The 214,352-nt window shown below is 63.5% G+C and carries 182 protein-coding genes and 1 tRNA gene (1 of these 183 running past the window's edge); 87 read left to right on the top strand and 96 right to left on the bottom strand.

The window, feature by feature from the left end:
- Window positions 1-132: 132 nt before the first annotated feature.
- From GGD66_RS28070 to GGD66_RS28055, 4 genes are all read right to left on the bottom strand, one after another.
- Window positions 133-933 carry an AraC family transcriptional regulator gene (locus tag GGD66_RS28070; protein WP_183259612.1) on the bottom strand — a complete coding sequence of 267 codons (801 nt, stop codon included), beginning with the start codon at window positions 931-933 and terminating at the stop codon, window positions 133-135.
- Between the two features lie 235 nt (window positions 934-1,168).
- On the bottom strand, window positions 1,169-1,825 hold the full coding sequence (locus GGD66_RS28065) for a glutathione S-transferase family protein (protein ID WP_183259611.1): 657 nt from the start codon (window positions 1,823-1,825) through the stop codon (window positions 1,169-1,171).
- Window positions 1,825-2,988, bottom strand: a complete 1,164-nt coding sequence (locus GGD66_RS28060; protein WP_183259610.1) for an acyl-CoA dehydrogenase family protein — start codon at window positions 2,986-2,988, stop codon at window positions 1,825-1,827. Before GGD66_RS28060 ends, GGD66_RS28065 begins: the two co-directional genes overlap by 1 nt.
- A gap of 133 nt (window positions 2,989-3,121) precedes the next feature.
- Window positions 3,122-4,258 carry an acyl-CoA dehydrogenase family protein gene (locus GGD66_RS28055; protein WP_092251619.1) on the bottom strand — a complete coding sequence of 379 codons (1,137 nt, stop codon included), beginning with the start codon at window positions 4,256-4,258 and terminating at the stop codon, window positions 3,122-3,124.
- Window positions 4,259-4,523: 265 nt separating this feature from the next.
- Between GGD66_RS28055 and GGD66_RS28050 the strand changes: the two genes are divergently transcribed.
- Together GGD66_RS28050 and GGD66_RS28045 are read left to right on the top strand one after the other, a co-directional pair.
- Window positions 4,524-6,074, top strand: a complete 1,551-nt coding sequence (locus GGD66_RS28050; RefSeq protein ID WP_183259609.1) for a long-chain fatty acid--CoA ligase — start codon at window positions 4,524-4,526, stop codon at window positions 6,072-6,074.
- 77 nt (window positions 6,075-6,151) lie between these two features.
- Window positions 6,152-7,375 (top strand): ABC transporter substrate-binding protein, encoded by a 1,224-nt coding sequence (locus GGD66_RS28045; RefSeq protein WP_092251617.1) that lies wholly within the window; start codon window positions 6,152-6,154, stop codon window positions 7,373-7,375.
- On the opposite strand, the gene GGD66_RS28040 is transcribed toward GGD66_RS28045, so the two are convergent.
- Together GGD66_RS28040 and GGD66_RS28035 are read right to left on the bottom strand one after the other, a co-directional pair.
- Window positions 7,372-8,862: a glycosyltransferase family 2 protein gene (locus GGD66_RS28040; RefSeq protein WP_092251616.1), complete on the bottom strand. Its 1,491-nt coding sequence runs from the start codon at window positions 8,860-8,862 to the stop codon at window positions 7,372-7,374. The genes GGD66_RS28045 and GGD66_RS28040 overlap by 4 nt on opposite strands.
- Before the next feature lie 48 nt (window positions 8,863-8,910).
- On the bottom strand, window positions 8,911-9,681 hold the full coding sequence (locus tag GGD66_RS28035) for a helix-turn-helix transcriptional regulator (protein ID WP_183259608.1): 771 nt from the start codon (window positions 9,679-9,681) through the stop codon (window positions 8,911-8,913).
- A gap of 186 nt (window positions 9,682-9,867) precedes the next feature.
- Between GGD66_RS28035 and GGD66_RS28030 the strand changes: the two genes are divergently transcribed.
- The 3 genes from GGD66_RS28030 to GGD66_RS28020 all read left to right on the top strand — a co-directional run bounded on the left by GGD66_RS28030 (window position 9,868) and on the right by GGD66_RS28020 (window position 13,971).
- Entirely contained in the window at window positions 9,868-12,129 is a 2,262-nt protein-coding gene (locus GGD66_RS28030) for a marine proteobacterial sortase target protein (RefSeq protein WP_183259607.1), read from the top strand.
- A 116-nt stretch (window positions 12,130-12,245) separates the two neighbouring features.
- Window positions 12,246-12,815, top strand: a complete 570-nt coding sequence (locus GGD66_RS28025) for a class GN sortase (protein ID WP_183259606.1) — start codon at window positions 12,246-12,248, stop codon at window positions 12,813-12,815.
- A 163-nt stretch (window positions 12,816-12,978) separates the two neighbouring features.
- Window positions 12,979-13,971, top strand: a complete 993-nt coding sequence (locus GGD66_RS28020; RefSeq protein ID WP_183259605.1) for a glycosyltransferase — start codon at window positions 12,979-12,981, stop codon at window positions 13,969-13,971.
- Window positions 13,972-13,982: 11 nt separating this feature from the next.
- Here GGD66_RS28020 and GGD66_RS28015 read toward each other — a convergent pair whose 3' ends face one another.
- Window positions 13,983-15,629 (bottom strand): glycosyltransferase, encoded by a 1,647-nt coding sequence (locus GGD66_RS28015; protein ID WP_246788988.1) that lies wholly within the window; start codon window positions 15,627-15,629, stop codon window positions 13,983-13,985.
- Window positions 15,630-15,829: 200 nt separating this feature from the next.
- On the opposite strand from GGD66_RS28015, the gene GGD66_RS28010 reads away from it, so the two are divergent.
- Complete coding sequence (locus GGD66_RS28010) at window positions 15,830-18,049, top strand: acetate--CoA ligase family protein (RefSeq protein ID WP_183259603.1); 2,220 nt, start codon at window positions 15,830-15,832, stop codon at window positions 18,047-18,049.
- A gap of 144 nt (window positions 18,050-18,193) precedes the next feature.
- Entirely contained in the window at window positions 18,194-19,024 is an 831-nt protein-coding gene (locus GGD66_RS28005; RefSeq protein ID WP_092251609.1) for an MlaD family protein, read from the top strand.
- Window positions 19,025-19,064: 40 nt separating this feature from the next.
- On the opposite strand, the gene GGD66_RS28000 is transcribed toward GGD66_RS28005, so the two are convergent.
- The 9 genes from GGD66_RS28000 to urtA all read right to left on the bottom strand — a co-directional run bounded on the left by GGD66_RS28000 (window position 19,065) and on the right by urtA (window position 30,369).
- Window positions 19,065-22,025, bottom strand: a complete 2,961-nt coding sequence (locus GGD66_RS28000) for an autotransporter domain-containing protein (RefSeq protein WP_183259602.1) — start codon at window positions 22,023-22,025, stop codon at window positions 19,065-19,067.
- Between the two features lie 354 nt (window positions 22,026-22,379).
- Window positions 22,380-23,420, bottom strand: coding sequence for an aliphatic amidase (locus GGD66_RS27995; RefSeq protein ID WP_183259601.1), 1,041 nt, complete (start codon window positions 23,418-23,420; stop codon window positions 22,380-22,382).
- Between the two features lie 36 nt (window positions 23,421-23,456).
- Entirely contained in the window at window positions 23,457-23,834 is a 378-nt protein-coding gene (locus tag GGD66_RS27990; protein ID WP_183259600.1) for a zinc ribbon domain-containing protein, read from the bottom strand.
- Between the two features lie 114 nt (window positions 23,835-23,948).
- Entirely contained in the window at window positions 23,949-25,178 is a 1,230-nt protein-coding gene (fmdA, locus tag GGD66_RS27985) for a formamidase (RefSeq protein ID WP_092251605.1), read from the bottom strand.
- A 27-nt stretch (window positions 25,179-25,205) separates the two neighbouring features.
- On the bottom strand, window positions 25,206-25,895 hold the full coding sequence (urtE, locus tag GGD66_RS27980; protein WP_183259599.1) for an urea ABC transporter ATP-binding subunit UrtE: 690 nt from the start codon (window positions 25,893-25,895) through the stop codon (window positions 25,206-25,208).
- Between the two features lie 228 nt (window positions 25,896-26,123).
- On the bottom strand, window positions 26,124-26,879 hold the full coding sequence (urtD, locus tag GGD66_RS27975) for an urea ABC transporter ATP-binding protein UrtD (protein WP_091964397.1): 756 nt from the start codon (window positions 26,877-26,879) through the stop codon (window positions 26,124-26,126).
- Between the two features lie 10 nt (window positions 26,880-26,889).
- On the bottom strand, window positions 26,890-28,032 hold the full coding sequence (gene urtC / locus GGD66_RS27970) for an urea ABC transporter permease subunit UrtC (RefSeq protein WP_038949523.1): 1,143 nt from the start codon (window positions 28,030-28,032) through the stop codon (window positions 26,890-26,892).
- Between the two features lie 17 nt (window positions 28,033-28,049).
- On the bottom strand, window positions 28,050-28,976 hold the full coding sequence (gene urtB, locus GGD66_RS27965) for an urea ABC transporter permease subunit UrtB (RefSeq protein ID WP_018316774.1): 927 nt from the start codon (window positions 28,974-28,976) through the stop codon (window positions 28,050-28,052).
- A gap of 133 nt (window positions 28,977-29,109) precedes the next feature.
- Window positions 29,110-30,369: an urea ABC transporter substrate-binding protein gene (urtA, locus tag GGD66_RS27960; protein WP_026201734.1), complete on the bottom strand. Its 1,260-nt coding sequence runs from the start codon at window positions 30,367-30,369 to the stop codon at window positions 29,110-29,112.
- A 170-nt stretch (window positions 30,370-30,539) separates the two neighbouring features.
- On the opposite strand from urtA, the gene GGD66_RS27955 reads away from it, so the two are divergent.
- Together GGD66_RS27955 and GGD66_RS27950 are read left to right on the top strand one after the other, a co-directional pair.
- Complete coding sequence (locus tag GGD66_RS27955; protein ID WP_183259598.1) at window positions 30,540-33,911, top strand: ATP-binding protein; 3,372 nt, start codon at window positions 30,540-30,542, stop codon at window positions 33,909-33,911.
- Window positions 33,895-34,821 (top strand): response regulator, encoded by a 927-nt coding sequence (locus GGD66_RS27950; protein ID WP_183259597.1) that lies wholly within the window; start codon window positions 33,895-33,897, stop codon window positions 34,819-34,821. Before GGD66_RS27955 ends, GGD66_RS27950 begins: the two co-directional genes overlap by 17 nt.
- Window positions 34,822-35,042: 221 nt before the next feature.
- Here the strand turns inward: GGD66_RS27950 and GGD66_RS27945 are convergent, their stop codons facing one another.
- Complete coding sequence (locus GGD66_RS27945; protein WP_183259596.1) at window positions 35,043-36,545, bottom strand: NAD(P)/FAD-dependent oxidoreductase; 1,503 nt, start codon at window positions 36,543-36,545, stop codon at window positions 35,043-35,045.
- Window positions 36,546-36,669: 124 nt separating this feature from the next.
- Window positions 36,670-37,416 carry a trypsin-like serine protease gene (locus GGD66_RS27940; RefSeq protein ID WP_183259595.1) on the bottom strand — a complete coding sequence of 249 codons (747 nt, stop codon included), beginning with the start codon at window positions 37,414-37,416 and terminating at the stop codon, window positions 36,670-36,672.
- A 101-nt stretch (window positions 37,417-37,517) separates the two neighbouring features.
- Between GGD66_RS27940 and GGD66_RS27935 the strand changes: the two genes are divergently transcribed.
- On the top strand, window positions 37,518-38,153 hold the full coding sequence (locus GGD66_RS27935) for an HAD-IA family hydrolase (protein ID WP_177236853.1): 636 nt from the start codon (window positions 37,518-37,520) through the stop codon (window positions 38,151-38,153).
- A 113-nt stretch (window positions 38,154-38,266) separates the two neighbouring features.
- On the opposite strand, the gene mtnA is transcribed toward GGD66_RS27935, so the two are convergent.
- From mtnA to GGD66_RS27920, 3 genes are all read right to left on the bottom strand, one after another.
- Window positions 38,267-39,373 (bottom strand): S-methyl-5-thioribose-1-phosphate isomerase, encoded by a 1,107-nt coding sequence (gene mtnA, locus GGD66_RS27930; protein WP_092251600.1) that lies wholly within the window; start codon window positions 39,371-39,373, stop codon window positions 38,267-38,269.
- Between the two features lie 15 nt (window positions 39,374-39,388).
- The gene (locus GGD66_RS27925; RefSeq protein WP_092251599.1) at window positions 39,389-40,264 is read right to left on the bottom strand and encodes an S-methyl-5'-thioadenosine phosphorylase; all 876 of its coding nucleotides are present in this window, start codon (window positions 40,262-40,264) and stop codon (window positions 39,389-39,391) included.
- Between the two features lie 283 nt (window positions 40,265-40,547).
- Window positions 40,548-40,820 (bottom strand): phosphopantetheine-binding protein, encoded by a 273-nt coding sequence (locus GGD66_RS27920; protein ID WP_092251598.1) that lies wholly within the window; start codon window positions 40,818-40,820, stop codon window positions 40,548-40,550.
- Between the two features lie 357 nt (window positions 40,821-41,177).
- On the opposite strand from GGD66_RS27920, the gene GGD66_RS27915 reads away from it, so the two are divergent.
- From GGD66_RS27915 to GGD66_RS27885, 7 genes are all read left to right on the top strand, one after another.
- A complete protein-coding gene (locus GGD66_RS27915) occupies window positions 41,178-42,395 on the top strand; it encodes an acyl-CoA dehydrogenase family protein (protein WP_092251597.1) in 1,218 nt (405 codons plus the stop codon).
- Between the two features lie 39 nt (window positions 42,396-42,434).
- Window positions 42,435-43,415: an amino acid--[acyl-carrier-protein] ligase gene (locus tag GGD66_RS27910; RefSeq protein WP_092251596.1), complete on the top strand. Its 981-nt coding sequence runs from the start codon at window positions 42,435-42,437 to the stop codon at window positions 43,413-43,415.
- 117 nt (window positions 43,416-43,532) lie between these two features.
- The gene (locus GGD66_RS27905) at window positions 43,533-44,408 is read left to right on the top strand and encodes a hypothetical protein (protein WP_018316762.1); all 876 of its coding nucleotides are present in this window, start codon (window positions 43,533-43,535) and stop codon (window positions 44,406-44,408) included.
- A 352-nt stretch (window positions 44,409-44,760) separates the two neighbouring features.
- Window positions 44,761-47,628 carry a PAS-domain containing protein gene (locus GGD66_RS27900; RefSeq protein ID WP_183259594.1) on the top strand — a complete coding sequence of 956 codons (2,868 nt, stop codon included), beginning with the start codon at window positions 44,761-44,763 and terminating at the stop codon, window positions 47,626-47,628.
- A 208-nt stretch (window positions 47,629-47,836) separates the two neighbouring features.
- Window positions 47,837-48,814, top strand: coding sequence for a tripartite tricarboxylate transporter substrate binding protein (locus GGD66_RS27895; protein WP_018316760.1), 978 nt, complete (start codon window positions 47,837-47,839; stop codon window positions 48,812-48,814).
- Window positions 48,815-48,961: 147 nt separating this feature from the next.
- Entirely contained in the window at window positions 48,962-49,447 is a 486-nt protein-coding gene (locus tag GGD66_RS27890) for a tripartite tricarboxylate transporter TctB family protein (RefSeq protein ID WP_092251594.1), read from the top strand.
- A 4-nt stretch (window positions 49,448-49,451) separates the two neighbouring features.
- The gene (locus GGD66_RS27885) at window positions 49,452-50,960 is read left to right on the top strand and encodes a tripartite tricarboxylate transporter permease (RefSeq protein ID WP_092251593.1); all 1,509 of its coding nucleotides are present in this window, start codon (window positions 49,452-49,454) and stop codon (window positions 50,958-50,960) included.
- A 135-nt stretch (window positions 50,961-51,095) separates the two neighbouring features.
- On the opposite strand, the gene GGD66_RS27880 is transcribed toward GGD66_RS27885, so the two are convergent.
- Complete coding sequence (locus GGD66_RS27880) at window positions 51,096-52,790, bottom strand: bifunctional diguanylate cyclase/phosphodiesterase (RefSeq protein WP_092251592.1); 1,695 nt, start codon at window positions 52,788-52,790, stop codon at window positions 51,096-51,098.
- Window positions 52,791-53,013: 223 nt separating this feature from the next.
- Between GGD66_RS27880 and GGD66_RS27875 the strand changes: the two genes are divergently transcribed.
- A complete protein-coding gene (locus GGD66_RS27875; protein ID WP_183259593.1) occupies window positions 53,014-53,274 on the top strand; it encodes a hypothetical protein in 261 nt (86 codons plus the stop codon).
- Window positions 53,275-53,280: 6 nt separating this feature from the next.
- Here GGD66_RS27875 and GGD66_RS27870 read toward each other — a convergent pair whose 3' ends face one another.
- The 3 genes from GGD66_RS27870 to mtgA form a co-directional block, all read right to left on the bottom strand.
- Entirely contained in the window at window positions 53,281-53,934 is a 654-nt protein-coding gene (locus GGD66_RS27870; protein WP_183259592.1) for a hypothetical protein, read from the bottom strand.
- Window positions 53,935-54,077: 143 nt separating this feature from the next.
- Window positions 54,078-54,260: a 50S ribosomal protein L32 gene (rpmF, locus tag GGD66_RS27865; protein ID WP_007598106.1), complete on the bottom strand. Its 183-nt coding sequence runs from the start codon at window positions 54,258-54,260 to the stop codon at window positions 54,078-54,080.
- A gap of 168 nt (window positions 54,261-54,428) precedes the next feature.
- Window positions 54,429-55,103 (bottom strand): monofunctional biosynthetic peptidoglycan transglycosylase, encoded by a 675-nt coding sequence (mtgA, locus tag GGD66_RS27860; protein WP_092251590.1) that lies wholly within the window; start codon window positions 55,101-55,103, stop codon window positions 54,429-54,431.
- A 160-nt stretch (window positions 55,104-55,263) separates the two neighbouring features.
- On the opposite strand from mtgA, the gene GGD66_RS27855 reads away from it, so the two are divergent.
- Both GGD66_RS27855 and GGD66_RS27850 read left to right on the top strand, forming a co-directional pair.
- Complete coding sequence (locus GGD66_RS27855; RefSeq protein WP_183259591.1) at window positions 55,264-56,187, top strand: polyprenyl synthetase family protein; 924 nt, start codon at window positions 55,264-55,266, stop codon at window positions 56,185-56,187.
- Window positions 56,188-56,196: 9 nt separating this feature from the next.
- Entirely contained in the window at window positions 56,197-56,889 is a 693-nt protein-coding gene (locus GGD66_RS27850) for a DUF1345 domain-containing protein (RefSeq protein ID WP_092251588.1), read from the top strand.
- Window positions 56,890-56,933: 44 nt separating this feature from the next.
- On the opposite strand, the gene GGD66_RS27845 is transcribed toward GGD66_RS27850, so the two are convergent.
- Window positions 56,934-58,748: a caspase family protein gene (locus GGD66_RS27845; RefSeq protein ID WP_183259590.1), complete on the bottom strand. Its 1,815-nt coding sequence runs from the start codon at window positions 58,746-58,748 to the stop codon at window positions 56,934-56,936.
- A 182-nt stretch (window positions 58,749-58,930) separates the two neighbouring features.
- Window positions 58,931-59,359 (bottom strand): GFA family protein, encoded by a 429-nt coding sequence (locus GGD66_RS27840; protein WP_183259589.1) that lies wholly within the window; start codon window positions 59,357-59,359, stop codon window positions 58,931-58,933.
- A gap of 95 nt (window positions 59,360-59,454) precedes the next feature.
- Between GGD66_RS27840 and GGD66_RS27835 the strand changes: the two genes are divergently transcribed.
- The 3 genes from GGD66_RS27835 (at window position 59,455) to GGD66_RS27825 (ending at window position 62,529) form a co-directional block, all read left to right on the top strand.
- Complete coding sequence (locus tag GGD66_RS27835) at window positions 59,455-59,829, top strand: nuclear transport factor 2 family protein (RefSeq protein ID WP_094894613.1); 375 nt, start codon at window positions 59,455-59,457, stop codon at window positions 59,827-59,829.
- A 186-nt stretch (window positions 59,830-60,015) separates the two neighbouring features.
- Entirely contained in the window at window positions 60,016-60,873 is an 858-nt protein-coding gene (gene bla, locus GGD66_RS27830) for a class A beta-lactamase (protein ID WP_183259588.1), read from the top strand.
- Between the two features lie 48 nt (window positions 60,874-60,921).
- On the top strand, window positions 60,922-62,529 hold the full coding sequence (locus tag GGD66_RS27825; protein WP_183259587.1) for a Na+/H+ antiporter: 1,608 nt from the start codon (window positions 60,922-60,924) through the stop codon (window positions 62,527-62,529).
- A 138-nt stretch (window positions 62,530-62,667) separates the two neighbouring features.
- Here the strand turns inward: GGD66_RS27825 and GGD66_RS27820 are convergent, their stop codons facing one another.
- From GGD66_RS27820 to GGD66_RS27810, 3 genes are all read right to left on the bottom strand, one after another.
- Window positions 62,668-63,483 (bottom strand): N-acetylmuramoyl-L-alanine amidase, encoded by an 816-nt coding sequence (locus GGD66_RS27820; RefSeq protein ID WP_183259586.1) that lies wholly within the window; start codon window positions 63,481-63,483, stop codon window positions 62,668-62,670.
- A 3-nt stretch (window positions 63,484-63,486) separates the two neighbouring features.
- Window positions 63,487-64,824, bottom strand: coding sequence for a Rieske 2Fe-2S domain-containing protein (locus GGD66_RS27815; RefSeq protein WP_183259585.1), 1,338 nt, complete (start codon window positions 64,822-64,824; stop codon window positions 63,487-63,489).
- Between the two features lie 171 nt (window positions 64,825-64,995).
- Window positions 64,996-65,892 carry a TauD/TfdA family dioxygenase gene (locus GGD66_RS27810; RefSeq protein WP_183259584.1) on the bottom strand — a complete coding sequence of 299 codons (897 nt, stop codon included), beginning with the start codon at window positions 65,890-65,892 and terminating at the stop codon, window positions 64,996-64,998.
- Window positions 65,893-66,026: 134 nt separating this feature from the next.
- On the opposite strand from GGD66_RS27810, the gene GGD66_RS27805 reads away from it, so the two are divergent.
- On the top strand, window positions 66,027-66,416 hold the full coding sequence (locus GGD66_RS27805) for a hypothetical protein (protein WP_183259583.1): 390 nt from the start codon (window positions 66,027-66,029) through the stop codon (window positions 66,414-66,416).
- A complete protein-coding gene (locus tag GGD66_RS27800) occupies window positions 66,409-66,831 on the top strand; it encodes a type II toxin-antitoxin system VapC family toxin (RefSeq protein ID WP_018316742.1) in 423 nt (140 codons plus the stop codon). The genes GGD66_RS27805 and GGD66_RS27800 overlap by 8 nt, the downstream gene beginning before the upstream one ends.
- A 9-nt stretch (window positions 66,832-66,840) precedes the next feature.
- On the opposite strand, the gene ispG is transcribed toward GGD66_RS27800, so the two are convergent.
- Genes ispG through GGD66_RS27785 form a run of 3 tightly spaced genes read right to left on the bottom strand, consistent with a single transcriptional unit; the run spans window position 66,841 to window position 69,620 of the window.
- Window positions 66,841-68,124: a flavodoxin-dependent (E)-4-hydroxy-3-methylbut-2-enyl-diphosphate synthase gene (ispG, locus tag GGD66_RS27795; RefSeq protein ID WP_183259582.1), complete on the bottom strand. Its 1,284-nt coding sequence runs from the start codon at window positions 68,122-68,124 to the stop codon at window positions 66,841-66,843.
- A 12-nt stretch (window positions 68,125-68,136) separates the two neighbouring features.
- Complete coding sequence (locus tag GGD66_RS27790; protein ID WP_183259581.1) at window positions 68,137-69,090, bottom strand: DMT family transporter; 954 nt, start codon at window positions 69,088-69,090, stop codon at window positions 68,137-68,139.
- Window positions 69,091-69,125: 35 nt separating this feature from the next.
- Window positions 69,126-69,620: a Fur family transcriptional regulator gene (locus GGD66_RS27785; protein ID WP_018316739.1), complete on the bottom strand. Its 495-nt coding sequence runs from the start codon at window positions 69,618-69,620 to the stop codon at window positions 69,126-69,128.
- Between the two features lie 155 nt (window positions 69,621-69,775).
- Between GGD66_RS27785 and GGD66_RS27780 the strand changes: the two genes are divergently transcribed.
- From GGD66_RS27780 to GGD66_RS27770, 3 genes are read left to right on the top strand one after another with little or no spacing between them, the layout of a single operon-like run.
- Window positions 69,776-70,258, top strand: coding sequence for a MarR family winged helix-turn-helix transcriptional regulator (locus GGD66_RS27780; RefSeq protein WP_026201730.1), 483 nt, complete (start codon window positions 69,776-69,778; stop codon window positions 70,256-70,258).
- Window positions 70,251-71,414, top strand: coding sequence for an HlyD family secretion protein (locus GGD66_RS27775; protein WP_183259580.1), 1,164 nt, complete (start codon window positions 70,251-70,253; stop codon window positions 71,412-71,414). The genes GGD66_RS27780 and GGD66_RS27775 overlap by 8 nt, the downstream gene beginning before the upstream one ends.
- Window positions 71,415-71,431: 17 nt before the next feature.
- Window positions 71,432-72,988: an MDR family MFS transporter gene (locus tag GGD66_RS27770; protein WP_092251577.1), complete on the top strand. Its 1,557-nt coding sequence runs from the start codon at window positions 71,432-71,434 to the stop codon at window positions 72,986-72,988.
- 213 nt (window positions 72,989-73,201) lie between these two features.
- On the opposite strand, the gene GGD66_RS27765 is transcribed toward GGD66_RS27770, so the two are convergent.
- The 6 genes from GGD66_RS27765 to pcaF form a co-directional block, all read right to left on the bottom strand.
- Window positions 73,202-74,293, bottom strand: coding sequence for a phosphotransferase (locus GGD66_RS27765; RefSeq protein WP_092251576.1), 1,092 nt, complete (start codon window positions 74,291-74,293; stop codon window positions 73,202-73,204).
- Between the two features lie 48 nt (window positions 74,294-74,341).
- Window positions 74,342-76,030, bottom strand: a complete 1,689-nt coding sequence (locus GGD66_RS27760) for a methyl-accepting chemotaxis protein (protein ID WP_183259579.1) — start codon at window positions 76,028-76,030, stop codon at window positions 74,342-74,344.
- A gap of 257 nt (window positions 76,031-76,287) precedes the next feature.
- The gene (pcaG, locus tag GGD66_RS27755) at window positions 76,288-76,890 is read right to left on the bottom strand and encodes a protocatechuate 3,4-dioxygenase subunit alpha (RefSeq protein ID WP_183259578.1); all 603 of its coding nucleotides are present in this window, start codon (window positions 76,888-76,890) and stop codon (window positions 76,288-76,290) included.
- Window positions 76,891-77,592 carry a protocatechuate 3,4-dioxygenase subunit beta gene (gene pcaH / locus GGD66_RS27750; protein ID WP_026201729.1) on the bottom strand — a complete coding sequence of 234 codons (702 nt, stop codon included), beginning with the start codon at window positions 77,590-77,592 and terminating at the stop codon, window positions 76,891-76,893.
- Between the two features lie 93 nt (window positions 77,593-77,685).
- On the bottom strand, window positions 77,686-78,579 hold the full coding sequence (locus GGD66_RS27745; protein WP_092251572.1) for a dioxygenase: 894 nt from the start codon (window positions 78,577-78,579) through the stop codon (window positions 77,686-77,688).
- 206 nt (window positions 78,580-78,785) lie between these two features.
- Window positions 78,786-79,994 (bottom strand): 3-oxoadipyl-CoA thiolase, encoded by a 1,209-nt coding sequence (pcaF, locus tag GGD66_RS27740; protein WP_183259577.1) that lies wholly within the window; start codon window positions 79,992-79,994, stop codon window positions 78,786-78,788.
- A 216-nt stretch (window positions 79,995-80,210) separates the two neighbouring features.
- On the opposite strand from pcaF, the gene mutS reads away from it, so the two are divergent.
- Window positions 80,211-82,949 (top strand): DNA mismatch repair protein MutS, encoded by a 2,739-nt coding sequence (gene mutS / locus GGD66_RS27735; protein WP_183259576.1) that lies wholly within the window; start codon window positions 80,211-80,213, stop codon window positions 82,947-82,949.
- 157 nt (window positions 82,950-83,106) lie between these two features.
- Here the strand turns inward: mutS and GGD66_RS27730 are convergent, their stop codons facing one another.
- The 6 genes from GGD66_RS27730 to GGD66_RS27705 form a co-directional block, all read right to left on the bottom strand.
- Complete coding sequence (locus GGD66_RS27730) at window positions 83,107-84,783, bottom strand: PAS domain-containing methyl-accepting chemotaxis protein (RefSeq protein WP_026201728.1); 1,677 nt, start codon at window positions 84,781-84,783, stop codon at window positions 83,107-83,109.
- 379 nt (window positions 84,784-85,162) lie between these two features.
- Window positions 85,163-85,972, bottom strand: a complete 810-nt coding sequence (locus GGD66_RS27725; protein WP_183259575.1) for a hypothetical protein — start codon at window positions 85,970-85,972, stop codon at window positions 85,163-85,165.
- A 157-nt stretch (window positions 85,973-86,129) separates the two neighbouring features.
- Window positions 86,130-86,639, bottom strand: a complete 510-nt coding sequence (locus GGD66_RS27720; RefSeq protein ID WP_028139616.1) for an OsmC family protein — start codon at window positions 86,637-86,639, stop codon at window positions 86,130-86,132.
- 54 nt (window positions 86,640-86,693) lie between these two features.
- Entirely contained in the window at window positions 86,694-87,479 is a 786-nt protein-coding gene (locus GGD66_RS27715; protein ID WP_018319533.1) for an ABC transporter ATP-binding protein, read from the bottom strand.
- A gap of 4 nt (window positions 87,480-87,483) precedes the next feature.
- The gene (locus tag GGD66_RS27710) at window positions 87,484-88,329 is read right to left on the bottom strand and encodes an ABC transporter permease (protein ID WP_183259629.1); all 846 of its coding nucleotides are present in this window, start codon (window positions 88,327-88,329) and stop codon (window positions 87,484-87,486) included.
- Window positions 88,330-88,537: 208 nt separating this feature from the next.
- A complete protein-coding gene (locus GGD66_RS27705) occupies window positions 88,538-89,509 on the bottom strand; it encodes an aliphatic sulfonate ABC transporter substrate-binding protein (protein WP_183259574.1) in 972 nt (323 codons plus the stop codon).
- Window positions 89,510-89,697: 188 nt separating this feature from the next.
- Between GGD66_RS27705 and GGD66_RS27700 the strand changes: the two genes are divergently transcribed.
- On the top strand, window positions 89,698-92,487 hold the full coding sequence (locus tag GGD66_RS27700; protein WP_183259628.1) for a [protein-PII] uridylyltransferase: 2,790 nt from the start codon (window positions 89,698-89,700) through the stop codon (window positions 92,485-92,487).
- Window positions 92,488-92,633: 146 nt separating this feature from the next.
- On the opposite strand, the gene GGD66_RS27695 is transcribed toward GGD66_RS27700, so the two are convergent.
- Window positions 92,634-93,164: a methylated-DNA--[protein]-cysteine S-methyltransferase gene (locus GGD66_RS27695; protein WP_183259573.1), complete on the bottom strand. Its 531-nt coding sequence runs from the start codon at window positions 93,162-93,164 to the stop codon at window positions 92,634-92,636.
- Window positions 93,165-93,203: 39 nt separating this feature from the next.
- On the opposite strand from GGD66_RS27695, the gene GGD66_RS27690 reads away from it, so the two are divergent.
- The 3 genes from GGD66_RS27690 (at window position 93,204) to GGD66_RS27680 (ending at window position 96,428) form a co-directional block, all read left to right on the top strand.
- A complete protein-coding gene (locus GGD66_RS27690; protein ID WP_018319526.1) occupies window positions 93,204-93,617 on the top strand; it encodes a DUF1304 domain-containing protein in 414 nt (137 codons plus the stop codon).
- A 155-nt stretch (window positions 93,618-93,772) separates the two neighbouring features.
- A complete protein-coding gene (locus GGD66_RS27685; protein ID WP_038970676.1) occupies window positions 93,773-95,014 on the top strand; it encodes an ABC transporter substrate-binding protein in 1,242 nt (413 codons plus the stop codon).
- A 187-nt stretch (window positions 95,015-95,201) separates the two neighbouring features.
- Window positions 95,202-96,428, top strand: a complete 1,227-nt coding sequence (locus GGD66_RS27680) for an ABC transporter substrate-binding protein (RefSeq protein WP_183259572.1) — start codon at window positions 95,202-95,204, stop codon at window positions 96,426-96,428.
- A 136-nt stretch (window positions 96,429-96,564) separates the two neighbouring features.
- On the opposite strand, the gene GGD66_RS27675 is transcribed toward GGD66_RS27680, so the two are convergent.
- Window positions 96,565-96,990 (bottom strand): DUF1330 domain-containing protein, encoded by a 426-nt coding sequence (locus tag GGD66_RS27675; RefSeq protein ID WP_092251565.1) that lies wholly within the window; start codon window positions 96,988-96,990, stop codon window positions 96,565-96,567.
- A 182-nt stretch (window positions 96,991-97,172) separates the two neighbouring features.
- Between GGD66_RS27675 and GGD66_RS27670 the strand changes: the two genes are divergently transcribed.
- Window positions 97,173-99,386 carry a transglycosylase domain-containing protein gene (locus GGD66_RS27670; RefSeq protein ID WP_183259571.1) on the top strand — a complete coding sequence of 738 codons (2,214 nt, stop codon included), beginning with the start codon at window positions 97,173-97,175 and terminating at the stop codon, window positions 99,384-99,386.
- A gap of 353 nt (window positions 99,387-99,739) precedes the next feature.
- Here the strand turns inward: GGD66_RS27670 and GGD66_RS27665 are convergent, their stop codons facing one another.
- From GGD66_RS27665 to GGD66_RS27650, 4 genes are all read right to left on the bottom strand, one after another.
- Window positions 99,740-100,579, bottom strand: a complete 840-nt coding sequence (locus GGD66_RS27665; RefSeq protein WP_018319521.1) for a M48 family metallopeptidase — start codon at window positions 100,577-100,579, stop codon at window positions 99,740-99,742.
- A gap of 217 nt (window positions 100,580-100,796) precedes the next feature.
- The gene (locus GGD66_RS27660) at window positions 100,797-102,125 is read right to left on the bottom strand and encodes a polyhydroxyalkanoate depolymerase (RefSeq protein WP_018319520.1); all 1,329 of its coding nucleotides are present in this window, start codon (window positions 102,123-102,125) and stop codon (window positions 100,797-100,799) included.
- A 121-nt stretch (window positions 102,126-102,246) separates the two neighbouring features.
- Window positions 102,247-103,065, bottom strand: coding sequence for an ABC transporter permease (locus tag GGD66_RS27655; protein WP_183259570.1), 819 nt, complete (start codon window positions 103,063-103,065; stop codon window positions 102,247-102,249).
- Window positions 103,066-103,177: 112 nt separating this feature from the next.
- Window positions 103,178-103,981, bottom strand: a complete 804-nt coding sequence (locus tag GGD66_RS27650) for an ABC transporter ATP-binding protein (RefSeq protein WP_092251560.1) — start codon at window positions 103,979-103,981, stop codon at window positions 103,178-103,180.
- Between the two features lie 104 nt (window positions 103,982-104,085).
- Between GGD66_RS27650 and GGD66_RS27645 the strand changes: the two genes are divergently transcribed.
- Window positions 104,086-105,408 carry an ActS/PrrB/RegB family redox-sensitive histidine kinase gene (locus GGD66_RS27645; RefSeq protein ID WP_092251936.1) on the top strand — a complete coding sequence of 441 codons (1,323 nt, stop codon included), beginning with the start codon at window positions 104,086-104,088 and terminating at the stop codon, window positions 105,406-105,408.
- 103 nt (window positions 105,409-105,511) lie between these two features.
- Window positions 105,512-106,066 carry an ActR/PrrA/RegA family redox response regulator transcription factor gene (locus GGD66_RS27640; protein WP_008141807.1) on the top strand — a complete coding sequence of 185 codons (555 nt, stop codon included), beginning with the start codon at window positions 105,512-105,514 and terminating at the stop codon, window positions 106,064-106,066.
- 220 nt (window positions 106,067-106,286) lie between these two features.
- On the opposite strand, the gene GGD66_RS27635 is transcribed toward GGD66_RS27640, so the two are convergent.
- Window positions 106,287-106,778 (bottom strand): MmcB family DNA repair protein, encoded by a 492-nt coding sequence (locus GGD66_RS27635; protein WP_092251559.1) that lies wholly within the window; start codon window positions 106,776-106,778, stop codon window positions 106,287-106,289.
- A gap of 173 nt (window positions 106,779-106,951) precedes the next feature.
- Between GGD66_RS27635 and GGD66_RS27630 the strand changes: the two genes are divergently transcribed.
- Window positions 106,952-108,652, top strand: a complete 1,701-nt coding sequence (locus tag GGD66_RS27630; protein WP_092251558.1) for an alpha-amylase family protein — start codon at window positions 106,952-106,954, stop codon at window positions 108,650-108,652.
- A gap of 179 nt (window positions 108,653-108,831) precedes the next feature.
- Here the strand turns inward: GGD66_RS27630 and GGD66_RS27625 are convergent, their stop codons facing one another.
- Window positions 108,832-110,430, bottom strand: coding sequence for an alpha-amylase family glycosyl hydrolase (locus tag GGD66_RS27625; RefSeq protein ID WP_183259569.1), 1,599 nt, complete (start codon window positions 110,428-110,430; stop codon window positions 108,832-108,834).
- A gap of 162 nt (window positions 110,431-110,592) precedes the next feature.
- Between GGD66_RS27625 and GGD66_RS27620 the strand changes: the two genes are divergently transcribed.
- Entirely contained in the window at window positions 110,593-111,273 is a 681-nt protein-coding gene (locus tag GGD66_RS27620; protein WP_018319513.1) for an MBL fold metallo-hydrolase, read from the top strand.
- Window positions 111,274-111,276: 3 nt separating this feature from the next.
- Here GGD66_RS27620 and GGD66_RS27615 read toward each other — a convergent pair whose 3' ends face one another.
- Window positions 111,277-111,645: a helix-turn-helix domain-containing protein gene (locus GGD66_RS27615; protein WP_092251556.1), complete on the bottom strand. Its 369-nt coding sequence runs from the start codon at window positions 111,643-111,645 to the stop codon at window positions 111,277-111,279.
- A 137-nt stretch (window positions 111,646-111,782) separates the two neighbouring features.
- On the opposite strand from GGD66_RS27615, the gene GGD66_RS27610 reads away from it, so the two are divergent.
- The gene (locus tag GGD66_RS27610) at window positions 111,783-112,085 is read left to right on the top strand and encodes a hypothetical protein (protein WP_246784272.1); all 303 of its coding nucleotides are present in this window, start codon (window positions 111,783-111,785) and stop codon (window positions 112,083-112,085) included.
- A gap of 1 nt (window position 112,086) precedes the next feature.
- Here GGD66_RS27610 and GGD66_RS27605 read toward each other — a convergent pair whose 3' ends face one another.
- Complete coding sequence (locus GGD66_RS27605; RefSeq protein WP_183259567.1) at window positions 112,087-113,280, bottom strand: PHB depolymerase family esterase; 1,194 nt, start codon at window positions 113,278-113,280, stop codon at window positions 112,087-112,089.
- A 146-nt stretch (window positions 113,281-113,426) separates the two neighbouring features.
- Window positions 113,427-114,833, bottom strand: coding sequence for an MFS transporter (locus GGD66_RS27600; protein WP_183259566.1), 1,407 nt, complete (start codon window positions 114,831-114,833; stop codon window positions 113,427-113,429).
- A gap of 374 nt (window positions 114,834-115,207) precedes the next feature.
- On the opposite strand from GGD66_RS27600, the gene GGD66_RS27595 reads away from it, so the two are divergent.
- Together GGD66_RS27595 and GGD66_RS27590 are read left to right on the top strand one after the other, a co-directional pair.
- Complete coding sequence (locus GGD66_RS27595) at window positions 115,208-116,443, top strand: LLM class flavin-dependent oxidoreductase (RefSeq protein ID WP_183259565.1); 1,236 nt, start codon at window positions 115,208-115,210, stop codon at window positions 116,441-116,443.
- Window positions 116,444-116,592: 149 nt separating this feature from the next.
- Window positions 116,593-117,969, top strand: a complete 1,377-nt coding sequence (locus GGD66_RS27590) for a cytochrome P450 (RefSeq protein ID WP_026202195.1) — start codon at window positions 116,593-116,595, stop codon at window positions 117,967-117,969.
- A 270-nt stretch (window positions 117,970-118,239) separates the two neighbouring features.
- Here the strand turns inward: GGD66_RS27590 and GGD66_RS27585 are convergent, their stop codons facing one another.
- Window positions 118,240-119,079: an SDR family NAD(P)-dependent oxidoreductase gene (locus tag GGD66_RS27585; protein ID WP_183259564.1), complete on the bottom strand. Its 840-nt coding sequence runs from the start codon at window positions 119,077-119,079 to the stop codon at window positions 118,240-118,242.
- Between the two features lie 179 nt (window positions 119,080-119,258).
- Here GGD66_RS27585 and GGD66_RS27580 point away from each other — a divergent pair, with 179 nt between their 5' ends.
- The 14 genes from GGD66_RS27580 to GGD66_RS27515 all read left to right on the top strand — a co-directional run bounded on the left by GGD66_RS27580 (window position 119,259) and on the right by GGD66_RS27515 (window position 138,229).
- Window positions 119,259-120,224 carry a sensor histidine kinase gene (locus tag GGD66_RS27580; RefSeq protein WP_018319505.1) on the top strand — a complete coding sequence of 322 codons (966 nt, stop codon included), beginning with the start codon at window positions 119,259-119,261 and terminating at the stop codon, window positions 120,222-120,224.
- 220 nt (window positions 120,225-120,444) lie between these two features.
- Entirely contained in the window at window positions 120,445-122,181 is a 1,737-nt protein-coding gene (locus GGD66_RS27575; RefSeq protein ID WP_183259627.1) for a bifunctional diguanylate cyclase/phosphodiesterase, read from the top strand.
- Window positions 122,182-122,441: 260 nt separating this feature from the next.
- Window positions 122,442-123,884: a sigma-54-dependent Fis family transcriptional regulator gene (locus GGD66_RS27570; protein WP_092251549.1), complete on the top strand. Its 1,443-nt coding sequence runs from the start codon at window positions 122,442-122,444 to the stop codon at window positions 123,882-123,884.
- Between the two features lie 199 nt (window positions 123,885-124,083).
- Window positions 124,084-125,394 (top strand): MFS transporter, encoded by a 1,311-nt coding sequence (locus GGD66_RS27565; protein ID WP_177236849.1) that lies wholly within the window; start codon window positions 124,084-124,086, stop codon window positions 125,392-125,394.
- A 122-nt stretch (window positions 125,395-125,516) separates the two neighbouring features.
- Window positions 125,517-127,544, top strand: a complete 2,028-nt coding sequence (locus tag GGD66_RS27560; protein ID WP_183259563.1) for an acyl CoA:acetate/3-ketoacid CoA transferase — start codon at window positions 125,517-125,519, stop codon at window positions 127,542-127,544.
- A 106-nt stretch (window positions 127,545-127,650) separates the two neighbouring features.
- Entirely contained in the window at window positions 127,651-128,835 is a 1,185-nt protein-coding gene (locus GGD66_RS27555) for a substrate-binding domain-containing protein (protein WP_026202193.1), read from the top strand.
- Between the two features lie 168 nt (window positions 128,836-129,003).
- Window positions 129,004-129,780 (top strand): ABC transporter ATP-binding protein, encoded by a 777-nt coding sequence (locus tag GGD66_RS27550; protein WP_179732839.1) that lies wholly within the window; start codon window positions 129,004-129,006, stop codon window positions 129,778-129,780.
- On the top strand, window positions 129,777-130,499 hold the full coding sequence (locus tag GGD66_RS27545; protein ID WP_183259562.1) for an ABC transporter ATP-binding protein: 723 nt from the start codon (window positions 129,777-129,779) through the stop codon (window positions 130,497-130,499). The genes GGD66_RS27550 and GGD66_RS27545 overlap by 4 nt, the downstream gene beginning before the upstream one ends.
- Complete coding sequence (locus GGD66_RS27540) at window positions 130,496-131,506, top strand: branched-chain amino acid ABC transporter permease (protein ID WP_018319497.1); 1,011 nt, start codon at window positions 130,496-130,498, stop codon at window positions 131,504-131,506. Before GGD66_RS27545 ends, GGD66_RS27540 begins: the two co-directional genes overlap by 4 nt.
- Window positions 131,503-132,588, top strand: a complete 1,086-nt coding sequence (locus GGD66_RS27535; RefSeq protein WP_183235787.1) for a branched-chain amino acid ABC transporter permease — start codon at window positions 131,503-131,505, stop codon at window positions 132,586-132,588. Before GGD66_RS27540 ends, GGD66_RS27535 begins: the two co-directional genes overlap by 4 nt.
- 174 nt (window positions 132,589-132,762) lie before the next feature.
- Window positions 132,763-135,885 carry an EAL domain-containing protein gene (locus GGD66_RS27530; protein WP_183259561.1) on the top strand — a complete coding sequence of 1,041 codons (3,123 nt, stop codon included), beginning with the start codon at window positions 132,763-132,765 and terminating at the stop codon, window positions 135,883-135,885.
- A 125-nt stretch (window positions 135,886-136,010) separates the two neighbouring features.
- Window positions 136,011-137,000, top strand: coding sequence for a diguanylate cyclase (locus tag GGD66_RS27525; RefSeq protein WP_246788994.1), 990 nt, complete (start codon window positions 136,011-136,013; stop codon window positions 136,998-137,000).
- A gap of 60 nt (window positions 137,001-137,060) precedes the next feature.
- Window positions 137,061-137,137: transfer RNA gene (locus GGD66_RS27520), tRNA-Arg, on the top strand.
- A gap of 102 nt (window positions 137,138-137,239) precedes the next feature.
- Complete coding sequence (locus GGD66_RS27515; protein WP_183259560.1) at window positions 137,240-138,229, top strand: site-specific integrase; 990 nt, start codon at window positions 137,240-137,242, stop codon at window positions 138,227-138,229.
- On the opposite strand, the gene GGD66_RS27510 is transcribed toward GGD66_RS27515, so the two are convergent.
- The 5 genes from GGD66_RS27510 to GGD66_RS41640 all read right to left on the bottom strand — a co-directional run bounded on the left by GGD66_RS27510 (window position 138,217) and on the right by GGD66_RS41640 (window position 141,658).
- A complete protein-coding gene (locus GGD66_RS27510; RefSeq protein WP_183259559.1) occupies window positions 138,217-138,714 on the bottom strand; it encodes a DUF3833 family protein in 498 nt (165 codons plus the stop codon). The genes GGD66_RS27515 and GGD66_RS27510 overlap by 13 nt on opposite strands.
- Window positions 138,715-139,133: 419 nt before the next feature.
- Window positions 139,134-139,799, bottom strand: a complete 666-nt coding sequence (locus tag GGD66_RS27505) for a hypothetical protein (protein ID WP_183259558.1) — start codon at window positions 139,797-139,799, stop codon at window positions 139,134-139,136.
- Entirely contained in the window at window positions 139,774-140,451 is a 678-nt protein-coding gene (locus GGD66_RS27500; RefSeq protein WP_183259625.1) for an SOS response-associated peptidase, read from the bottom strand. Before GGD66_RS27500 ends, GGD66_RS27505 begins: the two co-directional genes overlap by 26 nt.
- 8 nt (window positions 140,452-140,459) lie before the next feature.
- On the bottom strand, window positions 140,460-141,218 hold the full coding sequence (locus tag GGD66_RS27495) for a hypothetical protein (RefSeq protein WP_183259557.1): 759 nt from the start codon (window positions 141,216-141,218) through the stop codon (window positions 140,460-140,462).
- Window positions 141,219-141,244: 26 nt separating this feature from the next.
- Window positions 141,245-141,658, bottom strand: coding sequence for a hypothetical protein (locus GGD66_RS41640; RefSeq protein ID WP_246788987.1), 414 nt, complete (start codon window positions 141,656-141,658; stop codon window positions 141,245-141,247).
- Window positions 141,659-142,205: 547 nt separating this feature from the next.
- Here GGD66_RS41640 and GGD66_RS27490 point away from each other — a divergent pair.
- Window positions 142,206-143,099 (top strand): hypothetical protein, encoded by an 894-nt coding sequence (locus GGD66_RS27490; RefSeq protein WP_183259556.1) that lies wholly within the window; start codon window positions 142,206-142,208, stop codon window positions 143,097-143,099.
- A gap of 54 nt (window positions 143,100-143,153) precedes the next feature.
- Here the strand turns inward: GGD66_RS27490 and GGD66_RS27485 are convergent, their stop codons facing one another.
- Complete coding sequence (locus GGD66_RS27485; RefSeq protein ID WP_183259555.1) at window positions 143,154-145,610, bottom strand: SIR2 family protein; 2,457 nt, start codon at window positions 145,608-145,610, stop codon at window positions 143,154-143,156.
- A 488-nt stretch (window positions 145,611-146,098) separates the two neighbouring features.
- Here GGD66_RS27485 and GGD66_RS27480 point away from each other — a divergent pair, with 488 nt between their 5' ends.
- On the top strand, window positions 146,099-147,748 hold the full coding sequence (locus GGD66_RS27480; RefSeq protein ID WP_183259554.1) for a restriction endonuclease: 1,650 nt from the start codon (window positions 146,099-146,101) through the stop codon (window positions 147,746-147,748).
- A gap of 274 nt (window positions 147,749-148,022) precedes the next feature.
- Here GGD66_RS27480 and GGD66_RS27475 read toward each other — a convergent pair whose 3' ends face one another.
- The 11 genes from GGD66_RS27475 to GGD66_RS27425 all read right to left on the bottom strand — a co-directional run bounded on the left by GGD66_RS27475 (window position 148,023) and on the right by GGD66_RS27425 (window position 158,884).
- Window positions 148,023-149,186: a DUF2235 domain-containing protein gene (locus GGD66_RS27475; RefSeq protein WP_183259553.1), complete on the bottom strand. Its 1,164-nt coding sequence runs from the start codon at window positions 149,184-149,186 to the stop codon at window positions 148,023-148,025.
- A 216-nt stretch (window positions 149,187-149,402) separates the two neighbouring features.
- Window positions 149,403-150,074: an HK97 family phage prohead protease gene (locus GGD66_RS27470; protein WP_183259552.1), complete on the bottom strand. Its 672-nt coding sequence runs from the start codon at window positions 150,072-150,074 to the stop codon at window positions 149,403-149,405.
- Window positions 150,074-150,646, bottom strand: coding sequence for a hypothetical protein (locus GGD66_RS27465; protein WP_183259551.1), 573 nt, complete (start codon window positions 150,644-150,646; stop codon window positions 150,074-150,076). Before GGD66_RS27465 ends, GGD66_RS27470 begins: the two co-directional genes overlap by 1 nt.
- A gap of 116 nt (window positions 150,647-150,762) precedes the next feature.
- Window positions 150,763-151,467, bottom strand: coding sequence for a hypothetical protein (locus tag GGD66_RS27460; RefSeq protein WP_183259550.1), 705 nt, complete (start codon window positions 151,465-151,467; stop codon window positions 150,763-150,765).
- A gap of 135 nt (window positions 151,468-151,602) precedes the next feature.
- Window positions 151,603-153,531: an AAA family ATPase gene (locus tag GGD66_RS27455; RefSeq protein ID WP_183259549.1), complete on the bottom strand. Its 1,929-nt coding sequence runs from the start codon at window positions 153,529-153,531 to the stop codon at window positions 151,603-151,605.
- Entirely contained in the window at window positions 153,531-153,851 is a 321-nt protein-coding gene (locus GGD66_RS27450) for a hypothetical protein (protein WP_183259548.1), read from the bottom strand. Before GGD66_RS27450 ends, GGD66_RS27455 begins: the two co-directional genes overlap by 1 nt.
- A 121-nt stretch (window positions 153,852-153,972) precedes the next feature.
- Complete coding sequence (locus GGD66_RS27445) at window positions 153,973-154,515, bottom strand: hypothetical protein (protein WP_183259547.1); 543 nt, start codon at window positions 154,513-154,515, stop codon at window positions 153,973-153,975.
- A 476-nt stretch (window positions 154,516-154,991) separates the two neighbouring features.
- Entirely contained in the window at window positions 154,992-155,174 is a 183-nt protein-coding gene (locus tag GGD66_RS27440; RefSeq protein ID WP_183259546.1) for a hypothetical protein, read from the bottom strand.
- Window positions 155,171-157,648, bottom strand: a complete 2,478-nt coding sequence (locus GGD66_RS27435) for a hypothetical protein (protein WP_312014189.1) — start codon at window positions 157,646-157,648, stop codon at window positions 155,171-155,173. Before GGD66_RS27435 ends, GGD66_RS27440 begins: the two co-directional genes overlap by 4 nt.
- Window positions 157,649-158,136: 488 nt before the next feature.
- Window positions 158,137-158,346: a hypothetical protein gene (locus GGD66_RS27430; RefSeq protein WP_038949391.1), complete on the bottom strand. Its 210-nt coding sequence runs from the start codon at window positions 158,344-158,346 to the stop codon at window positions 158,137-158,139.
- A gap of 94 nt (window positions 158,347-158,440) precedes the next feature.
- Entirely contained in the window at window positions 158,441-158,884 is a 444-nt protein-coding gene (locus GGD66_RS27425) for a TspO/MBR family protein (RefSeq protein ID WP_183259545.1), read from the bottom strand.
- A gap of 43 nt (window positions 158,885-158,927) precedes the next feature.
- Between GGD66_RS27425 and dinB the strand changes: the two genes are divergently transcribed.
- Both dinB and GGD66_RS27415 read left to right on the top strand, forming a co-directional pair.
- Window positions 158,928-160,028, top strand: coding sequence for a DNA polymerase IV (gene dinB / locus GGD66_RS27420; protein ID WP_179732827.1), 1,101 nt, complete (start codon window positions 158,928-158,930; stop codon window positions 160,026-160,028).
- A 103-nt stretch (window positions 160,029-160,131) separates the two neighbouring features.
- Window positions 160,132-161,544 carry a sensor histidine kinase gene (locus GGD66_RS27415; protein ID WP_183259544.1) on the top strand — a complete coding sequence of 471 codons (1,413 nt, stop codon included), beginning with the start codon at window positions 160,132-160,134 and terminating at the stop codon, window positions 161,542-161,544.
- Between the two features lie 99 nt (window positions 161,545-161,643).
- On the opposite strand, the gene GGD66_RS27410 is transcribed toward GGD66_RS27415, so the two are convergent.
- Both GGD66_RS27410 and GGD66_RS27405 read right to left on the bottom strand, forming a co-directional pair.
- Window positions 161,644-161,937: a hypothetical protein gene (locus tag GGD66_RS27410; RefSeq protein ID WP_018319488.1), complete on the bottom strand. Its 294-nt coding sequence runs from the start codon at window positions 161,935-161,937 to the stop codon at window positions 161,644-161,646.
- A gap of 200 nt (window positions 161,938-162,137) precedes the next feature.
- The gene (locus tag GGD66_RS27405; protein ID WP_183259623.1) at window positions 162,138-162,824 is read right to left on the bottom strand and encodes a DNA-3-methyladenine glycosylase I; all 687 of its coding nucleotides are present in this window, start codon (window positions 162,822-162,824) and stop codon (window positions 162,138-162,140) included.
- A 203-nt stretch (window positions 162,825-163,027) separates the two neighbouring features.
- Here GGD66_RS27405 and GGD66_RS27400 point away from each other — a divergent pair, with 203 nt between their 5' ends.
- Window positions 163,028-163,855, top strand: a complete 828-nt coding sequence (locus GGD66_RS27400; RefSeq protein ID WP_183259543.1) for a metallophosphoesterase — start codon at window positions 163,028-163,030, stop codon at window positions 163,853-163,855.
- On the opposite strand, the gene GGD66_RS27395 is transcribed toward GGD66_RS27400, so the two are convergent.
- The 5 genes from GGD66_RS27395 to GGD66_RS27375 all read right to left on the bottom strand — a co-directional run bounded on the left by GGD66_RS27395 (window position 163,794) and on the right by GGD66_RS27375 (window position 166,767).
- Window positions 163,794-164,279 carry a Crp/Fnr family transcriptional regulator gene (locus GGD66_RS27395; protein ID WP_018319486.1) on the bottom strand — a complete coding sequence of 162 codons (486 nt, stop codon included), beginning with the start codon at window positions 164,277-164,279 and terminating at the stop codon, window positions 163,794-163,796. The two genes, GGD66_RS27400 and GGD66_RS27395, sit on opposite strands and share 62 nt — an antisense overlap.
- Before the next feature lie 79 nt (window positions 164,280-164,358).
- The gene (locus tag GGD66_RS27390) at window positions 164,359-164,895 is read right to left on the bottom strand and encodes a GNAT family N-acetyltransferase (protein WP_018319485.1); all 537 of its coding nucleotides are present in this window, start codon (window positions 164,893-164,895) and stop codon (window positions 164,359-164,361) included.
- Between the two features lie 122 nt (window positions 164,896-165,017).
- Window positions 165,018-165,758, bottom strand: coding sequence for a di-trans,poly-cis-decaprenylcistransferase (locus tag GGD66_RS27385; RefSeq protein WP_092251535.1), 741 nt, complete (start codon window positions 165,756-165,758; stop codon window positions 165,018-165,020).
- A 30-nt stretch (window positions 165,759-165,788) separates the two neighbouring features.
- A complete protein-coding gene (locus GGD66_RS27380; protein ID WP_026202187.1) occupies window positions 165,789-166,163 on the bottom strand; it encodes a transcriptional regulator in 375 nt (124 codons plus the stop codon).
- Window positions 166,150-166,767: a hypothetical protein gene (locus GGD66_RS27375; protein WP_183259542.1), complete on the bottom strand. Its 618-nt coding sequence runs from the start codon at window positions 166,765-166,767 to the stop codon at window positions 166,150-166,152. The genes GGD66_RS27380 and GGD66_RS27375 overlap by 14 nt, the downstream gene beginning before the upstream one ends.
- Window positions 166,768-166,961: 194 nt before the next feature.
- On the opposite strand from GGD66_RS27375, the gene GGD66_RS27370 reads away from it, so the two are divergent.
- Window positions 166,962-168,209, top strand: coding sequence for a S1C family serine protease (locus GGD66_RS27370; protein ID WP_183259541.1), 1,248 nt, complete (start codon window positions 166,962-166,964; stop codon window positions 168,207-168,209).
- A 12-nt stretch (window positions 168,210-168,221) separates the two neighbouring features.
- Here GGD66_RS27370 and GGD66_RS27365 read toward each other — a convergent pair whose 3' ends face one another.
- Window positions 168,222-168,500: a DUF3551 domain-containing protein gene (locus tag GGD66_RS27365; protein ID WP_179732803.1), complete on the bottom strand. Its 279-nt coding sequence runs from the start codon at window positions 168,498-168,500 to the stop codon at window positions 168,222-168,224.
- Window positions 168,501-168,649: 149 nt separating this feature from the next.
- Window positions 168,650-169,624, bottom strand: coding sequence for a tripartite tricarboxylate transporter substrate binding protein (locus tag GGD66_RS27360; protein WP_018319479.1), 975 nt, complete (start codon window positions 169,622-169,624; stop codon window positions 168,650-168,652).
- Between the two features lie 125 nt (window positions 169,625-169,749).
- Between GGD66_RS27360 and GGD66_RS27355 the strand changes: the two genes are divergently transcribed.
- Window positions 169,750-170,160 carry a VOC family protein gene (locus GGD66_RS27355; protein ID WP_183259540.1) on the top strand — a complete coding sequence of 137 codons (411 nt, stop codon included), beginning with the start codon at window positions 169,750-169,752 and terminating at the stop codon, window positions 170,158-170,160.
- Between the two features lie 131 nt (window positions 170,161-170,291).
- Window positions 170,292-171,872, top strand: coding sequence for an AMP-binding protein (locus tag GGD66_RS27350; RefSeq protein WP_183259539.1), 1,581 nt, complete (start codon window positions 170,292-170,294; stop codon window positions 171,870-171,872).
- A 120-nt stretch (window positions 171,873-171,992) separates the two neighbouring features.
- Here GGD66_RS27350 and GGD66_RS27345 read toward each other — a convergent pair whose 3' ends face one another.
- The 3 genes from GGD66_RS27345 to GGD66_RS27335 form a co-directional block, all read right to left on the bottom strand.
- The gene (locus GGD66_RS27345; protein WP_092251531.1) at window positions 171,993-173,087 is read right to left on the bottom strand and encodes an HD-GYP domain-containing protein; all 1,095 of its coding nucleotides are present in this window, start codon (window positions 173,085-173,087) and stop codon (window positions 171,993-171,995) included.
- A 461-nt stretch (window positions 173,088-173,548) separates the two neighbouring features.
- On the bottom strand, window positions 173,549-175,843 hold the full coding sequence (locus GGD66_RS27340; RefSeq protein ID WP_183259538.1) for a molybdopterin cofactor-binding domain-containing protein: 2,295 nt from the start codon (window positions 175,841-175,843) through the stop codon (window positions 173,549-173,551).
- Window positions 175,840-176,331 carry a (2Fe-2S)-binding protein gene (locus tag GGD66_RS27335; protein ID WP_183259537.1) on the bottom strand — a complete coding sequence of 164 codons (492 nt, stop codon included), beginning with the start codon at window positions 176,329-176,331 and terminating at the stop codon, window positions 175,840-175,842. The genes GGD66_RS27340 and GGD66_RS27335 overlap by 4 nt, the downstream gene beginning before the upstream one ends.
- A gap of 365 nt (window positions 176,332-176,696) precedes the next feature.
- On the opposite strand from GGD66_RS27335, the gene GGD66_RS27330 reads away from it, so the two are divergent.
- From GGD66_RS27330 to GGD66_RS27315, 4 genes are all read left to right on the top strand, one after another.
- Window positions 176,697-177,461, top strand: coding sequence for an alpha/beta fold hydrolase (locus GGD66_RS27330; protein WP_183259536.1), 765 nt, complete (start codon window positions 176,697-176,699; stop codon window positions 177,459-177,461).
- 23 nt (window positions 177,462-177,484) lie between these two features.
- The gene (locus tag GGD66_RS27325; protein WP_183259535.1) at window positions 177,485-177,823 is read left to right on the top strand and encodes a hypothetical protein; all 339 of its coding nucleotides are present in this window, start codon (window positions 177,485-177,487) and stop codon (window positions 177,821-177,823) included.
- Between the two features lie 166 nt (window positions 177,824-177,989).
- Window positions 177,990-178,661 carry a dienelactone hydrolase family protein gene (locus GGD66_RS27320; protein ID WP_183259534.1) on the top strand — a complete coding sequence of 224 codons (672 nt, stop codon included), beginning with the start codon at window positions 177,990-177,992 and terminating at the stop codon, window positions 178,659-178,661.
- 123 nt (window positions 178,662-178,784) lie between these two features.
- Complete coding sequence (locus tag GGD66_RS27315; RefSeq protein WP_183259533.1) at window positions 178,785-179,267, top strand: hypothetical protein; 483 nt, start codon at window positions 178,785-178,787, stop codon at window positions 179,265-179,267.
- A gap of 1 nt (window position 179,268) precedes the next feature.
- Here GGD66_RS27315 and GGD66_RS27310 read toward each other — a convergent pair whose 3' ends face one another.
- From GGD66_RS27310 to GGD66_RS27300, 3 genes are all read right to left on the bottom strand, one after another.
- Complete coding sequence (locus tag GGD66_RS27310) at window positions 179,269-180,012, bottom strand: polysaccharide biosynthesis/export family protein (protein ID WP_018319469.1); 744 nt, start codon at window positions 180,010-180,012, stop codon at window positions 179,269-179,271.
- A 266-nt stretch (window positions 180,013-180,278) separates the two neighbouring features.
- Window positions 180,279-180,935 carry a peptide-methionine (S)-S-oxide reductase MsrA gene (msrA, locus tag GGD66_RS27305; RefSeq protein ID WP_183259532.1) on the bottom strand — a complete coding sequence of 219 codons (657 nt, stop codon included), beginning with the start codon at window positions 180,933-180,935 and terminating at the stop codon, window positions 180,279-180,281.
- Window positions 180,936-181,108: 173 nt separating this feature from the next.
- Window positions 181,109-181,426 (bottom strand): hypothetical protein, encoded by a 318-nt coding sequence (locus GGD66_RS27300; RefSeq protein WP_018319467.1) that lies wholly within the window; start codon window positions 181,424-181,426, stop codon window positions 181,109-181,111.
- A 378-nt stretch (window positions 181,427-181,804) separates the two neighbouring features.
- On the opposite strand from GGD66_RS27300, the gene rpsT reads away from it, so the two are divergent.
- The 14 genes from rpsT to GGD66_RS27230 all read left to right on the top strand — a co-directional run bounded on the left by rpsT (window position 181,805) and on the right by GGD66_RS27230 (window position 199,768).
- Window positions 181,805-182,071, top strand: a complete 267-nt coding sequence (rpsT, locus tag GGD66_RS27295; RefSeq protein ID WP_018319466.1) for a 30S ribosomal protein S20 — start codon at window positions 181,805-181,807, stop codon at window positions 182,069-182,071.
- 1,240 nt (window positions 182,072-183,311) lie between these two features.
- Window positions 183,312-184,721, top strand: a complete 1,410-nt coding sequence (gene dnaA, locus GGD66_RS27290; protein WP_026202184.1) for a chromosomal replication initiator protein DnaA — start codon at window positions 183,312-183,314, stop codon at window positions 184,719-184,721.
- A gap of 260 nt (window positions 184,722-184,981) precedes the next feature.
- On the top strand, window positions 184,982-186,100 hold the full coding sequence (gene dnaN / locus GGD66_RS27285) for a DNA polymerase III subunit beta (RefSeq protein ID WP_018319464.1): 1,119 nt from the start codon (window positions 184,982-184,984) through the stop codon (window positions 186,098-186,100).
- 203 nt (window positions 186,101-186,303) lie between these two features.
- Window positions 186,304-187,440, top strand: a complete 1,137-nt coding sequence (recF, locus tag GGD66_RS27280) for a DNA replication/repair protein RecF (protein WP_018319462.1) — start codon at window positions 186,304-186,306, stop codon at window positions 187,438-187,440.
- A 119-nt stretch (window positions 187,441-187,559) separates the two neighbouring features.
- Window positions 187,560-188,303: a hypothetical protein gene (locus tag GGD66_RS27275; protein ID WP_183259531.1), complete on the top strand. Its 744-nt coding sequence runs from the start codon at window positions 187,560-187,562 to the stop codon at window positions 188,301-188,303.
- A gap of 157 nt (window positions 188,304-188,460) precedes the next feature.
- Window positions 188,461-190,617: a hypothetical protein gene (locus tag GGD66_RS27270; RefSeq protein ID WP_183259530.1), complete on the top strand. Its 2,157-nt coding sequence runs from the start codon at window positions 188,461-188,463 to the stop codon at window positions 190,615-190,617.
- Window positions 190,618-190,866: 249 nt separating this feature from the next.
- Complete coding sequence (locus tag GGD66_RS27265; protein WP_092251524.1) at window positions 190,867-191,439, top strand: hypothetical protein; 573 nt, start codon at window positions 190,867-190,869, stop codon at window positions 191,437-191,439.
- A gap of 283 nt (window positions 191,440-191,722) precedes the next feature.
- The gene (gene gyrB / locus GGD66_RS27260) at window positions 191,723-194,158 is read left to right on the top strand and encodes a DNA topoisomerase (ATP-hydrolyzing) subunit B (RefSeq protein ID WP_183259529.1); all 2,436 of its coding nucleotides are present in this window, start codon (window positions 191,723-191,725) and stop codon (window positions 194,156-194,158) included.
- A 249-nt stretch (window positions 194,159-194,407) separates the two neighbouring features.
- The gene (locus GGD66_RS27255) at window positions 194,408-195,046 is read left to right on the top strand and encodes a phospholipid scramblase-related protein (protein WP_179732663.1); all 639 of its coding nucleotides are present in this window, start codon (window positions 194,408-194,410) and stop codon (window positions 195,044-195,046) included.
- A gap of 83 nt (window positions 195,047-195,129) precedes the next feature.
- Window positions 195,130-195,597: a hypothetical protein gene (locus tag GGD66_RS27250; RefSeq protein WP_183259528.1), complete on the top strand. Its 468-nt coding sequence runs from the start codon at window positions 195,130-195,132 to the stop codon at window positions 195,595-195,597.
- A 134-nt stretch (window positions 195,598-195,731) separates the two neighbouring features.
- The gene (gene murA, locus GGD66_RS27245; RefSeq protein WP_092251522.1) at window positions 195,732-197,027 is read left to right on the top strand and encodes a UDP-N-acetylglucosamine 1-carboxyvinyltransferase; all 1,296 of its coding nucleotides are present in this window, start codon (window positions 195,732-195,734) and stop codon (window positions 197,025-197,027) included.
- Between the two features lie 202 nt (window positions 197,028-197,229).
- Window positions 197,230-198,624 (top strand): MATE family efflux transporter, encoded by a 1,395-nt coding sequence (locus GGD66_RS27240; RefSeq protein ID WP_183259527.1) that lies wholly within the window; start codon window positions 197,230-197,232, stop codon window positions 198,622-198,624.
- The gene (locus tag GGD66_RS27235) at window positions 198,621-199,109 is read left to right on the top strand and encodes a DUF2867 domain-containing protein (protein ID WP_018319452.1); all 489 of its coding nucleotides are present in this window, start codon (window positions 198,621-198,623) and stop codon (window positions 199,107-199,109) included. The genes GGD66_RS27240 and GGD66_RS27235 overlap by 4 nt, the downstream gene beginning before the upstream one ends.
- On the top strand, window positions 199,106-199,768 hold the full coding sequence (locus tag GGD66_RS27230) for a 2-hydroxychromene-2-carboxylate isomerase (protein ID WP_092251518.1): 663 nt from the start codon (window positions 199,106-199,108) through the stop codon (window positions 199,766-199,768). Before GGD66_RS27235 ends, GGD66_RS27230 begins: the two co-directional genes overlap by 4 nt.
- A gap of 16 nt (window positions 199,769-199,784) precedes the next feature.
- Here GGD66_RS27230 and GGD66_RS27225 read toward each other — a convergent pair whose 3' ends face one another.
- Window positions 199,785-200,279, bottom strand: a complete 495-nt coding sequence (locus GGD66_RS27225; protein WP_018319450.1) for a septal ring lytic transglycosylase RlpA family protein — start codon at window positions 200,277-200,279, stop codon at window positions 199,785-199,787.
- 316 nt (window positions 200,280-200,595) lie between these two features.
- Window positions 200,596-201,711, bottom strand: a complete 1,116-nt coding sequence (locus GGD66_RS27220; protein WP_179732657.1) for an aromatic acid exporter family protein — start codon at window positions 201,709-201,711, stop codon at window positions 200,596-200,598.
- Between the two features lie 118 nt (window positions 201,712-201,829).
- Here GGD66_RS27220 and GGD66_RS27215 point away from each other — a divergent pair, with 118 nt between their 5' ends.
- Window positions 201,830-203,197: an MmgE/PrpD family protein gene (locus tag GGD66_RS27215; RefSeq protein ID WP_183259526.1), complete on the top strand. Its 1,368-nt coding sequence runs from the start codon at window positions 201,830-201,832 to the stop codon at window positions 203,195-203,197.
- Window positions 203,198-203,388: 191 nt separating this feature from the next.
- Here GGD66_RS27215 and GGD66_RS27210 read toward each other — a convergent pair whose 3' ends face one another.
- Together GGD66_RS27210 and GGD66_RS27205 are read right to left on the bottom strand one after the other, a co-directional pair.
- The gene (locus tag GGD66_RS27210; protein WP_183259525.1) at window positions 203,389-204,816 is read right to left on the bottom strand and encodes a serine hydrolase; all 1,428 of its coding nucleotides are present in this window, start codon (window positions 204,814-204,816) and stop codon (window positions 203,389-203,391) included.
- A 146-nt stretch (window positions 204,817-204,962) separates the two neighbouring features.
- Window positions 204,963-206,024: a helix-turn-helix domain-containing protein gene (locus GGD66_RS27205; protein ID WP_183259524.1), complete on the bottom strand. Its 1,062-nt coding sequence runs from the start codon at window positions 206,022-206,024 to the stop codon at window positions 204,963-204,965.
- Between the two features lie 339 nt (window positions 206,025-206,363).
- Between GGD66_RS27205 and GGD66_RS27200 the strand changes: the two genes are divergently transcribed.
- The 3 genes from GGD66_RS27200 to GGD66_RS27190 all read left to right on the top strand — a co-directional run bounded on the left by GGD66_RS27200 (window position 206,364) and on the right by GGD66_RS27190 (window position 208,805).
- Window positions 206,364-207,281, top strand: a complete 918-nt coding sequence (locus GGD66_RS27200) for a pirin family protein (protein WP_183259523.1) — start codon at window positions 206,364-206,366, stop codon at window positions 207,279-207,281.
- 77 nt (window positions 207,282-207,358) lie between these two features.
- Window positions 207,359-208,273 carry a phosphoribosylaminoimidazolesuccinocarboxamide synthase gene (locus GGD66_RS27195; RefSeq protein ID WP_183259522.1) on the top strand — a complete coding sequence of 305 codons (915 nt, stop codon included), beginning with the start codon at window positions 207,359-207,361 and terminating at the stop codon, window positions 208,271-208,273.
- Window positions 208,274-208,529: 256 nt separating this feature from the next.
- Window positions 208,530-208,805, top strand: a complete 276-nt coding sequence (locus tag GGD66_RS27190; protein ID WP_018319442.1) for a hypothetical protein — start codon at window positions 208,530-208,532, stop codon at window positions 208,803-208,805.
- Between the two features lie 52 nt (window positions 208,806-208,857).
- Here GGD66_RS27190 and GGD66_RS27185 read toward each other — a convergent pair whose 3' ends face one another.
- Both GGD66_RS27185 and GGD66_RS27180 read right to left on the bottom strand, forming a co-directional pair.
- Complete coding sequence (locus tag GGD66_RS27185; protein WP_183259521.1) at window positions 208,858-210,351, bottom strand: NAD-dependent succinate-semialdehyde dehydrogenase; 1,494 nt, start codon at window positions 210,349-210,351, stop codon at window positions 208,858-208,860.
- Window positions 210,352-210,470: 119 nt separating this feature from the next.
- Window positions 210,471-210,791 carry a hypothetical protein gene (locus GGD66_RS27180; RefSeq protein WP_183259520.1) on the bottom strand — a complete coding sequence of 107 codons (321 nt, stop codon included), beginning with the start codon at window positions 210,789-210,791 and terminating at the stop codon, window positions 210,471-210,473.
- Window positions 210,792-211,137: 346 nt separating this feature from the next.
- On the opposite strand from GGD66_RS27180, the gene GGD66_RS27175 reads away from it, so the two are divergent.
- Together GGD66_RS27175 and GGD66_RS27170 are read left to right on the top strand one after the other, a co-directional pair.
- Window positions 211,138-212,331 (top strand): serine hydrolase, encoded by a 1,194-nt coding sequence (locus GGD66_RS27175; RefSeq protein WP_183259519.1) that lies wholly within the window; start codon window positions 211,138-211,140, stop codon window positions 212,329-212,331.
- A gap of 119 nt (window positions 212,332-212,450) precedes the next feature.
- Complete coding sequence (locus GGD66_RS27170; RefSeq protein WP_183259622.1) at window positions 212,451-214,145, top strand: AMP-binding protein; 1,695 nt, start codon at window positions 212,451-212,453, stop codon at window positions 214,143-214,145.
- A 155-nt stretch (window positions 214,146-214,300) separates the two neighbouring features.
- Here the strand turns inward: GGD66_RS27170 and GGD66_RS27165 are convergent, their stop codons facing one another.
- A protein-coding gene (locus GGD66_RS27165; protein ID WP_183259518.1) for an adenosine kinase crosses the window boundary here: on the bottom strand, window positions 214,301-214,352 show its 3' portion. It continues 950 nt past the right edge of the window; 52 of the gene's 1,002 nt are visible here — the last part of the coding sequence; its start codon lies beyond the right edge, outside the window; the stop codon is at window positions 214,301-214,303.

Here is a 214,352-nt window from a genome sequence, read left to right as displayed (position 1 = left end):
GGCAAGGTCCACAACGCAGCACTCATCGCCTGCGCCAGGAAGCTCCTCATTTACGCCAATACTGTCGTACAGCGCGGCACGCCATGGATCGAAAAAGAAGCCTAGCTCTTAATGGTTGCTACGAGAGCGAGCCTAACTCGCCTCCGCGAGCCTCACCGTCTCGGTGCTGCGATAGATCGCAAGGTCGCGCGAGCCGACGAAGATCGCGCGCGGCTTCAATCCGTAGAAGCGGCGGATCGAATGGCTGAAATGCGTGGAGTCGGGATAGCCGATGTCCTGCGCGAGATGGGCGAGGTTGAGGTCCTGGTTGGCGAAGTGCAGCAGATGCCGTGCGCGCTTCCAGGCGCGGAAGGAGCGGAACGAGATGCCGGTCTCCTCCTTGAACAGATGCAGGAAGCGCGAGGCCGAGAGCCCTGCTTCCGCCGCACAGGTGTCGGCCGTCACCGGCTCGCCCGAGAAACGCTCGATGCGGGCGACGGCGCGGGTCACGCGCGGATCGAGCTCGCGGCGGGCGAGCGCCTCGCCAAAGCACATCTCGTCGAATTCGGCGGTGGTGATGTCGCCATAGCGGCGCTGGCGTAGGAGCGCGTAGGCGGCGAGGATCTTACGGGCATAGACAGCCTTGTCCGGCCCGCGCAGCCGCTCGGCCAAGGCCTCGATCACGCCATCCGGCATGCTTTCCGGCTCGAGGGTCACGCTGATTGCAGTGCGGTAGTCGCTGGCGATGGAATGCCGCTGGTTCGGCAGGGTCACGATCAATTCGTCCGACGTGTGGACGTCGTCGATCGTCAGGTGCAGGCTGCCTTTCACGGCGACGTAGATATGGCAACAGCCGGGGGTCCGCTTGCGAGGGCGTCCGAGCAGGCCAGCATAGAAGACCCGCTCCGGCGTGATCAGCATCAGATGGTCGGATTCGCGACCTTTATCTTCCATTGGGATCCTCCTCGCGCGGCTCTCTGGCCGCTGCGGACGGAGGTCACCTTAGCGGAAATTTGGGCGCTGTCACGACGCGATAGCGCTGTCAAAAGACACGCGCCGTCGTTCCGGGGCGGTCCGTAGGACCGAACCTCAGGTGCGCAATTGGGCACCGGGAACCTCGAGATTCCCAGCTGCGCAAGGGCGCACCATAGTCGATGCTGCGCATCGCCCCGGAATGACGACCTAAAACTTACGCCCTCACGCGCCGTGCAACATTCTGCTCGGCGCCAGCCTTCTGTTCCGCAGCAACCGCACGCTTGAAACCGTCCCGCTGCTGCAGGCGGGCCCAATAGGCTGCGACATTTGGCCCAAAATCCTTGGCAAGCCCGATGTTGTCGGCCAGCCGAAGCGCATAACCGATGACAATGTCAGCGGCGGTGAAGCGGCCGGCGCACAATGTTTCGGCATTGGCCGTCGCGGCCTCGACGGCGCGCAACCGGCCCAGGAACCATTTTGCATAGTCGCCGGCGACCTGCGGATTGCGCCGCTCCTCCGGCTCGAGCTGGGTGTATCGGAGCACCAGCGTCTGCGGGAAGGTTAACGTGGCGTCGCTGAAATACATCCAGTTCAGGAACGCGCCATAGGCGGGATCTTCCGGCCCGACCATCAGCGGCGTCGGGCCATGCTCGATGCCGAGATAGTGGCAGATGCCGGAGGATTCGGTCATCTTCGTCTCGCCGTCGACCATGAAGGGAATTGTGCCGAGCGGATTGAGCGCGAGATATTCCTTGGCGAAGACCCGCGGCGGGAATGGCAGCATCTTCAGCTCATACGGCAGCCCCATCTCCTCCAGCATCCAGAGCGGGCGGAACGAGCGCGCGGCGTCGCAGTGATAGAGCGTGATCATCAGGCGTTTCCTTTGCTGCCGGGCAGCGTGCCCATCATCTTGCACAGGACCATCAGCATGACCTCGTCGGCACCGCCGCCGATCGAGGTCAGGCGGCTGTCGCGATAGGCGCGGCTGACCGGCGTCTCGTTGGTAAAGCCCATTCCGCCCCAATATTGCAAGCAGGCGTCGGTGAGCTCGCGGCCGAGCCGGCCAGCTTTCAGCTTGGCCATGGTGGCGAGCTTGGTCACGTCCTCGCCGGCCACCAGCTGCTCGGCGGCCCGATAGATCAGCGCGCGCAGCAGCTCGACCTCGGTCTGCATCTCCGCCAGCTTGAAGTGTACCACCTGGTTGTCGAGGATCGACTTCCCGAAGGCCTTGCGGTTGCGGGTATACTCGACGGTCTGATCGATGATGTATTCATGCGCCTTCAGGCAGGCCGCCGCGCCCCAGAGCCGCTCCTCCTGGAATTGAATCATCTGATAGGTAAAGCCCTTGCCCTCCTCGCCGATCCGGTTGCGCTTGGGCACGCGGACATTGTCGAAGAAGATCTGCGCGGTGTCGGAGGAGCGCATGCCCATCTTGTCGAGCTTGCGGGCGACGGTGACGCCCTTGCTCTTCATGGGCACGCAGATCAGCGATTTGTTGCGGTGAACGGGCCCGTCGCCGGTGTTGGCGAGCAGGCAGATCCAGTCGGCCTGCGTGCCGTTGGTGATCCACATTTTGCCGCCGGTGATGACGTAGTCGTCGCCGTCGGAGCGCGCCTGGGTCTTGATCGAGGCGACGTCGGAGCCCGCACCGGGCTCGGAGACGCCGATGCAGGCGACGAAATCGCCGGAGATCGAGGGCGCCAGGAACTCGCGGCGCACCTCATCCGAGCCGAACCGCGCCAGCGCGGGCGTCGCCATGTCGGTCTGCACCCCGATCGCCATCGGCACGCCGCCGCAGGTGATGGCACCCAGCTCCTCCGCCATCATCAGCGCATAGGAGTAGTCGAGCCCGGAGCCGCCGAACTCCACGGGCTTGTTCAGGCCGAGGAAGCCGAGGCTGCCCATCTTCTTGAACAGCTCATGCGCCGGGAAGATGTCGGCCTTTTCCCATTCATCGACATGAGGATTGATCTCGTTGGCGATGAACTTTTGTAAGCTACGGCGAATGTCGTCGTGGTCGGCGGTGAATAGCATTCTTTCCCCTTTTTCATTCCGGGCGAGCGAAGCGCGAACCCGGAATCCAGAGATCAGGTCCTACAATGTCGAGATTCTCCGATGCGCAATTGCGCATCGTAGTTCGACGCTTGGCGTCGCCCCACGGTGGTGATCACAACCCCATCTGCCGCGATGCCAGATCCTTCATGATCTCCTCGGTGCCGCCGCCGATGGCGTTGACCTTGACCTCGCGGTAGATGCGCTCGGCCTTGATGCCGCGCATGAAGCCGGCGCCGCCGAAGATCTGCACGGCTTCCGAGGCGCAGAAGGCCATGGTCTGCGTCGCCTGGTTCTTCATCATGCAGATTTCGGCGACCGGGCTCTCGCCCTGCTCGAGCCGCCAGGCCAGCATCTCCAGCATCGCCTGTGACGCCGCCACCTTCTGCGCCATGTCGACGATCTTGTGCCTGATGACCTGGTGCTGCGCCAGCGGCTTGCCAAACGTCTTGCGCTCCCTGGCGTAGGCGATCGCCTCGTCCAGGCAAACCCGCGCGAAGGCGGTGCAGCCGGCCGCCATGCCCATGCGCTCGCTGTTGAAATTCTGCATGATGATCTTGAAGCCCTGGCCTTCCTCGCCGATCAGGTTTTCGGCCGGGACGCGGCATTGGTCGAAATGCAGCGTCGCGGTGTCGGAGGCCCACCAGCCCATCTTCTTCAGCTTGGTCCTGGACAGGCCGGGCGTGTCGCCCTCGATCAGGAGCAGGCTGACCCCGCCGGCACCTTCGCCGCCCGTGCGCACAGCAACGGTCAGATAGTCGGCGCGGACGCCTGAGGTGATGAAGGTCTTCTCACCGCTCACGACGTAGTGATCGCCGTCGCGCCGCGCCCTTGTGGCGAGGTTCGCGACATCGGAGCCGCCGCCCGGCTCGGTGATCGCGAGCGCGGAGATCTTGTCGCCTGACAGCACCTGCGGCAGCACGCGGGCTTTAACCTCCGGCCGTGCCGCCCGCGCAATCGGTGGCGAGCCGATGGTGTGACTCATCAGGCTGGCGCTGACGCCTCCGGCGCCCGCGCGCGCCAGCTCCTGACTGGCCACGATCTTCATGAACTGGTCGGCAGCAATCCCGCCATATTCCTCGGGGAATCCCAGCCCCAACAGGCCGATCTCGGCCGCCTTGCGATAGAGCGCGCGCGGGAATTCGCCAGCCTCGTCCCACTCATGGGCGAACGGGGAGATCTCCTTCTCGACGAAGCGGCGCATCATTTCGCGGAAGGCATCGTGCTCGGCGGTATAGAACGGGCTCTTCATCGCAGTCTCGCCTCGCGGACGGATTCGTCTCGTTCACCATGGCCGGAACATCGGCTGCTCACTTGCGCAGAGTGGCTGACTAAAGAACCACTGCGGCGCAGGCCATGGCCTAGCAACTCAACGCAAGACGATTTTGACCCCTCGCGCGCCAACTCCAAGAAAAAAACACGTCGATGCACCAACTCCGGCTGGTCCCCAGGGCCACGCCGGGCATGGTGCACGCCAATAGGGATGCTGGCGGCAAAGGCCGCCGAGGGAGGAATTCTTGGCCGTTCGTTACTACGACTGGATCGTTCACCATGGCCGCCGCACGCCTGACAAGGTCGCGCTGGTCGATCTTGCGAGCGAGCGCCGCTTCACCTACGCACAGCTGGACGCCCGCGTCTCGCGCCTCGCCTCATTCCTGCGCCATACGCTGAACGTCTCACGCGGCGACCGCGTCGCGGTGCTGGCCCTGAACACGACCGATACGCTGGAGGTGCAGTTCGCCTGCGGCCGCCTCGGCGCGATCTTCGTGCCGCTGAACACCCGCCTCACCGTTCCCGAGCTTCAGTTCATCACCGGCGACTGCGCACCGAAGGTGATGATCCACGACGCCGATCTCACCGAGACCGCGCTCAGCGTCGCAAAGCTGTGCGGCATTGCGACCAGCCTGCTGCTCGGGCCCGGCGGGGCCTATGAGGCCGGCATCGCCGGCGCAAAGCCGCTCGAGGCGATCGAGCAGGTCACGCTCGATGACGTCTCGACCATCATGTACACGTCGGGCACGACGGGACATCCGAAGGGCGCGACCATCACCCATGGCATGACCTTCTGGAATTGCGTCAATCTCGGCGGCCCCGCCTGTATCGGGCCGTCCTCGGTGCTGCTCACCGTGCTGCCGCTGTTCCACACCGGCGGGCTGAATTGCTACACCAATCCGGTGCTGCATGCCGGCGGCACCGTGATGATCATGCGCGCGTTCGATCCCGGCACTGCGCTCGGCCTGATCAACGATCCCGCGCAGGGCATCAACGTGTTCTTCGGCGTGCCCGCGATCTACCAGTTCATGGCGCAGCACCCCGCCTTCGCGACGACCGATCTCGGCCGGCTGATCGTCGGCGGCGTCGGCGGCGCGCCGATGCCGGTGCCGCTGTTGAAAGTGTGGGAGGCGCGCGGAGTCGCGCTCCAGCAGGGCTACGGCATGACCGAGACCTCGCCGGCCGTGCTGGTGCTCGACCGCGAGGATGCGGCGCGAAAGGCCGGCTCCGCCGGCAAGCCCGTGCTGCACACCGAAGTGCGCATCGTGCGCCCTGACGGCAGCGACGCCGATGTCGGCGAGCTCGGTGAGCTCTGGGTCAAGGGGCCGAACATCACGCCGGGCTACTGGAACAGGCCGGAGGCGAACAAGACCTCCTTCACCGACGGCTGGCTGCACACCGGTGACGCGACGCGCGTCGACGAGGAGGGCTTCTACTACATCGTCGACCGCTGGAAGGACATGTACATCTCCGGCGGCGAGAACGTCTATCCGGCCGAGGTCGAGAACGTCCTGCATCAGCTCGCGGCCGTTGCCGAAGCTGCCGTGATCGGCATTTCCGATCCCCAATGGGGCGAAGTGGGCCTTGCTATCGTCGCGGTCAAGCCGGGCCAAAAGCTGACCGAGGTCGATGTCCTCGCGCATTGCGCGGCCAATCTGGCGCGCTTCAAATGTCCGCGCCAGATCCGCTTCGTCGAGGCCCTGCCGCGCAACGCCACGGGCAAGATCCACAAGCCGACCTTGCGCAAGGAGTTCTCGGTGGCCTCCGAAGTCGACAAGAAAGTCGCCAACGCCTGATCCAGGCGCCCCTCGCGGGCGCTTTTTTCTTTTTTGAAGTGCCTGCTCGACTCAACAAGAAACCCCAAGGAATTTCCATGAAGAACAAGAAACTCGTCCTGCTCGCCGCGGCAACTGCTCTGACGCTACTCTCCACCCAGGGCGCTTTCGCGCAGAAGAAATACGACACCGGCGCCAGCGACACCGAGATCAAGATCGGCAACGTCGAGGCCTATTCCGGTCCGGCCTCCGCCTACGGCATCATCGGCAAGACCGAGGAAGCCTATTTCAAGATGGTCAACGACCAGGGCGGCATCAACGGCCGCAAGATCAACTGGATCTCCTACGATGACGGCTATTCGCCGCCCAAGACCGTGGAGCAGGTCCGCAAGCTGATCGAGAGCGACGAAGTATTCCTGATCTTCAACGCGCTGGGCACCCCGACCCAGACCGCCGTGCAGAAATATCACAATGCCAAGAAGGTGCCGCAGCTGTTCCTCGCCACCGGCGCCAGCAAGTGGAACGACCCGAAGAATTTTCCCTGGACCATGGGCTTCCAGCCCAGCTACCGGGTCGAGGCGCGGATCTTCGCCAAATACATCCTGCAGGCCAAGCCAGATGCCAAGGTCGCGATCTTCTATGCCAATGACGATTTCGGCAAGGACTACGTCGCCGGCATCAAGGAGATCTTCGGCGACAAGGCCTCCTCGCTGGTCGTCGCGGAGGAGAGCTACGAGACCACCGAGCCGTCGATCGATTCCCACATCGTCAAGCTGAAGGGAACCGGCGCCAACGTCTTCGTCAACATCTCGACGCCGAAATTCGCGGCACAGGCGATCAAGAAGATCGCCGAGCTCGAATGGAAGCCGATGCATGTGATGACCGACGTCTCGATCTCGATCGGCGCCGTGATGAAACCCGCGGGCCTCGACGCGTCGGAAGGCGTGCTGTCGGCGACCTATCTGAAGGACGCGTCGGATCCGCAATGGAAGGACGACGAAGGCATGAAGAAGTTTCTCGCCTTCATCGACAAATACATGCCGGGCGCCAACGTCTCCGACACCAACCTCGTCTACGGCTATGCCGCCGCGCAGACCCTGGCACAGACGCTGAAGCAGTGCGGAGACAATCTGACGCGAGAGAACGTGATGAAGCAGGCCGCCAGCCTGAAGGACTTTACGCCCGATACGCTGATCCCCGGCATCAAGATCAACACCGGCGCCAACGATTTCGCGCCGATCGAGCAGCTCAAGATGATCCGCTTCAAGGCCGGCCAGTGGGAGCTGTTCGGCGATATCATCAGCGCCGAAACGGGCGGTTAGTTGCACATGATGGCCGTGGGCGATGGCGCGCAGCTCGCGCCTTCGCCCGCCGCCATGCGGATCTCCGCCACCGGCAGACCCAGCCGGCGATCGTCGCCGGCGGCCGCAAAGCGCGGACATGTCCATGCCAGTATCGCCGTGCCTGATGACGGTCGATCGAGTTGCAGGACGAAAGCACCGGCGTCGATCGCGATCGCTGCATCGGCGACCCGCATGCCGTCGAGATAAAATCTTACCCCGATCCGATCCAAAGGCTCGCGAATCTCGGGCGATACGATGCGGATGATGCTGCGTCCGGGCGACACCTTGATCCGCAAGGCAGCTTCCGGCTCACTCCAGCGAAAGCTGTGGCCCTGCCAGACCTCGCACGCGTGGAAGCCGGCTTGCGCCATCACCTCATCCCCGAGACGCGACAGCTTCGTGCCAGCGGGCTCGCTGCCGCCCTGAATGCAATCGAGGCGCTGAAAGTGAATCAGTGAGGCGATATAGCGCTTCAGCCAACGCGCGATGCTGTCGGGAGAGCCGCCCATGGTGAGCATGGTCAGCACACAGCGGGCATAGACTGCGGAGAGGCGCGCTGAACTGCGCGCAGAGCGGCCGCCGACCAACGCGATCACGCCCCAGCGCCCGAGCGCCTGCACGCTTTCGCCGTTCACTCGAGCGGATCGCATCCGTGCGCCGAGGGCACTCCGCGCAAGCGCGGTGTCGAAATCGTCGCGCTTGCTCCACTCGGTGGGCACTTCCAGCAGCTCGCTACCGGGATCACGGTGCGCCTCGCCGAGATAGCGGATCTCGCCCCGAACGAAATCGAGCGTGAACGTCTTCAGCTCGCCGATCTTGCCTATGTAATAGTGATGGAAGCGCGCCTCTTGCAGATAACCAATGGCATGGCCTCTCGCGTGATATGCCGCAGCCAGCACCCATTCGGCGAAATGGCCGAGCTCCTCGCGCAGGCCGCCGCATTCCCAATAAACGTCGCGCCGCGTCACGAAGCACTGATCAAGCACTTTGCGCCAGGGATGCCGCTTCATGCCGAACTCGATGTCGGCCTGGTACATCGCAGCCTCCGCCACGGACAATCGATTGTGGCAGATCGGAACCGAATGGCAGGAAAAGCCGGCCCACTCGGGATGAGCCTCGATGGCGCGGATGCACAGCTCGATCACATCGGGCGCGGGCCAGCAGTGCGATTCGGTGAAGAACAGATAGCTGCCGCGGGCTTTGGTTGCGCCGAATGCGCACAGCCCGATATCGTGTTCGGAATCAGTGAACTCGAGGCGAGCCTCGTCGCCGGCCAGCGCCTTCAACGCCTCGCGCGTCTTGAAATCCGGTGGCACGACCAGGATGATTTCGTAAAGCGACTTGTCCGCGGTCTGCGATGTCCAGCCGAGCCAGGACTGCTCCCATTGCCCGCGATGATATTCGAGCGGGATGATGATGGAGAACAGCGGAGATTCGCCGAGGCATGGGGCGCGCGCGTTCTGCATACCCCCTTATAGACGCAGGCAACGCCATTCCGGATTCTTTCTTGCGGACTATACCGACAGAAACAGTGCGAAGGATTCTTCCACCGTGCGGCGCAGATGCTTTCCGTACAACGCATGGTTGGCGTCGCCGGGCCCGACCCTCCCCAGCGACGGCTTCGGGACGTTCCGGAGCGGTACGTAGGCGATCGGCGCTGCGATCGGCGTGAGCTGTGAACCAGGCCCGGCGCGGAGCGTCGAGATGATGCCGTACATCTCGCCGGCGACCGTCGGCCGCGACACCGTGATCACGCGATGCTGGCCGTGCTTGATGATGACGAGGTAGATGAAGCCTGACTGATGCGGGACGGCGACCTCGCCGGTATGATCGTAGGCGGTATCGGTGCGATCGCCCTCCCGAAAGACCAGCGAAGACACCTTCGGCTCCCAGACGATCTCGGTGCGGTACGCGAAGATCGCGTCCTTGTCGCCGAACGACGGCCGCAGCGTGATGTAGACGTCCTCGAGCCAGGTCACGGCGCGATGCGCATAGGAGCCAAGACTGTCGGGAGCGACATCGTTGGCGGCCTGAGGCGCCGCCACGACGGGACTCTTCCGCAAGGAGACGCCTAGCGCCTGCTCCAGCCGGACCGTCGTCGCCAGCGTAAACGGCCGTCGGCCGCCGAGCACCTTCTCCAGCGTCGACAGGCTGAGCTTGGCCTGCTCGGCCAGCGTCTGCCGGGAGATCCGGCGTCTGGCGAGCTCCTCGCGAATGGTCTCGGCGATCTCGCGGCTCTGCTCGTCCGAAAGCTGCTTGTCGGCGGATTTGTCCTGAATCTGCATCGCTAACCCTGCTCCAGCACGGCCATTCTAGCAGGGCGGACAAACCAGCACAAAACCGCACATGGGCGCCCCACGGCGGCCTGCGCGGGCCGGCCGCGGCGGAACATGACCGATCATTCTGCTCGCGAAATCGGCCCCTCCCAGCGAATGCTCAGAGCCAGCAAACGTCCTTTCGGGAGCAGGCCAATGGACACCTACGACACAGCCGACAACGACGAGCACCCCATGTTGAAGGGGCTGATCAAGCTCGGATTGTTTCTTCTCGCGCAGGGCATCGCGGTGATGCTGATGGCCTTCGTGGCCCTGCTCGTCAGCTTCGGGACCAGTTGGTCGGCCACGACAGATCAGGCCAGCCTGCTCCAGCCCGGCGACGCCAAGTCCGGCTCCCTCTTCCTGAAGGAGGATGGCACCACCACCGAAGCGATCCGCCTCGGCACCGACATCGATATCACGGTCTCGGGCCCGACGCTGCGCGCGCGCGTCACCCAAATCTTCCGCAACCCGACCAAGGACTGGGTCGAAGCAACCTATGTCTATCCGCTCGCGGCCGGCGGCGCCGTCGATACGCTGAAGATGGTGGTCGGCGACCGCGTCATCGTCGGCGACATCAAGGAGCGGCAGCAGGCCCGCGTGATCTACGAAGAGGCGCGCCGCACCGGTCAGAGAGCCGCGCTCACCGAGCAGGAGCGGCCGAACATCTTCACCAACTCGGTTGCCAATATCGGCCCCGGCGAAACCGTGCTGGTGCAGATCGAATATCAGGAACCCGTGCATCAATCCGGCAACGAATATTCGCTGCGCCTGCCGCTGGTGGTCGGACCGCGCTACAATCCGGCGCCGATCGTCCAGAGCGTCGACTTCCGCAAGGACGGATCGGGCTGGGGCGCGACGACCTCGGACCCGGTCCCGGACCGCGACCGCATCTCGCCGCCTGTGCTCGATCCCGCCAGGAATGCACCGGTCAATCCGACCAGCATCACGGTGCGCCTGAAGGCCGGCTTCGCGCTCGGCGAGGTCAAGAGCCACCACCATAAGGTCAAGGTCGAAAGTCCGGACAACACGGATCGTGTCATTACGCTCGCCGACGGTGCCGTCCCCGCCGACCGCGACTTCGAGCTGACCTGGAAACCCGCCGCCGAGAAGGCACCGTCTGTCGGCTTGTTCCGCGAACATGTCGGCGACGCCGACTACCTGCTCGCCTTCGTCACTCCGCCCAGCGCAGAACAGACGACACAAAAGCCATTGCCGCGTGAGGTCGTGTTCGTGATCGACAATTCGGGCTCGATGGGCGGCACGTCGATCGTCCAGGCCAAGGCCAGCCTCGCCTACGCTCTGTCGCGGCTCCAGCCGACCGACCGCTTCAACGTCATTCGCTTTGACGATACCATGGACATGCTGTTTCCCGCCTCCGTGCCGGCAGACGCGGCCCATGTCGGTGATGCCACCTCGTTCGTGAGCGCGTTGCAGGCACGCGGCGGCACCGAGATGGTGCCGGCAATGCGCGCCGCGCTGGCCGACAAGCTCGGCGACACCGGCATGGTTCGCCAGGTCGTCTTCCTGACAGACGGCGCAATCGGCAACGAGCAGCAATTGTTCGAAACGCTCAATGCAATGCGCGGCCGCTCGCGCGTCTTCATGGTCGGCATCGGGTCGGCGCCCAACACCTATCTCATGACACGCGCCGCCGAGCTCGGCCGTGGCGCCTTCACCCATATCGGTTCCGTCGAGCAGGTGGAGGAGCGCATGCGCAGCTTGTTCGCCAAGCTGGAAAACCCGGCCGTAACCGGCCTTACCGCGAAATTCTCCGAGGCCAACGCCGACATCACCCCGGCGATCATCCCCGACGTCTATCGCGACGAGCCGCTGGTGCTGGCAGCAAAGCTCGACAAGCTCGCAGGCTCCCTCGAGATCAAGGGGCGGGTCGGCGATCGGCCATGGTCGGTAACGCTGCCGCTGCAAAATGCCGCCGAAGGCAACGGCCTGTCGAAACTCTGGGCCAGGCGCAAGATCGGTGACGCCGAAGTGGCGCGCGCCATGCGGGAGCTCGCGCCCGAGGAAGCCGACAAGGCGATCCTGGCGCTGGCGCTCGACCATCAGATCGTCACGCGCCTGACCAGCCTTGTCGCCGTCGACAAGACGCCGAGCCGGCCCGAAGGCGCGCCGCTCAAGCTCAGCGAATTGCCGATCAACCTGCCGGCCGGCTGGGATTTCGAGAAGATGTTCGGCGAACGGCCGCAGATCCCCTCGCAGTTGCGTGAACGCCACGCCGATGCGCGCACCTCACCCGCCGCGCGGCGTCCGACACCCGCAGCGCCTGACGCGATCCGTCTGCCCAAGACAGCAACTTCGGCCGAGCTGAAGATGATCGCAGGCCTGGTCCTGATCGTGCTCGCCCTGATCCTGTTCGTGTTCAACCGGCGTCGGCTCTTGCTCACCGACGCCGCTTGAGAGAGGAGCCTCCCCGAGCTCCTCTGTTAGCGCGCGCGGCTGCCCGTCCCATACCAACGGCCGCGCGCGCCTTTTTCTCTGTCATTGTGACGAGCGAAGTGACGAGAGTAGATGTCATGCTCCGCCTCTTATCTCCCCTGGTTCTGGCACTGATCGGACTCATCCTGTTCGGCGACGGCGCCTACATCCATGCCAAGGCGTGGCTGGCGCAGGTGCTGCTGGAGCGTGCATTCGACAAGAGCCTTGCGACGGGCGAGGTGATCAAACCATGGGCATGGGCCGATACCTGGCCGGTCGCGCGGATCGAAGTGAAGCGGATTGGCGCCAGCGCGATCGTGCTGGAAGGTACGAGCGGCCAGGCGCTCGCCTTCGGGCCGGGCCACATCCATCAAACGGTTGATGCCGGCGAGCGTGGAGTTGCCGTATACGCAGCGCATCGTGACACCCATTTCCGCTTCTTGCGGAATGTTGCCGTCGGAGACGTCATTGAGGTCACCCGCCGCGACGGCAAGCATTTTCGCTATCGGGCGGATTCTTCGGCCGTTGTCCGTTTCGACGCGTCGGGCATCGCCCCCTCGACGCAGGGCGTGGAACTCGTGCTCGCGACCTGCTGGCCGTTCGACGCCGTTACGTCCGGCCCGGAGCGCTACGTCCTGCATGCCACCTTGATCGAAACGCGTGAATAGCGGTTCGCAATCGACCCATCCGGGAACGATCGAGCCTTCTCAAACCGCGCCGGACACGCCGGGTCCATCGCGTTTGACGCGACCGTGAACTGGCGCCGCCGACCAGAGACCTGTAAGAAGGTTCCATTGTTTTTGGACGTTGTAATTTGCGAAAGCTCGATAGATGGACGACGAGTTCAGGCAGCGCCTCGAACAGCGATTGGAGCAGCTCGAAAATCGCGTCGCGCTGCTCGAAAGGAATCAGGATCTCATCGCCGCCGGACAAAGACGATCCTCGCTCCGGAGCCTCTGGCGGCGTCCGCCGATGTGGACCTTCGAGCAATATCCACCGCGCCTGCTCAACCTGAGGGCTTTCCCGCCAGCCCCCTCGATCCATGAGAATGCACCGCGGATCGCGATGGTCACGCCGAGCTACAACCACGCGCAATATCTCGGCGCCACGATCGACAGCATCGTGAGCCAGAACTATCCGAACCTGTATTACCACGTGCAGGACGGCGCCTCGATCGACGGCACGGCTGATCTCCTGAAGGGCCGCGGCGAGAGCATCAGCTGGAAGAGCGAACCTGACAGCGGGCAATCGAACGCCATCAATCTCGGCTTCGCCGGCGTCGACAGCGAGATCATGGCCTATCTCAACAGCGACGACATGCTGCTGCCGGGGACGCTGGCCTATGTCGCCAACTACTTCACGTCGCATCCGCATGTCGACATCGTCTATGGCCATCGCGTCTTCGTCGATCGCGAGGGACTCGAGGTTGGCCGTGCCGTGCTGCCGCCCCATGACGGGCGCGCGCTGCAATATGCCGACTATATCCCGCAGGAGACGATGTTCTGGCGCAGGCGCGTGTGGGACAGAGTCGGTCCGATCGACGAGAGCTTCCACTACGCGATGGATTGGGACTTCATCCTGCGGGCGCAGGCCGCGGGATTCAAATTCGTGCGCCTGCCGCGATTTCTCGCCTGCTTCCGAATCCATGATGCCCAGAAGACGGCATCGACCTACGCGATCGGCGTCCGGGAGATGGGCATACTGCGGCGCCGCGCTCTCGGCTTCGATCCGACACAGATTCAGATTCGCCGCGCCATCGCCCCCTATCTCGCGAGGCAGGTCATCTTTCACTACGCCCACAAGCTGAGCCTGCTAGGATACTGAGCGGGCGGCGATCACCCACCTCGTGCCGCATGGTCATCGTGATCGAGCCAGATCCGCTCGAGCCCGATGCCGAGAGGTCGCGCGTCGGGGCTCAGTCCGAGATCCGCGGGCGAGCGTGGATCGGATAGCGACAGGCTGATGGTCAGCGTCCCGTCGGCGGCAATCGCGGCGGGATCGAGCATCAACCTGCGCAAGCCCGCGAACGCCTCTCTCGAGAATGTCAGTTGCTGCGGCGCTCCATTGCCGACGCGGCATGCCGCCTGCAATTGCGGATTCCTCTCGGAAATGAAGGCCCGGCACGCCAGCACAAGCTCAACCGGCCGTGACGGAATGGGATGGACCTCGAACCGGAGCACGCAATTCCTGGCAATGGACCAGGTGCCCCATTGCTCCGGCTCGCTCCATCCCTCGATCAACGCGGCGACGCCCGCTCCGCCATGCGCGAATTCGAGCTGCTTTGCGCCGAGGACCGGCGCGGACACGGGAGCCTTCAGAGCGGCCGGATCGAACGGCCCCTGATCCGGAACGAACTGCGCGATCACGCGCACTGCATCCGCAATCGAATTGAGCCCAAGCGCAGAACCATCCAGCTCGTAAGCCACACGGTTCGGTCCGGTCACGCGAACACCCCGGCCGGGTGGCGGCCGGTCCGCTAGGCGGGCAGGAATGATGATGTCGGCGACGTCGAACCCATGCGTGCGCGCGAGTTCGCTGATGGTCTGCACGGTCCGATCATACAGGGGCGGCCGATGGTTGATGTCGGTCGCGAGCGCCTGCGCCAACGCCTTGAAGTCGAGCCGCACCTCGTCGTGATCCGCCAGCAGCAGACGCTTGAGGACAAGCATGTCCTTGGCGATGAAGAGCTGGAGCGCGTTGAGATCGGGAAGTTGGGGATCCTCGTCAATGGGTCCGAAATCGCGCGCTCCTCGCGGCGTCTCGAGCAGATCAGTGGTCTCGAAGAACAGCGCGTGACCGGTGCTGTGCTGCGAGAATCCGGCCATGCTCAGCGGCCGCGACAGCCGGATGAAACTGTCGGTCAGCGCAGCGTTGGCGATGCCGGACGCCACATCGGGCGATAGACCGATGAAATAGCGGCCGCCGATCGCACGCATTCGATCGATGACGCTGCGGCGGACGAACGAATTGTAGATCATCGGCAGATGCGCATAGTTCGCCTGGAAACCGAAGATGCGCCTCAGTTCGTCGCGCGACGAAACTCGCTGTGCGGACGAGGTGAGGTCGATCTCGGCGAGCAGCTGGTTGCGGAAGGCTGGATGGTAGTAGCTCGGCCAGTGATAGGTGTAGGCGCTCCAGCTCAGGAGATCGATGTTTCGGCCGGAGAGCATCTCCGATGCCGCGGCGCATGCATAGGGCATCAGCCCGTCGTCGTCGCCGATGAAGGCAACGTACTCGCCCGAGGCGTGGCCGAGCGCTACCTCCCAATTGTCGGTCATGGTCAGAACGACCTCGCTGGCAAAATGCCTGAAGCGATCGTCCTGGAGGTCTGCGACGATCTTCTCAATCTCGGGATTGCCGCCATTGTTCTGAACGATGAACTCGCAATCTGCATGCGCAGGCTGGCACGCCATGGTCGCGAGCGCGTGGCGAAGCGTGTCGGGACGATCGAGGGTCGGCACCACGATGGACAGCAGCGGCATGATCACCATTTTGAAAGAATGAGGGTCACGGTTTCCTAGCATCTTGCCGGACCGTTCGCACTTTCGCCAAAAGTCTCGTGATGCTAGCCTTATCGTCAGATCCTGCCCATTCCGTCTCGCGGCATGGAGCGGCCACGATCAGCCCCCGAAGCCGGCGCGCGGGCGCGCGTTGCAACAAGAACAAGAAGTGAGGGAAGCGCATGGAAGCTCAAGTGCCCGCCGCATCGGTTTCTCCGCGCCCATGGTCTCCATCGCCCGATGCCGGAGAGATCGTCAAGGGCATCCACGCCATGCTGCACCCGCACAACATCGTGCTGGTGGGCGCGACCGACAAGCCCGGCAATTATGCCGAACGCATCTGGAATAACCTGATCAAGTACGGTTACGAGGGCGGCCTCTATCCGGTCAACGCCAAGCGGGAAACCATCTGGGGCGTCCCCTGCTACAAGGATTTTGCGAGCCTCCCGGAAAAGCCGGATCACGTTCTGGTGCTGGTGCCGGCGCGCTTTGCCGTACAGGTGATCCGCAATGCCGCGGCCGCCGGCGCACGGTCGGCCACCATCGTCACCTCGGGCTTCAGCGAGTTGCAGGATGACGAGAGCCAGAAGCTCGCCGCCGAATTGCAGGCGGCGATACGCGAGACGGGCCTTGCGGTCACCGGACCGAACTGCCTCGGCAATCTGAGCGCCGGCGAGAAGCTTTTCACCAACATCGACGACCGCATCGTCACCATGGAACAGGGCGCGGTGGCGATCGCAGGACAGTCCGGTGCGATCGTCATGGCGATCCGCCAAGCGCTGGAGGATCGGGGTGTCGGCGTCGGCTACATGGTGACATCGGGCAATGAGGCCGGGCTCGAGACGCCGGACCTGATGCGCTATTTCGCCGAGGATCCCAGCATCAAGGTGATCGTCGTCTACCTCGAAGGCGTACGCAACACCAAGGCGTTCCGCGATGCCTGCAAGGCAGCGCGCGCTGCCAGCAAACCCGTGATCGCACTCAAGCTCGGTTCGTCCGAGGGTGGCCGCGCCGCGGCGATGGCACATACGGGTGCGCTTGCAGGCTCGATCGAGACGTTCGACGCCATTGCAACGCGCGAAGGCGTCATCCGAGTCGGCGGCCTCGACGAGCTGATCGAGACCACCGAATGCTTCGTTCATTGCGGCGTGCCCAAGGGCGACCGGCTCGCGGCGGTCACGCTGTCCGGCGGCAAGCGCGGCATGCTGCTGGACACCTTCTATGCCGAGGGCCTGAACTTTGCGCCGCTCAGCCCGCACGTCGGCTCCGAGCTTGCGAAGATGCTCGGCCCGGGGTCGATTGTCGGCAACCCGCTCGATGCCGGCTTTGCCGCGGTGGTCGATCCCTCCGTCTACATGAAGTCGATCAAGCTGATGATCGACGATCCCGATATCGACATCGTCATCGTGGATGCCGAGCTGCCGAAAGCTTCGCACGAGCTGCGCGAGCGAAATTTGCGTATCGTCGACGACATGGCGCGCCAGGGCGGCAAGCCCGTGATCTATATCAGCGCGATGTCGATCGGCTTCACCGAGTTCACCAAGACCTTGCGCAAATCGCTGCCGCATCTAGCGGTCATGCAGGGCATGGACCGGGCGGTGACCGCGATCAAGTCGCTGCTCGACTACGCCAGGCTGCGCAAGGAGGTGCCCGATATCGTCCCGAGCTCGAAACCTGCCGCGCGCGCCGTGCTGGAGAAGGCGCTGAAATCGGCGAGCGGCGCCGCGCTCGACGAGGTCGCCTCGAAAAAGCTCCTGAAGGCCTATGGCATTCCGATCTCGAAGGAGGCGATCGCACAGACCGCAGCCGAGGCGGTGAAGATCGCCAAGCAGATCGGCTTTCCGGTCGTGGCGAAACTCGTCAGCGCCGAGATCCTGCACAAATCCGACATCGGCGGCGTGGTGTTGAACTTGAACAGTCCGGCCGAGGTGAAGACGGCGTTCGCCGACATCACCGCGCGGGTCGCGAAGCTGAAGGGCAAGCCGAAGCTGGACGGCATTTTGATTGCGCAGCAGGTCAAGGCCGAGCTCGAGCTCGTCGTCGGCGCCTCGCTCGATGCCGAGATGGGACCTGTCGTGCTGTTCGGCACCGGCGGCATCGACATCGAGCTGATGAAAGACGTCGCGCTTGCCGGCGCGCCGCTGGACGAAGCCGAGGCGCGGCTCCTGATCGGCCGCACCAAGGCCGGCATGAAGCTGCGCGGCTATCGCGGCAAGCCGGCCCTGCACGAGGCCTCCGCGGTGAAAGCGCTGGTCGGCCTGTCCAATTTGATCGCGGATGCCGGCGACCGGATCGCCTCGATCGACATCAACCCGTTCCTGATCAACACCAGGACGGGCGTAGCGGTCGACGCCCTGATCGTGCTGAACAATACTGCTGCCAGGCGAGTTGCCGGGCATTGAAGCCGTAGGGCGGATTAGCGCCAGCGTAATCCGCCAAACTATACGACTGCTGAGGCGAAAACGGCGGGTTACGCTTCGCTAACCCGCCCTACGTACCATTGGGGGCTTCTTCCAACTTCCCCGCTTTGGCCGTAGAATCGCCTGATGGCACGCGCGAGTAATCTGGTGATCGGAACGGCAACGCTGGCGGTGATTGCCGTGGCGTTCGGCGGCCTGCTCGGCGTGCAGAAATGGCGCACCATCCAGAGCCGCAGCCAGTTGCGCGTTGTATTCGAAGGCGGGTCCGCCAGCGGCCTGCGCCGCGGCGGACCGGTCAATTTCGACGGCGTGCCCGCCGGCCAGATCCTGTCGATCAAGCTGGACAATCCGCGCAGGATCGTGGCGCTGGTGATGCTCGACAACACCGCGCCGATCCGCAAGGACACCGTGGCGGGCATCGAGTTCCAGGGCCTCACCGGCGTCGCCGCGATCTCGCTGATCGGGGGCGCGCCCTCCGCGCCGCCGGTGCCGCTGGACTCGGACGGCATCCCCGTGCTGACCGCCGATCTCAGCGACGCCGAGTCCATCGTCGACACCCTGCACAGTGTCGACCGCACCATCGTCAGCAACGCCCCCGCGATCAAGGAGGGCCTGCGCACGTTCGAGGACTACACCGCCGACCTCCGGAGCAAGGGTGGCGAAATCGACTCCGTCATGGCCAAGGTCGACACCGCCTTCGCGGGCTTCGACAAGGCGGTCACGAAGCTCGAGGGCGTGGTGCCCGGCTTCGTCGACGGCAAGGCCGACGAGCTGTTCGAGAAGATACAGGGGCTGCACGAGCTCGCCGACACCATGAGGAAAAAATCGGCCGGCTACCTCGAGGACATCCGTCGCTCGCTGCTCGACGTCAGCGAGGCCGCCAACAAGATGAGCGGGACGCCGGCCCCCACTGCCGCCCCGCGCCCGCCGCGCAAGCCGCCGCAGAAGAAGCAGTGACGCCTCCCCTATCCTCCCTCTCAAGGGAGGCGACGATGCCTCACCACGCGTAGCGCACGACGCCCTTGCCGGCGTAGGAGCGGGTGAGGTTCGAGAACTCTCCCTCGAACGTCGCCGATGCAGACCAGCCGTTCATCCAGTTCATCTGCGCTGATGCCGTGGTCAGCGCCGCATCGCGCGCCTGGGCGGCACCGTTCACGACGAAAGCCGAACCCGGCAGGGTCTGGAACACCGCGCCGACAGTGCGGTCCGGATTGTAGTCATGCGCCCAGGCGAGGCGGCCGCGCAGGGTCACCAGGCCACCGGCCGCGGCAAACGATCTGTCCGCGCGCAGGCCGAGTTCGGTGCGCGTGCTGGTGACGTCCTTGGCGGCATAGTTGAGCGCGAAGACGTTGCTGCCGACCACGGCAGCCTCTGCATAGGTCGGAAGGCTGAACAAGGTGGCCTGGAGCGCCGCATACGGCGTGACGCCAGCCCACTGCATGGCATAGCGATAGCCGCCCTCGATGCGGCCCGAGATCGCGTTGGCGTTGAACTGCGCACGCAGCTGGTCATAACCGGCAGCCGTTGCGACGCGGTTGGTCGTGACGTCCTGCCAGCCATAGGCGAGCGCCGCTGTGATGTAGGCCGGTCCGGCCGTATGACGCACGAAGGCGCCGGCCTGAAATAGATCGGAGCGCCCCCAACCGAGCCCGTTGACGTTGAAGGCGGTGCCGCCCCCTGCGAGAGCAAAGCCCGCAATCGTCGACGGCGAGAAGCGGTAATCGAGGCCCACGGCAGTGCCGTAGGCACTGCTGCTCGTGTTGTTCGAGCCGAGGCCGGAATTGCCGTCCGTGGTCTGCGAGCCGCCATAGCCGGCCGTCCACACATCCCAGCGCTGCTCGAAGGTTGCTGCCGGTGCCTTGCGGTAAATCGAGGCGAAGGCGTCGCGCGCGCTCTTGTCGCGCGCATTCGCGTCCGCGGCAAATGACGAGGCGCCAGCCGTGCCGCTGCGTCCAGAGCTGAAGACGTCGGTCAACAGGCTCATGAACAGGTTCATCGCATTGAACGTCGTCTGCTGCGATCCCGTTGCGGATTCACCCGAGGCCTGCGTCAGGCCCCCGGGACCAAGACCCGCGAGTTCGGCCTGCAGGAAGCCGTTGGTGTTGAAGAATTTCTGAAGCGTCGTGGCAACGTTCTGCTGGTTGACGTTGAGCGCGTATTTCGCGCCGTAGCTCAGCGTGAAATCGAGGAAGACCTCGTTCGATCCGACGCTCGTCGTGCCGATGAGGCCACCCGGCGCGGCAACGCCCGAAAAATTCCCGACGGAGGTGCCGAAGAAGTTCATGATCGAATAGTGCTTCATCACCGCGGCGCCCGGATACAGCGCGACGCCGACAGTGCCGTCCAGCGCGACATTGCCCGTGACGAGCGCGTGGCTCGTGCTGGATCCGCTACCGACCTGCACCACATAGAACGAGCCGGACTGAAGGGTAAGATCGCCCTGAACCTGCATGCTCGAGCCCGGGCCGCCGTCGCCGGGCGCATAGATGCCGCCGTTGGCGATGAGGGTATTGCCAACGATTCCGGCGCCGAACAAGGCACCACCGGCATTCACGGTGGTCAGGCTCGACTGCGAGATGTCACCATCGACCCGCAGGATGCCGCCGTTCACCGTGGTCGTGCCGGTGTAGGTATTCGCGCCCGAGAGGATCAACGTGCCGCTGCCGACCTTTTCCAGCGAGCCGGGGCCGACGGGACCGCAACCGCAGGTATCACCGATGACGCCGCTGGCCTCGGTCGAGAGGTTGTTACCGCCGACGACGAGGGTATTGCCGCCGCCGATGTAGTAGAAGCCGCTGCCTTCGATCGATCCTGCGGTGATGCGACCATCGCCGGCCGGACCGGTGCCTCCACCGAAATCGACGACGCCGGTCCCGGTGGTGATGAAGCGTGCGTTGCCGCCGGTGGAGTTGTCGAAGAATTCGGTCCTGCCGCCGTCCTTAGTGATGATCGTGGCATTGCCGGCCGTGGTGAACGCGCCGAAATCGGTGAGACCATCCGCTTCATTGATGATGGTTGCATTGCCGGCGGTCGCCGTGTCGGAGCCGGCGAACGTCCCGAACACGGTCCCGCTGAAATCCTTGTTCACGATCGTCGCCGAGCCCGCCGAAGATTGCTCGATGAATATCGTGCCGCCGCCATTCTGGTTGGTGATGTTGGCCGCGCCTGCATTAGTCCGTCCGAAGAAGCCGATCAGGCCGCTGTCATTGATGATGGTGGCCCGACCGGCCGTCGCGGTGTCGGCTCCACCCCCGAGCGGATCGCCGAAATACACCTGGCCGTTGTTGGTGATCACGATCGAGCTGGCGGAGCTTGCGTTGAGGAACATCGTCGTGCCGGAGAAGGCGTTCAGGATCGACGTGATTCCCGACGTGTCGGCATTGACGATGCTGAAGAGGCCCTCGTTGGTGACGGCGCCGACCATGCTCGCAGTGTGGGTCGCGTCACCGAGCTGCAGGGATCCGCAATTGCAGATGAAGGTGCCGCCGGTATAGGAGTTCGCGCCGAGCAGCGCCAGGGTACCTGGTCCCTGAACATTGATGCCGTCGCTGCCGACGATGCGCGAAACGATCGCGGCCGAGGGATCGCTGGTGCCGGTCACATCGTTGGTGACGAACGTGGTGCCGCCCGCAGCCAGCCTGAGGTCGCCGCCCTGAATGGTATAGATCGAGCCGTCGGCGGTCAGGTCGAAGCCCACGAGGCTGGTGAGCTGCACGCCGCCCGGCGTAACCGTCACCGTGCCGCCCGTCGCCGGCGTCGAGGGAGCGCTACTTCCGAACAGCGTGCCGGCTGACGCGGGATCATAGGCGGTGCTGGTCGCGCCAAAGACGTCGGTCCAGTTGGTCGTCGTGTTGTCCCAGACGCCGCCCCCGCCGTTGACGGTGCCGTTCGGTGTGGTCTGTGATCCGTTGAAAACCTGCTGGGCCCCGACCGGGCTCGCCACAGCGATCGCGGTCACGACGAGGCCGGCCCCGAATGCCGCGCGCTTTGCCGCAGCACTCCGGCGCGGGCAACTCCCCCCGCTCGATCGCAACCAAGCCCCCACGCTCGTTCCCCACCCCGCGGCGCTCCCCAGCGGCGCCGCAGGGAACTTAGGCGAAGAGGATGGGCGGTAGAACTACGGGGCATCGAGAATCCGCCCAAATGGACCCCAACTCGGGCAGATTCAACAGTCCATGTTGTAACCGCGCCACGGTTTTGCCGAGCGCCATTCCCATTCCGCGCACATACGGACGCATCAGAACGTTCGCGCACTTGTGGACCGCCGTTCACATCAAGGGGTGACCGTCCAACTCATGGTGCCGGCAGGGGCTCAGTAATTGCTCGGCGACGACCCATTCGGGATGCCGTCGATCGGACATTCGTCGGTGCCGGGGGTCGAGCGGGTCATCGCCTCGACCATGTCACGCGTGCCTTCGGGATCCTTGATCCAGTTCTTGTAGAAGTCATAGGGGCACGCCGCGACGCCGCGCGGGCTTTCGCCGGAATTGATCATGCCGGTGTAGCCGCGGTGGACCAGCTTGTAGAGATGGTTCTGTGACTGGCCGTTGCGGCGCGCGTCACGGATCAGATGTTTCGACAGCTGAGCGTACTGGATGCCGTAATCCTCCTCCCCGCATTCGCCGAGCGTGCGACCGTCGAAGCCGATGATCGCGGAGTGGCCGAAATAGGAGTAGACGCCGTCGAAACCGGCGGCATTGGCGACCGCGACATAGACGTTGTTGGCCCACGCCATCGCCTTGGAAATAAGGACCTGCTGCTCCTTGGCCGGATACATGTAGCCCTGGCAGCGCACAATCAACTCGGCACCCTTCATGGCACAATCACGCCAGATCTCCGGGAAATTGCCATCGTCGCAGATGATCAGGCTGACCTTCATCCCCTTGGGGCCGTCGGAGACATAGGTGCAATTGCCGGGATACCAGCCCTCGATCGGCACCCATGGCATGATCTTGCGGTACTTCTGCACGATCTCGCCCTTGTCGTTCATCAGGATGAGGGTGTTGTAGGGCGCCTTGTGCGGATGCTCCTCATGTCGCTCGCCGGTCAGCGAGAACACGCCCCACACTTTTGCCTTGCGGCAGGCCTCGGCGAAGATCGCTGTCTCTTCACCCGGCACCGCGCACGCCGTCTCGTACATCTCCTTGGAGTCGTACATGATGCCTTGCGTGGAATATTCGGGGAAGATCACGAGGTCCATGCCGGGCAGGCCGGCCTTCATGCCCACCACCATGTCGGCGATCTTGCGGGCGTTGTCGAGCACCTCGGCCTTGGTGTGCAGGCGGGGCATCTTGTAGTTCACCACGGCGACGCCGACGGTATCGTTACTGCTGGAAATGTCACCGTGAAGCATGTTGGGCGCTCCTGTCGTTTATTGGTTTGAGGTGCGTTAGTGGCTGATCATCCACGGCCGCGCAGTCGGAAAGCCCTTGGCGCCGCTCTTCGTCTTGGTCACCAGCCGCGCCGGCTTCTTCTTGTCGATCGCGTTCTTGTCCTTCACGGTCTTGCCCGGAGAGCAGCAGCCGCAGCCGGGACCGTGCGAGGCCTTGTATTGCGCGAGCGTCTGCGGCGAGTGCGAGCTGCGCTCGTTGATGGCGTGTGCCTTGCGCTTGTCTGACGGCATGCAGAAGAAATTCGGCGCGGTCAGAATGACGCGCGGCGCCATGGTCTCGCAATGCGGGCAGCTTTGTGGATCGTCGCACTCGGCCATCGGGCGCAGGTCCTTGAACGGACCGCAATCGTCACAGAGATATTCATAGACCGGCATCGCATCATCCCTACGCTCTTGCCTGTTCAACGGAGCTCGCTTGCACCGTTCGTGCAGAGATAGCCCCTCACCTCAACCCTCTCCCCGTAAGGACGGGGAGAGGGAGCGCACCGACTACTTGTCCGGCGAGATCGGCATCTGGATATCGCCGGTGATGTGCTTGATGGGACCTGCCGCCGACGGCATCACGTCGAAGTCGAAGATCTCGGTCGGCAGCCACAGCGTGGCGCAGGCGTTGGGCACGTCGACCACGCCGGAGATGTGGCCCTGACATGGCGCGGTGCCGAGGATCGAATAGGCCTGTGCGCCGGAGTAGCCGAACTTCTTCAGGTATTCGATGGCGTTGAGACAGGCCTGGCGATAGGCGATGTGAACATCGAGATAGTGCTGCTTGCCGGCTTCATCCACCGAGATGCCTTCGAAGATCAGATAGTCCTTGTAGTTCGGCGTGATCGGGGACGGCTTGAAGATCGGGTTCTTGATGCCGTATTTCGACATGCCGTCCTTGATCACCTCGACCTTCAGATGCAGCCATCCCGCCATCTCGATGGCGCCGCAGAAGGTGATCTCGCCGTCACCCTGGCTGAAGTGCAAATCGCCCATCGAAAGACCTGCCCCCGGCACATAGACCGGGAAGTAGATCTTCGAGCCGCGCGAGAGATCCTTGATGTCGCAATTGCCGCCATGCTCGCGCGGCGGCACCGTGCGCGCACCTTCCGCGCCGATCTTGGCTTTCACGTCGCCCTTGGCACGGCCGCCATGGGCGGTCGGCGCGAACGGCGGATTGGCAAGGCCCGGCACGCGGGTCGGATTGGTCGAGATCAACTCGGACTCGCGCTTGTTCCAGGTCTCCAGCATCTTTGGATCGGGCAGACAGCCGATCAGGCCGGGATGGATCAGGCCGGCGAAATTTACGCCGGGCACGTGTCGGGACGAGGTGTAGAGGCCCTTGATGTCCCAGATCGATTTCTGCGCCAGCGGGAAATGGTCGGTGAGAAAGCCGCCGCCATTCTGCTTGGAGAAGAAGCCGTTGAAGCCCCACAGGCTCTCTTTCATCGGGCCGACGTCGAGCAGATCGACGACGAGGAGATCGCCGGGCTCGGCGCCCTTGACGCCGATCGGACCCGACAGAAAGTGCACGATCGACAAGTCGATGTCGCGCACGTCATCGGCGGAATCGTTGTTCTTGATGAAGCCGCCGGTCCAGTCATAGGTCTCGATGATGAAATCGTCGCCGGGATTGACCCAGGCCACGATCGGGATGTCGGGGTGCCAGCGGTTGTGCACCATGTCATTTTCGTAAGCCGATTTGGTCAGATCGACCTTGATCAGTGTCTCTGGCATCGAGATGCTCCCCTTTTACACGGTTGGTTAGACGGACAGATATTTCGAGACCTGTGCGGCATCGACGGCGTGGCGCGGATCGTCGCGCACGATCTCGCCGTTCTCGATCACCAGCACGCGGTCGGCAATGTCGAGCGCGAAGCTCAGGACCTGCTCGGACACGACGATCGAGAGCCCCTTCTCGTCGCGGATGCGTTTCAGGGTCCGCGCCATCTCCTTGATGATGGAAGGCTGGATGCCTTCGGTCGGCTCATCCAGCAGCAGGACTTTTGGCTTGGTTGCGAGCGCACGCGCGATCGCGAGCTGCTGCTGCTGGCCGCCGGAGAGATTGCCGCCGCGGCGGCCCTTCATCTCGAGCAGGACCGGAAACAATTCGTAGATGTCGCCGGGCACCTCGGATTCGCCCGCAACGACGAGGCCGGTCTCGATGTTCTCCTTCACCGTCATGGTGGAGAAGATCATGCGGCCCTGCGGCACATAGGCGAGGCCCTTGGCGACGCGCTCGTAGCTCTTGAGGTTACCGAGCTCGGTGCCGTCCATGGTCACCGAGCCGCTCCTGGCCGGCAGGATGCCCATCAGCGACTTCATCAACGTGGTCTTGCCCATGCCGTTGCGGCCCATGATCGCCACGATCTCGTTGGGCGCGACCTTGACGTTGAGCCCGTGCAGCACCTCGCTCTGGCCGTAGGCGACGTGGAGATCGGAAATTGCCAGCATCAGCGTGCTCCTAGGCTCGGTACGTCTTCCTTCTCCCCTTGTGGGAGAAGGTGGCGCGGGCGGAGCCCGCGACGGATGAGGGGTATGCATCAGCGGATCCGAGCGGCAGCTTGATCTGCGGAGAGATACCCCTCACCCGGATCGCATCTGACGATGCGATCCGACCTCTCCCACAAGGGGAGAGGTGCACCGTCGATGCCTCGACGGACTCATTGGTTTTCACCATCGTCAGTGCCCCAGATACACTTCAATGACCTTGGGATCGTTCTTCACCTTCTCCATGGTCCCCTCGGAGAGGATCTGGCCCTGGTGCAGCACGGTGACCTTGTGGGCGATGTCCTCGACAAACTTCATGTCGTGCTCGATCACCAGCACCGAGCGGTTCTTGATGATGCGGTTGAGGAGCTCGGCGGTCTTGGCGCGCTCGGACACGCTCATTCCGGCGACCGGCTCATCCAGCATCAGCAAATCAGGGTCCTGGATCAGCAGCATGCCGATCTCGAGCCATTGCTTCTGGCCATGGCTGAGCTCGTCGGCATAAGTGTTGAGCTTGTCCTTGAGGAAGATCATCTCCGCGACCTCCTCGACCCGGTCCTTCACCAGTTGGTCGCGCTGAAAGGTCAGCGAGCCGAACACGGTGCGGCCGCGCGGAAACGAGATCTCGAGGTTCTCGAACACGGTGAGATCCTCGAACACGGACGGCGTCTGGAATTTGCGCCCGACGCCGGTCTGCACGATCTCGTTTTCCTTCATCTTCGTGAGCTCCTTGCCACGAAACTGGATCGAGCCCGAGGTCGCCTTGGTCTTGCCGCAGATCAGATCGAGCACCGTGGTCTTGCCGGCGCCGTTGGGACCGATGATGACGCGGATCTCGTTCTCCTCGACGTAAAAGGAGAGATCATTGACCGCCTTGAACCCGTCGAACGAGACGGTCAGTCCGGAGACAGCGAGCAGGAATTCCTTGGGCTGGTGTCCAACGAGCATGATGGCTTCCTCACTCTGCCGGTGCGCCGTCGGCGACCGAATTGTCGTTCCAGCCCGGCTTCCGCTTGCGAGAGGCGAACAGTCGGTCGATGCGCGGCTGCACGTAATCGGCCCAGAGCCCGGACAAACCGTTCGGGAAGGCGAGCACGACTGCGATGAACAGCGCGCCGAGGCCGAACAGCCAGAGTTGCGGGAAGGATTCCGACAGGCTGGTCTTGGCGAAATTCACCAGGATGGCGCCCCAGATCGCGCCGAAGATCGACATGCGTCCGCCGACCGCGGTGTAGATCACCATCTCGATCGACGGCACGATGCCGACAAAGGACGGCGACATGAAACCGACATTGAGTGCGAACATGGCGCCGCCGATCGCGGCGAAGACCGCGGCCATGCAGAAGGCAAAGATCTTGAAGTTGGCGACGCTGTAGCCGGAGAAGCGGACGCGATCCTCCTGTTCGCGCATCGCCACCAGGATGCGGCCGAGCTTGGTCAGGCGGATGAACTGCGCGATGCCGATGCAGGCGAACAGCAGCACCACCTCGACGAAGTACAGGATGACCTTGGCGTGGTCGGGCCGGATGTCCCAGCCCTTGAGGGTGCGCAGGTCGGTCATGCCGTTGATGCCGCCGGTGTAGCCCTGCTGTCCGACGATCAGGATGGTGAGGATGGCGGCGACGGCCTGGGTGATGATCGCGAAATAGGTGCCGCCGACACGGCGCTTGAACATCGCGGTGCCGATGATCAGCGCGAACAGGCCGGGGACCAGGATGATGGCGAGGATGGTGAAGGTGAGGCTGTGGAATGGTTGCCAGAACAGCGGCAGCGAAGTGATCTGATTCCAGTCCATGAAATCGGGGATGCCGGGCGTCGACTGGATCTTCGTGTTCTCGACGCTGGAAGCCTCCAGCTTGAGAAACATCGCCATGCAGTAGCCGCCGAGACCGAAGAACACGCCCTGGCCGAGGCTCAAGATGCCGCCATAGCCCCAGCACAGCACGAGGCCGAGCGCGACAAAGGCGTAGGTGAGGTATTTCGCAACCAGGTTGAGGCGGAACACATCCAGCGACAGCGGCAGAATCACGAACAGCACGGCGGCCAGAACAATGAAGCCGATGAGCTCGGAGCGATTGAAGAAGCGTGAGTTGATGATCATGACTTGCCTGCTTCTCCTTACTTGCGGACTTTGAGGGCGAAGAGACCCTGCGGCCGCAGCATCAGGATGCCGACGACAGCGAGCAGCGTCAGGACCTTGGCCATCGAGCCCGACATGAAGAATTCGAGCGTCGATTGCGTCTGCGAGATCGAGAACGCGGAGGCGATGGTGCCGAGCAGGCTGGCCGCGCCGCCGAATACGACGACGAGGAACGTGTCGACGATGTAGAGCTGTCCGGAGGTCGGCCCGGTCGAGCCGATCATGGTGAAGGCGCTTCCGGCGATACCGGCGATGCCGCAACCAAGCCCGAAGGTGTAGCGGTCGACCTTCTCGGTGTTGATGCCGACCGCTCCGGCCATGATGCGGTTCTGCACCACCGCACGGACCTGGCGGCCCCAGCGCGACATGTACATGACGTACGCGACCGAGAGAGTGATCAACACTGTGAGACACATCACGAAGACGCCGTTGATCGGCACTTCGATGCTGTCGGTGACGTGCAGCGAGCCCAGCATCCATTGCGGCAGCTCGACCCCGACCTCACGCGCGCCGAACACGGAGCGATAGGCCTGCTGCAGCATCAGGCTGAGCCCCCAGGTGGCAAGCAGCGTATCCAGCGGGCGCTTGTAGAGATGCCGTATCAGCACCCACTCCACCAGCATCCCCAATGCGCCGGATGCGACAAAGGCCAGGATCATCGCAAGGAAGAAATAGCCGCTGAACAAGCCCGGCAAATAGGACTGGAAGACGTTCGAGGTCATCCAGGTGACGTAGGCGCCGAGGATCATGAACTCGCCATGGGCCATGTTGATGACGCCCATCTGGCCGAAGATGATGGCAAGCCCGAGCGCCATCAGGACGTAGACCGAGAACAGGATCAGTCCTGCAAAGCCCTGCATGACGAAGATGGAGCCAAGGTCACCAAGCGAGTAGTCGCCGAACATCGATGTCCTCCGTCGGGGATAAGGGTCCCGCGTCGCGATGCAGGTTCGCGACGCGGGGGTCTTGGGCGTGGATTTGCTGTCCACGCCAGGGAGAGGCTTGGTATTTGGACGAAAGCGCGACTGGGAGCGCTTCTTACTGGTAGCCCTTCGGGAACGGATCCGGCTCGACGAGATCGGCGGTCTCATAGATCAGCTCGAACTGGCCATCGAGCTTGGCGCGCCCCACCCGGGTCTTCGACCAGAGATGATGGTTCTCGTGGATGCGCACATAGCCTTCCGGCGCGCCCTTGAACTCGACGCCGGGCGAGGCCGCCGCGATCTTGTCGACGTCGAAGGAGCCCGCCTTCTCCACCGTCAACTTCCACAGCCACGGGCCGAGATAGGCAGCCTGGGTGACGTCTCCGATCACTGTCTTCTCGCCCCACGCCTTCTTGAACGCCGGCACGAACGCCTTGTTGTTCGGATTGTCGAGCGATTGGAAGTACTTCATGCAGGCATAGGCGCCCGCGATGTTCTCGCCGCCGATGCCGTCGATCTCGTCTTCGGTCACCGAGATCGTCAGCAGCGCCTGCTTGGAGAGGTCGATGCCGGCGGCCTTGAGCTGCTTGTAGAAGGCGACGTTGGAGCCGCCCACGACGTCGGTGAAGATCACGTCGGGCTTGGTCAGCTTGATCTTGTTGATGACCGAGTTGAACTGGGTGTTGCCGAGCGGATAGTACTCCTCGCCGACCACCTTGCCCTTCAGCACGTTCTCGACGTGCTTGCGCGCGATCTTGTTCGAGGTGCGCGGCCAGATGTAGTCGGAGCCGATGAAGAAGAACGACTTGGCGCCCTTTTCCTTGGCGATCCAGTTCAGGCCGGCGAGAATCTGCTGGGTCGCTTCCTGACCGGTGTAGATGACGTTCTTGGACTGCTCGAGGCCTTCGTAGAAGGTCGGGTAATAGAGCATGCCGTTATACTGCTCCATGACCGGCAGCACCGCCTTGCGCGAGGCCGAGGTCCAGCAGCCCATGATCGCCGCGACCTTGTCGTTGACCAGCAGCTTCTTGGCCTTTTCCGCAAAGGTCGGCCAGTCGCTGGCGCCGTCTTCCTGGATGAACTTGATCTTGCGGCCGAGCACGCCGCCGGCGGCATTGATCTGCTCGATGGCGAGCTTTTCGGCCTCGATCGACCCGGTCTCGGAGATGGCCATGGTGCCGGTCGCCGAGTGCAGGATGCCGACCGTGACCTCGGTGTCGGTGACCGCAAGGCCGGTGGTGTTGACCGCCGAGGTCGCGGGAGCCTGCGCAAAGGACGCCCGCGGGAGCATCGTGATGGCGGGCACGGCGGCCATTCCCATCAATAGTTTGCGCCGGAGCGGCGACAAAAGGCCCTTGTTTGGTTCGTCTGACATGAGCACCCCACTTTTGTTCGAGGACACGCGATTGGTGCCGTGAGGATGGCTCGGATTGATGGAGCGCCAGCATACGCAAGATCGCGTATACTGCACCGCAAAATGCCGACGTAGGCTTTTGGTACGGAATTTGCGAGGGCTCCGGGTCCGTATCAGGAGTGGGGTAGAGCGTGGCAGGGCGGCAGCGAATCGACCGCGTCAGGCGCCAGTACAACCAATGGGTCGCCAACCAGACGCTGGAGGACTATGCGCTGCGCTTCACGGCGAAGAGCGCGCGCCGCTGGTCCGCCGCCCGGGTCGCCAATACGGCGCTGGGCGCGATCTCGTTCCTGGCGATGGAGGCGATCGGCGGCACCATCACGCTGAACTATGGCGTCACCAACGCGGCCGCCGCCATCCTCGTGGTCTCGACCATTATCTTCTGCTGTGGCGTACCAATCGCCTATTATGCCGCCAAATGCGGCATCGACATCGACCTTCTCACGCGCGGCGCCGGCTTCGGCTATATCGGGTCCACCGTCACCTCGCTGATCTACGCGTCCTTCACCTTCATCTTCTTTGCGATCGAAGCCGTGATCCTCGCGTCCGCGCTCGAGATGTGCTTCGGGATTCCGCGGCCGATCGGCTATCTCATCAGCGCCGTCGTCATCATCCCGCTGGTGGCCTACGGCATCACGCTGATCAGCCGCTTCCAATTGTGGACGCAGCCGCTGTGGATCGTGCTCCACATCATTCCGTTCGCGGCGATCGCCTGGCACAACCCGCATTCCTTCACGGAGTGGCGAAAGTTCTCGGGCGAGCACGGCGACCTCAACGGGCATTTTGACCTGCTGCTGTTCGGGGTTGCGGCCTCGGTGGTGTTTTCGCTGGTGGCGCAGATCGGCGAGCAGGTCGACTTCCTGCGATTTTTGCCGCGAGATCGCCGCGCCTCCAGGGCGTCCTGGTGGGTGGCGCTGATGAGCGCGGGACCGGGCTGGATCGTGCTGGGCGCGCTGAAGCTCCTCGCGGGTTCGTTCCTCGCCTTCTTCGCGCTCAGCCACGGGGTGCCGCCCGAGGAGGCCGCCGAGCCTGCCCATATGTATCTCGAAGCGTTCCGCTATGTGCTGTCCCAGCCTGACCTCGCGCTGGCGTTGACCGGCACGTTCGTGATCCTGTCCCAGGTGAAGATCAACGTCACCAACGCCTATGCCGGCTCGATCGCCTGGTCGAACTTCTTCTCGCGCCTGACCCACAGCCATCCCGGCCGCGTCGTCTGGCTGGTCTTCAACGTCATCGTGGCGCTGCTGTTGATGGAGATCGGCGTCTACAAGGCGCTGGAGCAGACGCTCGCGCTCTATTCGAACGTCGCGATCGCCTGGGTCGGTGCGCTGGTCGCGGATCTCATCGTCAACAAGCCGCTTGGATTGCGGCCACAGCAGATCGAATTCAAACGCGCGCATCTCTACGACGTCAATCCGGTCGGCGTCGGTGCGATGACGATCGCGACCATTGTCTCGATCAGTGCCTTTTACGGCCTGTTCGGGCCGACCGCGAAGGCGCTGTCGGCCTTCATAGCGCTGGCGGTTGCCTTCCTCACCGCACCGTTGATTGCCTGGACCACGGACGGCAAATACTACATCGCGCGCAAGCCGAAACGGAGCTGGCAGGACATCGAGGCGATCCAGTGCTGCATCTGCGAGCACGCGTTCGAGCCGGAGGACATGGCCTCGTGCCCCGCTTATGCCGGCCCGATCTGCTCTCTGTGCTGCTCGCTGGATGCCCGCTGCCACGATCTCTGCAAGCCGCACGCGCGGATCCAGGCGCAGGTATCGGAGACGCTGGGCAAGCTGATGCCGCAGCCGATCTACGCGCGCATCAACTCGCAACTCGGCCACTATGTCGGCGTGTTCGTGGTCTCCGCCGGCCTCGTCGCGCTGGTGCTGGGCCTGATCTATCTGCAGACCTCGGCGAGCGTGCATGGCGAGAACGCGCTCGTCTCCGACGTGCTCTGGAAGGTTTTCTTCTCGCTCAGCATCATCATCGGCGTGGTGGCGTGGCTGTTCGTGCTGGCGCAGCAGAGCCGCCGCGCGGCGGAAGCCGAGACGCGACGGCAGACCGCGCTGCTGATCCAGGAGATCGACGCGCACAAGCGCACCGACGCCGAGCTGCAGCGCGCCAAGGAAGTCGCCGAATCCGCCAACCTCGCCAAGAGCCGCTACGTGGTGGGCCTGAGCCACGAGCTGCGTTCACCCCTGAACGCGATCAGCGGCTATGCCCAGCTCCTGGAGCAGGACACGACGCTCAACACCAAGCCGCGCGACCAGGTCCGCGTCGTCCGCCGCAGTGCCGACCACCTCTCCGGCCTGATCGACGGCATTCTGGACATCTCCAAGATCGAGGCCGGACGGCTGTATCTGTCGCGCGACGAGGTGCGCTTCAGCGAGTTCCTCGATCAGCTGGTCGGCATGTTCCGCCTTCAGGCCGCTGCCAAGGGCATCGATTTCGTCTTCCGACGGCCGGCGTATTTACCGCTGGTGGTCTATGCCGACGAGAAGCGGCTGCGCCAGGTGTTGATCAATTTGCTCTCGAACGCCATCAAGTTCACCCAGACCGGCAGCGTGCAGTTCGTGGTGCACTATCGCAGCCCCGTTGCCGAGTTCGAAGTGATCGACACCGGTCCCGGCATCCAGGGCGACGATCTCGAACGCATCTTCGCGCCGTTCGAGCGCGGTGCGCTCGGCGTCTCGCAGCCGCAAACCGGCACCGGCCTCGGCCTGACCATCAGCCGTCTGCTCGCCGGTGTGATGGGCGGCGATATCAAGGTCATGAGCACGGTCGGCACCGGCTCAACATTCAAGGTCAAGATCCTGCTCTCGGAGGTCACCAATCCGCAGCTCATCGCGCCGGTGGAGGCCCCGGTCTCCGGCTATCACGGCGCGCGCAAGACCATTCTCATCACCGACGACGACCCCGTGCATCGCGACCTCCTGCGCGAGGTGCTGACCCCGCTCGGCTTCATCCTGCTCAGCGCGCCGGATGGCCCCGGCTGCCTCGCATTGGCGCAGCATTGCCGGCCCGATCTGTTCCTGCTCGACATCTCGATGCCCGCCATGGACGGCTGGGCCGTCGCGGAGGCCTTGCGCGCGAGCGGCCATCACCAGGCCCGCATCCTGATGGTGTCGGCCAGCGCGATCGAGGCGCACGGGGCGCCGCTGGCGCAGCCCTTCCATGACGGCTATTTGATGAAGCCGATCGACATCCCGAGGCTCCTGGAGACGATCCGCCAGCTCCTCAAGATCGAATGGCAATACGGCTCGGACGAGATCGCGGTGCCGTTCTGGCGCCCCGAAAGCGGATCGAGGCCGCCGGCGCGGCACATCGAGGCGCTGATCGGGCTCGGCCAGATCGGCTACGTCAGGGGCATCCAATTGAAGCTGGACGAGATCGGCAGCGAGCATCCGGAGCACGCCGACTTCGTCGCGCAGATGCGGTCGCTGGTCGACCGGTTCGATCTCGAGCAGTACATGGCCACATTGAAGACGTTGCATGCGCATGAACATTGAGTCGAAAAAGCGCGACGTCGCGCTCGTTGTAGATGACTCTCCCGAGACGTTGCGGCTGCTCACCGACGCGCTCGACGGCGCCGGCATGACGGTGATGGTGGCGCTCGACGGCGCGGCCGCGATACGCATCATCGACCAGATCACGCCCGATATCGTTCTGCTCGATGCCGTGATGCCCGGCATCGACGGCTTCGAGACCTGCCGTCGGCTCAAGCGCGATGCGGGTCTTGCCAATGTCCCCGTGATCTTCATGACGGGCCTCGCCGAAACCGAGCATATCGTGCGTGGGCTCGAGGCCGGCGGCGTCGATTACGTGACAAAGCCGATCGTGATCGAGGAGATGCTGGCGCGCATCCGCGTCCATCTCGGCAATGCCCGGCTGACCCAGAGTGCGCGCGCCGCGCTCGACGTCTCCGGCCGCTTCCTGTTCGCGGTCGACCGCCATGGCAATCTGCTGTGGGCAACGCCGCAGGCGCAGAAGCTGCTGTCCGATCATCACGGCGCACAGGCCGACGATTTCGTCCTGCCGCCATCGCTGCTGCTATGGCTGGAGCAGGCCAAAGCCAAGGGCAGCTCGAAATCCCAGGCGGCTTGCTTGCCCGACAATCCGCAGCTGCGGCTCTATTACATGGGCGAAACTGCGCCGAACGAATTCCTGCTGCGGCTCTCCAGGGAGTCCGGCACCGCGCCGCCGCCAGAATTCACCAGCGAGCTCGGCCTCACCACCCGCGAGGGCGAGGTGCTGGCCTGGCTCAGCAAGGGCAAGACCAATCGCGACATAGCGCAAATCCTGGGCCTCAGCCCGCGCACGGTCGACAAGCATCTCGAGCAGATCTACGCAAAACTCGGCGTGGAGAACCGGACGGCGGCGGCGGCGATTGCGGCGAATGCGACGCGAAGGAACTCGTGAGCGCAGTGCGGATGAGTTGGTGCGCTACTGATCCCACAACCGCTGTCGTCCCGGACAAGCGAAGCGCAGATCCGGGACCCGTAGCCACAGCCGATGTTTGGCGAAGGCTCGGAGTTAGCAGCGCTCCATAACTACTCCCTGTGGTTATGGGCCCCCGCCTTCGCGGGGACGACAGTGGAGGATGTGGCAATCGTTACCGCCCCTTACACCCCCGGACGCCCTCACCCGTACACAAACGCCTTGTCATCCAGATCCGTCTTCGGGATCTCGCCCTTCTCCGTCCAGTAATCCTGGCTGTGCTGCCATTCCGGCTTGTCGCCGCGCTTGGGCAACAGATCCATGTTGCGCATCATGTAGCCGGGGTTGAAGTTTTCCGGATCGATCCAGGGCAGGATCGGCATGTTGTGGTCTTCGGCACGCAAGCGCACCTCGACCTTCTTGGCGCCCTTGGTCTTCATATGGCCGAGCAGCCGGCAGACGAAGTCGGCGACGAGATCGACGCGCAGCGTCCAGCTGGCGCGGAAATAGCCGAACACCCAGACCATGTTCGGAACGCCCGTGAACATCATGCCGCGATAGGTGACGGTATCGCCGAAGGCGAGCGGCTTGCCGTCGACCTCGAAGGCGATGTCGCCGAGCGCCGCGAGATTGAAGCCAGTCGCGGTGACGATGACATCGGCTTCCAGCAGCTTGCCGGACTTGAGCTGAATGCCGTTCTCGACGAAGCATTCGATCTCGTCGGTTACGACGGAGGCCTTGCCGCTGGCGATGCCCTTGAACAGATCGGCATCGGGCACGAAGGCGATGCGCTGCCGCCACGGCCGGTAAGTCGGCGTAAAGTGCGTCTCGACGTCGTAGTCGGGACCGAGCACCGCACTGATCTGGCCGATCAGGTCCTTCTTGACCTGCTCTGGCTTGGACACGCAGAGTTTCGTGAAGGCATCCTGCTCGAACAGGATCTTGCGCCGAACGATCTCGTGGATCCAGGCCTCGTCGACCTGAAGCCGGCGCAGCTCTTCCGCGATCTCGATGGCGTTGCGGCCGAGGCGAAAATAGGTCGGCGAACGCTGCAGCATGGTGACATGCGCGCATTGGTCAGCGATGTTCGGCACCAGCGTCGCCGCTGTGGCGCCCGAGCCGATCACAACGACCTTCTTGTTCGTGAGGTCGACGTCATCGGGCCATGTCTGCGGATGGACGATGCGGCCCTTGAAGCGATCGGTGCCCTTCCATTCCGGCGTGTAGCCTTCCGAATGACGGTAATAGCCCTGGCACATCCAGAGGAAGTTCGCCGTGAACGTCCTCGGCTCGCCGGTGTCGGTCGTCACCGCCTCAATAGTCCAGAGATTCTGCTCGCTCGACCAGCTGGCGGAATTGATCTTGTGCTTGTAGCGGATGTGCTTGGCGATACCGTTGTCGTCGATCACCTCTTTCATATAGGTGAGGATTTCTTCGGCGGTCGCGATCGGCGGCCCGACCCAGGGCTTGAAGCTATAGCCGAACGTATGGAGATCACTGTCCGAGCGGATGCCGGGATAACGATGCGTGCTCCAGGTGCCGCCGAACGTCGCCTGCGTCTCCAGGATGACATAGCTCGTGCCCGGAAGCTGCTTCTCGATGTGATAGGCGCTGCCGATGCCGGAGATGCCGGCGCCGACGATCAGCACGTCGAAATGTTCAGAAGCCTGTTTGGCGGTGGCGTGACTGCGAACAGCGACATTCATTGTTGCTTCTATGCCTTGCTTGTTTTTGTGGCCGCCCTTGACGGACGACGCGTTTCCTCCGCGGCCGGCATGATCACCCGCCGCGCTTCCGCTTCAAAATGACATAGATCGAGCCGCGGTCAAATCACAGCGCCGCACCCCAGCTCCGCGCGGTCTGCAAGATCCAGTCGCGGTAGAGCGTGAGCGGTGTGACGCCGGTCAATCCGCCACAGCCATCGCCGGCGTTCGGTCCCGTCGCCCAGCTGATGACACCGACAAGCACGGCGCCGTTCGGCTTGTCCTCGAACACAGGACCACCGGAATCGCCGGTACAAGCGCCAATTCCGTCGCGAACACCGTTGGTTACGGGATCGACCAGGCGAATCTGAAGCGTGCCGGGCTGGCCCGTGACGACAAGGCCCGCGACGCGCGTGGCCCCGCCGCTCCTGCCATCACCGCGCACGGTGACACCGGTACCGGCAATGACGAAACGGCTACCGACCTGGATTGGAATATTCGGCGCGCCGACCGGCACCGTCGATTTTCCCTTGAGTGGAATTTCCAGTTGCAGCAGCGCCACGTCTGCGCCGGCGCGATGAACCTGCGCTTTGTAGCCCGGATGGATCGCGATGGTGCGCACGTTCAGCAATTGCGGTGCGCCACCGCTGCGATCGACGATCTTGTAGTCCGCGCCCGGCGGCACGCAGTGAGCGCCGGTCAACACGATCTTCGGCGCGATCAGAGTTCCGGTGCAGGAATTGCCGCGCGAGCCGACGATGGTGACGACGGCGCGCGCGACGCCATCGGCCTGCGGCGCGCCGCCGCCGACGATGGCATGGGCGGGTGTGGCGAGCAGCAGCGCAGTCGTGATGAACGTGGCAAGCTTCTTCATGGGAACACGCTTCGGTATTGGCGGCGGCAGATTGCTTCGGACTGGTCCTTGCCGATAGCGCATGCTAGCCCTCTTGGAAAGGAATTGACGAGGGCAGGATAGTGGCGATCGAGGCGGTGATCTTTGATTTTGGCGGCGTGCTGACGAGTTCGCCGTTCGAGGCATTCGCGCGGTTCGAGACCGAGCGCGGCCTGCCCGTGGACATCATACGGCGGACCAACGCCGCCAATCACCTGGAGAATGCCTGGGCCAAGTTCGAGCGGGCCGAGGTCGATATCGACGCCTTCGACGAATTGTTCGCCACGGAATCGCTCGCACTCGGCGCGGAGGTGCGCGGCCGCGACGTGCTGCCGCTGCTGCAGGGCGATCTGCGCCTCGAGATGGTCGAGGCATTGAAGCGCATCAAGGCGCAATTCAAGACCGGCTGCATCACCAACAATCTGCCTGCCAATGCCATCGGCAGCATGACCGGGCGCTCCCTCTACATCGCCGAAGTCATGGTGTTGTTCGACCACGTGATCGAATCCGCCAAGATCGGCCTGCGCAAGCCTGATCCGCGAATCTACAGGCTGATGGTCGAGACGCTGAAGGTCGATCCGAACAATTGCGTCTATCTCGACGATCTCGGCGTCAATCTGAAGCCCGCGCGCGAGATGGGCATGACTACGATCAAGGTGACGAGCGGAGCGCAGGCGATCGCCGAGCTCGAGAAAGCAACTGGGCTGAAGCTGACCTAATTCGCAAATGCCGTAGGGTGGGCAAAGCGGAGCGTGCCCACCACAAGCAGATGGTGGGCACGGCGCTTTCGCGCCTTTGCCCACCCTACGGGAGCTCGCAATGACGGCGGAGCCTACTTTGCCGCCGCCGCGATTCGCTCCGGAAACGCCGCCGCCAGCTCGTCGCGATCCGGCTTCAGCACGCCGCGCTCGGTGATGAGGCCGGTCACGAGCCGCGCCGGCGTCACGTCGAAAGCGTAATTCGCGACCGGCGATCCCTCCGGCACGATGCGCACCGTCTCCAGCCTTCCATCGGCGGTGCGGCCGGTCATGTCGGTGACCTCAACGCCGCTGCGCTGCTCGATCGGAATGTCGCGGATGCCGTCATGGACGGCAAAATCGATCGTCGGCGACGGCAGCGCGACATAGAACGGCACGCCGTTGTCGTGGGCGGCGAGCGCCTTCAGATAGGTGCCGATCTTGTTGCAGACATCGCCATTGGCGGCGACGCGGTCGGTACCGACGATGGCGAGGTCGACCATGCCGTGCTGCATCAGGTGCCCGCCGGTGTTGTCGGGGATCACCGTGTGCGGAACGCCGTGATGACCGAGTTCCCAGGCCGTGAGCGAGGCGCCCTGGTTGCGCGGACGTGTCTCGTCGACCCAGACATGGATCTTGATGCCGCGTTCATGCGCAAGATAGATCGGCGCCGTCGCCGTGCCCCAGTCGACGGTGGCGAGCCAACCGGCGTTGCAATGGGTCAAGACGTTGACGGTCTCGCCCCGCTTCTTCGATGCGATTGCCTCGATCAGCTTCAAGCCGTTGCCGGCGATGCCGCGGTTGATCTCGACGTCCTGCTCGACGATCTCGTCGGCACGCGCATAGGCTGCCTCGGCGCGCTCCAGCGGATCGATCGGCGCGAGCGCCGTGCGCATCTCGTCCAGCGCCCATTTCAGATTGATCGCCGTCGGCCGCGCCACCACGAGCGTGTCGTAAGCGCGCTTCAGGCCGGCGTCGGAAGCGTCCTCGCGCATGGCGAGCGCCATGCCGTAGGCAGCGGTGGCACCGATCAGGGGCGCGCCTCGCACCAGCATGTCGCGGATGGCGACGGCTGCGTCTTCGCAGGATGTGAGTTTCGCGACGACGAACTCATGCGGCAGCCGGCGCTGGTCGATCGCGCCGATTGACCAGCCGTCATGCTCGCGCCAGATGCTGCGAAAATGCTTGCCGTCAACCTTCATGGCATTCTGCCTTTCTCATACTCGCAGGATGCGCCCGGCCACCGCATCGAGCTTCTTCAGAAGCTCGGGATCGCGCGCCTCGGGCGCCGTGATCAGCGCGGTGTCGAGCGCGCGGTCCGAACCGATCGGACACGACTCATGCTCGCGCGGAAAATCCTTTGCCAGCCGCGCCACCAGCGCCTTCGCCTTGTCGGCGTTCGAGGTCAGCACGCGGATGATGTCCTGCACGGTGACGGCATCGTGATCGGGATGCCAGCAGTCGAAATCCGTCACCATCGCCACCGTGGCGTAACAGATTTCCGCCTCACGCGCGAGCTTCGCCTCCGGCATGTTGGTCATGCCGATCACGGAATAGCCCAGCGTCTTGTAGGTCATGCTCTCCGCATAGGTGGAGAATTGCGGCCCCTCCATGCAGACGTAAGTGCCGCCACGCGCGATCGCGATGCTCTCGGCTTCAGCGGCCGCGGCAAGATGGATACGCAAACGTGGAGAGACCGGATGCGCCATCGACACATGCGCGACACAGCCCCGGCCGAAGAACGAGCTTTCGCGTTTGTGGGTGCGGTCGACGAACTGATCGACGAGAACGAAGGTGCCCGGCGGCAGCTCCTCCCTGAAGGAACCGCAGGCCGACAGCGAGATCAGATCGGTGACGCCGGCCCGCTTCAAGACGTCGATATTGGCGCGGTAGTTGATGTCGGAGGGCGACAGCCGGTGCCCCTTGTCGTGCCGCGGCAGGAATACGATCGGCAACCCTGCGATGGTGCCGCGGCGCACGGGCGCCGACGGCTCGCCCCAGGGGCTCTCGATCGCCTCTTCGCGCGCACCCTCAAGGCCCGGCAAATCATAGATGCCCGAGCCGCCGATGATGCCCAATACCGCCTGCGTCATGCCTGCTCCACCCTGTTCGCCACGTGCGACATGGTTAAGCTATGCCAGTTTTGCGGCGGATTTGGAACGGGGTGGTGGGGCGATGTCGGTGGTGTGAGAGGCGCGGAATGGCGCGTCAAATCCGGTGTCGTCCCTGCGTACGCAGGGACCCATAACCACAGGCCGTGGTTTGGCGAAGACTCGTAGTTCAGTACTGGACCGCCAGATCGAGGGATTCCGCGGTATGGGTCCCTGCGCCCCGTGCGCAATTGCGCACTAGGCAGGGACGACAGTCGTGGTGGGCTTAAGCCGCGTTCGCCAGCTGCAGTTGGGTCGCCACCATCCGCTCCAGCGTCTCGACGGACTGGAAATTCTCCGGCGTGATCTCGGCTTGCGGGATGGTGAAGTCGAACTCGGCTTCGACGCCGAGCATCAGATTGACCATGTCCATCGAGGTCAGGCCGACGTCGACCAGCTTTGCAGACGACGTGACATCGGCCATGAGCGAATTCTGCTCGAGGATGCCCTTCACCAGCTTGATGATGCGATTGCGTACGTCGGTATCAAAGGATTGCATCGGCAAATTCCCGTCTGTCTGTCAAAGGTCGAACCGGCTTGCCGCTACGATGGGCACGGCCTGCCGGTCCCGCAATGGGCGACACCAATACTTCGCGTTTCTTAGTAAACGATGACTCAGATTGTCTGAAATTCAGGCTTCTTCCAGAGTCCTAACGCGATGCTGGAAAAACGGGTGATGCAAACAACCGGACCTTAACTGTTCGTTCGGAATTGGGCTTTGTTTACCCTCTATTTCATCGACGAATTTGAATTAAATCCGTAGCCTCGTCTCACAAGCAAAGATGGCCGGAGGATCGCTTACGCGCATCGCGAATGATGCCGGCGATCTCGAACGGCAAACCGGAGGCGGACGAGTATGAACGTGCGTGAAGCAGTCCTCACTGTCGACGAAACGCAGACGGGCTTCCTCGAGCAGGGTCCCTCCCTGACCGAGCGCGCCGCCCGGACCGCCGCAGCTGCCGCGGCCGACGCCGACGGGGTCGATCGCGACGCCCGTTTCCCGCACAAGGCTTTCGAGGTCGCGCGCGAGCAGAAGCTGCTCGGCGTCATGATCCCGGTCGAATTCGGCGGCTTCGGTGCCTCCATCTACGACGTCACCGACATCTGCTACACGCTCGGACGCGCCTGCGCCTCGACCGCGATGATCTATGCGATGCACCAGACCAAGGTTGCGTGCGTCATCAGGCACGGCCACGGCATCCCCTGGATGGAAACCATGATGCGCCGGGTCGCCCGCGACCAGTGGCTGCTCGCCTCCTCCACCACCGAAGGCCAGAACGGCGGCAACATCCGCGCCAGCGCCGCTGCCGTCGATCACGCCGGCGACACCGTTTCGCTGGTGCGCGACGCCACCGTGATCTCCTACGGCGCCGAAGCCGACGGCCTCGTCACCATCGCCCGCCGCGCTACCGAGGCCGCCGCCTCCGACCAGGTGCTGCTGGCGCTCGCCAGGGACGATTATTCGCTGAAGCGGACGCTGGGCTGGGAAACGCTCGGCATGCGCGGCACCTGCTCGACCGGCTTCGAGCTGAAGGTCGATTGTCCCGCCGACCGCGTCTTCCCGGAATCCTATGACAAGATCCACGCCCAGACCATGACGCCGTTCGCGCATCTGTGCTGGTCGTCGGCCTGGGCCGGCATCGCCGCCGCAGCGGTGACCCGCGCGCAGGCCTTCATCCGCAAGGCGGCCCGCACCTCCGGCGGCCAGATGCCGCCGGCCGCGGCGCATTTCACCGCCGCCAAGATGTCGCTGGCGAAGCTGCGCGCGCTGCTGTCGGCCAATATCGATGCCTTTGCCCGCGCCGAGCATGACGAGCGCGCCCTCGGCTCGCTCGACTTCCAGTCCTCGATCACGCTGCTGAAGGTGCAGGCCTCCGAGCTCGCGGTCGAGACCGTGATGCATGCGATGCGCACAGCCGGCCTCTCCGGCTACCGCAACGACGGCGAGTTCACTATGGGCCGGCACCTCCGCGACGTGCTGTCGTCCCCGATCATGATCAACAACGACCGTATTCTGGCCAATGCCGCGACATCGACGCTGATGAGCGGCGTGCCGACAAGCCTTCACGACTGAATCAACAACAACAATTTTGAGATAGCAGGACATCGCGCCATGAACATTGCCATCCTCCCCGACTCGCCCGCGACCGCGCCGCAGATGATCGATCCGCTCGATCATCTCGCCGACAAGCTGTTCCACCGCATGGGCGCTGATGGCGTCTACGCCCGCACCGCGCTCTATGAAGGCGTCGTCGAGAAGCTCGCCGCGCTGATCACCAGCCATCGCGAGAGCGGCACCGAGGTGATGCGTTTCCCGCCGGTGATGAGCCGGGCCCAGCTGGAAAAATCCGGCTATCTCAAGAGCTTTCCGAACCTGCTCGGCTGCGTTTGCGGTCTGCACGGGACCGAGCGCGAGATCAACGCCGCGGTGAGCCGCTTCGATGCCGGCGGCGACTGGACCACCTCACTGTCTCCCGCCGATCTCGTGCTGTCGCCCGCCGCCTGCTATCCGGTCTATCCGATCGCGGCGAGCCGCGGCCCCTTGCCGAAGGGCGGCCTGCGCTTCGACGTTGCCGCTGATTGCTTCCGCCGCGAGCCGTCGAAGCATCTCGACCGGCTGCAATCGTTCCGGATGCGCGAATATGTCTGCATCGGCAGCCCCGACGACGTCGCCGATTTCCGCGAGCGCTGGATGGTGCGCGCGCAGAAGATCGCGACCGACCTCGGCCTCACCTTCCGCGTCGACTACGCCAGCGATCCCTTCTTCGGCCGCGTTGGCCAGATGAAGGCGGTGAGCCAGAAGCAGCAGCAGCTCAAGTTCGAGCTGCTCATTCCGCTGCGCTCGGAAGAGCAGCCGACGGCCTGCATGAGCTTCAACTATCACCGCGAGCATTTCGGCACGACCTGGGGAATTCAGGATGCCGGCGGCGAGCCAGCCCACACCGGCTGCGTCGCCTTCGGCATGGACCGGCTGGCGGTCGCCATGTTCCACACCCACGGCACGGACCTTTCCGCCTGGCCCGCCAAGGTGCAGGACGTCCTGGGCCTGCAGCCGCGGGTCACGGCCGATGCCCATGTCGAAGGCTGGCGCTAGCAGCATGATCCGGATCCGAAGGACCGCGTCAGCGAAAAGTGCAAAGCGGTCTTCCGACAATATCATGCTGAAACAATAGACCAAACGAGGCCTGTCATTTCCACGGGTAAGACGAGCGTGATTCACACCAAGGTGCGATGCCGCGAGATCACCGAGTCCGACGCCGAAGCGGTCGCGGACCTGCTGACGCGCGGCTTCGTCGGCCGCTCGCGGAACTATTGGATCCAGGGTCTGCGCCGGCAGGCCTTCCGGTCCGTGCCGGAGGGCTATCCGCGCTTCGGCTACATGCTCGAGAGTGACGGCACGCCGGTCGGCGTGCTGCTGCTGATCTACACGGCGCGAAAGAACGGCGAAGAGACCGCCATCCAGTGCAATCTGTCGAGCTGGTATGTCGATCCGGCCTACCGCAACTATGCCCCGCTGCTGACCAAGATCGCGCAGCGGCACAAGGACGTGACCTATTTCAACATCAGCCCGGCCCCGTGGACCTGGCCGATCATCGAGACGCAGGGCTTTCGCGCCTATTGCCGCGGCATATTCTTCTCGGTTCCTGCCCTGGCGCGACCTCCGCGCTGGAGCGAGATCGAGGTCATCTCGCCTCACGCCAAGACGATCGAGGGGCTATCCGAAGCCGAAACCGAGCTCTTGACGCGGCATGCGCGCTACAATTGCCTCAGCCTCGTCTGCCGCACGCCGAAGGGAACATTCCCCTTCATCCTGCAGCCGGTGCGCATCCGCCGCGGCTTCATTGCGCCTCCTGCGATGAAGCTGATCTACTGCCGTAGCGCCGCGGAATACGCCGCCTGCGCAGGCCGCATCGGCCGGCTGCTGCTTCGGCTCGGCAAGATCGCGGTGGCGATCGATTCCAATGGACCGCTTCCCGGCCTAGTCGGTATTTATACCGAGCGGCGCGGTCGCAAATACTTCAAGGGCCCGGATCGGCCGCAGCTCGGCGATCTCACCGATACGGAACTGGTGTTGTACGGGCCGTAGGGAAGGCTGTCGGACCAGACCACCGCTGTCGTCCCTGCGAACGCAGGGACCCATACCGCGTGATCTGTCTCTAAGCCGCAATGCTGGTACCACGGGAAGGCCCCTTCACTTCCAATCTTCGTCAAACCTTTCCCTGTGGTTATGGGTCCCTGCTTTCGCAGGGACGACACTTCATTTGACGCGCCCTCCCGGCCAACTCTCGCGCGCACCTCCGCATTTCCGACGCGCTCTCCATCGCCAGTCACCCTCCGTAAACTACTGCGCTTAAGGGAATTTTCCGGCCTCTTCGCTACCCTCGGCGGCTGAATTAGGTTGCGTTAAGTCTATTGCTCGCCGAGATCCCGCCGATCCCATGACGTCGACCTGCGACAACGAGTTTGGTGCACGCCGCGAGCAGGGCCCGGAGGCCTTGGTCGCGCTGAGCCAGCTTGCGCTCGACCACATGGAACAGGGCGTCTGCGTCTACGATGCCGACAACCGGATCGTGCTGGTCAACCAGCGTTACTTGTCGCTGTTCGACATGTCGGCCGACATCGTGCGCGTGGGCACGAGCTACCGCGAGGTACTTGCGCATAGTGCGATGCGCGGCAACTTTCCCCAGGACCAGCTCGACACGCTGTATTCGGCGCGGATCGCGCAGATCGCTGGGGGAAAGCCGTTCCGGACCGAGCAGCAGCTGGCGAGCGGCCTCGTCATGTCGCTCGAGTTGAAGCCGCTTCCCGGCGGCGGCTGGATGACGATCTGCGACGATGTCACCCGCCTCGCCCGGCTCGAGGCGGAATTGCGCGTGCAGACCGAGCGCAGCCAGCACGCGCTCGCCAACATGTCGCACGGCCTCATCATGTATGATGCCGACAGTTGCGTCGTCGTCTGCAACGAACGTTTCCTGAACCTCTACAACCTCGATCCCAGCATCGTAAGGCCGGGCGCCTCGCATCGCGAGGTGCTCGATCATTGGGTATCGCGCGGCAATTTGCCGGGCATGCCGACAGACGAATTCCATAAATCCAGGCTGGAGGACGTGCGCACCAGAAAGGCGAAGTCCCTGCTGGTGATGCGTTATGACGGACGCATGGTGCAGACGGTCTCGCGCTTCCTGCCCGACGGCGGCTGGGTGACCGTGCATGAGGACGTCACGGAACGGCTGCAATATGAAGAGACGCTGCGGCAACAGAATTTTATTCTCGATGCCGCGATGGAGAACATGGCGCACGGGCTCGCCTTCTATGACAGCGACATGCGCCTTCGCGTCTGCAACACCACCTACCGCAAGATCTACCTGCTGTCGCCGGAGGAGACCAGGCCCGGCACGCATCTCGCCGAGCTGATCGAGCGCTCGATGGCGAACGGCGCGTTCTCGTCCGAGTACAGCCCCCGGCAGCTCTTGGAAGCCGCCAGCGCCAGGATCGCGAACCGCGATTCCTCGCCGATGCGCCGGCGCATGTCGAACGATACAGTGATCTCGGTGCGCTATTGCGCGCTGCCCGAGGGCGGCTTCGTCGCCACTTACGAGGACATCACCGAACGCGAGCACGCGATCGAGGAGCTGAGCGAGCAGTATCGCCGCTTCGACGCGGCGCTGAACAACATGAGCCAGGGCCTGTGCATGCTCGACGCGAGCCTGCGCGTCATCGTGTGCAATCGCCGCTACATCGAGATGTACGGCCTGTCGCCTGACATTGTGAAGCCCGGCGTCTCGATGCGCGAGATCATGGAGCACAGCTGCGAGCTCGGCATCCATCAGAACACCACAGCCGCGCGGCTCTATGCCGATTATGTCGAGCGGCTGCGCGAGGGCGAGCATACGCTGCATCGCCATTTGAGCGACGGCCGCATCATCAAGCTCAATCACAAGCGGATGGAGCATGGCGGCTGGGTCGTCACCTACGAGGACGTCACCGAGCGCCACAAGGCCCAGGCGCGCGTCGCGCACATGGCGCGGCACGATTCGTTGACCGACCTGCCCAACCGCACGCTGTTCCGCGAAAAGATGGGCGAGGGACTGAACCAGGTCGCGATCGCCGGCGGCGCCATGGCCGTGCTGTGCTTCGACCTCGACAATTTCAAGACCGTCAACGACCGCCTCGGCCACGCCGCCGGCGACCGGCTGCTGCGCTGGGTCGCGGCGCGGCTGAAGGAGAATGTCGGCGAGCACGATACCGTCGCACGGCTCGGCGGCGACGAGTTCGCCGTGCTCCAGCGCGGACCGCAGCCGCAAGCGGCGGAAAAGCTGGCCCGGCGTCTGGTCGAGGTTCTCGGTCATCCGCCGCCACTGGAAAACCAGTCGATCCATGTCGGCGCCTCCGTCGGCATCGCGATCGCACCAGACCACGGGCTCGATGCCGACGAACTGATGAAATGCGCAGATCTCGCGCTGTACCAGGCCAAGGCCAAGGGGCGCGGCGCCTATCAGCTGTTCGAGCCCGAGATGGAGGAAGAGGCGCGCAGCCGGCACGCGCTGGAGCACGATCTGCGCGGCGCGCTCGAGGCGCGTCAATTCCATCTGGTATTCCAGCCGCAGCTGCGGCTCGATTCGTCCGAGCTCACCGGGTTCGAGGCACTCCTGCGCTGGAAACATCCCTCGCGCGGCTTCGTCTCGCCGGCCGAGTTCATTCCGATCGCTGAAGAGACCGGGCTGATCGTTCCGATCGGCGAATGGGTGCTGCGCAGCGCCTGTGCGACCGCCGCGTCCTGGCCCGATGTCACCGTCGCGGTAAATCTGTCGCCGGTGCAGTTCCGTTCGCGCGGGCTGGTGGCGATGGTCACGAGCGCACTTGCCGAAGCCGGCCTGCCGCCGCAACGGCTCGAGCTCGAGGTCACCGAGACGGCGCTGCTCGACGACAGCGAGGCGACGATCGAGATCCTGCACCAGCTTCGCGCGTTAGGCGTGCGCGTCAGCCTCGACGATTTCGGCGTCGGCTATTCCTCGCTGAGCTATTTACGCAAGTTTCCGTTCGATCGCATCAAGATCGATCGTTCCTTCGTCGGCACGCTCGGCGAAAGTCCGGAGAGCGTTGCCATCGTCCGCACCATCGCAAGCCTCGGTTCCGTGCTCGGCGTCGAGACGACGGCGGAGGGTGTGGAGACCGAGGAGCAACTCGACTTCGTCCGCGAATGCGGCTGCACCGCCGTACAGGGCTATTATTTCGGCAGGCCGTGCCCCGCATCGGAGGTCGGCCGCGCCATCGAGACGCTGAACACGGTCCGGCGCGTGGCGTAGCGGCTTTCTGCTCCCTCAAATTCCGTCTCTCGGCACACGACCAAACGACGAATTGTCGCATGTGCCGCCTCGACCGGGATTGCCGCACCGCCCGGCGCCCGCGGTCCGCGCAATGCGCTTTTCTTCTCCCTCGATTTCAGGAACAATCGCCGCGCAAGAACGAGAAACGGCGACCCGCAAAGAGGCCGCCGCGAGGGGAGGAGTTTCGATGCCGCGATACGGGCTGAAGACGATCGCATTTGCCGCGATGCATGCTGTCATGGGCGCATTGCTCTCGACTGCCGCAAGCGCGCAGGACTATCCCAGCAAGCCGATCACGCTGATCGTGCCATGGCCGGCCGGCGGATCGACCGATATCTCGATGCGCGCCATCGCCGACAGCGCCTCGAAGGTGCTGGGGCAGCCGATCGTGATCGACAACAAGGCCGGCGGCGGCGGCACGGTGGGCCCCGCGACCATGGCAGCGGCCGCGAAGCCGGACGGCTACACCATCTCGCAGATTCCGATCACAGTGTTCCGCCTGCCCTTGATGCAGGAAGTGTCGTGGGATCCGGCCAAGGACTTCACCTACATCATCCATCTCACCGGCTACACCTTCGGTGTGACCACCAGCGCGGAGTCGCAGTTCAAGAGCTGGAAGGACGTCGTGGAGTTCGCCAAGGCGAATCCGGGCAAGGTGACCTATGCCACGCCCGGCGCCGGCACCTCGCTGCATATCGGCATGGAGCAGATCGCCGGAATGTCCGGTATCAAGCTGACGCAAGTTCCTTTCAAGGGCGGCGCGGAGACCAACGCCGCGGTGCTGGGGCAGCACACGATGCTTCAGGCGGACTCCACGGGATGGCGGCCGCTGGTCGACGCCGGCAAGCTGCGGCTGCTGATGGTGTGGACCGGCGCACGCTCGCCGAACTATCCCGACGCGCCGACGCTGAAGGAGCTCGGCTATCCCATGGTTTATGATTCCCCCTTCGGCATCGCCGGCCCGAAAGGCATGGATCCAAAGATCGTCGCCAAGCTGCACGATGCCTTCAAGAAGGCGGTCGAGGATCCAGCGGTGGTCGCGACGCTCGCCAAATACGACATGGTGCCGAACTACAAGAACACCGAGGACTACAAGAAGTTCGTCGTCGAGGTCACGGAGTCCGAGCGCAAGGTGATCGATACGCTCGGGCTCGCGAAGAAGTAGCTTGTCCCACCACACATGCTGACGTCATCCTGAGGTGCGAGCCGCGCTTGCGGCTCGCCTCGAAGGATGGATCGGGGCACCGTCGCCCTTCGAGGGCTACGCTGCGCTCCGCCACCTTAGGACGACGGTGATCTCAAGGCGCTTCACATGAACAACGACACCAACGTCAAACTCCGCCTCAGCAATTCCGAGCTCTGGGGCGGGCTGATCGGGCTCGCGCTCGGCGGATTCGTGATCTGGTCCGGCATGAAGCTCAAGCTCGGCACCATCAACGATCCCGGCTCCGGCTACGTGCTGTTCTACACGGGCATCCTGATGTGCGTGTTCGCAGGCGCCATCATCGTCTCGGCGGTCACCGAGGGCGCGCCGACGCTGGCCTCGCGCTGGGAGAATGTGCGCTGGAGCAAGCCGCTCCTGCTGATTGCCTGTCTCGTGGCATTCTCCATTGCGCTGGAACCACTCGGCTTCCTGCTGTCGTCGATCCCCCTGGTGCTGCTGCTGTTGCGGCTGATCGATCCCGTCCGCTGGACGCTGGCGATCCCGATCGCCGTCCTGGTGCCATCAGGCATGTGGTGGGTGCTCAAGCGGCTGCTGCTGATCCAGCTGCCCTCGGGCCTGTTCGGGATCGGCTGACCCTATGGATACGCTTGTCAATGTCGCGCATGGGTTCGGCGTCGCGCTGCTGCCAGTCAACCTGCTCTACTGCTTCATCGGCGTCTTCATCGGCACGCTGGTCGGCGTGCTGCCGGGCATCGGGCCGATCTCGGCGATGTCGCTCCTGCTGCCCGTGACGCTGTCGGGCACGCCGGAATCCGGCATCATCATGATGGCCGGGATCTATTACGGCTCGATGTATGGCGGCTCGACCACCTCGATCCTGGTCAACATCCCCGGCGAGGCGGCCTCCGTCGTCACCTGCATCGACGGCCACCAGATGGCGAAGCAGGGACGCGCTGGCCCTGCACTCGGCATTTCCGCCTTCGGCTCCTTCATTGCCGGCACATTCGCGCTGATCGCCTTGATGCTGGTCGCGCCGAAGCTGGCCAGCGTTGCCATCGCGTTCGGCCCGGCCGAATATTTCAGCCTGATGGTGCTTGGCCTCGTGGTGCTCACCTTCCTGACCCAGGGCTCGATGCCGAAGGCATTGCTGATGGCGTGCATCGGCGTCGTGCTCGGACTGATCGGGCTCGACAGCATCACGGCGCAGCCGCGTCTGACCTTCGGCCGCATGGAGCTGATCGACGGCATCGGGCTGGTGCCCGTCGTGATGGGCCTGTTCGGCGTTGCGGAGGTGCTGCTCAACACCGAGCAGGCGATCAAGCGCGACATCATCAACACCAAGATCACCCATCTGCTGCCCACCAGGGAGGACTGGAAGGCGAGCGCAGGTCCGGTCGGCCGCGGCACCATCCTCGGCTTCTTCCTCGGCATCCTGCCGGGCGGCGGCGCGGTGGTGGCGTCCTTTGCCTCCTACGCGCTGGAGAAGCGGCTGTCGAAGACGCCGGAGCGCTTCGGCCATGGCGCGATCGAAGGCGTTGCCGGACCGGAATCGGCGAACAACGCCGCGGCGGGCGGCGCCTTCATTCCGCTGATGACGCTCGGCATTCCGCCGAACGTGGTGATGGCGCTGCTGCTCGGCGCCTTCGTCATCCACGGCCTGCAGCCGGGACCGCTGCTGATCACGCAGAACCCCGGCCTGTTCTGGGGCATCGTCGCCAGCATGTATATCGGCAACGTCATGCTGCTGATCCTGAACCTGCCGATGATCGGCATGTGGGTGCAGCTGCTCAAGCTGCCGTACAACATCCTGTTCCCCCTGATCATCCTGTTCACGATCCTGGGCGTCTACTGCTCCAGCAACAACGTGTTCGACGTCTATGTGATGATCGCGTTCGGGATCATCGGCTATTTCATGCGCAAGCTCGGCTACGAGCCAGCGCCGCTTGTGCTGGCTTTCGTGCTGGGACCGATGATGGAGAACAATCTGCGCAAGTCACTGATCCTGTCGCAGGGCGATCTCTGGACCTTCGTACAGCGGCCGATCTCGGGGGTCTGTCTCGTGTTTGCCCTGGTGCTGCTGATCGCGCCGCTATTGCCGTCGCTGCGCAAGAAGCGCGAGCTGGTGGCGCTGGATGAGGGGGCGTGAAGTTTCGCAGGGTGGGCAAAGCGACTTGTCCGCCGTAGCTCGAAGAGCGAAGGCGGAAGCGTACCCACGATCTGTATCCATCACGGAGGAATGGTGGGCACGGCGCAAGTGCGCCTTTGCCCGCCCTACGAGACCTCAGCATGCAGCAGGAAGCGCACTATCCGTTGAAGTCCCCCACGGACGCTCGCCAGACGCAAGCCCGATCAGGCGGCCCTGGATGTAGTCGCAGCCCCAATCGCGCAGCATGCTTGCGGCTTCCTCGTCCTGCACCCATTCGGCGACGGTCTTGATGTCGAGGCGGCGGGCGAGATCGATCAGGGTCTGCACGAAGGCGCGGTCGTCGGCGGAATGAGTGATGTTCTGCACGAACGCGCCATCGATCTTCACGATATCCACGCCGAGCTTGCGCAAGTTTCGGAACGAGGTGTAGCCGGCGCCGAAATCGTCGATGGCGATGCGGCTGCCGAAATGCTTGAGGCGGCCAACGAAGGCGCGGACATCATCGATGTCCTGGATCGCGACCGTCTCGGTGATCTCGACGATCAGCCGCTCGGCAACGCCGGGATGGGCCTGCATCAGCGATTCGATGCCCGCCCACCAGTCCGGATCCATCGTCGTATCAGGCGAGATGTTGAGGCTGAGGCAGATGTCGGGCGCGGCGGCGAGCTCGGCGACCACGAGCTCGAGCACGCGGTGATCGACCAGGCGGATCAGGCCGAGCCGTTCGGCGACCGGCACGATGTCGGGCGCGAGCAGCACCTGGCCGTCGCCCTGGTCCATCCGCACCAGGCATTCATGGAATGCGCGCTCGCGGGAGACGGCCGAGACCACCGGCTCATAGGCGAGCTTGATGCGGCGCTCGTTCAGCGCGGTGACGATCTCGTCGGTAACGCGGATGTTGACGCGGCGCTGCGCGTCGCGTGTGGCGTCCGGACGCCATGCCGCGAACGAGCCGACGCGGCGGCGCTTGGCGGCATCCAGCGTCTCATGGGCGCGGTTGACGGCCTCGTCGGTGTTGCGGGCATAGCGCGGTACGCTGACCGCGCCGATCGAGGCGGTGACCGAGACCGGACCGGATTTGGTCGGCACTACCTCGTCGCGAATGCCGGCGAGGAAGCGCTCGGCGGCGACATTCATGTCGTCGACGGTGCAGTTCTTCAGGATCAGGCCGAACTTGTTGCCGGAAAAGCGGCCGAGCACGTCGCCGCCACGCAGGCGCGAGCGGATGCGCTTGGCGATGTCGAGGATCACGGCGTCGGCAACGTCGAAGCCGAAGGCGTCGTTGACGCGGGCAAGATGGTCGATACCGACCAGCATGAAGGCCGCGGTCGAGCGGAAGCGGGTCGTCTCCTCGATCGCCTCGGCCAGCGCGGCAATCAGATGAGAGCGGTTGAGCTCGCCGGTCAGCGGATCGAGCCGGGCCAGCTTGGTCAGCTCCTCGTCGCGGGCGTGGCGTTCATTGTTGATTCGGACCGAGCCGATCGCGCGCACCGGGCGGCCGTCGGGGCCGGCGAACCAGCGGCCGGTCTCCTCGATCCAGATCACGGGATCGGCGGCGCTCATGCGCACCCCGTACTCGACCCGGTAGGGCGTGCCGTCGGCACCATGCACGGCATAGGCTTGCGCCAGCGCGGCGGTCCGCAGCGTTGGCGAGGGCTCGATCAGCTTGGCAAATTCGGCTCCCGTCGCCAGCCGCTCGGCGGGAATGCCGGGAAAGACGCTGCCGACCTGGTCACCCCAGACGATCGCATCACTGCCAATGTCCCAGGCAAACACGGCCTGGCCGAGGGCGGCCAGGATGTCGGAGGCTTGCGGTAATGCGGGGATCAAAATCGCCTCGTTTCGGGACAGCGGGAAAGTCCTGAGCTGACACAGGATAGAGCTAGATTCGTCCCCAACCCTAGGCAAAGTTGATAAACAATTTGGAAACCACGTTTCTACAGGCCGGGGGAACCAAACCGGCCCGTCCGGCATAGGCCTTGCGAGTACTGACACGCACCCGGCACCAGCGTCCCGAAACGCGACAGGCTCTGCCGGATCAACGGTGATAGCGATGTTGAGTACCGATCGATCGGACGCGGCGGATAGCGGCACAGGCACGGCCCTGGTGCCGGTACTGCCGATTTTGCAATGGGTCCACAAGACGCCGTTGCCGCGCCCCGATCCCAGCTTCGTCGCCCAGCTGATCGCCAATGCCGAACATCTGCCCCAGGCGAGCCGGCTGCGCCGCGCCTCTTCCGAAGATGCGCAGACGGCCTATGGCGGCAAGCACCCGCTGCAAAGCGTCAGCGCGCGCACGCGGCAGGTGGCTTGAGATCGATCAGCGCGGCGGCGTGTCGGGGGACGGAGACGTGCCGTCGCCCGGCTGCAAATGCGGCGAAGGGACTTCCGGCGAGGGCGTGCTCTGCACCGGCTTCGGTGCGGGAGGATCCATCAGCACGGATTCGGCAACCGACTGAGCCGAGGGCGCGGGCGGTGCCGCCGGTGCTGCGATCGGCGCGGACACCGGCTCGAACTTGGGCTCGGCCGCGGCATCTCCCGCCGGAGCTTCCACCTGACGCTTGGCCTTGCGTGACGCCGGCACCGTTGTCTCGGCGACATAGGTGACGCGGCGGCGCGTGCGCTGGGCAATACCGCCGAGGAAATCGGCCATCGCGAGCAGCACCAGCAGGAAATAGGTCGAGTTGCCGAATTTGGGCCACATCACGAATTCGGCCGCGGCCGCGCCAAACAGGATCAGTGACAGCAGATGATCCATCAGGAATTTCGAGCCCGGCCGCGCGCCCTTCACCACTTCGAGCAGCAGCAGCACGATACCGAGCGCCAGCATCACGTCGGCGAGCGTGACCGGCCAGGTCTCGCCCGACACCATCGGCACCTTGAACAGCACATCCGTGAAGGACACGGTCGGCATCAGGAAGGCGATGATGTTGTAGACCGCGAGCGGAATCAGAAGCAGCGGGAAACCGACCATCGGCGAAATGCCTTCTCGATCAAGATATCCAGACAGGACAATGCGGCGGCGAAGCATTAGCTCCGCCGCCGCCACTGTCATATCTCATGGGTTGGCCGAAATCAGGCAGGTGCAATCTTCCCGCCTGGAGAAAGGTCCTTAACTCAGGACTCTTTCTTCTTCAGGACCTGACGGCCCTTGTACATGCCGGTCTTGAGGTCGAGATGGTGCGGACGACGCAGCTCGCCGGAGTCCTTGTCTTCCACATAGGTCGGCTTCTTGATGGCGTCTGCCGAGCGGCGCATGCCACGGCGCGACGGCGAGGTTTTTCTTCTCGGAACGGCCATTTCAAATTCCTCTAGGGATTGGTGTTATCAGGGCATCGTCCGCGAGGGACGGCTCAGCACCCGCAATCCGAGGCGAGCTGAATGCCGATCAAGGTCGCGCTTATAGAGGAAGGCTGGCTGCAAAGCTAGGCTCTTGGGCCGGAAAATGCGCCCGAAAAGGGCCCAAAATCAGCGATTTTCCCGCCAGCAGGTCGCAAGCGAAGAGGCCTGCGCCCTTGCCACATAGGTCCCTGCCAGCCGCCGGACGCCCGGACCGGGGGTTTTGGCGCTGCGTTTGACCGGATTCGGCAGGATCGAGGCCAGAAGGGCCGCCTCACGCGGAGAGAGGGCGGCGGCCGATTTGCCGAAGGCATAGGCGCTGGCCGCCCCCACCCCGAACTGGCCCTGCGGGCCGAGCTCGGCGATGTTGAGGTAAATCTCCAGGATCCGCGGCTTGGGCAGGACGAGATCGATCCAGAGCGCCAGCGGGAATTCGAGCGCCTTGCGAACGAAATCCCGGCCCTGCCAGAGGAACAAATTCTTCGCGACCTGCTGGGTAATGGTGGAGGCGCCCCGGAACGGCGTGCCGTCCTCCTGCGCGTCATCGATCGCCTCGCGCAGCGCCCCCCAATCGATGCCGTGATGCTTGCAGAAATGTGCGTCCTCAGCCGCCACCACCGCGCGCGGCAGATAGGGCGACATCGCCGCCAGATCGATCCATTCCCGCTGCATTGGCGCGCCGCGAAGCGAACGCCACGCCATCAGTGTCGAAACCGGATGGCCGGTTCGGTAGAACGGCGCGATCACATAGGGCGCGAGAATGACGACCGCGAGCGCTACCAGCAGGATTTTGACGATGCGCAAATCGACCTTTCCGGCATGGAACGAAACGCGGCCACGGCTCTCCCCATTAAGTCTGTGATAATTCGGGCCTTTTCCAGCACTTTTTAGGCCTTCCAAACGATTGACTGGGGCGGGCGCATAAAGGATTGTCCGCCGAATTTTAGTTCTGGAGCCCTTCTTGATGACCGGCACGTCCCCGTCCGATTTCGCCAAGCGTCTGGACAAGACCGCTGATGACACCGAGGCCCTGCTCGGGCGCCTGTTGTCGGACGACATCCTGCACGATGAGATCGCCCGGCCCAAGCGACTGATGGACGCAATGCGCTACTCGAGCCTGAACGGCGGCAAGCGTCTGCGCCCGTTCCTGGTGGTCGAGAGCGCGGCCGTGTTCGGTGTTCCCCGTGAAGCCGCGTTGCTGGTCGGCGCCGCGCTCGAATGCATCCACTGCTATTCGCTGATCCACGACGATCTGCCCGCCATGGACAATTCGGACCTGCGCCGCGGCCGCCCCACCCTGCACAAGCAGACCGATGACGCGACCGCGATCCTCGCCGGCGACGGTCTGCTGACGCTGGCCTTCGACATCGTCACCCGTGACGAAATCCATCACGACGCCAATGTGCGGCTGCTGCTGACACGCGCGCTGGCGCGCTGCGCCGGCATCGGCGGCATGGTCGGCGGCCAGATCCTCGACCTCGCCGGCGAAGGCCGCTTTGGCGGCAACGAGCCGATCGATGTCGCCCGCATTCAGCAGATGAAGACCGGCGCGCTCTTGCGTTACGGCTGCATCGCCGGCGCGATCCTCGGCCAGGCCTCGCAGAAAGAATATCAGGCACTCGACGATTACGGCCGCGCGCTCGGCGAAGCCTTCCAGATCGCCGACGATCTGCTCGATGTCGAGGGCGATGCGGCGGCCCTCGGCAAGCCGGCCGGCGCCGATGCCGCGCTCGGCAAGACCACCTTCGTCACCCAGCTCGGCATCGAAGGCGCCAAGCAGCGCGTGCGCGACCTGCTCGCCCGGGCCGACAGCGCGGTCTCGATCTTCGGTGAGCGCGCCGCCGTGCTGCAGGCCGCCGCGCGGTTTGTCGCCGAGCGGAAGAGCTGACAAGCATCGATGGCGGCCGAGGGCAAAGAAGATCCCGTCCTCGTCCGCTTCCGCCAGATGTCGCGGCCGATGCGGCTGCTTTACGCGCGGCCGCGGACCTTCATCGCGCTCGCGGCTGGCGTCCTGGTCTGTCTGCTCTTGCCGGGCTCGCACCGGCTGGTGACACGGCTCCTGTTCGGCTGGGATGCGCTGATCGCGGTCTATCTCGTGCTGGTCTACGCAATGATGCTTTGCAACGACCATCACCATATCCGGCGCGCCGCCGCGATGCAGGACGACGGCCGTTTCGTGATCCTGCTGGTGACGGCGACCGGCGCCTTCGCCAGCATCGCCGCGATCGTCTCAGAACTCGGCACACCGCATCGGGGCGTGTTGGAGCTGACCATCGCAATCAGCACCATCGCCCTGTCATGGGCCGCCGTGCACACGACCTTCGCGCTGCACTACGCGCATGATTATTATCGGAACGCCAAGCCGGGCGGCCTTCAGTTCCCGAGCGGCGACAAAGAAGACCACGCCGACTACTGGGACTTCGTCTATTTCTCGTTCGTGATCGGCATGACCGCGCAGGTCTCCGACGTCGGCATCACCGACAAGACGATCCGCCGCACGGCCACGGCGCACGGGATCGTATCGTTCATCTACAACACGGCCTTGCTGGCACTGACGGTCAACATCGCGGCGAGCGCGATTGCGACCTGACGTCGTCCCGGGCTTTCGGGACGACGACCTGGATCATGCATGCCCTAACGACACACCTCGGCATTGGCATCGTTGCCGGGGCCGCCGCCGCCGCGATATTCGAGGTGGCAACCGCGGCTGACCGGACGGCAGCCAGTGCTATTGCAGATGACTTGCCCGCCACCTGCGGCGCGACCGGCGCCGGCAGCGGCCGCAATGCCGGCCGCGGCACCATAGCCGCCCGCCGCGCCGCCGGCCTGAGGACGCTGCCGGGCGGGACGTTCATCACCGTCATCGCGCTTCGCCGTTGCAGGCTTGGCCGGCTTGGCGGCGCGCTTCTTCTCGCACTCATTGTCGTCGTTGACCGCATAGCCCTCACGGCAGACGATCTTGGTGCACTTGTCGCCATCGGCCTTGAAGCCGTGCTCGCAGACCAGCGGGCAGACGCGTGACGGCTTGGCCTTGACCGCATCCAGCGCGTCCGTGCTCGCCACCTTCACGTCGAGCTTGGTGCCGGCATAGCGGTTGAACTGCGACAGCGAGCGCTGCGAGGATGTGCTCCAATTGCCGTCGGCAGTGCCCGAGAAGCAGCCGACGCGGCCGAGCTCGGTCTGCACCGAACGGCTGAGATCGGCCGGCGCGGTCGCCGGTGTCAGAGAGGCAACGTTGGTGCCGGCGGGGCTCGCGGTGCTGGCCGGCACCGCGCTCGGCGCCGCAGCGGCGAGATTGACGCGCTGCTGCTCGGCGGCAGCTGCCTGCTGTTGCGCTTGCTCCTTGGCCTTCTGCGCAGCGAGCTGCGCCTGCTCGGCGGCCTTCGCATCGGCTGCGGCTTTGGCCTGCGCATCCTTCTGTGCGCCGAGGGCAGCAAGACGATCGCGTTCTGCCTCGGCCTGTTTCGCCTTCTCGGTGGCAGCCGCATGGGCTTGCTCGGCACCAATTTTCTCGACCTGAAGCTTGGCGAGGCTCGCATAGAAGCCATCGGGATGCTGGGCGAGGAAAGCGGCCCACGCCGCCTTGTTGCCGACCTGGAGCGCGAGCTCGTAATCGCGGCGGATATCGGCCTGCGGGTTCGGCGCGGGCGCAACCGTTGCTGCGGCCGTCACCTTGACCGGAACCAGCGGCACGTCCTCGCCACCGAGCGAGCCGTAGACGAACGGCTCCTGCTTGTTGCCGGTCGACTTGAGCACGTCGTCGCGCACGAAGCCGAAGGCACGGCGGACGTCGAGGCCCGGCGTCGTCAGATGCTTCGACAGCGCGACCGTAAAGGGGCTGTTGGCGCCGTCGCCGTCCTGAGCGGTGAAGCCGGCCTTCGCCGAATAGGCGATCAGCGTATTGGGGCTGGTCGGCTCGACCTGGGCGAGGCCCCGGCCGATACCGCGCGTGGCCACCGTGCGCTTCATGGTCTTGCCGAACGGATTGTCGCGGCAGGCATCCAGGATCACCAGCCGAAGCTGTTTTGCCGGTTCGACGGCGACCAGGACGCGGTCGAGCGAGAGCGCCTCGTCATAGACGTCGGTGTCGCGCTCGAGTTTGGCGTCGACGGGGATCAGATAATTCGAGCCCTCCACCTCGATGCCGTGGCCGGCATAGTAGACCACTGCGATGTCGGCATTGCGGGTCGCATCGGCAAAGTCGCGCAGCACGCGCCGGGTATCCAGGGCCGACAGGTCGTGCCGGAAATCGACGCTGTTGAAACCGGCCTCTTTCAGCGTCTTCGCCATCACCGCACCGTCATTGACGGGATTGGCGAGCGACGGCGCGTGCTGATAGGCCGAGTTGGCAATCACCAGCGCGACGCGGTTGCCGGCAAGAGCGGGATCCATGCCGAACAGCAGCACGGCGACGAGGAGAAGCGGGCAGAGTCTGAGCAGGTTGCGCATGACACGACTTCCGAAGTTCGGGACGTTTCGGTCCCCTTTGGACCGCTTTAGCAGGATCCGGTGCCGGCGCTTGTGATGGAGGTCACCAAGGCCGCGTCGGCGACAGCCCGAAGGACCCCCTATGTTTGTCGCGCCAGCGCGGTCGCGGTTCGCTGCCAAACAGGCAAGCAGACCGAATTCCCCTAGGCATCGCCGATATGCCCCCGATATTGCGGCAGATTGTCCGTAATCTCGTGCCAGGGCGCCTTCGAGGCCACGAAGATGTGTGCGCTCGGCCGGATCGAGGGGGCATCAACCAGGGTTCCCATGGCGACATGGACCCATTGTCCTTCACGTACCCGGGAATAAAGCAGCGAGCCGCACCGGGAGCAATGGGCGTCATGGGTGGTGTCGTCGCCGAAGATCAGCCGCTGGTCCCCTCCCCGGATAATGCGGAGCTTGTCTTGCGCGATGCCGGCGAAGGGCTTGAAGGCGGAGCCGGTGGTGCGACGGCAGTTCGAGCAGTGGCAGTTCATCGCATAGGAGAACGCGTCGGCCACCTCAAAGCGCACGGCGCGGCAGTAGCATTCGCCGATCAGGATACGAGCGTTCGAAGTTTCTGATCCGGTCATTCCAGCGTCCTTGCGCGATTGGCGAGAGACACCCATAGCGCATTTCGATGTGTACGACTAAGTTCCGCCCAAGCCATCATGCAAAAGGATGACCCATGAGCCAGAACCGTTCGAGTGTCGAAGCCGTCGTGCAATCCTATTTCGACGGGCTTTACGAGGGCGACGCCGAGAAGCTCGGCACCATCTTCCATCCCTCCGCTGACTTGCGCTGGGTCGAGAAGGGCGAGCTTCAGGTCCTGACCGTGCCCGACTGGCTCGACCGCGTCCGCAAGCGGGCCTCCGCCAAGGCCGAAGGCAAGCCGCGCGAGGATTTCATCGTCACCATCGACCGTTCGGACGACAAGACCGCCTTCATCAAGGTCCGTTGCCAGCTGCCTCCGCGTTTCTTTACCGATTATCTGGTGGCGATGAAGCTCGCCGACGGCTGGCAGATCGTGTCGAAATCGTATCGTTATGACCTGAGGGAGTGAGGCTGCTCGACGTTCCGCTGCCCCATATCTGCCGCGCTCGATATCCATCCTCCGTCGTTGCAAGCGAAGCAATCGAGAGACCCTCCGCGGAGACAGACTGGGTTGCTTCGTCGCTTCGCGCCTCGCAATGACGAGGCGGATACAGCATCCGCCACATTTCTCGCCCCCAACTGTCTGAAAATCCCCATGCCGCTCGATCGCCGTTCCCTGCTCGCTTCGCTGTGCTGGATCGCCGCCTCTCCTGCGTTGGCCGCTGAGGCACCGCCTGAGCTCGAAACCTATGAACGTGAGAGCGGAGGACGGATCGGGGTCTATGCAGAGAACCTTGCGACCGGCAAAAAGCTCGCCTGGCGCGCCGACGAGCGCTTCGTCATGTGCTCGACCTTCAAGGCCTCGCTTGCGGCTTGCATGCTGGCCCGGGTCGACCGCGGCGAGGACCAGCTTGCGGCCATGATCGCTTACGGCAAGCCCGACCTCTTGGACTACGCGCCGGTCGCCAAACAGAATCTTGCGGCCGGCGCGATGTCGGTCAGCGACATGTGCAAGGCGATCGTCGAGCTCAGCGACAATACCTGCGCCAATCTGCTGCTGGCGCGGATCGGCGGCCCCGCCGCGCTCACCGCCTTCTGGCGATCGCTCGGGGACACCACCTCCCGGCTCGACCACAACGAGCCAGAACTCAACCGCTCGCCGCCGGGCAATCCCCACGACACCACGACGCCGGCAGCAATGGCGGGAAATTTGCAGCGCCTGGTGGTGGGCGAAGCGCTGTCGCCGGCTTCGCGGGCCCTGCTCACCGAGTGGATGGTGAACTGCAAGACTGGCGCGAACCGGCTGCGCGGCGGCGTGCCCGCAGGCTGGACCATCGGCGACAAGACCGGCAACAACGGCAAGGACGCTTCGGGTGATATCGCGGTCGCATGGCCCAAGCCCGGGACGCCGATCCTGATCGCGGTCTATACCCAGGGCGGCACGCCGAATCCGGCGCAGATCGAAGCCGCCTTTGCACGCATCGGACGGATGGTGACCGAGCGGCTGGCGTAAGCCGCGCGCATTGACGTAGCCGTCGCTTCCGGGTCAAGACAGACCATCATGGAAGCGAAGTTTCAGACCTTTCTCATCCTGCTCGCCGTGCTGGCAGGCGTGGCGCTGGCCGCACGCCGCTTCAACGTCGCCCCCGCCATCCTACTGATGCTGGCCGGCGTCGGCCTCGCCTTCGTGCCTGGCATGCCCCCGGTGGAATTGCCTCCCGAGCTGGTGCTGCTGATGGTGCTGCCGCCGCTGATCTACTCGGCGAGCGTCGCCATGAGCTGGCGTGAGTTCAAGAACAATTTGCGCCCGATCGTGCTGCTCGCGGTTGGCGCAGTGATCTTCACCGCAGCGATGGTGGCGGCCGCCACGCACTACATGATCGGCCTGCCCTGGACCATCGGCTTCCTGCTCGGCGCCATCGTCGCGCCGCCCGACGTGGTGGCACCGCTCGCGATCGCGCGCCGGCTCAACATGCCGCGGCGGCTCCTCGTCATCCTCGAGGGTGAAGGGCTCGCCAATGATGCCACCGCGCTGATCCTCTACCGCTTCGCGCTGGCCGCCATCATGGTCGGACATTTCTCGCTGCCGCTCGCCGCCGGCGAATTCCTCCTCATTGTCGCCAGCGAGATCGCCTTCGGCATCGGCGTCGGTTGGCTCTCCCTTCGCTTCCGCAAATGGTCCGGAGATCCGCAGGTCGAGCTGACGCTGTCGCTGATCACCCCCTACGTCTCCTACTGGCTGCCCGAGCATATCGGTGGCTCCGGGGTGATCGCGACGGTGGCCTGCGGCCTCTATGTGAGCTGGAACGGCCCGCTGCTGATCTCGTCGGCAACGCGCCTGCAGGGCATCTTCTTCTGGGACCTCGTGATCTACCTGATCGAGGGCGTGCTGTTCCTGCTCACCGGATTCCAGATGCGCGCGCTCTACGAGAAATCGAAGGCGTTCCCGCTCGACGACATCCTGATCGCAACTGCCGTGGTCATGGTGATCGTCGTGGTCGCGCGCTTCGCCTGGCTCTATCCTGCAACCTACCTGCCGCGCATGCTCAGCAAATCGCTGCGCCAGCGCGATCCGTCGCCACCCTGGCAATGGCCGTTCGTGCTCGCCTTCACCGGCGTGCGCGGCGCGGTGTCGCTGGCGGCCGCGCTGGCACTGCCGTTCACGCTGCCGGATGGCGATGCATTTCCGTATCGCGATCTGATCCTGTTCGTGGCCTTCGGCGTCATCTTCGTCACGCTGATCGGCGTCGGGCTGACGCTGCCGCCGGTGGTGAGGTGGCTCGGCGTCGCCGAGGCCGGCCGTAACGAGCATGCCGCCGAGCACGAAGCCGAGATCGCCGCGCGCCGTCAGGCGCTGGATGCAGCGCTGAAATCGCTCGACGCGCTGACCGAGGAGAAGGAGGTGTCCGACGAAGTGATGCGGCTCCTGCGTGCCCGCCACGACATCCGCGTCAACCAGCTGCCTGATTCACTCGATCCCACCCACCACGACGTCTCCGCCGCCGGTACCGCGCTGACCCGCGACCTGATCGCCGCCGAACGCAAATTCATTCACAACCTGTTGCGCGACGGCCAGATCACCGACGAGACGCGGCGGCGAATCGAGCGCGACCTGGATCTGGAGGAGGCCAGCCTGGCGAACCGGGAATATCGGCGGACGCCGCTGTAGCCTCCCGTCATTGCGAGGAGCCGTTGCGACGAAGCAATCCAGACTGCCTCCACGGAAGGACTCTGGATTGCTTCGCGGAGCCTGTCTTCGGGCCGCGTTAGGCGCGGACCCGTTGGCTCGCAATGACGGCGGGAGCAACTACCGCCTCGCGCAAAACTCCGCTATGGCCGACGCCACGGCCGCCGCAATCGTTTCATGCCGCTCGGGTGCGTTCATCGCCATTTCCTCGTCGCGGTTGATGATGGAGCCGGCCTCGAGCAGCACTGCGGCACTGCTTGTCCGCGACAGGACGACGAGCCCGTCATAGCGGTAGACGCCGACGTCCTTGTCGAGCAACTGGCGCCGGTAACGGCCCATCAGCGGCAAAGTGTATTGGCTGGCATAGTGCAGGCCTTGCTCCTTCAACTGCCTGCCGATCATCCGGGCCAGCATCAGGCTGGTGGCGAAGTGCGAATTCCGCTGCGACACGAACAGCGAGTGGCCCGAAAAGCGATCGCTGAAATAGCTCTTCGCACCATCGAATTCCCAGGTCTCGAGCAGCTTGTCCGGCACCGAATCATGATGGATCGACAGGAAGAGATCGGCGTGCGACCCATTGGCGCTGCCGACACGTTTAAACAGGCTGGGCCGAGCCTTGCCGTCCGTGACGAGCAGGCGTGTTGCGGCAAAGCCTTCGGACTTGAGCTTCGCCGTGATGAGTCTTGCGAGACGGAAGTTGAAGCCGAACTCCGGATCGTTGCGCGCGCTCAATGCGCCGTAGGAGTCCGGCGTATGCCCGACATCCACGACGATCCGGAATTTCGGCATCTCACATTTGGCCGGCGCGGGCGAAGGCTTGGGCCTCGCTTTCGCGACCTTTCGGGCCGGGGCAGCCTGCCCCGCATCGATGGACGGAAGCAATAACGCGACCAGCGACACCAGGAGAATTGCGACGATGTCCCGCCCTGACGACAAATCCTACTCCGCTGCCGCGATGCGTGGCCGGCCGACGAAGCCCGCGACATCGCCGAATCGTTCGAGCATGACCGCGGGCAGATCCTTCGACTTGCTGGTGACGCAGGCGCCGGAGCGCACCGCATAACGATCCTGACGCGTCGCCTGCGGCGGGGCCTCGCCCTGCTGCAGCGCCCGCGCCAGATCCATCACCAATTTACGAAAATGCATGATGCCGAGATCGGTCGGCCCGAGATGCTCGCGGGTGCGGTCGGCGATCGGCCCCTGGCTGTCCTGCACGGCGGCGTCCTGCTCGGAGACACCCTTGATGCCGGTGTAGCTCCTGGTCTTCTGCAGCTTGCGATCGATCAGATAGTCGTTGCCCTTATGGCGCAGCGGCACGTAATTGTCGTCGACCTCCGCGATCACGCCGTTGCCGCGGTCGTAGGCGTCGCGCTCCGCTTGCGACAACGGCCGCTCCGGATTCCAGGCATAGGTGTAGATCCAGCAATTGGTGTCGGTCACAGGCACGAAGGTCTGGCCAAAAATGCTCTCGCCCGGCATCGCGCTCGGCGCGTAGGCGTGGAATGGCATCAGGAATTGCGCGATGCGCCAGTAGATGCTGTCGCCGCCGGTGAGCCGGCCACCGGCAATGGTCAGTCCGGCCTCGTGCGGGCTGATCTTGATCACCGGCCGCGGGTCTTCAGCGATCCAGCGCATGTGATCGCTCGACATCCGCGCGATCGGATTCACAAAGTGCTTCTTGATGTCCAGGATCTCGTTCTCCTCCTTGTCGAAGGAGAGATGGGCAAAGGTGAAATGCGCGGTGTCGATCGAGCCTTCCAGCGCCTGCACCCAGTTGCAGTCCTGCCATTTCTTGCTGACGTAGCGGTGCGAGGCCGGCAGCAGCGCCATTTCGAGATCGGGCAGCTCGGGCATGGCCTCGATCGGACCCATATAGGCCCAGATCATCTCGCCCCATTCGCGCACCGGATAGGACTTGATGCGGATCAGGTCCTTGGCGTTGAGATCGGGATAGGAGGTCGGCATGTCGACGCAGCGGCCGTCGGTGTTGAACTTCCAGCCGTGATAGACGCAGCGGATGCCGCATTCCTCGTTTCGCCCCAGCCAGAGATTGGCGCCGCGATGCGGGCAATATTGGTCGATGACACCGACGACGCCGCGCGTGTCGCGGAAGGCAAGCAGTTCCTCGCCGAGCACGGTGATCTTCTTCGGCTCGCCGTCTGGTTCGGGGAGTTCTTCGGACAGCAGGACGGGAATCCAGAAGCGGCGCAGCAGCTCGCCCATGCCGGTACCTGCACCCGACTCGGTCAGGAATTTGTTGTCCTCGGCGCGGAGCATGGTGATCCTCCCGAATATTTTCGGGAAGATTGGCGCGGACGCGGGAAGACGTCAACGCAAGAACGGCTCTCGTAGGGTGGGCAAAGCGAAGCGTGCCCACGTCCTGCCTATTTGATGAGAAGACGTGGGCACGGCGCTGACGCGCCTTTGCCCACCCTACCGCACTGTCTCCTAAACCGGCCGCTCGCCTTTCACCGTCACCCGCGTGCCCGAGCGCGTGTGGGGCCAGTAGTCCCACATCGCGCGGTGCTGGGTGCAGCGGTTGTCCCAGAACGCGATGGCGTTCTCGGTCCAGCGGAAGCGGCACTGGAACAGTGGGTTTTCGGCGTGCTGGTAGAGATAGGCGAGCATCGCATCGCTCTCGTCGCGCGGGATGCCGTTGATGTGGCGGGTGAAGCCGCGGTTGACGTAGAGCGCCTTTCTGCCGGTGACCGGATGCGTGCGCACAACGGGATGCTCGGCGCTCGGATAGGACGGACGGTCGGCAACGCCGTAGTTCGCATAGAGCCCGCGATAGATCGGCTCGCCATCATGCAGCGCGGTGAGGCCATCGAGATAGGTCTTCATGCGATCGGACAGCGCCTCATAGGCGGCGTACATGTTGGCGAACAGCGTGTCGCCGCCGCGCGGCGGGCACTGCTTGATGTAGAGGATCGAGCCCATCGGCGGTTCGAGATCGCAGGACACGTCGGAGTGCCAGCCCTCGCCGTTGGCACGCGGCGAGTTCTTGTCGGCGTAGATCTTCATCAGCGCCGGGTCTTCGTCCTCATGCGGCGCGGCGGGATGGAAATGCAGCTCGCCGAACTTGCGGCCGAAGGCGAGCTGCTGCTGCGGCGTGATCTGCTGGTCGCGAAAGAAGATGACGAGGTTTTCGGCGAGCGCGCGGTGGATCTCGTCCATCTGCTGATTTGAACGCGCGACGTCGGAGACGAGCCCGCCGATGTCCACGCCCGATATTTCCGCGCCGATGATGGGGGTGAGCTTTTCGACCGCGATGGTCTCGTAGGGCGCGCCGTCGTCAGCCGTGTGGCGATAGCGCGGGCCCTGCTTGCCGGCGAGTGAGCTCATGGCGTGTCTCCCGATCTGTTGTTCGTTGCTTGCTATCCTAGGCCTCGGGAGCGCAGACGCAAAGATAGCAACCCGCGAATCTTGACACACTTATAAAGTTTTAATAGTGTGTAAAAGGAAAAGAGGCTTCCACGATGGGTAAATATGAGCGACTTGGCGCGTTCCTGAAGTCCCAACGGGCCAAAGAGGTCCCTATGACCTTTGCCGAAATCGAGCGAGTCATTGGAAGCAAGCTCCCTCCTAACTCTCCTCAATACCCGGCCTGGTGGAGCAATAATCCGACCAACAATGTGATGACCAAGGTCTGGCTGGCTGCCGGCTTTCGTACCGAGCAGGTCGACACGAAGGCTCGCAAGGTCGTGTTTCGCCGGGTCGAATTGAGTTCCGCAGAACCGACGCCGTCGCGCATCAAGAAGCTCGGCCGCCCTCCGCTGTTCGGCGCGCTCAAAGGATTGGCACACATCCCACCCGGCGTTGATTTGACACAGCCGGCCGATCCCGATTGGGGCCAAGTGTATGAGTGATCCTGCGCCTCTTTTGCTCGATACGCATGCCGCGATCTGGATTGCAGAAGACAAACCTATTGCCACCGAGGCGAGCGAGGCGATTGAAGCCGCCTATCGCGCAGGATCTGCCATCTTCGTCTCTGCAATCACCGCATGGGAAATCGGCTTGCTCGTTGCACGCAACAGGCTGGGCCTCTCCACGAGACCAGAACTCTGGTTTCAACGGCTGCTTGCCGTCGAAGGAGTGCGGCTCGCCGAACTCACGCCCAATATTTTGATCGCGTCTTCATTCTTGCCCGGCGCCCCGCCGCGTGACCCTGCGGATCGAATCATCATTGCAACCGCTCGCGACCTTGGCGCGAGCGTGATTACCCGGGACGGATTGATGCTGAGATATGGCGAGACAGGCCAGGTCAGCACGATTACATGCTGACCTGAACGCCTACTCCGCCGCGGTCACCGGCACCTTGGCGCCCTGGCCGTAACGCTGCTCGATATAGTCGATCACCAGCGCCTTGAAGTCGGCGGAGATGGTCGGGCCGCGCAGCGTGCGGAACTTCTTGCCGTCGACGAACACGGGTGCGGCCGGCGCTTCACCGGTGCCGGGCAGCGAGATGCCGATATTGGCGTGCTTGGATTCGCCGGGGCCGTTGACGATGCAGCCCATCACCGCGACGTTGAGCTCCTCGACACCAGGATATTTCGTCTTCCAGGTCGGCATCTCGTCGCGGATGAAATCCTGGATCGAGCGCGCCAGTTCCTGGAAGGTGGTCGAGGTGGTGCGGCCGCAGCCGGGGCATGCGGCGACCAGCGGCACGAAGGTGCGGAAGCCCATGGTCTGCAGCAACTCCTGGCCGACCTGCACCTCACGGGTGCGATCGCCGCCAGGCTCCGGCGTCAGCGAGATGCGGATGGTGTCGCCGATGCCCTGCTGCAGCAGGATGCCGAGCGCGGCGGAGGAGGCAACGATGCCCTTGGTGCCCATGCCGGCCTCGGTCAGGCCGAGATGGATGGCGTAGTCGGAACGAGAAGCGAGATCCTGATAGACCGCGATCAGATCCTGCACCGCCGAGACCTTTGCGGAGAGGATGATGCGGTTCTTGGGCATGCCGAGCTCTTCGGCGCGCGCGGCCGAGAGCAGCGCGGACTGCACCATGGCCTCGCGCGTCACCGCGCGCACGTCGCGCGGATTGGCGGAAGCGGCGTTCTCGTCCATCAGCTTGGTCAGCAGCTCCTGGTCGAGCGAGCCCCAATTGGCGCCGATGCGCACCGGCTTGTTGTTCTTGTTGGCGATCTCGATGATGTCGGCGAACTGGGTGTCGCGCTTGTCCTTGAAGCCGACATTGCCGGGATTGATGCGGTACTTGGCGAGCGCCTCGGCGCAGGCCGGATAGGCCGCGAGCAGCTTGTGGCCGATATAGTGGAAGTCGCCGATCAGCGGCGTGGTGATACCGCGCTTGGCGAGGCCGTCGCGAATGTGCGCCACGGCGGCCGCGGCTTCCTCGCGGTCCACAGTGATGCGGACCATTTCGGAGCCGGCGCGCGCGAGCGCTGCGACCTGGGCGATGGTACCGTCGATGTCGGCGGTATCGGTGTTGGTCATCGACTGCACGACGATCGGCGCACCGCCGCCGACGGCGACGTCGCCGACCTTGACCTGGGTGGTATGGTAACGCGGCGCTGGCCCCGCGATGTCGGAATCGATGGTGGTTTCGGGCTTGTTCATGGGGTCCAAATATCAGGTTTTGGTGACGTTCAGCAATGCATCGCGCGGCGCCGCAGCGACTTGGCTGGGACGGTTAACGAGAAAAAGCCCAGCAATTACAAGGACGGCGGCCGCCCCGAACGCCAAGCTTAGCGTGTCGTGCATGATGAAATAGCTACCGACGACGCCAAACAAAGGGGTGATGAAGGTAAAAGCCGACAATTTGCTGGCCGAATAGGCCTTCACCAGCGCGAACCAAAGCGTGAACGTGGTTCCAACGACCCAGATCGCCTGGAAGGCCATCAGGCCGAGCGACAGCGGCGCGGGGGTGTGCGTGATGGTCTCGCCGAACAGCCAGGCCGCCAGCCCCAGGATCGGGATCGAGATCGCGACCTGATAGCCCAGCGCCTTCTCCGGCGCGGCAAACCGCAACCTGGTGCCCTTGGCAACCAGCGTGGTTGCCGCCCACAGCGCGGCGCCGCCGACGATCATGAGGTCGCCGAGCAGGACATGCGAATCGACATTGGGCTGCGGCACACCGATGGCGAGCGCGACGCCCGCAAAGCTGATGGCAAGACCCAGCCATTGCGAGGCGCCAAGCCGTTCGCCGAGCACTTGGTAGGAGCCGAGCGCAACGAAGAACGGCGCGGTGTAGAGGAACACCACCGCGCGCGAGGCAGACGTGAGGCGCAGCCCCTGGAAGATCAGCACGAACTCGATGCCGAACATCAGCCCGGCGATCAGGCCCGGCTTCCACGTGCCGTCATTCTCGAAGAATTTGACCCCGCGCAGCGTGCCGATGAGGAACAGCACCGGCAGCGCGCCCGCCGACCGGATCGTGGCCTGCAGCATCGGCGGAATGTCCGGCAGCACCAGCTTCACCGCGATCTGGTTGAACCCCCAGGTCAGGCACAGCATGAGCATCAGGGCGATGGCGCCGGCACTGAGGGGACGTGCGGCGGAATGTAAGGCTTGTGGCGAGGTCATCTCTTCCCGATTACCGGCTTTGCGCCGTTGTTGCTCTATGCAGCTTTCTGACAATGGGTGCAGACGCCCGTGATCTCCACCACGGACAATTTAGGCGCAAAGCCCGAGCTGCGCGCGGCGGCATTGAGGTCCCCGGCAAAGGACGCCGACGGGATCTCGCCGACCAGGCCGCAGCGCTCGCAGATCAGGAACGCCACCGCCGAGGTCGCGTCGTGGTCGTGGGCGGCGCAGGCGAGATAGGCATTGCGGCTCTCGATGCGATGCACAAGGCCATTGGCCATCAGGAAATCAAGCGCGCGATAGACCGTGATCGGCGCCGGCCGCGACATGGACTTGGCGAGCTCGTCGATCACCTCATAGGCTCCGAGCGGGCGATGGCTGGAGAGCAAGGCCCCCAGCACCTGACGGCGTATGGGCGTGAATTTCTGTGCGCGCTGCTTGCAGACCTCTTCGGCATGCGCCAGCGCATCCGCGGTGCAGCGGCCGTGATCGTGGTCGGGCGCGGGAAATGCCGGTTTTGCGAGGGTCATGCGGGCACGTTCTAGCATTTGGGCCTGGGAACCCAAAGCACGACCCTGCGACCGGCTGCCAGCCATGCTAGCGCTGCGGGACAGCATCGTGATATCCGCCGTGGAATAATCATAAGCTTGCTTATTATATCCCAAGCTTATTGGAGACCAAGCTTATGACCCGCGGGTCTGTCGACCAGAACTTCCTGTTCACGCTCGGTGAGCTCTACCGCCTGTTGCGCGTCTATGCCGACAAGGAGGCCTCGCGGTTCGGCATCACCCGGGCGCAATGGGCGGTGCTGGCCAAGGTTGAGCGCAGCGAGGGCATGAAGCAGTCGGAACTCGCCGAGCTGCTCGAGATGCAGCCGATCACGCTGACCCGCCTGATCGACAAGCTCTGCGACAATGACTGGATCGAGCGCCGCAGCGACGCTTCGGACCGCCGCGTCAAGCGCCTGTATCTGAGGAAGGCCGGCCGGCAATTGCTGGGCCGGATGAGCGGGCTGAAGTCCGAGCTCACGGCCAACGCGCTCGACGGCATCACGCCGGCGGACGCCCATCGCCTCCTGACCCAGCTCGAAACCATCAAGGAAAACGTGCGTACCGCGATCCAGACCAGCGGCGCGGAACAGGCACGTAAGGAGCAGCGCTATGGCTGACCAAGTCCTCAAGTTCCAGCCCGAGCAGAAGACCGACAGCGGCAAGCCCACCAAGAAAGCCGGCACCGACCCGCGCCGCCGCCTGGTCGCGGGCCTGCGGCGTTACCGCCGCTTCCTGCTCCTGGTCGTGCTGCCCGTGATCGCCGCCATTGGCGGCATCACTTTCTACCTGCATGGCGGCCGCTATGTCGGCACCGACGACGCCTATGTCGGCGCGCAGAAGGTGCTGGTGACGCCCGACATCTCCGGCAAGATCCAGAAGGTCGTCGTGAAGGAAGGCCAGTCCGTCAAGCAGGGCGACGAGCTGTTCGAGATCGACCCCGCTCCGTTTCGCCACGCGGTGGTCGAAGCCAAGGCGCAGCTCGCGCAGGCCCGCACGACCTACGACAACCTCGTCGCCAACATCAAGATCTATGGCGACATGCTGGGCCTCGCCCAGCAAGGCATCGATTTGAAGCAGCGCGACGTCGAGCGCAAGCAGGCGCTGGTGAAGAACAATTACGGCTCGCAGCTCGATCTCGACAATGCCTCGAATGCGCTGGTCACCGCCGGCGCGCAGGCGCAATACATCAAGCAACAGCTGTCCAACGCCAGGACGCAGCTTCTCGGCGACCCCGAATTGCCACTGGAGCAATTCCCGCCTTACGCACAGGCGAAAGCCAAGCTGGACGATGCCCAGCGCAACCTCGATCACACCGTGCTGCGCGCGCCGATGGACGGCGTGGCGACGCAGGTCGAGCAGATCCAGCTCGGCCGCTATGTCGCCGCCGGCACGCCGGTGTTTTCCATCATCGACGTCGCCCACCCCTGGGTCGACGCCAATCCGAAGGAGAGCGACCTCACCCACGTCACCGAAGGACAGCCCGTCACGCTCGAGGTCGACGCGTTCCCGAACCACGTCTTCAAGGGCAAGATCGGCTCGCTCTCGCCCGGCACCGGCGCGCAATTCGCGATCCTGCCGCCGCAGAACGCCACCGGCAATTTCGTCAAGGTGGTGCAGCGCGTGCCGATCCGCATCTATTTCGACGAGACCGACAAATATGTGCGGAAGCTGAAGGCCGGCATGAGCGTCTACGCCACCATCGACACCGGCCATCAGCGCTCGCTCGCCGGCCTGCTTGGCCTGTCGGCGACCGCGAGCCAGAATAAAGACTGAACACAAGGACTGATCCGATGTCCGGTCCCAATGCCAGCCTGATGGTCCCCGGCCTGCGCCGGAACATGGTGACGATCTGCGCCATGACCGCGACCATCATGCAGGCGCTGGACACCACCATCGCCAACGTCGCCCTGCCCTACATGCAGGGCACGCTGTCGGCCTCGCAGGACCAGATCAACTGGGTGCTGACCTCCTACATCGTCGCCGCGGCGATCATGACGGCGCCGGTGGGCTGGATCGCCAACCGTTTCGGCCGCAAACGCATCTTCATCATCTGCTCGGCCGGCTTCACCATGGCCTCGGTGCTGTGCGGCCTCGCCCAGGACATCAACCAGATGGTGCTGTTCCGCCTGCTGCAGGGCGTGTTCGGCGCCGCCCTGGTGCCGTTGTCGCAATCGGTGATGCTCGATTATTACACGCTCCAGGAACGTGCCAAGGCGATGTCGATCTGGGGCATGGGCGTGATGATGGGGCCGATCATGGGCCCCTCGCTGGGCGCCTGGCTGACCGAGACCTATTCCTGGCACTGGGTGTTCTTCGTCAACCTGCCATTCGGCTTCATCACCGTGCTCGGGCTGATCGTCTTCATGGACGAGACCGACAAGAATCTCAGCCTCAAATTCGACTGGTTCGGCTTCGCCGCGCTGGCGGTTGCGATCGGCTCGCTTCAGCTCGCCCTCGACCGCGGCGAGCAGCTGGGCTGGCTGGAATCCAATGAGATCCTCGCGGAGTTCATCGTTTCGGCGGTCGCCTTCTACTTCTTCCTCGCGCACTCCTTCACGACCTCGACCCCGTTCATCCGTTTCGCGCTGTTTCGGGATCGCAACTTCGTCACCGGCTGCGTGTTCATGATCGTGATGGGGCTCGTGCTGTTCTCGACCATGGCGCTGGCCTCGCCCTATATGCAGAACGTGATCGGCTATCCCATCATCACCGCCGGCCTGCTGCTGGCGAGCCGCGGCTTCGGCACCTTCTTCGCGATGATGCTGGTCGGCCGCATGATGCGCTATTTCGAGGCGCGCACGCTGATCATCGCCGGCCTGACACTGACCGCAGGCTCGCTGTTCCAGATGACCGGCTGGACCGATTTGACCCAGGTGCCGGAGATCGTCACCGTCAGCGTCATTCAAGGCTTCGGCTTCGGCCTTGTCTTCGTGCCGCTCTCGACCGTGGCCTTCCTGACACTGTCGAACGACCTCCGTACCGACGGCACCGCGATGCTGACCCTGATGCGCAACGTCGCGAGCTCGGTCGGCATTTCCGTCGTCATCGCCCAATTGACGCAGGGGACGCGGCGGACCTATGCAATCCTGTCCGAGCACATCAACCCGTTCAACCATGCACTGCAGATGCCCGACGTCAGGGGCCTGATCAACCTGTCCACCGACGCCGGCCGCGCCATGGCCGACAGGATGGTCAGCGTCCAGGCGCAGATCATCGCGTTCGCCTACGACTATCAGCTGGTGATGTTCTTCATCCTCTGCACCATCCCGCTCGCCTTGCTGATCGGCTCGACCAAGGCCACGCTGCGCAAGCAGGCGGCGGGACCGGAGCATGCGGTGATGGAGTAGGACGCGGTCGACCACCAATCTCCGCTGTCGTCCCGGACAAGCGCTGCGAAGCGGAGCGCAGATCCGGGACCTCAGCGCGAGCGCTTGCGCTCGTCGCGATAATCACAGGGAGTAGTTTGGCGAAGACTGTGAATTACCAGTCTCGCGCCAAACTACTCCCTGTGGTTATGGGTCCCTGCGTTCGCAGGGACGACACCGAAATTGCGGCGCGCCCTACAACAACTCCTCGCAGCCCAAATCATCCACCGCCGCAAACACCCGCTCCAGATTATTCCACCAGATCAGCGGCGGGAGATTGACGCTCCATTGCCAGACCGGCTTGGTGATGTGCCAGAGCACCGACCGGCGATAATCCTGGTCAAGTGCGCCGCGCGTGTAGCCGCTGACGCCGTGCGAGATCAGGGTCTCATGATAGCGGTTGAGCAGCAGGCGCTCGAGCGTCTGGCGGCGCTCCGGATACCATTGCGTCGCCATCATGTAGGCGAGATCGTGGGTCGGCACGTTGATGCGCCACTGGTCGAAGTCGAAAATCCGCACGGTGTCGGCGATGTCCGCGCGCGGCAGCAGGAAATTCCAGGTATGGGCATCGCCGTGGGCAATAGAGAGATGTCGATGGGAATGATAGCGCTCAAGCAAACGATCCGACTGCTCAATGAACCGACGATAGAGGATGCGTCGTTCTTCGCTCAGACGGTCGCCGAGAAGATCGGCAAAACGATCATAATGGCCAGCAAAGGTCTCCATCAACCTTGACGTATCATCGGCGCTCATCCAACTGCCAATGGTGTCGCCGAGACTTGGGTGGTCCCACCATGCCGCGTGCCAGCCCGCGAGCGTCGTGACGATCGCCATCGCCTGTTCGCGAGACGGCGGCAAGGGCCACGGGGCCGCGACCTCATGGCTGTCGGTGAGGTCCTCGAGCAGCAGATGCCAACTGACATTTTCCTCATCGAACTGTCCGTCAAAGCAACGCGGCACCAGCCCCGGCGGCATATTCGGTGCAAGTTTCGCATAGAAGGCCACTTCGTGCCGGCCACCATGCGCAAGCGTCTTGGCAAAATCGGCATGCGGCGTCTTCAGGATCAGTGTCTGCGGCGCGCCGCCGGATTCACCCACATAGCGCAGACCGAGACGGACGATGTGCGACACGACGGTGTCGCGCTGATGCAGTACCTTCACCTCGCGGACCGCGCCTGCGTCGAGCACGCCGCCTCTGCGCAGTGCCGCCGTCAGTCGGGCGGGCTCAACGACATCAGGCAGTTGTGGAGGTGTCATGAAATTCACGATGCCCCTGTCCCGCGCCATATTGCACGATCATGACCCCACGCACCAGCGGCCGAACCGATGCCGCGCTCAAGCCGCCTCGGTCGAGGCGCGCACGGTCCGCACCACGACCGACCGGAGCTGTTCGAGATTGGCGGCCATGCCGGCGATCGCCTGCCTGACCTCGGCGGCGCGCTCGTTCACGGAAGCGGCGTCGCGGCTGACATTGCCGATCTTGGCCGAGACCTCCTTGGCCGCGGAAGCCGATTCGGAAATCGACCGCGTGATCTCCCGCGTCGCGGCGTCCTGCTCTTCCATCGCGGCGGCAACCGAGGTCGCCACGCCGTCGATCTCGACGATGTGCCCTCCCATCGTCTCGACGGCATCGACCGCGGCCTGCGTCGAGGCCTGAATCTCGGTGATCAGCCGCGTGATCTCCTCGGTGGATTTGGCGGTCTGGTCTGACAGGGATTTCACTTCGGCGGCGACCACGGCGAAGCCGCGGCCGGCCTCGCCGGCACGGGCGGCCTCGATCGTGGCGTTGAGCGCCAGGAGGTTGGTCTGGCCGGCGATGCCGCCGATGAGGTCGGAGACCTCGGCGATCTTCTTCACCGATCCGGCCAGTGCCTGGATGGTCGAACGCGCCTGCTCGCGGCCGGCGACCGCCGATTTTGTGACGGTGCTGGTCCGCACGACCTGGCTTGCGATCTCGCGGATCGAGGCGCTCAGCTGTTCGGCCGCGGCCGAGACGGTCTGCGAGCTGCCGAGGGCCTGGGTGGAGGCCGCCGCGACCGCCTGCGACTGTGCGGAGAGCGACCTCGCGATCTCGGACAGGCTGGACGCCGCCCGCTCGACGCCTTGCGTCGCTGCGCCGGCGGTGTCGACCGATCGGCCGGTCTCGCGCTCGACGGTCTCGGCCATCTGGTGCAGGGCGGAGCGCTTGGCGAGCGCCGCCTCCTGCTCCTGCCGCAACTGCTCCTCGCGCAGGCGGGAATTCTCGACCGCCGCCTGCTTGAACACCACAAGCGCCCCCGCCATCGAGCCGACCTCGTCCTTTCGGTCAGCGAAAGGAATGTCGGCGGCGAGATCGCCGGTCGCGAGCTTCTGCATCGTGCCCGTCATGCGCACGATCGGCCGCACCACGCCGAGTGCGACGCCGAGCAGGCCCGCAGCAACGAAAGCCAGGACAGCGGCGGAGACGCCGAGGAGGATATAAAGCATCGAGCTGTCGCGGTCCGCGGCCAGCTTTTCCATGGCTGCATTCTGCTTGTTGGCGTTCTCGACGATGCTGTCGATCACGGCGCGATGCGCGGTGTAGGCGTCCTTCACCTGCGCATAGATGCGCTCGGACGCAGCGGCGTCCTTGGCCTTGAGGGCCGGCAGGAGCTGGTCGGACGCCTTCCAGAACTTCTGCACCTCAGCATCGGATTTCGACACCAGCACCGTCTTCAGGTCGGCCGAGAGGCTGGAGGTGACCCAGAACGCCTTGCGCTCGTCGTAATCCTTGCGGAGCTGGACCAGGCGTTCGCCGTGGGCCGCCAGCTGGTCCGGCTCGCGCATGGCCAGGGTCGCCTCGAGATAGGCCTCGATGACATATTCCGGCGGCGGCAGAATGTCCGCGATGAGGTCGTTGCCGAGCTTGATGTCGGAATAGAGCGGACCGCCGACCTTGAGCTCTTTCAAGGCGTACAGGCTGGTCGAAACCACGGCGGCAAAACCGATGGCGAGAACGATGCCGAACGCAATGATCGCAGATGACAACGACAGACGAAATTTCATGAAAACAATCCAGGGCGGTGTCAAAACTGCAGCCACCCTAGACGAATACGGTAAATACGGGATTGCTTCGCGCCGAAATTGTATCGCGCGAACCCCGTCTAACTACGGGAATTCGACGTCAAGCCATCGGTATTTGAGTCAGCGAGGCTGACGCACACACGTGCGGGAGAATCGTTTCGGCCGGAGGCAGCCTCGGCCTCGATGCGCCAGATGAGACATGCGCGCCGAAGAGCAAGCCTCCCCCGGCACGCGTTGCCTCACACGTCGAAGAACACCGTCTCGTTGTCGCCCTGCAGCCGCAGGTCGAGCCGGTAGACCGGCTTGCCGGCCTCGCGCGCCGCGGTCAGCGTGGCGCGGCGCTCGGTGGGCACCAGCGCCAGCACGGGGTCGGCGGCGTTGCCGGCCTCGTCGCCGAAATAGATCCGGGTGTAGAGATGCCTGAGCATGCCGCGGCCAAACACCGCAAGGAGGATGTGCGGCGCCTGCGGCTTGCCATCGGGATCCGGCACCGTGCCCGGCTTGATGGTCTCGAACGCGTAATTGCCGTCCTTGTCGGTGCCGCAACGGGCGAAGCCGCGGAAGCTTGCATTTGGCAGCGCACGCTTGTCCTGCGGGTCGGCGAAGCGGCCTTGCGCGTCCGCCTGCCAGATCTCCAGCATGCAATCCGGCACGGCAACGCCGTCACCGTCGAATACGCGACCCTCGATGCGGATGCGCTCGCCGGTGATATCTGGCGTCAGCGTCGAGTTGGTGAACGCGTCGTTCCAGGCGTACTCGCCGTTCGGCGTCAGGCCGTATTTGAAGAACGGGCCGACCGTCTGCGATGGGGTGATCCCGTCGGGCGTCACAGAATCCTGCACTTAGTGATTCTCCATGGGGGTGGCGTTCTTGCCGCGCAACACGATGTCAAAGCGGTAGCACAGCGCCCATTCGGGCTGGGTGTTCTCGAGATCGAACGAGGAGACCATCCGCGCCCGCGCCTTCTCGTCCGGCACCGAGTTGAAGATCGGATCGAACGGGAACAGCGGATCGTTCGGAAAATACATCTGCGTCACGAGGCGCGTGACGAAGGAATGGCCGAACACCGACAGATGGATGTGCGCGGGACGCCAGGCATTGTGGTGATTGCCCCAGGGATAAGCACCCGGCTTGACGGTGACGAAGCGATAATAGCCGGAGGCATCGCTTTGGGCGCGGCCGGCCCCCGTGAAATTCGGATCGAGCGGCGCCGGATGCTGGTCGCGGACATGGACGTAGCGGCCGCAGGCATTGGCCTGCCAGATCTCGACCAGCGAGTTCGGCACGCCGCGGCCGTCCTCGTCGCGCACATGGCCGTGCACGATGATGCGCTCGCCGATCGGCTCGCCCTTGTGCTGGGTGGTGAGGTCGTTGTCGCCCTCGCGCACGGTCTCGTGGCCGTAGACCGGGCCGGTGAGCTCCGACAACGTATGGCGCATCGGGATCAAGGGCTTGTTCGGCGCACGCTTGATCGAGCTCTTGTAGTCGGGCGACAGCGGCAGCGGATGCGCCTTGTTGCTGTCAGTGGGATAGATGAATGTCATGGGCGGACTCCTCCCCGGCCATGTGGTCCGGCCGGACAACGCTTCAGCCAATCATTATAGGATATAACTAATTGGGGGAAGCGGGTTTGAGCCCTATTTGATCGGCGGACGCGGCAGTAAGGCTTCCCCGACTTCGAGCCGGTAGACATGGTCGAGCGAATACCAGGGCGTCGCGACCTCGCGTTCGGTCGGATGTGGCGCGTCATGGCGCAGGAACTTGCCGATCAGCGCCTGCGTCACGCCGAACTGCACGTCGCTGTCGATATGGGGATCGTTGGGATCGTAGACCTGCGAGATCAGGACCTTGAAGCCCGGCTTGAAGATCAGGGCATGCAGATGCGCGGGGCGATAGGGATGGCGGCTCTGCGCCTCCAGCAGGCGGCCGACCACGCCGTCCGTCGGAATGGGATAGCCGACCATCATCACCGAACGGAAGGAGAAGCGCCCATCCTGGTCGGTCGTGAACTTGCCACGCAGGTTCATGTCGGCCTGGTCAGGATCCTGGTTCTCGTAGAGGCCGACCGGAGAGGCGTGCCAGACATCGACCTCGGCGCCGACGACCGGACGACCGTCCTTGTCCACGACGCGGCCGTTCACGAACAGCGGCGCGCCCGGGGTCTCGGAGCGGACGATCGATCCGCCATTCTCGACCCGCGGCGAGTTCAACCGCCAGAACGGCCCGAGCAGTGACTGATCGGTTTCGGTATTGCCCTGGTCGCCGTTGTTGAGCAGGCAGACCAGCGGCGAGACGCCGAGCGAGCCCGCCATCAGCACCACTTCGTTGTGCGTGTCGGTGGTCAGCTTGCCGAGCTCGGCGATGACCGCGGTGGCATCGCGAAACTCCTTCTCGGTCAGGCGGACGTCGCGCACGAAGCCGTGCAAATGCTTGACCAGGGAGATCATGATCTGGCGCATGCGCGGATCGGAAGTCCGCTCCATCACCGCCAGTGCCGCGGCCGTGACGTCCTGCTCGCGCTCGATGATCATGCTGGCTTTTTCTCCCTGTCATTCCGGGACGCGAGAGAAACGAGCGAACCCGGACTCTTCGCCTCTCCCCGCTTGCGGGGAGAGGCCGGCGCGCGAAGCGCGGCGGGTGAGGGGGACTCTCCGCGAGTCCAACTATCACCGTCCTTGCGGAGACTCCCCCTCACCCCAACCCTCTCCCCGCAAGCGGGGAGAGGGGAGGAGAGAGTTCAGTTCACCTTCTCGATGGCGACCGCGACGCCCTGGCCGACGCCGACGCACATGGTGGCGAGCGCGAGCTTGCCGCCGCGCTTCTCCATGCCGTGGACGGCGGTGAGCGCGAGGCGCGCGCCGCTCATGCCGAGGGGATGGCCGAGCGCGATCGCGCCGCCATGCGGATTGACGAAATCGGCGTCGTCGGCAACGCCGAGCTGGCGCATGCAGGCGATGCCTTGCGAGGCGAAGGCCTCGTTGAGCTCGATCAGGTCGAAATCGCTAATCTTCTTGCCGAGCCGTTCCATCAGCTTGCGGGTCGCCGGCACGGGACCAATGCCCATGATGCGCGGCGGCACGCCGGCCGAGGCAAGGCCGAGGATGCGCGCGCGGGGCGTGAGACCATGCTTCTTCACCGCAGCTTCCGAGGCCAGGATCATCGCGGCCGCGCCGTCATTGACGCCGGAAGCATTGCCGGCGGTCACCGTGCCGGGATTGCGCACGATCGGCTTCAGTTTTGCCAGACCTTCGAGCGTGGTTTCGGGACGCGGATGCTCGTCCTTGTCGACGGTGATGGGACCCGCCTTGCCGCCGGGAATGGTGATCGGGACGATTTCCTCGGCGAAATAGCCCGCCGCGATCGCCTTGCCGGCGCGCTGCTGCGAGCGGATGGCGAAGGCGTCCTGGTCGGCGCGCGAGACCTGGAATTCCTCGGCGACGTTCTCGCCGGTCTCCGGCATGGCGTCGACGCCATACTGAGCCTTGAGCAGCGGATTGATGAAACGCCAGCCGATCGTGGTGTCGAAGATTTCGGCCGAACGCGAGAAAGCCTCCTGCGCCTTGCCCATCACGAAGGGCGCGCGGGTCATGGATTCGACGCCGCCGGCAATGGCGAGCTCGATCTCGCCGGAGCGGATGGCGCGGCCGGCCGCACCGACCGCATCGAGGCCCGAGGCGCAGAGCCGGTTGAGCGTCTGGCCGGGAACCGAGTCCGGCAGACCTGCGAGCAGGAGCGCCATGCGGGCGACGTTGCGGTTGTCCTCGCCGGCCTGGTTGGCACAGCCGAAGAAGACTTCGTCCACCTGCGCCCAGTCGAGATTGGGGTGCTTGGCCATCAGTGCCTTGATCGGCGCTGCGGCGAGATCGTCGGCACGCACCTTGGCGAGCGAGCCGCCGAAGCGGCCGATCGGGGTCCGCACGGCATCGCAGATAAAGACGTCACGCATCGTTGTTCTCCCTGAATGCCGCGGTTCGGCCCAAATTCTTCAATGACGCCGGAGTTTTAGGAGGGCGCCCGCAGCAGGTCAATTGACTGATACACGCGTGTTCCGAGGGGGCCGCACGCCGGCCACGCATGCCGCAATGCGGACAACGTGGAAAACCTCCCCTTCCCGGCCAAAGCGATAGGAGCAGGGGGCGAAATTTTGTAGGTTGCGCCGCCCATGACCATGCAACAGCCGATACAAGTACCGCCCCCCGACGAAGCGCCCGCTTCGCCAACGGAAGCCGTCGCGCGCGTCACGCCGATGATGGAACAGTACCTGGAGATCAAGGCGGCGCATCAGGGCCTGCTGCTGTTCTACCGGATGGGCGATTTCTACGAATTGTTCTTCGAGGATGCCGAGATCGCCTCCAGGACGCTTGGCATCGTCTTGACCAAGCGCGGCAAGCACCAGGGCGCCGACATCCCGATGTGCGGCGTGCCGGTCGAGCGTTCCGAGGACTATCTGCACCGCCTGATCTCGGCCGGCCACCGCGTCGCGGTCTGCGAGCAGACCGAAGATCCTGCTGCCGCCAAGGCACGCGGCAACAAGAGCGTGGTCCGCCGCGGCGTGGTGCGGCTGGTGACGCCGGGCACGCTGACCGAGGACACGCTGCTCGATGCGCGTGCCAACAATTATCTGCTCGCGATCGCGCGCGCCCGCGCCTCCGGCGGTGGCGACCGCTTCGGCCTTGCCTGGATCGACATCTCGACCGCCGAGTTCACCGTGATGGAATGCTCGGGCGGCGAGCTCGCCGCGACGCTGGCGCGCATCAACCCGAACGAGGCCATCGTCACCGACGCGCTCTATAACGACAGCGAGCTCGGACAGACCTTGCGCGAGCTGCCGGCCGTGACGCCGCTGACGCGCGACGTCTTCGACGGCGCCACCGCCGAAAAGCGCCTTTGCGATTATTTCGCCGTCGCGACCATGGACGGGCTGACGCAGCTGACGCGGCTGGAGGCCACGGCAGCAGCAGCCGCCGTCACCTATGTCGACCGCACCCAGGTCGGCAAGCATCCGCCACTGTCGCCGCCCGCGCGCGAAGCTTCCGGCGCGACCATGGCGATCGATCCGGCGACCCGCGCCAATCTCGAGCTGACGCGGACGCTCGCAGGCGAACGCCGCGGCTCGCTGCTTGATGCGATCGACTGCACGGTGACCTCGGCGGGCTCGCGCCTGCTTGCCCAACGCCTGGCCGCGCCGCTGACGGATGCGCCGGCGATCGCGCGCCGGCTCGATGCGGTGAGTACCTTCGTCGCCGATTCTGCCGCGCGCGAGGACATCCGCAGCATCCTGCGCGGCGCGCCCGACATGTCGCGCGCGCTGGCGCGTCTGTCAGTCGGCCGCGGCGGCCCGCGCGACCTCGCAGGTCTGCGCGACGGTATCATCGCCGCCGACCAGGTGCTGGCGCGGCTTGGCGAGCTCGATCAGCCGCCGCAGGAAATCGCCGCGGTGATGGCGGCCTTGCAGCGCCCCTCGCGCGAGCTCGCGGCCGAATTCGCCAGCGCGCTCGACGAGCAGCTGCCGCTGATCAAGCGCGATGGCGGGTTCGTTCGACAGGGCTATGAGCCCGCGCTCGACGAAGCCCGAAACCTGCGCGACGCCTCGCGCCTCGTCGTCGCCTCGATGCAGGCGCGCTACGCCGACACGACATCCGTGAAAGGCCTGAAGATCCGGCACAACAACGTGCTCGGCTATTTCGTCGAGGTCACCGCGCAGCACGGCGACAAGCTGATGTCGGCGCCGCTGAACGCGACCTTCATTCATCGCCAGACGCTGGCGGGGCAGGTGCGCTTCACCACCTCCGAGTTGGGCGAGATCGAAGCCAAGATCGCCAATGCCGGCGATCGCGCGCTCGGCCTCGAGCTCGAGATTTTCGAGCGGCTGTCAGCCAAGGCCATGACCATCAGCGACGATCTGCGCGCCGCCGCTCACGCCTTCGCCTTGCTCGACGTTGCGACATCACTGGCAAAGCTCGCGGTCGACGACAATTATGTGCGACCGGACGTGGACGGCTCCCTCGGCTTTGCGATCGAGGCCGGCCGCCATCCCGTGGTGGAGCAGGCGCTGAAGCGCAATGGCGAGCCGTTCATCGCCAATGCGTGCGACCTGTCGCCAAGCCCGGCGCAAAAGTCCGGCCAGCTCTGGCTGCTCACCGGTCCCAACATGGCCGGTAAATCGACCTTCCTGCGTCAGAACGCGCTGATTGCCCTGCTTGCCCAGATCGGCAGCTTCGTGCCGGCCGCGCGCGCGCGGATCGGCATCATCGACCGCCTGTTCTCGCGCGTCGGCGCCGCCGACGATCTCGCCCGCGGTCGCTCCACCTTCATGGTCGAAATGGTCGAGACGGCTGCGATCCTGAACCAGGCCGGCGAACGCTCGCTCGTGATCCTCGACGAGATCGGCCGCGGCACCGCGACCTTCGATGGTCTCTCGATTGCCTGGGCCGCGATCGAGCATCTGCACGAAAGCAATCGCTGCCGCACGCTATTCGCCACGCATTATCACGAGCTGACCGCGCTCTCCGCAAAACTGCCGCGGATGTTCAACGCCACCGTGCGGGTGAAGGAGTGGCAGGGCAACGTCGTGTTCCTGCACGAGGTGCTGCCGGGCTCGGCCGATCGTTCCTACGGCATCCAGGTGGCCAAGCTCGCCGGCCTGCCGCCGGCCGTGATCACGCGCGCAAAATCGGTGCTGTCCAAGCTGGAGGCGCAGGACCGCGGCCAGACCGCGCGCGCGCTGGTGGACGATCTGCCTCTGTTCGCCGTGCCCTCACGCGCGGCGGCCGAAGTCGCGCCGCCGAGCGAGGCCGAACTGCTGATGGAGGCCGTGAAGGCGCTGCATCCGGACGAGATGTCACCACGCGAGGCGCTGGATGCGTTGTATGCGTTGAAGGCGAAGCTGCCGAAGCAGTGACAGTGCCATAGGGTGGGCAAAGCGACTTGCCCGCCATAGCTCGAAGAGCGACGGCGGAAGCGTGCCCACCGCGTTTTGGACGAGATCGGGAAGAGATGGTGGGCACGGCGCGCGAAGTGCGCGCCTTTGCTCACCCTACGATTCCGTGCGCTGAGCGCTACGCCCGCGCCGCGATCGCAGCCGCCTCCGCAGCCGCGCGCTGCATGCTGGTCGACATCTCGTTCGTCACCGTACTCTGCTCCTCGACGGCAGCGGCGGTCGATGTCACGTATTCGCTGACATTGTTGATCGCCTGCTTGATCGAGCCGAGCGCGCTGACGACGTCGCCGGAGATGCCGTTGAGGCTGCCGATCTCCTGGCCGATCTTGTCGGTGGCCTGCTTGGCCTGATTGGCGAGGCTCTTCACTTCGGAGGCGACCACCGCAAAGCCGCGGCCGGCTTCGCCGGCCCGTGCGGATTCGATCGTGGCGTTGAGCGCGAGCAGGTTGATCTGTCCGGTGATGCTGTTGATCATCTCGACGATGCCGCTCATCGACTGCGCCGCCTCGGTGAGGCGCTGGGCCTGAGCATCGGCGGAGGCGACCTGCTCCACCGCGCTCATCGCGGTCTCACGGGACTTGGTCATCGCCTCGGAGATCTCCCGCACCGAAGCGTTCAGCTCCTCCGAACCGGCGGCGACCGATTCCATCATGCCGCGCACGCGCTCGTTGCCCATGCGGACCAGCACCTGACGCGTAGTGTCGGTGGCATATTTCACGACCTTGAACGGCTTGCCGTTGAGATCGAGGATCGGGTTGTAGGAGGCCTGGATGTAGACCTCCTTGCCGCCCTTGCCGATGCGCTTGTATTCGGCCGCCTGGTACTGACCGCGGTTGAGGGCGGCCCAGAACTCGCGATAGGCCGCGCCGTCGCGCTCCGTGGGCTCGACAAACATGCTGTGGTGCTTGCCCTTGATCTCGGCCAGCGAGTAGCCGAGCGCGCCGAGGAAGTTGGCGTTGGCGGCGATGATCGTGCCGTCCATGTTGAATTCGATCACGGCCTGGGCCTTGTCGATCGCCGCGATCTGGCCGGCGAGATCGGCGTTCTTCAGCTTCTCCGCGGTGACGTCCGTTGCGAATTTGACGACGCCGTAAGGTTTGCCGTTCTCGTCAAGCAGCGGGTTGTAGGAGGCGAGGATCCACACTTCGCGGCCGCCCTTGCCGATGCGCTTGAACTCGCCGGCCTGGTATTCACCGCGGTTGAGTGCAGCCCAGAACTCGCGATAGGCCGCGCCGTCGCGGTCGGCCTGCGGCATGAACAGGCTGTGATGCTTGCCCTCGATCTCGGCCAGCGAATAGCCGAGCGTCTTGCAGAAATTCTCGTTGGCGCTGACGATGGTGCCGTCGAGCTTGAATTCGATGACGGCCTGGGCACGGCTGATCGCGGCGATCTTCGACGCATCCGTCATGCTCCGGATCTTCTTCGCCGTGATGTCGGTCGCGATCTTGGCGACCATCACCGTCTTGCCGTTGCCGTCGAGCACCGGATTGTAGGATGCTTCGATCCAGACCTCGCGGCCACCCTTCGCGATCCGCTTGAACTCGCGCGCCTGATACTCGCCACGGTTCAATGCAGCCCAGAACGCCTTGTACTCGGCGGTATCGCGCTGGTCGGCCGGCACGAACATGGAGTGATGCTTACCCTGAATCTCGTCAAGCCGATAGCCGAGGGCGTCGAGAAAATTCTGGTTGGCCGTGACGATCGAGCCATCGAGATTGAATTCGATCATGGCCTGCGAACGGCCTATGGCGTCGAGCCGCCCTTGTGCATCGCTGTGGGACTTGCGACCGAACATCAAACAATCTCCATCTCGAAGTAACGTGGACAGCCCGTAGGGGAAGTGACCGCTGCGGCAACACAGCCGTATTCAAATCGACAATTCCCGCGAGTCCCTGCACTCGGATGCAGCTCGGACGAGTTCACGCCGACGACGGCGGAAGCGGGTACGTGAAATTATTCGTACGGAAAAAGCTCGAACAAAGTTCTAATAGAATTGTCGGAAACCAGCAGAACGGGGAACGATCCGGCGGGCGTCGAGAGCCGCCACCCGCGCCCCTGCGACTTGAAATGACATTTCTCATTCAATGGCTTGGGAAGATGCCGCGTTGCCCGTCGGCATGAGATGCCGTCTCCGACATGTCTTTCGCGACGCGGTGTCGCGCGTGTCCGTAGTCTCACGGTCCTTGCCGCGCCCTGTGCATCGTTCGCCGGCCGATTCCCCACAGCGTCAGATTCCAGGCGATGCAGGTGCCGAGCGCGAGACACAGACCGACGGCCGAGCCGAACGACACGACCGCAACGTGCAAGACGGCAATCGCCGTGCCGAATCCGAGCAGGCCCCAGGCGGAGTTGGCGAGCACCGCCGCGGTCGGCGGGCCGCCGATGCGCGGATGCAGGATCACCATGATGCTGGAGAACACCACGGGATACAGCGCGATAATGCCGCTGATGCGGGGTCCCACCCAGCCCGAAGTCGAGACCACGATGGCGACCAGGGTCGCGACCAGCGCAGCCCGCATCGGCACGTCGTACCAGCGGCGCGTGACCAGAGGCATCTTCACATGGCGATAGCCCGCCAGGAGCGGAATGCAGATGCCGAAGGCGATCAGATTGGCGGCGAGCCCGGCGGTGAGCGACCAGTCGAACTGGCGGATGATCGAGGCCAGCACGATCCAGACGGCAACCGCGCTTCCACAACTCACCGCGAAACCATGCCGCTGCGCCAGCACGACATAAGCGAGGCACATGAAGATCGTCGCCGCATTGATCGGAAGGCTCGCCAGCGAACCCTGCGCGATGAACGCGGCATCGTGGTCGAGCGCGAGGAAGACGTAGGAGGGACCGGCCGAGATCGGCAGGGTTGCGACCAGCGCGCCGATCACCGGACCCGCGCGCTCAGTGATGATCGAGGCCGTCACGACGAACGCCGCCGCGATCGCCATGCGCAGGAGAAGGAAGAGGAAGAAGTGGAGATCGGGGGACATTTTTGGCTTCTTACCCTCCCCTGGGGGAGGGTCGGCTCATATTGGGCGCAGCGAAATATGAAACGGGGTGGGGTGACAGTCTCTCAACGGCGACGGTGCCCGAGTGGAGAGATCACCCCACCCCGCTCGCGCTATGCGCGATCGGAGGGTAAGAGACTCACATCCGCTGCATCGACACCGACACCTTCGGGCCGTTCTTGATGGTCTGATAGACCACGCAATATCGCTCGGTCAGCTTGAGCAGGAGATCGAGCTTGTCCTGCGGCGCCGATGTATCGACCTCGAAGCGCAGACGGATCTCGGCGAAGCCGACCGGGGTCTCCTTGTCGACGCCGAGCGTGCCACGGAAATCGAGATCGCCCTCGGCATAGACGTTGCCGGTCTTGAGCGGCACCTCGATCGCAGTCGCGACCGACTTCAACGTGACCCCGGCACAGGCGACGAGCGCCTCGAGCAACATGTCCCCGGAGCAAAGCTCGAGGCCGGAACCGCCGGTCGCCGGATGCAGGCCGGCAAGCGCGATGGCGCGGCCGGTCTCGACCTTGCAGGCGATGCCTTCGCTGTCGGTGGAGCCCTTGGCCTTCAGCGTGATCAGTGCGGTCTTGGGATCGGTCTTGTAGCGCTCCTTGATCGGAGCCTGCATCTGGCGCAGCTCTGCAGCGTCCATTTTCGTTCTCTCCCGGAAAATTGACCCTCGATGTACCGGTTCAGAGCGAAATTGTCACCACCACATGGCCTGACCGGGACCCTGGGTTGCGTCACGGTCGGGCACGTTGCGGTCAAGCGAACGGTCGAGTGACGTCAGCACACTTCGCTTGAAATTCTCGAACAGCGGCGAATTGCGGTCGCGCGGCCGGCCGAGATTGATCTCGATCTGGTCGAACAACCGGCCCGGCCGCGGCCGCATCACCAGCACGCGGTCGGCCAGCACCACGGCCTCGTCGACGTCGTGTGTGACGAGGATGAGGGTCGGCCGCGTGTCCGCCCAGAGGTCGAGCAGATGATCCTGGAGATCCCTGCGGGTGAAGGCATCGAGCGCGGAGAACGGCTCGTCCAACAGCAGCACCTCCGGCTGCGGCACCAGCGCGCGTGCGATCGCAACCCGCTGCGCCTGTCCGCCGGAGAGCTCGCGCGGCCAGGCCTGCGCCTTTTCCGCCAGCCCGACGCGTTCGAGCGCACGCGCGACCTTCTCGCGGCGCTCGGCCGCGGGCAGATCGGCGAGTCCAAAACCGATATTGTCGGCGACGCTGAGCCAGGGTAGCAGCCGCGGCTCCTGGAAGATGATGCCGATCTTGGCATGCGGCGAGACGATCGCCTCGTTGTCGAGCGTCACCGTGCCAGCGCTGGCGCGATCGAGGCCGGCGATGGCACGCAGCAGCGTGGACTTGCCACAGCCGGAGCCGCCGATGATGGCGATGATCTCGCCCAGCCTGATTTCAGCGGAGAAGCGTGAAAGCGCCTGCACGCCGTTGGGATAGGTCTTGCTGACCCGGTCGAGCGCAAGCATCGCCTCAAGCTCCCTTCGCGCGCCCGAAGGCATCCTGCCAGCGCAGGAAAGGCGCGGCCGCGACCTCGATCAACCAGTCCGTGAGCTTGCCGAGGATGGCGAAGATCACGATGGCGGCGAGGATCTGCGCGGGCTTACCCAGCTGCTGGCCGTCGAGCAGGAGATAGCCGAGGCCTTCGGAGGCGCCGATCAGCTCGGCTGCGACCACGAACATCCAGCCGAGGCCGAGACCGACGCGCAGGGAAACCACGTAGGCCGGCAGCACCGCCGGCAACAGGATGCGACGAATCATGGCGAAGCCGGAGAGGCGAAAGGTCCGGCCGACCTCGACGATCTTGCGATCCACCGAGAGGATCGCGCCCATCACGCCGAGATAGACCGGAAAGAACACGCCGACCGCGATCAGCGCGACCTTCGAGGTCTCGAAGATGCCGAGCCAGAGGATGAACAGGGGCACCCAGGCGAGCGAGGGAATCGCCCGCAGCGCCTGCACGGTCGGATCCAGCAGCCGGCGCGCCAGCGACCAGTAGCCGGAGACGGCCCCCAACAACGTGCCCGCGACCACGCCGAAGGCGAAGCCGAGCCCGACGCGCCACAGCGTCGCTATGACGTGGCGGACCAGTTCGCCGGAGCGGGCAAGTTCGGCGATGGTGGCAAAGACGCGCGAAGGCGGCGGCACCAGCCGGCCGTTGGACCAGCCGAGCCACACCACGAGCTCCCAGCCAAGCGCGAGCGCGAGCGGCAGCAGCAGCCCCAGCATCGGCCGCGCATAGCGCGCCATGCGCGAGGGCGCGGCGGCGCTTTCGGCGGGTTCCGAGGATTGTTGCAAGGCTGGCGCGTCGGAGATCATGGCCATTAGCAAGCGCGTCCGGTCGGGGAATGCAAGGGTGCCTCTTACCCTCCCCTGGAGGGGGAGGGTCGTGGGCATGCAGCGAAGCGAAATGCACAGCGGGGCGGGGTGACCTCTCCTCACGGGACTGCCCGAGAGGAGAGATCATCCCGCCCCGCTCGCGCTACGCGCGATCGACCCTCCCCCTCCAGGGGAGGGTAAGAGAAGATCAATTCGTCGGCAGCGGGACCTGATCGTCGATCAACGCATCCAGCGTCGCCTTCACGTCGACCTTGGCATCGACGACACCGGCTTGCTGGAGGGCGAGGCCGGCGGCGAGGATCGATTCGCGCTGGGGCGCGCCGATGCGGCTGTGGGTGAGCTCGGTGCGCTCCTTGAGCTGCTTGTCGACGACGGCCTCGGGGAGTTTTGTGACCGCGATGAAGGTCTTCTTCAGCTCGTCGTAATTGGCCAGCGAATATTTGCGCGCCTCTTCGTACACGGCGAGGACGCGGCGGGCAGCGTCGGGATAGTCCTTCAAAAACTGCTCGCGCACATTGAGGATGCCCCAGGTGTTGGCTTCGGCCTTGCGGTAGAACAGCTTTGCGCTCTCTTCGACCTCGGCCTGCGCCATCATCGGATCGAGGCCGGCCCAGGCATCGACGTCGCTGCGGATCAGCGCGGTCTTGCCGTCGGCGTGCTGGAGCAGCACCGGGGTGATGTCCTTTTCGGTGAGGCCCGCTCCCAACAGCGCGCGCACCAGGAAGATGTGCGGATCGGTGCCGCGCGTCACCGCGACGCGCTTGCCCTTGAGGTCGGCCACGCCGGCAATCTTGGAATCCTTCGATGTCACCAGCGCCGTCCACTCAGGGCGCGAATAGACATAGATCGACTTGATCGGGTTGCCGTTGATGTGGGCGACCAGCGCCGCCGAACCCGCGGTCGAGCCGAAATCGATCGAGCCGGCATTGAGGAATTCGAGCGCCTTGTTGGAGCCGGCCGACTGCACCCAGGTGACGGTGATGCCGTCCTTGGCGAACTCCTTCTCAAGGAGCCCCTTCTGCTTCAGAACCATCGACACCGGATTGTAGGTCGCCCAGTCGATGCGGATTTCCTTGAGCGGATCGGCCGCCTTGGCCGCGGGGGTCACGGCGAGCGCAATCGCTCCCGCCAACAGAATGCGTCGTGTAATTCCGGTCATGCCCAGCCTCCTCCAAAACTTCATTGTTTTTCAATGAGTTATACCTAGAGGTCAACGAGAAAATCCGTCCCTCGAAAGCGCGCCGGCCGAGAACAGATTTGCCAAAAGCCGCGCCTTTCCAGCATGGAACGACTATTGCCAGAGAATGGCGGGTGACAGCGCCTGTCACCTCTTATATCCGGTGGGACATGGACAGCGTCACGACTGAGCACAAGGCCGAGGTGGATGATCGTTTCGACACTGCGCGGATCACCGCCGCGGTCGATGCGCTTGCCGAAAAGCACCAGGGACGCGAGGACGCGTTCCGCACGGCCATGGCGCAATTGCTCAAGGCCGAGCTGATCGCGGCACGCGCCGCGGCACAGGAAATCCTTCTGAAGGACCGCCACGGCCGTCGCTGCGCCGAGCGGCTCTGTCATGTGCAGGACGAGATCATCCGCATCCTGTATTCGGCGGCGACCCGCCATCTCTATCGCTCGCCGATCCCGAGTGGCGCGGAGCGCATGGCGGTGGTCGCGACCGGCGGCTACGGCCGCGGCCTGATGGCGCCCGAATCCGACATCGACCTGTTGTTCATCCTGCCCTACAAGCAGACCGCCTGGGGCGAGCAGGTCGCCGAAGCTATCCTCTATTGCCTCTGGGACATGGGGCTGAAGGTCGGCCACGCCACGCGATCAGTGGACGAGTCGATCCGGCAGGCGCGCGGCGACATGACCATCCGCACCGCGATCCTGGAGACGCGCTTCCTCACCGGCGACAAGCCGCTCTATGAGGAGCTGGTCGCGCGCTTCGACAAGGAGGTCGTGCAGGGCACCGCATCGGAATTCGTCACAGCCAAGCTCGCCGAGCGCGAAGAGCGGCACCGCCGCGGCGGCCAGTCGCGCTATCTGGTCGAGCCCAACGTCAAGGACGGCAAGGGCGCCTTGCGCGACCTGCACACTCTGTTCTGGATCGCCAAATATGTCTACCGCGTCCGCGACACCGGCGAGCTGGTCGAGCGCGGCGTGTTCGATGCGCAGGAATACCGCAGCTTCCGCCGCTGCGCCGATTTCCTCTGGTCGGTGCGCTGCAATCTGCATTTCTACTCCGGCCGCGCCGAAGAGCGTCTCTCCTTCGACCTCCAGCGCGAGATCGCGGTGCGGCTCGGCTACACCTCGCATCCCGGCATGCAGGATGTCGAGCGCTTCATGAAGCACTACTTCCTGGTCGCCAAGGAAGTCGGCAACCTCACCGCCATCCTCTGCGCCAAGCTCGAGGACCAGCAGGCCAAGCCCGCGCCGGTCCTGAGCCGGATGATGGCGCGGCTGCGGCCGACCGCGGCGAAGCGGCGCGTCCCCGACAGCGACGACTTCATCGTCGACAACAACCGCATCAATGTCGCCGCGCCCGACGTGTTCAAGCACGACCCGGTCAATCTGATCCGCATCTTCCGCCTCGCGCAGAAGAACAACCTCGCCTTCCATCCGGATGCGATGCGCGACGTGACGCGATCGCTCGGCCTGATCAACGCGCAGATGCGCGAGAATCCCGAAGCCAACCGGCTGTTCATGGAGATCCTGACCTCCGACAACGCCGAGATCGTGCTGCGGCGAATGAACGAGACCGGCGTGCTCGGCCAGTTCATCCGTGCCTTCGGCAAGATCGTCTCGATGATGCAGTTCAACATGTATCATCACTACACCGTCGACGAGCACCTGATCCGCTGCATCGGCTTCCTCCAGGACATCGAGCGCGGCGGCATCGAGGAATTCGCTTTGGCCAGCGACCTGATGCGCAAGTCCCGGCCCGAGCACCGGTCGGTGATCTACATCGCAACGCTGCTGCACGACGTCGCCAAGGGCCGGCCGGAGGACCACTCGATCGCCGGCGCCAAGGTGGCGCGACGGCTGTGCCCGCGGCTTGGGTTCAGCCCGGCCGACACCGAGCTCATCGCCTGGCTGATCGAGGAGCATCTGACGATGTCCACGGTCGCGCAGTCGCGCGACCTCTCGGATCGCAAGACCATCGAGAATTTCGCCGCCGTGGTGCAGTCGGTCGAGCAGATGAAGTTGCTGACGATCCTGACCACCGCCGACATCCGCGGCGTCGGTCCCGGGGTGTGGAACGGCTGGAAGGCGCAGCTCTTGCGCTCGCTGTACTACGAGACCGAGCCGGTGCTGACCGGCGGCTTCTCGGAGGTCGACCGCGGCAAGCGCCTCACCGCCGCCTACGCTGAATTCCGAAATGCCTTCGCCGAATGGCCGGCGGAGGAGCTCGATGCCTATATCGGCCGGCACTATCCGGCCTACTGGCTCAAGGTCGAGCTGCCACGAAAAATTCGCCACGCCCGCTTCGTCCGCTCCAGCGAACAGGCCGGCCACAAGCTCGCGATCAATGTCGGCTTCGACGAGGTGCGCGGCGTCACCGAGCTGACGATCTTCGCGGCCGACCATCCGTGGCTGCTCTCGATCATCGCCGGCGCCTGCGCCTCGGCCGGCGCCAACATCGTCGATGCCCAGATCTATACCACGACCGACGGGCGCGCGCTCGACACCATCTCGATCTCGCGCGAATACGACCGCGACGAGGACGAGGGACGGCGCGCCACACGCATCGGCGAGATGATCGAGGACGTGCTGGAAGGCAAGCTGCGCCTGCCTGAAGTGGTGGCGCGGCGCACGGTGCGCAGCAAGGCACGGCCCTTCGTGATCGAGCCTGAGGTGACCATCAACAACCAATGGTCCGACCGCTACACCGTGATCGAGGTCTCCGGCCTCGACCGGCCCGGCCTGCTCTACGAGCTGACCACCGCGATCTCGAAGCTCAACCTCAACATCGCCTCCGCCCATGTCGCGACCTTCGGCGAGCGCGCCCGCGACGTGTTCTACGTCACCGACCTCCTGGGTGCGCAGATCAGCGCGCCGACCCGCCAGGCCGCGATCAAGAGCGCGCTGACCCATGTGATGGCCGGCGACAAGGCGGTCCAGCCGGCGGCGTGATATAGTCTGTCATTCCGGGGAGCGCGTAGTGCGAACCCGGAATCCATTCATCCGCGGAGTCGGTGGCAGGATGGATTCTCAGGTGCGCAATTGCGCACCATAGCTCGCCGCTTGCGCGGCGCCCCCGGAATGACGAGGAGAGAGACCTAAACCTGCACTCCCTCATGCCGCAGCAGCCAGCGCTTGCGCTCGAGCCCGCCGCCGTATTTCACCAGCGAACCGTCGGCGCCGATCAAGCGGTGGCAGGGCAGCACCACGCTGATCGGATTGGAGCCGTTGGCATGACCGACGGCACGAATGGCTTTTGGCACATCGATCTTTGCGGCCAGCGCGCTGTAGCTCATCGTGGTGCCGGCGGGGATGTGAGCCAGCGCGTTCCAGACCTTCTGCTGAAACCGCGTGCCGGCGATACGCCATGCGATGGCCGAGAGCTGACCGAGATCGCCTTCGAAGTAACCCGATAACGCCGTTCGCATGGATGCAGGCGCAGGCCGGTCGCTGAGATCGACCGCACCGTAGTGCAAGCGCAAGAGCTCGCGCATGCGATGCTCATAGTCTTCCCAGTCCAGTGCGCGTAGCGCACCCTCGGCATCGGTGACGAGCAGAGCAATCCCGATCGGCGTCGTCAGGCGATCGAGGCCGAAGCTTGCAGACGGTTTGGTTGATCGCCCGGGCATGGTGGCACCATAGCATCGAAACATGCCATCGCACTTGCCATGCCGGCCGTGCTATCGTCCACCCGAAAGCTGACGCTGGGGGAGCTCAACTTGATCCTGATCGCCAATATCCTGGTGGCGCTGGTCGCCGCGCTGCACGTCTTTTTCCTGATCCTGGAGATGTTCCTCTGGGACAAGCCGCAGGGCCTGAAGGTGTTTCGCAATACGCCGGAGAAGGCCGAGATCACGAAGGTGCTGGCCGCCAATCAGGGCCTCTATAACGGCTTCCTCGCCGCCGGCCTGATCTGGGGTCTGGTCCACGGCAACCCGGCCTTCGCATTCCAGATCAAGGCGTTCTTCCTGCTTTGCGTGATCGTGGCCGGCGCCTATGGCGCCGCGACCGTCAGCAGCCGCATCCTGATGGTGCAGGCGCTGCCGGCGGCGGTCGCGCTGGTCGCGTTGTTCCTGGCCTGAGACGCCTGCCCCCTCGGCCTGAGACGCTACGGCGCAGCGCCGCGATCCTTGCGCGGCGGCGAACCTTCCTCCACAATCTTCGGCAGCGATGGCGACCGTTGCAATCGACGGGAAAAGACCATCGGCCGAAAATTCCGTCAGGAGGAACAACCAACATGACCAATCGCAGAGCCTTCTTAGCTGCCACGACAGCGCTCGCCTTCGCGTTCTCCGCGAACCAAGCCTTCGTAAGCCAAGCCTTCGCCCAGAAGAAATACGACACCGGGGCGACCGACACCGAGATCAAGATCGGCCAGACCGTGCCGTTCTCCGGCGCCTACTCCGTCTACGCCAATATCGGCAAGACCCAGGCCGCCTACTTCAAGATGATCAACGATCAGGGCGGCATCAACGGCCGCAAGATCAATCTGATCCAGTATGATGACGCCTATTCGCCGCCGAAGACGGTAGAGCAGGTGCGCAAGCTCGTCGAGGGCGACGAGGTGCTGTTCACCTTCCAGCTGATCGGCACCGCGGCCAACGCCGCCGTGCAAAAATATCTCAACGGCAAGAAGGTGCCGCAGTTGCTGGCCTCGACCGGCGCGGCCCGCTTCAACGATCCGCAGAACTATCCCTGGACCATCGCCTACAATCCCAACTACGTGTCCGAGGGACGCATCTACGCCAAATACATTCTCAAGGAGCATCCGAACGCCAAGATCGGCGTGCTCTACCAGAACGACGACATGGGCCGCGACTATCTCGCGGGCCTCAAGAGCGGCCTCGGCGACAAGGCCGCAAGCATGATCGTCGGCGAGGTCTCCTACGAGGTCACCGACCCGACGGTCGATTCCCAGGTGGTCAAGCTGAAGTCGATGGGCGTCGACGTGTTCTTCGATGCCTCGACGCCGAAATTCGCGGCACAGGCGATCAAGAAGCTCGCCGACCTCGGCTGGACGCCGGTGCACATCCTCGACATCAATGCGAGCCCGATCTCGGCAACGCTGAAGCCGGCCGGCCTCGACATCTCCAAGGGCATCATCTCGACCCAATATGGCAAGGAGCCCAGCGATCCCCAGTGGAAGGACGATCCCGGCGTGAAGGCCTTCTTCGCTTTCATGGACAAGTATTTCCCGGAAGGCGACAAGCTCAACACCGTCAACACCTACGCCTATTCCGTGGCGGAGCTGCTGGTGCAGGTCCTGAAGCAATGCGGCGACGATCTGACCCGTGAGAACATCATGAAGCAGGTCGCCAACATCAAGGACTTCACGCCGAGCTTCGCGCTGCCCGGCATCAAGATCAATACCGGGCCGAACGACTTCCGCGTCAACAAGCAGATGCAGATGATGAAGTTCAACGGCGAACGCTGGGAGCTGTTCGGACCGATCATCGAGGACACGGGACCGTCGGGCTAGTCCCGATCTCGTAGGGCGGGTTGCGCCCAGCGGACTGCACTTCGCGCAGCCCGCAAGGCTAACCCACCCTACGAACGCCCACCTTGCGTCGCAACAATCGTTCCTCCACACTCGCCCTCAGCGATGGCATCGGATGCGCAAGCGCGCGCCGAGAGATCATCGGCAATAACAACTGAGGGAATTGCGAATGAGGAATGGAATGCTGCATCTGGCCGCGGCCACGGCGCTTGCTCTGGCGCTGTCAATTTCAGCGGCCAATGCCCAGAAGAAATATGATCCGGGCGCCAGCGACACCGAGATCAAGGTCGGACAGACTGTGCCGTTCTCGGGGCCGGCATCAGCCTATGCCACGATCGGCAAGACGCAGGCCGCCTATTTCAAGATGATCAACGACCAGGGCGGCATCAACGGTCGCAAGATCAACCTGATCCAGTATGACGACGCCTATTCGCCGCCGAAGGCGGTGGAGCAGGTGCGCAAGCTCGTCGAGAGCGACGAGGTGCTGCTGACCTTCCAGATCGTCGGCACGCCCTCGAACGCAGCGGTGCAGAAATATCTCAACTCCAAGAAGGTGCCGCAGCTGTTCGCCGCCACCGGCGCTTCGAAGTTCACCGATCCCAAGAACTTCCCTTGGACCATGGGCTACAACCCGAACTATTTCGTCGAGGGCCGCATCTACGGCCAGTACGTCCTCAAGGAGCATCCGAACGCCAAGATCGGCGTGCTTTATCAGAACGACGATCTCGGCAAGGACTATCTGAACGGCATCAAGGCCGGCCTCGGCGACAAGGCTGGCAAGATGATCGTGACGGAAGCCTCCTACGAGGTCTCCGATCCGACCATCGACTCGCAGATTCTCAAGATCAAGGATGCCGGCGCCGACCTGTTCTTCAGCGCGACCACGCCGAAGCAGGCCGCGCAGGCGATCAAGAAGATCGCGGAGATGGGCTGGCATCCGGTGCAGATCGTCGACATCAACGCCACTTCGGTCGGCGCGGTGATGAAGCCGGCGGGCCTGGAGGCATCCAAGGGCGTGATCAGCGTCAACTACGGCAAGGATCCGCTCGATCCGGCGTGGAAGGACGATGCCGGCATGAAGAAATATTTCGACTTCATGGCGAAGTACTATCCTGACGGCGACAAGGATTCGAGCTTCAACACCTATGGCTACGGCACCGCCCAGCTGCTGGTGCACGTGCTGAAGCAGTGCGGCGACAACCTGACGCGCGAGAATGTCATGAAGCAGGCCGCCTCGCTGAAGGACTTCATCGGCGACACCGCGCTGCCCGGCATCAAGGCCAACACCTCGGCGACCGACTACCGCGTCAACAAGCAGCTTCAGATGATGAAGTTCAACGGCGAGCGCTGGGAGCTGTTCGGCCCGATCCTGGAGGATGCGGGTCCGGCGGGTTAGCTGCACACGCAACTTCGTAGGGTGGGCAAGGCGCGCAAACGCCGTGCCCACCATCTCTCCATAATCGCGACGAAAGTCGTGGGCACGCCCCCCGGATGCGCATTCGCGCACCCCGGGGCTTTATCCACCCTACGAGCTACTCCGGTATCTCTCCAAAATTCTTCCCGATCGGCAGCACGGCGTGCCGGATCAGCCGCGAGTCCTCCACTGCGGCCTGGCGATGCTTGACCGCCTCGCGGTAGACGGGATCGCGGATCATCTCGACGAAGGCTCCGACATCAGGATATTCGGCGATGAAGCAATGGTCCCAGCGCTCGTCCTGCGGGCCGATCAGCATCAGCTCGAATCTGCCCTGCCAGATGATGCGGCCGCCGAGGCGTTCGAACACCGGGCCGCTCTCGCGGCCATAGGCCGCGTAGGCTTCGGCGCCGCTTGCCTTGCGGCCATCCGGATAGGCCGCCTCCTTGCGCAGACGCACCAGGTTGAGCATGTGGATCGGCCCGGGACGGTCGTTCTCCCGGAATTGCGCGAAAATCTCCTTGGTCGGATCGATATGGCCCATGCGTGCTTCCTCTGCGTGTTTCCTCGTGTTTTGTGCCGGCGATCCTAGCTCCGGCACGCAACCAGCGGAACTGCGGCGATCGAATGCCGCACCTCCTAATCGCGCGTTAAGGTCTGGGTAACCGGGCCTTAAACAGCGACCGCTAGCGTGCGGCGGGGCGAGCTGACCGGGCGTTTTTGCGTATGGCGTGGGGAAAGAAAAAGGGTGGGCGGAAGGAGCCGCTGTTCGGCTTGCCCGCGGCGCTCGCCGATCTGCGCCTGACCCCTGCGGACCGCATTCCCGGCGGCGACGACAAGCCGAAGAAATCAACGAAATCATCCACCAAGCGCAAGAGCGAGGATTCCGGCGACGAGCCGCCGCGCGAACGGAAGGCGCCGGCCAGCCGCAGCGGTGCCAAGCGGCGCACCAAGTCGCGCATCGGCGCCAGCATCGGCCGCCTGGTCTATTGGGGCGCGGTGCTCGGCCTGTGGGGCGCGATCGCCGTGATCGGCGTCGTCATCTATGTCGGCGCCCATCTGCCGCCGATCCAGTCGCTGGAGATCCCCAAGCGGCCGCCGACGATCCAGATCGTCGGCATCGATGGCAGCATGCTGGCGCAACGCGGCGAGATGGCCGGCGCCAATGTCTCGCTGAAGGATTTGCCGCCTTACCTGCCCAAGGCGTTCATCGCCATCGAGGACCGCCGCTTCTATTCGCATTTCGGCATCGACCCGATCGGCATCCTGCGCGCCCTCGTCACCAACGTCATGCATCGCGGCGTCTCGCAGGGCGGCTCGACGCTGACGCAGCAGCTCGCCAAGAACCTGTTCCTGACCCAGGAGCGCACCATGCAGCGCAAGCTGCAGGAGGTGGAGCTCGCGATCTGGCTCGAGCGCAAGCATTCCAAGAACGAGATCCTGGAGCTCTATCTCAACCGCGTCTATTTCGGCTCCGGCGCCTATGGCGTCGAAGCTGCCGCGCAGAAATATTTCGGCAAGTCGGCGAAGAACGTCACGGTTGCCGAGGCCGCGATGCTAGCCGGTCTTGTCAAATCGCCCTCGCGCCTCGCGCCGAACCGCAACCCCGAAGGCGCCGAAGCCCGCGCGCAAATCGTGCTCGCGGCGATGGCGGACGCGAAGTTCATCACCGATGCACAGGCGCAGGCCTCGATCGGCCATCCCTCCTACAATGTGAAACCGGTCGGCGCCGGGACGGTCAATTACGTCGCCGACTGGATCGGCGAGGTGCTCGACGATCTGGTCGGCCAGATCGACGAGAGCATCAAGGTCGAGACCACGATCGATCCGAAGCTGCAGAGCGTGGCGGAAGCCGCCATCATCGACGAGCTCGCGGCCAAGAGCGTGAAGTTCAATGTCAGCCAGGGCGCGCTGGTGGCGATGACGCCGGATGGTGCGGTGCGCGCCATGGTGGGCGGGCGGAACTATTCCGAGAGCCAGTACAACCGCGCTGTGACGGCAAAGCGCCAGCCGGGCTCCTCGTTCAAGCCGTTCGTCTATCTGACCGCGCTCGAGCAGGGCCTGACGCCTGATACGATGCGCCAGGACGCGCCAATCGAGGTCAAGGGCTGGCGACCCGAGAACTACACTCATGAATATTTCGGCGCGGTGACGCTGACGCAGGCGCTGGCGATGTCCCTCAACACCGTCGCCATTCGCCTCGGTCTCGAGGTCGGACCGAAGAATGTGGTGCGCACCGCGCACCGGCTCGGCATCTCCTCCAAGCTCGAGCCGAACGCCTCGATCGCGCTCGGCACGTCGGAAGTCTCGGTGGTCGAGCTGGTCGGCGCCTATGCGCCCTTCGCCAATGGCGGTCTCGCGGTGGCACCGCACGTCGTCACGCGGATCAAGACGCTGGGCGGCAAGCTGCTCTACATGCGCCAGCCTGAGGAGCGCAATCAGGTCATCGACCCGCGCTATGTCGGCATGATGAACGCGATGATGCGGGAGACGCTGATATCAGGCACCGCCAAGAAGGCCGAGATCCCGGGCTGGCCCGCGGCCGGCAAGACCGGCACCAGCCAGGATTACCGCGACGCCTGGTTCATCGGCTACACCGCAAGCCTGGTCACCGGTGTCTGGCTCGGCAATGACGACAATTCGCCGACCAAGAAGGCGACCGGCGGCGGCCTGCCGGTGGAAGTCTGGTCGCGCTTCATGCGCACCGCGCACGAGGGTGTGCCGGTGGCGAACTTGCCGAGCACACAAGGTGGCTGGGGCCTGTCGAACCTCGCGCAGGCGGCTTCGCAGGTGTCGCCGCCGACGTTGGCAGCGCCCGGGCCGGCACCCGCAAGCAATGGCGGCTATCGTCCACCGCCGACGCGCGCCAATGCGCGGCCGGAGGCTGCGGCAGGGCTCGATGGCTGGCTGATGGACCGGCTGTTCGGCGGAAACCGTTAGGCGCGGCCTGAGGTCCGCGTGGCCTCAAGACAAAAACTGCGAAAACAACCCCATGCACAGTAGCCCGCGCTAACGATATCAACGGCTTGCGCGGGCCGCACAGACGCCTGAACTGCGCCTCGAAGTCAGCTCCACCACTTCGACAAGTCCTGCCAATCACGGCCGGATCAACCGAGGTGAGCTACTCCCCAAAAGCAAAAACACCAGCTGCGCCACTCTCCGCTGTCATTCCCCGCGAAAGCGGGGAATCCAGTACGCCGCGGCTTCTCGATTCAATCAGCGCCGTCTCGGCGCACTGGATCGCCCGGTCAAAGCCGGGCGATGACACCTTTCAAGACGTTTGCAGCGCGTCCCTAATCCTCGACCCCATACCGGTGCAGATCGTTGCCGTAGGTATCGAGCCACTTCTTGGCGCGCTCCATCGACGGGCAGACTTTTCCGCACACGCGCCAGAACCGCGCCGAGTGGTTCATCTCGACGAGATGGGCGACTTCGTGCGCGGCGAGGTAGTCGAGCACGAAGGGCGGCGCCAGGATCAGGCGCCAGGAGAACGACAGCGAGCCGGCCGAGGTGCAGGAACCCCAGCGGCTGGACTGATCGCGGATCGAGAGGCGCTTGACCCTGACACCGAGCTCGGCGGCGTAAGCCTCCGCCGATCGCTGCAGGTCGCGGCGCGCCTCGCGCTTGAGGAAGTCACTGACGCGGCGATCGACATGCTCGAGCCCGCCGGCGACGCAGAGAATGCGCTCACCGCTGTCGCGCATCTCGGTCCACACCGTGCCGCGCGTGCCGGCGCGATGAACGATGCGATGCGGGGTGCCACGGAGCGGTATCACCGTGCCCGGCTGGAACGGCGCAGCCTTCGGCAAGCGACCGAGGCGCGCCGCGATCCACGCACCGTGGCGCTGCGCGAAGTCTTTCGCCTCGGCCAGCGTGCCGCGCGGCGGCATGGTGAGGATGGCTTCGCGATCGCTGGGGTGAATTCTCAGCGTGTAGCGGCGCGCGCGGCGGTGCCGGCGCAATCGGATGGCAAAAAATTGCGATCCATGGGTGATCAGGACGGTCTTGGGTTCGTGGGGCCGCCGATAGAGGAGAGCGCGAGTGGCCATGTCTGTCAGTCCGGGGGGCAGGAGGGCGCCCGGATTCTGCCATAACCGCCGCCAGGGAAAGCGCTCGGCGCAAAAACAAATCATTTGCCCAATATACAGCGGTCTGACGTCCGGGAGACCCTACAGACTGGGGTTGGAACCGGCTTTTTTCGCCCCCGCTGGACGCATGCGGCACCCCCAAGGGGTGAGGGAAGACTCACTCCTATAAAGCTACCGAAATACCGCGAATCTGGAGAGAACCAGGCCCGGCCGGAGCCTCCGGCGGGGGCTGAATTTTCGACGGGAAAGCCGAAAACGAAGGTTATTCGGCCGCGAGAGCCTGCAATGAGCTCGGATTCGCAGCTGAGACCATGAAGTCATGGATTCGCGGAACGATTTCCGACTTGAAGCGCGAACCGTTGAACACGCCGTAATGTCCGACGCCCTTCTGGACGTAATGGACGCGGCGATGATCGGGGATCGAGCTGCACAAGGTGTGCGTCGCTTCGGTCTGACCGAGACCCGAGATGTCGTCGTTCTCGCCTTCGACCGTCATCAACGCCACGCGCGTGACCTTGGAGGGGTCGACGCGTGTTCCGCGATGCGTCATCTCGCCCTTCGGCAGCGAATGTTTCACGAAAACGGTGTCGACCGTCTGCAGGTAATACTCGGCGGAGAGGTCCATCACCGCGAGATATTCGTCATAGAACTCGCGATGCTTGTCGACGAGGTCGCCGTCGCCTTTCACCAGATGGGCAAAGAGCTGCTTGTGGGCGTCCATGTGCCGGTCGAGATTCATGCTGATGAAGCCGTTGAGCTGCAGGAATCCCGGATAGACGTCGCGCATCATGCCGGGATGCGGGAACGGCACCTTGGTGATGACGTGGTTGCGGAACCAGTCGATACCGCGCTCCTGGGCGAGATTGTTCACCGACGTCGGATTGCGACGGGTGTCGATCGGGCCGCCCATCAGCGTCATCGAGGTCGGCACGAAGGGATCGCGCCGCGCTTCCATGATCGAAACGGCGGCGACCACCGGCACGGAGGGCTGGCACACCGCCATGACGTGGGTGTTGCCGCCGAGGACGTGCAGCATCTCGATGACGTAGTCGATGTAATCGTCGAGATCGAAGCGGCCATCGCTCAGCGGCACCATGCGGGCATCGGCCCAATCGGTAATGTAGACCTCATGTGCGGGCAGGAAGGCTTCGACCGTCCCGCGGAGCAGCGTCGCATAATGCCCGGACATCGGCGCCACGATCAGCACGCGCGGCTGCGGGCTGCGCAGGGGACGAGCGAACTTGCGATCGAAGTAGAGCAGCCGGCAGAACGGCTTTTCCCAGACTGAGCGGACCTCGACGGGGACGCGGATGCCGTTGACCTCGGTGTCGTCGAGGCCCCATTCCGGCTTGCCGTAGCGGCGCGTGGTGCGCTCGAACAATTCGCAGGCCGCGGCAACCGACTTGCCGACCTCGGTGCGCGCCCAGGGGTTGAGAGGATTCTGAAACAGCAGCTTGGTCGCGTCAGTGACCGCACGTGCCGGATTGAGAGAGGCGTGCGCCATCTCGTACATCCAGTACATCGGCGTCGTCAGGACCGGACTGCCTTCTGCAGCCAGGGGCGGTGCGCCGCCGAACTCACCAATAGGCATCGCTATATCCCTCTTCGCATCGCAGCATACTGCCGAATGCGCAATATTGCGTCAATGCATGGTTCCGTACATCTACGTGGCGGAGACGGGTAAATCGGCCTGAATCCACGGGAAAGTGACGTTATTCGCCGCCCGACAGCAGCGAGCCGTGCTTCTTGGCGCTGCGCAAAAGGGCAAGGAATGCCCAAAAAGATGCAACCAGGAGTACTGCGTTGATGGCCAACGCCTCCAGCATCAGATCGGTCCTAAAGGTCTGCTCGATCAGCAGCGCGCGCATCCCCTCGAAGGCATAGGTCGGCGGTAATGCCCAAGCGACGTACTGCAGCCAGACCGGCAACACGCTGACGGGATAGTAGACGCAGGCGAGCGGCAGGATCGCGAACATCAGGGTCCAGACGATGCTCTCGGCGCCGAGGCCGTTTCGCAGCACGAGACCCGACACGAAGATGCCGACCGACCAGCTCGTGAAGATCAGATTGCAGAAGAATGCGATCAGCGGCAGGCCCAGGGCATAGACATTGAATTGAAACATGAACAGCGCGAGCAAGGTCATCGGAATGATCCCGATCGCAAGCCGGATCAGGCTCATGACCATCAGCGACAGCAGAAACTCGAACGGCCTCAAGGGGCTCATCATGAGGTTGCCGATGTTGCGCGCCCACATCTCCTCCAGGAACGAGATGGAGAAGCCGAGCTGCCCGCGGAACAGGATGTCCCAGAGGATGACGGCGCCGATCAGCGTGCCGCCGGCGCGCGCGAAGAAATTGGAATTCTCCGCGATGTAATACTGGATGAAGCCCCAGGTGATGACCTGCAGCGCCGGCCAGTACAGCAATTCGAGCAGCCGCGGCCAGGACGACAGCAGGAGGTACCAGTAGCGCAGGATCATCGCGCCGATCCGATGGACGGAGATGCCGCGGTGGAGGGTGAGGCCGGTCATGGCACGCTCCCGTTGCCCGGATGGAGCGCAGCGCAATCCGGGAATCGTGCCACATGCGACAGGGGTCCCGGATTACGCTTCGCTTTATCCGGGCTACGAAGACGGCTCCCGCTCACCTTGCTGCCTCCTTCGCGCCGTTCACCCGGCCGCGCGCAACGTCCAGAAACACCTCCTCCAGCGTGGTGCGGTTGTAGCGCGCCATGATCGCCTCCGGCGTGTCGTCGTCCTCGATGCGACCGCGCTTCATGATGATGACGCGATCGCACAGCCGCTCGACCTCGAGCATGTTGTGCGAGGCCAGAAGGATGGTGGCGTTGTTGTCCTTGCGATAACGCTCCAGATGCGCCCGCACCCAGTCGGCGGTATCCGGATCGAGCGAGGCGGTCGGCTCGTCCAGCAGCAGCAGCTCGGGCCGGTTGATCAGCGCCTTGGCGAGCGCGACGCGGGTCTTCTGCCCGGCGGACAGCTTGCCGTTGGCGCGGTCGATGAAATCGGTGAGATCAAGATCGTCCGCGAGCTCGGCAATGCGGCCGGCGAGGTTCTTCACCGCATAGAGCTTGCCGAACACGGTGAGATTCTGCCGCACCGTGAGCCGCATCGGCATGTCGACATAGGGGCTCTCGAAATTCATCCGCCCCAGCACGGCAGCGCTCTCCTCCGGCATCCGATGTCCGAGCACCTGCACGCGGCCGGAGGTCGGCAGCACCAGGCCCATGATCATCGCGATGGTCGTGGTCTTGCCGGCGCCGTTGCCGCCCAGAAGCCCGGTGATGCTGCCGCGCGTCAGCGAAAAGGAGATGTCGTCGACCGCGCGGGTCTGCTTGTAGATCTTGACGAGGTGCTCGACCGCGATCGCCGCGGACGAACTGCGCTCCGCGACAGTGGGCCGACTTGAAGCCTTGTCATTCTCGGTCATGCTGGTCGTTCTTCTGCTATTGCAGCGGATAGCGCAAGGCTTGTAAATCCGGTGGTTCCGCGAGCCCAGCGTTTGTGATCTGGAAGGCACCCCCATTGGCCGATCTGACTGAAATTGCTGCTTCCGACTTTCGCCACGCGCAGCGGCATATCCGCCTGGACACGATCCTACGGCTGCGCTGGCTGGCGGTGCTGGGCCAGCTCGCCGCGATCTTCATCGTGGCGCAGGGGTTGGAATTCAACGTCGAGATCGTCCCCTGCGTCAGCATCATCGCCTTGTCGGCAGCACTGAATCTGGCGCTCCAGACCGCGGCCAATCCGATGCAGCGGCTGGAGCCGATGCAGGCGGCCGGACTGCTCGCGCTGAACATCGTGGAACTGGCCGGTCTGTTGTACTTCACCGGCGGACTGCAGAACCCGTTCTCGTTCCTGTTCTTGGCGCCGGTGCTGATCTCGGCCACGGCACTGCCGGCGCGCTTCACGTTCGGCCTCGGCGTGCTTGCGGTGGCCTGCGCCTCGGTGCTGTTCTTCTTCCATTTGCCGCTGCCCTGGGATTCCGATGATCCCCTAGTGCTGCCGCCGATCTATCTCGTCGGCGTCTGGCTCTCGATCGTGCTCGCGATCGGCGTCACTAGCCTCTACTCTTTCCAAGTGACCGAGGAGGCGCGCAAGCTTGCGGACGCGCTGGCCGCGACCGAGCTGGTGCTGACGCGTGAGCAACACCTGACCCAGCTCGACGGGCTCGCAGCCGCGGCCGCGCACGAGCTCGGCACGCCGCTCGCGACGATCTTCCTGATCTCGCGCGAGCTGGAGAAGACGGTGAAGGACGCCAGCTTTGCCGCCGACCTGAAGACGTTGCGCGAGCAGACCCAGCGTTGCCGCGACATATTGAGCAAGATCACCCAGCTCTCCTCCACCGGCGCGCCGTTCGACCGCATGAAGCTGTCGGAGCTGATCGAGGAGGTGGTGGCCCCGCACCGCGATTTCGGCGTCGAGATCAAGGTGCGGATCGCGGTCGCCGCCGTGTCCGAGCCGGTCGGCTCGCGCAATCCGGCAATCCTGTACGGCGTCGGCAACATCGTCGAGAACGCGGTCGATTTCGCCCATACCACCGTCGAGGTGAACGCTTGGTGGAACAAGGACACGATCGAGCTTCTGATCTCCGACGACGGCCCCGGCATTCCGCCCGACATCCTGAACCGGATCGGCGAGCCCTATCTGTCGCGGCGGCGAACCACGGATGACGGCGGCGGTGAGCGACGCGGTCTCGGATTGGGCGTGTTCATCGCGCGCACCTTGCTGGAACGCACCGGCGCCAAGGTCTTGTTTACCAACCGGATCTTTCCGGAACACGGCGCGGTGGTGCAGATCACTTGGCCGCGACAGCGTTTTGAGGCTATCGAGAGCCTCGAAGAAACAATAGGATAGGCCGCGACCTTGCGTCGCACAACAGGGCCGATCGACTATCGGCGGCCTTGGCACCGCTCGATTGCGAGGCCATATGTAGTCGCGTTGGAGAGAGGACAAAACCTTGAACGCCATCGCCGAACTGAACGAACAGACCGACCGCTCGCTGCTCATCGTGGAGGACGACAAGCCGTTCCTGGAGCGGTTGTCGCGCGCCATGGAAACGCGCGGCTTTGCGGTGACGTCATGCGACACCGTCTCGGATGGTCTTGCGCAGATCGGCAAGGCAGCGCCGGCATTCGCCGTAGTGGATTTGCGGCTCGGCGACGGCAACGGCCTCGACGTGGTCTCGGCGCTGAAGAAGAAGCGCCCGGATGCGCGCGCGATCGTGCTGACCGGCTACGGCAACATCGCCACCGCCGTCACCGCGGTGAAGATGGGCGCGATCGATTATCTCTCCAAGCCAGCGGATGCCGACGACGTCGTCGCGGCGCTGCTGTCGACCAGCGCGGAGAAATCCGAGCTGCCGACGAACCCGATGTCCGCCGACCGCGTGCGCTGGGAGCACATCCAGCGCATCTACGAGATGTGCAACCGCAACGTCTCGGAAACGGCGCGGCGGCTCAACATGCACCGCAGGACGTTGCAGCGCATTTTGGCCAAACGCGCGCCGCGGTAATTTACGGCAATCAGCAACCTATCCCCGTCACCCTGAGGTGGCCGCACCTTCAGCGGCCCTCGAAGGGCGACGGCCCGGCCACATCGCGGGATGACGGAACGACAGGTCTCGTAGGGTGGGCAAAGGCGCGAAGCGCCGTGCCCACGATCTGTAAGAGCTGGATAGAGATCGTGGGCACGCTTCGCTTTGCCACCCTACGGCACCGATGTTTGCGGCGCCGCTACTCCCAAAACTCCGCATGCCCCTGCGGATCGACCAGGCGGTTGATGCGCAAGGCTGCCGCCATTCCAAACCGCACCGTCATCTGCTTCCTCGTCGCGGCAGCCAGCTTGTGCTCGGGCGCTTCGCATTGCAGGTGCGCGCCATAGGCGTCGGCGATGATCAGGCCGGTGCCTTCCGGAAAGATCTCGCACGGCAGGTCTTGCGTGAAGGCGAAGAACAGCCGGTCGCAATGGGCACGGTATTCATGCCATTTCTGATCGGCGCGCAGATCCTCCACCGACGATTTGATCTCGACGATCCAGATCTCGCCGCGCTCGTTCAGCGCCACGAGGTCGGCGCGCCGGCCCGAGGGCAGCGGCAATTCGCTGATGCAGGTAAAGCCGAGCGAACGTAAGAGCCGCGCGGTGCCGCGCGCGACCGCGAGCGCCGTTTCCGACTGGCGGCGATCGGGTGGCGGCACCAGGGCGATGTTACGGGCGGGATTGTCCATGGAGGGAGGATAGCCGATTCCGTTTGGGGCGGACACTCTCTCCGCCCGTCGGGTCCCGGGCTCGCGCCAAGTGGCGGCCCCGGGACGACAGTGTGTGGGACGCGGAACCTCCCCTCCCCCACGAACTTATCACGCAGCCGCCGCACCTCGGCGGAACCACCGAGGCTGCGCGGATGATCGACGATCTCTGGTACAAGAACGGGGTAATCTACTGCCTTTCCGTCGGCTCCTATATGGACGCCAACGGCGACGGCGTCGGCGACTTCAAGGGCCTGCTCCGCCGGCTCGATTATCTGCACGGCCTCGGCATCACCACGATCTGGCTGATGCCGTTCCAGACCTCGCCCGGCCGCGACGACGGCTACGACATCGCCGACTATTACAGCGTCGATGCCCGTTACGGCACGCTCGGCGATTTCGTCGAGTTCGCCCATGGCTGCAAGCAGCGCGGCATCCGCATCATCATCGATCTCGTCGTCAACCACACCTCGGATCAGCATCACTGGTTCAAGGAGGCGCGGCGCGACAAGAACTCGCCGTATCGCGACTGGTATGTGTGGTCCGACAAGAAGCCGGCCGGTGCCGACAAAGGCATGGTGTTTCCCGGCGTGCAGAAAACGACCTGGACGCGCGACAAGGAAGCGGGCGCGTATTACTTCCACCGCTTCTACGATTTCCAGCCCGACCTCAACACCTCGAACCCGCATGTGCAGGCCGAGATCCTGAAGATCATGGGGTTCTGGATCCAGCTCGGCGTCTCCGGCTTCCGCATGGACGCCGTGCCCTTCGTGATCGCGACCAAGGGCGCGAAGGTGAAGAAGCCGGTCGAGCAGTACGACATGCTGCGCGCGTTCCGCGAATTCCTGCAATGGCGGCAGGGCGACGCCATCATCCTCGCTGAAGCCAATGTGCTGCCAAAGACGGACATGGAATATTTCGGCCGCGACGCCGACCGCATGCATATGATGTTCAACTTCCACGTCAACCAGCACCTGTTCTATGCGCTGGCCTCCGCAGATTCGCGGCCACTGGCGAAGGCGTTGAAGGCGACCAAGCCGCGGCCGGCGACCGCGCAATGGGGCCTGTTCCTGCGCAATCACGACGAGCTCGATCTGGGACGGTTGACCAAGGCGCAGCGCGACACCGTGTTCAGGAATTTCGGTCCCGACAAGGATATGCAGCTGTACGACCGCGGCATCAGGCGGCGCCTCGCGCCGATGCTCGGCGGCGACCGCCGGCGGCTCGAGCTCGCCTACAGCCTGATGTGCACGCTGCCGGGAACGCCCGTGATCCGCTATGGCGACGAGATCGCGATGGGCGACGATCTCTCACTGCCGGAACGCAATTGCGCGCGCACGCCGATGCAATGGTCGACCGAACCGCATGGCGGCTTCACCAAGAGCAACAAGCCGGCCTGCCCCGTGATCGACAAGGGGCCTTACGGCTACCCGCACGTCAACGTCGCCAAGCAGCGACGCGATCCCAACTCGATGCTGAACTGGACCGAGCGCATCGTCCGCATGCGGAAAGAAGTGCCGGAGGTTGGCTGGGGTGACTTCGCCATCATTCCGGTGCGCGATCCCGCCGTGTTCATCATGCGCTACGACTGGCGCAACAATTCGGTGCTGTTCGTGCATAATCTCGACGAGAAGCCGCGCGAGATCGCGTTCTCAGCCGGGCTACCGGATGAGGCCGGGGCGCACCTGATCAATCTGCTTGCGGAGGACCACAGCCACGCCGACAAGCGCGGCCAGCACCGGATCGTGCTGGAGCCGTATGGGTATCGCTGGTACCGCGTCGGCGGGCTGGATTATCTGTTGAAGCGGAGCGATATCGACGGGGATACGGTGCGGGGGAAGAAGCATCCGGGGTAAGAGTATCTACGCATCGCTATACTCCACCGCAGCCATACCCTCCGCTGTCGTCCCCGCGAAAGCGGGGACCCATAATCACAAGGAGAAGTGTGGGGCGCGCTGGTCACTCCGAGTCTTCGCAAAACAACTCCCTGTGGTGATGGGTCCCGGATCTGCGCTGCGCTTGTCCAGGACGACAGCTAGGGTGGGGCGACAATCACCCCCTCATTGCCACGCAGATCCAGTACACCTTCAATGCGCTCGTCCTCGCGATCCAGGAACGTTGACAGCAGTATACTGCTGCCGAAACGAATCGCACTCGTCGTCACCGCGACGGGATCGGGGCCGAGATTGAGCGCCACGATCACCGCCTGCCCCTCGGCTTCGCGGCGATAGATCAGGAGATCGCCTTGTGCCGCGATCGGATGATAATCGCCGGCGACCAGCGGCGGACTGCTCTTCCGCAGCGTGATCAGGCGCTTGTAGAGGTTGAGGATCGAGCGCGCATCGGCTTCGAGATTGACGACATTGTCGCGCACATAGTGCTCCGGCAGCGGCAGCCACGGCCGCGCCGCCGAGAAGCCGGCGAATTCGGTCGCATCCCACTGCATCGGCGTGCGGCAGCCGTCGCGGCCGACACCGATGCCGGGCACGTTCTTCTCGAAGGGGTCGCGGACATCCTCCGGCGCGATCGCCACCTGGTGCATGCCGATCTCGTCGCCGTAATAGAGCGTCGGCGTGCCGCGCAGCGTCAGCAGCAGCATGGCGGCGACGCGGGCCTGCTCGGACCCGACGCGGCTTGCGACCCGCGGGCGGTCGTGATTGCCGAGCACCCAGTTCGGCCAGGCGCCGCGCGGCAGCGCCTTCTCGTAATCCTCGATGATCGTCTCGATCGAGCGCGCGCTCCAGAAGGTCGAGAGCAGCGCGAAATTGAACGGCATCTGCGCGCCGGTGAGATCGTTGCCGTAATAGGCCATGAGACGGTGCAGCGGCAGATAGATCTCGCCGATCAGCACGCGGGCTCCGAATTCATTGGTGACACGCCGCATCTGCGAGATCACGTCATGCACCTCCGGCTGGTCGGTGGAGTATTGCGTCATGATCCTTTCATTCGGTGGCCGTCCCTCGACGTAATGCGGATTGGGCGGGTTGTCGCGGAATTCGGCATCCTTGATCAGGTGCCAGATCACGTCGACGCGAAAGCCGTCGACGCCCTTCTCAAGCCAAAACCGCATCACGTCGTAGATCGCGGCGCGGACGTCGGGATTGCGCCAGTTCAGGTCCGGCTGCTGGGCGAGGAAGGCGTGGTAATAATATTGCCCCGTGGTCTCGTCGAACTGCCACGCGCTGCCGCCGAACTCGGACAGCCAGTTGTTCGGCACTCCGCCGTCGGGTGCCGGATCGCGCCAGATGTACCAGTCGCGCTTGGGATTGTCGCGCGAGGCGCGGCTCTCGACGAACCAGGGATGCTGGTCCGAGGTGTGGTTCGGCACGAGGTCGAGGATCAGCTTCAGGCCGTTGTCGTGGGCGGCCGCGATCAGCGCATCGAAATCTTCCATCGTGCCGAACAGCGGCTCGATGCCGGTATAGTCGGCGATGTCATAGCCGAAATCTTCCATCGGTGAGGGGAAGATCGGTGACAGCCAGATCGCATCGACGCCGAGCGATTTGACGTAAGGCAGCCGCTGCAAAATGCCGGCGAGATCGCCGACGCCGTCGCCGTTCGAGTCCTGAAAGGAGCGCGGGTAGATCTGATAGAAGATGCCGTCGCGCCACCAGTTTTCGTTGCTCTGAGCCATGCGGGAAGACCACCCATAATCTGCGTCTTGCGCGGGAGAACGCGACAACACCGCCCCGGTTCGAATTGGCAGGCCAATTGGGACGGCCGTGTGACGATTGTTCCCGGCCGCGGCGGCGAATCTTTTGCTTGGCGGCCTGGCAAAAATCGGCATTGTGGCGCCATGACCGAGCAAAATAACAGCCAAGACTCTTCGCAAGCCAAGGCCGGCGCGATCATCGTTCCCGTGACGCTATTCGAGCAGAACTGCACCATCATCTGGGACGAGCCCAGCAAGAAGGCCGTGGTGATCGATCCCGGCGGGGACGTGCCGAAGATCCTGGACGCGATCAAGCAGACCGGCGTCACCGTGGAGAAGATCTGGCTGACCCACGGCCATATCGACCATGTCGGCGGCGCGGCCGATCTGCGCGATGCGCTGAAGGTGCCGATCGAGGGGCCGCATGAAGCGGACAAGTTCCTGCTCGACAATGTGGTCGAGAGCGGCGCACGCTTCGGCATGACCGGCGTGCGCAATTTCGCGCCGGACCGCTGGCTCGCCGAAGGCGACAGCGTGTCGATCGGCAGCTTGCAATTCGATATTTTCCACTGCCCCGGCCACTCGCCCGGCAGCGTGGTGTTCTTCAACAAGGAGCTGCGCTTCGCTCATGTCGGCGACGTCCTGTTCGCCGGCTCGGTCGGGCGCACCGATTTGCCCGGCGGCAGTCACGCCACGCTGATCAACTCGATTTTGACAAAACTGCTGCCGCTCGGCGACGACGTCGGCTTCATCTGCGGCCACGGCGCCGGCTCCAGCATCGGCCAGGAGCGGATGACCAATCCGTTCATCACCGGCGAGATGTGAGGTTTATTCCGCTGCGTCCACAAGCGTGGCGGTCTCACTGAGGTGACGATCGCCCCATTCGCGGATCGCCGCGACTACGGGCACGAAGCTCTTGCCCTTGCGGGTCAGGCGATACTCGACCTTCGGCGGCACCTCGCCGAAATCCTTGCGATCGATCAGGCCGCTCGCGGTCAGGGCCTTCAATTCACGACTGAGCACGCGCGGGGTGATCTCGGCGCTGCCTTCCGCGCCGCGCAAAAGGCCGCTGCGGATCTCGCCATAGCGGCGCGGGCCGTCCTTGAGGTCCCAGACGATGCGCAGCTTGTACTTGCCGCTGATCATCTTCTGAAAGGCCGCGACCGGACAGGTGCGCGCCGGGTTCGCCTTCGCCATGTCGTCTCCTCCACGCGTTAGCCACGCCTCAGGATAGGAGCGACGTCGAAAAAGTCCATACTATCAATTTTGTCCATACTTGCAGGATCGCTTGCAAGCCGCAGATGATGACGCACACGACGAACAGGGAGCGTCACATGAAGCACTTCATGATCAGATATGAATTCAGGAACGGTACGACGGAGGCCTGGCACCAGGAGGTCAATCGGTTCATCAAAGCGATCGACGGCGATCCCGAGCTGAAAGGGCGGATTGGCTATCGTGTCCTGAAGAACCGCGACGACGGCAGCTATTTCCATCTCGCCAGCGTCGCTGACGATGCCGCGCAAAAAGCGCTGCAATCGCGCGACTTCTTCAAAGCCTATCAGGAGATGACGCGGAAGGTCGCCGGCGGCGAGGTGACGGTGACGCCGATCGAATGGATCGGTCAGACGGCCTGAACTACTTCATCAGCCCCGCGGCGGTCAGTGCGCGCGTGATGATCTGGCCGAGATCGAAGCCGCGAGCCTCCTCGCGCGTCGGCTCGGCCGGCTGTTCGGCGACCGCGGCGCGGATCGAGCGGGCGAGATGCGGCGCGGGCGTCAAGGCCGGCTGCGCGGCAGGCTTGCTTGTAGACTTGCTGGTAGGCTTGGCCTCCGCCTTTGCAGCATCTGCAATCCAGCCGGTGAGGCCGAAGAACTTTGCGATGTGATAGGACGAGGAAATACCGGCCTCGATCAGGAATGCGCCTTCGACGCCATAGCGCTGGTCGTTGTCGGCAAGCCCGAGCGGCGTGCCGTGCGCCATGTCGGTGATGGCATAGGACTCGACCAGCGTCTCGCCGTCCTTGCCCCACCACGCCTGGCGCGGATAGCCGTCGACATTGGTCTCCGCCATCGGCGCTTCCGGCAGATCATGCAGATCGAGCCACTGCTTGACGATCTCGTTGGCATTGCCGGGATTGACGGTGCGGTCGGCGCTGCCGTGCCACACCGAGATTTTCGGCCAGGGGCCGCGATAATCCGAGGCATTGCGCACGAGATCGCCGAGCTCGCGCGCGGGACGCACCGGGGAATGAAACATGCCGTCCAGCGCCTCGCGCAAATTCGAGGCGATGCCATAGGGCAATCCGGCAATGACCGCACCGGCTGCGAAGACTTCCGGATAGGTCGCGAGCATCACCGACGTCATGCCGCCGCCGGCCGACAGGCCGGTGATGAAGATGCGCCTGGGATCGATGCGATGCGCCTCGGCCATGTGCGCGATCATCTCGCGGATCGAATGCGCCTCGCCGCTGTCCCGCGCCGTATCTTCCGGATTGAACCAGTTGAAGCAGGTGTTGCCGTTGTTGATCCGCTGCTGCTCGGGCATCAGCAGCGCGAAGCCATAGTGCTTGGCGAGCGTCGACCAGCCCGCGCCGAGATCGTAACCGGCTGCCGTCTGCCCGCAGCCATGCAGCACGACGACCAGCGCGCGCGGCTTCTGCAACTGCGCCGGCACGAACGCGAACATGCGCAAGGCGCCCGGGTTGTCGCCAAAGCCGGTGACCTCTTGCAATGGACTGGACGCATCCGCGCTGCGGCCGAGCTCGGCAAAGCGCAGACCGTCCAGCCTCGGCAGACGTCTCAACAGATCAACATTTTTGGCTAACGACACGGCAACTTCCTGGTGGGCGACTTTCAACGTTCAGCCAAACCAGATAGTTGCTGCATTGCAAAATAAAAAGACCGTGCGCTGTCCATCCACGAAAATCACGGGAAATCCCGCCGAAATCCGCACCTATTAACCGCAATGCCTCAACTTCATGCAGATGCGCGATGCATCCACGACAGAAATGCGGCGCAGATCAGGATTAATGTCACAAACAGCGCAAGCGAGACCAGAAATCCTGCGCGCGCTGATTGCAAGGCATCGACGGCGAAGAATACCGCGCCGATTGCGGCCACTCCGGCCGCATTTCCGATCTGCGCCGTGGTGCCGTAGATGCCGGAGGCCGAGCCTGCGGCGACGGGCTTGACGGTCGAGAGCACCGCGCCGGAGAGCGGCGCCATCACCAATCCCTGGCCGTAGCCGAAAATGATCATGGCGAACGCCAGCAGAAGCGGCGATGGCGCATCGATACAGGCTGCAACAAGCGCGAGCGCGGCGAGGCCTGCGATCTGCAGCGCGCAGCCTTCGATCAACACCTTGGTGCCGCGATGACGCGCCCGCGCGCCGCTGTGGCGCGAGGCCACGACGAAGGCCAGCGCGAGCGGAATGAAGGCCATGCCGGCCGACAGCGGCGGGATCTTCAGGCCGCGCTGCATGAACAGCGTCATGACGAGGTAGAAGGAGAGATTGGCAAGGAAGAAAAAGAAGGCGGCGCCAAGCCCGCGCAGGAAAGCGGCATCCGCCAGCAGCGTGAGGTCGATCAAAGGCATGCCGCCGGCACGCGCGACTGTGTGCTCGAGCTTCAGGAACGCTACGAGGACGGCGCCGCCGATCGCCATCACGGCCCACAGCCAGGGAGCCCAGCCGACATCGTGACCAAACAGCAGCGGGCCGATCAGGCACAGCAGCCCCGCGAACAGGACCATGCTGCCCTTGATGTCGAGCCTCGTCCCTGATCGCCGCGGCACCGACGGCATGATGCGCCAGGCGGCAGCCACAATGACGAGGCCGCAAGGAACGTTGACGAAGAACACCGAACGCCAGCCGGTGCCGGCAAGGTCAATCGTCACCAGCAGACCGCCGAGCAGGAAGCCCGCGGCACCGGCCAGCCCCAGCACGATGCCGTAGATCGCGAAGGCGCGGCTGCGCGTCTCGTCCGTGAACAGGAGATGCAGCGTCGCCAGCACCTGGGGCACCATCAGCGCCGCGGTCGCGCCCTGCGCCAGGCGGGCGATGATCAGCTCCACGCCGGACCGCGCAAGCCCGCACCACAGCGAGGTCGCCGTAAAGCCGAGCACGCCGACCAGGAAGATAGTCTTGGTGCCGTGGACGTCGCCGAGCCGCCCCCCGGTGACGACAAGCGTGGCGTAGGCGATCAGGTAGATCGCGATCACGGATTCGATCTGCGCCGGCGTGGCCTGCAGATCGACCGCAATGGTCGGAATGGCGACGTTCACGATGAAGGCATCGACGCCGAACATGAACTGGGCGGCCACGACGATGGCCAGCACCCACCAGCGGCGGGACGAATCGATTTGTTGTGTGACGATCTGATGCATCGGCGCGTAACCCTGGATTACGGTGCCGATGATTTCAGGTCTCGCGCGGTGTCACGATTACCTCGGAGGTAGGATTCGCGTGCTTCGTTCGAGGCGCGGCTGTTTCGCCTCTCCCCGCTTGCGGGGAGAGGCCGGAATTCAAACGCAGTTTGAATTCCGGGTGAGGGGGAGCTTCCGCGAGTCACACTGCCACCGAAATTGCTGAAGTAGCCCCTCACCCCAACCCTCTCCCCGTAAGCACGGGGAGAGGGAGAAGACTCAACGCACGCATGCCTGCATTCCGCCGCGCGGGACACCGCGCGATTGCGTTCGCGGCCTCCGGCACGTAGCTTCACCGCCTCAACAAACAGAAAATCAAAGCCGGAGAGAACGCCATGGCGCGCCTGAAGTTCGGAGCCTTCCTTGCCCCGCATCACCCGATCGGGGAGCATCCGATGCTCCAGTTCCGGCGCGATCTCGACCTGGTCGAGCAGCTCGATGCGCTCGGCTATGACGAGTTCTGGTGCGGCGAGCATCATTCCTCGGGCTGGGAGATGATCGCCTCGCCCGAGATGTTCCTGGCTGCGGCCGGCGAGCGCACCAAGCGGATCAAGCTCGGCACCGGCGTGGTGTCGCTGCCCTATCATCATCCCTACAATGTCGCCCAGCGCATGGTGCAGCTCGACCACATGACCGGCGGTCGCGCCATCTTCGGCTCCGGCCCCGGCGCGCTGGCCTCCGACGCACACACGCTCGGCATCGACCCGATGACGCAGCGCGACCGCCAGGACGAGGCCATCGGAATCATCCGCCGCCTCTTCAACGGCGAGCGCGTCACGGCGAAGAGCGACTGGTTCACGATGAACGACGCCGCGCTGCAGATCCTGCCGTTGCAGGAGGAGATGCCGTTCGTCGTGGCCTCGCAGATCTCGCCCTCCGGCATGACGCTGGCCGGCAAATACGGCATCGGCATCATCTCGCTGGGCTCGATGACGACGCAGGGGCTGATGTCGCTGCAGCAGCAATGGCAGTTTGCGGAGGACGCCGCGAAGAAGCACGGCAACAAGGTCGACCGCGCCGACTGGCGCGTGCTGCTGACCTTCCACATCGCCGAGACCCGCGAGCAGGCGCGCAAGGAAGCCGGCGCCGGGCTGATGCGCTGGCACAACGAATATAATGTCGGCACGCTGCAGCGGCCGGGGCTGACCGCGTTCTCCTCGCCCGACGAAGCCGTGGACAAGACCGCCTTCGTCGAGGGCGCGGCCTCCACCATCGGCACGCCCGATGATCTCGTCAAAACCATCAAGAACGTGATGCAGGTCTCCGGCGGCGTCGGCGCCATCATCGGTTTCGTGCACGACTGGGCCAATCCGGAAGCGACGCGCCGGAGCTGGGACATGGTGGCGCGCTACGTCGTGCCGGAGATCAACGGCTATATCGACGGCCTGCGCAGGTCGCAAAAATTCGTGATCGAGAACCGCGCCATCTTCGAGCGTGCGGGCCAGGCCGTGATGGCCAAGATCATGGAGAACGAGAAGGCCGCCGAGGCGCTGAAGATGACCGGCCCAGGCCGAGTCGCCATCCCCGCCGTCAATGCGCCGGATCTGCAGAAGGAGGCGGCGAAGCGATAGGGCACACTCCACTCGTCGTCCCGGGGGCGCGCGTGGAGCGAACCCGGGACGACGGCCGTGGGTGTGACGATTTTGTGCGCAAGACGACCGCAGCTCATCGCGGCCGGATCGTGCTATGTTCGCGGCGCCTGCCAACCGGAGCAATCGTCATGTCGATGCAGAATGTGGCCGCACCGGCGCCCGACTATACCGCGCCCAAGCGCAACGCCTTGACGCACATTCCCGGCGACGAGGGATGGCCGATCATCGGCAAGACCTTCCAGGTGCTGGCCGATCCCAAGGGCCACATCGAGGCGAACGGCGCCAAATACGGCCCGGTCTACCGCACCCATGTGTTCGGCGAGACCAACGTCGTGCTGCTCGGGCCCGAGGCCAACGAGCTCGTGATGTTCGACCAGCAAAAGCTGTTCTCCTCGACCCACGGCTGGAACAAGGTGCTCGGCCTGTTGTTTCCGCGCGGATTGATGCTGCTCGATTTCGACGAGCACCGGCTGCACCGCAAGGCGCTGTCGGTCGCGTTCAAGTCCGGACCGATGAAATCCTACCTGGCCGATCTCGACCGCGGCATCTCCGCGCGGGTCGCCCAGTGGAAAGCCAAGCCCGGCGAGATGCAGCTCTACCCCGCGATGAAGCAGCTCACGCTGGACCTCGCCGCAGCGTCCTTCCTCGGCGCCGATATCGGGCCGGAGGTCGACGAGATCAACCGCGCCTTCGTCGACATGGTCGCCGCCGCTGTCGCGCCGATCCGCCGTCCCCTTCCGGGCACCCAGATGGCCGCCGGCGTCAGGGGACGCAAACGCATCGTCGCCTATTTCCGCGAGCAGATCCCGCTTCGCCGCGGCAATCACGGCGGCGATGATTTGTTCTCGCAGCTCTGCCGCGCCACCCATGAGGACGGCGCGCTGCTGTCCGAGCAGGACATCATCGACCATATGAGCTTCCTGATGATGGCGGCGCACGACACGCTGACCTCGTCGCTGACATCCTTCATCGGCGAGCTCGCCGCCAATCCGGACTGGCAGGACAGGCTACGCGCGGAAGTTCTCGCGCTCGGGCTCGCGCCGGGCGCGCCCAGCAGCTTCGATGATCTCGAAAAAATGCCGCTGTCCGAGATGGCGTTCAAGGAGGCGCTGCGGATCAAGCCGCCGGTGCCTTCGATGCCGCGCCGCGCCATGCGCGATTTCACCTTCAAGGGCTTTACGATTCCCGCCGGCACCGCAGTCGGCGTCAATCCGCTCTATACCCATCACATGAAGGACATCTGGCCGGAGCCGGATCGCTTCGATCCATTGCGCTTCACCGAAGAGGCGCAACGGGGTCGCCACCGCTTCGCCTGGGTCCCGTTCGGCGGCGGCGCGCATATGTGCCTCGGGCTGCACTTCGCCTACATGCAGGCAAAATGCTTCGCGCGGCACTTCTTGCAGAACATCGAGGTGTCGCTGGAGCCCGGTTACAAGCCGGACTGGCAGATGTGGCCGATCCCGAAGCCGCGGGACGGGTTGCGGGTGAGAGTGCGGGCGGTTTAGCCTCACGTGTCCCGGACGCGCGAAGCGCGAGCCGGGACCCAGAATGCTGCGATCGAGTAGGTGGAGAGATGGGCCCCGGCTCTGCAGCGTACCGCACCGGACGATGCTTCGCATCGCCGGGGGCGCTGCGCTGCGTCCGGGGCACGAGATCTCGTAGGGTGGGCAAAGGCGCAGAGCGCCGTGCCCACGATTTGCCGCTGTGGAACGGGTTGGTGGGAACGGCGCGCGAAGAGCGCGCCTTTGCCCACCCTACGGCACCGTCTCCGTCGCTTACGCCCCCTGATCGAATGCCTTGCGCAAGGCCACATAGCCCTGCTGCTGCTGGCTCCAGTTGCGGCCGCCGGTCATGGCGCCATCGACGACGAGGTCGTGGCCGTTGATAAAGCTGGATTCGTCGCTGGCCAGGAACACCGCGGCCTGGGCGATGTCATCGGGAAGGCCCGCGCGCGGGATCGGCTGCGCGGTCTTGTAGACCTCGCGCATCACCGCCGGCGTCTTCTCCGCAGCATCGGTCGAGAGCCCGAGCGCCTTGCCGAAAATTCCGGTCGCGATCGCGCCCGGCGAGATCGCGTTGACGCGCACGTTGGACTCGCCAAGCTCCATCGCCACGCATTTGGTGAGATGGATCACCGCCGCCTTGGCCGCGCTATAGACCATCGAGGATGAGAAGCCGGCGAGGCGGCCGGCGATGCTGCCATTGTTGATGATGCTGCCTGAGCCCTGCCTCTTCATGTGGGGCGCGGCGTGCTTCATGCCGAGCATGACGCTGCGAACCAGCGTCGCCATCGCCGCATCGAAGCGCTCGACCTCGAGGCCTTCGACGCCGCCGGTCTGCGCCGGGCCGCCGGCATTGTTGAACAGGCAGTCGATCCGGCCGAACTTGTCCACGGCGAGCGCGATCAGCGCCTGCATCTGTGCTTCGACCGTCACGTCGGTCTGGCGGAAGATGCAGTTGGCGCCGAGCTGCTTGGCCAGAGCCTCGCCCTCCGGTAGACGCCGCCCCGCGATCACAATTTTGGCACCTTCGGCAACGAAGACTTCCGCAGTGCGCAATCCGATCCCGCTCGTCGCCCCCGTAATCACCGCAACCTTGCCGTCCAGCCTGCCCATGGAATGTTCCTGTTTTCGAACGATTTGATGCCAAATGGCGAACATCGGCCGCTGCCATTGCAGCGGTGGCCACTATCTCTGCCTGTCTGCGGCAAGGCAAGCTATGCTTGCGCGGACGGGATGCGTAACATCCTGATGGGCCGCTCGATTTTCGAACGCATATCGCAACTGGGCTGCGCATGGGGAAGCTGATCGAGGAATTCCGCAGGGGTTGGCAGGGTGCGGCGCCGCCATCGCTTGGTCTGAGCATTGCCTTTGCGGTGGCCTGCCTGCTGATTGCGACGCTGACGCGCTGGGCCCTCGCCCATGTGCGGCCCGACGTCTACTTCACCCCCTACTTTCCGGCCGTGTTCTTTGCCGCCGCGTTCGGGGGCTTCCGGATCGGAATCGTGACCGCGCTGGTCGGCGGCATGCTCGGCGTCGTCGTGAATTTCGGCGATGCCTTTGCCGATCGAGCGCGGTTTGCCCTGCTGGCACTGTATTGGGCGGTCTGCGCGCTCACCATCTGGGGCGTCGAGCACTATCGCACGATGCTCGCGGAGCAGCGCCGGATCTCCAAGCGCCTGATCGAGGAAGAAGAGTATCGCAAACTGCTGGTCGACGAGCTCCAGCACCGGCTCAAGAACAAGCTGTCGACGGTGCACGCGGTGCTGCACCAGGTGCTGCACGACCACCCGCAGGTCTGGGCCCGGGTCGATCCGCGGCTGCGCTCGCTGGCCGCGACCGACGATCTGATCTCGCGGATCGACAAGGCCGGCTGTGACATCCGCGACCTCCTGATCTCGGAGCTCGGCCCCTACGGCCATGTCCGCTTCACCCTCAATGGCGATCGACTGTTCCTGCCGCCGAAGCTCGCGGTCACGCTGTCCTTGATGTTTCACGAACTCGCCACCAATGCGGGCAAGTACGGCGCATTTTCCGCGCCGCGCGGTCTACTGCAGGTGTCATGGACCGTCAGCGACGACCGCCTGATCATCACCTGGGACGAGACCGAGGGTCCGAGTGTGGATGAGGTGTCCGAGCCCGGCTTCGGCACCAAGCTGCTGAAATCGGCACTATCGTCCTTCGATGGCAGGACCGAGATCTCTTACTTGAAGACGGGGCTGCATTGCATCATGCAGTGCCGCATCCCCCGAAGCGAATAGCATCGCGCGTCAAGCGAAAGCCGGCCCGCGTGCCGCCCGCAGTTTCGCACGCGCTGTTGACCCTCTGTTAATGACGATCGTCGGCGCGCGTCGCAACGCCGCAAGTTTCCTCCAAAACACCCCCGTATTTCTCCTGACCCCTTAACCAAACTTAAGAGGGAACCACGCAAGATCGCGCCCATTGCAAAGGCGCGCTGAAACAACAAGATTCATGACTTCTATGAACGACAACCAATATTCCGGCGCGACTGAAGCCGAGCTCGGTTTTCTCAAGGAAATCGTTAGAATGCTGCCGGCCGGTCTGACCGTGCAGGATGCGCATGGCGAGCTTCTGCTGGTTAACGATGCCGCGGCAGCGCAGCTCGGCATGGACGGCAGCCGTCCCTCACCCGACCTTGCGCCGCGCCGCGAAGCCTGCCGCCAGGCACTGAGCGCCGGCCAGGCTGTCGTCACCGAGGAGGCGCTTCACGGCGGCGCCGCGCGCCAGGTACTGCTCACGACCCATCGTCCCGTTCGCCTCGCCGGACGCGAACTGCTGATCTCGGCGTCGTCCGACATCACCGAGCAGAAGAATTTCGAGGACCAGCTGTTCCGCTCGGCCTATTTCGACGAGCTGACGGGATTGCCCTCGCGGCGCGTGATCGAACATCACGCCAACAATCTGCTGGCGGAGAATGGCGGCGGCGAGCGCTTCGCGCTGGCCTTCCTCGACGTCGACAATTTCAAGCACATCAACGACTATTACGGCCACGCCGTCGGCGATGCGCTGCTGGTCGAGCTGTCGAAGCGGCTCGGGCGCGACTTGCGCGATACCGACATGCTCTCGCGCATCTCCGGCGACGAATTCCTGCTGCTGCTCTCCCCGATCCAGAGCCAGGAGGAAGTCGCCGAATTCATGCAATCGACGCTGGAGCGGCTGACGGCGCCGTTCTTCATCGACCATTCGGAACTCTTTGCCTCCACCTCGGTCGGCATCAGCCTCTATCCCGATCACGGACGCAGCTTCGAGACGCTGCGCCAGAATGCCGACATCGCGATGTACCGCATCAAGAACGACGGCAAGGGATCGGCAGCCTTCTTCGATTCCAGCATGGAGCGCGAGGCGCTGGCGCGGATGAAGATCGAGCAGTCGCTGCGGCTCGCTATCCTGGAAAAGCGCTTCTGCTGCGCCTTCCAGTCCAAGGTCGACATCCGCACCCAGGCGGTGAAGGGCATCGAGGCCCTGGTCCGTTTGCGCGACGACGAAGGCGTGATCCAGGCGCCGGGATCCTTCATCAATCTTGCCAGCGAGCTCGGCCTGATCGACGAATTGACCCATCTCGTGCTCGCCGAAATCGTCAAATCGATCGACCTGATCAACGAGACGTTCGGCGCGGAAGCGACCATCAGCATCAACGTCGCGGCCAAGCAGGCCGGCAACCCAGAATTCATGCGCAGCTTCGCGCGGGCGCTCGACGACACCGGCTTTCCGCAGCGCTTCATGATCGAGGTGACCGAAGACGCCTTCGTCGCCAAGAATCATTTCCAGGACGAGATCCTGCCGATGTTCCGCAAGCTCGGCGTCGGCATCTCGATCGACGATTTCGGCACCGGATATTCCTCGCTCTCGGCGCTGGCCGACATCACCGCGGACGAGATCAAGATCGACCGCTCCTTCATCACCGACATCCATAAGCGCCCGCGCAGCCAAGGCATCCTGCGCGCGATCGAATCCTTGAGCGAAGCGCTCGGCATGACCGTGATCGCCGAAGGCCTCGAATCCTACGAGGAGCTCGCCTATCTCCAGGCCGCGACCAAGATCCGCTACGCGCAGGGCTATTACTTCTCCCGGCCGATCTTCCTGGAGGAGCTCAAGCTCGCAACGCCCGTGTCCAGCGAGTCGCGCGCCAGCATCGCAAGCCGCCCGCACCAGCAGAACCGCCAGGGCTATTCGCGGGCGAGCGGGTATCGAAGGTAGGGTGCAAGCGGGACAACATTACCGCTGTCGTCCCGGGGCGCGAAGCGAACCCGGGACCCATCACCCCAGGGCGTGTTTATGGAGTAAGCTGCCAACTCCGAATGTTCGCCAAACTATGCCATGTGGGTATGGGTCCCGGATCTACGCTTCGCTTGTCCGGGACGACGACTGAGTATGGGGCGCCTCGCGACCGACCAATTCCCCCTTTGAAATCGACGCCCTTTTGCTAATACACAGACAGACTTCCCCCGGGATATGTCATGTCCGCCTCTTCCGCCTCGATCAGCGATCCCGCTTACCTTCGTGCGCGCGCGATGGAGACGCTGTTCGAGCGGCTGGAGAAGCTCTGCGAGGGCGCGATCGCGATCGACCGCGGCGGACGCGTCGTCTACGTCAATGAAAAATATCTCGCGGCGCTCGGTCTCAAGCGGACCAGTGAGGCAATCGGCCGGCCGATCGAGGAGGTCATCCCGAACAGCCTGATGCGCAAGGTGGCCGAGACCGGCGAGCCGATCCTGCTCGACATCATGGAGCTCGGCGGCGAGCAGCTCGTGGTCACGCGCATGCCGATCGAGGACGAGAACGGCACGGTGATCGGCGCGATCGGCTTCGTGCTCTATGACCACCTCGAAAGCCTCAAACCCCTGCTCGCCCGCGTCGCCCAGCTCGAGAGCGATCTGCGGCTGGCGCGGCGGCAGTTGTCCAACGCCCGGGCGGCGCGCTTCACCTTCGCCGACTACGTCGGCACCACGCCTGGTATCGCGCAGGCCAAACAGCTTGCAAGCCGCGCCGCCCGGCAGAGCGTCACGGTGCTGCTCACCGGCGAAACCGGAACGGGCAAGGAGATGCTGGCGCAGGCGATTCACAATGCCTCCTCGCGTGCGGAGAAGCCGTTCGTCAGCGTCAATGTCGCCGCGATTCCCGACACGCTGATCGAATCGGAGTTCTTCGGCACCGCGCCCGGCGCCTATACCGGCGCCGACCGCAGGGGACGCGAAGGAAAATTCCGAATCGCCGACGGCGGCACGCTGTTCCTCGACGAGATCGGCGAGATGCCGCTGCAATTGCAGGCCAAGCTGCTGCGCGTGCTGCAGGAGCGCGAGATCGAGCCGCTCGGCTCGGACAAGATCTCGAAAGTCGACGTGCGCGTGGTCGCGGCGACCAATGTGGATTTGCGCAAGCGCGTCAGCGACGGCGCGTTCCGGCCCGATCTCTATTACCGGCTGAACGTGCTCTCGATCGATTTGCCGCCGCTGCGGCAGTGCCTGGATGATCTCCCCGACATCTGCGCCCGGCTGCTCGAGGACATCAGCGCCTCCGGCGATTACGTCAAGGCGAAGATCACGCCGAGCGCGCTTTCCGCGCTGGCACGCTATGACTGGCCGGGCAACGTCCGCGAGCTCCGCAACATCCTGGAGCGGGCGCTGATCCTGAGCGATTCCGGCCGGCTGACCGGCGAGGATGTCGCCCGCATTCTTCCCGTCGGCTCCGACGTCAGGCCCTCAGCATCCGCGCGCCCGGCCGGACCCGTGGTGCCCTATGCCGAAGCCGAGGCCGAATTCGAGAAGCACACGCTCGAGCAGGCGCTCGCCGCCAGCAACGGCCAGATCTCCGAGGCCGCCAGGATGCTGCGGATCTCGCGCGCGACCTTCTACAAGAAGCTCGCCAAGTTCGGCCTCGCCGCAGGGCCGGCCTCCGTCTGAGTTTCGAGACAATGGACTGTCCGGAGTCTCGGATTCCGGACACGGCGCCGAACGGCTCTGTCCGAGCGCCAATGCGGAAATTGCCGGAATTTAAGCCGGTTTGCGCGAGCCAACAGCATCTGGCGCGGACCTTGCTCTTCGCTTTGCACAATGACGCATGCTGCACATGCGCATTTCGCAAATCAGGGAGGACGCAAGGATGAGTGAAGCGATCTCGGTCCATCAGCTTCAGGCGAAGCAGCCCTCGCATGTCACAGTCGCCACCGCGAGCCTGATCGGCACCGCCATCGAGTGGTATGACTTCTTCCTCTACGGCACCGCCGCGGCGCTGATCTTCAACAAGCTGTTCTTTCCGACCTTCGACCCCATGATGGGAACACTGCTGGCGTTCGCGACCTACGCGCTCGGCTTCGTCGCGCGCCCGCTCGGCGGCGTCGTGTTCGGGCATTACGGCGACAAGATCGGCCGCAAGACCATGCTCTATCTGACGCTGCTGATCATGGGCGTGGCGACCGCGGCGATCGGATTCCTGCCGACCTACGAGACCGCGGGCATCTGGGCCGCGGTCCTGCTCGTCACGTGCCGCCTGATCCAGGGCTTTGGCCTTGGCGGCGAATGGGGCGGTGCGGTGCTGATGGCGGTCGAGCATGCGCCCGAGGACAAGAAGGGCTTTTACGGCAGCTGGCCGCAGCTCGGCGCACCGCTCGGCCTCGTGCTCGGCACGCTGGTCTTCTCGGTGGTATCGGCGATGCTGACCGACGCGCAGCTGCTGGCGTGGGGCTGGCGCATCCCCTTCCTGTTCTCGATCGCGCTGGTGCTGGTCGGCCTGTGGATCCGCTTCACCATCGCCGAATCCCCGGAGTTCCAGAAGGTCAAGGATACCAAGCAGGAAGTGAAGATGCCGATCCTGGAGGCGATCAGGATGTATCCCAAGAACATCCTGCTCGCGATGGGCGCGCGCTTCGCCGAAAACGGCTTCTTCTACATCTACGCGACCTTCGTGCTCGCCTATGCCACGCAATCGCTCGGCATGAACAAGCAGGACATGCTCAATGGCGTGCTGATCGGCGCGGCGATCGAGACCTTCACCATCCCGGCCTTCGGTGCGCTCTCCGACCGGCTCGGGCGGCGACCGATCTACATTTTCGGCGCGGTGTTCTCGGCGCTGATGTCGTTCCCGCTGTTCACGCTGCTGGCGACCAGGAACCCGCAATATGCCTGGATCGCGATCGTGCTCGGCCTCGCCATCGGTCATGCCGCGATGTACGGCCCGCAGGCGAGCTTCCTGTCGGAGCTGTTCGGCACCAAGGTGCGCTACAGCGGCGTCTCGCTCGGCTACAACCTGGCCTCGATCTTCGCCGGCGCGCTGTCGCCGCTGATCGCGACGGGACTGATGACGGCCTACGCGCCGGCGACCTGGCCGATCTCGCTCTACATGATCGCGCTGGCGCTCATCACCATCGTCTCGGTCTATTTCGCCACCGAAACACGCAAGGTCGCCCAGCCCTGAACGGGCTGAGTGCGGCCCCCGCGACGCCGGAGCGGCTGGTCGCCAGCCGCTCCACGCGATACGAATAGGGGCAAACGAGAAGAGCCGGCATGCGGTCCGCAACAGACATGGGAGGGAATGCCATGAGCCAGCATCCTGCCTTGCCCTATTTGCGCAATTCCGAGAAGGGCAAGGTCGTCACCGCGGCGGAAGCCGTCATGCTGATCCGTGACGGCGACACGGTGGCGACCGGCGGCTTCGTCGGCATCGGCTTTGCCGAGGAGATCGCGGTCGCGCTGGAGGAGCTCTATCTCTCCCACGAGGGCGATGCCCCCTATACGCAGGGCAAGCCGCGCAATCTGACGCTGGTCTACGCAGCGGGCCAGGGCGACGGCAAGAATCGCGGCCTCAACCATTTCGCGCATGAAGGCCTGGTCCGCCGCGTGATCGGCGGACATTGGGGCCTTGCGCCGAAATTGCAGCAGCTTGCGATCGCAGGCCAGATCGAGGCCTATAATCTGCCGCAAGGCGTGATCACGCATCTCTTTCGCGACATCGCGGCGCACCGGCCCGGCCACATCACCCGCGTCGGCATGGGCACCTTCGTCGATCCGCGGCAGGGCGGCGGCAAGCTGAATGCGCGCACCACCGAAGAGCTTGTGGAACTGATCAAGATCGGCGGCGAAGAATGCCTGCTCTACAAGACGTTTCCGATTCAAGTCGGGATCATCCGCGCCACGACGGGCGATCCCGACGGCAACCTCACCATGGAGAAGGAGGCGCTGACGCTGGAAGCGCTCGCCATCGCGATGGCAGCGCATAATTCCGGCGGCATCGTCATTGCCCAGGTCGAACGCGTTGCCGAGGCCGGCAGCCTCAATCCACGCCAGGTCAAGATTCCCGGCATCCTCGTCGACTGCGTCGTGGTGGCGAGGCCCGAGAATCACTGGCAGACCTTCGGCACGCAATACAATCCGGCCTTCTCCAGCGAGATCCGCGTCCGTGCCGCCTCGCTGCCGGTGATGCCGGTCAGCGAGCGCAAGATCATCGCCCGTCGCGCCGCCCTGGAGCTGAAGGCCAACAGCGTCGTCAATCTCGGCATCGGCATGCCCGAGGGGATTGCCTCCGTCGCCAATGAGGAGCGGATCATCGACCTCATCACGTTGACGGCCGAACCGGGCGTGATCGGCGGCATCCCCGCGAGTGGCATCGATTTCGGCGCGGCGATCAACACCCAGGCGGTGATCGACCAGCCTTATCAGTTCGACTTCTACGACGGCGGCGGCTTGGACGCCGCCTTCCTCGGGCTCGCCCAGGTCGATCGCGCCGGCAACCTCAATGTCAGCAAGTTCGGGCCGAAGCTTGCCGGCGCCGGCGGCTTCATCAACATCAGCCAGAACGCCAAGGAGGTCATCTTCGTCGGCACCTTTGGCGCGGGCAAGCAGCGCATCGCCGTGAAGGACGGCAAGCTCGTCATTCTCGACGAGGCCACATCACGCAAGTTCGTCGACCGCGTCGAGCACGTCACCTTCAGCGGCCCGTTCGCGGCCGCGCGCAAGCAGCGCACGCTTTATGTCACCGAGCGCTGCGTGTTCGAGCTCAGGCCCGACGGGCTCGAGCTTACCGAAGTCGCGCCCGGCATCGACATCGAGCGCGACATTTTGCGCCTGATGGACTTCAAGCCGCTGATCCCGCGCGACCCGGCGCTGATGGACGATCGCATCTTCCGCGAGGGTCTGATGGATTTGCGCGAGCGCCTGCTCACCATCCCGCTCGACCAGCGCTTCACGCTGGACGAGCAGCAGAACCTGTTCTTCGTCAATCTCGAGCGCTATCCGCTACGCAGCAAGGCCGAGATCGACACCATCGCTGGTATCGTCGAAGCCAGGCTCGCTCCGCTTGGCCGCCGGGTCTACGCCATCGTCAATTATGACAATTTTTCCATCCTGCCGGAGTTGATGGACGATTATTCGGCGATGGTGCGCAGCCTGGTCGATCGCTTCTATTCCGGCGTGTCGCGCTACACCACGTCGGGCTTCCTGCGCATCAAGCTCGGCGAAGCCCTGGAGAAGCGCGGCGTCGCGCCGCACATTTTCGAAAGCGCTGATGAGGCGCAGTCGGATCGGCGTCAGGCCGAGGGAGCCGGCGATGCGCGGCCAGCCCAAAAATGATGCATGCTCGAAAGGCCGACGCGCTCGGCCGGAAGGTTCAATTGCAATGTTCGTAGTGTTATGCAAATCGCTGTTGCCGAGAAACGTTAAATCAGGAGGGACCATCGTGCGTCGATCACTCATCATAACAACAACCATTCTCGGACTCGCTGCGGGCACCTCCGTGCAGGCCGACGATCTCAAGGTCGCGCTGATCTACGGCAAGACCGGTCCGCTCGAGGCCTACGCCAAGCAGACCGAGACCGGCCTGAAGATGGGCTTCGAATACGCCACCAAGGGCACGATGACCCTCGATGGCCGCAAGATCGTCATCATCACCAAGGACGACCAGGGCAAGCCGGATCTCTCGAAGGCCGCGCTCGCCGAAGCCTATCAGGACGACAAGGCCGACATCGCGATCGGTACGACCTCGTCGGCTGCGGCGCTCGCCATTCTCCCCGTCGCCGAGGAGAACAAGAAAATCCTGATCGTCGAGCCCGCAGTCGCGGACCAGATTACCGGCGAGAAGTGGAATCGCTACATCTTCCGCACCGCGCGCAACTCCTCGCAGGACGCGATCTCCAATGCGGTCGCGATCGGCAAGCAGGGCGTCACCGTCGCAACGCTGGCACAGGACTATGCGTTCGGCCGCGATGGCGTCGCCGCCTTCAAGGAGGCACTCGCCAAGACCGGCGCGACCCTCGCTGCCGAAGAATATGCCCCGACCTCGACCACCGACTTCACAGCGGTCGGCCAGCGCCTGTTCGACGCACTGAAGGACAAGCCGGGCCGCAAGGTCATCTGGGTGATCTGGGCCGGCGCCGGCAATCCGCTGGCCAAGCTGCAGGACATGGACCCGAAGCGCTACGGCATCGAGCTCTCCACCGGCGGCAACATCCTCCCGGCGCTCGCCGCCTATAAGGGCCTGCCCGGCATGGAAGGCGCGACCTATTATTTCTACGAGATCCCGAAGAACCCTGTGAACGACTGGCTCGTCGCCGAGCACCAGAAGCGCTTCAACGCGCCGCCGGACTTCTTCACTGCGGGCGGCTTTGCCGCCGCGATGTCCGTCGTCGCCGCCGTCACCAAGGCGAAGTCGACCGACAGCGAGAAGCTGATCACGGCGATGGAAGGCCTGGAGTTCGACACACCGAAGGGCAAGATGGTGTTCCGGAAGGAAGACCATCAGGCGCTGCAGAGCATGTACGCCTTCAAGGTCAAGGTCGATCCGAACGTCGCCTGGGCCGTGCTCGAGCCGGTGCGCGAGCTGAAGATCGAGGACATGGACGTTCCGGTCAAGAACAAGCGCTGACGCTTCCTACTTCACCTCCCCCGCTTGCGGGGGAGGCCGGGAGAGGGCTCTCTTCCCTTGGGGGTTCTCGCGTGCGGAAACACCCTCTCCCCACCCCTCCCCCGCAAGCGGGGGGGAGGGAGCCCACTGTGATCGCGGATACTTCCTCATCTCATCATTTGCCAAACAATGACTCTCACCCTCGAAACTCGCGACCTCACCATCCGCTTCGGCGGCCATGTTGCGGTCAACAACGTGACCTGCACGTTCCGTCCGGGCGAGCTCACCGCGATCGTCGGGCCGAACGGCGCCGGCAAGACCACCTATTTCAATCTGATCTCGGGCCAGCTACGCGCCTCGAACGGCAGCATCCTGTTCGACGGCACCGACATCACCCAGCACTCCGCGCCGATGCGGACCCGCGCCGGCCTCGGGCGCGCCTTCCAGCTCACCAACCTCTTTCCAAACCTCACCGTGGAAGAGAACGTCCGCCTCGCAGTGCAGGCGGCGAACGGCACCCATTACGACATGCTGCGGCCCTGGATGGTGCGCCGCGACCTGATCGCGCGCGCCGATGCCATCCTCGACCAGGTCGCGCTCGGCAGCCGCCGCGGCGTCGCCGCGACCGCGCTGTCGCATGGCGACCAGCGCAAGCTCGAGGTCGCACTGATGATTGCGCTCGAGCCAAAAGTCTTCATGTTCGACGAGCCGACCGCCGGCATGAGCATCGACGAGGTGCCTGTGGTGCTCAACCTGATCGCGCAGCTCAAGCAGGACAGGAGCAAGATCATCCTGCTGGTCGAGCACAAGATGGACGTGGTGCGCTCGCTCGCCGACCGCATCATCGTGCTGCATAACGGCCAGCTCGTCGCCGACGGCCCGCCTGCCGAAGTGATCGCCTCGCCGATCGTGCAGGAAGCCTATCTCGGTGTCGCGCCCAAGACAGCTGCAGGGAGCGCGGCATGACCGATCTCCTGAAACTCTCCGGCGTCCACACCCATATCGGCCGCTACCACATCCTCCAGGGCATCGACCTCGCCGTCCCGCAGGGGCAGACCACGATGCTGCTCGGCCGCAACGGCGCCGGCAAGACCACGACGCTGCGCACCATCATGGGGCTGTGGCAAGCTTCATCGGGCGAGATCAGCCTCTCCGGCGATCGTATCGAGAGCCGCGCCACGCCCGACATCGCAAGGCTCGGTGTCGGATACGTTCCGGAGAGCATGGCGGTGTTCTCCGATCTCACCGTGAAGGAAAACCTGGTGCTGGCGGCGCGCGACGGGCCGCTGGACGACAAGCAGCTCGACTGGATTTTTGGTTTCTTCCCGGCGCTGCGCCGGTTCTGGCTGTCGCGGGCGGGAAGCCTCTCGGGCGGGCAGAAGCAGATGCTCTCGATCGCGCGCGCCATCATCGAGCCGCGCAAGCTCTTGCTGATCGACGAGCCGACCAAGGGGCTCGCGCCGGCGATCGTGATGGCGCTGATCGAGTGCCTGAAGGAGATCAAGCGCAAGGGCGCAACCATCCTCCTGGTCGAGCAGAATTTCTTTGCCGCCCGCGAGCTCGGCGACAACGTGCTCGTGATGGACAACGGCACCATCGTCCATCGCGGCGAGATGGCGGCGCTCGCCGCCGACGTGCCGCTGCAGGAGCGGCTGCTCGGCTTGAGCCTGGAGGCGCATCAGTGACTGACCTTGCCGCAACCGATCCGCTGCCGAAGCCGAAGCGCGATATCGCACCGATCCTGCTGCCGGTCGCGCTCGCCCTCGTGACGATCCCGCTGATCGGCTCGCCCAGCACCTGGCTGACGCTGACCGCCGCGAGCCTCGCCATGGGCATGATGATCTTCATCATGGCCTCGGGCCTGACGCTGGTGTTCGGCCTGATGGACGTGCTCAATTTCGGCCACGGCGCCTTCATCGCCGTCGGCGCCTATGTCGCGACCCTGGTGCTGGCGCCGTTCGCAGCCTCCATTCAGGCGGATTCGCTCTGGATGAACCTCGCCGTGCTGGCGCCGGCCGCGCTGCTCTCGATGGCGGTGTCGGGCGCCCTCGGCCTCGTCGTCGAGCGCGTGCTGATCCTGCCGGTCTACGGCCAGCATCTGAAGCAGATCCTGATGACGACCGGCGGCCTGATCGTGGCCGAGCAGACGCTCTATGCCCTGTGGGGACCACAGATCATCCCGATGCCGCTGCCGGCCTCGCTGCGCGGCTCCTTCATCCTCGGCGACGTCGCGATCGCCAAATACCGCGTGCTGGCGATGCTGATCGGCCTTGCCGTCTTCATCGCGATCCAGCTCGTGCTCAACCGCACCAAGCTCGGGCTCCTGATCCGCGCCGGCGTGGAGAACCGCGAGATGGTGGAAGCGCTCGGCTATCGCATCCGCCGGCTGTTTCTTGGCGTGTTCATGACGGGATCGGCGCTGGCCGGCCTCGGCGGCGTGATGTGGGCGCTCTATCGCGAGCAGGTCCATGCCTCCATGAGCGACGACCTCACCGTCTTGATCTTCATCGTGGTCATCATCGGCGGCCTGGGGTCGATCGGCGGCTGCTTCATCGGTGCGATTCTCGTGGCCATGGTTGCCAATTACGGCGGCTTCCTGGTGCCGAAACTTGCCCTCGTCTCCAACATCCTGCTGATGGTCGCCATTCTGATGTGGCGGCCGCGCGGCCTTTATGCGGTGACCAGCCGATGATGATCCTGTCAGGCGATCCGCCGCGTAGCCGGATTCTCACCCTCGTTCTCGTCGTCATCATCCTGGCGCTGGCGGCGACGCCGTTCCTGTTTCCGGGTGCCAAGGCATTGAACGTCGCCGCCAAGATCTGCGTCTTCGCCGCGCTGGTCGCCTCCTACGACCTCCTGCTCGGCTATACCGGCTCGGTGTCGTTCGCCCACACCATGTTCTACGGCATCGGCAGCTACGCGATCGCCATCGCGCTGTACGGGATGGGCCCGAACTGGGCCGCGGTCGCCACCGGCATCGTCGTCGGCCTACCGCTCGCGGCCCTGCTCGCGCTCGCCATCGGGCTGTTTTCGCTGCGGGTCGCCGCGATCTTCTTTGCCATGATCACGCTCGCGGTCGCCTCCGCCTTCCAGGTGCTGGCTTCGCAGCTGTCCTGGCTGACCGGCGGCGAGGACGGGCGCAGCTTCCAGCTGCCCCAGTTGCTCCGCCCCGGCACGGTGCTGATCCCAAAGAGCCTGGTCGGCTTCGAGGTCAACGGTCGGATCCTGACCTACTACCTGGTGTTCGCCATCTCGGCCCTGATGATCCTCGCACTGCTGCGCGTGGTGAACTCGCCGTTCGGGCGCGTGCTGCAGGCAATCCGCGAGAATCGCTTTCGCGCCGAGGCACTCGGCTTCCGCACGGTGTTCCACCTGACCTATGCCAACTGCATCGCCGCGCTGGTCGCCGCCAGTGCCGGCATCCTGAATGCGCTGTGGCTGCGCTATGCCGGCCCCGACACCTCGCTCAGCTTCTCGATCATGCTGGACATCCTGCTGATGGTCGTGATCGGCGGCATGGGCACGATCTACGGCGCGATCATCGGCGCTACCATCTTCATCCTCGCCCAGAACTATTTGCAGTCGCTGATGGGCGTCGCCTCCACGGCGGCGTCGGAGGCCGGCCTGCCGCTGCTGCCGGGGCTGCTGCATCCCGACCGCTGGCTGCTGTGGCTCGGCCTGCTGTTCATCGCCAGCGTCTACTTCTTCCCGACCGGCGTGGTCGGACGGCTGCGTAATCCCGCTGGCGACAAGAGCGCTGGCAGTTCGCATTAAGGCGCGATTAATAATGCAGTGCGGCGATTGCTGCATCCGCCGCACAACCGCGACGCGATTCCCGCTCTGCTGGATACGGACGCGATTGCGCAACTGGATTAATGCTTAGGTAACTGGCTTTCCTAAGGTTTAGGCCATTTGTGCGGTGTATTCGTGTTCCTCCAGGGAGGGGGAATGCGCCAGGTCTTTTCCACGGTGGCAGCCGGAATGTCTCTAGCCGCAAGGAACGGCTGGGAGGCCTTGGCGCGACGTGGTCCTGTCCTGTGGCTGATCCTGTGCGGCGTGTTGCTGGTCGCGGGCATCTTCGGTGTGACGGCCGTGGCCGTCGGTGAATTTCGCGAGCGCACACTGGCCAACCGCGAGCGCGAGCTGGAAAACACGGTCCAGCTGATCGCCCGGCATTTTGATCAGCAATTCGAGGATTCCGACGTCGTCGCCGCCGATCTGATCGGTCAGATGAGCCTGACGGAGATCACCTCGCCGACGATGTTCCGCGAGCGCATGTCCGGGGCTGCGGCGAACCAGATGCTGCGCAGCAAGATCAGCTCCGTGTCTTACCTCGGCGATATCGCGATCTACGATGCCGACGGCGAGCTGATCAACTGGTCGCGGGCCCAGCCCCTGCCCAAGATCAACGTTTCGTCGCGGGCCTACTTTCAGACATTCAAGACCAATCCGCAGTCCGAACCGGTGCTGCTGGAATCAGTCCGCAGCTTCATCATCAACAAATGGACCACGATCGTGGCGCGCCGCTTGAACGGCGCGGACGGCACCTTCCTCGGCGCGATGGTCCGCCGGATCGATCCGGACAGCTACCAGCATTATTTCGCATCGGTCGCGCTTGCCGAGGGCACGGCCATCTCGCTGTTCGATCGCGAAGGCAAGATGCTGGCGCGTTATCCGCATCATGAGGAGTTGATCGGACGGAGCTTCAAGGATGCACCGCTGATGCGGAAGGTGTTGACCAAGGGCGGTCAGCAGACGCTCCGCGTCAGGAGCCCGCTCGACGGCGAGGAGCGGCTCGGCTCAGCGGCGTCGCTGACGCATTTTCCGCTGGTCATCGTCGCCACCAACACGACAGTCGCGGCCCTCGCGGACTGGCGGCAGCAGACCGGCTTCATGGTCACGACCGCCGCGCTTTCGGCTGCCGTGATCGCGCTGATCCTCTATCTGATCATCCGCCTGATCAACCGGCAGAACCGCGAAGCGCAGGAACGGCTGGAAGCGGAGCGGCTGCGGCTCGACACCGCCTTGAACAACATGACGCAGGGGCTGATCCTCTACGACGCGAGCGGCACCATCGTCACCTGCAACCGACGCTACGCCGACATGTTCGGCCTTTCCCACGACGTCATCAAACCCGGCTGTCACATCCGCGAGGCGATGTATCATCGTCAGGAGCGCGGCGCGTTTGACGGCGACGTCGAGGAATTTTGCGCTGACGTGATGAGGGTCGTCGCCGAAGGCACGGTCTCCACGCGAATTCATCAACTGGCCAATGGCCGCGCCTTCCAGGTCATCAACACCCCGCTCGCCCAGGGCGGCTGGGTCGCGACGATCGAAGACATCACCGATCGCCGCCACCTGGAACAGGAGCGCGATCGCAACCACACCTTCCTGCGCGAGATCATCGACCATATTCCTTCGCGGATCACCGTGAAGGATGCCCGAACGCGGCGCTACCTCCTGGCCAACCAGGTGGCCGAGCAACAGCTCGGCGAAACGCCGGAGACGATCGTCGGCAAGAGCGCGTTCGACCTTTACCCGACGGAAGACGCCGAGATCATCACCCGGGACGACGACAAGCTGCTGCAATCGCCGAATGGCCTGTTCCTGGATGAGCACATCTGGAATACCCCGGCCACCGGACGGCGCTATATCACCTCGACCCGGATCGGCATCCGCGACAAGTCCGGCGAGCCGCGCTACATCATCAATGTCGTCGAGGACGTTACCGAGCGGCGGCGCGCCCACGAGAAGATCGCGCATATGGCGCATTACGATGCGCTGACCGACCTGCCGAATCGCACCCTGTTCCGCGAGCAGATCGAACGCGAGCTGGCGAAGGTCGCCGATGGCGCGCAGTTCGCGCTGCTCTACATTGACGTCGACGAATTCAAGGGCATCAACGATTCGCTCGGCCACCACGTCGGCGACGAGCTGTTGAAGGCGATCGCAGGCCGCCTCCGCGGCTGCCTCAAGCAGGACGATTTGATCGCGCGGCTCGGCGGCGACGAGTTCGCCGTGATCCAGACCGGCATCCAGTCCCCTGCCGACGTGCTGGCCTTCGTGACGCGGATCTACGAGGCGATCCGACAGCCCTATCACTGTCTCGGCCATCAGCTCTCCACCGACGCGAGCATCGGAATCGCGCTGGCGCCGCAGGACGGCACCGATCTCGACCAGCTCATCAAGAACGCCGATCTCGCGATGTACGGCGCCAAGGCCGAGGGGCGCCGCACCCACCGCTTCTTCGAGCCGGAGATGGATGCCTGCGCCAAGGCGCGCCTGAGCATGGAGCAGGATCTGCGGCAGGCCCTGGTGAACGGCGGCTTCGAGATTCACTATCAGCCGCTGGTCGACCTGCGCACCAACGACGTGGCGGGCTGCGAGGCATTGCTGCGCTGGCGCCATCCCGAACGCGGCATGGTCTCGCCGGCCGAGTTCATTCCCGTCGCCGAGGACACCGGCCTGATCAACGAGCTCGGCGACTGGGTGCTGCGCATGGCCTGCAACGAGGCCGCGACCTGGCCGACGCATATCCGCGTCGCGGTCAACGTGTCGCCGGTGCAGCTCAAATGCGACACGCTGGCGCTGCGGATCGCGGGCGCACTCGCCGCCTCCGGGCTGGACCCGCGCCGGCTCGAGCTCGAGATCACCGAGGCCGTGCTGATCCGCGACGACGAAGCTGCGCTCTCGATCCTGCACCAGCTCCGCTCGATCGGCGTACGCATCGCGCTCGACGATTTCGGCACCGGCTACTCCTCGCTCAGCTATCTCAAGCGCTTCCCGTTCGACAAGATCAAGATCGATCGCTGCTTCGTCGCCGACATCGCGGAGACGAGCGGTGCACCCGTGATCGTGCAGGCGGTGGTGAACATCGCGGCCGCCAGCAGCATGACCACGGTCGCCGAGGGCGTCGAGACCGAGGCGCAGCGCGAGATGCTGCGCGCGCTCGGCTGCACGCAGATGCAAGGCTATCTGTTCAGCCCGCCGAAGCCGGCCAGCGAGGTGCGGAAACTATTCGGCTCGGGCAATGGCTTGCCCGGAGCCTTGCCGGTGGCGGCGGTGGCCTGATGACGAAATCTGTGAAGTCGTCGAGCAAGACGTCGGCCAAGTCTTCGCGCAAGTCTTCGCGCAAGTCTTCGGCGAAGATTTCGACCAAGACGGTCGACGTCGCGGATTCCTATGCCGTGCGGCTGATGCAGCATCTGGTGGTGCCGACCTTCGTGATCGACCCGAAGCGCCGCGTCGTGATCTGGAACAGGGCCTGCGAGCGGTTGACCGGCCTCGCCGCATCCGAGGTGATCGGCACCAACAAGCACTGGCAGGCCTTCTACGAGACGAGACGCCCCTGCCTTGCCGATCTCGTCGCGCTCGACCGGCCCGAGCGGCTTCCGGAGTTCTATTCGGAATACGCCGCGCGCGGCCATAACGGGCTCGGCTTTTCCGCGGAAAACTGGTGCACGATGCCGAAGCTCGGCAGCCAGCTTTATCTCGCCATCGACGCCGGCCCGATCCACGACGAGGCCGGCCATCTGATCGCCGTGGTGGAGACGCTGCGCGACCTCACCGACCAGAAGCGCGCCGAGATGGCGCTGAAGGAGCTCGCCACCAAGGACGGGTTGACCGGCCTGTCGAACCGCCGCTCGTTCGACCAGATGCTGATGACCGAATGGGCCCGCGCCCAGCGCACGCAGAAGCCGCTGGCGCTGCTGTTCGTCGACGTCGATCATTTCAAGCTGTTCAACGACCACCACGGCCACCAGATCGGCGACGAATGCCTGCGCGCGGTCGCTTCGGTCGTCAGCCGGCATGCCGTGCGCCCGCTCGATCTCGCCAGCCGTTATGGCGGCGAGGAGTTCGCGCTGATCCTGCCGGACATGGATTGCGATACCGCCTGCGTCATCGCCGACGAGATCCGCTGCGCCGTCATCGCCTTGCGGATCGCCCATGGCGCCATGGGCGCCGGCGACCACGTCACCCTCAGCGTCGGGGTCGCCAGCCACATTCCCGGCGGCGCCGATGGCGGACCCGACCGGCTGCTGGGCGCGGCCGACGAGGCGCTCTATGTGGCCAAACGTCTCGGCCGCAACCGCGTCATCTGCGCCGAAAGGGTGCTTGCCGAATTCGCAAGCCTCGGCCGGGAGGCCGCAGCGGTTCCGGGCCCTGTCCAGCGCAAAACCGCTTAAGCGCAATGTGGCGAGAACCGGTTGCCCGCCCCGCGCCAATCGGCTAAATGAGCGAGCACTGCACCCGTAGCTCAGCTGGATAGAGCGTTGCCCTCCGAAGGCAAAGGTCACACGTTCGAATCGTGTCGGGTGCGCCAGTCTGGAAAGGCCAGAATTGAAGGCATTTCCAGCGATTTAGGCCCTCCTGCCCCAGCGCCCGAAAAACTCGCTGTCACAACCGTGTCACAGCGAGAAAACACATGGCCACGATCAGGCAACGAGGTAAGAAATGGCAGGTTCAAGTCAGGCGGGCAGGCTCGGGGGCCCTGTCCAAATCCTTCCTACGAAGGAAGGATGCGGACGCTTGGGCAAGGCAGATGGAGATTCGGGCGGACCGCTCCGAATTGCCGGCCGACAGCGGCGCCCTCAAAGCCATTAAGCTAGCCGACCTTATCACCCGCTATCGAAAGGAAGTGACCTCCAAAAAGCGCGGAGGAAAGATCGAAGACTCTGTGCTCGCACGAATGCTTTGCGACCCCATCTGCAAATTGTCGCTGTCCCAGCTGGGGACCGCCGACTTCGCACGTTATCGCGACCGCCGACTAGCTTGCGTCGCACCCACAACTCTTAAGCGACAGTTGAACCCGATCCAGCACATGTTTGAAGTCGCAAAGCGCGATTGGGCGATTCCCATCAAGGACAATCCAATCAAGACACTTCGCTTCTCGGCCAAAATGCGTATGCGAACGCGTCGCTTGCGCCCCGGAGAATTGAACAGATTGTTGAAAGCTACTCGTTCATGTCGAAGCTCAGAGATTGCGCAGATAATCCAGTTCGCGCTCGCTACCGGTATGAGGAGAGGCGAGATCGCCAGTATGCAGTGGAAAGACCTAGATCTTAAAAGGCGGCTCTTGACCATTCCGATTACCAAGAATGGCCATGCGAGAACGGTTCCGCTTTCAAACGATGCCATCAAGGCATTGCCAAAGCGATGCTCGATCGACGGGCGCGTGTTCTCGAAAACAGGTAACGCAATCCACTTAGCTTGGGATCGCATTACGAAGCGTGCCGGAATTAACGATTTGCGATTTCATGACCTGCGCCACGAAGCCATCAGCCGGTTCTTTGAGCTAGGGCTGACTATTCCAGAGGTCGCAACGATAAGCGGGCACCGAGATGCAACAATGCTGCTCAGATATGCTCATGCATCACCGAGCGCAGTGTTCAAGAAGCTGAATCAGGCCGCTTGATCGTCTTTGGGAAGTTTCCGATACGTGACGTGCGCCGTGGCGAACGGAATACCCGCTCGCCCGGCACTTCCGCGAACGATGCAAGCCTTATCATCTATCGCATAGAACCAATCATCGAAATTCAATCTGAATGATTTACCGCCCGCCTGCGGCGTGTCGCGCGTGTACCTCCAATGGAAGGCGCAACCGGCTTGCTCGCCAATGGCCTCACCTTCAAGCCGGTTTTCCAATCCGGTGTACTTCCCTTCCTCGCCCTTTCGTATCGTCCAATGCAGGGTGTCGCTGTGACCATCGTCAAAGGTATATGTCTCGGCGAATAGCACAGTATGAGTGTCCGCATCTAACTCGCCATGACCAGCAATCGTTGCGCGCTTCAAGAGTCCTCCCACTAGACTCTCTAGCACTGCCCAACCTTCCAGCCGCCCGACGAAAAATCGCTCAGGAAGAAACAGTGGCGTAGTGGCTTTAAAAGCAGCAATCGCCATGGGTAACCCCATTCGAAAATCGCCTGACGAAATAAGTCGCGTCTACCGGTCAGGTTCCTGATCGGCGCGGAAACATGCTTGGTTCGGTGCGCTCTACCATCCGCAGCACGCTCTTGCAGGACGGACATTCATACGATCGGATTTCGTACCGCCTAGCGGCGGGCTCGCTGCCAACGAACTTTCGCGGCTTATGGCACGCGGTGCAGAGGTACTGATTGCGGTCCATGGCAGACCCAAATCGCAGCGTCAGAAAGAGTATATGGGCCGCCCGCACTATGCCGAGCGGCCCCCGAGACTAAAATCAGGCGGCTGATCTGAGCCCCAGAGCACGTATCGTAACTTCAACGCGCGCGGAGAAGGGTCGGAAATCCGACGCTCCAATCAGGAATGGCAGAGCGAGTGGCATCTTAGACACACTGTCATGAGTCCTCCCGCAGTCCTTTGAAGAATGGACGCCGCAGCTTTCCTTCCGCTGATTTAGTCTTGAGCTTTGCGCGCCCCTGTGCGGCGATCCTCGCGCTATTTTCCTTGCTGCCCACAGCGAACCATTCACGATCAAGCTCCCGCAAGCTCAAGCCGGGTTTGCTTTTTAGCACTGAGTGAAATCGCTCGATGAGTTTGCCATAGTGCTGCTCGATTTGAATCACTTGCCCCTGACTGTTCAGCTTGTGCGCAATTCCCGCACCACGCAAAACTTGCCTATCAAGGACGGGCAGTGTTTCCGGGAAGTATGCGGCGAGCAGCGCAGAAGCATACGATGCCCGAAAGCCGCTGATTGCTGTTTCGGGCGTCAACGTCAACGCAAGAAACGCACCGGCCTCCGCGCGTAATTCGTCGCACGTCGAGAAAGTAACGAGCGCTCGGCCACCGATCATTCTTGCAAGAATATCAAGCGAGCGGCCGTAGATCGCAAGCTTATCCGAAAGAAGCTCGATTGGCTCAACGATCGACGCGTTTCCTCCCTTGAAGTTGCTGACGAGTGCCAGATCGATCTCGGACAAGTTATATCGATCCGCCGGCAGCTTCGCTTCGATGAACCGCAACAAGTATTGAAATGCGTTATTCAGATTGTGCCAGCGCTTCACTGCCGTCTTCCTTGTCGGCCCCTCTTCTGACGATCATTATTCCGTCGTCCGCCAGCGGCCGCTGCAACGCCTTCGCCTCGTCCCACGGCGCGCGCATCCATACATCACGCTCTTCATCAGTCGCTAGGATCACCGGCATAGCTTTAGGATGTATCGGCCCAACTACCGAATTGGGTGTTGTTGTAAGAAATCCATAGACATTATGCGGACCATGCACAGGCTTGGATTTCGTCCCGCGATCACCTTTGAACGTTGTCCAGATGCCAGCGAAAGCCGTGAGCGGCCTGTCACTGGTGATCGCAAACCACACCACATCCTTCTTCTTGGTCTCAGGATTCGGTTCGGGTGCATACTCGGCGAAGCTGTTGAACGGCACAAGGCAGCGACTTTCCGGCTTCAGCCAGCCACGCCAGTGCGGCGACGATGTATTGCGAATGTTAGTCACAGGCGGTCCTCCGGTGCGCGGTGGAGGCGGCATGCCCCACCGCATCAGGGTGAGTCCGGTGCCATTATCAGTATTGCGCACCACGGGTGCTGGATAGTCGGGAAACACGCCGGGCATTGGCGCGAGATTGCCGACGTAGCGATTGACGATGCGGAAGAGTTCGGCGATGGCGGCTTGGTTGATGGTGATGCTGTAGAGGTTGCACATCAATGCGCTCAAGTGAAATCGGCCACTACTAAGTGTACCGCTGCCAGCGCTCCGAAAGCCGTGCCTCTATTGCAAGTCTGCGCTAAACGAACCGCGCGCCCAGGGTGAATAAGGTTACGATAGTTTTGCGCGAGCCGTGCTTGCGCCACAGTATCCGGCTTAATCAGCCCCTTGATCTCGGCGGCGGTTATGTAATCTTCCAAAACCCATTCTTCCGGCGATGATTGCTTCTTGATGTTGGTCCGCATCCCCGATATCGGCGATGCAAGACCAACATCTCTAAGTTTCCAGAGTAACAATGCCTCCATTGCGGAGCCGCTTAATACCGTAGCCGCTTTGAAGTCGTTCCGATGCAGCGCGTTGGTGGCACTATCAATATCAAGACGTATGCTCTCGGCTAACTGCGGATCGGAAAGAAACGGAAGCGAAGCTGCCTGCGGGGACGGGTTTTGGTCGGGACATTTCAACAGCGCCTCGCGAACAAGGTAAACTGGACTCTTACTCTTGTGCGTGCGGGGCGGCGTGTCAGTGCCATGGTGGTTCCAGCGATCGATCGCGGCCTGCATCGCTTCTAGGCCGAAGACGTAGTTGGTGTAATCCTCGCCGCTGATTGTCAGCAACTCAACGGGAAGGTCGTCGGCCAGATCAATTATCGCGCCTAATACAGCGGAGTCGGCCGAGTACACTTGCATGCCTGGATCGGATTTGACCTTTGGATAGAAACCGTCAATGAAAGACACGATTTGGGATGGCACAATTTTCGTCATCAATTTCCCCATCTTGGGCTGACACACTATCGCTCCCCGGGCCACCACGGTGAAGGCGGATGGCTCGCCGAAATCTTCCTCGGTCTAAGCGCCACTAATGCGCTTCGCTTGTATGGATATCGTCGCACTGCCGAACAGTGTTTGCAACGCAGGTAACGCTCTAACTCATGGACAGGTGTAATCTTCGCGCGCCTAACGATGTCGAGCGCTACCGTTTGGTTAGTGTCGCAGCCCAGGCAACGCACTTCTAGATAGGGGTATCCGCCGTTGATCGCGTCACCAATTGTCGGCGATGGCTGGGCAGGTCCCTTGTAGCCCAACATCCGATAATTCCACGCCTCGCAAGCCAGCTTGTCGGCTTCCTTGCGTGCTTCCTTGGCACGCTCGGCCGACATCTTGATTTGAGTGCCGAAGAGATACTGGCGGGACTTGGTGGACATGCGGAGGAGAAAGAACCGCGACCGGCGGGCGGATGCAAATTGTCTATCCCTTGGGCGCTCGGTCGAAGCCGAGCTACCTTCCGTGGTGGGTGTGGATAGACATGAGTCGCAGGCCCGCACTCTCGGGACTCTAGCTCGCGATTCGGGTGATCGCGCGCGGCTTTATGAACTAGATCAATGGATTAGGACCAATGCCGCTACTCGATAGCAGCTCCGCACTCTTTTTCCATGAGCGACGGCCTGATCCCTGCGCGGTTAAGTCACTGAAATTCCAACCCTTCGGGAAAACAACGAAGATGGTCTTGTCAAAATTTGACAAAGCAAGCATCCATTAGAGGCCGACGCTTGTCCCATGGTTCTCCAGATTTAAGGGGAGAACCATGTCGTGAAAAATCCTCGTTTCAAAGTGCGAACGTTTGGTACTAGCGTCCAAGGCGAAGGTCTTGCGGGGGTGGTGGCCGCGCTCATAGCAATCTTCGTAATTTTCTTGATCTACCCGATTGTTGCATCATGGGTAGCGGTGGCCATCTTCAATTGAGATTTTAGAATGTCTCGCACCATTGCAGAACTGATCAAAGCATACAGAGACGACGAGAACTCCGGTCATCACAAACTGAGTTTCAGTGTCAGGATCGACCGAGAACGATATCTATCTCGCCTTGAGAAGGATTTCGGAAGCCGTGCTTTGTCGTCAATCAGTAGTCAAACCGTTGGAATGTGGTACAGGCGCTGGACGGATGGACGAAAGTTTGCAGTAGGCAACGCATTCATTGGCCAGCTCAGAGCAATCGTGAGGCATGGATTTCTTAGTGCCGAAGACGAGGAATGTTACCGCGTCCTGATGGCACTGGACAATATCAGCACTCGCAGTGTCAAGCCACGCGGCACGCAGTTGACCGAAGAGCACGCCAACGCGGTGCGAGCAAAGGCGAGGGAGGTCGGGTATTTCTCCGTCGCACTAGCACAAGCCTTTCAATACGAACTGATGCTGCCTCAAAGAGAGGTCATCGGAGAATGGTTGCCGCGCTCAGAAGCTAGGGACGGAATCCTTTCCAGATTCGACGATAAGGTTTGGATTGGTGGGCTTCGGTGGGAGCAGATCGACGAGAACTGGATTCTCACGCATAAGGGAGCGACATGTAAGGGGCGCATTGACCTCAAACAGGCGCCAATGGTGCGGGAAGAGCTAAGCCATGTTGTCGCTTTTTATCGGAATGAACTTCGCGGAGCGCTACCGAAATCAGGACCCGTGATCATCTACGAGGCAAGCGCACAGCCGTGGAATGATAAACGATTTCGCGAGGTTTGGCGGAAGTTAGCCAACATCGTCAACGTGCCGCGCGAATTTAAGAATCGCGACAGTCACGGCGGCGTAACGAACGTTCCTATCGCGGGTCGCTACTACCACGACTTACCACGCAAACGACCGGGACAGCGGTAGGTGCTGCCCCCTCAACTGGAGTGGCCTTAGTCGCACTCCGCGAGGGTTCCTGGGTCAATCTTCGAATTCAATCTCAGTCGGCCCTGCATCCGAGTCGCTGTCGCCCAAATTTCGCATGCGAGCCTCTAACCGCGCGACGCGACGGCTTATGTCCGCGTCGCCGGTTTCATCTTCCGCCTTTTTCAGCAGTGCTATTGCAGCAAGGAAAACGTCATCGCGATCGTCAAGCCGCTTCACAGCCAAGCCCACTTCACAATAAGCGGTTAGGACAGCCTTGTTCAATTCAAAGCGCTCTGCCGCCGCAGCAGCGGCTTCGCTGGCCTTTTCCAAGAGTACAACGCGATCTTCATGCATCAACCCCGGCGATCGAACCGCCCGCGCAACCGCAAGATCGATCCTATACCGCGTGGTGGGGCCATCGACGCTCCTAAAGTCTTTCTCAAAAAGTCGGATTTCAGTATCTGCCTGGTCATACTCCCCGAGAGTGATTAGATTTCTTATCAGTCGGTGTCGGGGAACGCGCTCTCTGGGTGCAGTGGAGATCATCATCCGTAGGATGATGTTTTGCTCTTTCTTGTCCGTGAGCGTTGCAAGACCTGTTTCGACATTGCACAGCTCGCGAATCGTTCGTATCTCGATGTCGTAAGTTGGAGATATTGACCCGACAACACGCTTGAAGAGTTCAAAGCGGCTATTTTCCGAATAATACTTTTGCTGGGCAACAATGCCCATGATTACCAAGTGCCTTCCCTTCCAAGCATAAATCCCTTGACGCTCGTCCACGGTCTCTTCGTGAATAATGTCGCGCAGGTCGGCGACAACGTTTGAGACGTACATTGCGCCTATGCCAAGAAGCCGAATAACAAGTTGGCGATGCACATGCACCCCGGCCCATTCCATCGCCGCAACATTTTTATAGACATCTTGCAAGGTTGGGTTGAGCGTAGCGTATTCTCGTAGGATGATGTCATCAAAGCTATCGGACGAGAAAATGTTCTTGAGACAAACAAACATGTCGGCCTGACACCGGTCCATCAATCTGCGTCTGCGCTCGGGTCGCGAGAAGCCGGCAAAACTTTGCTCGACTAGATCCCTTATCGCTTTTACCTGTTCGGCCAAATCGAGAAGGCGATCAATCTCATTGGATTGGACGCGATTCAGATGATATTCCTTCGCGAACTTATGCAAGCTAGGTAGCTTTACGCGAGGATGCCATTGGTTGGCAGAAGAGATAAGAACAAGTTTTAGGTTGTAATTTTTATCCGACGCCAGATAGTCGGTCAGGTCGTTTATGTCGGACAAGTCCAAGTGAGCATCATCGATGAGCAAGCAACCTGTCAGGCCGTTGCTTTTGAGGAAGTGAGCGACTTGGCGCCACGACTCTGACAGAAATGGCTGTTCGCTCTTGTGCTCCCAGCAATGAACTTTATTCCGCAATAGATTGCTAGCTAGCTGCCTCGCTGCTGTCGTCTTGCCTGCACCTGCTGGCCCCAAAATGACAGCGATGTACTTTTCGCCGCCATTCAAAAATTGGGCTTCGATATCGGCGGCGACGTTTCTCCTGAAAGTGAAGCCCGTAGCAATGTCCGCGTAAGACGCGGGCCAGCCGTTAAACATCGCGCTGACGTTTGGCGATGCTGTAGACTGCTGATGAGCAACATCGACCGTGGTCGGGCGCAAACCCGGACGATCGTCAAGGGGATCGCCCGACGGCGATGCGCTGGCACTGGGTGGTACAATTAGATTAGTAAGGCCCGCAAAGAAATCATCAATACCGCCGAAGCAAACAGACATGCCGCGAGATTCGAAGAGTAGTGCGCGCCCATCGTCGCGAGTATATGAAAACAAAGTAACGCGGCCGCTGCCACCCGATTTCTGATTCAGACTGAGCGCTCGATCGACCACGGCCTTTATGTCCGGGTCCGCCAGTGAATGGCCGATGATTATGAGCTGACTGCCCGCCATGTCCGCGCGAAGTCGATCCCACAGATGCTCTCGGTAATCGGACGTTTGATCATAGTCCCCTTCGGTCAGGATTATTCTCGATTGAGACCCGTCAATCACGTCCTTTTCGATTGTGCCGTGCAGCTTAAAAATTTGAACTGCATCTGGATCGCGTTCGGCGCCAAAGTCGAAATTGCAGGAATAGGCGGTGTAGGGAAGGCTCCTGCGCTTATAGCTGTCCTCAATCAACGTATCGTAGTTTGTCGTGAAGATGCTTTTCCATTTCAGAAACGGCAGGTTCAGCAGAGCGCCGGTCGGCTGTACTCCACGAAATTGCGATCGCAGTTCCTGGATCAGCGCCTTCCGATTGTTGGTTCGGTATTCGATGATGCCGGTTTGCTCTGCCAAGCTGTACTGGTTTGCCGGAACGCTAAACGTCCGTTCGAAGTGACGTTGCAAGTCGTGCACGCTCGGCGCGTTCGACGGGATCGACGAACCCGCCCCGAACAAAAGTATAGTGCGAGCGGGCTGTAGATTCTTAATAACATCGTCAACAGTGACCGGCACAGCAACCCCATTGGTGAAGTATTACAGTCCGCACTCTACGGTTGCGGCTTCTCAAGGTGCAATGCGACTTTTAGGCTGCGCGGCGAGTATCCACCGCCGCATCCCTGCACCATGCCCACGCTTACGTAGATCGCCCGTGATTCTACGGGCTTGCAGGGGCCCGTCTCATCCGTGCGCTGCCATACGAACCGAATGCATCGGCCGCTCACCAATCGACCGATCCGCCATCTATGGAACTGCTTCCCTAATTGAATTCGCAGACGAGCCACACATCCCTTCCAGCGAAAGGCCGCTTCACCATTTTGTGGAGGTGGAAGATTTCCCATGGGCCGGTCGAAGCCCCTTTTCGCCAAGGATTCCATACCCCCAGGGTAGGGCTTTCCCCCGGTTAGCACCTTGGAGGACTGGCGAATTGTAAGGCGACCTTTGTCCGGCTATCAGGTCCCGGCCAGCAATGCTAAGTTGCAGGGTTTGAGGGGCCTTTTTCGATGTACTCGATCACGGTTTGGCATGAAGCTTTGGGTAAATATCAGGTTGTCCGGGGGCGGACCCCGGCCGAAGCCCAATTGAAGGCTGACCTAAAGAAGTCAGCTTGGGATGCACAGTACCTAAAATCCGTGGCGCGCACCCAAAGGAGTAAGTCTGCGGCAGACAAGCGCGCTGAACGAGAGTCGTTGAAGGAAGAGGCGGCAGACCGGACTGAGGAGGCCGAGCAAGCAATCCAAGGGCTTGGGGAGGTGCTGCCTTCAATCGTCAACGCCTCGCCAGTCTTCGAAATGGCCAAACAGAGGATCACTGCGCCCTTTAGCGAACGCCAGCCGCAGGCTCCTAGATACCTTGAATATCCAAGCGCACCGAAGCGAGAAGAGCCACAGCTTGGCATTCTCGACAACATTTTTCCGTTCCTACGGAAGAAGAAGATAGAACAGGCTGAGAGCTTGTACCTCAAAGCCTACGGGCAGTGGTCGAACCAAACAGCCAGCATAAAGAAAGCCAACGACGACCTTTATCAGACTCAACAGCGCTTGATGGCCGATTGGTCAGCCAAGAAGGCCGCGTGGGAAGAGAATCGGGAAAGGGCGAATGCCGAGCTTGCCGCTTCCGTCGCAGGCTTGAAGAATGGCAATGCGGATAGCGTTTACTGGCTATTCGAGAACGTTTGGAATTTACTGCCGGTGCCGGACGATTTCCTGTCGGGCGAATACCAGCTACATTTCGATGAGGCCGCAAAGACACTGGTCATTGATCTCGACCTGCCAGAGTTCGAGAAGACTCCAAACATTAAGAGCTTTCGATACGTCGCATCCAAGAATGAAATCGAAGAGGTCAAGCATAAGGACAGCTTCGTTCAGAAAATATATGACGAATTTGTCTACCAGCTAGCTCTTGCGGTGCCTCACGCGTTTTTCACCTGCGATACTGAGCAAGCCGTTCAAGCCATCGTGTTCAATGGTTGGGTTACGTACATCAATCGCGCAACAGGAAACCAGACGACCGCGTGCATTGTGTCGCTTCATAGTGAGGCCAGCGAACTCCTGAAGATCAACCTTCGCGAAGTCGATGCGAAGACCTGCTTTCGCTCATTGAAGGGCGTCGCGAGTCCGCAAATCAGCTCCTTGACGCCTGTGAGGCCGATTATGAACATCGACCGATCTGACAAGCGCTTTGTCAATAGCTATGACGTTATGGATGGAATGGAGTCTGGCGCAAATATAGCAGCAATTGGATGGGAAGAGTTTGAGCATTTGATTCGCCAACTGTTTGAGAAAGAGTTCTCGGCAGGCGGTGGCGAGGTCAAGGTTACGCAAGCAAGCCGCGATGGCGGCGTTGACGCAATCGCGTTTGATCCCGACCCAATAAGAGGCGGCAAGATCGTGATTCAAGCGAAGCGTTACACCAACACAGTGGATGTTAGCGCTGTTAGGGATTTGTACGGCACCGTTCTTTCTGAAGGCGCGACCAAAGGAATAATCGTCACCACATCGGGTTTTGGGCCCGACGCGCATCGGTTTGCAAAAGGTAAGCCTCTCACTCTACTGGACGGAAATAACCTCCTCTATTTGCTGGCAAAGCACGGCACCGTTGCACGCATCGATCTGGCGCAAGCAAAAAAGCTCGGCAACCCCCTAGCGAGATAGGCGACTGCCGCTGCACTCAAATCAGGCCAGGCGACTATTCCCATTACCCGAGGCTGAGCAGAGCGGGCCGAAGTCCTCGCCGACCGATTGTTAAACGAAAAATGAGGAAGAATCTTTTTGCCTTTGCTGCCGTTGGGCGGGTATTCAGCGGGCCTCCTCTCAAAAGTGCTCCGCCGAACTGATCGGAAAATGGGTCGTTTGGGACAACGATACCTAATCCCACCCTGAAACCAAGGTGACGGGCAACTTTCCGTTCGAGCCGCTATACGCGCTATCAGTCAACAATCCACTTATCAAATCGACCTTGCAAACTGGCATCAACTTGCAACGGAATCTTCGAAATGGTGTCTTGGTAGGCCACTTGTTCAGACGAATCCTTCCACTGCACATTCTTGCCAATAAGAAACCCGTGCAACGGGTGAACCTCGTCATTCTGCTTGATGAAGGAAATTCGTGAGCTTCTTCGAATAACGCGCGGCTCTTTGTTTATTATGAATTTCTGCTCTGCAATCCGCCTGCACACCTTTTTCCGAATGTCCTCATAATTTGATTTGATGAGCGCCACACCGCCAAGTTCTTTCAAAAAGTCCGCCATTGTCAGCAAGGAAACAGAGGAGATGAAGTCGTCACTGTAACCACCACCAACATCCGCGTGGACGCCTGGCATCCAAATTTCACGAAATGTTTCTGGCGGATTGTTTGGGATGTCGAACCGCTTGAGTTCGAACTCCTTCCTTACGTCGTGCATGCTGAGTAGGTGGACAGCATGCTGCACGGACTTTGCTGGAAACTGGTCGCGAAAGTTGATGTTTTTGCATAGGTCTTCGTCGTAGGTCCCAATGACGGTATCGAACAGCCCAAGAAATTTGATCGTTGGTGTCTCGTCGTCGGATTCGCTAATCTTCTGAAATACGACTTTTTGCGCTTGCTGCCGTAGTTCAGCTTTTAGTTCGGCAATCTGCGAGAAGTACTCCCTTTCGTTCTCGGCAGTTGAGATATCGACAAACTCATTCCAAAGGCGATCGAGGAACATGAGCATGTCGGGCGTTAGAATTCCAAGATCGGATATGAAACGAGACAGTATCCTTGCGGCTGCGGCTCCTCTTGAAAAGCCGATGATTGCGATCTCATCACCCAGATGAAAGTTAGCGCAGAGATTTACATAGGCTCGAAGAATCAACTGTTCGAGGTCATCGCCAAAGATTTGCTGACGGACAGTATCAGTGCGTCCAAACCAACGCTTTCTGTTGACGACCCGCTTCACCGTGAACTTGGTGCCCACACCAGGCAAATAGAAAGTAACCTGCGTCCTTGGAGGTTCGTCTCTAGGCCGCTTGCTATCGGCGATGAGTTGATTGATCGCATATACGTTCGAAAATAGCTCGCAGGTAGCGTCGTTCGTCGTTCCGTCCATTAAAAGGATCATTGTTTTGGACATAGAAATCTCCGGGAGAAGAAAACATCCGCATTCATGGAAAGTGCTTCAATATTTGCACAACTAGAAGTTTTTGGTCAATCTGATGGTACTTATCCCGATGCTCCCTACGTCTCTTCCTCCTAACAGTACGACCGGTGGCGGGTTAAACAGCCCGCCACCACGTCGCCGCGCTCAACGTCGGGATGCCCGCGAGCGCTAGATCACCACTGTCCTGAATCAGCGGCGATCCTGTTCAAATGCGTCGGAAACCTTCTGAAGAGCGCGCATGACATCGCGCGCCGCACCATCCCATGGAAGACTCGGCAGTGCGTCCTTCAGAGAATTACTGGGTTGAACCAAGACGCCAAAAGCCGCGTCGATAGCACCGCTTCGCACAAAGGAAATTTCCCTCAGGTGAGCGTTCTTCACTAGCGACACTTTCTCGCCTTCGATATCCACGACATGATCGTTGCGGAACGTGAAGCCAACCGACATGCCCGTGTACTCCCTATCTAGCGCAAGTTGCCGCGCCGCACGGCCTAACGAGGTGTCGGGAAAGCGGAAGCGAAAGGCCAATCCGCGATCATCTGACTGAAGCTCAAGCCCGTTCGTTGAGTCGCCAACTTCCTTTTTTTCGTCATGATCGAGCCAGAACCCGACTTTGGGTCGCGTTGCCAAATACTCGTCAAACGCTCCTGGACAAATCGATTTGATCGCGCCTTCATTCCAGACCGGCTTGTTGTAGAGGCACGCGTAGCCCTGAAGCACGCGACCATCATCGGGAGATTGCGCTTCAACGGTCGGCGTTAGGCGTTTGCCATCGATGTGAGTAATGAAGCCGCTCGCCCCACCATACTCCAAGCCAAACGGATTGGCAGCAATCTCATATCCTCGTTGCCAACGACCCATTAGCGCAGTTCCTCAGGCACTGACTTGATGAAGCCGTTAGCCCGAGCCGCGCGGAAGTAGTCGCCAAGCGAAGAACTGCGGTCCAATGGACGCTCAAGGTCGTCGGGCATCGAGACGTTGAACAATCCATGGAAGCCTGCCCCGGCGCTCAACAGCCCATTTCTTAGGCGATGCAGGGTAACCAGACCTTTGTGCACGGCAAGCAAGCCGTTGCTGATCTCCTTCATGGCGGAATCGTGCAGCGGCTTGAGCCGTTCACAAAGCTTCCTACCAGCCTCGCGCCCCAGAGCCGCATTTGAACCGGTCTGGATGTGAAGAGCATCGCTTGCAGCGTCGTGCACAGCGCGCACATCTTCAAGAAGCGTATCGATATGGCTAACCGGTACGGGCGGCTTGTCGTCAAGCATCGCCTGGACCCGCGCTTCATGGTTATTGTGCGCGCCGTTGATCTTCTGATCCGTTAGATGGCGGTAATCATACTGACATTGCCTGATCCGTTCGTTGAGCGCTTCGGCTTTCTTGATGCCTGCGGCATATTCGGGCGAAACTTCTTCGAGTGAAGGGATATTCATGTTGTTCCTTTTTGCAAAAAGAAAGGCCGATGAGCGGAGACCATCGGCCGAAAGAGGCCACTCAATTGGGCCCTAAACTGAGTCTAGCATTTTCGCTGATACCCCCTCCCGAGGGGTCAAGCTACGTCGCGGATGTGCCGCATATCATCATTCGCCGCCTTGCGGTGCTGGGCTGAGTAGACCAGCTTGTCAGGCAACGGTCCTACCGCATGCCGCTCGCCACGCTCGCTCATTGCATCCCATCGAGCAAGATCACTTCTCACTAGTGATGTTGTCCGAAGGGCGGCGCGCACCAGGGCACGGCCAGTTGCAGCGTTTGGGAAGCGCTCGTCTGCCCCGATGTCTTTCATTTCCCACTGATACACCACCGCATTGACCAAGTGACGGTAAGAGCAATCGAGGCGCCACTTGACGTGCTGGCACACTTGCCGAGCGTAAATGCGCTCTTCTGCCATGTAGAGGGAGTCCGCCCGCCTGACATTCGGCTTGATGAGAGAAGGAAGGACCTCGCCACGCAGCGGAATAGGAAACCGCTCGACTTGTTGGCCGAGTGGATCGCTCGATCCCATTGCATCCGGCAATTCTTTGTTCTTGAAGCCGCCGAGTTCGCCCACAGATGCGTAGAAGGGGCTAGGGGTTGCCGCAGCGTCTCGATTCGCAGCGGAATAGATGCCTTCGAACCATTTAGCTGTGGCCCAAAGGATATCGTTCTCTTCAGGATATTTCCCCAAACGCAGGGCGCGATATTCCTCCTTCAGAGGATACCGGCCGAATGTGGTGTTCCCAACAGCGTGGTGTTCGATCGCGATTACTGAATTCATGTCCGTTCTCGATTTGCATTTGAATATATGTATCCTTTCATCACATCACTCACCACGATCACTCCCCCTATCCCTGTGACTCAGAGTGGGTGTGAGAAGAGAGAAATGATCGTGTGATGGGTGTGATCGGGGTGGTTAGGCGGCTTCGCGCCGGTAGATGGCTGAATAGTAGCCGCTACGCGGTTGCGAGATGTCGCCGTCTCGAACCATGCTGCGCAATAGTTGCCGGACGTTCACGCTGTTCATGCCAGCGATCTTAGCGATTGAAGCCGGAGTCAGTTCATCGCGGGCGTCTGTGAGGACGCTGATGATCTTGCGGCGTTCATTCGACTTCCGTACCTCATCGGCATTGCCCAAGATCGCCCATTTGCCAGCATCGAACCGCATCGCCGTCTCAATTTCCTCGATGTCGCGGCCACGGCCGTACAGCACCGAACCGTTGGCATTCCGCGTCAGTACCAGCACCGAGTCCGCTGATCCGGTAAGGCCGTTGGTCCCGCTCACCGTCTCAAGATTGTCGTCGGCCTCCTGCTTACGCGTGTGCGTGATCAGCACAATGGCCAGCCGATGCTCGCTGGCATACCGCTGCAACGGTGTGATCGCATCATAGTCAGCGCTGTAGATGCCTTGGTTCCGCTTCTGCGGCGGCTTCACCTTGGCCAGCACGTCGATGATGATCAGTCGCGGATTCTTGCTGCTAGTTCGCCACCGGTCCAGATCATCTAATAGTCCCCCGTCAACCAGCGGGGCGCTGAACTTCATTGTCAGGCGCCTCAGGTTGCCTCGTCCTGACGGAGCGACGGTATGAATACGGCTCTTCGCGCGGCGTTGGTTGTCTTCAAGAGCGAGGTACAAGACATCGCCCTGTTCACAGGGGACGTTGCCCATCGCATTGCCGCCGGTCGCAACAGCAACAGCAAAGTCATAAGCCAGCCACGACTTCCCCAGCTTGGGTTTGCCAGCGATGATCGTTAGCCCCTCGACGACATAGCCCGGAATGACATAGCGCAGTTCTTCGAAATGCTTAGCGAGTAGGGACTCCGCATCAATGCTATCGACAAGGTCGTTGTCGTTTGCCGCGCGCGGCCTCAAGAACGCCTGCGCTGCTTCTGCGGCTTGCTGACGTTCAACATTCTTCGGTACCGCGTGCTTGTTCCAGAGCCGTTCAATGTCGCGGATCAGCGCCCTTTGCGACCGGTACCGCTTCGCCCAGTCTCCGGCCTCATGCAGGCACAACGATACGATTTCATCCAACGAGAAACGCTCGAAGTGAAAGTGCTCGACCACGCGCGCCGCGTGAGCCGAACGATCAGGTTGCCCATCCGCTTTGAGAAGGTGCCGCCCAATATCCGACAGCCGACAAACCAAAGGAGCTACATCAACGGTCGAAGAGAAGCGATCATCGCCCTGATGCGTGCTTTCCACCGTGAATGGCTTCAGGGCGTCGCGGAGTTCATCATAGCTGTATGTCTTACCCGCGAAGCGCTTGATGAATTTCACCGCACAAGGTTCAGGATCGCGCCCACGCTTGATCTTCGCCGCATTCGGACAGTTGCGAGTGCCTGCAATACGCCAGACATGTGCAATATCGCCGGTTCCCGAATCCGCGCCCGTTGCAATCTGAAGAGCTTTGGCGAGCGGTTCGGCCTGTTCTGGCGTCATCGGTAATGACATGAGAACGAACGCTTGCTTATTGCCTGGTGAGGTCTCAATTTCGAAGCTCGACTCGACCGGCATAGTGCCGATCTTGCCCGTATCGGCATCGAAATCGACAACAAGCGCAGGGACGGCCTTGATGTCAGCCTTTACGCCACGGCCGCGCGGCGGCTTGCGCCGGAGAATGCTAGTTGCAAGATAGATGTTCAGGTTTGGTGTTGTTTCATGAGTTTTGATCGCGGCAAGAAGGCCAGCCCTGTCAGTCGTCTTGAAGTGTTGACAAGCGCCGGACACGCCGTCGTGCGTTACAAAGAGGGTGAAATGACCCTCAACGCCGCTCGCGGCTTTGATTCTTAGGTCAATGTCTTCTTCGATCTGTGACCAGTCGAAGGAGGGTTTAAGCATCATCAGGCCATTTCCCTTTCCAGAACACCGATCAGCAAATCAGCAAAGTCGTTGAACGTGGTCGGACATGTCCTGAAGCCAACTTCCCGCGTGGCGCGCGTGAGCGCTTCCAACCACGTCCTACCGTTGGGATCGAAGTGGGGACACAGATCGCGCCATTGCGCATCGGTTAGTTGGGCACCAATCGAAGCGATATGGCGGCACCTATCCGCTGCATCTTGGTTGCGGTAGTCGTCGAAATAGCGCTTGGCGAGGCCGCTGCGCCAAACGCTGGTTTGGTTGAGACTCCAGCGCAGGGAGCTTTCACATTGTTGCTTGGTCATTCAGTTCTCTGTAAGCGCGCAAAGCATAGACCGGACGCGCGTTCGGTCACGCCGTCAATGGAACGGCATGATTTCTTTTACTCGGAGAAGAAGCGGCGAATTGACCAAAAAATACGGGCGTTTATTGACCGCTTTGCAGAGCATCCATCTGACGGAGCCATTTGCGCACCGTCTCTTTAGGGCGACCAAACTTTTCTGAGGTGAGTACCAGTGCGACCCCCTTAGGAATGCGACGATCTTTTCGCAAGCGAGTTTCTTTTGTCCCCATTTTGATCAAATAGACGGTGCCCGTTATCTTAAGTTCATAACGGGTCTCCTTCTGCAATCGCTCGACCTGGACTGGCTCCGCGCCGATTGCGGCGGCGTAGCGTCGAGCGATTTCACGCGTCATCGGTCGCGTTAGCAAATCTTGATAGAATTCGTAGGCTGAAATGTTCCCTGCATGGTGCGCCTCGGTTGAGATACGGCCGCGCCTCCGCTTCAAAACCAGTCGCAAACCGCGCCATCCTTCGGAACCCAGCAGGGCGATCAATACGGGACGAAGGTGAGGGTCAAGGCCGCCGTTGGAGCCCAAGTGTCGGCGTAGGGATTGGGCAGTCGCTTTATCGCCCTTGGCGCTGAGGCGTCTTAATTCATGAAGAACATTGAGTTGATCGAAGTGCATCTTCGCTTAGCCTTACCTTTCCCCAAGGTAACGAGAAGAGCGAAGGCTGCGCAATGGCGCTTCGGAATTTCCTACCACCTCAAGTCGTCAGTAGCTTTCACCTTCGACCAGAATGACGCAGCGGTAGTGCCAAAATGGCATTGCCAAATTCAATCTCGTCAATGTCCTAGTCAATCTTTCCCGGAAAGCCAGCGCCGTAGGATTAATGCTGAAAATCTTTTTCCGGCTGCGGACTTGTACCGCTAAATGGAGCGACCTCGACGCTAGCACGGAGTGGATTTGGGAGGCGGTGATTCGGGCTTCGCAGATGGAGCACAAGGATACGACCGCTTTATCAGACGGCAGTAGCGGTCACACTCCTGTCACAGCACCGGCTGCGGTACAGCCGGTTGCATGGCGACGCCCATTCCAGTACCATTGATTTTGCAGCGATTTTTCGTGTTGCTGGATAGAGCGTTGCCCTCCGAAGGCAAAGGTCACACGTTCGAATCGTGTCGGGTGCGCCACGTCGGTCCAAAACTGGTGATGTTAAGGACGCGCGCGGGCGTTTTCGCGGGCGCTGCGCCCTCGCCGGCGAGATGATTGGTCGTACCGTTCCCCGACGCCCCGACATTGATCGCGCCGGACTTCGCCTTCGCGAGCGCGATCAGCTCGTTCACGTCCTCGCGGCGGCCTGCGGTGACGGAATGGGCGAACCGATCGGAGAGGCAACGTCGTCAGGTACCAGTCCTGGTCCCTGGATCAGCTCGACCACAGGCAGAACGGGATGACTTTCCTTACGCCTGAGGGCGAGCAGGGCGGCAGAGACAACGTAGAGGGCGACGCCCAACGCATATGTCGAGGCGATGCCGAACAGGATGGAAAGGGTCACGCCCAGCACCGAGGCTAGCATCGAGGTAATGCCGTTGGCGCTCCAAAGGAACGGAAGTATTTCCGAGTGGCGGCGCCAGATGCTTAAGCCGAGCGGGAACATCATGCCCATGCAGAACGCCGGCGGCGCTAACAAGGAGACGGAGATCAGTATCCGAATGTCGGTCGCTTCCGACCGCGCCCAGGTGCTCACCAGCGGTGTAAGGAAGCCCGCCACGGTGAGCGTGACGAGGAGAGCAGCCACCCGGCCGAGCACTACGCCGCGATGAGGGGTTAGCGCACCAACCGTCGCACTGCCGATACCGCTGAAGATGAGAATGGTGAAGAGAACGACGCTCAATCCGTAAACGGGATGTCCGAGAAAGACCATTAACCGCTGCATCTGCGACACTTCGATCAGCATAAATCCGAGGCCGATCGCGCTGAAATAGACCACCGGCGGCGTCAGTCCCGATAGCGGCATCTGTCGTGCCAGACGCACAAACGGAACGACGATATAATATGCGCAAGCGCCGAGCGCGACACCGAGCACCAGCAAGATCATGCTGGTGGCCACATTGTTGTTCGTGACGGTGGACGACGGTTTGGTGATGAAATTCGTAAAGCGCTGCGTGAAGAAGAAGAACGGACTATCGTCGGTCGAAGCGGTGATATTCTCCGGCAATGACGCCAAGAAAGCAGGGCTTGCGTTGCCGGAGAGCAATTTGGAAGTGATGGCGTCGAAAGCGACGTCGGGTGCCAGGATAATCTTGAAGCCCTGTGCAGCAAGTCTTACCCGCGCGCTTTGCCATTCGGCGTCCGTGAGGGCGTCGGGGCGGGTGATGACGGTCACGACAGGACCAGCGTTGACGGCGATCACATGCCGCGCGAGTTCGCCCACGGGTACACCGTGCCGCTGTAGTGCGTCGGCGGCGATCGCCACAAGCCGGTAAAATTCTCCGCTATGATCCGTGGGATCGTACCAACGCGAGATCGACAGCAGCCCGCCGGGCTTCAAGGCACGGTAGAAGTCGCCCCAGGCCTCCACGGTATAGAGGCGATTTTCCGTCAGCGTCAGCCCGCCGGCGGCCGTGGCGGCCCAGGTGTCGATCAGCGAAATCTGGACGAGATCATACCGATCGGAAGAATGATTGATGTAGCTGCGTGCTTCGGCGTTCACCAGCTTCACACCCGGCTGACGATCAAGATGGCCGGAGAATTCGGCGAATTTGTCGGTCAGGACCTCGAAAATGGCGGGGTTGATCTCGATTCCGCGGATGCGCTTCGCGCCAAACAAAAGTGCAGAAAGGATGTCGCGCCCACCGCCGACGCCGATGACAGCCACGTCTGTTGGCGGCTGAACTAGGTAGGCCGCATTGATAACGTCGTCTTTCAGATAGGACAGTTTGTCGAGATCGCCGTCGTGCCGGGTGATGACGGTAGCCGCGTCGGAGTCGATATCCAGATAGTTCTGGTCGATCTTTACCTTGGGATCGCGGGCAAAGCCCCAGCCAAACGGAGCTGTCTCTCCGAGCGGCCTCACTCGTACACGGGAGTATGTGTTCCAGCGCTCGAACAGTGTCCCGGTCTCCTCCCGCCCCTTGGCCCAGAACACTCCAAGGTGACTTTTGCCAGCAACATGAAGACCAGTGTGCAGGGCGGCCGTAGTCGCCAGCGTCAGCGCGACCACACCGCTCAGTCGCCGGCTGCCGACATCGCCGCCGCTGCGGACCACCATCCAGCCCGCACCTGCGGCAAAGGCACCGAGCCACAACGTGGCGCTGACGGGATCGACGACGAGCAAAGCGAAGATGATGCCGAGGCATCCGAACGCGGCCCCGGTCAGATCCGCGGCATAGAGCCAGCCACCGGCATACGGAAGACGCGTGAGCAGCAGCGTGATGCAGATGCCGCTTTCGCTGAAGGGGATCACGAATGCCAGGGCCGCAAGCGCGAGAGCGCCCTGCGCGAGGACTGCAGGAATCACGAGAGGCACGCAGAGGAAGGCGACCATCGCGCCAACACCCGAGACTGCGAACCACGAGGCGTGGCGTGCGAACTCGGGGCCCACTGCCTCGGGCCCGTAACGCTCGGCGTTGTTGTAGACCTCCATCGCGCCGCGCGTCAGTCCGAGCATCGCAAGCGAAATGGCCGCGAACGCGAAGTGGTAGTATAGCATCACGCTAAAAAAGCGCGTGATCAGGATCTGGAAAGAAAGAGTAGCGCAGGCCAAGACAAAAATTGCAAAATAGTAGCGGCCTGGAATCCTGAGACTTGCCGGCACGGCATTCACCCTTAGTTGGTCATCGGCGAAAAATTGGATCCGTTCTGGCCAACACTGGACAGCGTTTCCTAACATCTGGTTGCCTGTTTGGGCGCCTTACAACTTTTAGGAGAATGTCTTCTTAACTTAACGGTCTCTAAAGGCTTGGCGAAAATCGTGCCGAGTTAACGGACTGTGCCGTGCGGCTTTTCAAACTAAGCGACCGTAACTCGGAAACAGGTCCGTGCCCTAAACATTCTTGACGAGCGGGGACGATAGCGATGCCTCTTCTTGGCCCACCGCGCTGTTCCCGAGATTGATCGAAATGGCCGCAACCGCGAAATCGGGAGGACAACAGCCTATGAGGCGTAGCGCAAGATCGCAGTCCGTCGCTGGTCATCGGGCGTGATCGCGTCGCCGGCCGCCGCGTCATAGCGCTACGGCGAAGCAATAGTGCCCATCTTCATCGGCCGTGGCGCGCCAGTCCTACGGCCGTTTCAGGCCGACGCTCACGTCAGCATCGCGACAATCGCCTGGAGCTGGTCGGAGGCGGACGAGACCAGCCCGTCATATGACGTCTGGCCATGTGCGGCGGCATTCAGGATGCATTCGGCCACAGCCGCTTTCAGGCCGAACACCGATTGATGGGCCGGTACGCTCGCCATCACGGTCTCCAGCGCTTGACGCATCGTGTGAATGAGCTCGGAGCTGTATTGCATTGGCTGTCCTCCGTGCGCTCATATTAGGTCGCGCGACCATGCTTGCCACTCACAAGCCTGAGATTGCTCTTTGAACTGGTCGAGACTGAACGCCTCAATTCAAACGCCAGATGGCCGCATTGAGCACGCCGGCAAACGCGACCCAGGCTGCGTAAGGCACGAACAATGCGGCGGCCAGCCTGTCTCGTGATGCCTCGAGACCGATATAGGTCACGATCGCGACGAACAGGCCGATGAGAATGACGAGCGCAGCGCCGATCTGGTGCATCGTGAACATGACCGGAGACCAGGCGAAGTTGAGCGCCAGTTGCGCAGCCCAGGCCAGCATCGCTTTGCCCCCGGGTTCACGTCGAAAGGTCCGCCAGCCCGCGATGGCGATCATGATGTAGAGCAGGGTCCAGGCCACCGGGAACGCCCAGTTCGGTGGCACGAACGCCGGTTTGGCGAGGCCGGCATACCGGTCTCCGGGGAGATTGGTTGCGCCGATCAGCCAGCCGGTGCCGACCACGCCCACCACGAACAACAACAGCTGCAGCATCCATCACCTCGCGCATTTCATCGCGCAATTGTATCATCCTTCCATGAGCGAATCCGACACGGTGACCGGCGAAGCCTCGCCCGTCCGCAAGATCATCCATATCGACATGGATGCCTTCTATGCGTCGGTGGAGCAGCGCGATAATCCGGAGCTGCGCGGCAAGCCGGTCGCGGTCGGAGGCTCCGCGGAACGCGGCGTCGTCGCGGCCGCCAGCTACGAGGCCCGCCAGTTCGGCGTTCGCTCCGCGATGCCATCGGTCACTGCGAAGCGGCAGTGTCCCGATCTGATCTTCGTCAAGCCGCGTTTCGAGGTCTACAAGGCGATCTCCAGGCAGATCCGCGATATCTTTGCCGAGCACACGCCCATCATCGAACCCTTGTCGCTCGACGAAGCCTATCTCGATGTGACAGAGAACCTGCAAGGCATCCCGCTGGCGCGCGACATCGCGCTGAAGATCCGCGGGAAGATCAAGGCCGAGACTGACCTCAACGCGTCGGCGGGCATCTCCTACAACAAGTTTCTGGCCAAGCTCGCCTCCGATCATCGCAAGCCCAACGGCCAGTTCGTGATCTCGCCGGAGATGGGACCGGCTTTCGTCGAGACGCTGCCGGTCGGCAGGTTCCACGGGATAGGCCCGGCGACGGCTGCGAAGATGAACGCGCTCGGCCTGTTCACCGGTCTCGACATTCGCAACCAGACGCTGGAGTTCATGAATGCGAATTTCGGCAAGTCAGGTGCGTACTATTACTGGATCTCACGCGGCGTCGACGATCGGCCGGTCCGGGCCAACCGGATCCGCAAGTCCATCGGCGCGGAGACCACGTTCTCGACCGACCTTGCCGAATATGACGCGCTCGCCGCCGAGCTAAGACCTCTCGTCGACAAGGTCTGGCGGCATTGCGAGGCGACCGGCAATCGCGGCCGCACCGTCACGCTGAAGATCAAGTTCGCCGACTTCGAGATCATCACACGCAGCAGGTCTGTCGCAGCGGCCGTCGCGGGCCGGGACGATCTGGAGCGGCTGGCATGCGGCCTGCTCGAAGTCGAGATGCCACTGCCCAAGCGCGTCAGGCTGCTGGGTGTCTCGCTGTCCGCGCTCCAGATCGGGGACGAGGCGGAGCCGCAGCTGACCTTGGGCATTTGAACGGGCCGGCAGGCCCTCGGCGAACGCGACATCTTTATCCGCGACGCGGCTCGAAACCTGTCGTAGAGACACCAAAACACGATTTTTCGCGATTGATGCTGGAATGCTTGCTCTATTGATACGCCTCGGTTTGCGCTTCGAAGACCGCATCGAGGAGCGCCGGTTTGTCGACCAATACGTCCGAGGCAGTCTCGGGTGGACGCAGATCGCGATGCTGCTCGGCGCCGCCACCTATGCCGGCTACACCCTCTGGGATTGGGTGCTCTATCCCGAAGTCGTTCCAACCACGCTGGCCATCCGTGGCGGCACCGCCCTGTTCGTGCTGCTCCCGCTGACCGCGTTACTGTCACGGCGCTTGATGAAGCCATGGGCGGAGACGATTTTCCTCGTCTACTGCGTCATTCCCGGCTGCATCCTGCCGAGCATCTATCTCGTCCTTCCGTCGGGCTTCACCTTTGCCGCCCCCGGCATGATGATGATCATCCTGTTCGTCTCCACCATGCTGCCATTGCGGATCGGCTCGCTGGCGATTTTCTGCCTGCTGTCGTGGCTGGCGCTGCTGGTCGCCGAGACGTTCGCACCGGCGATGCCGATCGGCCTGCGCTTCATCAATCATTCCCTCGTCGGCAACGCCTACGCATTGTCGCTCTACGCCGTGGCCGCGCGCGAATACCGGGCGCGAAAGCAATTCCGAACGTCGGAGGCGCTGCAGCGGGAAAAGGAACGCTCGGAGAAATCGCTGCGCGACCTGCGCGCGACCCAGGAACATCTGGTGCAGGCAGAAAAACTCGCCTCGCTTGGTCGATTGGTGGCCGGTGTCGCTCACGAGGTCAGCACCCCGCTTGGCCTCGCCCTGACGACCTCGACCACCATGCAGACCGATCTGCAGACAATGGCCGACGCATTGGGCGGAGCGTCGGTCCGGCGATCCGATCTGACCAAGGGAATTGACAGACTCAAGCAGGGGCTCGACCTGACCTTCGACAATCTGCATCGCGCATCCGAGATGGTGCACAGCTTCAGGCAGGTCGCAGTCCACCAGGCCGATGAAGACCGGCGCACGTTCGAGCTCAAGGATTGGCTGGCTGAGCTGATGTCCAAGCTTGGGCCGCTGCTGTCGCACCATGCTCTGGCGGTCGAAGTCCAATGCCCGGCGGGCATCACGCTCAACAGCTACCCCGGAGCGCTCGCCCAGGTGATCAGCAATCTCGCCCTCAATACCGCAGGGCATGCGTACCCGGACAAGAGAGGCGGCAGATTCGCAATCACCGTCAGCCAGCCCGACGCGAAACGCGTCCGGCTGGTCTGCGCCGACGACGGCGTCGGGATACCCGAGGAATTACAGGCGCAGATCTTCGATCCGTTCGTCACGACCGGTCGTGAGAGCGGACATGCCGGCCTCGGGCTGCACATCGCATTCAATTTGGTGGCCTCGTCGCTGAACGGGCGCCTGCGACTTGAGAGCAGGGCGGTGCCAGGGACTCAGATCGCGATCGAGATTCCGATCGAAGCATGATGCTGCGGCTCCTGGAGCCGCCTCACAAGGCGGCACGCGGCCGATGGTGACGGGATTTTCAGGCCCCGTCACCGATGGAATTCGACCCGCTCGGGGCAATCAATGCCTCACGTGCTCGAACACCACGATCACGCCGGTCGGCTCGGGCTCGTGCGCCATCAGGCGCGTCAGGTCGGAATCGCCCCAATCGGCGAGGCTGACGACTTCGCCGCTCTGGCGGTCGGCACCGAGCGATGGTGTGGGCTCGAGGACCTTGAGGCCCATTTCGTCGACGAAGAAGGTATGCTCGCCGAACATGCTGTTGAGTTGCGGCATGGCCGGGTGTTCGTCGGGCAGCACCTGAGCGCCGAGTTGGTTGACGGTCTGCTTCACCTGTTCGGATGTGAGCTTCATGAGCTGCTCCGTTTCTGTGTCCGGTTTCGTTGGCCAGGGCGGGAGCACGCGTTCCCTGCGCCTTTGTCCGCCTGGCTCGACTCCGAACAGGTGCTGCGCTCAAATGTTCCCGAGAAATGTATTTCGTGATCGGGCGCTGCATCTGCCGCGCTCGCGGCACGAGATCGCCACAGGATGCACACGATTTATCGGGGGACCTGCTACGCGCTGCGGCTTTCACCGACCGAGAGCGCGCAGATGCGTGACAGATATGTGTAGGGCAGGCCGGTCTCCTCGGCCCAGGCATTGAACTGCGCCTGCACCTTGGCGAGATCCCGCTTCGACTTGACCTCTTCGGCAATGTCGAGACCGGCATCGCGCAGGCAAGCCACCACGTCTGCGGAGGTCACAAAACCGTCCCACCCGACGAAGCGCAGCAGCATCTGCCCGGTATTGCCGCCGAGCCGGCTGCCGCGCTTGGTCATGAGATCGAGCAGGCCGATCTCGTCGGACGACGGCCACTTCGCCAGAAACTTGCCGAAGCTGCCGTGGTCCTTCGCGATCTCCTGCACGAAGGCAGCGTTGTCGCGCACCGACATGATCTTGGCACCATTGCGCACGATGCGCGCATCGCGCAGCAGGCCTTCCCAATAATCCTCGGGCTGGAAGCTGAGCTTGGCCGGCTGGAAACGCAGGAAAGCATCTTCAAATCCGTCCCATTTCGTCTCGATCACGCTCCAGGCAAAGCCGGCGCAGAATACACGCTTCGTCATCTCCGCCAGGATGCGATCGTCGCCGAGCTTCGCCAGACGCTTCAGGTCGGGCTTCGCCGGCATCAGCTTTTCCAGGGCCTTGGGTCCGCCCTTGCGTTTCTCGGCGCGGGCGCGAATGGTCTTGAAGGGGGGCATCTGACACGGGCAATTGAGGGCACGCCACGACATCAGAATTCGGCGATCCGGTCCAGCCCTGCGGCGCCGGGTCTCGGCGGCGCGCCGGGCCGGCGCATGCCTTCGCCTGTTGCCTGGCCGGAAGGACCGGCCGAGCTGGCCTGCTTCTTGCTTCGTGATTTTTGGAATTTCCAGACATTTCAACCTGCTCCGAACGGATTTCGATGCGCTGCCTGGTCGTCGCCGACCTGCACTATTCGCTGCCCCAGTTCGACTGGCTGGTCAGCGCGGCGCCGCAATTCGACCTAGTGATCTTCGCCGGCGATGCGCTCGACATCGGCTCAACGGTGGATTTTCGCGCGCAGATCGTGGTCGTGAAGAGGTACCTCGCGCTGCTTGCCGCGAAGACGCGCGTGATCCTCTGCTCGGGCAATCACGACCTCGACGAGCGCAGTGCAGAAGGCGAGAAGATCTCGCGCTGGATCTCGGAGGTGCGGGAGCTGGGCATTGCCTGTGACGGCGACAGCTTCACCATCGGCGACACGCTGTTGACGGTTTGCCCGTGGTGGGACGGACCACAAATTAAGCAGCTCATCGCCACACAGCTCGGAGACGCTGCGGCCCTCCGGCCGCGGCGTTGGATCTGGGCACATCACGCGCCACCGGCCGATTCACCGACCAGCTGGGGCGGCAAGCGCTTCTTCGGCGATGTCGAGCTGGCGCAATGGATCACGCAGTACCAGCCTTCGATGGTGATCTCGGGTCATGTGCATCAGTCGCCTTTCATCAAGGACGGCTCGTGGTTCGACCGGCTGGGCGAGACCTGGGTGTTCAACGCCGGACTGCAGCCGGGCCGGCCACCGACCTGCATCGTGCTGGACCTCGACGCAGACCAGGCGTTCTGGCTCGCGGCTGGCGAAGCCCAATGGATCGACCTCGGCGCGCCGCTGAAGCGGCCCGCTGCCCCTATCGAGGCGCCGCCCGACTGGCTCACATTCTTGGATCGGATTGCCGATCCGACCCTGGCGAGACCTCAAGCGGCGGCAAGTTGATCATGCTCTGGAGCACTTCGCCAACCATGGCCAGATGCGTGCCGTGACCGGCATATTGCCGCTTGAGATCGGCGAGATAGGTGTTGGCGACGTTGAGCCGCTGTGCCAGCATCCGCGCGATCAACAGCGCGACGCCCGGCTCCTGCCTGAGAACCGATGCAGCATCCTCGAATTCGTAGATGACCGCGTCGGTGCAGGCCCGCACCGTTGCGGTATGCGGCTGCTCGAGCAGCACGGACATTTCACCCAGCACCGCGCCTGGCTCGGCGACGGTGGCGACCACCATCTCGCCCTTAAGCACCTCGAGCCTGCCCTTCATCAGCACGTAGAGATGGCCGCTGGTGCCACCCTCCGTGACGATCAACGTGCCGGCCGCCACCTGCCGTTCCGTTCCGCCGCGGCAATAGTCCAAGACTGCGCGCATCGCTGAAAGCTCCGATCACGGGAGACAGTAGAGCACGATCGGCATCGCCTGCTTGCTCAAATTTCCGGCAAGACCCCCGCTAGCGCGACAGGCGCTTGGCGAGATGAACCGACTGCCAGTCTCCGAGCCCGGTATCGTTGAATCCCGCTTTCCTGGCGAGGCCGCGCATCTCAGCATTCGCCCGCGCGGTCTCGGCAGCGATCATCTCATGCCCGAGATCAATCGCGCGCGTTTCCATCGCCGTCATCATCTGAAGGCCGAGCCCCATGCGCTGGAAGGCATCGGCAACCGAGATCGCAAATTCGCCGTGCCGGGCCGTCGCATCGTATGCGTATAGCGCTTCGCCGATGATCCTGCCCCGTCCCTCCTCCCTGAGCTCGGCGAGCAAGGTGAAGTTGTCGAGACCGCCGCTCTTGGCGATGCATTCGGCCGCGACCACACCGAGGTCGGAACGCGCACCACTGAAGCGCTTGTTGCGCGATGTCGTGGAAAGGCCGGTGAAATAGACCGACAGATTCTCCACGTCGGATGCGCTCGCGGTCCTGATGCAGACCATGCCGTTTGCGTCGGCCAGTTCGACCGGCTCGACGACGGCTCCCGGAAACAGCTGTGACATGCGTGATGCTCTCGGCAGGTTGCTGGGACTTGCAGACCTAGCCGAGGCCGCTCACCGTCCGCTTGGACGGAGCTGCCAATCATACGGATGAAAACGAACAGCTCGTTTTCATGTGCCGCGCGTCACACACGGGAGAGCGAAGGCACCTCCTCGGGCACGATCGCCTGAAGGCCGCCGAAGCGGCGCTCGCGGCCGTGGAAGGAGGCCAGGGCGGCGGCGAGATCGCTGGCGTCGAATTCAGGCCACATCCGCTCGGTGAAGTGCAGCTCGGCATAGGCGCCTTCCCAGAGCAGGAAGTCTGACAGTCGCTTCTCGCCCGAGGTGCGGATGATGAGATCGACGTCGCGCAGGCCGGCTTCGCCGGTGACGAGCTGTGAGAAGGCTTCGCGGGTGAGGCTCGTCAGCGCGGCCGCCTTCGCCGCGGCATTGAGGATGGCATCACGCGCGGAATAGTCGACGGCGATACGCAGGTGCAGCGTTGAGCCTTCAACTGTCGCGTCTTCGGCTCGTGTGATCGCATTGGCGATGCCGTCAGGCAAGCGGTCGCGGCGGCCGATCACGGTGAGGCGCACGCCGTTCTTGACCAGGCTCTGCACCTCGTTGGCGAGATAGAAGCGCAGCAGGGTCATCAGCGCCGCGACCTCGGCCTTTGGTCTCCGCCAATTGTCGGTCGAGAAGGCGTAGAGAGTCAGCGTGCCGATGCCCTGTTTTGGCGCGGCCTCGACGATGCGGCGGATGGTTTCGACGCCGGCCTCGTGGCCGCGAACGCGCGACAGGCCCCGCCGCGTCGCCCATCGTCCGTTGCCGTCCATGATGATGCCGACATGAAGCTTTTCGTTGCGGGACGCAAGGTCACTTTGCATTGCAAAGTCTCCGGTCAAAAAGGGGGAGGATCAGGTCGAGACGATACCGAGGCGGCCGAGCGGCGGCGCCTCGCGGCCGGCGGCTTTCGCAGCGTCGCGCACCAGGCGTTCGAGCACGGCGAGATAGTCGAGGAAACGGCGGCGCCCGGCCTTGGTGAGGCGGCAGGTGGTGTGCGGGCGGTTGCCCTCGTAGCCCTTGGTTACCTCGACGAGGCCGGCCTCCTGCAGCACGCCGAGATGCCGGCTGAGATTGCCGTCGGTGAGGCCGCACAGCTGCTTGAGGTCGGCGAATGCCAACCCCTTGGGATGCGCCATCAACGAGGTCAGAAGCCCGAGCCTCGCCTTCTCGTGGATCACGCGGTCGAGCCCTTCATAGGAGAAAGGCGCGCTGTCAGCCTTCAACATCATGGTCTCCAGATGCGACATAGAGAATGCCCGCCATCACCGACTGCCCGATCACGAAGGGCAGGCCCATGGTCCATGGCGACAGCGTGCGCGTCTGGCTCGCGAGCACCACCACGGCGAAGCCGGACACGAAATACCAGGCGCCGGCGAGCGCGACGGTGCGCGGCAGCGAGCGGACGGAAGCGAAGATGCCGAGCGACACCAGGATCTGCCACAGGCCCGGAAGCAGCCACAGCGTCTCGCCCGCGAACTTCCACATCACCACCGCGAGCAGCACACCGGCAACGCCCGCCGGCAGAAACTGCTCGACCGCCTGGTGGATCATGGCGTCGGCCAGACCCGAATGATGGCGGTGCGAACGCGCGCGCATCTCGATCCCGATGATCAGGCCGGACAGCGCGGCGGCAACGAACCAACCGAAGAAGAAGCCGAGCGGCTCGCTGTTGGGATCGCCCAGCAGCCAGAATTGCAGGATCGCGGTGAGCAGCGCGACAGCGCCGGTCGCGGCCATCGTCGCGGGGCCATAGCCGCGGAATGCCGTGCCGGCCGCAATCTGGCTGCGGATCGCCACGATGTCGGCCAGTGCCTTGTCGAGATCGCGCAACGCCAGAACCTCGCTCCGCCCGTGCTTCCGGGATTGCTCATCCCGTTACTTTGTAATGCAAAGTATATGGCATTGCAAAGCAAACGCAAGCCTGAAAGTCGCCGCGACAGGATTCCGCCGGCACAGACAACTGCCGGTTGCGCACGCCCGGCTCCCGTAGATAAGATGCGGTCCAAAAGCGTCCGGGGGCTGGTATGTGGCTTAAGTCATTTATTCTCGCATCTCTATTGCAAATAGGTATCGCCGGAGCCGCTAATGCGGCGGGACCGTTCGGCAGCGTCAATGTCGGCAACTGGATCGGCGGCGCCTTCAGCAACGACCAGACCGGTGCCTTCTCCCATTGCGCCGCGACGACGCCTTACCTCAACGGCGTTATCCTGGTTGTCGGCTACAACGCTGTCGGCACCTGGTCGCTGGCCTTTGCGAGCCCGAGCTACCGCTTCAAGCAAGGTGAGAACGCCGCGATCGACGTCATCTTCGACGGACAGGAGCAGGCGAGACTGTTCGCCACGGCCAATCAGCCGAACATGCTCACGGCGGTCATGCCCGCCAACGTGGTGCGTACGTTTCAGAAGGCAAGCCTGATGGTCGCAACCAGCGGCCGCACCGTGCTGAATTTCGACCTGACATCGACCGGGCCGGTGATCGCGGCATTGGCCAATTGCGTGAGCAAGGTGAAAGCCGACGGGCTCGACAGGGCCGGCGACTTCACCAAGGTTGCGGCGAAGCCCGCAGTGGCCGGCGACAAGCAAGGTGCGCCTCCCGCCAAGCCGGGACGAACTGGAACCTTCACCGGCACTGGTTTTGTGGTCAGTCCCAACGGGCATGTCGTCACCAACAGTCACGTGATCGATAGCTGCACCGGAGACATCAAGGGCAATCTTGCCGGCGAGGCCGCGATGGTTCTGCGCGTCGTCTCCAGCGACGCGACAAACGATCTCGCGCTGCTGCAGGCGCCGGCGACAGCAGTGTTCAAGGATTTTGCGAAGATCCGGGACCGCTCGATGCACTCCGGCGATTCAGTGGTGGCCATCGGCTTCCCGCTGCACGGCTATCTCTCCTCCGACCTGACCGTGACGACGGGAATCGTCAGCTCACTCAGCGGCTTCCGCAATCACACCGGACGTTTGCAGATCAGCGCGGCTGTTCAAGCGGGCAACAGTGGGGGCCCCTTGTTCGACTTGTCCGGCCAGGTCGCCGGCATCGTCGTTGCCAAGCTCAACGCGCTCAGGATGATCAAGGAGACCGGGCAGCTGACGGAGAATATCAACTTTGCCATCAAGACCGGCGCGTTGCGCGACTTCCTCGACAACTCCGTGGTGCCCTACCAGACCGCAGAGCCCAAGGGCGAACTGAAGACAGCCGACATCGCCGCCAACGCCCGCGCCTACACGATGCTGATCTCGTGTACCGGCACGGAACAGGCGGATGCGAAGCGGTAAACCGCTCTACCCTCAGTACGGAGCGACGGGCCGCACGCGCCGCGGCGGCCGCGGTTGCGCCGGCAGCCCCTGGCCGTAGGCGAAGCGCGGATTGCGATCGCAGTACAAGAGCCGGCCAGACACGCTGGCCTGGCATTGTTCGTAGGTAGCGTAGGCGCATTCGCCGGGATAATCATAGTCACCGCCCTGGGCGCACCATGGATAGTCGCGCGCAGCCGCGGGCGTGACGGTGGCGAAACCCGCGAGGACCGCCGCGCTGAACGTCAGCAGCATCAATTGCTTCTTGCGCATGATCCAACTCCTCTCTAGCTGGCCCGAGATACGGCGCCATCTATTATCAGGTTTCGCAACGCGGTTTTATTCCAGATCAACGAAACGAGGCACGCAAGAAAAAAGCCCTGCCAAACGGCAGGGCTCCTATCCTCACGATCACAAGGCCGCTACTCGACCTTCAGGCCGGCGAACTCGACGACCTTCTTCCACTTCTCGGTCTCGGCCTTGATCTCCTCGCCAAACGCCTCGGGGGTCTGCACCCGCGGCTCGCCGCCGAGCTCGACCAGACGCTTGGCCATGTCGGGCTCCTTGATCACCGCGTTGACCTCAGCGTTGAGCTTGGCGATGATCTCCTTCGGCGTGTTCTTCGGCGCGCCCATGCCGAACAGTGCGCTGGCCTCATAGCCCTTGACGGTGTCGGCGATCGGCTGCACGTCAGGCAGCTGCGCCGAGCGTTCCGTGGTGGTGACGCCGATGGCGCGAAGCGAGCCGGAGCGGATGTGCTGGATGATCGAAGGCATGTTGTCGAAGATCACCTGCACCTGGCCGGCGAGCATGTCGGTGATCGCGGGCGCGGCGCCGCGATAGGGCACGTGCTGCATCTTGCAGCCGGTCATGGCCATGAACATCTCGCCGGACAGATGCACCGAGGTGCCGTTGCCGGACGAGGCCATGTTGACCTTGCCCGGATTGGCCTTCACGTATTCGATGAACTCGGCGACGTTCTTGGCCGGCACGTCCTTGTTGACGGTCATCACGTTCGGCACGCGTTGGAACGAGGCGACCGGCGCCATGTCGCGCACGAAGTTGAACTTCAGATTGGTGTAGAGCGAGGCGTTGATGTAGTTGGCCGGATTGACCAGCTGCAGCGTGTAGCCGTCGGGCTCGGCATTGATGACCGATTCGGTGGCGATGTTGTTGCCGGCACCCGGCTTGTTCTCGATCACGAATTGCTGGCCGAGCTTTTCCGACAGGCGCTGGCCGATCAGCCGCGCCAGAATGTCGGTGGCCCCGCCCGGCGGATAGCCGACCACCCATTTCACCGGGCGGGCCGGATAATCGGCGGCAAAAGCCTTCGACAGCGGGGTGGCTGCAAGCGGACTGGCGGCGAGCAGGCCCAGCGCGGTACGGCGAGTGATCATCTCAAGGGTTCTCCCAACGTGTTGTTCTTGAAGCCAGATTGCTTGAACCCGGCGTCGGTGGGGTTGTAACAAAGCTTGCGGAGCGCGGAAAGTGCACGGGGCGCATCACGACGAAAGGATAAGACATGCCTGTTAAAGTCGAGGCCCTCGATCATCTCGTAATCAACGTCGCCGATGTCGCGGCCAGCGCGGAGTGGTACCGCAGAATTCTCGGCATGGAAGTCAAGGTGTTCGATCCCGGCGGCGGCAAAGCGCCGCGGACTTCGCTTCGCTTTGGTAACCAGAAGATCAACGTCCGGCCGCGCGACGCCGACAAGGTGGAGTGGTTTACCGCCGACCAGGCGACCGCCGGCAGCGAGGACCTCTGCTTCCTCACCTCCGCCGCGCCCGACGAGGTGGTGGCGCATTTGCAGGCACACGGCATCGCGATCGAGGAAGGCCCGGTTCCCAAGCAGGGTGCGCGCGGCACGCTGCGCTCGGTCTATTGCCGGGATCCGGACGGCAGCCTGATCGAGATCTCGTCGTACGGGGATTGAGGAGAGAGTGCGCGCGTCTCACAAGGTACGATGCACTCATCCCGATTTGCGCCCGGCGCCGTCCGATGGCAGGAAGACGCAATCATCAGAAGACAGCCGCCATCAAGATGCAGGCTGCACGGGGAGGATCCATGCCACTTCAACAGACCGCAGCCGGGATCGTCGGCCCATTCGACGGGCTCGACGTGCCCTGGCTCTTGAGGATGCGCGCCGAGGTCCGGCGTGACCATCCGTTCCTGATCTGGGCGCCGTTCGATGCGCCGGCGCAGCGCTGGAGCTATGGCGAATTTCACGAGCGGGTCGGCGCGCTCGCGGCAGGGCTGGCACGGCGCGGCGTCAAGCCGGGCGAATATGTGCTCATTCATCTGGATAATTGCATCGAAGCGCTGCTCGCCTGGTTTGCCTGTGTCGAGTTAGGAGCCATTGCGGTCACCACCAACACCCGCTCGGCGCCGGCCGAGATCGCGTATTTTGCCGATCATTGCGGCGCGGTCGCCGCGATCACGCAGCCAGCCTATGCGGAGATTGTCGCGCAGAACTGCCGCAACATAAGCTGGATGGCAGTGACCTCGCATGATGCGGGCGCAGCGCCCGCGCACGGCGTCTCGCGCGGCGACAGTTTTGAATCCCTGTTCGCCGACAGTGCCGACCGCCCCAGGCGCGTGGCCGATCCGCTGGCGCCGTGCAGCGTGCAGTACACCTCGGGCACGACCTCGCGCCCCAAGGCCGTGCTGTGGACCCATGCCAACGCGCTGTGGGGCGCCAAGATCAACGCCGCGCACGAGGACCTGCACGCCAGCGACGTGCACCAGACCTATCTGCCGCTGTTCCACACCAATGCCCTCGCCTACTCCATGCTGGCAACGCTGTGGGTCGGCGCCACCTGCGTGATCCAGCCGCGCTTCTCCGCGAGCCGGTTCTGGGGCGTCGCGCGCGAGCACGGCGCGACCTGGACCTCGACGATTCCGTTCTGCATGAAGGCGCTGCTCGAGCAGGAGATCCCGAGAGATCACAAATTCCGCCTGTGGGGCACCGCGATCAACGAGCCGCCGGCCTTTGCCGCCTTCGGGATCAAGATGATCGGCTGGTGGGGCATGACCGAGACCATCACCCACGGCATCGTCGGCGAGGTCGACCAGCCCAACATACCGATGTCGATCGGCCGCGCGGCGCCGGAATATGAAATCCGCATCACCGACGACGAGGGACGGCCGACCGAGGTCGGCGACACCGGCAATCTCGCGATCAAGGGCATCCCCGGCCTGTCGCTGTTCGCCGAATATCTGCACAACGAGAAAGCGACGCGCGAGAGCTTTGACGCGCACGGCTTCTTCCTCACCGGCGACCGCGTCGAGCGACTCGCGAACGGCACCATCAAGTTCGGCGACCGCGCCAAGGACATGCTGAAGGTCGGCGGCGAGAACGTCGCGGCCTCCGAGATCGAGCAGGTGATTGCGCTGGTGCCGGGCGTGCGCGAGGCCGCCGTGGTGGCGAAGTCGCATCCGATGCTGGACGAGGTACCGGTCGTCTTCATCATCCCGCAAGGCGGCGTCGCCGGTGCTGCGCCAGATCTGCACGCGCGCGTCATGGAAGCCTGCCGCAAGGGCCTTGCCGACTTCAAGGTGCCGCGCGAGATCAGGCTCGTCGACGACATGCCGCGCTCGACGCTGGAGAAGGTGGCGAAGGCGGAGCTGAGGAAGATGTTGGGGTGAGATGTCGCCAAACGGCACACTGCCGTAGGGTGGGCAAAGGCGCGTCAGCGCCGTGCCCACGTTCCTGGAGAGGTGGGCACGCTTCGCTTTGCCCACCCTACGGCAGCGGAGAACGTCGCGTTAGAACGACCCCAGCGCCACAGGCCTGAACGCCTGCAGCAGCTGCTGATCGAGCTTGCCGCCCATGCCTTCCATCATCCCGAACGCACGGGAATGCGTGAAGGGCATGCGGTAAGCGCGTTTCTCGACCAGCGCGGCATAAATGTCGACGATCGTCGTCAAACGGACGATGTCGCTGATCTGGTTCGACGACAGGCCGTTCGGATAGCCGGAGCCGTCGAGGAATTCGTGGTGATGCAGCACGACGTCGAGCATCTCCGGCGGGAAGCCGCCTTGCGCTGCGAGCGCGTCATAGCCGCGGCGCGGATGCTGGCGGACCTCGGCCATCTCCTCGTCGGTGAGCTTGCCGGGCTTGTCGAGCAGCGCGGAGGGAACGAAGGCCTTGCCGACATCGTGCAGCAGCGCAGCGCGGGTCAACCGGCGCTGGTCGTCCTCGCGCATGCCGAGGTGCTGCGCGAAGGAGACGGCGAAGCCGGTGACGAACAGGCAGTGCCGGTAGCTGCCGACATGGTGGCAGCCCACCGTGGTGAGCCATTCGCGCAGCGAGGAGTGCTTGATCGCCTTCAGGATCTTGCTCTCGGCGGCGATCACGTCGTCGAAGGTCAGGGGCACGCCGAGCGGCAGCTTCTCGAACATCTTCGCCAGCACCGCGTGCGCCGCCTCGACGCCGCGGTTGAGCGTCTTGCCGCGGTCGGTCGCGTCATAGGCGGCGGTGTCCGGGAAGGCGGCGCGGATGCGCTGAAGGATGGCGTCCGCCTGGAGCGGCCGCGAGATCGTGTCGGTGGCGCCCAGCGCCCAGGCCTGCATGGTGCCGTGATGCAGGGCATCGGCAAGCACGAACAGCCGCGGCATCGAACGATAGGCGTCGCCGCGCAGCTTGTTGCGCACCCGCTGCACGCTCTCGGGCGAGCGCAGGTTGATATCGACCACGAGGCCGGAGAGATCGCGTGAGGGCTGCTCGGGAATGCCCTGCGTCGTCACCGTCGAGACATCGCCGACCGCCTTCAGGATACTGGCGAGCTCGGTGCTCTCGTCGCTCCGATCGGAGGCGAGCAGAAGCCGGCGTTTGGCGGCGGTTTTGGCTGAGGCGTTCATGACTTCCCCAAAGCACGGGATTGGATTTGGCGTCAGCCTAAGCCGGATCAGGTTCTCCGGCCCTTAAGAGGCGTGCTCAATGGAACCTTGTGGAATTAGGCGCAATTTTACGGATTTCCGTTCCGGAAGGGGAACGGCAAAAATCGCGAAAACAACCCCATGCACAGTAGAAGGGGCATTGAAAGATAAGGGGAATTTTGAGTGCGCTCCCCCCGCTGTCATCGCCCGGCTTGCCGCCTTCGCTGAAGCTTCGGCGCGCCGAGCCACTCGTGTGAGCCTCGGCGGAGCCGGGACAGGGCGACCCAGTACGCCGAGGCGGTGCGGCCGGAACCGAGAAGCCGCGACGTACTGGATGCCCCGCCTTCGCGGGCATGACATCGAGATTGGGGAGACAGCCACCAAAACAAATCCGCCGGAGGTTGCCCTCCGGCGGATCGTCTCGTTCTGCAATCGCGCTCGGCTTACGCCTTCATGCTCGCCTTCACGGCCTCCGCCGTGATCGGCAGTGCCCGCACGCGGGCGCCTGAGGCGTTGAAGATGGCGTTGCCGATGGCGGGGGCGACCACGGTGACCGCGGGCTCGCCGACGCCGGTGGCCTTCTCGCCATTGGCGATCACGGTAACCGCGACCTCGGGCATCTGGCTCATGCGCAAGGGCGTGTAGCTATCGAAATTGGTCTGCTCGATGCCACCGTCCTTCAGCGTCGCCTTCTCGTACATCGCCAGCGACAGGCCCCACAGCGCCGCGCCCTCGACCTGGGCGCGGATGTTGTCGGGATGCACCTGCGTGCCGACGTCGGTTGCGACCGTGAGCTTCTTCACGGTGACCGCACCCGACGGCGCCACCGCGACATGGGCGACGCACGCCGTCCAGCTCGCAGTCGCGCGCTCCTGCGACGAGACGCAGGCGACCCCCATGCCCTCGCCTTTCGGCAATGGCCTGGTGCCGTAGCCCGACAGTCCCATCGCGGCGAGCAGTGTGTTGCGCAGCCGCTGCGCGCCGCCGTCGTTCTTGCCGGCGCCGTCGAGCAGCGAGACGCGGAACTGCGCGGGATCCTTGCCCGTGGCAGCCGCGATCTCGTCGATCATGCTTTCGACCGCCCAGAAGGTCCAACCCGGCGCCACCGAGCGGAGCTGGCCGGACGGCGTGGCATTGTGCGCGAGCTCGTTCTTGATCGCGCGCACATAATGGTTGGGCACGGTGTAGAAGAAGTCCGCGCCGTTGACCGTGAAGCTGTCGAGCGGACCCTTCTTGTCGACCGAGGGCGTCAGGAAATCGGGGATTCCCCAGCGCGCGGTCGGCCAGGCCGAGACCACGTCGTGGCTGAGCGCGACGAGCTTGCCGTCGCCGTCCACGCCGGCCTTGACCTTTTGGTAGGTGAGCGGACGCGAGAAATCCATCGTCATGTCGTTCTCGCGCGAGTAGATCACCTTGACCGGCTTGCCGACAGCCTTCGCCGCCTGCACCGCGGGAATCATCATGTCGGCATCGAGCCGGCGGCCAAAGCCGCCGCCGAGCCAATGCTGATGCATGACGACGAACTTCGGATCGATCCCGGCCGCACCCGCAGCGATCGCGCCGGAGCGCGTCGCGAACTGGTTGCCGGAATAGATGTGCAGGATGTCGCCCTTGAACTCCGCAGTGGCGTTCATCGGCTCCAGCGGCGCGTGGATGTTGATGCTGGTGGTGTACTCGGCTTCCACCACCTTGGCCGCCGAACCGAAGGCCGCGTTCGGATCGCCGTCCTTGACGAAGAACTGGCCGGAATCCTCCAGGCCCTGAAGCCGCTTGGCCTCGTCCAGCAGCGACTGGCTCGACAGTTTTGCGTTCGGACCGCCGTCATAGGCGATCTTCAGCGCATCCGCCGCCTTGCGCGCGTTGGCGTAGGTGCTGGCGACCGCGACGACCCAGCCGGAGGTGGTTCCGGTCTTGTCGTCGAGGATGACGGCCTTCATGAAGCCGGGCACCTTCTTGGCGTCGCTGTCGTCGACCGACTTCACCGTGGCGCCGAAGCGTACCGGCGGGGTCACCACCTTGCCGTAGGCCATGCCCGGCAACATCACGTCGATGCCGTACTTGGCCGTGCCGTTGGTCTTGGAGGGGATGTCGAGCTGCGGCACCGACACGCCGATCATGGTGTATTGGTCCGGCGTCTTCAGCTTGATCGACTTCAACTCGTCCGGCGTGAAGGTTTTCGTCGCCTTGCCGCTCTTGACGATCTCGGCAAAGGTCATCTGCTTCTTCGACTTCGGATGCGAGATCACGGAGTCGCGGACCACGAGCTGGTCCTTGAAGTAGGGCGGCAGTCCCATGGCGGCGGCGGCGGCCTCCGTCAACGCGATGCGGCCGGCCGCACCCGCCCGGCTCATCGCCTCGAAGTTCATCATGGTCGACCAGCTGCCGCCGGTGATCTGCGCGCCGAGCACAGGATCGTTGAACTTCGGATCGTTGGAGGCGAGCTGCACGCGCATGTCGCTCCATTTCGCGCCCAACTCCTCGCAGACGATCTGGGCCATGGTGGAGGCGATGTGCTGGCCCATGTCGGCCTTGCCGCAGGTCACGGTGACGAGACCATCCGGTGCGATCGCGTACCAGACGCTCGGCTCGAAATTCGCGGGAGCCGCGGCCGAGGCTGAATCGATGCCGGGCACGCCGGCATAGCCGAGCACGAGGCCGCTTGCGGCGGTGCCGACGAGGAAGGAGCGGCGGCTGAGATCGGTCGTCGCGGGAGTGACGTTCTTGACGTGCCGATTCATGTGGGCCTCCGTTCGGTGGAGGTGGCGGATGCGGTGCGCATCTCGGATGCGGCGCGCATGATCGCCTTCTGGATCCGCGAATAGGTCATGCAGCGGCAGAGATTGCCGTCCATATGCGCGACGACCTCTTCCTTGGTCGGATTGGGATTCTTCGACAGCAGCGAGGCCGCCTGCATGATCTGCCCGGACTGGCAGTAGCCGCATTGCGGCACCTGCTCGGCAACCCACGCCTTCTGCAAGGGATGATCGCCCTTGGCGGAGAGGCCTTCGATGGTGGTGATCTTCTTGCCGGCGACATCACTGAGCATGGTCTGGCACGAGCGCACGGCTTCGCCGTTGACGTGCACGGTGCAGGCCCCGCACAACCCGGCACCGCAGCCGAACTTGGTGCCGGTCATCTGCAATTGCTCGCGGATTGCCCAGAGGAGCGGCGTGTCGTTCGCCGCATCCACGGACAGATTCCGCCCGTTGATGGTGAGAGTTGGCATAGGCGTCTTCCCCTGCCGGTGCATGAAGCCGCTTACGGCGGCAACTTGAATGGCGGACGCCCACCGGGCTGGCGTCAGCCTTGGCCGCGAGCATGATCGGGTTCGGGTGCCGTGGCAAATGCAATTTGGAACGAGTCGAAAAAACCGTTTCTAGACTTGCTCGTTGTGCGCCGCGCCAACGACGCCGACGCAGCGACTGGACACAATAGCGCGTGCGTCAGACATGCGTGCCATCGCGTTCAGGCAGTTTCTTCCAGGTAACTTGGCGACGTAGAATGCAGCCAACCGCGAACCTTACCCTCCCCTGAAGGGGGAGGGTGAAACACTGAGATCGCGGCTAGAACAAAAAGAATGGGGCGGAAGCAATGCCAAAGATCAATCGTGCCGGTGTCAACATCTATTACGAGGTCCACGGCAACGGTCCGCCATTGCTGCTCACCCACGGCTATTCCTCGACGTCGGCGATGTGGCATGGGCAGGTCGATGCGCTCGCGAAGGATCACACGCTGATCCTGTGGGACATGCGCGGCCACGGCCAGTCCGATTATCCCGATGATCCCAACGCCTATAGCGAAGCGCTGACGGTCGGCGATATGGCGGCGATCCTCGACGCGGTCGGCGCTGAGCGTGCCATCATCGGCGGCCTCTCGCTCGGCGGCTACATGTCGCTCGCGTTCTATCGCACCTATCCGCAAGCCGCCCGTGCGCTGCTGATCATCGATACCGGGCCCGGATTCAAGAAGGACGACGCCCGCGAGGCCTGGAACGCGCGGGCGCTCGGCACCGCCGACAAGCTCGATCGCGATGGTCTCGACATGCTGAAGTCGGCGACGCGCGAGCGCGCTACCGCCAGCCATCGCAACGCCAGGGGGTTGGCGCTCGCCGCACGCGGCATGCTGACCCAGCGGGATGCGCGCGTGATCGAGCTGCTGCCCGACATCAAGGTGCCCTGCCTGATCGTGGTCGGCGCCGACGACACGCCGTTCCTCGCCGCGTCCGATTACATGGCCGCAAAAATCCCGGGCGCACAAAAGGCCGTGATCCCCGCGGCCGGCCACGCCGTCAACATCGATCAGCCCAAGGCTTTTGTTGACGCGGTCGTGCCTTTCCTGAAGAACTTGCCGGCCTAGGCTAGGCAATGAGGACGTCGACCATGATGCGAGCGATCTTCGCGGCGGGCGCAACGGCGGCGCTGTTGTCGGCAGCGCAGGCCGAACCGTTCGGCACAGTGCCGCCGCGCCAGCCCTTCGTCACGACCTTGTCGAACAACACGCCGCTCGCCTTCGGCATGGATGCCGAGCAGACCGCGCGCGCCCTTGGGCAGCCGCTGCAATATGTGCGCGGGCGTCCCGGCAACGAGATCTATCTCGCGCTTCGCAACATCGGCGGCAGCGGCTTGATCCCCTATCGCCACCGCCTGTTCCTGCAATTCCGTCATGGACGGCTGGCAGGATGGAAGGAGGATTACGGCGAGAACTGGATGTGGGAATAGGTGCGGCCTCTCATCCTGAGGAGCTTGCGCAGCAAGCGTCTCGAAGGATGAAAGGCCCCCGCCGCTGCATCCCGGCCTTGCATCCTTCGGGACGCGCGCGAAGAGCGCGCTCCTCAGGATGAGGGAAGAGAGTGAATTTCCGTGACAACCAAGAAGGACAACCCGCGTGGGACAAGACATCAAGCTGACGGCCTCCGACAATTTCCAGTTTGGCGCCTATCGCGCCGATCCCGGTGGCACGCCGAAGGGCGCGGTGGTGGTGATCCAGGAGATCTTTGGCGTCAATCACCACATCCGCTCGGTCTGCGACCGCCTCGCCGGGGAAGGCTATGTCGCGATCGCGCCCTCGATCTTCGACCGGACCGCGCCGGGCTTCCAGTCGGGCTATTCGCCCGATGAGGTCGCCGAAGCGCGCAAGTTCGTCGCCAGCCCCGATTGGGCCGCGATGCTGCGCGACACCCAGGCCGCGATCGATGCGGTGAAGAGCGTGGGCCCGGTGGGCATCATCGGCTTTTGCTTGGGCGGCAGCATCGCCTTTGTCGCGGCGACGCGGCTGTCGGGACTGAAGGCTGCGATCGGCTATTACGGCGGCGCGGTCGTGCGCTTCGCCGACGAGACGCCGAAGGTGCCGACGCAACTGCATTTCGGCGAGAAGGATGCGGGCATCCCCTTGACCGACGTCGAGACCATCAAGTCGAAGCGGCCGGACGTGGAGGTGTTCGTCTATCCGGGCGCCCAGCACGGCTTCCATTGCGACGAGCGCGCGAGCTACGACAAGGCCAGCGCCGACATCGCCTGGCCGCGCAGCATGGACTTTTTCGCGAAGCATTTGAAATAGGGACGAACTCTCTCCACAAGGAGTGACAACCACGCTGCGTCCGCTCGCGGAAATCGGGTGGCCGCATCCTGCCGCCCGGAGATAGAGCTGGCCAATCAAGCCAACTCACGCCGGGAGATCGCCATGCAGCAAGACATCACGCACCTCGTCATCCGCAATCCGTTCGGAACCATGGATGTCCCCTCACCCGATGATTCCGAGGTGATGGATTATGCCGCGACGGCCAGGCTGGCTGGCGACGCCGCGGACGGCAATGCGGCGGCGTGGACAGCGACCGTGGCGCCATCCGATCCGCTCGAAGGCAGCTGGGCGAGCCGCTGGAATGGCGGCGCCGATCCGACCATCGCCGGCGACGCCGCGGAGAAGTGGAAACAAGGGCGCGCGGAAGTGCGCATCACGGGCAGCCGGATCTATCTGCGCTTCGACTGGGACAATGGCCGCCGGCACGGTCTGATCGACGCCGCGCGCGAGGGCGCGGATCGGCTGGTCGGAAAATATATCAACCTGACCACGCCGGCGATCACACGGCCATGGGTCGGGCGCGTGGTCGACGCTAACAGGATCGACGGGTGCTTTCCGGAGGGGCGGCTGGATTTCAGGCGGTGAGCTAGAACCAGCGCTCGCCGACGAACACGGTGTCGCCGGGATTCAAGGGAGTGCCGAGCGGCACCACGGCGCGCATGGAGCCGCCGTTCTCGGTGTGCGTGATGGTGACCACGTCGCGTTTGGCGCGGGGCGAGAAGCCGCCGGCGATCGCGACCGCGCTCTCGACCGTCATGTTCGGCACGTACGGATATTGGCCGGGCGCGGTGACTTCGCCGAGAATGAAGAACGGGCGATAGGCCTCGATCTCGACCGCGACCGAGGGCTCGCGGATGTAACCATTGCGCAAGCGCGCGGCGATCTCGCCGGCAAGGCCCGCCGTGGTGCGGCCGCGGGCCGGCACCGCGCCGATCAGCGGCATGGTGATGGAGCCGCCCGCATCGATGGCGTAGCTGTTGGTGAGACCTTCCTGGCCGTAGACCACGACGCGGAGCTTGTCGCCGGCGTCGAGATGGTAGGAGGCGTCGTAGCGCACCGGCGCCATCGGCGCGGCGTAACCGACCGGCATGGGTGCGGGCGAAGAGGCAAAGGAATTGCGCAGCGCGCCGATGGCGCCGCCGCCGTCGGCGACGACAACCGGTTGCGGCGCATTGTAGGGCTGGCCATAGGCCATGGAATCGAGATCGGCGCGGGGCTGCATCACCGCGACGGGGCCGGCGGTCTGCATGCAGCCGCCAAGGGTCAGCGCGGCGGACGCTGCCAGGGACGCTGCCAAGATCGACCATCGAAACGCGCGTGCAACCGGCACCGGACCAATCCCTCGAAACGAGACGGCTTAAGTGATGCACCGGTTATGGTTAATAAAGCGTTGAGCGGGGCGGCTGTGACCGTCGCACCCTCCCCTGGAGGGGGAGGGTCGATCGCGCGCAGCGCGAGCGGGGTGGGGTGATCTCTCCACTCGGGCGCTGCTGGATGTGGAGAGACTGTCACCCCACCCCGCTACGCATTCCGCTTCGCTGCATGCGTAGCGACCCTCCCCCTCCAGGGGAGGGTAAGCAAGATACGCCGTGCCGCTTACGCGCTCACACCGACGCCGATCGGGCAGGACACGCCGGTGCCCCCTAAGCCGCAATAGCCGGCGGGATTCTTCGCCAGATATTGCTGATGATAGTCCTCGGCGAAATAGAATTCGCCTGATGGCGCGATCTCGGTGGTGATGGCACCGAGGCCCTTGGCTGCGAGCGCCTTCTGATAGAGCGCCTTCGACTCATCGGCCGCCTTCTTCTGCGCATCGGAATAGGTATAGATCGCGCTACGATATTGCGTGCCGATATCGTTGCCCTGACGCATGCCCTGCGTCGGGTTGTGGCTCTCCCAGAACGTCTTCAGCAGCGTCTCGTAAGAAATCCTGTTCGGATCGAACACGACCAGCACCACTTCGGTGTGACCGGTGCGTCCCGAGCAGGTCTCTTCATAGGTCGGGTTCGGCGTGTGGCCGCCGGCATAGCCGACGGCGGTGGTGTAGATGCCATCGTCGAGCTGCCAGAACTTGCGCTCGGCGCCCCAGAAGCAGCCGAGCCCGAACACGGCCTGCTCGAGGCCGGCGGGATAAGGCGGCTTGAGCTTGCTGCCGTTGACGAAATGGAAGGTCGCGGTCGGAATGGCTTGCGCACGGCCGGGCAGCGCCTCGGCTGCGCTCGGCAACGCGGTGGTCTTGCGCATGAACAGCATGATTGGATCTCCGCAGACGAGCCGTCCGTCGCCCGAGCCAGATGTTCAGGCGGCGTGCTCGCGATCAGGTGGGAATATAGGGATCTACGCTGGCGTGGGCAGCCTTGTTACGCCGCGCGGCTGGCGAGCGCTCAATCCCGGCGGGAATTGAGGATCAATCCCGGGGGGGAAGATCAATCCCGGGAATAGCCGATCAGCGGTTTCCGCGGCCGGAACAGGATCATCAGCAGGATGCCGAGAATGCCGAGGACGGCGAACACCGGCTGATCCAGCAGCAGGCGGATCACCGAGGTCCAGAGCCAGGGCGCCTTGGCCTCGACCCAGGTGCGGAATGCCGCTTGGCTGGCCTGATTGATGTCGTTCCAGAACTGGCCGAACCGGGTGAATCTGAGGGTCTGGTCGGCCACCCAGCGGGCACCGTCATAGACCATGAAGATGAACCCGCCAGCGAGCAGCAACAGCCCAATCAGTCGGAAAAAACCGCGGATCATGCCTCACCTTATATGGTCGTCCGAACGGAGGAGCCGACAAAACGCCGCCAGCCAATAGCCGGGAGACGGCAGAAATTCAACCTCTTCAGGGCGTTACGACGCCCCTGGAAGGCCCCGGGGGCCGCTTTTCCAGCCTGGAAAGCGTTGACGGTGCCGAAGACCCTCTCTATAAGGGCGCCAACTGGCGGCGGGCGCAATCCTGCCGCCGCTGTTCTTTGAGCAGTTGCAGGCTCCTTGAGCTTAGAGCTCTTTGCGGCCTCATGTTCCGGGGACAGCCCAGCAACCGAACACCCTAAATCCGAGCGTCGATTCCGCGGTCAAGCAAGCCGGCGCTACCCGACCAAGACGCGACCGGTACCCGCAAAGGATATTGAGACCATGGCCAATACCACTTCCGCCAAGAAAGCGACGCGCAAGATCGCCCGCCGCACCGCCGTCAACAAGTCGCGCCGCACCCAGATGCGCGGTGCCGTGCGTAACGTCGAAGAAGCCATCGCGACCGGCGACCGCGCCGCTGCCGTGAAGGCGCTGGCGAATGCCGAGCCCGCCTTGATGCGCGCCGCCCAGCGCAACATCATTCACAAGAACAACGCCAGCCGCAAAGTCTCGCGCCTCACCGCGCAGATCGCCAAGCTCGCCAAGTAACGAGCCAGGTAACGGCGAACCAATCGGTCGGCCGATCCGATCGAACATCGCATGCGTCAAACAGCCCGGCATCGCGCCGGGCTTTTTTGTTGCCCGTCATATTCACGCAACCGGTCACGCCACAGTCGATCTTCGATCGGAAGGTTTGCACCGCCTGCGCTATTCTTCGTTCCGTAGTTCTACCTGCCGGTAACTTGCAACAGTGGAAACTTTCACCGCGTTGCAAAAACCCCTGTGCTGCGGGGCTAAGATGAATTCGCGCGCGCAAGAGTTCTGCACACCGTAGATTCACCGGAACGCGCACGGCTTGGAGTTACCCTGTGAAACGAGACTCAAAAAGCGATGTCTCGCTAATCACTTATCGACATAGCGACCGCAAGCATTTGGAAAATTCGCCGACACGTCCGGCGCGTGACGAATTTGTAAAAATTTTTTTAGCAGTGACGGAGAATTGTCACATGATGCCCGGCATTCTCGATTCTGTGCACGAATCCAAAAACTTGCTTCCGAGCCTGTGAACAACTCCCGCGCGGCGTTAACCGAGGTCAAGTTTTTTGACGCCTCAAGTGTGAATCAATTTCGTTGCGAGTCTTTCCGCATAGTGTATTCCTTAAGTCGTCAGCGGCGCCCACGATCTTCAGACCAGCGCGGTTTAGGAAACGGGGCGAGCGTGCAAATCGGCGGCGGTGTGCACGTAGGCGACGCTTCAAAAAGCGAATGTCGGATCAAAAACCCATAGCAATATGGGAATGGTATCTCTTTGTCTGAATGTCTCCTAGCGGGATCTTGCGTATCCCGATCTCGCGAGGCGCACGGACATCGCAAAGTTACCCCGACACGAGCGATGGCGAAGCCGAGCGGACGAGCAGTGCAGACGGGCAGGGGCATCAGCGATTTTCGTCGCGGGCGTCTTCAGAAGCAGGACCTTGTCGTGAGCGATCACGGCAGGACGGGGAGGTATCATGTCCTACGGATTCAACGCGGTATTGACACAAGTTCCATCGTTCAACGATGCCGTCTCCGATCCGTCCTGCGTTCAGCCTCCCACATGCGAGAGCGCGTCGAGTACGCGCTGACCTCGCGAACTCTCCATCTCCGACATCGCTGATCTGACCTGCGGCGTTTGCGCCGAACGGTCGAGCTATGCCTGACGATGGACTCGCTTGAGGTCGCGCCATGACAGGAAACCCTGCTTGGCGCTCACCACGCAACCTTATCTCTCAAGAGAAGTTTTCTGACGATGACAATGGAACAGGATCGCTGGTCACGCGTGAAGGGTCGGCTGCGCTCGAGCGTTGGCGAAGACGTTTACACGAGCTGGTTTGCGCGCATGGATCTGGAAGGCGTGCAGGAGGAGAGCGTGCGGCTCTCGGTGCCGACCCGGTTCCTGAAGAGCTGGATTCAGGCTCATTATGCCGAGCGCGTGCTGTCGTGCTGGCAGGCCGAGATGCCGGAAGTGCATCGCATCGATCTCACGGTGCGTTCGGCCGTGCGCCCGGTGATACAGCCGAAGGAAGCCCCCGCGCCGGTCGAGACGCGACGCACGCCCACGCCGGAGCTGCGCTCGACCGCGACCGCGCCGGTGTCGGCCAATCATGATGCGCTCGGCGGCTCGCCGCTCGACCCGCGCCTGACCTTCGCGAGCTTCGTCGTCGGCCGTTCCAACACGCTGGCGCATGCGGCCGCGCGCCAGGTCGCCGAAGGTCGCCGCGGCGACCCCGTGATGTTCAACCCGCTCTACATCCATGCCGGCGTCGGCCTCGGCAAGACGCACCTGCTCCAGGCGGTGACCTGGGCCGGCAATTCCGGCAACGAGCGCAAGGTGCTGTATCTCACCGCAGAGAAATTCATGTACGGCTTCGTCGCCGCGCTGAAGACGCAGACGGCGCTGGCCTTCAAGGAAGCGCTGCGCGGCATCGACGTGCTGGTGATCGACGATCTGCAGTTCCTGCAGGGCAAGTCGACCCAGGCCGAGTTCTGTCACACGCTGAACGCGCTGATCGACGCCGGCCGCCAGGTCGTGATCGCGGCCGACCGGCCGCCGTCCGATCTCGAAAGCCTCGACGACCGCGTCCGCTCGCGGCTCGCCGGCGGCCTCGTGGTCGAGATGGGCTCGCTCGGCGAAGAGCTGCGCCACGGCATCCTCAAGTCGCGCGTCGCCGCGGCCCGCGCCCATCATGCGACCTTCGAGGTGCCGGAGGAGGTGCTGCATTATCTGGCGCGCACCATCACCCATAATGGCCGCGACCTCGAAGGCGCGATCAACCGCCTGCTGGCGCACTCGAAGCTCAACAACCGGCCGGTGACGCTGGAGATGGCCGAGCACGAGGTGCGCGACCTGGTCCGGCCGCAGGAGCCGAAGCGGATCAAGATCGAGGACATCCAGCGCGTGGTGGCGCGGCAGTATAATGTCAGCCGCTCCGACCTGCTCTCCTCCCGCCGCACCGCCAATGTGGTGCGCCCGCGCCAGGTGGCGATGTATCTCGCCAAGACGCTGACCCTGCGCTCGCTCCCCGAGATCGGCCGCCGCTTCGGCGGGCGCGACCACACCACGGTGCTGCACGCCGTGCGCAAGATCGAGTCCCTGGTCTCCAAGGACACCGCACTGTCAGAGGAAGTGGAGTCGCTGAAGCGCCAGCTTCAGGAATAAACGCCTAAGGCGCTCCTGCCATTCTCCCGCCGCCCCGGCCATGCCTGGGCGGCGGCTTTCGTTTGGGCGGTAAATCGTGGGAATCGTGCGGAACTGGCCCCCGATCCCTTGAATCCGGGGGCCATCCGAGCCACCTTGCGCGACCCTGGCGGCTTTGGTCATATCGGTTGGATGGCCCTGACCTGCCGGGGTCATCGGTGCCGCGGCGGGGCTTTTCGACCGCCCGGCTGCTTCATTTTGGGGATCGGGCGAGTAGTGCAATGAAGGTTACGGTCGAACGCGCGCAACTCCTGAAGTCACTGGGCCACGTCCACCGCGTGGTCGAGCGCCGCAACACGATTCCGATCCTCGGCAACGTGCTGGTCCGGGCCGAGAACGCCAAATTGTCGCTGAAGGCGACCGACCTCGACCTCGAGGTGACGGAGACGCTGCCGGCGGAAACCGCGACCGCGGGCTCCACCACCGTGCCGGCGCACATGTTCTACGACATCGTGCGCAAGCTGCCGGACGGCTCGCAGATCGTGCTGGAGGCCGACGGCGACCGCGCCGTGCTGGCGATCCGCGCCGGCCGCTCGCGCTTCACGCTGCAGACCCTGCCGGAGAATGATTTCCCGGATCTGGCCGCCGGCGACATGTCGCACTCCTTCTCGCTGGCTGCCAAGGACGTCAAGCGGCTGATCGACCGCACCCAGTTCGCGATCTCCACCGAGGAGACCCGCTATTATCTCAACGGCATCTACCTGCACGCCGCCGGCACGCCCAAGGCCGCGACCTTACGCGGCGTCGCCACCGACGGTCACCGCCTCGCCCAGCTCGATTTGGTGCAGCCCAAGGGCGCCGAGGGCATGCCCGGCGTGATCGTGCCGCGCAAGACCGTCGGCGAGGTGCAGCGCCTGATCGAGGACACCGACGCCGAGATGACGATCGAGCTGTCGCAGGCAAAAATCCGCTTTACGATCGGCAATGTCGTGCTGACCTCGAAACTGATCGACGGCACCTTCCCCGACTACGGCCGCGTCATCCCGCAGGGCAACGACAAGGAGCTCGTCGTCGACAAGAAGGACTTTGAGAACGCGGTCGACCGCGTCTCGACGATCTCGAGCGAGCGCGGCCGGGCGGTGAAGTTGTCGCTGTCGCCCGGCAAGCTGGTGCTGTCGGTGACCAATCCGGATTCCGGCAGCGCCACCGAAGAGCTGGAAGTCGAATACGCCTCCGACGCCCTCGATATCGGCTTCAACTCGCGCTATTTGCTCGACATCGCCGCCCAGATCGAAGGCGACGTCGCAACACTCAGGCTCGCCGATCCCGGCTCCCCGACCCTGGTCCAAGACCGCGACGACAAGAGCGCGCTGTATGTACTGATGCCGATGCGGGTGTGAGGGACGCTCTCTCGAGCCATCCATCGGAGCCGTAGGGTGGGCAAAGCTTGCGCCGTAGCTCGAAGAGCGAAGGCGAAAGCGTGCCCACCATGCAGCAGCGGCGACCGCGGCGGGACGTGGGCACGGCGCGCGAAGAGCGCACCTTTGCCCACCCTACGGCATGCTCCCGCAAAGGGAGACCGCGCGTCCATGACGAATAGAACATGACCCCCTCCCGCATTCATCGCCTGACGCTGACGCATTTTCGCAATTATCGGGCGGCGGGGCTCGAGACGGCGGCTGACATGGTGGCGCTGGTAGGGCCGAACGGGGCGGGCAAGACCAATTGCATCGAGGCGATCTCGTTTCTGTCGCCCGGACGCGGCTTGCGGAGGGCGACGCTGGAAGACGTCGCCGACAACCAGGGCGACGGATCCTGGGCCGTCTCGGCGCAGGTCGAGGGCGCGCTGGGGCTGGCCACGCTCGGCACCGGCATCGATGCGCCGCGGCCCGACAGCGCGGTGAGCCGGCGCTGCCGCATCGACCGCGAGCCGGTGGGGTCCGCGACGGCCTTCGGCGACCATATCCGCATGGTGTGGCTGACGCCGGCGATGGACGGGCTGTTCATGGGCGCGGGCTCGGAGCGGCGGCGTTTCTTCGACCGCCTGGTGCTGGCGATCGACAATGAGCATTCGAGCCGCATCAACGCGCTGGAACGCTCGCTGCGCTCGCGCAACCGCCTGCTCGAAACCCGCAATTACGACGACCATTGGTGCGACGCCATCGAGCGCGAGACCGCGGAGCTTGCCGTCGCGGTCGCGGCAACGCGCGGCCAGACCGCGGCAAGGCTCACCGGCATGCTCAATGCGCGTGCGCAGGCCTCCGCCTTTCCCTCGGCGCAGATCGCACTCGACGGCTGGATGGAGAACGCGCTGCTGACCGAGACGGCGACGTCGGTCGAGGATCGCTACCGCCAGATCCTGCGCGACAACCGGCCGCGCGATGCAATCGCCGGCCGCACCACCGACGGTCCGCATCTCACCGATCTCCAGGTGATCTATGCGCCGAAGAGCATGCCCGCGCGTGATGCGTCCACAGGCGAGCAGAAGGCGCTGCTGATCGGCCTCGTGCTGGCGCATGCGAGCCTGGTCGCCGAGATGACCGGCATCGTGCCGCTGCTGCTGCTCGACGAGGTCGTCGCCCATCTCGATCCTAGCAGGCGCGCCGCGCTGTTCGACGAGCTGCGCAAGCTCGGCGCGCAAGTGTGGCTGACCGGCGCGGACCCGGCGGCCTTCACCGAGATCGGCGCTGGAGGCGAAGTCTTCGACGTCGAGAGCGGACAGGTCTCGTCTCGACGCTAGGCCTCCGGGTTGAACCCGCCCTGTTCCATCAGCGACTAGCTGTCTGAAGCGGCGCCGACGGTGTCGCCGTTGTGCAATCGCGCAGGATTTTTCACGCGCGCGATGCTTGGAGCATAGGCATGACGACGGTAAGGCATGGGGCAACAGCTCCCGCGCGATGGCAACTTCTTGCATGCGGCCTCGCCCTGTTCGCGAGCTGCCTGCTCGCGGCAAGCGCCGGCGCCTGGGTATCGAATTTGTCGCCGCTGTTCTCAATCGCGCTCACGCCGGATCCCGATGCGCGGCTGCCCGCGCCGACCCGCTACCTCTATCGAGGCACCCACACGACCGTCATGCCCGGCGTCGAAGCCCCGCTCCGCACAAGTCTCGATACCACCGTGCCCGCAGAGCTCGGCGACGTCCTCAGCTTCTATCGCACGGAGCTCGGAAAGCTTGGCTGGCAGGAGGAGCCGGATGGCGCGGTGATCGCAACCGATCACGCCCAGCTCGCCTTCGCCTCCCCGCTGGGGCCGGCCGCGCTGCAGCTCGCCCGCAAGGACAGCAGCACCTCGATCCATCTCGTGCAGAAGAACGCCGATGCGGCGACCCGGGCCAATATCATGCCCGAACCCGGCCAGGCGAAACTGGTGTTCAGCAACATCAGCGGGAGGGACGCGGCGCTCACGATCAACGCACGAACCGTCAAGCGCGCCGCCGGCGCCAATGCGGTATCGCTGGACCTGGCGCCCGGCAAGTATTCCTACGAACTGAGCGGGCCGGACCATTCAGCCACCACGAACGTCCTCACCCTTGCCGCCGGCGATGCCTGGGAGCTCACGATCGGACGCGACGGAGACGCCTGGCCGCCGCTCCAGCTGTATTGAGCCATGCCTGCCTGATCAGGTCCATGACGCCGCTCGTACGCCGTCCGTTGAACCTCTCCGGTTCCCATCGCGACTTCTCGTCTGAGGCCGCGCGCCGAGGTGTCGCGGCCTGCCCATGCGCGGGGCGACGGCCCGCGCAACACCCAGGAGTTTGACGATGCGGATGATCCCGCTTGGGGCGCAAGTCCCGGCAAGATGGCTGCTGCTTGCCTGCGGCGTTCTCGCGATGGCGAGCACGTCGTATCCCGCGGACGCGGCAGACGACAGCTTCGTCGACGTCCATACGCTGCCGCGGCTGGACGGCGCGGTGGAGGATACTTCGCGCCCCGACACCTATCGCGTCATCTACACCGTCCCGACCGCCCTTGCCGCCACGTCCGACGCCACGAAGAAGCTGCTGAGCGCCGACGGCTGGGTGCCCTATGTGTATCCGCTGGACGAGAAGAGTGCCGCGCTGACCTTCAAGAAAGGACGGCAGGGGCTGCGCGTCTCCTTCACACAGGCACGCGGGCGCTCCGACCAATCCGCCGTGTTCTACACGCCGAACCGGATCTATGCGAACGTGCCGTTCCCGGACGGCGCAACCGATCTCGTGTTCGACGAGACCCGACCCTATCTCGGCTGCATCGCGCCCGGTGCGTTAGAGGCGACCTCCGAGTTCTTTGCGAAGGACATGGCGGCCATGGGATGGCGCAAGCTCACGCCTGAAACGTCCTCGCGCTGGCCGAACGCCGATCTTGACGGGACCGTCCCGAACGGCGTGCGCGTCTTTTACGACCACCCCGATCGCGACGCGACGCACATCTACCAGAAGCCGGTGATGTTGACCCTGACACGACGCGACGACGGCCGCACCAATGTCGACATCCGGCTGGCGCCGTTCGCGCTGCCCCAAGAGCTCGAGGCCGACGATGACATGGCGGGCTTGCCGCGGCCGAAGCCGACCAAATCGGCGAGAGGCCTCGGCAGCGCGAGCTCCAACAAGCGCGAGATGTCGGCCGCCGCGATGGCCGAGCTGCCCGCCGTGCTCGCGTTCTATCACCGCGAGTTCGCCGCGCGTGGCTGGCGGGAAGATGGCAATGCGCCGCTCGCGCCCGGCGACGAGATCGCGATCAAGGTCTCATCGGCGGAGGAAACCGGCGTGCTGCGGCTCGGCCGCAAATATGATTTCACGATGATCAGCCTGACCGCGCAGGTGAAGGACTCCGCACTTGCGGCCCGGGCCAAGGCGAAGAAGGAGGCCGACGAGAGATTTCTCGGCGATGCCTTGGGGGCGGCTCAGCAGCTCATTGCCGCCGACGAGGCCAGGCGCAAGACACAGGCCGCCTCCCTGTCGGATGCGCCGCTCACTCCGCTCGCGGGCAGCAACACGCCGGTGCCGCTGCCCGAAAACGCCGAAGGCGTGAAATTCGAGGGCGACGACGGCCATCTCGAATTCTCCTCCGCCTCGAGCGTCAAGGCGCTCACCGCGTTCTATCGCGCGTCGCTCAAGCCCGCCGGCTGGAAGGAGCAGCCCTCCGTCATCAACCAGCCCAACATGGCGGTGATGGAATTCTCCAAGAGCGGCAAATCGATCTCGATGACCGTGATGCAGATGGGTCCGAAGGTGAGCGTGCGCGCCGACGGATCGGGGCTCGTGATGGCCGCCGCGAAGCCGGCGGCCACCGCGGACGTGCAGGCCAAATCCTCCGAGCCGCTCAAGCCCGACCCTGAATCCCAGCTCCCCGTGCCGACGCAGCGGTCCTCGACCTCGCTCGCCACCACCAAAATGCCGGGTAGCGAGATGCCGTTCCGCCGCGAGCTGGCAGCCAGCATCCCTGCCCCGCTCGGCGATGTCCTGGCCTTCTACCGGGCCGAGCTTTCCAAGCTCGGCTGGCAGGAAAAGGCCGACGACGCCACCGTGTCCGCCGAACGCGCGCAGATCGACTTCACCTCGCCGCAAGGCCCGGCCGTGCTCAAGCTCGGCCGCGCCAAGGGCGAGACCACGGTCAGCCTGGCGCAGAAGAATCCGGATGCCGCTGTGAAGGCCGACATCATGCCGAAGCCCGGCCAGGCCAGGCTGATGCTCGGCAATATCGGGGCGAAGGAAGCCTCGCTGACCATCAACAAGCAGACGGTGAAGATCGCGGCCGGCGCCGGCGGTCCGCAATCGCCGAGAGGCCCGATGCTCGACCTGCCGCCGGGCACCTACCAGTACGCCCTGCGCATGCCCGGGCGCCCGGCCCACACCGAGCACCTCACCGTCGCTGCCGGTGACGCCTGGGGCCTGCTGGTGGGGCCGAGCGGCGACGTACTGCCGTTGCAAATGTATTGACCCCGCTTGCGCCTGTAACGACCAGGTTGAACCTGTGCGGTTCGTGGGCCGACTAGTCGTCGAGAGGCGGCGGCGACCGTGTCGCAGCCGCCTCTCGCGCGAAGATCGCGGCATTCCTGGAGAGTAGGCATGACGACGGTAAGGCGCGGGACGAAGGTCCCGGCACGGTGGTGGCTATTGATGTGCGGCCTCCCTCTTCTTGCAGCTTGTTCGCAGGAGCCGCTTACCGCAGCAGATTCCCACGCCGACATGCCCGTGCCGACGCGAGCCAGCCACGCAAGCTTCAGCACCGCGCACGCGTCCGGCATCGAAATCCCGTTCCGGCTCGAGCTCAAAGCCCATGTGCCCGCAGAACTCAGCGACGTACTGGCCTTCTATCGCGCGGAACTCGGAAAGCGCGGCTGGCAGGAGAAGCCTGATGGCGCAATGGTCGCCGCCGATCACGCGCTGCTCGTCTTCGCCTCGCCGAAGGGGCCGGGCATGCTGACGCTCGACCGCGCCAAGGGCGAGACCACGGTCGACCTCGTGCAGCGAAATACGGAGGTCGTGGCCAAGGCAAACTTCCTGCCGATAGCAGGACACGCGCGGCTGATCTTCGGCTATCTCGTACCTGACGTGGCCTCGCTCACGATCAACGACCAGACCATCGAGATCGCGGGCGGCGTCAACCATCCACAAGTGCTGGATCTGCCGCCCGGCACGTACTCCTACGCGCTACGCGTGTCGGGTCACATGGTGCACACCGACACCATCACTTTGGCCGCAGGCGAGGCTTGGTCCCTCAGGTTGAGTGACGACAGCAAGTCGGACCAGATCTACTGAACCCAGGCTTCTTCCGGAACACCACGGCGCCGCCTCGGAACAGGCCTGCGCGCGCCCGCAAAAACCCCGCCTCAGGGGGCCCAAAAGAGGCCTCGAATCGGGCTTTTGGCCAGCCTCGGAATCGGCCTTCGAACGCCTTGAAAACCGGCCTAAAAACCCCATTTAGTCAAAGGGTTGACGGAAGATACTTTGCGCTAGGCGCAGGCCCTCTTTCGTGGCACAAATAGCTCGCAAATCAGCGCCTTTTGCGCCGCTGATTCGGGCGACATCTCGAAGGCCTCTCATGACAGAACCTGCTCGGCAGCCCGCTGCCGAAAACGAGCCCTCCACCGCGAGCGATTACGGCGCGGAATCGATCCGCGTGCTCAAAGGTCTCGATGCCGTCCGCAAGCGCCCGGGCATGTATATCGGCGACACCGACGACGGCTCCGGCCTGCACCACATGGTCTACGAAGTCGTCGACAACGCGATCGACGAGGCGCTGGCGGGCCACGCCACGCGCGTCGACGTCGTGCTCAATGCCGACAATTCCGTCACCGTGCGCGACGACGGCCGCGGCATCCCCGTCGACATCCACAAGGGCGAAGGCATCTCGGCGGCCGAGGTCATCATGACCCAGCTGCACGCCGGCGGAAAGTTCGACCAGAACTCCTACAAGGTCTCCGGCGGCCTGCACGGCGTCGGCGTCTCCGTCGTCAACGCGCTGTCGAGCAAGCTCGGCTTGCGCATCTGGCGCGACAGCAAGGAGCACTACATCGAGTTCGCCCATGGCGATGCCGTCGCACCGCTGGTGGTGGTCGGCGACGCGCCGGGCAAGCGCGGCACCGAGGTGACGTTCCTCGCCTCGACCGAGACCTTCAAGAACATCGAATATGATTTCGCGACGCTCGAGCATCGGCTGCGCGAGCTCGCCTTTCTCAATTCCGGCGTCAACATCGCCCTCTCCGACATGCGTCACGCGGTCGAGAAGCGCGAGGAGATGCACTATTCCGGCGGCGTCGAGGAATTCGTCAAATATCTCGACCGCAACAAGAAGGCGATCGTGCCGGCGCCGATCATGGTGCGCGCGGAAGCCAACGGCATCGGCGTCGAGGCGGCGTTGTGGTGGAACGACAGCTACCACGAGAACGTGCTGTGCTTCACCAACAACATCCCGCAGCGCGACGGCGGCACCCATCTCGCCGGTTTCCGCGGCGCGCTGACGCGCCAGGTCAACGGCTATGCAGAGGCCAATGCGAAAAAGGAAAAGATCGCGCTGACCGGCGACGACTGCCGCGAAGGCCTCACCGCCGTGCTGTCGGTGAAGGTGCCCGATCCAAAGTTCTCGTCGCAGACCAAGGACAAGCTGGTGTCCTCGGAAGTGCGTCCCGTGGTCGAGAACGTCCTCAACGAGGCGCTCCAGGCCTGGTTCGAGGAGCACCCGAGCGAAGCCAAGATGATCGTCGGCAAGGTGATCCAGGCCGCCGCCGCGCGTGAGGCCGCGCGAAAAGCCCGCGAGCTGACGCGCAAGAGCCCGCTCTCGGTCTCCTCGCTGCCCGGCAAGCTCGCCGACTGCCAGGAGAAGGATCCGGCCAAATCCGAGCTCTTCATCGTCGAGGGTGACTCGGCAGGCGGCAGCGCCAAGCAGGGCCGCAACCGCGAATTCCAGGCGGTGCTGCCGCTGCGCGGCAAGATCCTCAACGTCGAACGCGTCCGCCCCGACAAGATGCTGTCGTCGGAGCAGATCGGCACGCTGATCACCGCGCTCGGCACCGGCATCAGCGACGAATTCTCGGTCGAGAAGCTGCGCTATCACAAGATCATCGTGATGACGGACGCCGACGTCGACGGCGCCCACATCCGCACGCTGCTGCTGACCTTCTTCTACCGGCAGATGCGCGACATCATCGACGGCGGCTATCTCTACATCGCCCAGCCGCCGCTCTATAAGGTTTCCCGCGGCAAGTCCGAGCAGTATCTGAAGGACGAACGGGCGCTGGAAGACTATCTGATCGATGCCGGCTTGGATGACTGCGTCTACATTCCCGGCACCGGCGGCGACCGCACCGGCCGCGATTTGCGCTCGCTGGTCGAGGACGCCCGCGTGGTCCGCAGCATCCTGCGCAACCTGCACAGCCGCTATAACCGCAAGGTGATCGAGCAGGCCGCCATCACCGGCGTGCTGAACAAATCGATCTACGGCAATCCCGAGAACGCCGCGGCCGCCGCCCAATACATTGCGAGCCGGCTGGACAATCAGGCCGAAGAGGTCGAGCGCGGCTGGATCGGGCAATACGTGGAAGGCCAGGGCTTCCTGTTCGAGCGCACCGTGCGCGGCGTCAAGGAAGCCGCTGTGATCGACGATGCCTTCCTGGGCTCGGCCGAAGCCCGCAAGCTCGACGAGTACACGACGAAGCTGCAGGACGTCTACGCCCGCTCCGGCAAGCTGCGTCGCAAGGATACCGAGCACATGGTCCATGGCCCGGTCGACCTGTTCGAGGCGGTGACCGAGGCCGGCCGCAAGGGCATCTCGCTGCAGCGCTACAAAGGTCTCGGCGAGATGAACCCGGAGCAGCTCTGGGAGACGACGCTGGACACCGACGTGCGCTCGCTGCTGCAGGTGAAGGTCAAGGAGGTCGACGAGGCCGACGACATCTTCACCAAGCTGATGGGCGACGTGGTCGAACCGCGCCGCGACTTCATCCAGGAACATTCGCTCAGCGCGACGATCGATATCTGAGGTTTGCTTCGCCTCTCCCGCTTGCGGGAGAGGCCGACGCGCTCGCAGAGCGCGGCGGGTGAGGGCTTTCGCCACGCGGAGATATTCTCGGTAAATTCGACGATCCCGCTGCGGAAGCACCCCCACCCCAGCCCTTCCCCGCAAGCGGGAGAGGGAGCGCACCACCTTCACCGCAACACCACCACCTGAACCTCCCCACCTGCCATCGCGACAAAATGACGTAGCCGGCACTGGAAGAGGTCCGAACGAATGTTGTCGACTTTAGCTGGCCAGCGCCAAATGTTCGTGCAGCAGGCCTTCGAATTGGCCGAGCTCTTCGGTTTGGAAACCCGCAATAAGTACCGCATCTGCGATCAAAATGGTCGCGATCTGCTCTATGCGGCTGAACAGCAAAAGGGACTTCTCGGCTTCTTGGGGCGCCAAGTATTTGGACATTGGCGCTCTTTCGAGATCCATTTTTTCGACAACACCCGACAGACGGTCATGCGCGGGGTTCATCCCTTCCGCTGGTTCTTTCAGTGTCTGGAACTGCATTCGCGCGACGGCCGGCTCATCGGAACGATCGAGCGTCAGTTTTCGATTCTCACCAAGACATTCCATGTGATCGATGCGCAGGGGAGAGTGGTGCTCGAGGTCAGTTCGCCATTTTGGCGCGTGTGGACGTTCCCGTTCATGCGTGGAGCGAACGAGCACGCGCGCGTCGCGAAAAAATGGTCCGGCCTTGCCTCCGAACTGTTTACGGACCGCGATAGTTTTCTCGTGGAATATCTAGACCCCGGCCTGACGGAAGATGAGCGAGCGCTGGTTCTTGCCGCTGCGATCTACATCGATCTGATGTATTTCGAAGTCAAAGGCGAGGGCGGCGTCATCAACTTGTTCCGCAATTGAAGCGCGGCGGACCTCTCTCGCTTGTCCACCGCAGCTCCCTGAACCGACCCACAAGGCCAATTCCGGCCGGGAAGTGTCACGCTATGACCGCCTCTGCAACGACCAGTTCCGCCGCGTCGTCCCGCCGCCTCGGCGTGATCGGTAGCATCGTCGGCGTGCTGGCGCTGATCGCGGCCGTGTTGCCGCATTGGGTCATACCTGCGATCTACCCGCCACCGCCGGCGGACAAAGTGATCGTCGACACCGGCCATCGACTGAAGGATCGCCTGATCGCACGCGTCAAGGGCGTCGAGTACCAGGCCCCGCCGCGGGAGAAGTCGACGGGGAGCCAATTGAGGGAGGCGTCCTCGATCGCTGCGATCTCGCTCGGCCTGCTTGCCATCCTGCTCTCGGTCCTCGCGCTGGTGTTTCGCGAAGAGCGGCTGCTGGCCGGCGTCGCGGCCGCGCTTGGGGCCGGCGCCATTGCCGTCGAAATCTCCTTCCTGGCCATGGGCGTGCTGATGCTGATCGTCATCCTTTATGTGGTGGCGAATGTTATCGGTCTGTTCTAAACGCGGGTCCGACGGGTTTCCTCGGCCGCCGAGTGGCCTTCCACCGCAACAAGTGCGGAATTGCTCCCCTGCTCAATTCTTTGTAGTTTCCGCCCGAAACAGGCCCGCCCACCCAACAAGACAGCGAGAACCCCGTGGCGCCCATCCAATACATCGTCGAGGGCGGTCACCGGCTCTCGGGCTCGATCGAGCCGTCCGGCAACAAGAATTCGGCGCTGCCGATCATCGCCGCGGCGCTGCTCACCGAGCATCCGGTGACGCTGGAGAATGTGCCGCGCATCCGCGACACCGAGACGCTAGTCGAGCTGATCCGCTCGGTCGGCGCGGCGGCGGAATGGACCGGGCGCAACACGCTTCACATCCATGCCAAGAGCATCCGCGCCGCCGATCTCGACCCTGAGCTGTGCGTGCGCATCCGCGCCTCGATCCTGCTCGCGGGCCCCCTGCTGGCGCGCTGCGGCGAGGTGATGCTGCCGCCGCCCGGCGGCGACGTCATCGGCCGCCGCCGCCTGGACACCCATGTGCTGGCGCTGGAGCAGCTCGGCGCCAGGGTCACCGCGACCGACCGGCTCGAATTCCGCGCGCCCAAGCTTGCCGGCGCGGACGTGTTCCTGGACGAGCCGAGCGTCACCGCGACGGAGAACGCGCTGGTGGCGGCCGTCGCCGCCGACGGCGTCACCCATTTGCGCAACGCGGCCTCCGAGCCGCATGTGCAGGATCTCGCCAACTTCCTGGTCGCGCTCGGTGCGAAGATCGAGGGCATCGGCACCAACACCATGATCATTCATGGGCCGGCAACGCTGGGAGAAGCGACCTATCGGATCCAGCCCGACCATATCGAGGTCGGCTCGTTGATCGGGCTTGCCGCCGTGACGCGCTCGCCGCTTCGCATCACGCGCGCCGGCGTCGAGCATCTGCGCTCGATCCGCATGGGTTTCGAGCGGCTCGGCATCGTCTGCCGCGTCGAGGGCGACGATCTGATCGTGCCGGCGAACCAGACGCTGAAGATCCAGGACGATTTCGGCGGCCACGTGCCGAAGCTGGAAGACCAGCCCTGGCCAGCCTTCCCGGCCGATCTGATGTCGATCGCGATCGTCACCGCCACGCAATGCGAGGGCGTGATCCTGATGTTCGAGAAGATGTTCGAATCCAGGATGTTCTTCGTCGACAAGCTGATCGCGATGGGCGCGCGCATCGTGCTGTGCGACCCGCACCGCGCCATCATCGCAGGGCCCAGCCGCCTGCACGGCGCGACCATGACCTCACCCGACATCCGCGCCGGCATGGCGATGCTGCTGGCCGCGGTGTGCGCCCAGGGCACCTCCACCATCAACAACGCCGACCAGATCGAGCGCGGCTATGAGCGCATCGAGGAACGGCTGAACGCGCTGGGCGCGAAGATCACGCGCGTGCCGGAGCGGAAGGGCTGAGGTTCGCCCTCATCCCAACCACAGTATCGTAGGGTGGGCAAAGCGAAGCGTGCCCACGCTTCTGTTGCAATATTGACGAGGTGGTGGGCACGGCGCAAACGCGCCTTTGCCCACCCTACGAGACCGAGCTAGCGGATAGAGCACCTCACCTCTCGTTCTCACGGGCCATGTTTTCGTCGCGCGGCCATGCTAATGAGCCGCCATGCTCGACACCGTGCAACATCGATCGCAGCCGCAAGCCGGCGTGCCGCAAAACCATCTCGCGCAGGAATTCGTCGAGACACTGCGGCTGGCCGTGCCGATGATGCTGACGCAGCTCGGGCAGATCGCGATGATCACGACCGATCTCGCGCTGATCGGACGGCTTGGCGAGGATGCGGTGGCCGCGGCGGCGCTGGCGCACACGGTCTATTTCGTCAGCTTCACCTTCGGGCTCGGATTGATGGCTGCGGTGTCGCCGCTGGCCGCGCAGGCGTTTGGCGCCGGAGACGTCAGGCTGATCCGCCGCTCCTTGCGCGTCGGCCTGTGGGTCGCATTGCTGATCTCGCTGCCGATGATGGCCTCGCCGCTCTATGGCGAGCGGATCCTGCTCGCGCTCGGACAGGCGCCGCAGTCGGCCGCCCTGGCGCAGCGCTACCTCAACGGCCTGGCCTGGGGCATCGCGCCGGCGCTCGGCTTCATCGCGCTGCGCAGCATGATGAGCGCGGTGAACCGGCCGCAGCCGCCGCTGTGGATCACGCTCGCGGCGATTCCGGTCAATGCCGCGCTGGTCTATGCCCTGATCCACGGCCTGTTCGGCCTGCCGGAGCTCGGCCTGTTCGGCGCCGGACTTGCGACCACGATCGTCAACCTCGGCACGTTCATCGCCGTGCTCGCCATCGCAGGGCTGTGCAAGCCGTTTTCGGACTACCGCCCGCTCGCCCGCCTGTGGCGGATCGATTGGCCCCTGATGCGCCAGCTGATTGCGATCGGCGCGCCGATCTCGTTTTCGCTGCTGCTGGAATATGGCCTGTTCTCCTCGGCGGCGCTGCTGATGGGGTTGATCTCGACCGCTGCGATTGCCGCGCATCAGATCGCGCTGCAGATCACCGCCGTGCTGTTCATGGTGCCGCTCGGCATCGGCATGGCGGCCACCGTGCGGGTCGGCCACGCCTACGGCCGCGGCGAGCCGGCGGCGGTGAAGCGCGCCGGGCTCGTCGCCGCCGTGCTCGGCATGGCGCTCGTCTCCGCCCTGACGATCGCCATCATCCTCGGCCGCTATCAGCTGGGCCGGCTGTTCTTCGGCAGCGGCGAGGCGAGCGCGGCCACCATCGAGCTGACCGCAACGCTGCTGCTGGTCGGCGCCACCTTCTTCATCGCCGACGGCCTGCAGACCATCATGGGCGGCGCGCTGCGCGGCATCAACGATACGAGAATGACGCTGCTGTTCGCGGCAATCGGCTACTGGGGCATCGCCTTTCCCATCGCCTGGGTACTGGCCTTCAACGCCGGGCTCGGCGCGGTCGGCGTCTGGGTCGGGTTTTCGCTCGGGACGTTCGTTTATGCCGGGCTCTTGATCTTGCGCTTCCGGATGCTGACGCGCAGACTGGCGGGATGAACGGGACCGTCCGCGAAGTCACGCCCGAGGTCGATGCCATCACGCTGCTGGCAGGCGCGCAATTCGTCGACGCGTTTCGCGTCGAGATCGGCGCAGCGACGGTGAATGCCCGCGAGGCCTGCACCCGGATGGTGCTGCATGGACCGCGCTGGATCGACGTGCTGCTGCGCCTGCGCAACATTCTGGTGACGCCGTTCGGGCTGAAGACATCGGGCGAAGGCGCACCGGCTCCGCACGGATTGATCGGCCTGTTTCCGGTGGTCGACGAAACGCCCGAGCGTCTGGTCGCGGGCTTCGACGATTACCACCTCGACTTCCGCATCGTGGTCGATGTTGCAGGAGGTGCCACAAGCCGGCAGGTGACCTCGACCACGCTGGTGCGGACGCATAATCTTCTGGGCCGAACCTACCTCGCCCTCATCACACCCTTCCACAAGCTCGTCGTCCGCGCCATGATGGGGCGGATCGTGGAGCCGGCGCGATGACGCTGTCCGTCGACCTGTTCTTCTCCTTCCGCAGCCCTTTCAGCTATCTGGCGCTGCCGAAGACGCTGAAGCTCGTCGAAGACTACGATCTCGCGGTCAACCTGCGGCCGGTCTATCCGCTCGCGGTCCGCGTGCCCGGCTTCTTCAAGAAGGCCAGCCCGAACTTCATTCGCTATGTGGTGCTCGACAGCACGCGCGTGGCGCAGCACGAGGGCATTCCGTTCCGCTTTCCCCGGCCCGATCCGATCGTGCAGGACAAGACGACGTTCGATGTCGCGGCCGAGCAGCCCTACATCCACCGCCTGACCCGCCTGGGCGCCATGGCGCAGCTCGAGGGACGCTCGCTCGCATTCACCTCCGCGATCGCGCGCGTGCTGTGGGACGGCTCGGTGGCGGGCTGGAACGAAGGCGATCATCTCGCGCGCGCCGCCGAGAGCGCCGGCTTCGACCTCGCCGCGATGGATGAAGCGATCAGCGCCGACGCGGATCGCTACGAGCAGGTGATCGCCGGAAACGAGAAGGATCACGCCGCCTCCGGCCATTGGGGCGTGCCGACCTTCGTATTCGAGAACGAGCCGTTCTTCGGCCAGGACCGCATCGATCTCTTGCTCTGGCGCATGCAGGGCAAGGGGCTGACGAAGCGTCCGGGCCGACATTGACGAACACCGCCCGTGTTCAGCCCACCGGCCCCGGGGTCCAATTGTCCCCTGCAAGCGGACTCACTCTCACATCGGGAATGACCCCGAGGTCCATGCTTGGATCGAAATGGCGCATCGTCCGCTCATTGAGGTCAATGATGCGGCCAGGTCTTAGTGGCCCCACGTCATTTATCTTGACGATGACCTTCTTGCCCACGGCTTCGACGAGGGCATATTTCGGCCTCGCGCCAAATTGAACCCCACCGAATTTGCGACGCAAGCTCGTCTTGATGGCAGCCGTCCAGGCAGAGGGATCATAACGCTCGCCGGTGGCTGTCTTCGGACCGCCCTCCTCCTTGCCGGGCTTGAACGGATTGTATGTGGACGCCGCGCCAACGATCGCATCGCCGGAGGCGGCATCGACGACGTCACTTGAGTGATCCCCGCGTGTTTCACTTCGAGCAACGGCAACAGAGAAGGCGAGCGCAACCAGGGCGCCGCAAATTGCGGCGCTCGAGCGGAATAGCATCATAAGTCCTGTGATTTTTTGGATTGTCCGGTTCCAGAACCGCAAACGTGGTCAAGCGAACGCAGAAGCGTTCATGAACTTGCGCCAATCGTTTTGCGGATTCGAGCCAACCCCTGGCTACGGAACCGTCGTGGGAACCGGGGTGGTCCTCACGTAGTGTTTTAGCTTCACACCGACTAAGACAGAGATTGCGTCAGCAGCATGACCCGATGGAACCTTGCGCGCGCATCGTCTCAAGGGTCGCAGGCAGTCGATCAGAGCAAGCCGCACGACATGCGCATTGCTGTCGAAAGCCGACGTTTACGAGAACGCGCCGAACTCACTCCGCAACGCGCGCGGACTTGTCGGCCGAGGCCTCCGACCATTCGCCGACGACGCGATCGAGGTCGCAGAGATTCTGGTGCATCTGCTCCAGCGAGAAGCCGAGTGCGAAGAAGCGTTCGGCAGTGTCGCCGGGCTGACCGCGGATCAGGCCGTCGTGGCGGACGGCGGCGACCGCTTCGGCGTAGTGCTGAAGCGCGACATGGACGGGATGGATCGGCGGCGCGCCGGCGCCTTCGCGCAAGGCCGCCGCGGCCGACCGCAAGAAGCGTGCGATCACGGCCGACACTTCCGTCAGCGGAGCTGCGAGCCGCGTCTGCACCTCGATCGGCAACGGCACCACGGTGGCGCGGCCGATCATCACGACGTCATGGCGCAGGCGCAGGACGGTGCGCAACAGCGGCCCGGTGTCCGGACCGCTCGACAGCCGTGCGGCGCGCTCGCGCTCGGCTTCAGCGCCGATCGCAGTGAGACCAACCATCGCGGTGCCGATCCCGTCCTGGATCCGGTGTAGCGCGTCGTTGTCGCGGCCGCGGGTGAGGCCCGCGAGCAGCTCGGTGAACGCGTCCGCGATCAGCTCGAGCAGGATCGCGGCGCTGGCACGGATCTGCCGCACCGCGCGCGAGGGCAGCACCAGGAACGAGACCAGCAATCCCGTAATGGCGCCGACCGCGACCTCGCTGACGCGATCGATCGCCGAGGTCATGGGATCGGAGTGATGCATGGTCGGAACCAGGAGCACGATCACGGCGGTCACGGTGGCGGCGCTGAGGCTCGGATTGATCGCGGCGATGAAGGCGAGCGGCGCGACCGAGAGCACCAGCAGGCCGAGCAGGCCTGCCTCGCTGGAATAAGGAATCAGGATCGCGATGGCGCCGCCATAGATGGCGCCGCCGATGGTGCCGAGCATGTAGTCGCGCGTCGCTTTCAACGAGCGGCCGACGCTCATCTGGGTCACGATCAGCGAGGTCAGCACCGCCCAGAGCGGCAATAGCAGATGCAGCGCGGTGGCCAGCGCATAGGCCGCGGTCGCGGCCACCGTGACCCGGATCGCCAGCCCGAGTTGCGTCCGCCGCGACCTGATCCGCTCCCACACCTGTCCTGCGAATGCCATCGTCAGACGTCCCAATCTTCTCGGGCCAAGCAAAAGCATGGCTGATGCCCGCGGCCCCAAGGCCGCTTGAAAGGCCAAATCAGCCCGCCTAACTTGCGCGCCAAAACGAGGAAACACGATGGCCCACGAAACCGCAACGCTCGCCGCCTATGTCTTCAACCTGAAATACCAGGATATTCCGGCCGAAGTGCTGGACCGCGCCAAGGTGCTGACGCTGGACTTCCTCGGCAGCGCGATCCGGGCCAGGCGCGAGGCGGAGTCGACCCCGTCGATGCTGAAAATGCTGGAGGCGCTGGCGCTCGACACCAAGGGCGAATCCACCGTGTTCGGCGACTCCAAGACCTGGACGCCCGCGGTCGCGGCGCTGCTCAATGGCGCACTCGGCCATTCCCTCGACTTCGACGACACCCACGCGGATTCCTCGCTGCATCCGAGCGCGCCGGTCGTTCCGGCTGCCTTCGCCGTCGGCGAGATGGTCGGCGCATCGGGCCGCGACGTGCTGACCGCGATCGTCGCGGGTTATGAGGTCTGCTGCCGGCTCGGCAACGCACTCGACCCGACCTCGCATTATGCGCGCGGCTTCCACCCGACCGCGACCGCCGGCACCTATGGCGCGGCGGCCGCCGCTGGCAAACTGTTCGGGCTGTCCGAGCAGCAGCTCATCGCCGCCTTCGGTGTCTCCGGCAGCCAGGCCGCCGGCTCGCTGCAATTCCTGGTCAACGGCGCCTGGAATAAGCGCTACCAGGTCGGCGCCGCCGCGATGAACGGCGTGATCGCCGCGACGCTGGCGCGCAGCGATTTCGTCGGCGCGACGGAATCAGTTGAGGGCAAGCACGGCCTGCTCGCCGGCTACACCGACGATGCACATCCGGACAAGACGGTGGCCGAACTCGGCAAGACCTACGAGACCATGAAGATCGGCGTCAAGCCGTATCCGAGCTGCCGCTATACCCATGCGGCGATCGACGCGCTGATCGCGATGCGTCGCGAGCACAATCTGACGCCCGACCAGGTCAAGCGCGTCGAGATCGGTTTGCATCGGAACGGCATCACCTTGACCGGCGATGCCGCCACCAAGCGTCATCCGACCTCGATCGTCGGCGGCCAGTTCTCGATGTTCTTCACCGGCGCACTCGCGCTCGCCCAGGGTTCTTTCGGCTGGGACGACTATAACCGCCTCGGCGATGCCGCCATCGACGCGCTCGCCGACAAGTTCGACGTGGTGCAGGACGACCGGCTCGAGATCGGCCGCACCCATCCGTTCGGCGCCCGCGTCAGCATCACGACGGACGATGGCGTGCATGAGCGGCTCTATGCGGACCCGTCCGGCGAGCCGAATTCGTTCCCGGACGCGCAGGCGATGCAGCAGAAATTCCTGACGCTGGCGCGCCCCGTGCTGAACGCGCGCGCGGAGAAATTCGCGGATGCGATCATGACGCTGGAGCGTTTCGACCGCGTGGCCAAGGCGACGGAATTGGGGCGGTAGAAGCGACGACTCTTTCCTTCCCTTCTCCCCTTGTGGGAGAAGGTGGCGCGAAGCGCCGGATGAGGGGTACGTCTCCGCGCAATCAACTGCATGGGAGGCGTGCGGAGAGAGACCCCTCACCCGTCTCGCCGCTACGCGGCGAGCCACCCTCTCCCACAAGGAGAGAGGGGAAGTAGCGCCAAGCTCTACTTTCAATTCACCCCCGCCAGCTTCCCCTTCTCGCGCGTCGCGGCCACCACATCCCGCACCAGATCGAACACGCCATCGGCCCCCAGCGGCCCGTTCGGTGAGCGGCCGAGCCGTACGATCACCAACTTCTCCGACGGGATCATAATCGCGTACTGCCCGATCGTGCCCTTGGCGAAGAAGGCATCGCGCGGCCAGTCGTGCGCGATGCGAAACTTTGCACCAATGCTGCCGCCCTGGTTGGTCCAGAAGCCGGCGCCGATGCCGACCCAGGCATTTGGCGTGGCCGTGGCCGAATAGGTCACCCAGCCCTCGGGCAGGATACGCTTGCCCCCGGTTACGCCGTCGTTGAGATAGAGCTGGCCGAAGCGCGCCCAGTCACGCGCAGAGGCCAGCATTTCGCCGGAGCCCTCGATCATGCCTGAAGCGTCGAGCTGAAGCGTGACGTTGACCATGCCGAGTGGCGCGAACAATTCGCGGCGTGCGAAGCGGAGCGCATCGGCAGGCTTGCCGCCAGCGGCATCCCGCAGCAGATGCGCGAGGACGAGAAAGTTGCCGTCGTGATAATTCCACGCCGTGCCCGGCGCGGTCGCAAGCGGCGCGCGCTCGGCAAAGCTGGCCATATCGTCTTCGGCGTATTTCATGGTGTTGACCGGTTCCAGCGCGGAGCCGAGCGAGGCCTCCAGCGAGCTTCCGAGCGCAATGCCTGCGGTGTGACGCAGCAATTGATCGACGGTGATGGGATGACGCGGATCATCCGGATTTTGCCAGGCAGCGATGGGTGCGGGACCGTCGAGCTTCAACTTGCCCTGGCGCACCAGAATGCCTGTCAGCGCTGACATCACCGACTTCGTCATGGAGAAACCGAGCAGTTGCGTCTCCGGCCCGATGCCGTCGGCATAGCGCTCGGCGATGATGCGGCCGGCCTTCATCACGACGATCGCGCGGGTGCGACGATAGGGCGGCTGCGCGGGCTCGGCGAAGGCGCGGTCGAGCGCGGCTGCCAGGCCGCCACTCTGCGGCGGCACGATCCCCGGGCCGGCGATCTCAGGGAGCAGCGCGGGCTGCCTGTCGTCAGGCGGCAACGCGACATCGGCGATCCCCTGCCCGTGCTCGAGCGTACAACCAAGTCCCTCGCGATAGACGGCATGGCTGCGGCCGATTCCGAACAGGGACACCGTGACATCCTTGCGCGTGCGATCGACCCGAAGATCCATCGCCCAGGTGAGCAGACCCGCGCCCGGCATCGCGTCGGTGGTCTCGGCGAGGTCGCGCATGAGATCGAGGCCGGAGACGAATATCTCCGAGCAGAGCGTGTGGGCGATGAAGCCGGTCGCAACCTTCGGCGCGTCGCGGGCGCGTGCGGCGCCGAGCGCGAGGCCGGCACAGGCAATGGTGGTGGTGAGGAGAATGATCTTGCGGCGGCGGGTCACGGGCTTTCTCCGGCTTTGGGGCGAGTGCGGGAGAGCAGGCCGGAGGCGGGCGATACGCGCTCGCCGGATTTGGAAAACGACCTCGTCGAAACTGATCGAGGCTAGTCGATTTCGGAATTCTTACGTGATTTCAAAGGTCTAAAAATCTAGGCCGCATTCACCTTCAGCCGCCGATATTCCGTCGGCGTCACCCCAGTCACCGCCTTGAAAGCGCGATTGAACGGGCCGAGCGACTGGAAGCCGGCATCCATCGCGATGGTGATGACGGGGACCTCGGCCTGGGCGGGATCGGCGAGCGCCGCCTTGGCCTCCTCGATCCGGTGATTGTTCAGGAACACATTGAAGTTGCGATAACCGAGCCGCTGGTTGATCAGCCGGCGCAGCCGGTATTCCGGAATTTTCAGCCGACCCGCCAGCACGCCGATGGTGATGTTCTCCTGACGATAGATCCGCTCGTCCGCCATCAGCCGCATCAGGGCGTCGATGAGTTTTTGATCGGCGGATTCATCGGCCGCGGGCTGACTGAAAACAACCGGCGGGGCGGGCGCCACCGCGGCCGGAAACAGATCCGCCCCATCGATGCGCATCATGGCATAGACGATCGCCGCGACGGTGCAGGCGAGCACGCCGGCATTGATGGTTTCGGCGACATCGCCGACGTGGTGGCCGACGACGGCGATCTGGAGCACCGCGTTCAGCCCGCCATAGAGCGCGATTGCACAGACGACGAAGACACGAGCGCTGCGGCGGCGCTCGACCAGGTCAGCCGGCCAGGAGGCGATCATCTGCCCGACCGCAAGGGCGATGAAACCGAGCACGATCAGATTGATCACCGTCACCGAGAAGCGCACATGGCCGCTGGGTGCAATCCAGACGCAGCCTGCGAAGCTGAAGGCCGTCACCAGCGCCCAGACCCATCCGTGCCACCAGCGGAGGCGAAACTCGTCGTCGAACAGGGAGCGTGTGAACAGCCAGAACACTACGATGGTGCCAGTCGACAACGCGATCAGCGGTGCATGCCAGAGCGCGATCGGCGAGGTGACATCCACCGAATAGCTCACCGCATGCGCGGCCGAGCTGAGCGCGAAGGCGGCGCCGAGGCGGGCTGCCAGCACGTTGCGAAAGTCGTGCAACAGCGACGCCGCCAGCATCAGTAGCAGCGCAACGCTGGCAGCGCGGAAGGCGAGCTCGGTTGCGGCAAGGGTCATCGGCTGGGGCGAACGGGAGTGGTCGGAACCAGCCGAACATCGTTCGTTGGCGTTATTTTTTCAAGGACCATCCTTACTCACAACTGTCAGCGCCCGGTTTCACAGATCGTAGGGTGGGCAAAGCGAAGCGTGCCCACCGCTTCTTCTCGATCAGAGAAAGATGGTGGGCACGGCGCTAGCGCGCCTTTGCCCACCCTACGGCTCGATGCACCGCTTTCGCGGAGCATGACAGCGGAGTATGTGGAGCTATTGCCCCCGGCGACGGCTCCCGGCCTTTGTCGCGACGGCGACGTCAAATCCTGCTACGATCGCGCTCGCTTAATACGGAAGGAATCCACCATGAGCTGGCAACCCTCGAACGATCCCGTGCTCGGCGATCCCATGTCCTGCGATGCGCTCGATCTCGTCATCGTGCCGCGCACGCGCGATCTCGGCGACGGATTCGCGGTGCGGCGTGCGCTGCCGCATGGCAAGCGGCAGATGGTCGGGCCCTTCATCTTCTTCGACCATTTCGGCCCCGTCCAGTTCGTCTCCGGCAAGGGCATGGACGTGCGGCCGCATCCGCATATCGGACTTGCCACCGTCACCTATCTGTTCGATGGCGCGATCATGCATCGCGACAGCGAGGGCAACGTCCAGGAGATCGCGCCCGGCGCGATGAACCTGATGACGGCCGGGCGCGGCATCGCGCATTCCGAGCGCACGCCCGAAGCGCAGCGCGCCTCGGGCCAGAAAATGCTGGGCCTGCAAAGCTGGATCGCGCTGCCGGCGGGATCGGAAGAGATCGCGCCGTCGTTCCAGCATTACGGCGCCGGCGATTTGCCGATGATCTCCGAGCGCGATTTCACCGCGCGGGTGATCGCAGGCACGTCGTTCGGCATCACGTCGCCTGTGGCGATGGTGTCGCCCTGGTTCTACACCGAGGTCACGGCCGCCGCCGGCGCGAGCGTGCCGCTCGATCCCGATCATGAGGAGCGCGCGATCTATATCGTCGACGGCGAGGTCGAGATCGCAAACGAGCGTTACGAGGCGCCGCGACTGCTGATCTTCCGCCCGGGCGACCGCATCACCGTGAAGGCGCTGAAAGCGACCCGGATGATGTTTCTCGGCGGCGATGCGCTGGAGGGGCCGCGCCACGTCTGGTGGAATTTCGTATCCTCCAGCAAGGAGCGGATCGAGCAGGCCAAGCAGGACTGGAAAACCGGCCGTTTCGCTGCAGTTTCGCAGGAACATGAGTTCATTCCGCTGCCGGAATAGGCTAACCCGGTTGCCGGCCGTGCTGTCCAGTGCGGCCGGATATCCTGCCTGAAAGCCAAGTCTGCGAAAGCTTTGCGATGACCACCATGCTCTCCAGCGACCTGCCCCTGACCAAGATCGGACGCGGCAAGGTGCGCGATATCTACGCCGTCGACGACGACCGCCTGCTGCTTGTCACCACCGACCGCATCAGCGCCTTTGACGTGGTGATGGGCGAGACCATCCCGATGAAGGGCGCGGTGCTGACGCAGATCAGCGCGTTCTGGTTCGGCAAGCTGGAAGGCGTGGCGCCGCATCATATGATCAGCGCCGATACCGACGAGATCATCGCGGCCGTGCCGGCGCTGAAACCGCACCGCGCCGAGATCCTTGGCCGCGCCATGCTGTGCAAGCGCACCACCGTATTCCCGATCGAGTGCGTGATCCGCGGCTATATCTCAGGCTCGGCCTGGAAGGAGTACGCTGCCAGCGGCACGCTCGCGGGCGAGAAGCTGAAGGCCGGCCTCGTCGAGAGCGAGAAGCTCGAGCCTTCGATCTTCAGCCCGGCGACCAAGGCCGAGACCGGCCACGACGAGAACATCACGATTGCGAAGATGCGCGAGGTCGTCGGCGACGAGGTCGCCTACACGCTGGAGAGCATGACCCGCGCGATCTACACGCTCGGCGAGGAGCTGGCGCGCGAGCAGGGCATCATCATCGCCGACACCAAGTTCGAATTCGGCCAGGACAAGGACGGCCGCATCATCCTGATCGACGAAGTCATGACGCCGGATTCCTCGCGCTTCTGGGCGGTCGATGCCTACAAGCCCGGCCAGCCGCAGGCGAGCTTCGACAAGCAGCCCCTACGCGACTATCTCGACGTCGAGCGCCGTGCCGGCCGCTGGAACGGCGACGCCCCGCCGCCGCCGCTGCCGGCAAGCGTGGTGGACGCGACCAGCAAGCGCTATCTGGAGGCGTATCGGCGGGTGACGGGCACGGAGCTGAAGATCTAGGCGCGATTGCTGCCGCACGCCCCGCCTCCTACGTCGGCCGTCATTCACACTTCGCTGTCGTCCCGGACAAGCGTAGCGCAGATCCGGAACCGTCCGACGAGCAGAGAATTCGGATTTAAGTGGAACTCGTCCTTAGGGCGGTGCTTTGGCTCCATCTGGGCTACGATCTCGACTCCATTGATCCAGATCAAACCGGGAGCCAACGATAAAAGGAAGCTGATCACCTCGGCTTGATACAACAACGAGGGAGATTGCCATGAGGCTGGTCGGCATCAAGCGAACGCTACTTTTTGCAGCCGTTCTGGGCTGCGGAATTTTCGGCTCGACCCAATGGTCGAACGACGCCGGCACCGTGTTCGGCGTTTCAAGCGCCGAAGCCAGGGTCGGCCGACCGGCAACTCCCGCGAGCGTTGCCGGCGTTGCACGCCGAACCACGCGGCGCGCGGTCGTCGGTGGCGCGGCTGTGGGTGCGGCAGCTGCCGGCGCAGCATGCGTCCGCGTCTATGTGAACGGCGCCTACGTGTGCCGCTGATGCCTTCGCGCCGGCGAGTCCAAATCGCCGGCGCGGGAGCCTCGATTGCCGGTCACACCCCCGCCATCATCACGTATTTGATCTCGACATATTCTTCCATGCCGTGACGTGAGCCTTCACGTCCCAGGCCGCTTTCCTTGACGCCGCCGAACGGCGCGACTTCCGTGGTGATGAGACCGGTGTTGACGCCGACCATGCCGGACTCCAGCGCTTCGGCGACGCGCCAGACGCGGCCGAGATCGCGGGAGTAGAAGTACGACGCCAGGCCAAACGGCGAGGCGTTGCACATCGCGACCACGTCGGCTTCGTCCTTGAAGCGGATCACCGGCGCGAGCGGGCCGAAGGTTTCCTCCTGCGACACCAGCGAGTCCGACTTGACGTCGGCCAGCACGGTGGGTTCGAAGAACGAGCGGCCGAGCTCGCTGCGCTTGCCGCCGGTCACGACCTTGGCGCCGCGCTTCACCGCATCAGCAATGTGGCGCTCGACCTTGTCGACCGCCTTCAGGTTGATCAGCGGGCCCTGCGTGACGCCGCTCTCGGTGCCGTCACCGATCTTCATCGCGGCGACCTTCTTCGAGAGCTTCTGCACGAACTCGTCGTAGATCTTGTCCTGGGCGTAGAGGCGGTTGGCGCAGACGCAAGTCTGACCCATGTTGCGATATTTCGAGACGATGGCGCCTTCGACCGCAGCGTCGATATCGGCGTCGTCGAACACCACGAAGGGCGCATTGCCGCCGAGCTCGAGGCCAAGCCGCTTCACGCCAACGGAGGCCTGCTGGTAGAGGATCTTGCCGACCGCGGTCGAGCCGGTGAAGCCGACGAAGCGCACCGCCGGATGCTCGCACAGCACCTTGCCGATCGGCGGGGCGTCCCCGGTGATGATGTTGAGCACGCCCTTGGGGATTCCGGCCTTCTCGGCAAGCACGGCCAGCGCCAGGGCCGACAGCGGCGTCTCGTTGGCGGGCTTGAGCACCACGGTGCAACCGGCGGCGAGCGCCGGGGAGACCTTGCGGGTGATCATCGAGTTCGGGAAATTCCACGGCGTGATCGCGCCGCAGACGCCGATCGGCTGCTTGATCGCGAGCAGCCGCGCGTCGGGCCGCTGCGTCGGAATGGTCTCGCCGTAGACGCGGCGGGCTTCCTCGGCGAAGAACTCGATATAGGCCGCGCCGATATCGACCTCGCCGAGCGCTTCCGAGAGCGGCTTGCCCTGCTCAGAGGTCAGGATCAGCGCGAGATCCTCGCGGTTGGCGATGATCAGCTCGAACCATTTGCGCAGGATGTTGGAGCGCTGCTTGGCGGTGTGCTTGGCCCAGGCCGGAAAGGCACGCTGAGCGGCCTCGACCGCCTTGGTGGTATCGTCGGCACCAAGCTGCGGGACTTTTGCAAGCTCGACGCCGGTCGCGGGATTGTTGACGGCAAAGACCGGCGTGCCGACCCAGGTGCCGTCGATGTAGCAGGCCTCCTTCAGGAGCGAGGGGTCTTTCAACCGGTCGCGCAGGGTGGCGGTGGCTTGCGTGGCGCGTGCGGCAGCGGGCGGTGTCATGGCGTTACTCCTCGAACGATCATTTCGGGGCGATCGGATCGGCCGGAATATAGGGACATGCAGCGCGCAATGCACCGTCCCACAACGCACATCTGATGGGAGCTAAACCGGCAGCGGCCTTAGGCCGCGCCGCTCATATAGGTCTCGCGGCGACCGATCATGCGTTCGGCCGCGGCCTTGGCGTCGGCCTTCGACGAGGTTGCGCAGGTACGATATTCGAGATCGGGAACGACGGACGGGTTGCGGCGGCCGAACCAGTTCTTGGAGCCCACCGGCAGCAGCGCCAGCGCCTGCGCCAGATTGTCGACTGCACCGAAGGAATAGAGCGCGCCGGTCCCGGCGATCCGCACCTCGTAGATCCCAGGCGAAATCGGCGCCTCCAGGTTCTCGCCCCGTCCGGGACGGGGATAGCGCTTCCATTCGCTCCAGGTCGAAATCATCTGAGGTCCCCCTCGCGGCCGCTCGGCGACCGCCCAATTTGCATCAAGTCTTAACGTCGGCCGTCGATTGGCCGAGTGCTGAACGCCGCAACGCACAAAATGTTTCAAGTGCTTCAAACACAGGAATCATATCGCCAGCGCCCATTCACGGTCACGGCGAGATGCGGTCATCCACCGCAGATTGTGACGGAGTGTTGCCGTTCGGCCTGCTTGTCGTCCTGCGTGGGGCACGGACCGTCAAGTCACGACATCGCGACCGAAGCGGGCATCTGGACGCGCTTGCCGCGCGGAGCGTGCGGGAGGACAATCGATCACTGCCAACAATAATCAAACTCGAGGAAACGCCATGCAAAGCAAAGCTGAGATCGACGAGATTCTGCGTCAGAAGAGCGACGCCAAGGAGATCCCCGGCGTCGTCGCCATCGCCGCCAGCGGTAACGACGTGCTGTATCAGGGCGCGTTCGGCAAGCGCGACCTGTCCAAGCCCGACGCGATGACAGCGGACAGCGTGTTCTGGATCGCCTCGATGACGAAGGCGGTGACATCGGCGGGCGCGATGCAGCTGGTCGAGCAGGGCAAGCTGTCGCTGGATGCGCCGATCGGCGACGTGCTGCCCGATCTCGCCAATCCGCAAGTGCTCGAGGGCTTCGATGCCAAGGGCGAGGCGAAGCTACGGCCGGCCAAGGGGCCGATCACGCTGCGCCAGCTGATGACCCACACCGCCGGCTTCTGCTACAACATGTGGAACGGCGATCTGGCGGTCTATCTCGACAAGAACGGCATTCCCGCGATCACCACCTGCCAGAACGCGGCGCTGAAGACGCCTGTCATGACCGATCCCGGCACGCGCTGGGAATACGGCACCAACATCGATTTCGTCGGCAAGGCCGTGGAAGCCGTCAGCGGCAAGCGGCTGGACGCCTACCTGCGCGACAATCTTTTCGCGCCGCTGGGCATGAGCGACACGGCGTTCAAGATCACCGACAACATGCGCAAGCGCCTCGTCGGCATGCACGCGCGCGGCGAGGACGGGCAGCTCGCATCGATCCCGTTCGAGCTCGAGCAGAATCCGGAATTCCACATGGGTGGCGGCGGCCTCTATTCGACCGCAGCCGACTACATCAAATTCACCCAGATGATCCTGAACAAGGGGAGCGGCAACGGCAACCAGGTGCTGAAGGCCGATACGATCGCCATGATGAGCCAGAACCAGATGGGCGATCTCAACATGACCAAGATGACGACGGCGGCGCCCATGTACACCAACGACGTCGATCTCTATCCGGAGCAGGTCAAGAAGTGGGGCCTCAGCTTCATGATCAACACCGCCAAGACGGCTGAAGGCCGCAGCGCCGGCAGCCTCGCCTGGGCGGGCCTTGCCAACACCTATTACTGGATCGACCCGGCGCGTGACGTCACCGGGGTGATCCTGATGCAGCTGCTGCCGTTCGCGGATGGAAAGTGCCTGGAGACATTCGCGGGCTTCGAGCGCGGGGTGTACGCCGGGCTCGATGCGGGGAGCGGGCAGAAGGCGGCCTAGCCACTTAGTATGAGGTGAGCGGCGTCGCGCGCCTTCGCCACAATCGATAACCTCGTGCCCAAGGCCATCGGCTTCAGGCACGAGGCACCAGCTTTGAGGAGACGAACTTGGCGGACGATCTGGCAGATAAAGCCGACAGCTACGTTTGCGGCATCTCGGACACGCCGCTGCTCGGCGACACCATTGGCCGCAGCCTCGACCGCGCCGTGCGGCGCTGGGGCGATCGCGAGGCACTGGTCTCGCCCAGCCACGGCGTCAGATGGACCTGGCGGGAATTCGCCGAGCGGGTCGATGCGCTCGCCGCCGGCTTTCTCGCGCTCGGGCTCGAACGCGGGGAGCGGATCGGCATCTGGTCGCTGAACCGGCCGGAATGGACGCTGACCCAATTCGCCGCCGCCAAAGCCGGCCTGATCCTTGTGACGATCAATCCGGCCTACCGCCTAAGCGAGCTCGAATTCGCCCTGAAGAAGGTCGGCTGCGCTGCAATCGTCACGGCAACCGCGTTCAAGACCAGCAACTACATGGACATGCTCAACACGCTGTTGCCGGAGCTGGCGGGCGCAAAGCCCGGACAGCTGCAGGCGGCGCGATTGCCGGCCTTGCGGATGGTGATCCAGATCGGCGGCCCGGCGGCCTCAGGCACTGTCGCGTTCGAGGAGGTCGCGCGCATGGGCCGAGCGGAGCATCGCGAAAAACTTGCCGCGCTGGGCGCTGCGCTCCAGTTCGACGACCCCGTCAACATCCAGTTCACCAGCGGCACCACGGGATCGCCAAAGGGCGTCACGCTGACCCACCACAATATCCTCAACAACGGCTATTTCACGGGACGCGCGATGCGGCTGACGGAGCAGGATCGCATCTGCATTCCGGTGCCGCTCTATCATTGCTTCGGCATGGTGATGGGCAACCTTGCCTCGGTCACGCTCGGCACCACCATGGTCTACCCGGGCGAGGGCTTTGATCCGCTGGCGACGCTGCGCGCGGTCGAGCAGGAGAAGTGCACCGCGCTGTATGGCGTGCCGACCATGTTCATCGCGGAGCTCGATCACCCCGAATTCAAGAATTTCAATTTGAAATCACTGCGCACCGGCATCATGGCCGGCGCGCCCTGCCCGATCGAGGTGATGAAGCGCGTCAACACCGAGATGAACATGCGCGAGGTCACCATCGCCTATGGCATGACCGAGACCAGCCCGGTGAGCTTCCAGAGCGCGACCGACGATCCGCTCGAGCGCCGCGTCTCCACGGTCGGCCGCATTCACCCGCACGTCGAGGTCAAGGTCGTCGATCTCGAAGGCAAAATCGTCAAGCGGGGCGAACGCGGCGAGCTCTGCACCCGCGGCTACAGCGTCATGCTGGGCTATTGGGAGGAGAAGGAAAAAACGTCCGACGTGCTCGACGCCAATGGCTGGATGCACACCGGCGACCTCGCCACCATCGATGCCGCCGGCTATTGCAACATCGTCGGCCGCATCAAGGACATGGTGATCCGCGGTGGCGAGAACCTTTACCCGCGCGAGATCGAGGAGTTTTTGTACCGTCACCCCAAGATCCAGGACGTGCAGATCTTTGGCGTCGCCGACACCCGCTACGGCGAGGAGCTCTGCGCCTGGATCCGCGTCAGGCCGGGCGAGACGCTGACGGCCGAGGAGGTCCGCGCCTTCTGCGACGGCCAGATCGCCCACAACAAGATCCCGCGGTACGTCGAGTTCGTCGATGAATTCCCGATGACGGTCACGGGCAAGATCCAGAAATTCGTGATGCGCGATGCCGTTGAGGAGCGGCTGGGACTGAAAGCGGCGAAGACAGCGTGAGGGACTGAGTACCCTTTCCGCACGACGGCTGTCATTCCCCGCGCAAGCGGGGAATCCAGTACACTGCGGCTTCTCGATTCAATCACAATCGCCTCTGGAATACTGGATCGCCCGGTCGAGCCGGGCGATGACAGCAAGGCTGGTGCGCGACTTCCCTAAACCGTCAGCCCGCGCTGCTGGGCCAGCTCCCTCAGCGACACAAGCGGA

The organism is Bradyrhizobium sp. CIR48 (genome assembly GCF_014198315.1).
In the GTDB taxonomy this organism is placed as follows: Bacteria; Pseudomonadota; Alphaproteobacteria; order Rhizobiales; family Xanthobacteraceae; genus Bradyrhizobium.
This window is presented reverse-complemented; position numbering and strand designations above follow the sequence as displayed.

Excerpts from the sequence above, each read along its gene's own strand:
- GGD66_RS28070 (WP_183259612.1), bottom strand. The coding sequence starts at position 933 with ATGGAAGATAAAGGTCGCGAATCCGACCATCTGATGCTGATCACGCCG.
- GGD66_RS28065 (WP_183259611.1), bottom strand. The coding sequence starts at position 1,825 with ATGATCACGCTCTATCACTGCGACGCCGCGCGCTCGTTCCGCCCGCTC.
- GGD66_RS28060 (WP_183259610.1), bottom strand. The coding sequence starts at position 2,988 with ATGCTATTCACCGCCGACCACGACGACATTCGCCGTAGCTTACAAAAG.
- GGD66_RS28055 (WP_092251619.1), bottom strand. The coding sequence starts at position 4,258 with ATGAAGAGCCCGTTCTATACCGCCGAGCACGATGCCTTCCGCGAAATG.
- GGD66_RS28045 (WP_092251617.1), top strand. The coding sequence starts at position 6,152 with ATGAAGAACAAGAAACTCGTCCTGCTCGCCGCGGCAACTGCTCTGACG.
- GGD66_RS28040 (WP_092251616.1), bottom strand. The coding sequence starts at position 8,862 with ATGCAGAACGCGCGCGCCCCATGCCTCGGCGAATCTCCGCTGTTCTCC.
- GGD66_RS28035 (WP_183259608.1), bottom strand. The coding sequence starts at position 9,681 with ATGCAGATTCAGGACAAATCCGCCGACAAGCAGCTTTCGGACGAGCAG.
- GGD66_RS28030 (WP_183259607.1), top strand. The coding sequence starts at position 9,868 with ATGGACACCTACGACACAGCCGACAACGACGAGCACCCCATGTTGAAG.
- GGD66_RS28025 (WP_183259606.1), top strand. The coding sequence starts at position 12,246 with ATGCTCCGCCTCTTATCTCCCCTGGTTCTGGCACTGATCGGACTCATC.
- GGD66_RS28020 (WP_183259605.1), top strand. The coding sequence starts at position 12,979 with ATGGACGACGAGTTCAGGCAGCGCCTCGAACAGCGATTGGAGCAGCTC.
- GGD66_RS28015 (WP_246788988.1), bottom strand. The coding sequence starts at position 15,629 with ATGCCGCTGCTGTCCATCGTGGTGCCGACCCTCGATCGTCCCGACACG.
- GGD66_RS28010 (WP_183259603.1), top strand. The coding sequence starts at position 15,830 with ATGGAAGCTCAAGTGCCCGCCGCATCGGTTTCTCCGCGCCCATGGTCT.
- GGD66_RS28005 (WP_092251609.1), top strand. The coding sequence starts at position 18,194 with ATGGCACGCGCGAGTAATCTGGTGATCGGAACGGCAACGCTGGCGGTG.
- GGD66_RS27995 (WP_183259601.1), bottom strand. The coding sequence starts at position 23,420 with ATGCTTCACGGTGACATTTCCAGCAGTAACGATACCGTCGGCGTCGCC.
- GGD66_RS27990 (WP_183259600.1), bottom strand. The coding sequence starts at position 23,834 with ATGCCGGTCTATGAATATCTCTGTGACGATTGCGGTCCGTTCAAGGAC.
- fmdA (WP_092251605.1), bottom strand. The coding sequence starts at position 25,178 with ATGCCAGAGACACTGATCAAGGTCGATCTGACCAAATCGGCTTACGAA.
- urtE (WP_183259599.1), bottom strand. The coding sequence starts at position 25,895 with ATGCTGGCAATTTCCGATCTCCACGTCGCCTACGGCCAGAGCGAGGTG.
- urtD (WP_091964397.1), bottom strand. The coding sequence starts at position 26,879 with ATGCTCGTTGGACACCAGCCCAAGGAATTCCTGCTCGCTGTCTCCGGA.
- urtC (WP_038949523.1), bottom strand. The coding sequence starts at position 28,032 with ATGATCATCAACTCACGCTTCTTCAATCGCTCCGAGCTCATCGGCTTC.
- urtB (WP_018316774.1), bottom strand. The coding sequence starts at position 28,976 with ATGTTCGGCGACTACTCGCTTGGTGACCTTGGCTCCATCTTCGTCATG.
- urtA (WP_026201734.1), bottom strand. The coding sequence starts at position 30,369 with ATGTCAGACGAACCAAACAAGGGCCTTTTGTCGCCGCTCCGGCGCAAA.
- GGD66_RS27950 (WP_183259597.1), top strand. The coding sequence starts at position 33,895 with ATGCGCATGAACATTGAGTCGAAAAAGCGCGACGTCGCGCTCGTTGTA.
- GGD66_RS27945 (WP_183259596.1), bottom strand. The coding sequence starts at position 36,545 with ATGAATGTCGCTGTTCGCAGTCACGCCACCGCCAAACAGGCTTCTGAA.
- GGD66_RS27940 (WP_183259595.1), bottom strand. The coding sequence starts at position 37,416 with ATGAAGAAGCTTGCCACGTTCATCACGACTGCGCTGCTGCTCGCCACA.
- mtnA (WP_092251600.1), bottom strand. The coding sequence starts at position 39,373 with ATGAAGGTTGACGGCAAGCATTTTCGCAGCATCTGGCGCGAGCATGAC.
- GGD66_RS27925 (WP_092251599.1), bottom strand. The coding sequence starts at position 40,264 with ATGACGCAGGCGGTATTGGGCATCATCGGCGGCTCGGGCATCTATGAT.
- GGD66_RS27920 (WP_092251598.1), bottom strand. The coding sequence starts at position 40,820 with ATGCAATCCTTTGATACCGACGTACGCAATCGCATCATCAAGCTGGTG.
- GGD66_RS27915 (WP_092251597.1), top strand. The coding sequence starts at position 41,178 with ATGAACGTGCGTGAAGCAGTCCTCACTGTCGACGAAACGCAGACGGGC.
- GGD66_RS27910 (WP_092251596.1), top strand. The coding sequence starts at position 42,435 with ATGAACATTGCCATCCTCCCCGACTCGCCCGCGACCGCGCCGCAGATG.
- GGD66_RS27900 (WP_183259594.1), top strand. The coding sequence starts at position 44,761 with ATGACGTCGACCTGCGACAACGAGTTTGGTGCACGCCGCGAGCAGGGC.
- GGD66_RS27895 (WP_018316760.1), top strand. The coding sequence starts at position 47,837 with ATGCCGCGATACGGGCTGAAGACGATCGCATTTGCCGCGATGCATGCT.
- GGD66_RS27890 (WP_092251594.1), top strand. The coding sequence starts at position 48,962 with ATGAACAACGACACCAACGTCAAACTCCGCCTCAGCAATTCCGAGCTC.
- GGD66_RS27885 (WP_092251593.1), top strand. The coding sequence starts at position 49,452 with ATGGATACGCTTGTCAATGTCGCGCATGGGTTCGGCGTCGCGCTGCTG.
- GGD66_RS27875 (WP_183259593.1), top strand. The coding sequence starts at position 53,014 with ATGTTGAGTACCGATCGATCGGACGCGGCGGATAGCGGCACAGGCACG.
- GGD66_RS27870 (WP_183259592.1), bottom strand. The coding sequence starts at position 53,934 with ATGGTCGGTTTCCCGCTGCTTCTGATTCCGCTCGCGGTCTACAACATC.
- rpmF (WP_007598106.1), bottom strand. The coding sequence starts at position 54,260 with ATGGCCGTTCCGAGAAGAAAAACCTCGCCGTCGCGCCGTGGCATGCGC.
- GGD66_RS27855 (WP_183259591.1), top strand. The coding sequence starts at position 55,264 with ATGACCGGCACGTCCCCGTCCGATTTCGCCAAGCGTCTGGACAAGACC.
- GGD66_RS27850 (WP_092251588.1), top strand. The coding sequence starts at position 56,197 with ATGGCGGCCGAGGGCAAAGAAGATCCCGTCCTCGTCCGCTTCCGCCAG.
- GGD66_RS27845 (WP_183259590.1), bottom strand. The coding sequence starts at position 58,748 with ATGCGCAACCTGCTCAGACTCTGCCCGCTTCTCCTCGTCGCCGTGCTG.
- GGD66_RS27840 (WP_183259589.1), bottom strand. The coding sequence starts at position 59,359 with ATGACCGGATCAGAAACTTCGAACGCTCGTATCCTGATCGGCGAATGC.
- GGD66_RS27835 (WP_094894613.1), top strand. The coding sequence starts at position 59,455 with ATGAGCCAGAACCGTTCGAGTGTCGAAGCCGTCGTGCAATCCTATTTC.
- bla (WP_183259588.1), top strand. The coding sequence starts at position 60,016 with ATGCCGCTCGATCGCCGTTCCCTGCTCGCTTCGCTGTGCTGGATCGCC.
- GGD66_RS27825 (WP_183259587.1), top strand. The coding sequence starts at position 60,922 with ATGGAAGCGAAGTTTCAGACCTTTCTCATCCTGCTCGCCGTGCTGGCA.
- GGD66_RS27815 (WP_183259585.1), bottom strand. The coding sequence starts at position 64,824 with ATGCTCCGCGCCGAGGACAACAAATTCCTGACCGAGTCGGGTGCAGGT.
- GGD66_RS27810 (WP_183259584.1), bottom strand. The coding sequence starts at position 65,892 with ATGAGCTCACTCGCCGGCAAGCAGGGCCCGCGCTATCGCCACACGGCT.
- GGD66_RS27805 (WP_183259583.1), top strand. The coding sequence starts at position 66,027 with ATGGGTAAATATGAGCGACTTGGCGCGTTCCTGAAGTCCCAACGGGCC.
- GGD66_RS27800 (WP_018316742.1), top strand. The coding sequence starts at position 66,409 with ATGAGTGATCCTGCGCCTCTTTTGCTCGATACGCATGCCGCGATCTGG.
- ispG (WP_183259582.1), bottom strand. The coding sequence starts at position 68,124 with ATGAACAAGCCCGAAACCACCATCGATTCCGACATCGCGGGGCCAGCG.
- GGD66_RS27790 (WP_183259581.1), bottom strand. The coding sequence starts at position 69,090 with ATGACCTCGCCACAAGCCTTACATTCCGCCGCACGTCCCCTCAGTGCC.
- GGD66_RS27785 (WP_018316739.1), bottom strand. The coding sequence starts at position 69,620 with ATGACCCTCGCAAAACCGGCATTTCCCGCGCCCGACCACGATCACGGC.
- GGD66_RS27780 (WP_026201730.1), top strand. The coding sequence starts at position 69,776 with ATGACCCGCGGGTCTGTCGACCAGAACTTCCTGTTCACGCTCGGTGAG.
- GGD66_RS27775 (WP_183259580.1), top strand. The coding sequence starts at position 70,251 with ATGGCTGACCAAGTCCTCAAGTTCCAGCCCGAGCAGAAGACCGACAGC.
- GGD66_RS27770 (WP_092251577.1), top strand. The coding sequence starts at position 71,432 with ATGTCCGGTCCCAATGCCAGCCTGATGGTCCCCGGCCTGCGCCGGAAC.
- GGD66_RS27765 (WP_092251576.1), bottom strand. The coding sequence starts at position 74,293 with ATGGCGCGGGACAGGGGCATCGTGAATTTCATGACACCTCCACAACTG.
- GGD66_RS27760 (WP_183259579.1), bottom strand. The coding sequence starts at position 76,030 with ATGAAATTTCGTCTGTCGTTGTCATCTGCGATCATTGCGTTCGGCATC.
- pcaH (WP_026201729.1), bottom strand. The coding sequence starts at position 77,592 with ATGACATTCATCTATCCCACTGACAGCAACAAGGCGCATCCGCTGCCG.
- GGD66_RS27745 (WP_092251572.1), bottom strand. The coding sequence starts at position 78,579 with ATGATCATCGAGCGCGAGCAGGACGTCACGGCCGCGGCACTGGCGGTG.
- pcaF (WP_183259577.1), bottom strand. The coding sequence starts at position 79,994 with ATGCGTGACGTCTTTATCTGCGATGCCGTGCGGACCCCGATCGGCCGC.
- mutS (WP_183259576.1), top strand. The coding sequence starts at position 80,211 with ATGACCATGCAACAGCCGATACAAGTACCGCCCCCCGACGAAGCGCCC.
- GGD66_RS27730 (WP_026201728.1), bottom strand. The coding sequence starts at position 84,783 with ATGTTCGGTCGCAAGTCCCACAGCGATGCACAAGGGCGGCTCGACGCC.
- GGD66_RS27725 (WP_183259575.1), bottom strand. The coding sequence starts at position 85,972 with ATGTCCCCCGATCTCCACTTCTTCCTCTTCCTTCTCCTGCGCATGGCG.
- GGD66_RS27720 (WP_028139616.1), bottom strand. The coding sequence starts at position 86,639 with ATGGACGCTGCAGAGCTGCGCCAGATGCAGGCTCCGATCAAGGAGCGC.
- GGD66_RS27715 (WP_018319533.1), bottom strand. The coding sequence starts at position 87,479 with ATGCTTGCGCTCGACCGGGTCAGCAAGACCTATCCCAACGGCGTGCAG.
- GGD66_RS27710 (WP_183259629.1), bottom strand. The coding sequence starts at position 88,329 with ATGATCTCCGACGCGCCAGCCTTGCAACAATCCTCGGAACCCGCCGAA.
- GGD66_RS27705 (WP_183259574.1), bottom strand. The coding sequence starts at position 89,509 with ATGACCGGAATTACACGACGCATTCTGTTGGCGGGAGCGATTGCGCTC.
- GGD66_RS27700 (WP_183259628.1), top strand. The coding sequence starts at position 89,698 with ATGGACAGCGTCACGACTGAGCACAAGGCCGAGGTGGATGATCGTTTC.
- GGD66_RS27695 (WP_183259573.1), bottom strand. The coding sequence starts at position 93,164 with ATGCCCGGGCGATCAACCAAACCGTCTGCAAGCTTCGGCCTCGATCGC.
- GGD66_RS27690 (WP_018319526.1), top strand. The coding sequence starts at position 93,204 with ATGCCGGCCGTGCTATCGTCCACCCGAAAGCTGACGCTGGGGGAGCTC.
- GGD66_RS27685 (WP_038970676.1), top strand. The coding sequence starts at position 93,773 with ATGACCAATCGCAGAGCCTTCTTAGCTGCCACGACAGCGCTCGCCTTC.
- GGD66_RS27680 (WP_183259572.1), top strand. The coding sequence starts at position 95,202 with ATGAGGAATGGAATGCTGCATCTGGCCGCGGCCACGGCGCTTGCTCTG.
- GGD66_RS27675 (WP_092251565.1), bottom strand. The coding sequence starts at position 96,990 with ATGGGCCATATCGATCCGACCAAGGAGATTTTCGCGCAATTCCGGGAG.
- GGD66_RS27670 (WP_183259571.1), top strand. The coding sequence starts at position 97,173 with ATGGCGTGGGGAAAGAAAAAGGGTGGGCGGAAGGAGCCGCTGTTCGGC.
- GGD66_RS27665 (WP_018319521.1), bottom strand. The coding sequence starts at position 100,579 with ATGATTTGTTTTTGCGCCGAGCGCTTTCCCTGGCGGCGGTTATGGCAG.
- GGD66_RS27660 (WP_018319520.1), bottom strand. The coding sequence starts at position 102,125 with ATGCCTATTGGTGAGTTCGGCGGCGCACCGCCCCTGGCTGCAGAAGGC.
- GGD66_RS27655 (WP_183259570.1), bottom strand. The coding sequence starts at position 103,065 with ATGACCGGCCTCACCCTCCACCGCGGCATCTCCGTCCATCGGATCGGC.
- GGD66_RS27650 (WP_092251560.1), bottom strand. The coding sequence starts at position 103,981 with ATGACCGAGAATGACAAGGCTTCAAGTCGGCCCACTGTCGCGGAGCGC.
- GGD66_RS27635 (WP_092251559.1), bottom strand. The coding sequence starts at position 106,778 with ATGGACAATCCCGCCCGTAACATCGCCCTGGTGCCGCCACCCGATCGC.
- GGD66_RS27630 (WP_092251558.1), top strand. The coding sequence starts at position 106,952 with ATGATCGACGATCTCTGGTACAAGAACGGGGTAATCTACTGCCTTTCC.
- GGD66_RS27625 (WP_183259569.1), bottom strand. The coding sequence starts at position 110,430 with ATGGCTCAGAGCAACGAAAACTGGTGGCGCGACGGCATCTTCTATCAG.
- GGD66_RS27620 (WP_018319513.1), top strand. The coding sequence starts at position 110,593 with ATGACCGAGCAAAATAACAGCCAAGACTCTTCGCAAGCCAAGGCCGGC.
- GGD66_RS27615 (WP_092251556.1), bottom strand. The coding sequence starts at position 111,645 with ATGGCGAAGGCGAACCCGGCGCGCACCTGTCCGGTCGCGGCCTTTCAG.
- GGD66_RS27610 (WP_246784272.1), top strand. The coding sequence starts at position 111,783 with ATGAAGCACTTCATGATCAGATATGAATTCAGGAACGGTACGACGGAG.
- GGD66_RS27600 (WP_183259566.1), bottom strand. The coding sequence starts at position 114,833 with ATGCATCAGATCGTCACACAACAAATCGATTCGTCCCGCCGCTGGTGG.
- GGD66_RS27595 (WP_183259565.1), top strand. The coding sequence starts at position 115,208 with ATGGCGCGCCTGAAGTTCGGAGCCTTCCTTGCCCCGCATCACCCGATC.
- GGD66_RS27590 (WP_026202195.1), top strand. The coding sequence starts at position 116,593 with ATGTCGATGCAGAATGTGGCCGCACCGGCGCCCGACTATACCGCGCCC.
- GGD66_RS27585 (WP_183259564.1), bottom strand. The coding sequence starts at position 119,079 with ATGGGCAGGCTGGACGGCAAGGTTGCGGTGATTACGGGGGCGACGAGC.
- GGD66_RS27580 (WP_018319505.1), top strand. The coding sequence starts at position 119,259 with ATGGGGAAGCTGATCGAGGAATTCCGCAGGGGTTGGCAGGGTGCGGCG.
- GGD66_RS27575 (WP_183259627.1), top strand. The coding sequence starts at position 120,445 with ATGAACGACAACCAATATTCCGGCGCGACTGAAGCCGAGCTCGGTTTT.
- GGD66_RS27570 (WP_092251549.1), top strand. The coding sequence starts at position 122,442 with ATGTCCGCCTCTTCCGCCTCGATCAGCGATCCCGCTTACCTTCGTGCG.
- GGD66_RS27565 (WP_177236849.1), top strand. The coding sequence starts at position 124,084 with ATGAGTGAAGCGATCTCGGTCCATCAGCTTCAGGCGAAGCAGCCCTCG.
- GGD66_RS27560 (WP_183259563.1), top strand. The coding sequence starts at position 125,517 with ATGAGCCAGCATCCTGCCTTGCCCTATTTGCGCAATTCCGAGAAGGGC.
- GGD66_RS27550 (WP_179732839.1), top strand. The coding sequence starts at position 129,004 with ATGACTCTCACCCTCGAAACTCGCGACCTCACCATCCGCTTCGGCGGC.
- GGD66_RS27545 (WP_183259562.1), top strand. The coding sequence starts at position 129,777 with ATGACCGATCTCCTGAAACTCTCCGGCGTCCACACCCATATCGGCCGC.
- GGD66_RS27535 (WP_183235787.1), top strand. The coding sequence starts at position 131,503 with ATGATGATCCTGTCAGGCGATCCGCCGCGTAGCCGGATTCTCACCCTC.
- GGD66_RS27530 (WP_183259561.1), top strand. The coding sequence starts at position 132,763 with ATGCGCCAGGTCTTTTCCACGGTGGCAGCCGGAATGTCTCTAGCCGCA.
- GGD66_RS27525 (WP_246788994.1), top strand. The coding sequence starts at position 136,011 with ATGCAGCATCTGGTGGTGCCGACCTTCGTGATCGACCCGAAGCGCCGC.
- GGD66_RS27515 (WP_183259560.1), top strand. The coding sequence starts at position 137,240 with ATGGCCACGATCAGGCAACGAGGTAAGAAATGGCAGGTTCAAGTCAGG.
- GGD66_RS27510 (WP_183259559.1), bottom strand. The coding sequence starts at position 138,714 with ATGGCGATTGCTGCTTTTAAAGCCACTACGCCACTGTTTCTTCCTGAG.
- GGD66_RS27500 (WP_183259625.1), bottom strand. The coding sequence starts at position 140,451 with ATGTGCAACCTCTACAGCATCACCATCAACCAAGCCGCCATCGCCGAA.
- GGD66_RS27495 (WP_183259557.1), bottom strand. The coding sequence starts at position 141,218 with ATGACGAAAATTGTGCCATCCCAAATCGTGTCTTTCATTGACGGTTTC.
- GGD66_RS41640 (WP_246788987.1), bottom strand. The coding sequence starts at position 141,658 with ATGTCCACCAAGTCCCGCCAGTATCTCTTCGGCACTCAAATCAAGATG.
- GGD66_RS27490 (WP_183259556.1), top strand. The coding sequence starts at position 142,206 with ATGTCTCGCACCATTGCAGAACTGATCAAAGCATACAGAGACGACGAG.
- GGD66_RS27480 (WP_183259554.1), top strand. The coding sequence starts at position 146,099 with ATGTACTCGATCACGGTTTGGCATGAAGCTTTGGGTAAATATCAGGTT.
- GGD66_RS27475 (WP_183259553.1), bottom strand. The coding sequence starts at position 149,186 with ATGTCCAAAACAATGATCCTTTTAATGGACGGAACGACGAACGACGCT.
- GGD66_RS27470 (WP_183259552.1), bottom strand. The coding sequence starts at position 150,074 with ATGGGTCGTTGGCAACGAGGATATGAGATTGCTGCCAATCCGTTTGGC.
- GGD66_RS27465 (WP_183259551.1), bottom strand. The coding sequence starts at position 150,646 with ATGAATATCCCTTCACTCGAAGAAGTTTCGCCCGAATATGCCGCAGGC.
- GGD66_RS27460 (WP_183259550.1), bottom strand. The coding sequence starts at position 151,467 with ATGAATTCAGTAATCGCGATCGAACACCACGCTGTTGGGAACACCACA.
- GGD66_RS27455 (WP_183259549.1), bottom strand. The coding sequence starts at position 153,531 with ATGATGCTTAAACCCTCCTTCGACTGGTCACAGATCGAAGAAGACATT.
- GGD66_RS27450 (WP_183259548.1), bottom strand. The coding sequence starts at position 153,851 with ATGACCAAGCAACAATGTGAAAGCTCCCTGCGCTGGAGTCTCAACCAA.
- GGD66_RS27445 (WP_183259547.1), bottom strand. The coding sequence starts at position 154,515 with ATGCACTTCGATCAACTCAATGTTCTTCATGAATTAAGACGCCTCAGC.
- GGD66_RS27430 (WP_038949391.1), bottom strand. The coding sequence starts at position 158,346 with ATGCAATACAGCTCCGAGCTCATTCACACGATGCGTCAAGCGCTGGAG.
- GGD66_RS27425 (WP_183259545.1), bottom strand. The coding sequence starts at position 158,884 with ATGCTGCAGCTGTTGTTGTTCGTGGTGGGCGTGGTCGGCACCGGCTGG.
- dinB (WP_179732827.1), top strand. The coding sequence starts at position 158,928 with ATGAGCGAATCCGACACGGTGACCGGCGAAGCCTCGCCCGTCCGCAAG.
- GGD66_RS27415 (WP_183259544.1), top strand. The coding sequence starts at position 160,132 with ATGCTTGCTCTATTGATACGCCTCGGTTTGCGCTTCGAAGACCGCATC.
- GGD66_RS27410 (WP_018319488.1), bottom strand. The coding sequence starts at position 161,937 with ATGAAGCTCACATCCGAACAGGTGAAGCAGACCGTCAACCAACTCGGC.
- GGD66_RS27405 (WP_183259623.1), bottom strand. The coding sequence starts at position 162,824 with ATGCCCCCCTTCAAGACCATTCGCGCCCGCGCCGAGAAACGCAAGGGC.
- GGD66_RS27400 (WP_183259543.1), top strand. The coding sequence starts at position 163,028 with ATGCGCTGCCTGGTCGTCGCCGACCTGCACTATTCGCTGCCCCAGTTC.
- GGD66_RS27395 (WP_018319486.1), bottom strand. The coding sequence starts at position 164,279 with ATGCGCGCAGTCTTGGACTATTGCCGCGGCGGAACGGAACGGCAGGTG.
- GGD66_RS27390 (WP_018319485.1), bottom strand. The coding sequence starts at position 164,895 with ATGTCACAGCTGTTTCCGGGAGCCGTCGTCGAGCCGGTCGAACTGGCC.
- GGD66_RS27385 (WP_092251535.1), bottom strand. The coding sequence starts at position 165,758 with ATGCAAAGTGACCTTGCGTCCCGCAACGAAAAGCTTCATGTCGGCATC.
- GGD66_RS27380 (WP_026202187.1), bottom strand. The coding sequence starts at position 166,163 with ATGTTGAAGGCTGACAGCGCGCCTTTCTCCTATGAAGGGCTCGACCGC.
- GGD66_RS27370 (WP_183259541.1), top strand. The coding sequence starts at position 166,962 with ATGTGGCTTAAGTCATTTATTCTCGCATCTCTATTGCAAATAGGTATC.
- GGD66_RS27365 (WP_179732803.1), bottom strand. The coding sequence starts at position 168,500 with ATGCGCAAGAAGCAATTGATGCTGCTGACGTTCAGCGCGGCGGTCCTC.
- GGD66_RS27360 (WP_018319479.1), bottom strand. The coding sequence starts at position 169,624 with ATGATCACTCGCCGTACCGCGCTGGGCCTGCTCGCCGCCAGTCCGCTT.
- GGD66_RS27355 (WP_183259540.1), top strand. The coding sequence starts at position 169,750 with ATGCCTGTTAAAGTCGAGGCCCTCGATCATCTCGTAATCAACGTCGCC.
- GGD66_RS27350 (WP_183259539.1), top strand. The coding sequence starts at position 170,292 with ATGCCACTTCAACAGACCGCAGCCGGGATCGTCGGCCCATTCGACGGG.
- GGD66_RS27345 (WP_092251531.1), bottom strand. The coding sequence starts at position 173,087 with ATGAACGCCTCAGCCAAAACCGCCGCCAAACGCCGGCTTCTGCTCGCC.
- GGD66_RS27340 (WP_183259538.1), bottom strand. The coding sequence starts at position 175,843 with ATGAATCGGCACGTCAAGAACGTCACTCCCGCGACGACCGATCTCAGC.
- GGD66_RS27335 (WP_183259537.1), bottom strand. The coding sequence starts at position 176,331 with ATGCCAACTCTCACCATCAACGGGCGGAATCTGTCCGTGGATGCGGCG.
- GGD66_RS27330 (WP_183259536.1), top strand. The coding sequence starts at position 176,697 with ATGCCAAAGATCAATCGTGCCGGTGTCAACATCTATTACGAGGTCCAC.
- GGD66_RS27325 (WP_183259535.1), top strand. The coding sequence starts at position 177,485 with ATGATGCGAGCGATCTTCGCGGCGGGCGCAACGGCGGCGCTGTTGTCG.
- GGD66_RS27315 (WP_183259533.1), top strand. The coding sequence starts at position 178,785 with ATGCAGCAAGACATCACGCACCTCGTCATCCGCAATCCGTTCGGAACC.
- msrA (WP_183259532.1), bottom strand. The coding sequence starts at position 180,935 with ATGCTGTTCATGCGCAAGACCACCGCGTTGCCGAGCGCAGCCGAGGCG.
- GGD66_RS27300 (WP_018319467.1), bottom strand. The coding sequence starts at position 181,426 with ATGATCCGCGGTTTTTTCCGACTGATTGGGCTGTTGCTGCTCGCTGGC.
- rpsT (WP_018319466.1), top strand. The coding sequence starts at position 181,805 with ATGGCCAATACCACTTCCGCCAAGAAAGCGACGCGCAAGATCGCCCGC.
- dnaA (WP_026202184.1), top strand. The coding sequence starts at position 183,312 with ATGACAATGGAACAGGATCGCTGGTCACGCGTGAAGGGTCGGCTGCGC.
- dnaN (WP_018319464.1), top strand. The coding sequence starts at position 184,982 with ATGAAGGTTACGGTCGAACGCGCGCAACTCCTGAAGTCACTGGGCCAC.
- recF (WP_018319462.1), top strand. The coding sequence starts at position 186,304 with ATGACCCCCTCCCGCATTCATCGCCTGACGCTGACGCATTTTCGCAAT.
- GGD66_RS27275 (WP_183259531.1), top strand. The coding sequence starts at position 187,560 with ATGACGACGGTAAGGCATGGGGCAACAGCTCCCGCGCGATGGCAACTT.
- GGD66_RS27270 (WP_183259530.1), top strand. The coding sequence starts at position 188,461 with ATGCGGATGATCCCGCTTGGGGCGCAAGTCCCGGCAAGATGGCTGCTG.
- GGD66_RS27265 (WP_092251524.1), top strand. The coding sequence starts at position 190,867 with ATGCCCGTGCCGACGCGAGCCAGCCACGCAAGCTTCAGCACCGCGCAC.
- gyrB (WP_183259529.1), top strand. The coding sequence starts at position 191,723 with ATGACAGAACCTGCTCGGCAGCCCGCTGCCGAAAACGAGCCCTCCACC.
- GGD66_RS27255 (WP_179732663.1), top strand. The coding sequence starts at position 194,408 with ATGTTGTCGACTTTAGCTGGCCAGCGCCAAATGTTCGTGCAGCAGGCC.
- GGD66_RS27250 (WP_183259528.1), top strand. The coding sequence starts at position 195,130 with ATGACCGCCTCTGCAACGACCAGTTCCGCCGCGTCGTCCCGCCGCCTC.
- GGD66_RS27240 (WP_183259527.1), top strand. The coding sequence starts at position 197,230 with ATGCTCGACACCGTGCAACATCGATCGCAGCCGCAAGCCGGCGTGCCG.
- GGD66_RS27235 (WP_018319452.1), top strand. The coding sequence starts at position 198,621 with ATGAACGGGACCGTCCGCGAAGTCACGCCCGAGGTCGATGCCATCACG.
- GGD66_RS27230 (WP_092251518.1), top strand. The coding sequence starts at position 199,106 with ATGACGCTGTCCGTCGACCTGTTCTTCTCCTTCCGCAGCCCTTTCAGC.
- GGD66_RS27225 (WP_018319450.1), bottom strand. The coding sequence starts at position 200,279 with ATGATGCTATTCCGCTCGAGCGCCGCAATTTGCGGCGCCCTGGTTGCG.
- GGD66_RS27220 (WP_179732657.1), bottom strand. The coding sequence starts at position 201,711 with ATGGCATTCGCAGGACAGGTGTGGGAGCGGATCAGGTCGCGGCGGACG.
- GGD66_RS27215 (WP_183259526.1), top strand. The coding sequence starts at position 201,830 with ATGGCCCACGAAACCGCAACGCTCGCCGCCTATGTCTTCAACCTGAAA.
- GGD66_RS27205 (WP_183259524.1), bottom strand. The coding sequence starts at position 206,024 with ATGACCCTTGCCGCAACCGAGCTCGCCTTCCGCGCTGCCAGCGTTGCG.
- GGD66_RS27200 (WP_183259523.1), top strand. The coding sequence starts at position 206,364 with ATGAGCTGGCAACCCTCGAACGATCCCGTGCTCGGCGATCCCATGTCC.
- GGD66_RS27195 (WP_183259522.1), top strand. The coding sequence starts at position 207,359 with ATGACCACCATGCTCTCCAGCGACCTGCCCCTGACCAAGATCGGACGC.
- GGD66_RS27190 (WP_018319442.1), top strand. The coding sequence starts at position 208,530 with ATGAGGCTGGTCGGCATCAAGCGAACGCTACTTTTTGCAGCCGTTCTG.
- GGD66_RS27185 (WP_183259521.1), bottom strand. The coding sequence starts at position 210,351 with ATGACACCGCCCGCTGCCGCACGCGCCACGCAAGCCACCGCCACCCTG.
- GGD66_RS27180 (WP_183259520.1), bottom strand. The coding sequence starts at position 210,791 with ATGATTTCGACCTGGAGCGAATGGAAGCGCTATCCCCGTCCCGGACGG.
- GGD66_RS27175 (WP_183259519.1), top strand. The coding sequence starts at position 211,138 with ATGCAAAGCAAAGCTGAGATCGACGAGATTCTGCGTCAGAAGAGCGAC.